The organism is Staphylococcus cohnii species complex 1663 (genome assembly GCF_041008415.1).
Lineage (GTDB): Bacteria > Bacillota > Bacilli > Staphylococcales > Staphylococcaceae > Staphylococcus > Staphylococcus ureilyticus.
In genome coordinates this window covers 57672-288357 of the sequence record NZ_JBFDVL010000004.1, presented here as the reverse complement: position 1 = coordinate 288357, position 230686 = coordinate 57672, and the positions used below count along the sequence as shown (strand labels likewise).

The 230686-nt window shown below is 32.5% G+C and carries 229 protein-coding genes, 3 pseudogenes and 1 riboswitch (2 of these 233 only partly in view); of the genes and pseudogenes, 82 read left to right on the top strand and 150 right to left on the bottom strand.

The window, feature by feature from the left end:
- From rplE to rpsJ, 14 genes are all read right to left on the bottom strand, one after another.
- Positions 1-347, bottom strand: the 5' portion of a protein-coding gene (gene rplE, locus AB1J10_RS06885) for a 50S ribosomal protein L5 (RefSeq protein WP_046208422.1). 193 nt of this gene lie to the left of the window's left edge; the window shows 347 of its 540 coding nt (coding positions 1-347); it begins with the start codon at positions 345-347; its stop codon lies beyond the left edge, outside the window.
- 22 nt (positions 348-369) lie between these two features.
- Entirely contained in the window at positions 370-690 is a 321-nt protein-coding gene (gene rplX, locus AB1J10_RS06880; protein ID WP_040029978.1) for a 50S ribosomal protein L24, read from the bottom strand.
- Between the two features lie 41 nt (positions 691-731).
- On the bottom strand, positions 732-1100 hold the full coding sequence (gene rplN / locus AB1J10_RS06875; RefSeq protein ID WP_019468649.1) for a 50S ribosomal protein L14: 369 nt from the start codon (positions 1098-1100) through the stop codon (positions 732-734).
- A 30-nt stretch (positions 1101-1130) separates the two neighbouring features.
- On the bottom strand, positions 1131-1394 hold the full coding sequence (rpsQ, locus tag AB1J10_RS06870) for a 30S ribosomal protein S17 (RefSeq protein ID WP_019468648.1): 264 nt from the start codon (positions 1392-1394) through the stop codon (positions 1131-1133).
- A 26-nt stretch (positions 1395-1420) separates the two neighbouring features.
- Positions 1421-1630, bottom strand: a complete 210-nt coding sequence (rpmC, locus tag AB1J10_RS06865; RefSeq protein ID WP_002482620.1) for a 50S ribosomal protein L29 — start codon at positions 1628-1630, stop codon at positions 1421-1423.
- The gene (rplP, locus tag AB1J10_RS06860; protein WP_019468647.1) at positions 1620-2054 is read right to left on the bottom strand and encodes a 50S ribosomal protein L16; all 435 of its coding nucleotides are present in this window, start codon (positions 2052-2054) and stop codon (positions 1620-1622) included. The genes rpmC and rplP overlap by 11 nt, the downstream gene beginning before the upstream one ends.
- Before the next feature lie 2 nt (positions 2055-2056).
- Positions 2057-2710, bottom strand: a complete 654-nt coding sequence (gene rpsC / locus AB1J10_RS06855) for a 30S ribosomal protein S3 (protein WP_019468646.1) — start codon at positions 2708-2710, stop codon at positions 2057-2059.
- 23 nt (positions 2711-2733) lie between these two features.
- Positions 2734-3087: a 50S ribosomal protein L22 gene (rplV, locus tag AB1J10_RS06850; RefSeq protein WP_019468645.1), complete on the bottom strand. Its 354-nt coding sequence runs from the start codon at positions 3085-3087 to the stop codon at positions 2734-2736.
- 28 nt (positions 3088-3115) lie between these two features.
- Complete coding sequence (gene rpsS / locus AB1J10_RS06845; protein ID WP_019468644.1) at positions 3116-3394, bottom strand: 30S ribosomal protein S19; 279 nt, start codon at positions 3392-3394, stop codon at positions 3116-3118.
- 64 nt (positions 3395-3458) lie between these two features.
- Positions 3459-4292 (bottom strand): 50S ribosomal protein L2, encoded by an 834-nt coding sequence (rplB, locus tag AB1J10_RS06840; protein ID WP_046208423.1) that lies wholly within the window; start codon positions 4290-4292, stop codon positions 3459-3461.
- 28 nt (positions 4293-4320) lie between these two features.
- A complete protein-coding gene (gene rplW, locus AB1J10_RS06835) occupies positions 4321-4596 on the bottom strand; it encodes a 50S ribosomal protein L23 (RefSeq protein WP_046208424.1) in 276 nt (91 codons plus the stop codon).
- Complete coding sequence (gene rplD / locus AB1J10_RS06830) at positions 4596-5219, bottom strand: 50S ribosomal protein L4 (RefSeq protein WP_046208425.1); 624 nt, start codon at positions 5217-5219, stop codon at positions 4596-4598. The genes rplW and rplD overlap by 1 nt, the downstream gene beginning before the upstream one ends.
- A gap of 27 nt (positions 5220-5246) precedes the next feature.
- Positions 5247-5906 (bottom strand): 50S ribosomal protein L3, encoded by a 660-nt coding sequence (gene rplC, locus AB1J10_RS06825; protein ID WP_369003066.1) that lies wholly within the window; start codon positions 5904-5906, stop codon positions 5247-5249.
- Between the two features lie 27 nt (positions 5907-5933).
- Positions 5934-6242: a 30S ribosomal protein S10 gene (rpsJ, locus tag AB1J10_RS06820; RefSeq protein WP_002482611.1), complete on the bottom strand. Its 309-nt coding sequence runs from the start codon at positions 6240-6242 to the stop codon at positions 5934-5936.
- 352 nt (positions 6243-6594) lie between these two features.
- Here rpsJ and AB1J10_RS06815 point away from each other — a divergent pair, with 352 nt between their 5' ends.
- Positions 6595-6987, top strand: coding sequence for a hypothetical protein (locus tag AB1J10_RS06815; protein ID WP_070037675.1), 393 nt, complete (start codon positions 6595-6597; stop codon positions 6985-6987).
- 132 nt (positions 6988-7119) lie between these two features.
- Here the strand turns inward: AB1J10_RS06815 and AB1J10_RS06810 are convergent, their stop codons facing one another.
- Together AB1J10_RS06810 and AB1J10_RS06805 are read right to left on the bottom strand one after the other, a co-directional pair.
- The gene (locus AB1J10_RS06810) at positions 7120-8454 is read right to left on the bottom strand and encodes an NCS2 family permease (RefSeq protein ID WP_107365256.1); all 1335 of its coding nucleotides are present in this window, start codon (positions 8452-8454) and stop codon (positions 7120-7122) included.
- Between the two features lie 111 nt (positions 8455-8565).
- Positions 8566-10704 carry a DNA topoisomerase III gene (locus AB1J10_RS06805; RefSeq protein ID WP_369003064.1) on the bottom strand — a complete coding sequence of 713 codons (2139 nt, stop codon included), beginning with the start codon at positions 10702-10704 and terminating at the stop codon, positions 8566-8568.
- A 121-nt stretch (positions 10705-10825) separates the two neighbouring features.
- On the opposite strand from AB1J10_RS06805, the gene AB1J10_RS06800 reads away from it, so the two are divergent.
- The 3 genes from AB1J10_RS06800 to AB1J10_RS06790 all read left to right on the top strand — a co-directional run bounded on the left by AB1J10_RS06800 (position 10826) and on the right by AB1J10_RS06790 (position 13613).
- Entirely contained in the window at positions 10826-11695 is an 870-nt protein-coding gene (locus AB1J10_RS06800) for a GNAT family N-acetyltransferase (RefSeq protein WP_073343794.1), read from the top strand.
- A gap of 190 nt (positions 11696-11885) precedes the next feature.
- The gene (locus AB1J10_RS06795; RefSeq protein WP_046208430.1) at positions 11886-12743 is read left to right on the top strand and encodes a RhaT/GlcU family sugar-proton symporter; all 858 of its coding nucleotides are present in this window, start codon (positions 11886-11888) and stop codon (positions 12741-12743) included.
- A gap of 78 nt (positions 12744-12821) precedes the next feature.
- Positions 12822-13613 carry a glucose 1-dehydrogenase gene (locus tag AB1J10_RS06790; protein ID WP_064209382.1) on the top strand — a complete coding sequence of 264 codons (792 nt, stop codon included), beginning with the start codon at positions 12822-12824 and terminating at the stop codon, positions 13611-13613.
- A gap of 137 nt (positions 13614-13750) precedes the next feature.
- Here the strand turns inward: AB1J10_RS06790 and AB1J10_RS06785 are convergent, their stop codons facing one another.
- Positions 13751-14659 (bottom strand): AEC family transporter, encoded by a 909-nt coding sequence (locus tag AB1J10_RS06785; RefSeq protein ID WP_046208432.1) that lies wholly within the window; start codon positions 14657-14659, stop codon positions 13751-13753.
- Positions 14660-14806: 147 nt separating this feature from the next.
- Between AB1J10_RS06785 and AB1J10_RS06780 the strand changes: the two genes are divergently transcribed.
- Positions 14807-14983: an SE1832 family protein gene (locus AB1J10_RS06780; RefSeq protein ID WP_164987263.1), complete on the top strand. Its 177-nt coding sequence runs from the start codon at positions 14807-14809 to the stop codon at positions 14981-14983.
- 63 nt (positions 14984-15046) lie between these two features.
- Entirely contained in the window at positions 15047-15364 is a 318-nt protein-coding gene (gene mspA, locus AB1J10_RS06775; protein ID WP_046208433.1) for a membrane stabilizing protein MspA, read from the top strand.
- A 176-nt stretch (positions 15365-15540) separates the two neighbouring features.
- On the opposite strand, the gene AB1J10_RS06770 is transcribed toward mspA, so the two are convergent.
- The 3 genes and pseudogenes from AB1J10_RS06770 to AB1J10_RS06760 form a co-directional block, all read right to left on the bottom strand.
- A complete protein-coding gene (locus AB1J10_RS06770; RefSeq protein WP_369003062.1) occupies positions 15541-18708 on the bottom strand; it encodes an efflux RND transporter permease subunit in 3168 nt (1055 codons plus the stop codon).
- Positions 18709-18877: 169 nt separating this feature from the next.
- Positions 18878-20125: a lipid II:glycine glycyltransferase FemX gene (locus AB1J10_RS06765; protein WP_046208435.1), complete on the bottom strand. Its 1248-nt coding sequence runs from the start codon at positions 20123-20125 to the stop codon at positions 18878-18880.
- A gap of 366 nt (positions 20126-20491) precedes the next feature.
- A pseudogene (locus AB1J10_RS06760) lies at positions 20492-21253 on the bottom strand (VOC family protein).
- Positions 21254-21483: 230 nt separating this feature from the next.
- Here AB1J10_RS06760 and AB1J10_RS06755 point away from each other — a divergent pair.
- Both AB1J10_RS06755 and AB1J10_RS06750 read left to right on the top strand, forming a co-directional pair.
- The gene (locus AB1J10_RS06755; RefSeq protein ID WP_064209378.1) at positions 21484-21918 is read left to right on the top strand and encodes a MarR family winged helix-turn-helix transcriptional regulator; all 435 of its coding nucleotides are present in this window, start codon (positions 21484-21486) and stop codon (positions 21916-21918) included.
- 1 nt (position 21919) lies between these two features.
- The gene (locus tag AB1J10_RS06750) at positions 21920-23125 is read left to right on the top strand and encodes an MFS transporter (RefSeq protein ID WP_064209377.1); all 1206 of its coding nucleotides are present in this window, start codon (positions 21920-21922) and stop codon (positions 23123-23125) included.
- 284 nt (positions 23126-23409) lie between these two features.
- Here AB1J10_RS06750 and AB1J10_RS06745 read toward each other — a convergent pair whose 3' ends face one another.
- The 7 genes from AB1J10_RS06745 to AB1J10_RS06715 form a co-directional block, all read right to left on the bottom strand.
- The gene (locus tag AB1J10_RS06745) at positions 23410-23757 is read right to left on the bottom strand and encodes a SarA family transcriptional regulator (RefSeq protein ID WP_046208439.1); all 348 of its coding nucleotides are present in this window, start codon (positions 23755-23757) and stop codon (positions 23410-23412) included.
- 479 nt (positions 23758-24236) lie between these two features.
- A complete protein-coding gene (gene moaA, locus AB1J10_RS06740; protein WP_070037653.1) occupies positions 24237-25259 on the bottom strand; it encodes a GTP 3',8-cyclase MoaA in 1023 nt (340 codons plus the stop codon).
- A gap of 12 nt (positions 25260-25271) precedes the next feature.
- Positions 25272-25880 (bottom strand): molybdenum cofactor guanylyltransferase MobA, encoded by a 609-nt coding sequence (gene mobA / locus AB1J10_RS06735; protein ID WP_046208441.1) that lies wholly within the window; start codon positions 25878-25880, stop codon positions 25272-25274.
- 7 nt (positions 25881-25887) lie between these two features.
- Entirely contained in the window at positions 25888-26121 is a 234-nt protein-coding gene (moaD, locus tag AB1J10_RS06730) for a molybdopterin converting factor subunit 1 (RefSeq protein ID WP_070037650.1), read from the bottom strand.
- On the bottom strand, positions 26118-26570 hold the full coding sequence (locus AB1J10_RS06725; protein ID WP_107365253.1) for a molybdenum cofactor biosynthesis protein MoaE: 453 nt from the start codon (positions 26568-26570) through the stop codon (positions 26118-26120). The genes moaD and AB1J10_RS06725 overlap by 4 nt, the downstream gene beginning before the upstream one ends.
- Entirely contained in the window at positions 26571-27056 is a 486-nt protein-coding gene (gene mobB / locus AB1J10_RS06720; protein WP_107365252.1) for a molybdopterin-guanine dinucleotide biosynthesis protein B, read from the bottom strand.
- On the bottom strand, positions 27053-28312 hold the full coding sequence (locus tag AB1J10_RS06715; protein WP_107365251.1) for a molybdopterin molybdotransferase MoeA: 1260 nt from the start codon (positions 28310-28312) through the stop codon (positions 27053-27055). Before AB1J10_RS06715 ends, mobB begins: the two co-directional genes overlap by 4 nt.
- A gap of 64 nt (positions 28313-28376) precedes the next feature.
- On the opposite strand from AB1J10_RS06715, the gene moaC reads away from it, so the two are divergent.
- On the top strand, positions 28377-28856 hold the full coding sequence (gene moaC / locus AB1J10_RS06710) for a cyclic pyranopterin monophosphate synthase MoaC (RefSeq protein WP_070037644.1): 480 nt from the start codon (positions 28377-28379) through the stop codon (positions 28854-28856).
- 62 nt (positions 28857-28918) lie between these two features.
- On the opposite strand, the gene AB1J10_RS06705 is transcribed toward moaC, so the two are convergent.
- The 10 genes from AB1J10_RS06705 to AB1J10_RS06660 all read right to left on the bottom strand — a co-directional run bounded on the left by AB1J10_RS06705 (position 28919) and on the right by AB1J10_RS06660 (position 38581).
- The gene (locus AB1J10_RS06705) at positions 28919-29419 is read right to left on the bottom strand and encodes a MogA/MoaB family molybdenum cofactor biosynthesis protein (RefSeq protein ID WP_064209372.1); all 501 of its coding nucleotides are present in this window, start codon (positions 29417-29419) and stop codon (positions 28919-28921) included.
- Between the two features lie 11 nt (positions 29420-29430).
- Entirely contained in the window at positions 29431-30435 is a 1005-nt protein-coding gene (locus AB1J10_RS06700; protein WP_070657884.1) for a ThiF family adenylyltransferase, read from the bottom strand.
- 269 nt (positions 30436-30704) lie between these two features.
- Complete coding sequence (locus tag AB1J10_RS06695) at positions 30705-31535, bottom strand: MBL fold metallo-hydrolase (RefSeq protein ID WP_107365250.1); 831 nt, start codon at positions 31533-31535, stop codon at positions 30705-30707.
- A gap of 72 nt (positions 31536-31607) precedes the next feature.
- Positions 31608-32213, bottom strand: a complete 606-nt coding sequence (locus tag AB1J10_RS06690; protein ID WP_070037635.1) for an ATP-binding cassette domain-containing protein — start codon at positions 32211-32213, stop codon at positions 31608-31610.
- Positions 32213-32884 (bottom strand): molybdate ABC transporter permease subunit, encoded by a 672-nt coding sequence (modB, locus tag AB1J10_RS06685; protein WP_107365249.1) that lies wholly within the window; start codon positions 32882-32884, stop codon positions 32213-32215. Before modB ends, AB1J10_RS06690 begins: the two co-directional genes overlap by 1 nt.
- A 12-nt stretch (positions 32885-32896) precedes the next feature.
- Positions 32897-33682: a molybdate ABC transporter substrate-binding protein gene (gene modA / locus AB1J10_RS06680; protein WP_107365248.1), complete on the bottom strand. Its 786-nt coding sequence runs from the start codon at positions 33680-33682 to the stop codon at positions 32897-32899.
- 103 nt (positions 33683-33785) lie between these two features.
- A complete protein-coding gene (gene galT / locus AB1J10_RS06675) occupies positions 33786-35279 on the bottom strand; it encodes a UDP-glucose--hexose-1-phosphate uridylyltransferase (protein ID WP_107365247.1) in 1494 nt (497 codons plus the stop codon).
- 3 nt (positions 35280-35282) lie between these two features.
- Positions 35283-36275, bottom strand: a complete 993-nt coding sequence (gene galE / locus AB1J10_RS06670) for a UDP-glucose 4-epimerase GalE (protein WP_046208454.1) — start codon at positions 36273-36275, stop codon at positions 35283-35285.
- A gap of 29 nt (positions 36276-36304) precedes the next feature.
- The gene (locus tag AB1J10_RS06665) at positions 36305-37465 is read right to left on the bottom strand and encodes a galactokinase (RefSeq protein ID WP_107365246.1); all 1161 of its coding nucleotides are present in this window, start codon (positions 37463-37465) and stop codon (positions 36305-36307) included.
- A gap of 99 nt (positions 37466-37564) precedes the next feature.
- Positions 37565-38581 (bottom strand): LacI family DNA-binding transcriptional regulator, encoded by a 1017-nt coding sequence (locus AB1J10_RS06660; protein WP_046208456.1) that lies wholly within the window; start codon positions 38579-38581, stop codon positions 37565-37567.
- A gap of 166 nt (positions 38582-38747) precedes the next feature.
- On the opposite strand from AB1J10_RS06660, the gene fdhD reads away from it, so the two are divergent.
- Entirely contained in the window at positions 38748-39536 is a 789-nt protein-coding gene (gene fdhD / locus AB1J10_RS06655; RefSeq protein ID WP_046208457.1) for a formate dehydrogenase accessory sulfurtransferase FdhD, read from the top strand.
- A 326-nt stretch (positions 39537-39862) separates the two neighbouring features.
- Here the strand turns inward: fdhD and AB1J10_RS06650 are convergent, their stop codons facing one another.
- The 4 genes from AB1J10_RS06650 to AB1J10_RS06635 form a co-directional block, all read right to left on the bottom strand.
- Positions 39863-40615, bottom strand: coding sequence for a GNAT family N-acetyltransferase (locus AB1J10_RS06650; protein ID WP_192573684.1), 753 nt, complete (start codon positions 40613-40615; stop codon positions 39863-39865).
- A gap of 30 nt (positions 40616-40645) precedes the next feature.
- Positions 40646-41194 carry a biotin transporter BioY gene (locus AB1J10_RS06645; protein WP_046208459.1) on the bottom strand — a complete coding sequence of 183 codons (549 nt, stop codon included), beginning with the start codon at positions 41192-41194 and terminating at the stop codon, positions 40646-40648.
- 193 nt (positions 41195-41387) lie between these two features.
- The gene (locus tag AB1J10_RS06640; RefSeq protein ID WP_046208460.1) at positions 41388-42305 is read right to left on the bottom strand and encodes an ABC transporter substrate-binding protein; all 918 of its coding nucleotides are present in this window, start codon (positions 42303-42305) and stop codon (positions 41388-41390) included.
- A 217-nt stretch (positions 42306-42522) separates the two neighbouring features.
- Entirely contained in the window at positions 42523-43674 is a 1152-nt protein-coding gene (locus AB1J10_RS06635; RefSeq protein WP_369003059.1) for an acyl-CoA dehydrogenase family protein, read from the bottom strand.
- Between the two features lie 147 nt (positions 43675-43821).
- Between AB1J10_RS06635 and AB1J10_RS06630 the strand changes: the two genes are divergently transcribed.
- The 4 genes from AB1J10_RS06630 to AB1J10_RS06615 are packed head-to-tail and all read left to right on the top strand — an operon-like array spanning position 43822 to position 46819.
- Positions 43822-44571: an amino acid ABC transporter ATP-binding protein gene (locus tag AB1J10_RS06630; protein WP_046208462.1), complete on the top strand. Its 750-nt coding sequence runs from the start codon at positions 43822-43824 to the stop codon at positions 44569-44571.
- On the top strand, positions 44568-45422 hold the full coding sequence (locus tag AB1J10_RS06625; RefSeq protein WP_073343858.1) for an amino acid ABC transporter substrate-binding protein: 855 nt from the start codon (positions 44568-44570) through the stop codon (positions 45420-45422). Before AB1J10_RS06630 ends, AB1J10_RS06625 begins: the two co-directional genes overlap by 4 nt.
- Positions 45419-46105 (top strand): amino acid ABC transporter permease, encoded by a 687-nt coding sequence (locus AB1J10_RS06620; RefSeq protein ID WP_046208464.1) that lies wholly within the window; start codon positions 45419-45421, stop codon positions 46103-46105. The genes AB1J10_RS06625 and AB1J10_RS06620 overlap by 4 nt, the downstream gene beginning before the upstream one ends.
- Positions 46106-46117: 12 nt before the next feature.
- Positions 46118-46819 (top strand): amino acid ABC transporter permease, encoded by a 702-nt coding sequence (locus AB1J10_RS06615; protein WP_064209365.1) that lies wholly within the window; start codon positions 46118-46120, stop codon positions 46817-46819.
- Positions 46820-47165: 346 nt separating this feature from the next.
- Here AB1J10_RS06615 and AB1J10_RS06610 read toward each other — a convergent pair whose 3' ends face one another.
- The 4 genes from AB1J10_RS06610 to AB1J10_RS06595 all read right to left on the bottom strand — a co-directional run bounded on the left by AB1J10_RS06610 (position 47166) and on the right by AB1J10_RS06595 (position 50828).
- Positions 47166-48248, bottom strand: a complete 1083-nt coding sequence (locus AB1J10_RS06610) for a PTS sugar transporter subunit IIC (RefSeq protein ID WP_046208466.1) — start codon at positions 48246-48248, stop codon at positions 47166-47168.
- 174 nt (positions 48249-48422) lie between these two features.
- The gene (locus tag AB1J10_RS06605; RefSeq protein ID WP_046208467.1) at positions 48423-48776 is read right to left on the bottom strand and encodes a transcriptional regulator, SarA/Rot family; all 354 of its coding nucleotides are present in this window, start codon (positions 48774-48776) and stop codon (positions 48423-48425) included.
- A gap of 626 nt (positions 48777-49402) precedes the next feature.
- Positions 49403-49762 (bottom strand): DoxX family protein, encoded by a 360-nt coding sequence (locus tag AB1J10_RS06600; protein WP_046208468.1) that lies wholly within the window; start codon positions 49760-49762, stop codon positions 49403-49405.
- A 13-nt stretch (positions 49763-49775) separates the two neighbouring features.
- Positions 49776-50828 (bottom strand): LLM class flavin-dependent oxidoreductase, encoded by a 1053-nt coding sequence (locus AB1J10_RS06595; protein WP_046208726.1) that lies wholly within the window; start codon positions 50826-50828, stop codon positions 49776-49778.
- Positions 50829-51327: 499 nt separating this feature from the next.
- Here AB1J10_RS06595 and AB1J10_RS06590 point away from each other — a divergent pair, with 499 nt between their 5' ends.
- On the top strand, positions 51328-52065 hold the full coding sequence (locus AB1J10_RS06590; protein WP_046208469.1) for a CHAP domain-containing protein: 738 nt from the start codon (positions 51328-51330) through the stop codon (positions 52063-52065).
- Positions 52066-52672: 607 nt separating this feature from the next.
- Here the strand turns inward: AB1J10_RS06590 and AB1J10_RS06585 are convergent.
- From AB1J10_RS06585 to AB1J10_RS06575, 3 genes are all read right to left on the bottom strand, one after another.
- Positions 52673-52834 carry a hypothetical protein gene (locus AB1J10_RS06585; RefSeq protein WP_155390677.1) on the bottom strand — a complete coding sequence of 54 codons (162 nt, stop codon included), beginning with the start codon at positions 52832-52834 and terminating at the stop codon, positions 52673-52675.
- 172 nt (positions 52835-53006) lie between these two features.
- A complete protein-coding gene (nhaC, locus tag AB1J10_RS06580) occupies positions 53007-54407 on the bottom strand; it encodes a Na+/H+ antiporter NhaC (RefSeq protein ID WP_369003058.1) in 1401 nt (466 codons plus the stop codon).
- A 37-nt stretch (positions 54408-54444) separates the two neighbouring features.
- Complete coding sequence (locus AB1J10_RS06575; RefSeq protein ID WP_369003057.1) at positions 54445-55515, bottom strand: NAD/NADP-dependent octopine/nopaline dehydrogenase family protein; 1071 nt, start codon at positions 55513-55515, stop codon at positions 54445-54447.
- Between the two features lie 254 nt (positions 55516-55769).
- Between AB1J10_RS06575 and AB1J10_RS06570 the strand changes: the two genes are divergently transcribed.
- From AB1J10_RS06570 to AB1J10_RS06550, 5 genes are all read left to right on the top strand, one after another.
- Positions 55770-56132 (top strand): DUF4870 domain-containing protein, encoded by a 363-nt coding sequence (locus tag AB1J10_RS06570; protein WP_046208472.1) that lies wholly within the window; start codon positions 55770-55772, stop codon positions 56130-56132.
- 314 nt (positions 56133-56446) lie between these two features.
- Entirely contained in the window at positions 56447-56914 is a 468-nt protein-coding gene (locus tag AB1J10_RS06565) for a CHAP domain-containing protein (RefSeq protein WP_046208473.1), read from the top strand.
- 988 nt (positions 56915-57902) lie between these two features.
- Positions 57903-58223 carry a DMT family transporter gene (locus AB1J10_RS06560; protein WP_107365489.1) on the top strand — a complete coding sequence of 107 codons (321 nt, stop codon included), beginning with the start codon at positions 57903-57905 and terminating at the stop codon, positions 58221-58223.
- Entirely contained in the window at positions 58223-58540 is a 318-nt protein-coding gene (locus tag AB1J10_RS06555; RefSeq protein ID WP_046208475.1) for a DMT family transporter, read from the top strand. Before AB1J10_RS06560 ends, AB1J10_RS06555 begins: the two co-directional genes overlap by 1 nt.
- 163 nt (positions 58541-58703) lie before the next feature.
- Entirely contained in the window at positions 58704-59660 is a 957-nt protein-coding gene (locus AB1J10_RS06550; protein ID WP_046208476.1) for a 2-hydroxyacid dehydrogenase family protein, read from the top strand.
- Positions 59661-60051: 391 nt separating this feature from the next.
- Here AB1J10_RS06550 and AB1J10_RS06545 read toward each other — a convergent pair whose 3' ends face one another.
- The 7 genes from AB1J10_RS06545 to AB1J10_RS06515 form a co-directional block, all read right to left on the bottom strand.
- Positions 60052-61176, bottom strand: a complete 1125-nt coding sequence (locus AB1J10_RS06545; RefSeq protein WP_107365488.1) for an FAD-dependent monooxygenase — start codon at positions 61174-61176, stop codon at positions 60052-60054.
- Positions 61177-61292: 116 nt separating this feature from the next.
- Positions 61293-62069 (bottom strand): N-acetylglucosaminidase, encoded by a 777-nt coding sequence (locus AB1J10_RS06540; RefSeq protein ID WP_064209361.1) that lies wholly within the window; start codon positions 62067-62069, stop codon positions 61293-61295.
- A gap of 26 nt (positions 62070-62095) precedes the next feature.
- The gene (locus AB1J10_RS06535; RefSeq protein ID WP_071560236.1) at positions 62096-62380 is read right to left on the bottom strand and encodes a hypothetical protein; all 285 of its coding nucleotides are present in this window, start codon (positions 62378-62380) and stop codon (positions 62096-62098) included.
- A gap of 124 nt (positions 62381-62504) precedes the next feature.
- A complete protein-coding gene (locus AB1J10_RS06530) occupies positions 62505-62972 on the bottom strand; it encodes a DUF1641 domain-containing protein (protein WP_019468329.1) in 468 nt (155 codons plus the stop codon).
- A complete protein-coding gene (fdhF, locus tag AB1J10_RS06525; protein WP_075100115.1) occupies positions 62972-65926 on the bottom strand; it encodes a formate dehydrogenase subunit alpha in 2955 nt (984 codons plus the stop codon). Before fdhF ends, AB1J10_RS06530 begins: the two co-directional genes overlap by 1 nt.
- A gap of 266 nt (positions 65927-66192) precedes the next feature.
- The gene (locus AB1J10_RS06520; RefSeq protein WP_225792135.1) at positions 66193-67161 is read right to left on the bottom strand and encodes an LCP family glycopolymer transferase; all 969 of its coding nucleotides are present in this window, start codon (positions 67159-67161) and stop codon (positions 66193-66195) included.
- 113 nt (positions 67162-67274) lie between these two features.
- On the bottom strand, positions 67275-68066 hold the full coding sequence (locus tag AB1J10_RS06515) for an inositol monophosphatase family protein (RefSeq protein ID WP_107365487.1): 792 nt from the start codon (positions 68064-68066) through the stop codon (positions 67275-67277).
- Positions 68067-68539: 473 nt separating this feature from the next.
- Here AB1J10_RS06515 and AB1J10_RS06510 point away from each other — a divergent pair, with 473 nt between their 5' ends.
- A complete protein-coding gene (locus AB1J10_RS06510) occupies positions 68540-69232 on the top strand; it encodes a helix-turn-helix transcriptional regulator (protein ID WP_046208482.1) in 693 nt (230 codons plus the stop codon).
- A gap of 32 nt (positions 69233-69264) precedes the next feature.
- Here AB1J10_RS06510 and AB1J10_RS06505 read toward each other — a convergent pair whose 3' ends face one another.
- A complete protein-coding gene (locus AB1J10_RS06505) occupies positions 69265-69996 on the bottom strand; it encodes a CPBP family intramembrane glutamic endopeptidase (protein ID WP_070812607.1) in 732 nt (243 codons plus the stop codon).
- Positions 69997-70112: 116 nt separating this feature from the next.
- On the opposite strand from AB1J10_RS06505, the gene AB1J10_RS06500 reads away from it, so the two are divergent.
- From AB1J10_RS06500 to AB1J10_RS06480, 5 genes are all read left to right on the top strand, one after another.
- Positions 70113-70442 carry a hypothetical protein gene (locus AB1J10_RS06500; protein ID WP_073343883.1) on the top strand — a complete coding sequence of 110 codons (330 nt, stop codon included), beginning with the start codon at positions 70113-70115 and terminating at the stop codon, positions 70440-70442.
- 97 nt (positions 70443-70539) lie between these two features.
- A complete protein-coding gene (locus tag AB1J10_RS06495; RefSeq protein ID WP_073343886.1) occupies positions 70540-71589 on the top strand; it encodes a MupG family TIM beta-alpha barrel fold protein in 1050 nt (349 codons plus the stop codon).
- Positions 71590-71595: 6 nt separating this feature from the next.
- Positions 71596-72483, top strand: a complete 888-nt coding sequence (gene murQ, locus AB1J10_RS06490) for an N-acetylmuramic acid 6-phosphate etherase (RefSeq protein WP_046208486.1) — start codon at positions 71596-71598, stop codon at positions 72481-72483.
- Between the two features lie 43 nt (positions 72484-72526).
- A complete protein-coding gene (locus AB1J10_RS06485; RefSeq protein WP_064209356.1) occupies positions 72527-73966 on the top strand; it encodes a PTS transporter subunit EIIC in 1440 nt (479 codons plus the stop codon).
- A 3-nt stretch (positions 73967-73969) separates the two neighbouring features.
- Positions 73970-74845 (top strand): MurR/RpiR family transcriptional regulator, encoded by an 876-nt coding sequence (locus tag AB1J10_RS06480; protein WP_107365325.1) that lies wholly within the window; start codon positions 73970-73972, stop codon positions 74843-74845.
- Positions 74846-74973: 128 nt separating this feature from the next.
- Here AB1J10_RS06480 and AB1J10_RS06475 read toward each other — a convergent pair whose 3' ends face one another.
- Entirely contained in the window at positions 74974-76413 is a 1440-nt protein-coding gene (locus AB1J10_RS06475) for an alkaline phosphatase (RefSeq protein WP_046208489.1), read from the bottom strand.
- Between the two features lie 214 nt (positions 76414-76627).
- The gene (locus AB1J10_RS06470; RefSeq protein ID WP_046208490.1) at positions 76628-78016 is read right to left on the bottom strand and encodes an amino acid permease; all 1389 of its coding nucleotides are present in this window, start codon (positions 78014-78016) and stop codon (positions 76628-76630) included.
- 309 nt (positions 78017-78325) lie between these two features.
- Between AB1J10_RS06470 and AB1J10_RS06465 the strand changes: the two genes are divergently transcribed.
- From AB1J10_RS06465 to AB1J10_RS06455, 3 genes are all read left to right on the top strand, one after another.
- Complete coding sequence (locus AB1J10_RS06465; RefSeq protein WP_107365324.1) at positions 78326-79156, top strand: formate/nitrite transporter family protein; 831 nt, start codon at positions 78326-78328, stop codon at positions 79154-79156.
- A 111-nt stretch (positions 79157-79267) separates the two neighbouring features.
- Positions 79268-79627 (top strand): hypothetical protein, encoded by a 360-nt coding sequence (locus tag AB1J10_RS06460; RefSeq protein WP_046208491.1) that lies wholly within the window; start codon positions 79268-79270, stop codon positions 79625-79627.
- Entirely contained in the window at positions 79624-79809 is a 186-nt protein-coding gene (locus AB1J10_RS06455; RefSeq protein WP_046208492.1) for a hypothetical protein, read from the top strand. Before AB1J10_RS06460 ends, AB1J10_RS06455 begins: the two co-directional genes overlap by 4 nt.
- A 75-nt stretch (positions 79810-79884) precedes the next feature.
- Here AB1J10_RS06455 and AB1J10_RS06450 read toward each other — a convergent pair whose 3' ends face one another.
- The 3 genes from AB1J10_RS06450 to AB1J10_RS06440 all read right to left on the bottom strand — a co-directional run bounded on the left by AB1J10_RS06450 (position 79885) and on the right by AB1J10_RS06440 (position 81819).
- Positions 79885-80076, bottom strand: coding sequence for a hypothetical protein (locus tag AB1J10_RS06450; protein WP_046208493.1), 192 nt, complete (start codon positions 80074-80076; stop codon positions 79885-79887).
- Positions 80077-80079: 3 nt separating this feature from the next.
- Positions 80080-80724: an HAD family hydrolase gene (locus AB1J10_RS06445; RefSeq protein ID WP_107365323.1), complete on the bottom strand. Its 645-nt coding sequence runs from the start codon at positions 80722-80724 to the stop codon at positions 80080-80082.
- 180 nt (positions 80725-80904) lie between these two features.
- Positions 80905-81819, bottom strand: a complete 915-nt coding sequence (locus AB1J10_RS06440; protein ID WP_107365322.1) for a bile acid:sodium symporter family protein — start codon at positions 81817-81819, stop codon at positions 80905-80907.
- Positions 81820-82076: 257 nt separating this feature from the next.
- Here AB1J10_RS06440 and AB1J10_RS06435 point away from each other — a divergent pair, with 257 nt between their 5' ends.
- Positions 82077-82607, top strand: a complete 531-nt coding sequence (locus tag AB1J10_RS06435) for a hypothetical protein (RefSeq protein WP_046208496.1) — start codon at positions 82077-82079, stop codon at positions 82605-82607.
- A gap of 336 nt (positions 82608-82943) precedes the next feature.
- Here the strand turns inward: AB1J10_RS06435 and AB1J10_RS06430 are convergent, their stop codons facing one another.
- Positions 82944-84542 carry an alpha-glucoside-specific PTS transporter subunit IIBC gene (locus AB1J10_RS06430; RefSeq protein WP_064209353.1) on the bottom strand — a complete coding sequence of 533 codons (1599 nt, stop codon included), beginning with the start codon at positions 84540-84542 and terminating at the stop codon, positions 82944-82946.
- Between the two features lie 209 nt (positions 84543-84751).
- Between AB1J10_RS06430 and AB1J10_RS06425 the strand changes: the two genes are divergently transcribed.
- A complete protein-coding gene (locus AB1J10_RS06425; protein ID WP_046208498.1) occupies positions 84752-85522 on the top strand; it encodes a MurR/RpiR family transcriptional regulator in 771 nt (256 codons plus the stop codon).
- Positions 85523-85674: 152 nt separating this feature from the next.
- Here AB1J10_RS06425 and AB1J10_RS06420 read toward each other — a convergent pair whose 3' ends face one another.
- The 9 genes from AB1J10_RS06420 to AB1J10_RS06380 all read right to left on the bottom strand — a co-directional run bounded on the left by AB1J10_RS06420 (position 85675) and on the right by AB1J10_RS06380 (position 96420).
- The gene (locus AB1J10_RS06420; RefSeq protein ID WP_046208499.1) at positions 85675-86181 is read right to left on the bottom strand and encodes an SRPBCC family protein; all 507 of its coding nucleotides are present in this window, start codon (positions 86179-86181) and stop codon (positions 85675-85677) included.
- 247 nt (positions 86182-86428) lie between these two features.
- Positions 86429-87715: a Na+/H+ antiporter NhaC family protein gene (locus AB1J10_RS06415; protein ID WP_064209352.1), complete on the bottom strand. Its 1287-nt coding sequence runs from the start codon at positions 87713-87715 to the stop codon at positions 86429-86431.
- A gap of 113 nt (positions 87716-87828) precedes the next feature.
- Positions 87829-87929: riboswitch (SAM riboswitch) on the bottom strand.
- 86 nt (positions 87930-88015) lie between these two features.
- Complete coding sequence (locus tag AB1J10_RS06410) at positions 88016-88627, bottom strand: flavin reductase family protein (protein WP_064209351.1); 612 nt, start codon at positions 88625-88627, stop codon at positions 88016-88018.
- A 103-nt stretch (positions 88628-88730) separates the two neighbouring features.
- On the bottom strand, positions 88731-89612 hold the full coding sequence (locus AB1J10_RS06405; protein WP_070037559.1) for an SDR family oxidoreductase: 882 nt from the start codon (positions 89610-89612) through the stop codon (positions 88731-88733).
- Positions 89613-89690: 78 nt separating this feature from the next.
- A complete protein-coding gene (locus AB1J10_RS06400) occupies positions 89691-90815 on the bottom strand; it encodes an amidohydrolase (RefSeq protein WP_107360035.1) in 1125 nt (374 codons plus the stop codon).
- 6 nt (positions 90816-90821) lie between these two features.
- Positions 90822-91988, bottom strand: coding sequence for a SulP family inorganic anion transporter (locus AB1J10_RS06395; RefSeq protein WP_107365320.1), 1167 nt, complete (start codon positions 91986-91988; stop codon positions 90822-90824).
- 215 nt (positions 91989-92203) lie between these two features.
- The gene (gene hutI, locus AB1J10_RS06390) at positions 92204-93436 is read right to left on the bottom strand and encodes an imidazolonepropionase (RefSeq protein ID WP_107365319.1); all 1233 of its coding nucleotides are present in this window, start codon (positions 93434-93436) and stop codon (positions 92204-92206) included.
- Positions 93433-95097: a urocanate hydratase gene (gene hutU / locus AB1J10_RS06385; RefSeq protein ID WP_046208506.1), complete on the bottom strand. Its 1665-nt coding sequence runs from the start codon at positions 95095-95097 to the stop codon at positions 93433-93435. The genes hutI and hutU overlap by 4 nt, the downstream gene beginning before the upstream one ends.
- Positions 95098-95145: 48 nt before the next feature.
- Positions 95146-96420 carry a YjiH family protein gene (locus tag AB1J10_RS06380; protein ID WP_046208507.1) on the bottom strand — a complete coding sequence of 425 codons (1275 nt, stop codon included), beginning with the start codon at positions 96418-96420 and terminating at the stop codon, positions 95146-95148.
- 143 nt (positions 96421-96563) lie between these two features.
- On the opposite strand from AB1J10_RS06380, the gene AB1J10_RS06375 reads away from it, so the two are divergent.
- Positions 96564-97439, top strand: coding sequence for a LysR family transcriptional regulator (locus AB1J10_RS06375; protein WP_046208508.1), 876 nt, complete (start codon positions 96564-96566; stop codon positions 97437-97439).
- On the opposite strand, the gene hutG is transcribed toward AB1J10_RS06375, so the two are convergent.
- Entirely contained in the window at positions 97429-98358 is a 930-nt protein-coding gene (hutG, locus tag AB1J10_RS06370) for a formimidoylglutamase (RefSeq protein ID WP_046208509.1), read from the bottom strand. The genes AB1J10_RS06375 and hutG overlap by 11 nt on opposite strands.
- Positions 98359-98613: 255 nt before the next feature.
- Between hutG and AB1J10_RS06365 the strand changes: the two genes are divergently transcribed.
- Positions 98614-99933 carry a CPBP family intramembrane glutamic endopeptidase gene (locus tag AB1J10_RS06365; protein ID WP_107365318.1) on the top strand — a complete coding sequence of 440 codons (1320 nt, stop codon included), beginning with the start codon at positions 98614-98616 and terminating at the stop codon, positions 99931-99933.
- Positions 99934-100039: 106 nt separating this feature from the next.
- Here AB1J10_RS06365 and AB1J10_RS06360 read toward each other — a convergent pair whose 3' ends face one another.
- The gene (locus tag AB1J10_RS06360) at positions 100040-100729 is read right to left on the bottom strand and encodes a ribose 5-phosphate isomerase A (protein WP_046208511.1); all 690 of its coding nucleotides are present in this window, start codon (positions 100727-100729) and stop codon (positions 100040-100042) included.
- 158 nt (positions 100730-100887) lie between these two features.
- On the opposite strand from AB1J10_RS06360, the gene AB1J10_RS06355 reads away from it, so the two are divergent.
- On the top strand, positions 100888-101544 hold the full coding sequence (locus AB1J10_RS06355) for an MOSC domain-containing protein (protein ID WP_046208512.1): 657 nt from the start codon (positions 100888-100890) through the stop codon (positions 101542-101544).
- 263 nt (positions 101545-101807) lie between these two features.
- Here AB1J10_RS06355 and AB1J10_RS06350 read toward each other — a convergent pair whose 3' ends face one another.
- From AB1J10_RS06350 to AB1J10_RS06335, 4 genes are all read right to left on the bottom strand, one after another.
- Positions 101808-102836, bottom strand: coding sequence for an aldose epimerase family protein (locus AB1J10_RS06350; protein WP_192573685.1), 1029 nt, complete (start codon positions 102834-102836; stop codon positions 101808-101810).
- Between the two features lie 590 nt (positions 102837-103426).
- The gene (locus AB1J10_RS06345) at positions 103427-104665 is read right to left on the bottom strand and encodes an ABC transporter permease (protein ID WP_107365316.1); all 1239 of its coding nucleotides are present in this window, start codon (positions 104663-104665) and stop codon (positions 103427-103429) included.
- The gene (locus tag AB1J10_RS06340; RefSeq protein WP_073343950.1) at positions 104658-105557 is read right to left on the bottom strand and encodes an ABC transporter ATP-binding protein; all 900 of its coding nucleotides are present in this window, start codon (positions 105555-105557) and stop codon (positions 104658-104660) included. The genes AB1J10_RS06345 and AB1J10_RS06340 overlap by 8 nt, the downstream gene beginning before the upstream one ends.
- A 306-nt stretch (positions 105558-105863) precedes the next feature.
- A complete protein-coding gene (locus AB1J10_RS06335) occupies positions 105864-106442 on the bottom strand; it encodes a DUF805 domain-containing protein (RefSeq protein WP_064209343.1) in 579 nt (192 codons plus the stop codon).
- A 208-nt stretch (positions 106443-106650) separates the two neighbouring features.
- Between AB1J10_RS06335 and AB1J10_RS06330 the strand changes: the two genes are divergently transcribed.
- On the top strand, positions 106651-107259 hold the full coding sequence (locus AB1J10_RS06330) for a DNA-3-methyladenine glycosylase (RefSeq protein ID WP_046208518.1): 609 nt from the start codon (positions 106651-106653) through the stop codon (positions 107257-107259).
- A 143-nt stretch (positions 107260-107402) separates the two neighbouring features.
- Here the strand turns inward: AB1J10_RS06330 and AB1J10_RS06325 are convergent, their stop codons facing one another.
- The 4 genes from AB1J10_RS06325 to AB1J10_RS06310 form a co-directional block, all read right to left on the bottom strand.
- On the bottom strand, positions 107403-108731 hold the full coding sequence (locus AB1J10_RS06325; RefSeq protein ID WP_107365315.1) for a Na+/H+ antiporter NhaC family protein: 1329 nt from the start codon (positions 108729-108731) through the stop codon (positions 107403-107405).
- A 176-nt stretch (positions 108732-108907) separates the two neighbouring features.
- On the bottom strand, positions 108908-109711 hold the full coding sequence (locus AB1J10_RS06320) for a DUF4097 family beta strand repeat-containing protein (RefSeq protein WP_157948030.1): 804 nt from the start codon (positions 109709-109711) through the stop codon (positions 108908-108910).
- Positions 109708-110268, bottom strand: coding sequence for an HAAS signaling domain-containing protein (locus AB1J10_RS06315; protein WP_107365313.1), 561 nt, complete (start codon positions 110266-110268; stop codon positions 109708-109710). Before AB1J10_RS06315 ends, AB1J10_RS06320 begins: the two co-directional genes overlap by 4 nt.
- Positions 110261-110584: a PadR family transcriptional regulator gene (locus tag AB1J10_RS06310; protein ID WP_046208522.1), complete on the bottom strand. Its 324-nt coding sequence runs from the start codon at positions 110582-110584 to the stop codon at positions 110261-110263. The genes AB1J10_RS06315 and AB1J10_RS06310 overlap by 8 nt, the downstream gene beginning before the upstream one ends.
- Before the next feature lie 352 nt (positions 110585-110936).
- Here AB1J10_RS06310 and gltS point away from each other — a divergent pair, with 352 nt between their 5' ends.
- Together gltS and AB1J10_RS06300 are read left to right on the top strand one after the other, a co-directional pair.
- A complete protein-coding gene (gene gltS, locus AB1J10_RS06305; RefSeq protein ID WP_107365312.1) occupies positions 110937-112142 on the top strand; it encodes a sodium/glutamate symporter in 1206 nt (401 codons plus the stop codon).
- 235 nt (positions 112143-112377) lie between these two features.
- Positions 112378-112578, top strand: a pseudogene (locus AB1J10_RS06300) (IS5/IS1182 family transposase); the annotation flags it as partial.
- 222 nt (positions 112579-112800) lie between these two features.
- Here AB1J10_RS06300 and fni read toward each other — a convergent pair.
- Together fni and corA are read right to left on the bottom strand one after the other, a co-directional pair.
- A complete protein-coding gene (fni, locus tag AB1J10_RS06295) occupies positions 112801-113847 on the bottom strand; it encodes a type 2 isopentenyl-diphosphate Delta-isomerase (protein ID WP_107365902.1) in 1047 nt (348 codons plus the stop codon).
- 71 nt (positions 113848-113918) lie between these two features.
- A complete protein-coding gene (corA, locus tag AB1J10_RS06290; protein ID WP_046208525.1) occupies positions 113919-114866 on the bottom strand; it encodes a magnesium/cobalt transporter CorA in 948 nt (315 codons plus the stop codon).
- 141 nt (positions 114867-115007) lie between these two features.
- On the opposite strand from corA, the gene AB1J10_RS06285 reads away from it, so the two are divergent.
- Positions 115008-115475, top strand: a complete 468-nt coding sequence (locus AB1J10_RS06285) for a thioesterase family protein (RefSeq protein ID WP_046208526.1) — start codon at positions 115008-115010, stop codon at positions 115473-115475.
- A 12-nt stretch (positions 115476-115487) separates the two neighbouring features.
- Positions 115488-115895: a hypothetical protein gene (locus tag AB1J10_RS06280; RefSeq protein WP_070657934.1), complete on the top strand. Its 408-nt coding sequence runs from the start codon at positions 115488-115490 to the stop codon at positions 115893-115895.
- A 137-nt stretch (positions 115896-116032) separates the two neighbouring features.
- Here the strand turns inward: AB1J10_RS06280 and AB1J10_RS06275 are convergent, their stop codons facing one another.
- Positions 116033-116938: an alpha/beta hydrolase fold domain-containing protein gene (locus AB1J10_RS06275; protein ID WP_064209337.1), complete on the bottom strand. Its 906-nt coding sequence runs from the start codon at positions 116936-116938 to the stop codon at positions 116033-116035.
- A 273-nt stretch (positions 116939-117211) separates the two neighbouring features.
- Here AB1J10_RS06275 and AB1J10_RS06270 point away from each other — a divergent pair, with 273 nt between their 5' ends.
- Positions 117212-117847 (top strand): hypothetical protein, encoded by a 636-nt coding sequence (locus AB1J10_RS06270; RefSeq protein WP_070037516.1) that lies wholly within the window; start codon positions 117212-117214, stop codon positions 117845-117847.
- A gap of 366 nt (positions 117848-118213) precedes the next feature.
- Here the strand turns inward: AB1J10_RS06270 and AB1J10_RS06265 are convergent, their stop codons facing one another.
- Both AB1J10_RS06265 and AB1J10_RS06260 read right to left on the bottom strand, forming a co-directional pair.
- On the bottom strand, positions 118214-120088 hold the full coding sequence (locus tag AB1J10_RS06265) for a DHA2 family efflux MFS transporter permease subunit (protein WP_046208530.1): 1875 nt from the start codon (positions 120086-120088) through the stop codon (positions 118214-118216).
- A 12-nt stretch (positions 120089-120100) separates the two neighbouring features.
- Positions 120101-120748, bottom strand: coding sequence for an HlyD family secretion protein (locus tag AB1J10_RS06260; protein WP_046208531.1), 648 nt, complete (start codon positions 120746-120748; stop codon positions 120101-120103).
- Between the two features lie 126 nt (positions 120749-120874).
- Here AB1J10_RS06260 and AB1J10_RS06255 point away from each other — a divergent pair, with 126 nt between their 5' ends.
- The gene (locus AB1J10_RS06255; RefSeq protein ID WP_046208532.1) at positions 120875-121423 is read left to right on the top strand and encodes a TetR/AcrR family transcriptional regulator; all 549 of its coding nucleotides are present in this window, start codon (positions 120875-120877) and stop codon (positions 121421-121423) included.
- 361 nt (positions 121424-121784) lie between these two features.
- On the opposite strand, the gene AB1J10_RS06250 is transcribed toward AB1J10_RS06255, so the two are convergent.
- From AB1J10_RS06250 to AB1J10_RS06240, 3 genes are all read right to left on the bottom strand, one after another.
- The gene (locus tag AB1J10_RS06250) at positions 121785-122987 is read right to left on the bottom strand and encodes a multidrug effflux MFS transporter (protein ID WP_107365423.1); all 1203 of its coding nucleotides are present in this window, start codon (positions 122985-122987) and stop codon (positions 121785-121787) included.
- Between the two features lie 268 nt (positions 122988-123255).
- A complete protein-coding gene (locus tag AB1J10_RS06245) occupies positions 123256-124641 on the bottom strand; it encodes a zinc ribbon domain-containing protein (protein ID WP_046208534.1) in 1386 nt (461 codons plus the stop codon).
- A gap of 365 nt (positions 124642-125006) precedes the next feature.
- Positions 125007-125471, bottom strand: coding sequence for a MarR family winged helix-turn-helix transcriptional regulator (locus AB1J10_RS06240; protein ID WP_019468867.1), 465 nt, complete (start codon positions 125469-125471; stop codon positions 125007-125009).
- Between the two features lie 224 nt (positions 125472-125695).
- On the opposite strand from AB1J10_RS06240, the gene AB1J10_RS06235 reads away from it, so the two are divergent.
- Positions 125696-126667, top strand: a complete 972-nt coding sequence (locus tag AB1J10_RS06235; protein ID WP_019468866.1) for a YdcF family protein — start codon at positions 125696-125698, stop codon at positions 126665-126667.
- Positions 126668-126827: 160 nt separating this feature from the next.
- Here the strand turns inward: AB1J10_RS06235 and AB1J10_RS06230 are convergent, their stop codons facing one another.
- The gene (locus tag AB1J10_RS06230) at positions 126828-127496 is read right to left on the bottom strand and encodes an ABC transporter ATP-binding protein (protein WP_369003052.1); all 669 of its coding nucleotides are present in this window, start codon (positions 127494-127496) and stop codon (positions 126828-126830) included.
- Positions 127496-128548: an ABC transporter permease gene (locus AB1J10_RS06225; protein WP_107365424.1), complete on the bottom strand. Its 1053-nt coding sequence runs from the start codon at positions 128546-128548 to the stop codon at positions 127496-127498. Before AB1J10_RS06225 ends, AB1J10_RS06230 begins: the two co-directional genes overlap by 1 nt.
- 155 nt (positions 128549-128703) lie before the next feature.
- Between AB1J10_RS06225 and AB1J10_RS06220 the strand changes: the two genes are divergently transcribed.
- Positions 128704-129378, top strand: coding sequence for a response regulator transcription factor (locus AB1J10_RS06220; RefSeq protein ID WP_019468863.1), 675 nt, complete (start codon positions 128704-128706; stop codon positions 129376-129378).
- Positions 129371-130735: a sensor histidine kinase gene (locus AB1J10_RS06215; RefSeq protein ID WP_064209407.1), complete on the top strand. Its 1365-nt coding sequence runs from the start codon at positions 129371-129373 to the stop codon at positions 130733-130735. The genes AB1J10_RS06220 and AB1J10_RS06215 overlap by 8 nt, the downstream gene beginning before the upstream one ends.
- 208 nt (positions 130736-130943) lie before the next feature.
- On the opposite strand, the gene mqo is transcribed toward AB1J10_RS06215, so the two are convergent.
- Positions 130944-132422, bottom strand: coding sequence for a malate dehydrogenase (quinone) (gene mqo, locus AB1J10_RS06210; RefSeq protein WP_046208536.1), 1479 nt, complete (start codon positions 132420-132422; stop codon positions 130944-130946).
- A gap of 393 nt (positions 132423-132815) precedes the next feature.
- Here mqo and AB1J10_RS06205 point away from each other — a divergent pair, with 393 nt between their 5' ends.
- Positions 132816-133967 (top strand): glycosyltransferase family 4 protein, encoded by a 1152-nt coding sequence (locus tag AB1J10_RS06205; protein WP_064209334.1) that lies wholly within the window; start codon positions 132816-132818, stop codon positions 133965-133967.
- Positions 133968-134089: 122 nt separating this feature from the next.
- Here the strand turns inward: AB1J10_RS06205 and AB1J10_RS06200 are convergent, their stop codons facing one another.
- A complete protein-coding gene (locus AB1J10_RS06200; protein WP_019468859.1) occupies positions 134090-135694 on the bottom strand; it encodes an L-lactate permease in 1605 nt (534 codons plus the stop codon).
- 274 nt (positions 135695-135968) lie between these two features.
- On the opposite strand from AB1J10_RS06200, the gene AB1J10_RS06195 reads away from it, so the two are divergent.
- Positions 135969-137672: a CDP-glycerol glycerophosphotransferase family protein gene (locus AB1J10_RS06195; protein WP_070037506.1), complete on the top strand. Its 1704-nt coding sequence runs from the start codon at positions 135969-135971 to the stop codon at positions 137670-137672.
- Positions 137673-137909: 237 nt separating this feature from the next.
- Here AB1J10_RS06195 and AB1J10_RS06190 read toward each other — a convergent pair whose 3' ends face one another.
- Together AB1J10_RS06190 and AB1J10_RS06185 are read right to left on the bottom strand one after the other, a co-directional pair.
- Positions 137910-138710, bottom strand: coding sequence for a hypothetical protein (locus tag AB1J10_RS06190; protein ID WP_107365425.1), 801 nt, complete (start codon positions 138708-138710; stop codon positions 137910-137912).
- Positions 138711-138979: 269 nt separating this feature from the next.
- Positions 138980-139498 (bottom strand): GNAT family N-acetyltransferase, encoded by a 519-nt coding sequence (locus AB1J10_RS06185; protein WP_019468856.1) that lies wholly within the window; start codon positions 139496-139498, stop codon positions 138980-138982.
- 255 nt (positions 139499-139753) lie between these two features.
- On the opposite strand from AB1J10_RS06185, the gene AB1J10_RS06180 reads away from it, so the two are divergent.
- Both AB1J10_RS06180 and AB1J10_RS06175 read left to right on the top strand, forming a co-directional pair.
- Entirely contained in the window at positions 139754-140743 is a 990-nt protein-coding gene (locus AB1J10_RS06180) for an acrylyl-CoA reductase family protein (RefSeq protein ID WP_046208541.1), read from the top strand.
- 215 nt (positions 140744-140958) lie between these two features.
- Entirely contained in the window at positions 140959-142323 is a 1365-nt protein-coding gene (locus AB1J10_RS06175) for a sugar porter family MFS transporter (RefSeq protein ID WP_176745319.1), read from the top strand.
- Positions 142324-142638: 315 nt separating this feature from the next.
- On the opposite strand, the gene AB1J10_RS06170 is transcribed toward AB1J10_RS06175, so the two are convergent.
- From AB1J10_RS06170 to AB1J10_RS06130, 9 genes are all read right to left on the bottom strand, one after another.
- On the bottom strand, positions 142639-143040 hold the full coding sequence (locus AB1J10_RS06170; RefSeq protein WP_064209331.1) for a GNAT family N-acetyltransferase: 402 nt from the start codon (positions 143038-143040) through the stop codon (positions 142639-142641).
- Positions 143041-143073: 33 nt separating this feature from the next.
- Positions 143074-144105, bottom strand: a complete 1032-nt coding sequence (locus tag AB1J10_RS06165; protein ID WP_019468852.1) for an NAD(P)/FAD-dependent oxidoreductase — start codon at positions 144103-144105, stop codon at positions 143074-143076.
- A gap of 206 nt (positions 144106-144311) precedes the next feature.
- Complete coding sequence (locus AB1J10_RS06160) at positions 144312-144725, bottom strand: DUF2871 domain-containing protein (RefSeq protein WP_019468851.1); 414 nt, start codon at positions 144723-144725, stop codon at positions 144312-144314.
- 119 nt (positions 144726-144844) lie between these two features.
- A complete protein-coding gene (locus AB1J10_RS06155) occupies positions 144845-145429 on the bottom strand; it encodes a YcnI family copper-binding membrane protein (protein ID WP_019468850.1) in 585 nt (194 codons plus the stop codon).
- An 11-nt stretch (positions 145430-145440) separates the two neighbouring features.
- Positions 145441-146697 carry a copper resistance CopC/CopD family protein gene (locus AB1J10_RS06150; RefSeq protein ID WP_198644484.1) on the bottom strand — a complete coding sequence of 419 codons (1257 nt, stop codon included), beginning with the start codon at positions 146695-146697 and terminating at the stop codon, positions 145441-145443.
- 370 nt (positions 146698-147067) lie between these two features.
- A complete protein-coding gene (gene rpiB, locus AB1J10_RS06145; protein ID WP_107365524.1) occupies positions 147068-147511 on the bottom strand; it encodes a ribose 5-phosphate isomerase B in 444 nt (147 codons plus the stop codon).
- Positions 147512-147543: 32 nt separating this feature from the next.
- Positions 147544-148176 carry a dihydroxyacetone kinase subunit DhaL gene (gene dhaL, locus AB1J10_RS06140; protein ID WP_019468848.1) on the bottom strand — a complete coding sequence of 211 codons (633 nt, stop codon included), beginning with the start codon at positions 148174-148176 and terminating at the stop codon, positions 147544-147546.
- A 12-nt stretch (positions 148177-148188) separates the two neighbouring features.
- On the bottom strand, positions 148189-149187 hold the full coding sequence (locus tag AB1J10_RS06135; RefSeq protein ID WP_107365525.1) for a dihydroxyacetone kinase subunit DhaK: 999 nt from the start codon (positions 149185-149187) through the stop codon (positions 148189-148191).
- A 48-nt stretch (positions 149188-149235) separates the two neighbouring features.
- Complete coding sequence (locus tag AB1J10_RS06130; RefSeq protein WP_064209326.1) at positions 149236-150318, bottom strand: MDR/zinc-dependent alcohol dehydrogenase-like family protein; 1083 nt, start codon at positions 150316-150318, stop codon at positions 149236-149238.
- Between the two features lie 174 nt (positions 150319-150492).
- On the opposite strand from AB1J10_RS06130, the gene AB1J10_RS06125 reads away from it, so the two are divergent.
- Entirely contained in the window at positions 150493-151254 is a 762-nt protein-coding gene (locus AB1J10_RS06125) for a DeoR/GlpR family DNA-binding transcription regulator (protein ID WP_019468844.1), read from the top strand.
- 95 nt (positions 151255-151349) lie between these two features.
- On the opposite strand, the gene AB1J10_RS06120 is transcribed toward AB1J10_RS06125, so the two are convergent.
- The 4 genes from AB1J10_RS06120 to AB1J10_RS06105 all read right to left on the bottom strand — a co-directional run bounded on the left by AB1J10_RS06120 (position 151350) and on the right by AB1J10_RS06105 (position 157203).
- Complete coding sequence (locus AB1J10_RS06120) at positions 151350-152822, bottom strand: Na+/H+ antiporter NhaC family protein (protein ID WP_107365526.1); 1473 nt, start codon at positions 152820-152822, stop codon at positions 151350-151352.
- Between the two features lie 29 nt (positions 152823-152851).
- Complete coding sequence (locus AB1J10_RS06115; RefSeq protein WP_064209325.1) at positions 152852-154183, bottom strand: LLM class flavin-dependent oxidoreductase; 1332 nt, start codon at positions 154181-154183, stop codon at positions 152852-152854.
- Positions 154180-155196 carry an MsnO8 family LLM class oxidoreductase gene (locus tag AB1J10_RS06110; protein WP_070812615.1) on the bottom strand — a complete coding sequence of 339 codons (1017 nt, stop codon included), beginning with the start codon at positions 155194-155196 and terminating at the stop codon, positions 154180-154182. The genes AB1J10_RS06115 and AB1J10_RS06110 overlap by 4 nt, the downstream gene beginning before the upstream one ends.
- Positions 155197-155535: 339 nt before the next feature.
- The gene (locus AB1J10_RS06105; protein WP_046207587.1) at positions 155536-157203 is read right to left on the bottom strand and encodes a Na/Pi cotransporter family protein; all 1668 of its coding nucleotides are present in this window, start codon (positions 157201-157203) and stop codon (positions 155536-155538) included.
- Between the two features lie 298 nt (positions 157204-157501).
- On the opposite strand from AB1J10_RS06105, the gene AB1J10_RS06100 reads away from it, so the two are divergent.
- Entirely contained in the window at positions 157502-158440 is a 939-nt protein-coding gene (locus AB1J10_RS06100; protein ID WP_046207586.1) for a magnesium transporter CorA family protein, read from the top strand.
- Between the two features lie 347 nt (positions 158441-158787).
- On the opposite strand, the gene AB1J10_RS06095 is transcribed toward AB1J10_RS06100, so the two are convergent.
- Positions 158788-159363, bottom strand: coding sequence for a peptidoglycan recognition protein family protein (locus tag AB1J10_RS06095; protein ID WP_019468838.1), 576 nt, complete (start codon positions 159361-159363; stop codon positions 158788-158790).
- Between the two features lie 220 nt (positions 159364-159583).
- Between AB1J10_RS06095 and rsp the strand changes: the two genes are divergently transcribed.
- Positions 159584-161683 carry an AraC family transcriptional regulator Rsp gene (rsp, locus tag AB1J10_RS06090; RefSeq protein ID WP_107391306.1) on the top strand — a complete coding sequence of 700 codons (2100 nt, stop codon included), beginning with the start codon at positions 159584-159586 and terminating at the stop codon, positions 161681-161683.
- A gap of 146 nt (positions 161684-161829) precedes the next feature.
- A complete protein-coding gene (locus AB1J10_RS06085; RefSeq protein ID WP_019468837.1) occupies positions 161830-162171 on the top strand; it encodes a DUF4889 domain-containing protein in 342 nt (113 codons plus the stop codon).
- Positions 162172-162396: 225 nt separating this feature from the next.
- Here the strand turns inward: AB1J10_RS06085 and AB1J10_RS06080 are convergent, their stop codons facing one another.
- Together AB1J10_RS06080 and AB1J10_RS06075 are read right to left on the bottom strand one after the other, a co-directional pair.
- The gene (locus AB1J10_RS06080; RefSeq protein WP_019468836.1) at positions 162397-163671 is read right to left on the bottom strand and encodes a cation:dicarboxylate symporter family transporter; all 1275 of its coding nucleotides are present in this window, start codon (positions 163669-163671) and stop codon (positions 162397-162399) included.
- Positions 163672-164146: 475 nt separating this feature from the next.
- Complete coding sequence (locus AB1J10_RS06075; RefSeq protein ID WP_019468835.1) at positions 164147-164503, bottom strand: DUF3139 domain-containing protein; 357 nt, start codon at positions 164501-164503, stop codon at positions 164147-164149.
- 394 nt (positions 164504-164897) lie between these two features.
- Between AB1J10_RS06075 and AB1J10_RS06070 the strand changes: the two genes are divergently transcribed.
- The 3 genes from AB1J10_RS06070 (at position 164898) to AB1J10_RS06060 (ending at position 166410) form a co-directional block, all read left to right on the top strand.
- Positions 164898-165338, top strand: coding sequence for a MarR family winged helix-turn-helix transcriptional regulator (locus AB1J10_RS06070; RefSeq protein WP_046207582.1), 441 nt, complete (start codon positions 164898-164900; stop codon positions 165336-165338).
- Positions 165339-165565: 227 nt separating this feature from the next.
- Positions 165566-165937, top strand: a complete 372-nt coding sequence (locus tag AB1J10_RS06065; protein WP_070657944.1) for an Hsp20 family protein — start codon at positions 165566-165568, stop codon at positions 165935-165937.
- Between the two features lie 41 nt (positions 165938-165978).
- Positions 165979-166410, top strand: coding sequence for an Hsp20/alpha crystallin family protein (locus tag AB1J10_RS06060; protein ID WP_107365715.1), 432 nt, complete (start codon positions 165979-165981; stop codon positions 166408-166410).
- A 59-nt stretch (positions 166411-166469) separates the two neighbouring features.
- Here AB1J10_RS06060 and AB1J10_RS06055 read toward each other — a convergent pair.
- The 12 genes and pseudogenes from AB1J10_RS06055 to AB1J10_RS06000 form a co-directional block, all read right to left on the bottom strand.
- A pseudogene (locus AB1J10_RS06055) lies at positions 166470-166664 on the bottom strand (MFS transporter); the annotation flags it as partial.
- 59 nt (positions 166665-166723) lie between these two features.
- A complete protein-coding gene (locus AB1J10_RS06050; RefSeq protein WP_019468831.1) occupies positions 166724-167260 on the bottom strand; it encodes a GNAT family N-acetyltransferase in 537 nt (178 codons plus the stop codon).
- Positions 167261-167439: 179 nt separating this feature from the next.
- The gene (locus AB1J10_RS06045) at positions 167440-168258 is read right to left on the bottom strand and encodes a formate/nitrite transporter family protein (RefSeq protein WP_026034775.1); all 819 of its coding nucleotides are present in this window, start codon (positions 168256-168258) and stop codon (positions 167440-167442) included.
- 243 nt (positions 168259-168501) lie between these two features.
- Complete coding sequence (locus AB1J10_RS06040; RefSeq protein WP_046207579.1) at positions 168502-168678, bottom strand: hypothetical protein; 177 nt, start codon at positions 168676-168678, stop codon at positions 168502-168504.
- Positions 168679-168754: 76 nt separating this feature from the next.
- Positions 168755-169228: an SRPBCC family protein gene (locus tag AB1J10_RS06035; RefSeq protein WP_046207578.1), complete on the bottom strand. Its 474-nt coding sequence runs from the start codon at positions 169226-169228 to the stop codon at positions 168755-168757.
- Between the two features lie 15 nt (positions 169229-169243).
- Complete coding sequence (locus AB1J10_RS06030; RefSeq protein ID WP_019468827.1) at positions 169244-169831, bottom strand: hypothetical protein; 588 nt, start codon at positions 169829-169831, stop codon at positions 169244-169246.
- A gap of 115 nt (positions 169832-169946) precedes the next feature.
- On the bottom strand, positions 169947-170462 hold the full coding sequence (locus AB1J10_RS06025) for a YceI family protein (RefSeq protein ID WP_019468826.1): 516 nt from the start codon (positions 170460-170462) through the stop codon (positions 169947-169949).
- A 183-nt stretch (positions 170463-170645) separates the two neighbouring features.
- Entirely contained in the window at positions 170646-172193 is a 1548-nt protein-coding gene (adcA, locus tag AB1J10_RS06020) for a zinc ABC transporter substrate-binding lipoprotein AdcA (protein WP_369003050.1), read from the bottom strand.
- Between the two features lie 214 nt (positions 172194-172407).
- The gene (locus AB1J10_RS06015) at positions 172408-173016 is read right to left on the bottom strand and encodes a DsbA family protein (RefSeq protein ID WP_019468824.1); all 609 of its coding nucleotides are present in this window, start codon (positions 173014-173016) and stop codon (positions 172408-172410) included.
- Between the two features lie 29 nt (positions 173017-173045).
- The gene (locus AB1J10_RS06010; protein ID WP_019468823.1) at positions 173046-173414 is read right to left on the bottom strand and encodes a DUF4467 domain-containing protein; all 369 of its coding nucleotides are present in this window, start codon (positions 173412-173414) and stop codon (positions 173046-173048) included.
- Between the two features lie 238 nt (positions 173415-173652).
- Positions 173653-173982 (bottom strand): ASCH domain-containing protein, encoded by a 330-nt coding sequence (locus tag AB1J10_RS06005; RefSeq protein WP_019468822.1) that lies wholly within the window; start codon positions 173980-173982, stop codon positions 173653-173655.
- Positions 173983-174101: 119 nt separating this feature from the next.
- The gene (locus tag AB1J10_RS06000) at positions 174102-175550 is read right to left on the bottom strand and encodes an MDR family MFS transporter (RefSeq protein WP_019468821.1); all 1449 of its coding nucleotides are present in this window, start codon (positions 175548-175550) and stop codon (positions 174102-174104) included.
- A gap of 221 nt (positions 175551-175771) precedes the next feature.
- On the opposite strand from AB1J10_RS06000, the gene AB1J10_RS05995 reads away from it, so the two are divergent.
- Positions 175772-175876, top strand: coding sequence for a putative metal homeostasis protein (locus tag AB1J10_RS05995; RefSeq protein WP_017722768.1), 105 nt, complete (start codon positions 175772-175774; stop codon positions 175874-175876).
- Positions 175877-176055: 179 nt separating this feature from the next.
- Here AB1J10_RS05995 and AB1J10_RS05990 read toward each other — a convergent pair whose 3' ends face one another.
- A complete protein-coding gene (locus tag AB1J10_RS05990) occupies positions 176056-176742 on the bottom strand; it encodes a 2,3-diphosphoglycerate-dependent phosphoglycerate mutase (protein ID WP_107365939.1) in 687 nt (228 codons plus the stop codon).
- A 358-nt stretch (positions 176743-177100) separates the two neighbouring features.
- Here AB1J10_RS05990 and AB1J10_RS05985 point away from each other — a divergent pair, with 358 nt between their 5' ends.
- Positions 177101-177463 carry a hypothetical protein gene (locus AB1J10_RS05985; protein WP_019468819.1) on the top strand — a complete coding sequence of 121 codons (363 nt, stop codon included), beginning with the start codon at positions 177101-177103 and terminating at the stop codon, positions 177461-177463.
- Positions 177464-177804: 341 nt separating this feature from the next.
- Here the strand turns inward: AB1J10_RS05985 and AB1J10_RS05980 are convergent, their stop codons facing one another.
- The gene (locus AB1J10_RS05980; RefSeq protein ID WP_107365938.1) at positions 177805-178674 is read right to left on the bottom strand and encodes a cation diffusion facilitator family transporter; all 870 of its coding nucleotides are present in this window, start codon (positions 178672-178674) and stop codon (positions 177805-177807) included.
- Between the two features lie 244 nt (positions 178675-178918).
- Positions 178919-179299, bottom strand: coding sequence for a GtrA family protein (locus AB1J10_RS05975; RefSeq protein ID WP_019468817.1), 381 nt, complete (start codon positions 179297-179299; stop codon positions 178919-178921).
- Between the two features lie 257 nt (positions 179300-179556).
- On the opposite strand from AB1J10_RS05975, the gene AB1J10_RS05970 reads away from it, so the two are divergent.
- A complete protein-coding gene (locus AB1J10_RS05970; RefSeq protein ID WP_107365559.1) occupies positions 179557-180762 on the top strand; it encodes a multidrug effflux MFS transporter in 1206 nt (401 codons plus the stop codon).
- A gap of 293 nt (positions 180763-181055) precedes the next feature.
- Here AB1J10_RS05970 and AB1J10_RS05965 read toward each other — a convergent pair whose 3' ends face one another.
- Complete coding sequence (locus AB1J10_RS05965; protein WP_046207573.1) at positions 181056-181526, bottom strand: GyrI-like domain-containing protein; 471 nt, start codon at positions 181524-181526, stop codon at positions 181056-181058.
- 164 nt (positions 181527-181690) lie between these two features.
- Between AB1J10_RS05965 and AB1J10_RS05960 the strand changes: the two genes are divergently transcribed.
- Positions 181691-182305 carry a C39 family peptidase gene (locus tag AB1J10_RS05960; protein ID WP_107365560.1) on the top strand — a complete coding sequence of 205 codons (615 nt, stop codon included), beginning with the start codon at positions 181691-181693 and terminating at the stop codon, positions 182303-182305.
- Here the strand turns inward: AB1J10_RS05960 and AB1J10_RS05955 are convergent, their stop codons facing one another.
- Positions 182306-183118 (bottom strand): metallophosphoesterase, encoded by an 813-nt coding sequence (locus tag AB1J10_RS05955; protein ID WP_046207572.1) that lies wholly within the window; start codon positions 183116-183118, stop codon positions 182306-182308.
- A 236-nt stretch (positions 183119-183354) separates the two neighbouring features.
- Between AB1J10_RS05955 and yidC the strand changes: the two genes are divergently transcribed.
- Together yidC and AB1J10_RS05945 are read left to right on the top strand one after the other, a co-directional pair.
- Positions 183355-184155, top strand: a complete 801-nt coding sequence (yidC, locus tag AB1J10_RS05950; protein WP_019468812.1) for a membrane protein insertase YidC — start codon at positions 183355-183357, stop codon at positions 184153-184155.
- Positions 184156-184298: 143 nt separating this feature from the next.
- On the top strand, positions 184299-184799 hold the full coding sequence (locus tag AB1J10_RS05945; RefSeq protein ID WP_046207571.1) for a GNAT family N-acetyltransferase: 501 nt from the start codon (positions 184299-184301) through the stop codon (positions 184797-184799).
- 119 nt (positions 184800-184918) lie between these two features.
- Here the strand turns inward: AB1J10_RS05945 and pcp are convergent, their stop codons facing one another.
- The 6 genes from pcp to AB1J10_RS05915 form a co-directional block, all read right to left on the bottom strand.
- Positions 184919-185560 (bottom strand): pyroglutamyl-peptidase I, encoded by a 642-nt coding sequence (gene pcp / locus AB1J10_RS05940; RefSeq protein WP_046207570.1) that lies wholly within the window; start codon positions 185558-185560, stop codon positions 184919-184921.
- Between the two features lie 44 nt (positions 185561-185604).
- Positions 185605-186531: a DUF979 domain-containing protein gene (locus AB1J10_RS05935; RefSeq protein WP_107365561.1), complete on the bottom strand. Its 927-nt coding sequence runs from the start codon at positions 186529-186531 to the stop codon at positions 185605-185607.
- On the bottom strand, positions 186524-187228 hold the full coding sequence (locus AB1J10_RS05930; protein WP_019468807.1) for a DUF969 domain-containing protein: 705 nt from the start codon (positions 187226-187228) through the stop codon (positions 186524-186526). The genes AB1J10_RS05935 and AB1J10_RS05930 overlap by 8 nt, the downstream gene beginning before the upstream one ends.
- A 303-nt stretch (positions 187229-187531) precedes the next feature.
- Entirely contained in the window at positions 187532-187972 is a 441-nt protein-coding gene (locus AB1J10_RS05925) for a DUF805 domain-containing protein (RefSeq protein WP_064209313.1), read from the bottom strand.
- A 98-nt stretch (positions 187973-188070) separates the two neighbouring features.
- Positions 188071-189666 (bottom strand): M20/M25/M40 family metallo-hydrolase, encoded by a 1596-nt coding sequence (locus AB1J10_RS05920; RefSeq protein WP_192573697.1) that lies wholly within the window; start codon positions 189664-189666, stop codon positions 188071-188073.
- A gap of 229 nt (positions 189667-189895) precedes the next feature.
- Positions 189896-191287, bottom strand: a complete 1392-nt coding sequence (locus AB1J10_RS05915; protein WP_107365563.1) for an MFS transporter — start codon at positions 191285-191287, stop codon at positions 189896-189898.
- A 345-nt stretch (positions 191288-191632) separates the two neighbouring features.
- On the opposite strand from AB1J10_RS05915, the gene AB1J10_RS05910 reads away from it, so the two are divergent.
- From AB1J10_RS05910 to AB1J10_RS05870, 9 genes are all read left to right on the top strand, one after another.
- On the top strand, positions 191633-193390 hold the full coding sequence (locus AB1J10_RS05910) for a sensor histidine kinase (RefSeq protein WP_107365564.1): 1758 nt from the start codon (positions 191633-191635) through the stop codon (positions 193388-193390).
- The gene (locus AB1J10_RS05905; RefSeq protein WP_046207563.1) at positions 193387-194151 is read left to right on the top strand and encodes a response regulator transcription factor LytR; all 765 of its coding nucleotides are present in this window, start codon (positions 193387-193389) and stop codon (positions 194149-194151) included. Before AB1J10_RS05910 ends, AB1J10_RS05905 begins: the two co-directional genes overlap by 4 nt.
- 120 nt (positions 194152-194271) lie before the next feature.
- Complete coding sequence (gene lrgA, locus AB1J10_RS05900) at positions 194272-194715, top strand: antiholin-like murein hydrolase modulator LrgA (protein ID WP_046207562.1); 444 nt, start codon at positions 194272-194274, stop codon at positions 194713-194715.
- A complete protein-coding gene (gene lrgB, locus AB1J10_RS05895) occupies positions 194712-195413 on the top strand; it encodes an antiholin-like protein LrgB (protein ID WP_019468801.1) in 702 nt (233 codons plus the stop codon). The genes lrgA and lrgB overlap by 4 nt, the downstream gene beginning before the upstream one ends.
- A gap of 363 nt (positions 195414-195776) precedes the next feature.
- Positions 195777-196289, top strand: a complete 513-nt coding sequence (locus tag AB1J10_RS05890) for a DUF4242 domain-containing protein (RefSeq protein WP_019468800.1) — start codon at positions 195777-195779, stop codon at positions 196287-196289.
- A 253-nt stretch (positions 196290-196542) separates the two neighbouring features.
- Positions 196543-197283, top strand: a complete 741-nt coding sequence (locus tag AB1J10_RS05885) for an ABC transporter ATP-binding protein (RefSeq protein WP_019468799.1) — start codon at positions 196543-196545, stop codon at positions 197281-197283.
- Between the two features lie 13 nt (positions 197284-197296).
- Positions 197297-198256, top strand: coding sequence for an ABC transporter substrate-binding protein (locus tag AB1J10_RS05880; protein ID WP_046207560.1), 960 nt, complete (start codon positions 197297-197299; stop codon positions 198254-198256).
- 5 nt (positions 198257-198261) lie between these two features.
- Positions 198262-199023, top strand: coding sequence for an ABC transporter permease (locus AB1J10_RS05875; RefSeq protein WP_046207559.1), 762 nt, complete (start codon positions 198262-198264; stop codon positions 199021-199023).
- Between the two features lie 13 nt (positions 199024-199036).
- Positions 199037-200074, top strand: coding sequence for an acyl-CoA/acyl-ACP dehydrogenase (locus AB1J10_RS05870; protein ID WP_107365675.1), 1038 nt, complete (start codon positions 199037-199039; stop codon positions 200072-200074).
- A gap of 191 nt (positions 200075-200265) precedes the next feature.
- Here the strand turns inward: AB1J10_RS05870 and AB1J10_RS05865 are convergent, their stop codons facing one another.
- From AB1J10_RS05865 to AB1J10_RS05820, 10 genes are all read right to left on the bottom strand, one after another.
- Positions 200266-201027, bottom strand: coding sequence for an alpha/beta hydrolase (locus AB1J10_RS05865; RefSeq protein WP_369003047.1), 762 nt, complete (start codon positions 201025-201027; stop codon positions 200266-200268).
- 15 nt (positions 201028-201042) lie between these two features.
- On the bottom strand, positions 201043-201735 hold the full coding sequence (locus AB1J10_RS05860; RefSeq protein ID WP_064209303.1) for an ABC transporter permease: 693 nt from the start codon (positions 201733-201735) through the stop codon (positions 201043-201045).
- Entirely contained in the window at positions 201735-202676 is a 942-nt protein-coding gene (locus AB1J10_RS05855) for an osmoprotectant ABC transporter substrate-binding protein (protein WP_064209302.1), read from the bottom strand. Before AB1J10_RS05855 ends, AB1J10_RS05860 begins: the two co-directional genes overlap by 1 nt.
- 15 nt (positions 202677-202691) lie before the next feature.
- On the bottom strand, positions 202692-203327 hold the full coding sequence (locus tag AB1J10_RS05850; RefSeq protein ID WP_019470115.1) for an ABC transporter permease: 636 nt from the start codon (positions 203325-203327) through the stop codon (positions 202692-202694).
- Positions 203327-204511: a betaine/proline/choline family ABC transporter ATP-binding protein gene (locus AB1J10_RS05845; RefSeq protein WP_019470114.1), complete on the bottom strand. Its 1185-nt coding sequence runs from the start codon at positions 204509-204511 to the stop codon at positions 203327-203329. The genes AB1J10_RS05850 and AB1J10_RS05845 overlap by 1 nt, the downstream gene beginning before the upstream one ends.
- A 290-nt stretch (positions 204512-204801) precedes the next feature.
- Positions 204802-205269 carry a thioesterase family protein gene (locus AB1J10_RS05840; RefSeq protein ID WP_064209301.1) on the bottom strand — a complete coding sequence of 156 codons (468 nt, stop codon included), beginning with the start codon at positions 205267-205269 and terminating at the stop codon, positions 204802-204804.
- Between the two features lie 12 nt (positions 205270-205281).
- On the bottom strand, positions 205282-206235 hold the full coding sequence (locus tag AB1J10_RS05835; protein WP_019470112.1) for a 3-hydroxyacyl-CoA dehydrogenase NAD-binding domain-containing protein: 954 nt from the start codon (positions 206233-206235) through the stop codon (positions 205282-205284).
- Complete coding sequence (locus AB1J10_RS05830; protein ID WP_019470111.1) at positions 206235-207122, bottom strand: 3-keto-5-aminohexanoate cleavage protein; 888 nt, start codon at positions 207120-207122, stop codon at positions 206235-206237. The genes AB1J10_RS05835 and AB1J10_RS05830 overlap by 1 nt, the downstream gene beginning before the upstream one ends.
- A gap of 179 nt (positions 207123-207301) precedes the next feature.
- Entirely contained in the window at positions 207302-207862 is a 561-nt protein-coding gene (locus tag AB1J10_RS05825) for a TetR/AcrR family transcriptional regulator (protein ID WP_019470110.1), read from the bottom strand.
- 235 nt (positions 207863-208097) lie between these two features.
- On the bottom strand, positions 208098-208694 hold the full coding sequence (locus AB1J10_RS05820; protein ID WP_019470109.1) for a YdeI/OmpD-associated family protein: 597 nt from the start codon (positions 208692-208694) through the stop codon (positions 208098-208100).
- A gap of 409 nt (positions 208695-209103) precedes the next feature.
- On the opposite strand from AB1J10_RS05820, the gene AB1J10_RS05815 reads away from it, so the two are divergent.
- Entirely contained in the window at positions 209104-210474 is a 1371-nt protein-coding gene (locus tag AB1J10_RS05815) for a CitMHS family transporter (RefSeq protein ID WP_107365201.1), read from the top strand.
- Positions 210475-210626: 152 nt separating this feature from the next.
- Here the strand turns inward: AB1J10_RS05815 and AB1J10_RS05810 are convergent, their stop codons facing one another.
- The 4 genes from AB1J10_RS05810 to AB1J10_RS05795 form a co-directional block, all read right to left on the bottom strand.
- Complete coding sequence (locus AB1J10_RS05810; RefSeq protein WP_107365202.1) at positions 210627-211808, bottom strand: MFS transporter; 1182 nt, start codon at positions 211806-211808, stop codon at positions 210627-210629.
- A gap of 257 nt (positions 211809-212065) precedes the next feature.
- Positions 212066-212839: an ABC transporter permease gene (locus AB1J10_RS05805; RefSeq protein ID WP_046206977.1), complete on the bottom strand. Its 774-nt coding sequence runs from the start codon at positions 212837-212839 to the stop codon at positions 212066-212068.
- Positions 212839-213486 carry an ABC transporter ATP-binding protein gene (locus AB1J10_RS05800; RefSeq protein WP_019470105.1) on the bottom strand — a complete coding sequence of 216 codons (648 nt, stop codon included), beginning with the start codon at positions 213484-213486 and terminating at the stop codon, positions 212839-212841. Before AB1J10_RS05800 ends, AB1J10_RS05805 begins: the two co-directional genes overlap by 1 nt.
- Positions 213487-213601: 115 nt before the next feature.
- Positions 213602-214375: a CPBP family intramembrane glutamic endopeptidase gene (locus AB1J10_RS05795; RefSeq protein WP_107365203.1), complete on the bottom strand. Its 774-nt coding sequence runs from the start codon at positions 214373-214375 to the stop codon at positions 213602-213604.
- A gap of 178 nt (positions 214376-214553) precedes the next feature.
- Here AB1J10_RS05795 and AB1J10_RS05790 point away from each other — a divergent pair, with 178 nt between their 5' ends.
- Positions 214554-216137 carry an FMN-binding glutamate synthase family protein gene (locus AB1J10_RS05790; RefSeq protein ID WP_107365204.1) on the top strand — a complete coding sequence of 528 codons (1584 nt, stop codon included), beginning with the start codon at positions 214554-214556 and terminating at the stop codon, positions 216135-216137.
- 144 nt (positions 216138-216281) lie between these two features.
- Here the strand turns inward: AB1J10_RS05790 and AB1J10_RS05785 are convergent, their stop codons facing one another.
- The gene (locus AB1J10_RS05785) at positions 216282-216797 is read right to left on the bottom strand and encodes a thioredoxin domain-containing protein (RefSeq protein WP_019470102.1); all 516 of its coding nucleotides are present in this window, start codon (positions 216795-216797) and stop codon (positions 216282-216284) included.
- Positions 216798-216996: 199 nt separating this feature from the next.
- Here AB1J10_RS05785 and AB1J10_RS05780 point away from each other — a divergent pair, with 199 nt between their 5' ends.
- Positions 216997-218073, top strand: a complete 1077-nt coding sequence (locus AB1J10_RS05780) for a M42 family metallopeptidase (protein WP_107365205.1) — start codon at positions 216997-216999, stop codon at positions 218071-218073.
- A 115-nt stretch (positions 218074-218188) separates the two neighbouring features.
- Here the strand turns inward: AB1J10_RS05780 and AB1J10_RS05775 are convergent, their stop codons facing one another.
- Entirely contained in the window at positions 218189-219007 is an 819-nt protein-coding gene (locus AB1J10_RS05775; protein ID WP_064209297.1) for an SDR family oxidoreductase, read from the bottom strand.
- A 193-nt stretch (positions 219008-219200) separates the two neighbouring features.
- On the opposite strand from AB1J10_RS05775, the gene AB1J10_RS05770 reads away from it, so the two are divergent.
- The 9 genes from AB1J10_RS05770 to hisB all read left to right on the top strand — a co-directional run.
- Positions 219201-220742 (top strand): AbgT family transporter, encoded by a 1542-nt coding sequence (locus AB1J10_RS05770; RefSeq protein ID WP_046206805.1) that lies wholly within the window; start codon positions 219201-219203, stop codon positions 220740-220742.
- 162 nt (positions 220743-220904) lie between these two features.
- Entirely contained in the window at positions 220905-222434 is a 1530-nt protein-coding gene (gene ppx / locus AB1J10_RS05765; RefSeq protein ID WP_192573681.1) for an exopolyphosphatase, read from the top strand.
- 67 nt (positions 222435-222501) lie between these two features.
- Positions 222502-224661 (top strand): RNA degradosome polyphosphate kinase, encoded by a 2160-nt coding sequence (locus tag AB1J10_RS05760; protein WP_369003046.1) that lies wholly within the window; start codon positions 222502-222504, stop codon positions 224659-224661.
- A gap of 238 nt (positions 224662-224899) precedes the next feature.
- A complete protein-coding gene (locus tag AB1J10_RS05755) occupies positions 224900-226198 on the top strand; it encodes a D-serine ammonia-lyase (protein WP_070657964.1) in 1299 nt (432 codons plus the stop codon).
- A gap of 392 nt (positions 226199-226590) precedes the next feature.
- A complete protein-coding gene (locus AB1J10_RS05750) occupies positions 226591-227406 on the top strand; it encodes an ATP phosphoribosyltransferase regulatory subunit (RefSeq protein WP_046206802.1) in 816 nt (271 codons plus the stop codon).
- A gap of 16 nt (positions 227407-227422) precedes the next feature.
- Positions 227423-228040 (top strand): ATP phosphoribosyltransferase, encoded by a 618-nt coding sequence (gene hisG, locus AB1J10_RS05745; RefSeq protein WP_107365208.1) that lies wholly within the window; start codon positions 227423-227425, stop codon positions 228038-228040.
- Positions 228030-229292, top strand: a complete 1263-nt coding sequence (gene hisD, locus AB1J10_RS05740) for a histidinol dehydrogenase (protein ID WP_239991570.1) — start codon at positions 228030-228032, stop codon at positions 229290-229292. The genes hisG and hisD overlap by 11 nt, the downstream gene beginning before the upstream one ends.
- Positions 229285-230280, top strand: a complete 996-nt coding sequence (locus AB1J10_RS05735) for a pyridoxal phosphate-dependent aminotransferase (RefSeq protein WP_107365210.1) — start codon at positions 229285-229287, stop codon at positions 230278-230280. The genes hisD and AB1J10_RS05735 overlap by 8 nt, the downstream gene beginning before the upstream one ends.
- On the top strand, positions 230267-230686 hold the 5' portion of the coding sequence (gene hisB / locus AB1J10_RS05730) for an imidazoleglycerol-phosphate dehydratase HisB (protein ID WP_019470091.1). It continues 159 nt past the right edge of the window; only the first 420 of its 579 coding nucleotides appear in the window; it begins with the start codon at positions 230267-230269; its stop codon lies off the right edge, out of view. Before AB1J10_RS05735 ends, hisB begins: the two co-directional genes overlap by 14 nt.

The window sequence follows — 230686 nt, the reverse complement described above, 5'->3', positions numbered from 1 at the left end:
CCACGGAAGTCACGAACACGTGGAAGTGATACCGCAATTAATTTATCTAAAAAGTCATACATTCTTTCACCGCGTAAAGTTACTTTAGCACCGATTGGCATACCTTCACGCAAACGGAATGTAGCGACAGATTTTTTCGCTTTAGTTACTAATGGTTTTTGACCAGTGATAGCTTGTAATTCTTCTACAGCATCATCTAATACTTTAGAGTTTTGTACAGCATCACCAACACCCATGTTTACTACAATTTTTTCTATTTTTGGTACTTCCATTACAGAACTATAGTTGAATTTTTTTACTAAGTCCGTTGTAACTTCAGTATTAAATTTTTCTTTTAAACGATTCACAGTAGATCCTCCTTTCAATTAATTATTCATTATTAGATTTAATTTCTTCGCCAGATTTTTTTGCAATTCTAACTTTTTTACCGTCTTCGAATTTGTAACCTACACGAGTAGGTTCATTCGTTTTAGGGTCTAATAATTGTACATTAGAAACATGGATTGCTGCCTCTGTTTCTAAGATTCCACCTTCAGGATTAAATTGAGTTGGTTTTTGGTGTTTTTTAATAGTGTTAACACCTTCCACAACGACACGGTCTTTTTTAGGTTCAGTAGCTACTACTTTACCTTCTTTACCTTTGTCTTTACCTGCGATAACTTTTACGTTGTCACCTTTTTTGATATGCATGTGTGGCACCTCCTTAAATTTATATATTTATAAATAGTTTATTAAAGTACTTCTGGAGCTAATGATACAATTTTCATGAAATTACCTTCACGTAATTCACGTGCAACTGGTCCAAAAATACGAGTACCACGTGGGCCTTTGTCGTCACGAATGATGACACATGCATTTTCATCAAATTTGATATATGAACCGTCATTACGACGTACACCTGATTTAGTACGTACAACAACAGCTTTAACTACTTCACCTTTTTTGACAACGCCGCCTGGTGTAGCATGTTTAACAGTAACGACGATTACGTCACCAATGTTCGCTGTTTTACGACCAGATCCACCTAATACTTTGACTGTAAGTACTTCACGTGCACCAGAGTTATCTGCTACTTTTAATCGTGTTTCTTGTTGGATCATGAGTTAAACCTCCTTTATCTTCACTGTTTATTAAATAATTACTGATTCTTCAACAATATCTACTAAACGGAAACGCTTAGTTGCTGATAAAGGACGTGTTTCTTGAATCTTAACGATGTCCCCTAATTTAGCTGAGTTGTTTTCATCATGTGTTTTGTATTTTTTAGAGTATTTTACTCGTTTGCCATATAGTTTGTGTGTTTTGTATGTTTCAACAAGTACAGTTACTGTTTTATCCATTTTATCGGAAACGACTCTACCTACATAAACTTTACGATCATTTCTTTCGCTCACTTTAGTAACCTCCTCTTTCAATTTGATTATTGATTAGCCTTACCTTGTTCAATTTCTCTTTCACGAGCAACAGTTTTTAGACGTGCAATCGTTTTTCTTACTGTACGAATACGTGCAGTTTCCTCTAATTGTCCTGTAGCTAACTGAAAGCGTAGGTTAAAAAGCTCCTCTTTTGAAGATTTGATTTGTTCTTCGATTTCAGAAGTGGTTAAGTCTCTAATTTCCTTAGCTTTCATTTGTTTCACCACCCAATTCTTCACGTTTTACAAACTTAGTTTTAACTGGAAGTTTGTGACTAGCTAAACGTAATGCTTCACGCGCAACTTCTTCGTTTACGCCTGCAACTTCAAATAAAATTCTACCTGGTTTTGCAACAGCAATCCAGCCTTCAACGGCACCTTTACCAGCACCCATACGAACTTCTAAAGGTTTTTTAGTGTAAGGTGTGTGTGGGAAGATTTTGATCCAAACTTTCCCGCCACGTTTCATATAACGAGTCATTGCAATACGAGCTGATTCGATTTGACGAGATGTGATCCAAGACGTTGTAGTTGCTTGTAAACCATACTCACCAAATGTTACATAGTTACCGCCTTTAGAACGACCAGTTGTTTTAGGACGATGTTGACGACGATATTTAACACGTTTTGGTAGTAACATTATTATTTTCCTCCTTCACTAGTGTTCTTAGTAGGAAGAACTTCTCCACGATAAATCCACACTTTGACACCTAACTTACCATAAGTTGTGTCTGCTTCTGCGTGCGCATAGCCTATGTCAGCACGTAGTGTATGAAGTGGAACAGTTCCTTCTGAATATTGTTCTGCACGAGCGATATCAGCACCAGCTAAACGACCAGATACTTGTGTTTTGATACCTTTAGCGCCTTGTTTCATCGCTCTTGTAATAGCTTGTTTTTGTACACGACGGAAAGATGCACGATTTTCTAATTGACGCGCAATGTTTTCCGCTACCAATTTAGCATCTAAATCTACTTTTTTGATTTCAATTACGTTGATGTGTACTTTTTTATTTGTTAATGAATTTAATTTGTTACGAAGTTTTTCTATTTCTGAACCGCCTTTACCGATTACCATACCAGGTTTACCAGTGTGAATAGCGATGTTGATACGATTAGCAGCACGTTCAATTTCTACATGAGAAACTGAAGCTTCACTTAATGCGTTATCAATAAACTTACGGATTTTTAAATCTTCGTGTAATAATGATGCGAAGTCTTTTTCTGCATACCATTTAGCTTCCCAATCACGGATTACACCGACACGAAGTCCAATTGGATTAATTTTTTGACCCACAGTGTTCCCTCCTTAAGATTTTATTAAGCTTCTTTAGCTTCTTCTTTACCGTCACTTACGACGATTGTAATGTGGCTTGTACGTTTGTTAATCGCACTTGCACTACCTTGTGCACGTGGACGGAAACGTTTTAAAGTTGGTCCTTCATTAGCATAAGCTTCTTTAACTATTAACTCATCTGTGTTCATGTCATAGTTATGTTCTGCATTAGCTAAAGCGGACATTAATAATTTCTCAATTACTGGTGATGAAGCCTTGTTTGTTAATTTCAAAATCGCTATCGCTTCACCAGCGCTTTTGCCTCTAATTAGATCTAATACTAATCTAACTTTACGAGGTGCGATTCTTATTGTTTTAGCAACCGCTTTTGCTTCCATTCCAATTTCCTCCTCTACCTGTTAGATATTATCTTCTTGTTTTTTTATCGTCTGCAACGTGACCTTTAAATGTACGTGTTGGTGCAAACTCTCCAAGTTTATGACCAACCATATCTTCTGTTACAAATACAGGCACATGTTTACGTCCATCATATACAGCGAATGTATGTCCGATGAAATCAGGGAAAATAGTTGAACGACGTGACCAAGTTTTGATTACTTGTTTTTTCTCGCTTCCGCTTTGAGCTTCAACCTTTTTCATTAGGTGATCGTCAACGAAAGGTCCTTTTTTAATACTACGAGCCATAGTGGCGCCTCCCTTCTTATTATGTGCGTGCAGCGGTTAAGCCGCACACCCAAATAAGTTATTTTTATTTTTTCTTACGTCCACGAACGATAAGTTTATCTGATGATTTTTTACCGCGACGTGTTTTCTTACCAAGTGTTGGTTTGCCCCAAGGTGACATTGGAGAAGGCATACCGATTGGTGCGCGTCCTTCACCACCACCGTGTGGGTGATCGTTAGGGTTCATTACAGAACCACGAACTGTTGGACGGATACCTTTCCATCTTGAACGTCCAGCTTTACCAACGTTAACAAGTTCGTGTTGGATATTACCAACTTGTCCAATAGTAGCACGGCAAGTTGAAAGAATCATACGTACTTCGCCAGATCTTAATCTGATTAATACATATTTACCTTCTTTACCTAATACTTGTGCACTTGCACCAGCAGAACGAGCGATTTGTCCACCTCTACCAGGTTTCAACTCGATGTTATGAATAACAGTACCTACTGGAATATTTTGTAGTGGTAGTGCATTACCTACTTTAATATCTGCTTCTGCACCACTTTCAAGTGTTTGACCTACTTTTAAGTTTTTAGGTGCAATAATATAACGTTTTTCTCCATCAGCGTAAAATAACAATGCGATATTTGCTGAACGGTTTGGATCATATTGAATTGAATCAACTTTTGCTTGGATACCATCTTTGTTACGTTTGAAATCAATTACACGATATTGACGTTTGTGTCCACCGCCATGATGGCGTACAGTCAATTTACCTTGATGATTTCGTCCCGCTCTTTTCGGTAGCGGTTGTAATAGTGACTTTTCAGGAGTAGTTTTCGTAATTTCAGCGAAATCTAAACTAGTCATATTACGACGACCGTTAGTAATTGGCTTATATTTTTTTAGAGCCATTGTCGTTTACCTCCTTATTGGTAATTTTTTAGTTAAATAGATCGATTGATCCTTCTTTTAATTTAACGATTGCTACGCGTCGTTTGTTTGTATAGCCTTGGTAACGGCCCATACGTTTTTTCTTTGGTTTGTAGTTAATAATATTCACATTATCAACTTTTACATCAAAGATTTCTTCTACAGCGATTTTTACTTGTGTTTTATTCGCACGAGTATCAACATCGAATGTATATTTGTCTTCAGCCATTGCAACTGAAGATTTTTCAGTGATTACGGGGCGCTTAAGAACGTCTCTTGCTTCCATTATCCGAGCACCTCCTCAACTTTTTTAGCAGCTGCTTCTGTGATTACGACACTGTCAGCGCTTGTTAAATCTAGAACGTTTAAACCTTGTGCAGTTGTTACTTGAACACCTGGGATGTTACGTGCTGAAAGTGCAACATTTACATCTTCAGATTCAGTGATTACTAACACTTTTGTCGGTTGCTCTAAGTTAGAAAGTACAGTTTTGAATTCTTTTGTTTTCGGAGTTTCAAAACTTAATGTATCTACAATTGTTAAGCTATTTTCTTGTGCTTTGAAAGATAATGCTGAGCGTAAAGCTAAACGACGCATTTTCTTAGGCATTTTGTAAGCATAGCTTCTTGGTGTTGGTCCGAATACGATACCACCACCACGCCATTGTGGCGCACGAATAGTACCTTGACGCGCACGTCCTGTACCTTTTTGTCTCCATGGTTTACGTCCACCACCACGTACTGCTGAACGGTTCTTAACAGCATGTGTACCTTGGCGTAATGAAGCACGTTGTAAATTAATTGCTTCAAAAAGAACGTTGTTGTTTGGTTCGATTGCAAATACTGCATCGCTTAATTCAACTGAACCTGATTTAGTTCCATCTACTTTTAATACATCATAATTTGCCATTATGCATTTCCTCCTTTCGCTCTATAATTATTTATTACCTTTAATTGATGAAGAAATTTCTAAGAATCCTTTTTTCGGACCTGGTACGTTACCTTTTACTAAGATAACTTTGTTTTCAGCGTCAACTTGAACTACTTCTAAGTTTTGGACTGTTACTGTGTTTCCACCCATACGTCCTGGCATTTTTTGTCCTTTGAAAACTTTTGAAGCATCAGATGCCATACCTACTGAACCAGGTGATCTATGGAAATGAGAACCATGTGACATTGGTCCACGTGCTTGGTTATGGCGCTTGATAGCACCTTGGAATCCTTTACCTTTAGATACGCCAGTTACATCGATGATGTCACCAGCTTCAAATGTTTCAACTGAGACTTCTTGACCTACTTCGTATTCATCAACATTGACGTTTCTGAATTCACGAATGAAGCGCTTAGGTGCTGAGCTCGCTTTTTTAGCGTGACCTTCAGCTGGCTTATTAGCATATTTGCTTGATTTGCTTCCTTTTTTGTAAGCTGCTTTATCAGCATAACCTATTTGGATTGCATTATAGCCATCTACTTCTTCAGTTTTCTTTTGTAATACTACGTTTTCACTAGCTTCTACTACTGTTACAGGGATTAAATCACCGTTTTCTCCGAAAACTTGTGTCATCCCGATTTTTCTTCCTAAGATTCCTTTGGTCATCGAAAGTCCACCTCCTAAATTTTTCTATTATAATTTGATTTCGATGTCTACACCAGATGGTAAGTTTAAGCCCATAAGAGCATCTACTGTTTTAGGTGTAGGGTTAACAATATCGATTAAGCGTTTATGTGTACGTTGTTCGAATTGTTCACGTGAATCTTTATACTTATGCACGGCACGAATTACAGTGTAAACTGATCTTTCAGTCGGTAACGGAATTGGTCCAGAAACATCTGCACCAGAACGTTTTGCTGTTTCAACAATTTTTTCTGCAGATTGATCGATAACTCTGTGATCATAAGCTTTTAATCTGATTCTGATTTTTTGTTTTGCCATAATTTTCCCTCCTTATTCGTCTACATTTAAGTGATAGACTTCTCCACGAAAACTATCTCACACAGCGCCATGGCAAAGCGGCCGGGTGTGTCAGTAACCTTTCGCTTCATCGCGTGTTCTTAAAGTCCAACATTAGATATGTTACATGAAAAGCAGTGATTTATCAAGCTTTTCTGCAAAAGTTTTTACTATTTGCCTAACACATACTTTGTTATTATACTTGAACTACTTATTCAGTTCAACCTCTTTTCGGAAATTTTTGATGTTTGTAATTTTAATTGATTATTTGTTCTTTTTTATTTCTATTTCATTTATTTCGTTTATACTATTATTTAGTTAGGAGTGAATATTAATGAAAAGTGGTATTCGTACAACGCTTATAATTTTGAGTTTAATATTAATTGCTGGTGAGTTTATATATGGTATTCCGTTTTTAGGTGGGAGTATTATTTTTAGTTTTGGTTGGCAACCTTTATTAATCAATGCATTGCTCTACTTTGTAATCGTGATTATATTAGTCGTCGATAAACAAAATTCTATTAAACCAATGTTAGTGATTCCTTTATTAGGTGTTTTCGGTTCCTTTTTAGCATTTGTACCTTTTGTTGGTATGATTGTGCATTGGATTTTATTCTTTTTAATGTTGTTCTTTGTGTTAATTATTTTTTCGACACCACTTTATGTTCCAAATAAACATGCAAAAGTTGTTTATACACAACACAAACAAGAGAATAAGAAGTTTTAAAAATATATAGTTATGATAGCTATATTATAATGAAGAAACACATCCTTTTTTATAAAATTTTTATTAGTAATAAGTGCTTACAAAAAAAATCCTTTTGCTGCGATACGAAACGCTGCAAAAGGATTTTTTTATTTAGCTGTGAACAAATACAAAATATAATATAAACAATATCATTAAAGCATACATGATTGGGTGGACTTCTTTATGTCTTTTAGAAATCAACATTGTGATTGGATAAAAGATGAAACCACAAGCAATACCAGTTGCGATTGAATAGGATAATGGCATCATAATAATCGTGATAAATGCCGGTACAGCAACTTCGAATTTTTTCCAATCTATTTCCGCAAAGTTGGCAGCCATCAACACGCCCACGACTACAAGCGCTGGTGTAGTCACTGCACTTGTTACTACTTCCATTAAAGGACTAAAAAATATAGCTAATAAGAAACAAAAACCTGTAACAACACTAGCAAATCCAGTACGCGCCCCTACAGCGACACCTGAAGTAGATTCAATATAGGAAGTTGTTGTTGTCGTACCAAAAATTGAACCAACTATCGTTGCTAATGAATCAGAAAATAATGCGCGTCCAGCTCTCGGTAATTTATTATTCTTCATCATACCTGCTTGTGTTGCTACTGCAACAAGTGTACCTGCAGTATCGAAGAAATCTATAAATAAAAACGTTAAAATTACAATTAAAAATTGCACAGTGAACAACTGACCGGGATCTTTGAATGCTTCAAAAGCGGCTCCAAAAGTAGGTTCAATACTTGGTACTTTTCCTACAATGCCACTTGGTGTATGTATTAATCCTGTAAGCATACCTAAAATAGATGTTAGTACCATACCAATAAATATAGCACCAGGTACTCTAACAGCATACAGAATCACTGTTATTATAATTCCAAATATTGTTAACAATACTGGACCATCAGTTATATGACCCAAAGTCACTAATGTAGAATCATTATTAGTAATAATTCCTGAGCTTTGTAATCCTACAAAGGTAATAAACAAACCTATACCCGCTGAAACCGCCATTTTCATTTGATAGGGTATTGCATTAATAATGGTCTCTCTTAAACCTGTCATAGTCAGTATTGCAAAAACTACGCCAGAGAATAACACACCAGTCAAACCTACTTGCCATGGAATTCCCATTGTTAACACCACTGTAAATGCGAAAAACGCATTTAAGCCCATGCCGGGTGCTAAGGCAATTGGATACCTAGCTATCAAGCCCATGAATAACGAACCAACAAACGCTGCTAGTGCTGTAGCAACAAAAATAGCACCTTGATCCATTTTCATATTTTCTGAAACACCTTTTACGCCTGCTAAACTTAGTACTTGAGGGTTGACAGCTAAGATATATGCCATTGACAAGAAAGTTGTAAGCCCACCAAGTATCTCTTTCTTATAGTTTGTTTTATGTTTTTCAAACTTGAAATACTTTTTCACGGTTTAGTTCTCCTTTTTTTAAAATACCTACACATTCTAATACCAATTTCACTATTTTACAATAGCAAACACGAACTTCTTGTCAAAATTAATGCTATTCGTTCGATTAATTTAAAATTTCAAACCTTTTAACGCATCTTGAAATGGATTGTTCTCTAAGCCATCATTGTTATTCATATATTTTTTTAAATCTTTTTTGTTTACTTTATCTGATTTTTTATTTTTATGACGTTTATCCATTTGCGCTTGTGTTTCAGTATGTCCGCACACACAACGATATACTGCTTCTTTTCCTTTTCCAAACAACATCATTTTTTTATGGCAATTTGGACAATGCGCATTGGTTTTTCTTTGAATATTCTTTTTAGTTTTACATTTTGGATCCTGACAAACCAGCATTTGTCCATTTTTAGTTTTAACTTTAATCATAAATTTGCCACATGTAGGACATTCCGTTGTGGTTAAATTATCGTGTTTATAATTCTGTTCGCTTTCTTTAATTTCACTGACAACTTCATGTGTGAAATTTTTCATCTCAGATATAAATTGATTGGCATTATATTTACCTTGTTCTATTAAAGATAGTTTTTCTTCCCACTCAGCAGTTAATAGCGGAGATGTTAATTTTTGTGGTGCAAGCTCTAGTATTTGTTTTCCTTTAGAGGTAACTTTGATTTTACCGTCACGTGATTCGATTGCATTCATATTAAATAATTTTTCAATGATATCTGCTCTAGTCGCAACAGTTCCAATTCCACCTGTTTCTTTTAATGTTTCATTATATTTTTTATTGTTTAATTTAAAGAATTTTTGTGGGCTTTCCATCGCTTTTAATAATGTACCTTCATTAAAATATGAAGGTGGCATTGTTTCATGGTGCTCAATTTTAGCCTGTGTGATATGCAATTTGGATGATTTTGTTAATTTTTCTATTTGCTCGTTTACTGATGCTTCAGTTTCATAAATCGCTTTAAACCCTAATTTTTTAGTAATTTTATCTTTAAATTCGAATTTATATTTCTCACTTACAATTTGGATTGATACAGCCTCGTATTCGTGTGGCGGCATAAGATTTTCTAAAAATCTTTGAGCAATCATCAGATAAATTTTTGTTTCACGTTGGGTTAGTTGATTCATATCTGGACGTACTTCTGTTGGAATAATTGCATGGTGGTCTGATACTTTTTGATTATTTATAAATTTTTCATTTATTGAAAAAGATTGTGTTAATTGTTTTTTTGCAATTTCTTTTAACGATGTGCCCATGATAGCTTGTATTCTATCTTTTAGTGTATTTACCATATCATCAGTTAAATAATTAGAATCTGTTCGTGGGTATGTTACTAGTTTATGTCTTTCATACAAAGTCTGTAAAACATTCAATGTTTCTTTTGGACCAAAGTGATATCGTTTGTATGCCTCTTGTTGCAAATCTGTTAAACTGAACAGTTTAGGTGCATAGGACTTTTTATGTTTTTTATTAATACTTTCAATCAAACCGTCTTTCTCACTGATTTCACTTTTTATCTTTTCAAAAACTGATTTATCATTACTTGTCTCTGGCGTCACACATTGGAATGTAAGCCCCCCAGCAACAATATTCATTTTAAAATAAGTTTGTGGAGAAAAGTGATTAATTTCGTTTTGTCTCATTTGAACGAGTTGTATCGTCGGTGTCTGAACTCTACCGAGAGACAATTGTGCATCATATTTCGTAGTTAATGCACGCGTTGCATTGATACCAACAATCCAGTCTGCCTCACTTCGAGCAAGTGCTGCATAATATAAATTGTTAAATTTACGACCATCTTGTAATTTTGAAAAGCCATCTTTAATTGCTTTTTTTGTTACTGAACTAATCCACAACCTTTTAATCGGTTTCTTATTATGAGATTTATCCAAAATTAAACGCGCAACAAGTTCACCTTCTCTACCGGCATCTGTTGCGATAATAATATCTTTTGTGTTTTTGTTATTGATTAATGATTGTACAATAGAAAATTGTTTTTTGGTCTTACTTATGACAACCGTCTTCATACGGTTAGGTATAATAGGGAGATCGTTAAGTTTCCATTCTTTATAATTATTATCATATTGTTCTGGCGTAGCATTTGTAACTAAATGCCCCAATGCCCAAGTCACAATATATTTATTATTTTCAAAGTAACCATTACGTTTATCATTTATATTCAATGCTTGCGCAATATCTCTACCTACAGAAGGTTTTTCTGCAATAATGAGTGATTTCATAATTTCGTCCTTTCAGTTCAATGATATTCTTATTGTAACATGTATATAGCACATCAAAACTTCCATTTACATGAAAAAGTTCTTATAATTAACTTAATAGTTCATCATATGGAGGTATTATATGAAAACAACAAATCCGAACGATGTCGATCAAATCTTGGAATTTTTGAATAATGCTAACTATCAATCTGCTTCTTATTTGTACAAATTACCACAAATGCATAATGATATTAGGTCTGTTATTACCAATGCAATACAGGATCCTGGTGTATTTGCACAAGTGAACAATCAAGATGAAATTACAATGTTACTTTTAGCTTTAAAGTACGAAGATAATAAATATAAAGTATTAGGCCCATTCATACACAAAAATATTACGCCTACTATCGAAGAAATGACACAACTTTTTGATGCTTTAGCTCAAAGTAAACCTGATACTGCAAATTTTAATTTTTCTTTTGAAGAACATGAACAAGAATACTTACCGTTTATGAAATCATTAGGTGCATCCTATAGCTTTACTGACTACTATCTCATTTCTACAAAAGATATTGGAAATGTTGGTAATGAACAAAATATTATTGAATATCAACCTGCGTTCTACCCTTATTTTAGTAAATTACATGATCAAACATTTAAACATGATGTAATGACTGCTGCTGAAATTGTAAAATCATTAGATGAGTACCATCGCCTATTTATATTCATGTCTGAAGGATTATTAAAAGGTTATTTATATCTTGAAATCGCTGAAAACAACCATATAGCTGAAATCAAATACTTTTCTTCGCACTCTGATTACAGATTAATGGGGATTGCTTTTGATTTACTATCATATTCTCTACATTTTGCTTTTTCAACTTTTGATATTGATAAGATATATTTTAAAATACGCAGTAAAAATACTACACTTGTTGAGCGTTTCAACGAATTAGGTTTTAACATTAATTATGAATATAAAAAATTCAAGTACGTAGCTGCATACATTTAAATTATAAGTGTTTTATATTTTTACATTTTTAATATCCATATAGACTATTTTAAAAATTAAAAAGCTGAACTGTAATCTAATATTTTTACTATTCGATACCTTTACTTTAAAATGAGTGTCTAGGGCAATCTTCAGTGATTGTTTTATAAAGGGAAAGTAAAAATAAATAGAGAGTGAGTGAAGCTTAATTATGGATTTATTAATTGCCCTGCTCCCAGCATTATTTTGGGGAAGTGTTGTTTTAATTAATGTACTCGTTGGTGGTGGCCCTTACAATCAAATCAGAGGGACTACTTTCGGTGCACTTATCATAGGTATCTTATTATTACTTACTGGCAATACAAAATTCGATGACCCCATCGTGATTATTGTAGGTTTAATATCTGGTGCTTTTTGGGCATTGGGACAAGGTTATCAATTAAAATCAGTCAGTTTAATTGGCGTATCTAAAACAATGCCAATTTCAACAGGATTACAACTTGTTGGTACTACTTTATTTAGTGCTATATTTTTAGGTGAATGGAGTACTGGCACACAAGTAATTCTTGGCCTAGTTGCAATGATTTTACTTGTTGGCGGTATTGCGCTTACTTCAATTAAAGGTAAAAATGAAGCTTCAGAAAGTACGAAAAACTTTGGAAAAGCAATTCCTATCTTGTTAATTTCCACTGTAGGTTATGTCGTCTATGTTGTGGTTGCACAAATTTTTGGTGTTGATGGTATGAATGCCCTATTCTTCCAATCTATTGGTATGGCAATAGGTGGATTAATATTATCAGCTAAACATGAAACTACGATTAGAAGTACAGTTTGGAATCTAATACCTGGTGTCATATGGGGTATAGGAAACTTGTTTATGTTCTATTCACAACCAAAAGTAGGTGTGGCGACAAGTTTCTCATTTTCACAATTATTAGTAATTGTTTCTACACTTGGTGGCATTTTTCTTTTAGGTGAACGAAAAGATAAACGTCAGATGATAGGCATCTGGACAGGTATCATTTTAATCGTTATCGCTGCATTTGTTTTAGGCAATATTAAAGCTTAATCAAGTATTATAAAACTGTATTCGACTAAACACTTTAATTCATCAAAATTTATGCCGAATAACTAGGAGGAATCTTAAATGTTTAAAGATTTAGCAGGAAAAGTAGTCATTATTACTGGGGCTGGTAGTGGTATTGGAAAAGCCATGGCAGAGCAGTTTGGTGAAGAACAAGCGAATGTCGTATTAAACTACAGATCCGAACGTCATATGGATGCTATAGAAGCCTCAATTAAATTAATTGAAAATGCTGGTGGCAAAGCATTAAAAGTTCAAGCAGATATCTCTAAAGAAAATGATATTGATCACCTCATTCAAACTACTGTAAATCACTTTGGTACATTAGATATCATGATTAACAATGCCGGATTTGAAAAAGCAATCCCAACACATGAAATGCCTTTAGATGAGTGGCAAAAAGTAATTGATATTAACCTAACAGGTGCTTTTTTAGGTTCCAAAGCCGCAGTTAATCAATTTCTCAAAGAGAATAAAAAAGGTGTTATTCTTAATACTTCAAGTGTACATGATAAAATCCCTTGGCCTAACTATGTGAATTACGCTGCTAGTAAAGGTGGTTTAAAATTAATGATGGAAACAATGTCTATGGAATATGCTCAATATGGTATCCGCATTAATAATATTTCACCAGGGGCAATTGTAACGGAACATACAAAAGAAAAATTTTCAGACCCAACAACACGGGCAGAAACATTAGAAATGATTCCGGCAAAAGAGATTGGCGAAGCAAATGAAGTCGCAAATGTAGCAAGATTTCTTGCCTCTGATTTAGCAAGTTATATTCATGGAACTACCATTTACGTTGATGGTGGAATGACTAATTACCCCGCGTTTATGGGAGGTAAAGGATAAAGTCATCGCGCCAATCCAAACACATGCATTTGATCATTAATACTTATGCTCGATATTTAAGGGTCCGGGACACCATTGATATGTCCCAGACCCTTATTTTTTATATTCAAATCGTTTCATAGTCTTCCAAAAATCAATTAAACAAATAACGCTTGATATACATACAATATAATAATGCTAATTAAAATCGTTAAATTACTCACCATTCCAACGAGTGGCAAAGTCTTATACTTAAATTGAATGGAATAAGGTATAATAGCAACACCTACTGGTAATAACCAAGCAACTTGTAGTGTTGTTTTAATCATATCATTATCAACTGGTAAAAAGAAGTAAACGAGCAATCCTGCGATGATTCCCAATCCATAATGTAAACCTAAATACTTTAAAGCAATAGGCAAGAAGCGTTTATCAATACTAAAGTTGAGCATCAAACCTAATAATATCATTGAAAGTGGCATATTAGCGCCAGATAGTACAGAGAAAAATTTAATTACAGGCTCTGGGAAGTGTATATTAAGCATATTTAATATAAACATAATGATATATGTCATTAAAGGAACCGATTTAAGTAAATTCTTTCCTAAATATTTAAAATCAAAATTATCACCTGCACTACTGAAATAACTGCCAACAAAGTATGTAACACCAAACATAATCATTGCGCCACCTATATCTGCCATTCCAAAATATATCATTCCTGTTTTAGGCCATATCGCTTCTACAAGTGGATAAGCAAATAAACCAATATTTAGCGAAGCTGTCATCATGCCAACTGTTCCACGTATGTGATTGTCATACTTTAAGAAAAACCAAATCACGATGACCTTAGCGATAACACCATACAATATCATCATTATCGGTAATATTGATAGTGACAAATCTAAACTTGCACCATTTAAATTAACAATCACTAAAGAAGGTAATGTTATGTTTAATACGAGTGTTGAAAAGACTTGACTATCGTTAGCTTTAAAGTAATTTATCCGTTTGAGTACATAGCCTAATGCAATGAGTAATATAATAATGATAAATTGTTGGGTCACATTATTCCTTCTTTCATCCAATCATCTGTTTTCATTCTATTTTCATACTTTAACATAAGTGGCAACCATTTTAGAAGCTTTCGAATCCATGTTATAATTCAACTTATATACGAAATGCTTACATTAAACAAAAATGGAGGTAATTGAATGGATTTAAATGATAAATTAGCGGAACTGAAATATGATTATGTTAGATTACAAGGAGACCTCGAAAAAAGAGAATCAGTTAATCAATCTGTGGATCCTTTAATAAAACAACTTGAAAAAATAGAGCAAGAAATGTCAGAGGTACGTTCAGAAATTAGACAAAAAGAAAATAAATAACATCCTAGTAAATCAATAACTTACATGCTAAGATTAAGGGCGAACATAGAAAGGATGTAATAAATGCAACTGTATCTTATATTTTTGCCAGTGTTATATTTAATCGTAAGTTACATAAGTATATTTAAAATGAACACCATTATAACGCGTATTTTACGTATTATTATGTCTTTACTTTTATTATTCGTGGTAGCTATTACAACATTATCGTTCCCAGCAATCAATTGGTGGGTCTTTATTGTCCTACTGCTTATCATAGGTAATGTAGAAATTACAGCTTTCAAAAACGGCAAAAAAGACCAAAAAGCCGTTCAAATTTTAAATATAATGAGCGTTATCTTATTTGTAATTTATGTTATTTTGACTTTAGTTTTATATTAAAAACCACTATTTTAAAATACTGTAACGTCACACATATAAATCAGCCCCGACAAGATTTCTGATTAAAAGAAACTTATCGGGGCTGATTTTATATATTCAAACATGTGCTCATATATATAAGTACGGACATACAAAATCTACAAAAAGCATGTCATCTCGTAGGTCCGCATTTTATTTTACTTTCTTTTTCTCAAGATTTTTGACTTTAATGTAAATAATATTTCATATATTACTGGTACAACAATTAAAGTTAATAAGGTTGAAGAAACCAATCCACCTACTACAGTCGCTGCCATACCTTTTGAAATAATAATAGAACTGTCTTGACCAAATAACATTGGCAGCAACGCACCAATCGTTGCTAATGCTGTCATAAGTATTGGTCTGATACGCGTTCCTCCTGCTTCTAACAGTGCCGCTTGCATTGCCATACCTTGATGTTGTTTATTAATCACTCTATCTATTAACACAATTGCATTGGTTACAACAATACCAATTAGCATAAGCATACCAATCATGCTAGGTACAGATATTGTCTCGCCAGTCACCACTAATGCAACCACTACACCTATCACTGTATATGGCAATGAGAATAATATGGTGAAAGGTGCCAAGGCGCCTTTAAATGTTAACACAAGTACTAAATAAACTATAATAATTGCTGCTAACATCGCCATAGATAATTGTGTTACTGCATTTCCTATATCTTCATTTGCCCCTCCCATGTTGACGTCTACGTTATTCGGCTTATCTATTTTATTTAACTGTGACAACACTTTCTGTGAAGTCCCGCCAACATCATCATTTGTCACTTTTCCGGAAACTTTTGACGTATAGTCTCCTGCTTTAGTTTCTATTTTGTTTGGCGTCGTTGTTTTTTCTAATTTTGCGATATCACTTAATTCAATAGATTGACCAGTAGCTGTTTGTATTTTAGTATTTTTAAGTTTTTCTTCTGTCCAATCCGTTTCTTTATCTTCTTTAATTTTCACATCTATCGATTTACCATTTTCCTTTACGGTTGTGACACTTTGCTCAGGTGTATTCTGATTTAATGTCATGGCTAATTGTGATGCAGACAAACCATAATTGGAAGCTTTATTTTGATCGACTTTGATATTATATTGTTCGTATGTTTGAGATAAATCAGACTTAACATTAGCAATGCCATGAATATGTTTCATTTCTTTTTCGACTTTATTGACAGTTCCTTTGATAGCATCAAGAGATGGACCAGTAACAGTGATTGCTAATTCATTATTTGTACCACCTGTACCCATATCCTGATTTGCCCAATCTCCAGGATGATGATATTTGTTGATATGTTTTAATACTTTATCTGGTTCTTCATCAAAGTTAGGTGTATCACTCTCATATTCAACCATGATAGCCATACTATTTGAACTACCTGTAGGATCCGTTGGCGTTGCTCCACCTACAGAGTACTGAACTGTTTTCACCTTATCTTTAGTGTTCAAGTATTTTTGTACTTGTTCGGCATGTTCTAATACACCTTGCTCTGTCTCACCTGGTTCAGGAGTGTAAGTTAATGCCATGAATTTATCTTCTCCAGTTGAGATAAAACTAGTCCCTAGTTTAGCGGCCCCTAAACCGATACTAGCGATTAAAATGATTGTACTTAAAATCATTACAATCCATTTGTGCGCTAATGACCAGCGGAGTATACGTTTATATCCTCTTCCTACCAGACCTAATGTTTCTTCTCTCTGTTGTTTGACACCTTTTTTGAAGAAAGTAGCACTTAAAGAAGGTACGATGGTAATCGAAACAAGTAAAGAAGCTAGTAAACTAAATGCAATCGCTAATGCAAATGGCCTAAACATCTCACCTACTGAACCATTGACAAACGCCAATGGGAGAAAAACTATAATAGTAACGATTGTCGACGACATTATCGGTTTAAATACTTCACTCGTCGCACTAATAATGAGGCTGTTACCAGTTAGTGTTTCTTTTTTATCTGATAAACGTCTATAAATATTTTCAACTACAACAATTGAATCATCGATCACTCGACCTATCGCAACTGTTAACGCACCAAGTGTCAATATATTTAACGACACATCTGTTAATTTCAATGCAACCATTGCAATTAATATAGACATCGGTATCGAAACGACTGAAATTGCTGTTGTTCTAATATTTCTTAAAAATAATAATATAACAATTATGGCAACAATCGTACCGAGTGCTGCTTTTTCAATCATTGTATACAGCGAGTCTTCTATTGGTTTCGCAGTATCCATAACTTTAGTAGCTTTGATATCTTTATTGTCTTTGGTAAATTCATCAATTTCTTTTTTCGTATCTTTTGCTACTTTAACAGTATTGGCATCTTGTGCTTTCGTCACTTGTACATTGACTGCATCTTTGCCATTTGTTTTAGAAATAGATTGTCGTTCATCACCAACTGAAATATTTGCAATGTCTTTGAGTTTAACAGAAGGCATGCTATTTTCACCGTCTTGATCATCTGAGGTAGGCATTGCTGCCATGTTACTTCCTTGTGATGAACTTTGGTCACTCGTACTTTGGCTTGCATTTTCATCGTTGTTACCTTGAGTGCTCATACTTGAAGCTGATAATGGAATCTCAAGGTTTTCCAATGCATTTATTGAAGTAAATTGGCCATCAACCACTACTGACTTTTCAGTTTTACCGAACTGGAATAAACCTAACGGGGTTTCACTTGTGGCACCCTTTAAGAATTGTTCCACACAATCTACAGTCAATCCTCTGTCTTGTAATTTTTCCTGATCAAATTTAATTGAAACTTCTCTAGATGTTTGTCCATTCAATTGTGCATTTTGTACACCATCGATTGTTTGAAGTTTAGGTAGTAACTGATTGTTAACTTTTTTTGTTGTATCTTTTAAATTATTATCCTTTGTGGTAAAAGAATAAGCCACAATTGGAAAAGCATTCATTGAATTCCTTGTTAAGTCGGGGTCTTCCACACCATCATCAAACTTAATTTTATCAAGTTCTTTTTTTAAATCGTTTTCTGCCTTATCCATATCTGTGCCATTTTCATATTCAACAGAAACCATAGAAGCATTTTGAATAGATTGTGCATTAACATTTTTCACACTTGCCATTGACCTTATTTGGTCATCAATTTTATCACTAATTTCTTCCTTCACCGTTTCTGGTGTAGCACCAGGCATGGTTGTTTGTACTGTAATCACTGGTGGCTCAACATCAGGTAATAATTCAAGTTTCATTTTTGCACTTGAATACACACCACCTAAAATGACCAGCAATACCATAAGAAAAATTGCAAACTTATTTCCAAGTGAAAACTGTAATAGTTTTTTAATCATATCTTTTCTCCTCTCAACTAGCATTTTAATGCGATACTTCATTTAATTTCATTACGTTTAATTATATATGTATTTTCTAAATTCATAAAAAATGCACGTTATAAAGTTTAAGTTGCATATTAAAACTTTATAACGTGTCTACTTTTTTACAAAATCACAAACAAAACTACTAACGTTTTAATTTACGTGAAAGTTTTATTTTAGCTTTAGTCAATTTAGGTTTAACATTTTCAATAACTTGATATAATGGTTTATTTAACACATAATCAAATTCACCTATTTTTTCACTTAAATAAGTTCCCCATACTTTCTTAAATGCCCACAATCCATAATGGTCTGATTCCTTATCGGGATCATTATCTGTGCCACCAAAATCATATGTTTTAGCACCATGTGCTCGAGCGTATTGCATCATTGCAAATTGCATGTGATGATTTGGCAAGAAGTCTCGATAATCATTTGATGACGCGCCATACAGATAATAAGATTTATTTCCAGCAAACACAAGCAATGCACCTGATAAATATAATCCTTCTGGGTGCTTAGCTTCTAAAGCTTCCATCTCATTGATAAGTTCTTGCGTTTTTTTCATTTTATTGTCAGCATCGTTTATTTTATTTAATGTCTTTTTATCTTGTTTTTTTTCAGCTAACTTTTCTTTTTCCTTTTCTAACTGCGCTAAATCTTGGCGTAAATCCTTAAGCACGGGTTTAGGCTCTAATTTCACTAAGAATAATTCTGCATCTCCATCGGGATGTAAAGCATCATATATATTTTGGAAATAGCTAATATCTCTCGTTAAAAAGCCATCTCTTTCACCCGTAATTTTCATTAATTCGGCAAATGTTTTCAAACCTTCTCTATCAGAACGTTCTACTTTCGTACCACGTTTTAATGCCAATCTAACTTTTGAACGATTACGTCTTTCAAAACTTTGAATCAAAGCGTCATCGTTTTTATCAATCGGTGTTATCATTGTCATTCTTGGTTGGATATAATCTTTCGAAAGTCCTTCTTTAAACCCTTTATGTCTAAAACCTAATGCTCTTAGATGTGTAAGTGCATCAGCACCATTATCTACTTCAACATCAGGGTCGATTTTTATTGCATAAGCTTTTTCTTCTTTTGCTATCTGAATTGCGTATTCTAGTAATGTTTCTAATGCGAGTTTATTACTATAATCTGTTACAAAACCTCTTGAAATATAGCATAGCGTATAAGGCAATTTAGGAACCTTTTTAAATAATAACTGGGCCACTCCTAAAATCTCACCATCTTCACCTACTGCGATACGCTTTGAGTACCAGCCAGTCAATCGCTTTGTTTCTGCCCATTTTGTTAATTGTAATAGATCACCTTGCGGATGCGCTTTAACAAATGCATCATGAGCTTGATTTGTTATATTCATCTTTTCCATAAAAACTGATATCTCCTTTTACCATTACATACTTTGTTATTATACATTGCTTCACACATTCTTTCACATCATTTCCTATTATTTGCTATAATATGATACGAAATGAGGTGTTCTAGTGCGTATCATTATATTGTCATTACTCTTTTTAATCAATTTAATTTTTGTAATCCAAACATTTAGTACAACGTTTAATGTTTCATATCTAAGTTTAAGAATCATTCTCGCTGTTTTTACATTTGTAGCAACAGTGTATTTACTACTTTTATCTAATAAAAATAAATGGGGAACTTACTTAACTATTTTAACACTAATCACTTCTGTGATACACATCGTCGTTATTGCACATAGTATGTATGTTTACATTTACTAATCCGCTTCAACTTTGTACTTAAGCCCTCTAATGATTAAAGTATACGGTGAAGTTGTATGATCGTCTTTCAAAGTAACCGCTTTATAACCTGAATACTCACCATCGTATATACGATATACAATATCATCGTTTTTCAACTTTAATGTTGTGAACGTTTCGGTATCATTCACGATTTCCATCCCAAACCACTGTTGCCATTTTTCAACCGTATGTGTTCTTTCTGTACTATTAATTTCAATCCCCTTGATACTAAAGGCGTTTTGCCGTAATGATGTTAGCTTTTCTTCTCTTGTTTCAATATTTTCATTCCATTGAATAAAAAATGGCGGTTTAACTCTATAATCTGGATCAGCTATATATAACAAGCGCCATGTAGTCTTTTCTCCTTTAGTATTTTCCCTTTCCATTTCTACAGGACCTATAACATCTATATTTTGTGCTTCAAGTTTTTCTTTTAGTTTGGTAATATCTTACGTTTGAAATGCTATTGTTTTCAGTCCTTGTTTATACTGATCTTGAACGATTTTTGAAGGAAATGAGACTCGACCTTCTTCACTTTTGACAATTTTTTGCAATTTTTCTGGTTTATAAATATCCAGTAATTCAATGTAAGCATTATTTAAGTACGCTAAACGATTATATGTGCCTAATTTATCATGCTTACCACCTTGATATAGTGTAAATAAATGGCCTGGGAATTTGAAATTATCTAATTGTTGTACATAATGAACGATATGATCTAATTTTAAATCTTGCATACCTTGATCCCCCTATTTTTTCTTTATATTTATTCTAACAAATTGTTTAAGCGTTTACTTCCGATAACCTATGATTACGATTCAATTTACTTTTGTGAAATCATATTTATATAGTGATTAAAAATCATATTTTAAAAAATAGCTATTGATTTCCTTGGCATAATAGACTAAAATATAACTTGTTTAAAAATTAAGTTAGCTTTGCTAACTATTTTCGGAGGTGTGCATTCATGCAAAATAAATTTGTCTTTGATAATATCATTGCAATTTATAGACCATATACAAAACTATTCCAACCCATCTTTGAATCATTTGATCTCTATCCTGCACAATGGCTCGTTTTAAAAGATATCTCCTATAATGCCCCAACCACTTTAGTACAAATTTCAAAACGACGCTCTATTGAAAAACCGACCACAAGAAAAATATTAAAAGTGCTTTCTGAAAAATCTTTATTAACTGTAGAAACAGGTACCGATAAACGAGAAAAATGGCTTTCACTTTCTCAAAAAGGAGAAAATCTTTATAAAAGCATTAGTACTCGCGTAGATAAAGTGCAAGATGAAATCATTAAAAATACAGGTTTGTCAGATTCAGAACTGGAGCATATCACACAATCAATACAACTTATTCACGCGAAAATTTTAGAGAAAGAGGAGTTTTAACATGAATCAATCAGCATCGATGAAGACACCAATTTGGACAAAGAATTTTAATATTAATTTCATAACTAATTTTTTAGTCTACTTATGCATGTATTTACTTATCGTTATCATAGCAAGTTATACAAAATCTGAATATCATGCCTCAGACAGTATGGCAGGACTTGTATCCGGATTATTTATTATCGGTTCTTTAATCGGACGATTTATCACTGGAAAGTACGTTAATAAAATAGGTCCTAAACGGATTTTAATCATTGGTTTAATCTTATTAATCATCACCCAATTGTTCTATTTTATAGAAGGTGCCTTAGCTATTTTAATGTTCACGAGATTAGTTAATGGTATTGCTACTGGGGTTACTACAACAGCGACAGGAACAATTGCTGCATATGCAACGCCTCAGGAGAGAAAAAGTGAAGGTATTAGCTTATTCTCTTTAAGCTTAGTTATCGGCGCTGCAATCGGTCCATTTTTTGGCCTTTTACTTATTAATACATTCCCAATTCAATTGTTATTTTTACTTTGTTTAATGTGCGGTATCATTAGTTTTATCATTTCTTTTTTCATTAAGTTAAATATCGATACAACGCGTGATATCATAAAACCTCAAACTACTGAAAGTAAAAAATTTAATATTAATAACTACATCGCCAAAGAAGCATTACCTGTGGCAATCATTATGCTCCTTGCCGGGTTATCTTATTCGTCTATTCTGACATTTTTACAATTTTTTGCACAAGAAATTAATTTAGTTACAATATCTAGTTATTTTTTTATTTTCTATGCTATTGCATCACTCATTACAAGACCAATCGCTGGTAGAATGATGGATCTCAAAAATGAAAACGTCATCGCTTATCCTGCTTTCATCTTTTTAATACTTACCTTTTTAACGTTAAGTATTACAAATAATAGTTGGTTATTAATTCTTGCGGGATTACTCCTTGGTGCTGGTTACGGAAATATTTCTTCTTGTATGCAAGCAATTGCAATCAAAGTATCTCCACCGGCAAAATATGGAATAGCTACCTCAACTTACTTCATTGGTTTAGACTTAGGACTAGGATTTGGTCCATATATATTAGGATTTGTAACCTCTGCAGTTTCATTCGCTCAATTATACGCTATTATGGGTGTACTGGTTTTAATTACTGGAGTTATTTATTACTTTGTTCATGGTAGAAAAGTAAAACACATGAACATCTAATCTTTTCATTAAACAATAAACTAAATATCCTGAAAAACATTGTTTTTAGCTGTCAACAAAAGTATTGTTGGCAGTTTTTTTACATACTTTATGGCTGAAGCATCAATTCGTCTACATTTTACAATATTTAAAATTGAAATTTGTTTATTTATATTATAGTTATTACTGAATTAGGTTTATTCTATTTTTCAAATATATAAAAAAACCAAATGCTATTTTAGCACTTGGCTTATTTCAAATTTATATTGTTGTTAATGATTATCATCTGTTTGTAACCTTAATGATTAAGCGACTTTTATGTTTTCGATTTCTGTTATAATATCATCTATTACTTTTAACTGATCATCTGTGTAATAATAGAACACTTGTCTTTCATCTGTTTCTGATCGAACTTTTGAAATCAATTCTTTTTTATAAATCTTTCTTATAATAACATCTATTTTACTAGTGTCCCATAACATTTCAAAATGTAAGGTATCTCTTAATTCTTTTCCGCTAATTTTATTAGCTTCATAAACCTTAAACAGAACTACAAACTCTTCGATAGATAAACGGTGAGCTGACTTCAACCAATGTTTCAACTGACTTAAAGCCCTCTCAGACGTAATATAAAATGATGCTTTACTTTCCATAAATTTGGCCTCCTCATGATTTACTTTCATTGTTAGTATTGGCTTTATATAATGAATAAGCTTTTAAAATATTATATAACACTTTCTTCATTAAATCTATTATTTTAAAAGAAACAGATAAATAAATTTTACTATTGTAAAGTTTTTATATAGCTACAATTGATTATGGTAATCTTTTTCTATTGTTCATTATCTTTAATCGTTAAAAAATTACTTATGTATAATACATTTTCATATAAAAATATCTTTCCTCATTTTTGAAATCATTTCACATAAGATATGAGTTCAAATTATAAAAAAAATGAGTAGGAGATAATTCAATTGAAATTTGAATTATCTCCTACTCTTAATATATTTTAGAATAACTTCATAAATGAATATAATTTTCGTATTATTAGTTATTTGAACTTCTTAAAAATTTAATAGCTATGAATGTTGTGATAAAAGTGCAATCTCCATAAACGATTATATTTGATAAGTCAGCCACCAATATAGTTCATATTGATTTTTTTACGTTTTCTATTAGCTACTGTTTGTGCAGTACGTTCATCTGAATATCTATCATCTCTAATATTCCATAAAGCTTTAAATTGTTCAAACAGAGCTTCATCTGACACGCCTGATCGCATAAATGACTTTACATTAAATCCATCTACGGTACTAAATAGACAACCATAAAACTTACCATCTGATGATAATCTTGCACGTGTACATGTTGAACAGAATGATTCAGATACACTTGTGATAAGACCAAACTTAGCACCATTATCTTTATGTCGATAATATTTAGCTACTTCACCAAAATATTTAGGTTTTACAGGTTCTATATCAAATGATGACTCAATCATTTTTAACATTTCATCTTTTGTTACTACTTTACTGAAGTCCCAACCATTATCATTGCCTACATCCATAAATTCAATAAAGCGTATTTCAATATCCTTATCTTTGAAATATTGAATCATAGGTAAAATTTGATCATCGTTCACACCTTTTTGAACAACTACATTTACTTTGACATGAAAACCAATTGAGACCGCATAATCTATTTGCTGTAAAATTGTGGAAGCTTTGATATTCCGGTTGTTTATAGCTTGGAACACTTTGTCATCAATCGCATCTAAACTTACATTAATACGTCTTAAACCAGCATCATATAATCTTTGACCATGTTTTTTTAATAATAAACCATTGGTAGTTAAACCAATATCCTCTATACCATCAAGTTGATTCAACTCGTATATTAATTTATATAAATCTCTTCGGAGTAGAGGCTCTCCACCGGTAATACGTATTTTTTTGACTCCTAATCGCGTATAAACTTTAGCAATACGGACCATTTCATCAAAAGTAAGTAATTCATCTTTGGGTAGGAAAACAAAGTCATCACCAAATATTTCTTTTGGCATACAATAGTCACAACGAAAATTGCAACGATCTGTAACTGACAATCTTAAATCTCGAATTGGACGCCCAAGTTTATCAGTTATTTGCTCTACCATCTGATCAGCCCCCTATCTATTCTTAATGTCGTGATGTAAATCTATTAAGTCTTGTTGATAGTTAATATTTTTGTACCAATAATCAGATGAACCAATTTCGTGCACATCTAACCAATCACTTTTGACTTTTGAATAGACATTCTTAAGGCTGTAATCACCTGATTCCAATGCTGCCTCTATAAAAGAAAGCGTATGTGGACTATAAAAAGCCATCGTTGGAATGGGCATGCCATCTTCTTGGAAACCGGCGATATCTAGTTGATCTTCTATTAAATGTTCAACCATAAATTGATACAATTTACTTATTGCTTTTTGTGTAATCATCGGTGTATCTACAGAAATCACAAAGAAAAGCGTTTCGTCAGTATGTTGTTTCATGACAGAGTAAATTCCAGCCAGCGGGCCTTTACCTTTGTTTTTAGCATGATCGATAACAATATTATCATAATCAAATTCATGTGCTAATATTTCATTTGTGCTAATAATTATTTCATTAAACATATTTGTAGCTTCTAAAACTTCAATGATACGTTTATAAAACATTTGTGAATGAATCTTTGCAAATGCTTTTGGTTTTCCAAATCTTTCTGATTGTCCACCAGCAAGTATGATTGCTTTCATATTTCCATTACCCTCCACTAACTGGTGGTATCAACGCTACAGTATCATTAGGTTTTACGATATCATCACCTTTGACAAATTCTTCATTAATCGCAATTTGAAACTTTTTGCTATTAATACTAGGATAACGCTCAAACAAATCTGATACAAATTCATCAACGGTAATATCATAACTTAAGTCAATATCTTCTGAACTTTTATCCAAAACATCTTTTATTTCCGCAAAGTATAAAACTTTCATAACTTTTTCCCTCCAACTGCATCCTCATGGTTACCATGTTGATGACCTTGCCATTCAGCACCATCTTCCCAAATTTCTTTTTTCCAAATGGGCACTACCTCTTTAATACGCTCAATTGCATATTCATTAGCACGATAAGCATCTTTTCTATGTGGCGATGATACACTTATCAATACCGCTATATCAGAAATAGATAACGGTCCAATTCTATGGACAATAGCTGTTTTTGTCCCTGGCCATTTGTTTGAAATCTCATCACCTATTTGTGCCAACTTTTTCTCTGCCATAGGTATATACGCTTCATACTCTAAATACTCTGTTTTAACTCCTTTTGTCCACTCACGTACATGACCAGTGAAAACAACAACAGCACCTTGATGTTCATTGAGTACATATTGGCGATATTGTTCGGTTTCTATTGGCTTATTTGTAATTTCAAATTGTTTCATTTAATCCATTCCCTTTTCGTTAACGAAAGATAATAACCATTGCTCAAATTTTTGAAATGCTAATGGTTGCCCAATATTAATATAATACTGAATATTTGTTAATTTATTTAACTTTTGGTAATCAGCATCATCACGATATATAAGCACTTTATCATAAATTGCCTCTTTAAAACCTTCTACTAAAATGATGTCACTGTCTATTGTAACAGATTTATCAATGATTTCATCCAACCTTTGTTTTTCAGTTCGTGTAACTGTTTGTTGCAGATGATGTCCTTGAACAATACTTTGATCTGCACCTGCATTAAAATGTTTCATGTGATCAACAGTATTTGCCTGCAGTTCAATATCTGCCAAGTTTAAGTCATGTTGACCGTGGTGTTTAACCGTTGCTACACAAAAGCCATGTGATTTTAAAAATTTCACTGCGTGCGTCATCAAAGTGGTTTTTCCAGAATTTTTATAACCTACGATTTGTAATATCATAGCGTCGTATCCATTTCATATGCTTGTGATTCAGTTAAAATGACATCAACTGTGTGGCCTTTTTGATATCCTCTTGTACCACTTGGTAACACAATCATTGCATTGCTATGCGCAATCGCTACTACTGCGCCGGACTTATTAAATCCTGATGGCACAACCGTCATCTCTTTACCATTAAAAGTCACTGTTGCTCGAATAAATCTAGTAAATGGATTTGGCTTTTTAAAATCTTCCATGAGTGTGGCCTGCACAATTTGTGGATATATCGCTTTAGCGCCCATCATATGCTGTATTGCAGGTTTGACATAGAGTTCAAACCCGGTGAAACAAGCAGAGGGGTTACCTGATAATCCAAATAAATATTTGTTATTTGCAACAGCTACCGTAGTGACACTTCCGGGACGCATGGCGATTTTATTAAACAAGACTTTAGCGTTGACCGCTTCATAAATTTGAGGTAAATAATCGAAATCGCCTACTGACACACCTCCAGTTGTAATGACAATATCATGCTCAACCATTGCTTCACGCATCACTTGAATACTACTATTTAAATCATCTTGTTGAATTTTATATGCATTGACATCTAACTGATATTTTTTTGCTAATGCAGTTATCATAGGACCATTTGAATTACGAATTTTTCCCGGTTCTAAATCGTCGCTAACATCCAACAATTCACTTCCTGTTGCAATCACAGCCACGCTAGGTTTTTCAAAAACTGGAACTTCTGTATAGCCATATGTTGCCAAAACAGCGATTGCACCTGGATTAACACATTGTCCCTTTTCTAATACAATGTCGTCAACTTTGGTTTCTTCACCCTTTAACGAAACATTCTCATTTTCGCTAAAAGTTTTTCTTATTGTAAAATCATGTTCACCTTCGACAGTTTGTTCAAGCATAACTACAGCATCGGCGCCTTCAGGTATTTGTGCACCTGTCATAATTCTTACAGCTTCAAATGCTCCAACTTTTTTAGTTGAAACTGATCCAGCTCCAATGTGGTCAATGACTTTAAATTTAATGCGATTGTCACCGCTCGCCTCTTTTGTATCAATACTTCTTAATGCAAAACCATCATATGGTGATTTATCAAACCTTGGTATCTCATGAGTTGCTACAATGTCTTCAGCTAAAATATAGTTTAAACTTTCCGCTAAAGGTAAAGTGATTCTATTTGTAAAAATATTTTGCTTTACCACACGTTGAATTGCTTCATTCACTGGAATCGGATTTCTTTTCTCTACAGGCATCGTAAATCTACTCCTTATAATTAATAATTTCATGATATACTAGAACACGATTAGGAGGGATACTTTGACTGAATTCACCCATATAAACAAACAAGGAAATGCGAAAATGGTAGACGTCTCTGACAAAAACACAACAAAACGCTCAGCTACTGCGCATTCTAGTATTACGGTAAATCCAGCGATTTATAAACAAATCGTTGATCATACTAACCAAAAAGGGAATGTGCTTAATACTGCTCAAATTGCTGGTATTATGGCTGCAAAAAACACATCTGATATTATACCAATGTGTCATCCATTACCTTTAACTGGTATAGATATTACATTTGATTGGCAAGAAAATACACAAGCATACACTTTAAATATACAGGCAACGGTCTCTACAACTGGAAAAACTGGGGTGGAGATGGAAGCGCTCACTGCCGCTTCAGCTGTAGCACTTACGGTTTATGATATGACAAAAGCGTTAGATAAAGGCATGGTCATTGGAGAAACTTATCTACTCTCTAAAACAGGCGGTAAATCTGGTGACTATCAAAGATAGTTGTCTTAAATATTAATATGTAAGAAATAGAGTCCAACAAACTTAAAATGTTGGGCTCTAATCTATTTTGTAATCTCTTGCACTAAATGATTCAATTCTGGTTTAATGAGCTTATTTAATGCTAATTTAACTGCACCAGTAGAGCCTGGTATACTGAAAATCAATTTATTATTTACCGTGCCAGCAATTGCTCGAGATAACAACGCACGAGTCCCAACATCTTCTGTATAACTTAGATATCTAAATAATTCTCCAAATCCTTCAATTTCCTTCGTAATCAAACTGGAAACAGCTTCTATCGTTACATCTCTTTGTGCTATACCAGTACCTCCTGTAGTGATAATGACATCAATATCCTCTGCTAGCCAATGCTTTAATTGCTCAGTAATTACAGTTTGTTCATCTTTAACAATTTTATAATGTGATTCTGTAATCGTAACGTTTAATGTTGAAAGTAACTCTTTAACTAATTTACCACCTTTGTCGGTTTCATAATCTCTTGTATCAGAAACAGTTAATACTGCACATCTAATATTTCTATCAAGCTTTACATTTGTATGCATATTAAACCTCCTTAGCCGAATAATTGGTTGATCAACGTTATCGCCTGTTGTGGGCGAGTCATCCCATGAATTAATAATCTCCCGCCTTTAAAGCTAACAATTCTATGTTTTTTGTATTCAAAATGTAACATGTAAGGATTACGTTGATATGGTATTTCTTGTTGTTGTAAAAATGTTTCTAACATTTCCTGGGAAATTTCTGGGTTTTCATATTGAACAGTATCTCTGCCACATAAACTTGCAAATTGTCTTTGTGTTGTATTGAGATAAGGATATGTCGGTTGTGTACCACAAGTTGTACAAGCACTATCATGCAGTTTACTAAAGCCAAATGTAAAGTGTGTACCTTCCCAAATATCACCGTAAGTAACTTTAGTCGCTATTGTTGCGCCAGTTAATATTTTTAATGCATCTCTTAATTGTAAACTGGTCGTCATAGTGACTGCTGGCTGAATAACACCTACTGTATCACAAGTCATATTAATTGTAGGTAACTGTGGAATTAAACAGTTAAAACACGGTGTTTGTTTAGGTATAAATGTTGCTTCCACATAAGTACTCTGTACGACGCCACCGTAAATCCATGGTATGGTATTTTTATAAGCAAAATCATTAATCAATTGTCTTGTTTCAAAATTATCTGTAGCATCTAGTATAAGTTCAACATCTTGCGCATATGTTTCTAAGAATAATCGATCAACATGTGCAATGTGTATGTGCAAGTTCAGATTTTGACGTATTGCCATTAGATTTCGTTCTGCTGCGACTACTTTAGGTAACTTATCTACTGCATCCATTTCTGTATACATCGTCTGGCGCTGCAAGTTACTAAATTCAATATAATCTCTATCGACAATCGTCAACTCACCTACACCAGCTCTCACAAGTCCTTCCGCAAGGTGTGTTCCTAAAGCACCCATACCAATAATTAGCACATGTGCATTCATAATTTTCTCTTGCCCAGATGTGCCTATATGCTTAAATAGCATTTGCCTTGAATAACGTTCTTCATTCACTTTGAAATCCCTCACTTTGCGTCATTATTTTCATTATAAATCTTGGCGATCTATGTAACAACGGTTTGAATTCATTAATCAAAAATCATGTACACCACTTTTATTCATATTACCCAAAAGGCAAAATAAAAGAGTAGGTACAAAATCAAAACTAGATATTGATTTCATAGTCCTACTCCTTATCGCAAAACAGTTTCAAAAGATATAATGATACATTTATGGCGATTGCTGATACTTTGATTTTTGGTATTAAAATCACTAATCATTATTTAAATTTGAATTTTCAATCCATCAAATGCAATGGTTGATTTTAAGCCATCTTCTTCTAATCGCTCTTCTAATTGTTTAATTTGTGCCTTCGTTAAACTTTCAGTAGCTTCAATATGAGTAAAATATGTATGCTTAGCATTAATAGTTTTAGCAATAGTCACACATTCATCAAATGTAACCTCTCCTAAAGCATTTAACATACCTTCTGGATGAATACGTTCATGAGTTATAGGATTAACTTCATTGCTACCAAAAGGTAAAATAGCAACATCAACATTTTTCAACTTCTCCGTTGGTCGAAAGCCTTTAATTTCATCTGGAATAATAAGTATACGTTTGGTATTTGTAGTTAAATAAAAACCAAACGCGAATTGCTCTGCTAATTGAATCCACTCTACCGTTGTGTCTTCAAAACTAATTTCTGCATCATTGTCAACAATTACTAGGTTAATTACGCCTAATGATTCTAAATATTGAACATATTCCCAACGCGCAAAATATGCTTTAAAATCTTCCACTTCTTGAGTTGTAATATAAACCGTTGTCGTTTTGGACTTAGGTACTTTGTGAATAAAATCAAAATTGAGTGTTTCCCATATCCTCATCCCCATCGTGTGATCTGGATGCCAATGAGAATAAATGCCATATTTTATATCATAAATTTTTGATTGTCTTAGTTGTTGAAATATATCTTCCGAAGTGTCGATTAGTAATTGTAAATCATGAATGAAGATACCAGGCCCTGTTCGTTTTTGTGCATCTTTATGCTGTGAAACTGATTGATAAAGTGTTGGTACACCCCCAGAAGTTCCTAAACATTCGATTATCATAGTATCACTCCCTACTTATTTATAAATGTGATCATAATTCTTACGCAACCTCTCATAAATTATAGTTGCATATCATCCGATATTAATAATTTCATGTGCCAGTACTTCTGCTTCATATTGAGAATGAGTAACAAAAATAATAGGTATATTCCATAATTTAAAGATTCGTTTTACTAACAAAATACTTTCTGCTTTTGTTGTATCATCTAAACTAGAAAACGGCTCATCTAGTAACATCAAGTCTGGTTTAGTACTTAATGTTCTAGCTAATGCAACACGTTGGGATTCACCACCAGATAAACGTATTGGAAATTTATCCTTTAAGTGAACAATGTTTAATTGATTCATCAAATTATCTATATGCTGTGAATACTGTGTCATAAAAGTGATGTTTTGAAACACAGTCATATTTGGAAATAATTGATAATCTTGAAATAAATAACCGATATTGCGTTTTTGAATTTTTACATCAATATTTGAAGTAGTATCTGTCAATATATGGTCGTTAATCTGTATATACGCTTGATCTGGTTGCTGTAGACCAGCAAGCATATTTAAAATTGTTGTTTTACCTATACCTGAAGGTCCTTTTATGGCATAAATTTTAGGTGTAGTATCATCTATTTTTACATGTAATTGTGTACTATTTAAAAGATGATTCAAAGATATATTAAGCATTAACGAACCTCCCGATAACCATCTTTATTCAATAGATTGATTGTACCAATTACAGTGATAGCAAATGCAATTAATACAATCACCCATAACCATGCTTGATTCTCTTTTCCCTGCTCTACTAAAAAATATATTTCTAAAGGTAACGTGTTAGTTTTATTAGGAATATAACCTGCTACCATTAACGTAGCACCAAATTCTCCAATTGCCCGTGCAAAACTCATCATTACACCAGCAAGTATTGAGCGCTTAGATAACGGTAAAACTAATTTCATAAAAATTTTATTTTCACTTGCACCCATCGTTCTTGCAGTATTCAACATTTTAGGATCTATACTCCTAAATCCTTGTACAGTATGCTGATACATCAGCGGAAAGCTGACAATGATGGAGGCTATTATGGCACCAGTTAAAGTAAATACAACTGGCAAATGTAATACATCGCTAAAAAATCTTCCAACCACACTATGTGGTGAAAATACAATCAGTAAAATAAAACCCATCACTGTCGGTGGTAACACAATTGGTAAGACAATGAAACTTTCTAAAAGTCTCGTTATAAAGCCACGACGCTTATACAACCATCTTGATATAAAAATACCTAGTATCGTAACGATAATTGTACTGATAATTGCAACCCTTAATGATATCCAAAACGGCGTGACATCTGGCATTTCTGCTACCCCCTATACTTTAAATTTATATTTTTTTAAAATTTCTTGCGCTTCATCTGTTTTTAAAAATTCAATCCACGCTGTTGCTAATTTTTTATCTGAAACTGTCGCTGACTTATATGTGATTGGCTGTTTTAATTTAGCGGTTTGAATTTCTTTTACGTTACTATCACCATTTTTTTGACTTTGATATAAATCTGTTTTATAAACATAACCTAATTGAGCATTGCCTTTTTCAACATAATTTAATACTTGTCGCACGTCTTTTGCAAAAACTAAATGTGGTTTAACATCATCATATAATTGATGATCTTTTAAGTATTGCTCAGCATATTTCCCTGCAGGCACAGATTTAGTCTCGCCTATAGCCAATTTTTCACCTTGTTTTAAATCAGACACATTCTTATATGTACTATTATCTTCACCTATAAGCACTAAGTCATTTTGTGCGTATTCATATTTATTTTGAGCTTGCTTACCTAAAGCATCTACATCTTTTGTATTTGCAGACATAAATACATCTACAGGTGCGCCTTTTTCTATTTGTTGTCTCAATGCGCCTGAGCCACCATAATTAAAGGTGATTTTAGCATTTTTATGTTTTTTGTTAAATGCTCGTTCTAAATCTTTAGTGACATCTGTTAAACTTGCTGCAGCTGAAATATGTATTTCTTTCTTATGATTATCCTGAGTGCTAGCATCTTTTTCACTCTGCTTCTTATCGCTATTAGAGCATCCAGTTATTAATATACATGCCATAATCGTTGCAATCATTAAAAATTTCCAAGTGTTTTTCATTTGATTGTCTCCTTTTTCATATAATTATATGCCTATTTATTTCAAAAAAAAAGAGCGTATACAAAAGTAAAAGGTACTTCGTATAGCTCAATTTTCAAAATATTTATTGTAACGATGCTATAAATGTTTTAAATGCACTTTGGCCTTGTGATGTGTTTTTAAATACACCTGCGTCTTCAAGTACACGTTTGAATTTGAAACCAAGTTCTTTTTCAATAATTTCATTTACGTTTTTCTCATGAATATCATATCGTTGTGTCATGTCTTCTGCCCATGGTTGATGTATGCTTGGCACTTGTCGTTGTTCACCTAATAAAAATGCTTTAACCTGTTGTAATTCTTGTTTTAATCTACCAGGCAAAATGGCAGTCCCCATTACTTCTATTAATCCAATGTTTTCTTTCTTGATATGTTGAACGTCTTGATGGGGATGAAATATACCATCTGGATATTGTTCCGATGTTTGATTGTCTCTTAAAACAATATCAAGTTCATATTGTTGTTCCCTATAACGGGCAATCGGTGTTACAGTATGATGACGCTCACCATTTTTACTGTATGCTCTTATATCTACAGTTTCATCTGAATAACTATTCCATGCTTTTCTAATAAATTCTGCCGCTGCCACCAAATCATTTTTATCTTCGCTTTTCAAACGAATAACACTCATAGGCCAATACAATGTAGAAGCCGTTACTGTTGAAAATTGTTTTAAGTTAAAATTGTTCATTTCCTTAGCATTATCCATCGGAAATGTGTGTCTACCCGATTGATAATGATTGTGTGTCAATATTGAACCGCCAACAAGCGGAATATCTGCATTTGAACCAATAAAATAATGCGGAAATTTATCTACAAAATCCAACAGTTGTACAAATGTTTGCTTATCTATCTTCATAGGAACATGTGATTGAGATAACACAATACTATGTTCTTTGAAATAGGCATATGGAGAATATTGAAATCCCCATTGTTCTTGTCCTAAGTTCAATCTGATGATACGGTGATTTGTTCTCGCTGCTTGTATTACAGACCCTTTAAAACCTTCATTTTCCATGCATAGTGCACATTTAGGATAATCTGTTGCAGGCGCTTCTTTCGCTTTGGCAATTTGTTTAGCATCTTTTTCTGGTTTGGATAAATTGATTGTTATTTCCATATCACCATACTCACTTGCTGTGTTGAAATTTATATTATGCGCAATTGCATCTTCTTTCACATAATGATTGCGTTTGGTTATGTTATAAAAATAGTCTGTCGCTTTCTTTGGACTCTGTTGATATAATTCATAAAACTTATGGTTCAGTACAGATGGTCGTGGTGTGATTAAATCTAATATTTGTGCTTCAATGATTTCTTTGCTATATAAAGCGTCATCTATACATTTCGCATTGATTGCTTCTTGAATCCAATATTGCGTTATCTCAAGCGCTGTAGTCTCAGAATTAAATTTGGAAGATGTTGTGTCCTCTATGCCTGAAGCATTTAAAATACTCAGCAATCTATTTTGAATATAAATGGCATCTTCCACTTCATAATCTCCATATGCTATAGCGTGAGATACAAATAGTTGGACAGCGTAGTGATTCAATAACATCCATTATACCTCCTGATACCCGTTAGGGTGCTTTTCATGCCATTGCCAAGCAGAACCAATAATATCGTGTATATCATCATGTTTAGGTTTCCATCCTAATACTTCCTGTGCTTTATTACTTGATGCAATTAATTTGCTAGGATCTCCAGCTCTTCTTTCACCAACAACTGCGTTTATTGTTTTACCTGTGACTTTTCTTGCTGCTTCTAAAATTTCAAACACTGAATAACCTTGGCTACTACCTAAGTTAAACGCACCTGATTCTCCACCATTTTTTAAATGTTGAAACGCTAAAATATGCGCATCTATTAAATCAACGACATGTAAATAATCTCGTATGCAAGAGCCATCTTCCGTATCATAATCATCACCAAAAACAGTTAGTTCATCTCTTTGCCCTAACGCTACTTGTAATACAATTGGGATTAAATGTGTTTCAGGTCTATGATCTTCCCCTATTATGCCGTGTTCTTTAGCGCCTGCAACATTAAAGTATCGGAGTGCAGCAAAATTCACACCATATGCTTCATGACACCAATGCATCATTTTTTCCATCATTAATTTACTTTCACCATAAGGACTTGTTGGTGTTTTAGAATCATTTTCTGTAATTGGCACAGAGTCAGGTTCACCATATACAGCTGCTGTTGATGAGAAAACAATATGCATGACATCATGATCATACATCACTTCTAACAATACTTGTAGACCATTAACATTATTATTAAAATATGTTAATGGTTTCTCTACAGATTCACCAACTAATGAGTATGCGCAAAAATGAAATACACCTTCAATATTTTCACTATTAAATACATTTTCTAAAAATGCTTTATCACGAATATCACCTTCGTAAAATTTCGCTTTATTGTGTATTGCTGCTTTATGTCCAGTGCCTAAATTATCTACAACTACAACATCATAGCCTCTATGAATTAATTGGTCTACGGCATGGCTTCCAATATAACCTGCGCCACCTAATACTAATACGCTCATGGAAAAATCCTTTCTTTTTCAAATTTATTTTAAATTGTTTTTACACCATCACTAATGCCCACATGATAAAACGATGGCTCATAGCCGATTTTTTCTATATATTTATTTGAGACTTCATCTTCTAGTGCTTGAATTTGATTTTTGTGCACTAAAGCAATTGCACATCCTGCAAAGCCAGCACCAGTCATTCTTGCACCGAGTACGCCTTCCACTTGTTGCGCAGTTTCCGCCAATGTATCAAGCTCAATACCTGTTACTTCATAATCATCTTTTAATGAGGCGTGCGAATCATTTAATAAATGGCCAAATTTTTCAAAATCATTAACAGATAATGCTTGATAAGCAAGTTTCGTACGTTCATTTTCTGAAACAGCGTGTTTTGCTCTTTTGCGTTTCACATCATCTTTAATAAGCATTTGATGTTTTTCAAATTGTTCCATTGTTAATTCACCTAAAGACTCAATATTTAATTTTTGTTGTAATGATGACAGTGCAGATTCACATTCACTTCTACGTTCATTATATTTACTTTCAGTTAATGAGCGACGTTTATTGGTATTCATGATGGATATGACATAGTCTCCAAACTTAGCAGGTACATATTCATAATCTAACGTTGCAGTATCTAGTAATATGGCATGTTCTGCTTTCCCCATACCTATAATGAATTGATCCATAATCCCTGAGTTGACACCCATAAATTGATTTTCAGTACGTTGCCCTATCTTAATAAGCTCTAATCTCTCTAAATTCAAGTTAAATAACTGCTTTACCAACCAACCAGTTAGTAATTCGATTGATGCAGAAGATGAAAGGCTAGCGCCGTTTGGAATATTACCTTCTACCAAAATATCAAAACCTTGATTAATTTCTGAAAAATCTTCTACTAAATATTTAATAACACCTTTCGGATAATTCGCCCAATCATGCTCTTTATGAAAATCTAAATGTTCTAAGTCGAAGGAAATCATACCAACCGTTTCAAAATTATTAGAATATAGGCGAACCAATTTATCTTCTCGTTTAACTGCTAAACCATACGTACCTAATTCAATTGCTGCTGGAAACACATATCCCCCACTATAATCAGTATGTTCTCCTATTAAGTTAATTCTTCCTGGTGCAAATGCACTCACTTCAGGCTTTACGTCAAATAAACTTTCGAATTTCTCGCGCATAGCTTCTAACATAACGTCCCACTCCTTTAAAAATCGATATACACAAAAATCAAACCCCTTAGTAAACTTAAATAAAGTTTACTTGTTTACTAAATGTTTTGTCAATACACTTCACTTATTAACTTTAAAAGTCATCCTTTCTTTCAGTTGTGCTTCTGCAATTACATGAATAGCAATTTTCCTTGTTTTATTTATTCTCTCTTCTGCCATTCTTACTGCTATTTTTCCGAAGTCGTCTATCGGTATATGTACGCTACTTATAGAAGGAACCGCATACTGAATCACTTCCAAATCGTTAAAACTTATCAATTTGATATCATCAGGTAAAGTGTATTTTTTTAGTTGTAGTTGTTGCAATATGCCTAAAGCGATCATATCGTTACCTGCGATAAAAACTTGAGGTAGATGTTGATTTTGTAATACTTCGTTTACTGCATTTATACCATCTTCTTTATGCCAACCATTCATTAATACTTTACCTTTTCTTTGGTGCTTATTACACCAATCATTGAATGCGATATACCGTTTATCTTCAAAATTTTGATTATTTAGTGTTGGCATGCCTGCAAGGTTTTTTATTGTATGAGTACCACCTACGTAAACAATATCGTTTAATTCTGAATGATCTATATCATCTAATAGTTGAGTCATTGCATCATATAAATCCGAATACACTGCATCAACTGATTTAGGCGTGTTAGGGTTATTAATAACCACAATATTCTGATTGTAACTCTGCAATTCTAGAATAGCTTCTGCAGCAAAATTACCTACAACAATAATTGCGCCAGCTTTGGCTATTTTAGTAAAATCAATCGCATCATGTTCTCCATCAATGCGAAGTGTTCTTTTTAATGATAGATTTAAACGTTTTACTTCTGCTTCAATAGCTAATCTAATCTCACGATAATACGGATCAGACATTTCTTTGGCTCTTGATGCATAAGTAATAATTTGTATACTTTTATTTTTTCTTTCAGCTTTTTTATATTGAAAATTTTCTGCTATGTCGTATATTCTTTTTCTCGTTTCTTCCGCGACAGATAAGGTGGGATCATTATTTAATACGCGGGAAACCGTTCCTGGACTCACCCTTGCTTCTTTCGCAATATCTCTTATACTAGCCATTTGCCGAATCACCTCTCACTATTGTGTTTACTATAAGTTTACTTCTAAGTTAGGTATATATCAAACAAATATTGCAGTTAAGCTTTTGGATATAAATGCAATTTATTTTTTTGCAACAAAAAATACGCTAAAATAGATAGTGAATAGGAACTGGGGGATAAATACTATGAACGAAGATGTTTTAACAAACCAACATATTGTTAGATATGAAGAAGGTAAACTTATTGAAACAACAGATCACTATGTCACAGAATTCCCACTGACGATTATGGTCAATGGTGAAGAATTTGCAACGGTCATTTGCAGTCCAAATCATATGAAAGAATTAGTACTAGGTTTTTTAGCTTCAGAAGGTGCTATTTTAAAAAGTGATGATTTGAAATCAATCCAAATTGATGATAGTAAAGGCTTTGCACATGTCGAATTAACCAAATCACTTAATGACCGGTTTGAATATTCTACTAAACGGATGATTGCATCTTGCTGTGGTAAGAGTCGTGAATTTTATTTCCACAATGATGCTGCAATAGCTAAAACATCAATGTCTAAAATTAAACTCACCCCTCACCAAGTCCTTAACATGATGACACGTTTACAAAGTGCAAGTAAAATTTTCAAACAAACTGGTGGATTGCATAATGCTGCCATCAGTGATGGAGAGGCATTTTTTGAACATAGACAAGATATAGGTAGACATAATGCCTTAGATAAACTTTATGGTTATTGCATACAACATCATATACCTGTGCGAGATAAAGTATTAATATTTAGTGGGCGTATATCTTCCGAAATCCTTATTAAAGCTGCGAAAATTGGCGTTGGTGTGATTTTATCTAAATCCGCACCAACCACATTAGCTGTAACACTTGCCAATGATTTAAATATTACAGCAATTGGTTTTATTCGGGATGGTAATTTTAATGTTTATAGCCATCCAGAGCGCATAATATCATAATGTGTTAAACGCCCTTTACATCATAAAAATACCAAATTAAAGACAAATCTTAAGTGATGATTCACCTGAGGTTTGTTTTTTTTTATCTATTAAATGATGCGCTTTGATAAAAGTATCTACACTCATTCAAAATTAATAATGTATTTAATGTTGGATGTGGGTTAACGCTATTACTTACAAAAAACATCAGCCAAATATTACACCATAAAACAGTACCTTCAGAAAAAATGCATAAAAAAATGTCGACAAAGTTAATGGCTTTGTCGACAGTATAGTACGCTCACGTTGCGAGCATATTTTTTAATTAAAGTAAAAATGAGACTTTTTCAAATATCTTCTTTTACAATGTGATAACAAAAACTGATAAAAACATAACCTTGCTTTACGTACATATCTTTAGCACTATCTTCTCCATCGGCGATCAAAATCAATGGTTTGGGCATGGCTAATTCTGCAGCAAAACTTTGCATCACACTACCGACGCCTTGTCTTTGATGGCATGTTAAAACACCAAATCCATCAATTTCCACAGTTGTCTCATCTATGATCAAATCTAATATACCAGCTGGAACACCCTGCCTATATGCTATAAGACGTGTTTTATCATCATTAATATATTGATTTTTAATCATATTTGTACTTTCTTTAACATACCCCTCACCATATGGTGCTGCAAATTGACTATGAACACTAATATAATCATCTATAGTATGCGCATCCACTACTTTAACTTCTACTTCAGAGTCTATATACTTTTTGAATTTTTGAGGTTCAATCGCATATAACTCCATGAGTCCTAATTCAAATTGCTCTTGGCTAATTAATCCTAACCATTGTTGGTCTAATGCTACGTTTTCCGGAAAAGTAAAAGTTAAATGATTAGAGTTTTGTTGCTTATGAAAATCAGTTTGTGTAGCTATATCCGCTTTCCATTGTTGAATTGAAGGCATTTGTTTATACACCCATTTATTTGCATCAAATATTAAAGGCATTTGAGGAGTTAAATAAATAGTTTTATATGCCTCTTCAACGTAAACATTCCCAGGTTGGAAAATATTACTCAAAGTTATGTTCACCATCATTTCTCCTCCTCTTTGTCTCAATTAATTCTACTTAAGTAATTGCTTGAATCGACTATGGTTTAACATGATATTGCCTATTAAACTAGCAATTAGCGCTTTAATAACATCTCCTGGCATAAAGACAAAAGATAACATGATTGATTTAGAAATTGGCAAATTTGTAATAAGTCCCATTATAATCGTACCCACAACATCTAACAAAACGACACCTATCAATACAGTTGTTATTAATAATACAATAAAGTTGATCTTTTTCAAATATAAGTCTCTTACAAGACCAATAAGATATGTAATAACAGGATACATAAATAAAAAACCTGCTGATGGTCCTGCAAAAACACCAATACCACCACGGCCACCTGATAACAATGGTAATCCAGCAACAACTAAAAGTAATAAAACAACGACACTCAATGTGCCATATTTACGACCTAATAAAATGGCAGCTAGAAATATACCGATATTTTGTAACACAATTGGTACAGGCATTATGGGTAATGGTATTGCAGGTACAAAACCTAAAACTGCAATAATAGCAGTCATTAAAGCAGTATAAACTAAATATTTCGTTGACATCATCAAACCTCCTTCGATGAAAAAATTATACCACAAATGTAAATTGTTAAAAATAAAAAGTTTACAATTTAAATTTATAATCTTTTTCTAAACAAAAAAACATGAGCTTGAGACATCTTTGCTTTGTCACACGCTCATGTTTTATTTTGGTGATATTTATTTAAATCTCTAAAATACTACTGTAAATAATAGATTATGAATTCGTTTTTAAAAATTTCTCTTTCAAATCTTTTCTCATATACTCCAATGTATAAGGGTCGTTGTACCAATAAGTTTCTGCTTGCACTTCTATAACATGATTATTTTTAACTGCAGATAAGTTGTTCCATAGATCAGTTTTTTTATAACCTGGTTTTGATTTACCCTCACTCGTGGAAACGATATAATCGCCAGCATAATCCGCTAGTTTTTCTTGTTTAATTTCAGCCCAGCCTTCTTTTTTAACTAACTCATTGAGTTTGTTAGGCATCTTTAATCCAAATGCTTGGTACATAACTTCTCCTCCACGTCCCCAGTTAGGTCCGTAAGTGTAAAGTTTTTTATCAAATTCATCAAAAATTGACACTGTTGTATCTTCACCAATTTTCGCTTTGATTGCTTCACCATCTTTTTCAGTTTGTGATTTCCATTTTTCTTCCCATTTTTTTACTTTATCTTCTTTTCCAAGTAGTTTACCTAATTGTCTTTGTTGATCTAAATATTTATGTTTACCATAATCGTAAACAACAGTCGGTGCAATCTTCTTATACTTTTTAATGTTTTTATCTGTAGAGTAAGCTACGATCAAATCTGGTTTTGTTTTTGCAACTTTTTCAACATCATTTTCTCCAACTTTTTCAACATCTTTAAATTTATCTTTTAAAATATGACTGTTATCGACTTGCTCATTGACAGCTACAATTTTACCTCCTAAATATTTTATTCCGCCTGCGTATGTAGGTGCAACAACTGCAATACGTTCAGGATTTTTAGGTATATCAATTTTCTTTCCGCTATCTAATGTATAAGCTTTTGTGTCTTCTTTGTTACTATCTGAGCCGCTTTCAGATTTTTTGCCGCAAGCTGCTAATATTAGAACCATTATAATTATTGGAAATATTAATTTTTTCATAAGTCTCCTCCATTGAAAATGATTATCATTACCATTGAATTATATAATGATTATAAAATTTGTACAATAGAAAAACTAAAATTTTATTATTTTAAAAAATAAAAAAAGGAATGAGTTAGAAAATCAACTTTAATCATTGATTTCATATACTCATTCCAATATAAATCGTTTATTCAAAGATTTCATTGACTATAAAGACAAGCCATGTTCTCGGCATTTATTTAAAGTGGCTTAATACACTATGCGCAATATTAGTATAGGCCATGTCTTCCATCGGCGGATTATGCAGACCAGCTCGCATATCTCTATAATAACGTTGCAATGGTCGTTCCATTTCTAAACTCTTAGCGCCCACAATACGCATGGCAATATCTATTACTTCTAAACCTTGATTCATCACCAACACTTTACTTGCTGAAGTTTCATTCCAAATCGGTATCTCTTGTTGTTGGTTGTATAACGCTGCAGTACTCCATAAAAAGTGGCGTGCAGACAATAGTAATGATTCCATTTTACCAACATTTTGCTGTACAGTTGAAATATCGCCAATCACACCATCAATACTTGCAGGACTATAATTTTTTGCAAAATCTACGGCATAATCTCTCGCCGCTTGTGCAATACCTAGATATGTACTAGGGATATGTAGTATCCAGCCATTAGGTTGCTTGCCACCCGCACCTCTTATTTCTACAAAATTTTCTTCTGGAATGAAAACATCATTTAAAATCAAATCGTGACTTTCAGTTGCACGCATGCCTACCATATTCCAATTGTCTGCAATCTCCACACCAGGCGTATCTTCAGATATCAAGAAAAAACCAACAGTATCAATTTCTTCATAATAGGCACTTACAATAAAATGGCTTAATCTTCTACTCATTGAAGTAAAGGTTTTGACCCCATTAATCACAAAACCGTTATCTTTTTTTATTGCATGTGTAGCAGGTCTTGCGCCGCGTGTAGGACTACCTGTTTCGGCTTCACTGACAGCTCTGTTAACTAATGCACCTTTTTTCACTTCTACTGCAAAGCGCTCTAGCATATCTTGTTCCCAAGCATGTTGTTCATATAATTGCCCAACAACACTAAGGTGCCAGCCAACTGAAAGTGCAGTCGCACCATCTATTGCTCCTAAATATGTCTGTAGTACAACCATATCTTCAACAGTCGCACCCTCACCACCATATGCTTTAGGTAACGTTAATAACGTATAACCTTCTTTTACCAACCAATCAATATTTTCATATGGAAATCTTGAATGTTTATCATTATAATCAGCTTTTTCTTTAAACTGCGCTTTGATTGAATCAAATTTATCTATCCACTTTTTTTGTATCTCTGTATGTATTAATGCAGAATAATTCACAGTGTCCACCTCATTTTAGACTTTTCTCTATTAAACTTAGTGTAACACTCGCTTATAACGAATAAAAGCTATTAGATTACAAAATCTTACTTTACCGATAAGGATTAATGTGATACTTTGTACGTATTGATATTCTGGGGGTTTAAAATGATTACAGTTGAACATTTAATACATAAATATAAAAATCATACTGTTCTTAATGGCGTTAGCTTTTCACAAAATAAGGGAACTGTGACTGCTATCATCGGTCCAAGTGGATCAGGTAAAACAACGCTACTTAGAACATTGAACGCGTTAGCGATACCAAAATCAGGTACAATTCAAATTGGTAATCAAAATTTTGTCGCCGATAAACATTCAAAAAAAGATATTTCACAGTTAAGAAAGAAATCTGCGATGGTGTTTCAAAACTATAATTTATTCAAAAACAAAACAATTCTTGAAAACATTACAGTTGGCTTGATACATGGTAAAAAAATGCCTGCTAAACAGGCAAATGAAATGGCCATTTCTTATTTAGAGCGTTTTAATTTATTAAACCAAAAAGATAAATATCCTTCACAACTATCTGGTGGTCAAAGTCAACGCATAGGAATCATACGTGCCTTAGCGCTTAATCCAGAAGTACTGCTATTAGATGAACCTACGTCTGCGTTAGATCCTGAATCAATTCAAGGCGTATTGTCACTTATCAAATCTATTGCACAAGAAGGCATGACCATGGTAATCGTCACTCATGAAATACAATTTGCTAAAGCAATTGCAGATCAAATTCTATTTATAGATGAAGGTAAAATATTGAAACAAGGTACACCACAATCAGTTTTAGAATCTTCTGATTCTAAAAGAATTAATCGTTTTTTAAACACCGTAGAAATGGAGCGTGACTTATTATGAAAAATAATAAGTTACGCATTTTAATCATTTCATTGTTGATTACGGTGTTATTTAGTGGATGTAGTCAAACACAAGAATCCTCAAGTCATAATAATAAAAAAGAAATCAAAGTAGCAATTTCTGCAGAAGTTAATCCGCCTTATTTGTATACAAATAAACAAAATGAGTTTGCCGGTTTGGATATAGACTACCTAAAACTATTAGAAAAAAAGTTACCGCAATATCAGTTTAACTATGAAGTTGGCGAGGAAGAATCTAATCTTGTAGGTATTGGTGCTGGAAAGTTTGATATGGGAATTAACTGGTTTTTCAAAACGCCTGAACGCGAAAAACAATTTCTCTATCAAGACGTTCCTTATAGTTACGCATTGCCTTTAATTGTTGTTCATAAAAATAATTCTGATATACATTCACTCAATGACTTACCTGATAAAAAATTAACACCAATGGCACCGAGTGGCGGGTTATACTCTATATTATCTCAGTATAATAATTCACATTCTCCAAAAATTGATATCGATACTATTCAAGAACCTTCTAACGGGGACAATTTAAAAATGGTTAGCAATAACAGACGTGATGCCATGATTTTAAACTGGAACACTTACAATGCGATTCAAAAACAAATCAATGCTGATGTTAAAATTGGCGGAATTATAAAAAAAGAATCATTGCATATTGTCTATAATAAAAAGCATCAAAAATTGCATGACGATATTGATCAAGCTACTCAAGAACTGATAGATGAAGGTGAATTACAAAAACTTTCTGAAAAATATTTTGATATCAATGTATTTGATGATTTGGATGAAATAAACAAGCAAAAAGATAAATTGGAGGTACAATCATGACAAATTCTGTTAACTGGGGTGATTTATTCGGCCAAGTTTTACAACAATTACCCATAACACTATTCATCTTTATATTGTCACTCTTTTTTGCCTTAATACTTGGGTGCTTATTAGCAACCATCCGTATCAAAAAAGTAAAAGTATTATCACCTATCGTCCGTATTTATCTGTCTTTTATTCGAAGTACACCTTTAATTTTACAACTTTTTTTGGCATATTTTGCTTTGCCGCAATTATTATTATTCATCCAAATCGATATCAATCATTTTAGCAGACTGTTTTTTGTAATTTTAGCGTTCACATTGCATACGGGTGCTTATCTTTCAGAGATTATACGGGCAGGATACCAATCAGTAGACTATAGCCAAATTGAAGCAGGACTATCTGTCGGTTTATCTTACCCACGGATTTTAGTAGATATTATAATTCCACAAGCGTTACGCAACAGTATTCCAAACTTGACGACACAAGTGATTGAACTAATTAAAGACACATCTTTAGCTTTTACAATTGGGATTATTGATATGATGGGACAAGTTAAATTAATTATTGGAAATAACTATGGACTAGGTATGTTAGAAGTTTATGTCGTCATATCTATTATTTACTGGATAATCGCTCTTATCATACAAACTATATTTGCACTCATCAATAAACGAGCCCAAAAACCATATCGTGTCTAAGGAGGTAATACTTTGTCATTTATACTTTATACTGTTTCAGAAGTGCTTAAGGGTGTACCAAATACAATTATTATTTCAATTGTAGCAATGATCGTAGGTTTAATTATCGGCACACTATTTGCTTTTATTCAAACAAAAAAAATTCCAATTATCTCTCAATTTATAGTGATATATAATTCTTTTTTTAGAAGCACACCACTTATTGTCCAATTATTTATTATGTATTATGGCATACCAAAATTAGTGATTTGGAGTAATGCACAATTTACATTGACAATTAATCCTGATATTTTCTCACCATTAGTTATTGCATTTATTGTGTTTTCCTTACATGCTGTTGCATATTTGTCAGAATCTATTAAAGGGGGATTACTTTCAGTCGATACCGATCAAATTGAAGCTGCTCAAACTGTAGGACTTTCAACAATTAGAACTTACAAAGAAATTATATTACCGCAAGCATTCAGCTATGCGCTTCCCAATATTGAAAATCAATTTATAATGCTTATCAAAGGAACTTCTCTAGCATTCGCAGTACAAGTTACTGAGATTATGGCAGTTAGTCATGTTATTGCAAATGAAGGCTATCGTTTTATAACTGTATATAGTGTAGCAGCAATATTTTATTGGTTACTTGCCATAGTACTAGAATTGTTATTTTCTAAAGTTGAAAACCGTTCAGCACAATATATGACTTCAAAAACCACAGCATAAATCACAATAGAACAAAATCATTTTCATATAGACACTTATTTAAATTTTCTGTTTTATCGATTTCCAATACTCCATGTGCTTATCTATAATTTTAACCTTGACACATGTATACAAAACGACTTATTTTTTACAGTTAATATAATAGTTAGTCGTATGTACTGAACATTTATGATGCGTTTTCTTTTCAATCTCACAGTGACAAAAAATCAGCACTCAATATAAAATATGAGTATCAAAAAGGCCCGTAACTACATTATTTCAAAATGTAGTTACGGGCCTTGATATTGATATGGACGTTCCAATCTTTTTAAGTTTTCATTTATTCCTATAACATTGTCTTTAATAGCTACATTGCTAAACTTTCGGCATACTGTCTTTTTCTTTTATAATAATTCTTAACCTTTTTAGGCATTCTACCATTTTGTAATTCATCTTTAGTTATAATAGGATAATTTTTGAACACAATAGATCCTAAGTAACCACAAACAGCACTTCCTATTGCACATAATAATGCAACGATAATCACAGTCAATGCATTATTAAAGCCAAACATCACCATTAAGCCTGCAATTGGCGTTGCAGTGCCTGTTGCTTCATTAACGAGCCCAAACATAGCAATAATAACGCCCGATACAGCGCCACCTACAAAATTTGTAGCATAAACAGGAATTGGATTAGCAGTAACGATATCTGCTTGTGATAACGGCTCAATAGCCACAGAAATCGTTGTTTTACGATCACCGAACTTCATTCGTTTAAACAAAACAAAATTCATAAACGATGATCCAAAAACTGCCAATGCACCAATTGCCATTGGTGTTCCTGTAAGTCCTAATAACGCAGTTAATGCCATTGAGCTTAAAGGTGCAGTTGCTACAACTGTTATAATCCCCCCTAGCACTATCCCCATTAGTACTGGGCTTGAAGTTGTCGAATCTTTAATGATATTACCTATTTGCAATAATGTCGCATCTACAACAGGTGCTACACCAATTGCAATAATTCGTGTGATAGGTGCAATGATAATAATTGAACCTATTAAATCCAAACCATCGGGAAATTTTTGTTCTATCCATTTCATACCAAAACTGGCTATGTAACCTGCGACAAAACCTGGTAGTAAATCCATGTTACCGCATGCAACGGCAATAACAAATGCATATACAGGAGAAACGCCCATTGCTAAAGCAACTAAACCAGCAGCAGCAACCCCGCCTAAGCCACCTGCCGCTTCACCTAACTGGCCTAAAAATGGAATTCCCATTAAATCTCCACCTACATATTTATGAAAGGCTTCGACTAAAAAAGAAGCAATTGCAGCATTTGCTAGCGCTCCCATTGCTTTTCCACCATTTGGTGCCTTACTTGTAAAAAGTGTAAACAAACATAAAACAATACCTAAAAATATAACCCCTAAAAGTAAATTCATAAAAACACCCTTCTAATATTTGTATGCGCTTTCATTTAACAAATATTAGTATATCACATTTAATGTTTTACTCAAATAATATTTTGGTTCAATATATAATTAATAAAATAAAATTACACTTTTCAGAATATTCGTTTTTTTATATATGTAACACGACTCATTTTCAAAAGTGAGTTACTTTAGGTAGTCTTGTAATGTTTTTATCATATGTTCAATTTTCTGACGTTGTGTTTCATTTATATATACAACAACTGTACGTTCGTCAATATCACTTCTCTTTTTACTCAAATAACCCATTTTAATTAATTTTTGCAATGCTTTCGTTAAGTAGTACGGTTTTAACTCTGAATATTGCGCAATTTCTTTTGCGGTAACCTCATAAGATTGACACTCATGTATATAATTCAAAATAAATATTTCTTCATAATTTAATTTGTGATATTTCTTAGTTTCTTTGAAAAACTGTTTCCCTTTTTGATACAAAGTTATTAATTCGTTTAGTTCACTTAATTCTTTTAATTTTTCCATAAAACCACTCCTTATGTTTTTTCATGTTGTTAATATATTTCAATGTGTGCCTGTCTTTATGTAATATAATTTTATCCTATTTATGCTATTGAATTCAATATGGCTTACTATGAAAAATATTAGGTTTTACTACTATTTTTTTAATATCACTTTTTATTATTAAAATTTAGTGCTACATATATCCTTTTTGTTACTAAAAATTCACTAATAGCTTATATAAATTTTTAAAATTATTAGCATTTGCTTTTAATTTAATAAATTGAAGATCACTAAAACCAACTAAAAATACTTCGGCATATCTAATAATAAGCATTGTTATATATGTCAACCAAACAACTATATTAACCAAACAAACTGCCTAATGTCATGGAGCTATGTTGTAGCACTCTCTCATTATAAACACATAAATATCAAATTATCATTTTCAAAGTGTAATGTCGTTTTTAAAACGAAATGTTTCAATTATCACTATTTACAAGTAATTTTCTCATAAAAAATCTGTATAAAAAAACAACTTGAGACATTTATTAAAGTCCCAAGTTGTGTTAATTTTCATTTCTTGTTTTTCTTTATTTAAAAAGAAACACTTTATCATATTGATATCTAGACGATACCTTAATGAATAATTATTTCTTTTTACAATCTAACGTATCTAATAAGCTAAGCGCTGCTAATCCTGTTAAATCAAGTGCATGTTTTGCACCTGCTTTACCATGTCCAGCTTCAAAGTGTTTATACGCTGCTACACCTAGCACAGTAATCGTCATTAACGAAGCAATACGTGATAATCTTTTACTTGCAAAGCTTAGCACGAAAAATACTGCACTTAATGATTCTAAAGCACCAGCTAAAGGTACTGCATTTGCAGGTAAATTAAATACTTCAGTAAAAGTATCTTTCATAGATTTGTCACCTTTTAATTTAGGTTTCGCTGCACCATATAATTCTTTTGCTAATTTTAAATTTGTTAAATAACGTAGTATCATTTTTACTCTCCTTCTATTTGTTTTCAAAATATTTATCTACAATAGGTTTTACCCGCTCACCCAATAATTTAATGGTGTTTATTGTATGCTCATGTGGCATTGAACCTACAGGTGTATGCAACATAAAGCGAGATAAACCTAGTGTTTCAACAGTTTCAATAATTTTATTAGCCACAGTTTCCGGACTTCCAACATATAATGCACCATTCGGGCCTGCTTCACGAATGAAACTATTTTCATCATATAGTGGCCAGCCACGTTCCTTAGCTAATACATCATGGCTTGCTTTTACTGAAGGGAAAAATTCACGAAAAGCTTGTTCATCCGTTTCAGCAATATACCCCCAAGAATGCGTAGCAATCGGTAATTCTTTCACATCATGACCATAGGATTCGGCTATCGATTTATACATATCAATATTTCTGCGGAATCTTTTGGGGTCACCGCCAATTATAGCATAAGTGATGGGTAATCCTAATGCTCCTGCTTTCAATGAAGATTCAGGTGTTCCACCTGTAGCTATAGAAATAGGTAAAATACCATGCTCAACTCTAGGATAGACACCTAAATTTTGTATATTGGGTCTCAGTTGACCGGTCCAATTTACAATTTCATTTTGATTAATTTGCATTAATAATTCAATCTTTTCATTAAATAATTGTTCATAATCATTTAAGTTATACCCAAATAGTGGAAATGATTCTATAAATGAACCTCTTCCTACCATTATTTCGGCACGACCATTTGAAATTGCATTTAATGTTGAGAACCTTTCATAAACTCTTACAGGATCATCTGAGGATAGCACAGTTACAGCACTACTCAATTTAATTTGCTTTGTATTTCTAGACGCTGCAGCTAAGACTGTAACAGGATCAGAAACGGCATAATCAGGTCGATGATGCTCTCCTAACCCATAAACATCAAGACCATAGTCATCTGCAATTTCAATCTCTTCTATGATATTTCTTATTCTCTGAGCATTGCTAATTGCAGATGTTTTACCTTTATCGGTGAAAATTTCACTATTATCAGCAAATGATGTTAAGCCAATCTCAATTTTCATTAATTCACCTCGCTTACCAAGTATATTTTTTATACCTATTATCTTAAAACCTTTCACATAAACTGTCAATAGCATTGCTCATGAACATTACAGCCTATTTGTATAAATTACTCTCAATTCTTTCAAAAAATAAATAATCTCTAACTTTAGAAAATAATATATTATTTAAATAACTAAATTTTAGCATTTATTAGCATTTGTAATTTTCTGTTATTTTACAGATTTGTAATAAATTAGAGTGCAAGATTACACATGAAATCATTAAAATGTGATAACAATGGGCGCTGAGAACTATATAAAACTAATGTTATTTGTTACATCTAACGATTAATTATTAGAGTTAAATTACAAAATGATAACATTGCACACAAACCGACCATTATCTGATAAAGTATTGCTTGTCGTTAAAAAACAACGAAAAAAATATTTTAAACTATTGTCATTTAGAGACTGAGATAATAAATTAAATGCTTTATAATTATTAGGAGGATATTTTACAATGAAAAAAATCGCTACAGCTACAATCGCTACTGCAGGAATCGCTACTTTCGCATTTGCACAAAACGAAGCAGATGCTGCTGAAAATAATAATGGTTATAACCCTAATGACCCAACTTCTTATAGCTATTCATATACAATAGATCAACAAGGTAATTACCACTACACTTGGCAAGGTAATTGGAATCCAAGCCAAGCAGACCAAGCTCATTCAAATAACAATGGCTATGCAAGTAATGGTCAAAGCAGTAATTATGGTTCTACATATGGTAACGCTACTCAATCATATACAGCTAATAATAATACAACTGGTGGCGGTGGAGCTGCTTCAAATTCAACTTCAGACCGTAACATCAAAGTAACTACAACAAGCGCGCCATCAAGTTCATCAAGTTCTATTTCTAGCACTTCAGGTTCTTCTAACAACCTATATACTTCTGGCCAATGTACTTATTATGTATTTGATAAAGTCGGTGGTAAAATCGGTTCAACTTGGGGTAACGCTAACAACTGGGCAAGCGCTGCAGCTGCTTCAGGTTACACAGTAAACAATTCACCTTCACAAGGTTCAATCTTACAATCTTCAACTGGTGCTATGGGACACGTAGCATATGTTGAAAGTGTAAACAGCGACGGTTCAATCCGTGTATCTGAAATGAACTATGGTCAAGGTCCTGGTGTTGTTACTTCACGTACAATTTCAGCTAGCCAAGCTTCAAGCTATAACTACATTCACTAAATGTTAGCACATAAAAATAGCTAGACATAATCAAGCAGCAATTTCTATTGAAACGATATAGAAATTGCTGCTTTTTTATTTCACTTTTAGATTTTAACTGGATAATATCACTTACAATTATTCTAGATATATTTAATTAGTATTGTTTTTTCTAATACATACCAATATTAGCGATTTTGCAAAGTGATACGGACTTAGAAGTTATATGAAATTTATATAGTGTGTATAATTACTAAGTTGGAAACCTGTATTTTATCACAAGCCAGCTACATCAACGATCATCAACACATACGCTTTAAAATATAAAAAAACATACTAAGATTAGTTTTGAAGCGATCTTAGTATGTTTTATATCATCTTAGATGACTGTAACTTAGGTCACCATTTGGTACTTTTATCAATTCTAGTCATCTTTTATGTACACTTTTAAAGTGATAAATCTTCAATGATGCATCAGCTTATATCTAACAATTAGCAATATAATACTCACTTGTATCATTGTAAAAATAACATGACTACCATCATAGATTAATTTAATTTAGAGAATTAAAACCATTTAAATTATGGTTTGTGCAAGTATAACTATACATATATCATTTGTGTATTGTTAACATAAATCGGCTTTATACTGTACCATCGCTACAATATACAATATAAAACCGACTATAAAATAGATAATAGAAGGATATTTAAAATCTTTACCTATATTGAAATATTGATGTATTCCTATAACATAAAGTAATATCGCTACAATAATTACTAAATTCAATACGGAACCACCTCATCCATAGTTTTGTTTAGCCGAATTAGCTATCTCATAAACATATTATTAATAATTCCACTTAAATCTATCTAAAAAAGTAGTAATATAAACAAGTTTGCAACTAGAATACATTACTACTTTTTTCTTAATTTATTATCACAATGATACTATGTTACTTTTATTCTTCGCTAACTTTAGCTTTCTTGATGCCAATACCACTAAATCCATAAAATATTGCAAAAAAGACACATAAATAACAAGGCACTGCCCAAATAAAGAATTGATCGACAGAAACGCCTAATTGTTGGGTATAATAAATACCAGATGTTCCCCAAGGTATCAATGGTATAATCATTGTACCTGAATCTTCCAATGTTCTAGATAGATTTGAACGATCCAAGCCCATTTTATTATACATATCCATCATTAATACACCGACCATGATTATCACTACAGAAGCAACGCCTGCAGCTAACACCATCATTAATCCACCTACAACTGTAGCAAGAATTAAAGTCCCTACAGAATTAATATTACTAGATATTTTCTTCAAGATTACATCTAAACATCCTGCTTTTTCCACAATACCAGCAAAAGCATAGCCACAAAAGATTGTGACTACAATTTCTGTCATACTCATCATACCGCCCTGTTCTATTAAATTAATCGCTTTTTCGGATAATGAGCCATGTAAATTTGGTACCATACTTTTATTAAAACCATCAAATGTTGCTTTAAAGCCATCTGTCACTTTAAAACCATTATTAAATGCACCGATAACAATCGCACTGACACTAGAGATTAACATCGATGGCACTGTTGAAATTTTAAACAACAAGCATACAATAATAATGATTAACGGTAACCATACGAAAAAGTTAATGTTATAAATCGTTGATAGTTCCTTAAGCATCGCATTAACTTGTGAAGTATTCGCATTACCTTTAAATTGTAAACCGGCAAAATACCACACAATTAATCCGATGATAGACGCTGGAACCGTTGTCCATATCATCGCTCTTATATGCGAGAAGATATTCACCTTAGTAACTAGTGCTGCTAAATTAGTCGTGTCTGATAGTGGTGACATCTTATCACCAAAAACTGCACCTGCAATAATCGCACCTGCTGCCATACCAGCTGGAATATTTAATTGTGCACTTATCGCCATCAGCGCTATGCCTGCTGTAGATGCTGATCCCCACGCAGTACCAGTAGCAACTGATGTAATTGCACAAATAATAAATGCGGATACTAAAAACAAATTAGGATTTAAAAATTCTAAGCCATAATAAATCAGTGCGGGCACTGTTCCCGAATACATCCAAGTACCCACAATAATACCTACAGATAATATAATATATATCGCTGGCATAGCAGTCGCTAAACGATTAGTAATCCCTTCTTCTAAATCTTTCCATTTTAAACCTACGCATCTCGCAATAATTGCAGCATAAGCTGAAGAAAGAATAAGTAATGCTTGAATTGGAATATCAAACACAACAAAACCAGTTATTACAATAATAATCATCACTATGATTGTTGAAATAGATTCTAAAAAAGTTGGTTGTCTTTTCATACACATTTCCCCTTATTTATATGAATGAATATTATAATTAGTACAATCCTAACTTATCTTTTCCTAACTCATCTATCGTTAATCCTTCTTCAAAGAAGTCACGTTCTAAAATTGTTGATGCAATAATGATAATCGCATCAATGTTAGGTGTTGGCACATCAATTTCTCTTCCTAAACTTGACCAAAGCACTAAACCATATGCAATATCTTCTGTTAAATAACGATTTTTTACATGATTAGGTCCTTTAATTTGAGAAAATACAGGACTCGTATTAAACAAACGATTGAGTGGTTCATCTTCATCTTGTCTTTCTAGATAACCACGTTCAATTCGAGCTTCTTTTGCAGAAGATAACTCAAATCCTAATTTTCGCCCTAGTGTTAGTCTCTCTAACTCTACTACATGTAATAAACGCACAGTATGTTTTGTGATTCCCTCTTCATACAACGCAAATTCATCAGCATAATCTATTCTTCCTACATTTAATAATGTTGGTCCTGGATGAACTTCAGGATTACCATTTTCTAAATTTGTTTTCCATAAGCTTTCTTCTTTTACAATATGAGGATATAACTGCTCAATTGTATCAAAGCTATCACTTAACTCTTCTTTATCATATGTTGAAAAATGTACTTTTCTAACATTTAAAGATAAATCGACACGTGCTGCTTCAAAATCGACACGCGTACCATAAGTTAATGTATTTACTTCTGCAAACTTAGGCATTACATCAATATGCATATCTTCTAACACATTCATAAAACGTATTGATCCCATTGCAGCAGCAATATTAAAGAAAATTAACTGATTCGCTTTGATAAATGGCGCCATTGTGTGCGCATAATGTTCAATAAATGATGATGGTATCACAACTTGTATAACATCAGCACCTTCAAGCACGTATTCCATATCATCACTTATGTCAGTAAATTTTACGAAGGTTTCTTCACCTTCATTATTAAATGTAAATCCACCTTGTTCAATGGCTTTGTCAAATTTATCTATAGACTGATTTCTACAATATAACTTGACTTCATGTCCTTTATTAACCATATCAAGTGCTGCAGTAACAGCACCATTACCTGATCCTACAATAGCTATCTTCATAAACACCCTTCTTTCTTTAAACATTGAATATTTTTTCGTATTAAACATTACTCTCATGTATAACCTATTAAGAAAAATGATAAACACTGGTATACAACCTATCTAATTTTCTCAATTTAAAGGTACTTAAGTGCATTTCTATATTTTAACAATATCGCCACTTTGTAAACAGGCTTTTTATAAAATTTTTCAAATAATGTACAACTCATTTTGGGTTTTGTTATAGTAATAGTAAATTAAAAGGAGGAATAATAATGACTGAAGATTACGCAAATCGTGAAGTATTAAATCAAGAACCTAATAGTGATGCAAGATTGATGGCTACATTAATTTATGTACTTAGTTTTTTCACTACATTTTTAGCGCCACTAGTCATTTGGCTTATTAAACGTGAAGATTCTGCATTTGTTGATAGAGCTGGTAAAAACTATTTTAATTTTCTAATTTCATATGTTATCTGGCTAACCGTTTCAACTATTTTGATGTTTATTCTCATAGGCTTTATTTTATTTCCTATTTTCGCAATTTTAAATTTTATTTTTACAATAGTAGCAGCCGTAAAAGCATATAATGGCGAAGATTATTTACCTCCGTTATCTATTAGATTTTTCAAATAATTTATATCAAAATTTTGTGATTCTTTACACCTTCTGTAATATACAAATTTAGTATATGTGTTGATAATCGTGTTAAACCTTATACTTGTGCAATTTATACTATATTACAACAATATTTGCTTTTGTAACCTCACGTGTTGTTTATTACAACAATATGTGAGGTCTTTTTAATTGTTTTACAAATACGTAACATTCCACACAAAGTGATAATCTTCTGTTATTGTATAAATTGTCGTTGAAACTAACGCAGCAATTATAAAAATAAATTTTATTAAAATAATAGATGAATTAAATTTTGGGAGGACTTTTTTATTATGAAAAAAATAGTAACAGCAACAACATTAACAGCAGGTATCGGCGCAGCAATTGTAGGTTTAGATCACGGAAATGAAGCAAACGCAGCTGAACAATCTACTCAAGCTAACCAAAACACTACTCAAGCTACATCAGGATCAAGTGCAAACTTGTACACTGCTGGACAATGTACATGGTATGTATTTGATAAAACAGGTGGTCAAATCGGCTCTACATGGGGAAATGCAAATAATTGGGCATCTGCAGCATCTTCAGCAGGATATACAGTTAATAATTCTCCAGAAGCAGGTTCTATCTTACAATCTAGTGAAGGTAGCATGGGCCATGTAGCATATGTTGAAAATGTAAACAGTGATGGTTCGGTTAATGTTTCTGAAATGAACTATAATGGTGGACCATTCTCAGTAAGTGAACGTACAATTTCGGCTGGTGAAGCTAGTTCATATAACTATATTCACTTAAACTAATATTGTCATTAAGTCATCACTATTGGGAGTCATACAAAACATAAGGTCTTATACTTATTTCATGATTTTATGCGTATGATAAATACAGTTATTTATATTAAAAATGTCAATAACAATCTGTTTTTAATAACAAGTAGTAACTTATATAAGCGTCTGGGACATAAATCCCCATTCTTAAAATAAGAGGACCAATCCTTAATATGGATTGGTCCTCTTTATATTTAAAATTTTACGATTTTGACTGTGCGTAGTTGACTAGGGGGATTGTGCGAGCCTGTCGTCTCTCACTCATACGGATTCCCACGGGCGTTAGTACATAACAAAATCGATACAACTTATATTTTGTCATTCAAAAAATAAGATTTATACGTATCATTTAATAGCCACTATTAAATTAACGAGCGATATATGTATAAGATTATAACTTAACTCTACAAACACTACCAATGGAAACTTCAGTTCATTTTCTCACAAATGATATGCCACGACATATTAATGAATGAAACCGATAAAACAATCCCTGAAAATGTATTCGATGCATTTAAACATCTTGTGGTGCAATATCATACTAACAAGAGGTTAAAAATCACTATATATATGTACACATAATATCATTCTCTAGTCGTAAAATAGAAAAATTGCTTAATGATCGTAGCTGAATGATGTGACTCTCACAAAATCAACCGCCTTTTTATAAACCAATAAATCATTTTAGAGTAAATCCTAAAACAATTGTCCTATTATAATCATTATTTCTTTATATTAATGGTATTTAATAAAAGAAAAGTAGCGACTCAATGAGCTAATTATAACTAAAACCATATTTAAAAAGGCAATTTCTATATGATTTCAATAAAAATTGACTTTTCACTTGTCAAAGTACTGTATATACCAGACCCTTTTATATTGAATTAACGCTTACATATTGCAGGCTAATTAAAAGTTTGAGAAAATAGTAGCGTTTCATGTAAAAAGGAGGTTAAAGCAAATGCAGTGGTTTAAAGTTATCTTGGCAGGGATTATAGAAATATTATGGGTTACTGGGTTAAACTCTGCTGATTCATTTTTGAGTTGGACCGGTACGATTATTATCTTAATTTTGAGTTTCTATTTAGTCATTTCAGCTTGTAAGTCATTACCTGTTGGTACTGTTTATGCTGTATTTGTAGGTATTGGTGCTATTGGAACAGTACTGGTTGATATGATATTTTTCGGTGATCATTTTAACATTATGAAAATAGCATTAGTTATCTTACTTGTTATAGGAATTATCGGTCTTAAATTAACTACAGAGGAGGCTGAACAATAATGGCATGGATGATACTATTTATGGCAGGTTTACTAGAAGTTGTTGGTGTCATTATTCTAAATGAAATTGCTCGTACTAAAAAGAAACTGTTCGTAGTGCTTTTAGCAGTTGCCTTTATTTGTAGTTTTAGCACACTTAAACTAGCAATGACAATGGGCATACCTATGGGAACAGCTTATGCAGTATGGAGCGGTATAGGTACAGGTGGAGGCACGCTAGCTGGCATGCTTATCTATAATGAATCTAAAAATATCAAGCGTATTTTCTTTATTGTTGTCATTGTTTTAGCAATTGTTGGTTTAAAAATCGTTGGTTAACGTAACTTTTAAATTTAGTACAGTATCTACTAAAATAAAATGCTTATATAACGCTACAATGATAATCACAAGTGATATTTACTTTGTTTGAATTGAGGGCAATGTAAAAGTTTGTTTACTTATATGAAATTTACTATACTTTAAATAAAGGAAGTGATTATATATGGTAAAAGTATTTATTGCAGGCCCAATACCAGAAGTAGGGTATAACTTGCTAAAAGAACAAGGTTATGAAGTTGATATGTATGAAGGTAAAGGAATTATTGATAAAGAAACATTGATTCAAGGTGTTAAAGATGCCGACGCTTTAATCAGTCTTCTATCTACTAATGTTGATAAAGATGTGATTGATGCAGGCTCAAACTTAAAAATCATCACAAACTATGGTGCTGGTTTCAATAATGTAGATATTAAACATGCACGTCAAAAGCAAATTGATGTAACCAATACACCAAAAGCATCAACAAACTCTACTGCCGAATTAACTTTCGCACTTGTATTGGCAGTTGCAAGACGCATCCCTGAAGGCGATAAACTATGTCGTACAACTGGATTTGACGGATGGGCACCATTATTCTTCCGTGGTAGAGAAGTTTCTGGTAAAACAATAGGTATTATTGGTTTAGGAGAAATTGGAAGTGCAGTGGCAAAACGTGCCAAAGCATTTGATATGAATGTACTATACACAGGTCCTCATCAAAAAGTTGATAAAGAACGTGAAATTGGTGCTAAATATGTTGATTTTGACACACTCATACAGCACTCAGATTTCATTACAATTAATGCTGCATATAATCCAGATTTACACCATCTCTTTGACACAGAACAATTCAAGTCAATGAAACCAACAAGTTATCTTATTAATGCAGCTCGAGGCCCTATCGTAAATGAAGCCTCTCTAGTAGAAGCATTAAAAAATAAAGACATCGAAGGTGCAGCATTAGATGTGTTTGAATTTGAACCTGAAATTAATGATGAACTGAAATCATTAGAGAATGTTGTCATTACGCCACACATTGGTAATGCTACGTTTGAATCACGTGATATGATGTCAAAAATTGTAGCAAATGACACAATAAGTAAACTTAATGGTGATGAACCTAAATTTGTCGTTAATTAATCATTGAAAATTTAACAAAATAACAATGCAGCGACATCACTTATTTTTAACTCATGTTTAAACATCAATTTTTATTAAATCAAATATAAATTGCCCTATATCAATGGGATTAAAATAAAAACACTTTCGTAGAATTCATTTAAAATGAACAGTACGAAAGTGTTTTTTCTATTAGCAAAGTTGATGATTCAATAAAAATTTAAAATATTTTTATGTTAGCGGATCGTTCTAGCTGACATAATTGAATCACTGAAAATAACAAAATAGATTATTACCTTAGAAAAGTTATCTAATAATAGTACATTTTGATATTAAAAAGCGTGTAAATATAATTTTTCCGAATTACATTTACACGTTTTGTGATGTTGAGGCTTTGGCCAATGTATATGTTTTACTTTGCTTTAGACTTATAAATAAATTTTGTCTGATTTGAAAGTAATCGATCAGGTAAAATTTTAGCAATTTTATTTCTCGTTTTCACGACGAATTTATTTGTTCTTTGAGCAGTTTTCCCTATTTTTCTAGAACGTTTCACTATTTTTTTTGTATGTTTTACACGCAATTTATTATAGCGTTCTAAGGCTAAATCAAAATCATATGATTGCATACAATTCGCTAAAACAATAGCATCTTCCATCGCTTGACCAGCACCTTGCCCCATGTTTGGCGTCATTGCATGTGCAGCATCACCTAGAAGTACAACACGTTGATAAACAAACGATTTCAATGGGTTTAAATCATACATATCATGTAACAATATATCCGTTTCACTTTGCTTATCTAATATTTGTCTGACTTCATTAGGAAAATGATTAAATCTTGCCTGTAAATGTGGTTTCGCAAAAGCATGTATCTTAGAATCATGGGCTTTGGCAGAAATTGAAATAAACCAATAAGCTTGGTTATTTAATAATGGTACAATGCCCACTCTACCTTTTGTAGACCAAAACTCTTTAGCAACATTGTTATCTTTTAAATCAATATCATCAACTAAACCTCTGAATACTGCGTATCCTTGATAAATTGGCTTACTATTTGGCACTATTGCTTGCCTTATGTTTGAATGGATACCATCAGCGCTGATACATAAATCAAATGATTGTGAAGTTTGCTCGGAAAATTGTAAGGTTACTTTCAAATCCCCATTTTCAATTCCTGTCACATTATGATTGGTGAAAATTGCGCTATCCGGTACATAAGATTTAATCACTTCTAATAAACTTTGACGTGACATCGTTAAATTAACTGTATTTTTTTTCAACTTAAGTTTTGATAATAGTTTGTCTTTATCATCTCGAACTTCCATCATATCGATGACTTGTCCAATGTTTTTAAGTCCTTTTGCCAAATCATGACCATTCAATTTCTCAATGACATTACCACCAATGCCAATACCAGCACCTAATTCAGATACTATATTCTCTTTTTCAAATACACTTACATCATGACCTTGCTCTATTAATAAAGCTGCTGCAGTTAAACCACCTATACCTGCACCAACGATGGCTATTTTCATCTTTATTCACTCCAACTTTCCCTAATCTTTTAATATTATATTCACATTTGTATCATAACATAACAAAACTTAAATAAAGCTTGTAAAAATTGCGATTGCAATACTCTATAATCCAACTACAAGTAATAATCTTTGTTAATGTCATCTTTTTTAATGCCTAAATTTTTATAAAAATGTTTCATAAACCAAGCGATATTATCATCCCAATCCACATCGCTTGCATATTGATGTTCACCTGGTGTCTTAGGATTCCATCTCATTTGATAAAGTGAGATTTGTTTATTATCAAAGTAATTTTTTCTTACAAATTTGGCCCCACCCATAATTGCTTTTTCAGGTGATGTCCACGATTGTTTCTTTGCAAAACTACTACCAGTATGTACAGCATTTTCATCAAATGCACCTATACCAAAAAAATTATAATACCTTTCACCTTTATCTTTAATGCCTTTAGCTAATTCCGATTTACCATTACCTGTTTCAACTAAGGCATGACTCACTAAATATAAAACATTAACCTCATACTTATCTTGTGCTTCTAGAAAAGTTTTACCTTTCCCTTTTAATACACCTTTATTTTTTAAAATTTTATTTATTTCAGCTTCAGACATAGATACCTTTTCAGAAATATCCATATGGTTTAAATCATCTTGATCACTATTAACCTCCATTGCTTTTTTCACATCTGTAGTAGTAGCTTTAATGAATTTACCTTCCTGTTCTTTCATATTTAATGCGTCTGAACTTACTTGCTTATCTACCGCTTCATTAAAGGTATGTGTTCTTTGTTTTTCAAATAAAGATGTTTCATTTATTATTAATAAAATAGCAAATATAACAATAATTAATATTAATAATATCAACGGTATACGTTGCTTAACACGCTCGTTCATATTTTAAAATCTCCCTGCATTGCATTTTATTGAGTCAATGTGAAATAGGCAAAAATAATCGCAATAAGTACAATTATAAAGGAAACATTAATTGCAATACGCATGCCTTTTCGATTTCTAAACAATGTGTTGAAAATCACTAAGCTAATTGCCAATGAAACAACAAACATTGTAATCGCCATCGCAATATTTAAAGTGATTAAAAATATAATACCAATGACTAAAAATACATTTGAAATAATAGCCATGATTTTAATTAATTTCGGATTGATAAGACTCCACTCCTTGTAATCATATTCTAAGTAAATCATTCTGTTTATTGAAATTGTATCATATTTACTTAATTTTCAATATGTCATTTATCATAGCAAAAAAGCCCTCATGTGAATAAAAATTCACAATAAGGGCTTTTTTCATCAATATATACACTTCATTTTATGATCTAGACATGCCTCTGAGCATATTTAACATATAAGTTAAACTACGATTCATTTCGTCATCTCTCAGTACACTCATTAAGCCAGTGATAGATGTTTTTTGGTTTGGACTAGCTTGATTTGCAACACTTAATCCTTTATTTACTTTATTTAACATAATGCTCAAGTCATTGACATTCAAATCACCTAAAAGGAAAACAAGTGATGCCATATTTGTAATCAATCCTGTGTATTGTTCTTTGTTTAATTCAACTGCGAATTTATTAGCGATAACACCTCGACTATTGACCATACCTGATACTGCATCTAGTATCTTAGCATCGTCCAACGTGCTAATAATGTTAATAGCTTTCATGATACTATCTTTATTTGCTGCAATTGCATCTGTTACTTCTGCTAAACTTTCTTGTTTGATTTGTTCTTCAGACTTTTGCATGCGCTTAATTTTCGTTATTCTCTCAGCCATTATTTATTCACCTGACTTCCTGGGAAAGTGTAATCATCACGTTTCCATTTGTCTTCAACACGTACGCTATATTGTGGTTGTCTTTGTTTATCTACTCGGAAGTTTGTAGGGTTTAATGGTGATTTTCCTCTACGTGTTTTAACTTCCATACGACAACTTGTACGCTTATAAGAAGGTGTGTCTGTATCTTTATCCACATCACTGTTCGTCAATAAGTTAATCGCACCTTGATCACCATTTATCATTGCATTGTTATTAAGTGGAATATAAATTTCTTTGCCTTTTACTCTATCAGTGACATGTGCAATTAGTTCAGCTTCACCACTATCTGAAATCAACTTAACTTCTGCCCCTTCATGAATATCTCTTTCTTGTGCTAGTTCTGGAGATACTTCTACGAATGGTTGAGGGACTTTATATGCAAGACCTGGTACTTTATAAGTCATGTTTCCTTCATGGAAATGCTCTAATAAACGACCGTTATTTACATGTAAATCATATTTTTCATTCACTTTAAAGAAATTATCAAAAGTTAAAGGATAGAAATTCGCTTTACCATCTTCAAAGTTAAATCCATCTAAATACAATGTTGGTTGATCCGTGCCATCTTCAGCCACAGGCCATTGTAAACTATTATAACCATCTAATCTGTCATAGTTCACGCCCGAATAAGATGGTGTCAGTTTAGCAATTTCGTCCATAATTTGACTTGGGTGCGTGTAATTCCAATCATAACCTAGTGTTCTAGCTACATCTTGAATAATGACCCAATCTGGTTTAGATTCGCCTTTAGGTTCAAGGGCTTGATATAAACGTTGGATACGGCGTTCAGTATTCGTAAATGTACCTGTTTTCTCTAGTGAAGGACATGCTGGTAAAACTACATCTGCATATGAAGCAGTGAAAGTGAAAAACTCATCTTGTACGACTAAAAAACCAACTTTTTCTAGTGCAGCTTGTACATAGTTGATATTTGAATCAACAATACCTGTATCTTCACCATATAAATACAATGCGTCAATTTCACCTGCGTGAATACCTTCCATCATTTGGTGATTATCTTTACCAGGAACACTCGGTAATGTTTCACCATATTCTCTTTCAAATTTTGCACGAATTTCATCGTCTGCTACTTTTTGGTAACCAGGGAATTGATCAGGCATGCTACCCATGTCACTACATCCTTGTACGTTGTTGTGACCACGAAGCGGATATGCACCAGTACCTGGTTTTCTATAATTGCCTGTTGCTAATAATAAGTTAGAAATTGCTGTAGACGTGTCACTACCAATATCTTGTTGTGTGACACCCATAGCCCACGCAATTGACACTGTTTCAGCATTAACCATTTGATGTGCAAAATCTATGAGTGCTTCTTTTGAAATACCTGTTGTATCTTCGGCAAATTCCATTGTAAATGGTGCTAAAGACTTATGATATTCATCGAAGCCATTTACCCATTCATCTACAAATGCTTTATCATGCAAGTCATTATCTATAATATATTTTGTCACCGCTGATAACCAAACTAAGTCAGTACCAGGTTTAGGTTGATAGAAGTTGTCAGCTCTTTCTGCCATTTCATGTTTACGAATATCAAAAACATTTAATGTGTTGTTATATAATTTATGTCCACGCTTAATGCGAGAAGCAATGACTGGATGTGCTTCAGCAGTATTTGTGCCTATTAAAACAACCATATCAGCAATTTCAAGATCGTTGATTGAACCAGAATCACCACCATGACCTACAGTTCTAAATAATCCCTTTGTCGCAGGTGCTTGACAGTAACGAGAACAGTTATCGACATTATTCGTACCAATTACTTGTCTCGCAAGCTTTTGCATTAAATATGATTCTTCATTAGTTGCTTTTGAAGAAGAAATAAATGCTAGACCATCAGATCCGTGAGAAGCTTTTACTTTGTTAAAGTTTTCAGAAATTACTTGTAATGCTTCATCCCACTCTACTTCTTCGAATTGATTATTTTTACGTACTAATGGTTTAGTTAATCTTTCCTCTGAATCAATGTAATCCCAACCAAACTTACCTTTCACACAAGTTGCAATTTTGTTGGCTGGAGATTCGTGTTGAGGTTGAACTTTCAATACTTCTCTTCCTTTTGTCCATACGTCAAAGGAACAACCAACACCGCAATATGTACATACAGTCTTAGTTTTTTCGATGCGTTCTTCACGCATCGCCGCTTCAGAATCAGATACTGCAAATAGTGGGCCATAGCCTGGTTCTGCTTTTTTAGTTAAGTCAATCATCGCAGCAAGTGAACCTGGCTCTAAATCTGTCATATAGCCTGCGTTTCCTTCCATGTTTACTTCTAACATAGCGTTACAAGGACATACAGTTGCACATTGACCACAACCAACACATGATGAATCGTTAATTGTTGTATCATTATCCCAAATCACGCGTGGTTGTTGACGTTCCCAATCAATCGTTAAAGTTTCATTGACTTGGACGTCTTGACACACTTCTACACATCTTCCACAAAGAATACATTGGTCTGGGTCGTAACGATAGAAAGGTCCATAGTCTTTTTCATATGGTTTTTCCTTATATTCATATGTTTGATGTTCGAGACCCCACTGATCCATTGTATTATGAATCTCACAATCACCATTGTTATAATCACATACTGTACAATAAAGCATGTGTTTTTCTAAAATACGATCTAATGCTTCTTTTTGACTTGTTTGTACATTATCATTTTGTGTATTTACAATCATTGGTCTATCTATCGTCGTACTACAAGCACGTTGCATCACACCGTCTATTTCTACTGTACACGTATCACAAGTTTCAATTGGACCAAGCGATTCGTTATAACATATAGAAGGTACAAACGTATCTTGTGATTTAATAAATTGTAGTAAATTTGTGCCGGGTTCCACAAGATAATCTTTGCCATCTAATGTAATAATTAAATGTTCTTGCATATTATTCACCCCTATTAATTTTATAAAGCCCGTGTTTATGAATCAAAGATGTCTGACAACATTCCATCATAAAAGCCCCACACTTTTTGGTAATGTTATTTATATTGTATATGTAAATCAATAAAATGTTAAGGCTTTCCACTGATTTTTAACTGTTTAATATAAGTTTTAATTTATAGTGTTAAATATTCTCTCTGAAAATTATTATTTTAGTGACAAAAATAAAATACACGCAACCAATACAGTGGTTGCGTGTATTTATTAAATTAGATACCTAAATTATCTTTTATATCGCTTTCTATTTCAGATAATGAACTTTGACTAGGTACAAAATAATATAGACCATCATCTTGTATGCCACCTTGACCTTCTAATTGATGGCGGTGAACATTATCATTTGCATCTTTATAATTACCTCTAACTTTGTTCAACTCACCTAAAGTCAAATCAGTTTTTACATTATCTTCAACGTGATTCATCAACGAGTTAAAATGCGTAACTGAACTGATACTTGTCAATTTGTTGGCAAGACCTTGTATAACTAATTGTTGACGTTCTTGTCTACCAAAGTCGCCGCCAGCGCCTTCTTCTTTACGACTTCTTATAAACGCCATTGCTTCTTTTCCATCCATTCGAGACTTTTGTCCTTCATTAAATTGGAATCCATCATATGAGAAGGTAGCGTTACTAGTGACATCAATACCCCCAACAGTATCTATCATATCTTTCATTCCATCCATGTCTATCGTTGCATAGTGATCTATCGGCACATTCAATAGTTTTTCTACTGATTTCACTGCCATGTCAGGACCACCATACGCGTATGCATGATTTATTTTTTCAGTTGTACCTTTACCTACGATATCTGCTTGAGTATCTCTAGGTATACTCACAATTTCAGTAGATTTCTTCTCTGGGTTGATAGACAACACCATAATCGTATCACTACGCTGTCCTCCGCCATTAGCAGCTCTTTTGGCATCTGAATCTACACCAAATAAAGCAATCGTAAATGGATCTCCATTATTAAGGTTGGCTTCTTTTTCCCTCAAAGATGACTTATCCCTATCCAATGGATTATGTATTGCACCACCGACAGAAAATATTTTAAAACCTAAATACACAACGGCTAAAATTGCTAAAATTAATAATAAACCCAAAAACCACAAAAATACTTTTGCGGGCAACCCCATTTTCTTTTTATTATATTCGTTAGAACGATTCACCTTTTTCATTCTCCATTCTATATTCGATTTTCTATTTCAATTAATTATAGATTATATAGTAAAATTATTTAATGAACATGGTGCTTAAGACCTATTGTTAAATAATTAATATTTTAAAATAATTATTTTTGATACCCAGATCCTGAATTTAGAATCGTCAACATTTCTTTATGACAAGCTTTGTTACTTATAATAAATGGTCCCGCTTTCGCAAAATCTAAAGTTGAATTATTTAACGTCGTCATTGTCAATCCCAATTCTTTAGCGAATAAAAACTGTGCAGCGATATCCCATGGTTTAGGATTTGTATTTACATGTGCGCCAAATTGTCCTAAAATTACGCGCACAGAATCTAAGCCACATGAACCAATGAAACGATATCCAAATGAAGCATCATTTAAATCATGAATCGTATCATCATTCATTACCAAAGTATTAAATGAAATAATCGCGTCTTCTAATTTTAGATCTTCTGGCTGTTGCAATAATTTACCATTCATATATGCGCCTTGGCCCTTGATAGCTTTATAAAGCTTGCCGTGTGGATAATCATAAATGTATGACAACGTAGGTTCACCATCCACAAAGTAGCCTAATATAATGCAATAATCTTCCTGTTGCTTAACTAAATTTGTAGTACCATCAATCGGATCCATGACCCATACATGACCCTTTTTTGCTTGAATACCTTCATTCGATTTTTCTTCCGCAAAAAGTTGGTGATTTGGAAAATGTTGCTGTAAAAATTGCTCAAAATTTTGTTGAATAGATTTATCTACATTAGTCACTAAATCAAATCGATTTTTTTTCGTTGAAGTAACCATTTGTTTTATTAATTGTGGGATAATATCATCTAATGTTGTTAACCAATCTCTAACTAAATTATCTATATCTAATAATGTTTCTTTATTCATTTGCGACCTCCTCTTTAAGCGAATCACTAAATTTTTTCATTTTAATTATTTCATATGTATAATTTGTTTTATTTTATCATATAAATATAATTACGGTAACAAACTATTCGATTCACTATCGTCCGATAAATGATTTCATTATTCTATACCGATAAGTATGATATTCAATAAAATGATAAGAGGCTGAGACAATTTAATTGCCCCAGCCTCTTATAGAAAGGAAAGTAAGTAATAAATATTGAAGATGTTTGCTTAGTAACTCGTACGAAAAAGATGTTAACAAAACTATATGTAATAGCCTACCCCTTTGTCATCTTTTCGCTACCCCCTTGTTACTAATTATTATACTAACATAAACAACTAAAAAATGTAAGCGTTTTCTATAACTTTTTTTAAAACTTTATAAATGTCGTCATTGTCACTTTTATGCTATAATGAATGTAATATGTAATCATTTGGGAGGTGACTTTCTAATGAATAAACGCGAAAGGCAAAATAAATTGGTACAAGCCATACAACAAAATAAGCAAATTACCGCTTCAGAACTCGCGACAGACTTAAATGTATCGAAACGTACAATTTTAAGAGATATTCAAGATTTAGAAGATCAGGGAGTAAAAATTCTAGCAAAACATGGAAAATTAGGTGGTTATCAACTCCAAGAGACGCCAAATAGTTATGAGCTCGAATTAACTGATAAACAACTCACCGCTTTATTCTTGGTATTGAATGAAAGTCAATCATATACTACACTTCCATATAAAGAAGAGATAAACGCAATTATTAAAAAATGTTTAAATTTACCTTATACGAAAATGAGACGGGCGCTTAAAAAGCTAGACCGATATATTAAATTCAATCAACAAACACATGTTGACTTGCCGCCCATTTTTTCAGAAGTCTTAATCTATTGTACCGAAAGAAATGTGATGGCTATGGAGTATAATAAAAATAATGAGATTATGACTGAAAATGTAATTTTTATAGGCTTATTATGTACAGACGGATTATGGAAAGCAGTTATTTTTGAAATTGGTCTCGGTAAAACTAATGAAATACCTATTGTTGATATCCATGATATTTCATATTCATTTGAGAAAAAAATAAAAACACAAGATATTACTATCAATAACTATCAACAATTTTTAAATCCCACTGAGTCCTAAAAAACTCAGTGGGATTTTTTCAACCTTGTCCATTATGTATATAACGTAATTAGCGTAAAAACAAATGAGATTAAATTATTGAGCATATGAATACTTACACTTGCAATGAGTTTAAAACCTGATTTGATGTATGCATAGACCATAGCAATCGCTAAAATTAAATAACTTCCTATTTCTAATGGAGATTCTGCTCCCATCACATGCATTAGTGAAAATAGAATGGCTGAAATAACCCCCATAACAATAGCATTAAATTTCTTCCCTAATTCACCTATCAGTAAATGTCTAAAAAATATTTCCTCCACTAATGGTGCACCAATTACAATTAACAAAAAAGTAAACGGTAAAAATGACGGCTGATCAAATAAATTCATTAGTTCTAATTCATTTTGAGTTTCATTAAACCCAATACCATTGGGTAACATTTGCATCACCATGTTATAAATTCCACTACAAACCATCATAACAATCGTCACGATGATAAGAAATAAATAATGCTGCTTTATAAATGCTATATTTCTCTTCAAATTTATTTTAAAATCCTTGGTATGTAAAAAATAAAAGCTAAACACAGTAACTACATATGATAGCAGTTGTACAACCACACTTATTTTGATCACTATCTTTTCTGTTAAATGATCTACAAAAATAAAACTAAATAAAATACCAATCACTGTAAAAACAATCATACTTACAATTAAAATCGCAATAAGGAAAAAGTCTTTCCATACAATATCTTTAAAACGATATTTTGTTTTTTCCATTTTTTAATAGCCCCTTTAAGTTCATTTTTAATTTTATAGTGTATATCCTACCATGCTTAACAAAATCAGAAAATCATATTCATCATTTTAAATTTTTTTAAGAAAGGATGCATTTTATGTATAATTTAGAATTTCATCAACTCGCTCAACGCATTAACCAACTATTAAACTTAATTGAAACTTATAAGTTTGCTATCGTTACTCAAAATAAAAAGAAAGCACAGTACAAACAAGATATCCAACAGTTTATTAAAGACGAACTTATCGTGTTTTCAGACATCAGCTTACAACGATTTTCTTTACCCCATTATAATTATTACCAATTCCTTTTAATCCATGACACCAACCCCATTGAAGAACTCACTATTGGAAATACAATTAAGTACCTCGATACCTTACAAAATCAATTATTGGAAACACAAAGGTTATTACAAGCGTTTTTGTAATAATATTTCAAAATGAGATTTTTTTAAAATTAAAATTGTAATACTTTTTCATGTGTTGTAAAATGAAATCGATTACAGCAATATAGGAGTGATAACAATGCATGGCTTTTCTATTTATTTAGGACAACCCATTGATAAATCATATATTAGACGAATGATTGCTTTGGGATATACGACCATTTTCACATCTGTACAAATTCCAGAGGAAGACGAAACATCTAAATATCGCTATTTGGGAGAACTTTTAAATTATTTATCAGACGAACAACTTACGTATATGATTGATATCAATCCTTCATTGCTGGATCAATCTTTTTATGAATTCTTGCAATCATATCATCATGCGCAATTTATGATTCGTATTGATCACAGTACTTCTATAGAAATTATTAATGACATTATCCAACATGGTTTTCACTGTTGCTTAAATGCCAGTATACTTTCTGAATCACTACTTCAACAGCTTTATGAAAAACTAGATGATTTTACACACTTATGCTATTGCCATAACTATTATCCACGGCCAGATACAGGTCTAACAACTGAATTTGTTCATATTCAAAACTCACTAATTTTAAACTATAATCCAAACGCAACGATCTTCGGTTTTATTCCAGGCACTACAAAACGTGGCCCCCTTTTTAAAGGTTTACCAACCATAGAATCAACGAGAGCACAACACCCTATCGAAAGTGCACAGCTATTATTAGATCATCTGACAACACAAATTTTGATTGGTGATACTAAAATTAGCGCACCACTAGACGAACAATTAATGAACGTATTATGTCATAGAACTTTCACACTCACAATTGATTTATTAGATATTCAAGCAACTAAGATATTACAGCAACCTCACACTGTACGACCAGACAACCCACAAGATGTAATTCGCTCACAAGAAGCTAGACACTATTGTACAAGTGAAATTAATACTTATAATACAACAGTTCGAAACACTGGTACAGTTACCATCGATAATAAACTGAACGGACGTTATCAAGGAGAATTACAACTTTTGAAAACTGACTTACCAGCGCATCCTCACATTAATGTTATAGGTGAAATTTGTGAAGCTGAGCGCAGTTTGATTCGTTGTATGAAGCCCAATGATACATTTAAATTTATTATAAAAACAAGGGAGTAGAAATTTATGAGTGATTTAACTACTGAATCTAGAAATAAAGCGACAATGCATTTAGATGAGATGTCTATAACAGAAATTCTTAAAACAATGAATGATGAAGATCAAAAAGTCCCACAACAAATTAGAAAAGTCATACCAGACTTGACTAAAGTCATAGAAATCACTACAAAACAATTTAGAGCTGGTGGTCGAATTATTTATATCGGTGCTGGAACAAGTGGAAGGTTGGGGGTGCTTGATGCTGCTGAATGTGTGCCCACATTCAATACGTCTCCAGATGAAGTCATTGGATTAATTGCAGGTGGACAAAGAGCCATGACTGTTGCTGTTGAAGGTGCTGAAGATAGTACCTCCTTGGCTGAAGAAGATTTACATCATATTCACCTGAATGAAAAAGACGTTTTAATCGGTATTGCTGCTAGTGGTAATACACCTTATGTTATCGGCGGATTAAAGTATGCGAATCACATTGGTGCACATACTGTTTCAATTTCATGCAATTCAAACACTAAAATAAGTAGCATAGCTAAAAATGCAATTGAAGTTAATGTAGGTCCTGAAGTCTTAACAGGTTCTACAAGATTAAAATCTGGAACAGCTCAGAAATTAATGCTTAATATGATTTCAACAATCACAATGGTTGGCGCCGGTAAAGTTTATGATAACCTCATGGTTGATGTAAAAGCTACAAATCAAAAATTAATTGACCGTTCCATACGCATTATACAAGATATCTGCGACATTTCTTATCAACAATCTGAAAAACTATATCATGCTGCAGATCATAACCTTAAAGTTGCTATCGTTATGCATATGTGTGATACATCAAAAGCAGATGCACAACAACGTTTAGAAAAAAATAATCACATCGTTAAGCAAGCAATCAAAAATTAAACCAAATACTTAAAATAATTTATGTATATAGGAGGGTTTTATGATGTCTAAAGAACAAAAACTTGCAGAAAGTATTGTAAATGCAGTTGGCGGTTTAGAGAACATGGAAAATGTTATAAATTGCATGACGCGTGTAAGAATTAAGGTGCACGATGAAAATAAAGTTAACTATGATAAATTAAAATCGACAGAAGGTGTAATGGGCGTGGTCAAAGATGACCGTGTACAAGTAGTCGTTGGACCTGGCACAGTTAATAAGGTAGCTGCTCATATATCTGAAATGAGTGGTGTACGTTTAGGTGAAACCATCCCTCACCAAACTAAAGATTATAAAGCAGAAACTGAAGCAAGAGCCAAAGAAAACAAAGCCGCTTTTCAAAGTAAACAAAAACGTGGCAAATTCAATAAATTATTAAAAACAATCGCTAATATATTCATCCCATTGATTCCAGCATTTATTGGTGCAGGTTTAATCGGTGGTATTGCTGCAGTTTTAAGCAACTTACTAGCTGCAGAGGTCATATCTGGCTCATGGATTACGCAACTTGTTACTGTTTTTAACGTAATTAAAGATGGTATGTTAGCATATTTAGCCATTTTCACTGGTATCAATGCTGCTAAAGAATTTGGTGCAACACCAGGTTTAGGTGGTGTTATTGGAGGAACAACATTACTAACAGGATTAACAGAAGAAAATATGATCACTAATATTTTTACAGGCGAACCTTTACAAGCAGGGCAAGGTGGTATTATCGGTGTTATCTTTGCTGTTTGGTTATTGAGTCTCGTAGAAAAGAGATTACATAAGATTGTACCAAATGCCATTGATATTATCGTAACACCCACGATTACTTTATTTGTTATCGGATTATCAACAATCTTTATCATTATGCCTTTAGCTGGTTTTGTTTCTGACGGTTTAGTATCCGTAGTGAATGGTGTTATTAATATTGGTGGCGTCTTTAGTGGCTTTATTATTGGTGCTTTCTTCCTACCATTAGTTATGTTAGGATTACATCATATATTTACGCCTATTCATATTGAGATGATCAATCAATCTGGTGCTACTTACTTACTACCAATTGCTGCTATGGCAGGTGCAGGACAAGTTGGTGCCGCATTAGCGCTTTGGGTAAGATGTAAGAAAAATACTACTTTGAGAAATGCAATTAAAGGTGCACTGCCTGTCGGTTTCCTTGGTATTGGCGAGCCCTTGATTTATGGGGTCACGTTACCTCTTGGTAGACCATTCTTTACCGCATGTATTGGTGGCGGTATTGGCGGTGCAGTGGTTGGTGGTATTGGACACATCGGTGCTACCGCTATTGGACCGAGTGGTATTTCATTGTTACCTTTGATTTCAGATCATATGTACTTAGGATACATTGCAGGATTAATCGCTGCTTACATCGGTGGTTTCCTCTTCACCTTCTTTTTAGGTACAACAAAATCAATGAGAGAATCTGATAACTTAGGTGGTTAAACTATGACCAACGTACTTTATAAAATTGATAATATATATGAAACTTTTACAAAAAGTGAAAAAAAAATTGCTGATTTTATTTTAAACGAACCTCATCGTATCATTAATATGTCTGTCCAAGACCTTTCAAATGAAATTAATACAAGTACAGCATCCATTGTACGTTTTAGCAAGAAAATAACAGAAAAAGGGTTTCAAGAACTTAAAATTACAATTTCACGTTATTTGCCTGAAGATGCAATCAACAATAATCATATGGAATTAATTGATAATGAATCCGTCGATATTATCAAGTCTAAAATGTTAGCCCGAGCAACAGATACAATGAGTTGTGTTGCTTCACAAATTGAACAAAATCACATCGATGACATCTGTGACACATTAAAACATGCGCGTACCATATTTTTATTTGGTTATGGGGCATCACTCGTTATTGTTACAGATTTATATCAAAAATTATCTCGGATTGGTTTAAATGTGCGCTTAATACAAGAAACGCATTTATTAATGACTACCATGGCTACTCATGATGAACAAGATTGTATTATTTTTGTAACCAACCAAGGTAGTCATAGTGAAATGCAATCTATGGCAAAAGTTGCAACTGACTATAATATACCTATCATCACGATTTCAAGCTCGAACAATAATCCTGTAGCTAAAATTTCTGATTATACTTTAATTTATGGTCAAACTGATGAGAATGAACTACGCATGGCCGCAACAACATCATTGTTTGCACAACTTTTTACGGTAGATATTCTTTATTATCGATTTATTGCTTTAAATTATCAACGTTCGTTAGACTCAATCACACAGTCTAAAATGGCACTTGATAATTATCGTAAACATTTGTCTAAAATCCAGTTTAAACACTAAATCATTGCTGCCATCACTTTTTAAATAACATCATAAACGAGAACGACATAGAAATCGCATTTTGATAAAGGATTTCTATGTCGTTCTCGTTTTTAATCTATCGCTAACACTATTTATTTGTTAGTTGTTTACTTTACATCATTTTGAAAAAAGTCGAAAATATTTTTGGCATTATCAGTATTATCAATATTTCCTTTGAATTTATCACTACCAGGGCCATATGCATAAGTATTTACATCTTCTCCTGTATGACCATTAGTAGTCCAACCAGTATTTGATTTGTCATTAATTGGTTTTTGTACAGCATCTTGAACCTTTTGTAATTGACTTTCATATGCTTTTTCATCTTTTTTAAGATCTTTAAGTTTTTTAGCTTCATCTTTTATTTTATTCATTTGATCTTCTGAAACTTCAAAACCGTAACCATCTTTAATGACTTTCTCCACATTTTTGCCTTTGCTAATTTCTTCAGTCATATATTTACCTGAATGTTTCATTTGGTGAATGGCGTCTGGGTTCCAAACGTAATCTTTACCTTTCGCAATAGACATACCACCTGTAGAATGATCTGCAGTAGCTACCACAAGTGTATCTGGATTTTCTTTTGCATAATTCATAGCATATTCAAATGATTTTTCAAATCCAGACATTTCTGACATTACCCCAGTTACATCATTTGGATGCCCTGATTTATCTATAGAAGCGCCCTCAACCATTAAAAAGAATCCTTTGTCGTTTTGTTTTAATTTATTTACGGCACTATCAGTCATATCCACTAATTTTGGATTTTTGTCTGGTGCGTCTATCTGTAATGGCATATCATTATCTGCAAATAATCCTAATACTTGTTTACTTTTGGAATTTTGTAGTTCATTTTTATTTGTAACCACATCGTAACCATCTTTTTTAAATTTGTTTTTTAAATTGCCATTGTCTTTGCCAAAATACTCAGCACCACCACCTAGTAGTACATCGACTTTATGCTTGCCATTAATTTTATCATTGTAAAATTGTTTAGCAATTTCATCCTTTTTATCACGATCATCAACGTGTGATGCGTATGCAGCAGGCGTAGCATCTGTAATTTCAGCCGTAGATACGAGACCAGTTGATTTACCATTTTCTTTAGCTTGTTCTAATACTGTTTTAACATTATTTTTATTAGCATCGACGCCTATAGCTCCATTATACGTTTTTTGTCCTGAACTAAATGCGGTTGCACCAGCTGCTGAATCAGTAACATTTTCTTTTGGATCATTAGGGTTTGTACGTTGACTCCCTATTAGATATTTATCAAAAGCGGTCTGATCCATTTCTTTAGTATCTGGATTATCTGCAAAATAACGATAAGCAGAATTATACGAAGGTCCCATACCGTCACCGACTAAAAAGATAACGTTTTTAGGATTTTTTGTATTACCCATATAAGCTACATCAGCATTCTGATTTGAATCTTTAGACTCATCTTTTTTCCCTGCAGCATAAGTCCCTTGTACACTCCCTAATGATGAACCGGCAATGATTGTCCCTGCAATCGTAGCAGTAGCTAGTTTATTAAGTATTTTCATATAATAACTCCTTTAGATATGTATTATGACCTCAACTTTATTCTAAAGCACGAGTTTTGAGTGAGTATTTTTCTATTGTTAAATTTTTGTAAAAGCATTTATGTAAGTGTACCAACGTAATGACGGATATACAAAAAAGTCATAAATGATACAAAAAAATGTATCATTTATGACTACTTAATATTGCTGACAAATTGATGTGTTATTATATTTTTTAAAGTTGCTGATCATCACTTAATTTATGATAGCCTTTTAGATAATAGAACAATGTCATAAAACCTAAGAACACGATACCAATAACAACTGAAACAACTGTTTCTTTATTAAATAACATGCCGATTAACACCATGATAAAGAACGCCATTGTAATATAATTTGTTATTGCGCCGCCTGGCATTTTAAAAGGATGATTTTTGAGTTCTTCGCTGTGATTTTTTCTGAATCTTAAATGACTAATTAATATCATAAACCACGGTACCATACCTGGTAAAATCGAGGCACTGTATACGTAAACAAAAATACTATCTGCCCCTTTAATAAATAAAGGCAAAATAACATTTAATAACGCACCAACTAAAATACCAATTGCTATTGCAGTAACCGTCCAAATAGGAACACCATTTTTCATAACTTTACGGAAAAATTTAGGTAACATGCCCTTTTGAGATAAGTTCAACGTCATTCGACTAGCGCTAAATATACCAGAATTACATCCTGACATCGCTGCAGTCAAAACTACAAAGTTAATGAGTCCAGCAGCAAATGTAATACCCACTTTTGCAAATGTTGCAACAAATGGACTGCCAATGTTTCCTAATTCATCCCAAGGATAAACAGTTACAATAACGAAAATGGCTCCGATATAGAAAATTAATATACGCCATATAACACCATTAACCGCACTTTTAATATTTTTTTGTGGATCTTTCGTTTCACCAGCAGTAATACCGATTAATTCAACACCTTGATAAGAACCAATTACAATAGAAAGTGCGAAGAAGAAACCAATCCAACCATTAGGCATAAAGCCACCATGTGACCATAAATTAGAAAGACCTATAGCCTCTCCACCATTACCAAGTCCAAAGAAAATCAAACCGAACCCTGCAATAATCATCAAGATAATAGTTACTACTTTTATCATTGCAAACCAAAATTCAAATTCACCAAAAGCTTTAACTGATACTAAGTTAGCACCAGCCAACAATAATACAACTATAATACCTGGTATCCATTGTGGTAAATCAGGAAACCAATAATTCATATATTCTCCAACGGCGATAACCTCACTCATACCTACAACAACCCATTGGAAAATATTACTCCATGCTGTCAGATAACCAGCAACTGGATTTATGTAATCACTTGCAAAGTTTGCAAAAGAACCTGAAGTCGGGTGTAAATATACCATTTCCCCCATAGCTCTCATCACTAAAAATAAAAACAGCCCAGCTATTAAATAGGCAAATATTACTGAAGGCCCTGTCCATTTAATCGTACTTGTCGCCCCCATAAAGAGTCCGACACCAATCGTTCCACCAAGTGCTATCATCCGCATTTGACGTGCACCTAGTCCCCTTTGTAATTCGTTATTCTCATTCATCATTCAAACCCCATCTCATTCAAATATAAGTGAAAATAATTCACTTATTATGACGCTATTATACTATAAATTCTAAAAATTAAAACAATTATTTTTCATTTATGTAAGCCCTTACATATGTTTTTATTTTAGATTACTTTTAGAGAAAACGCAATGTAAATTTTCACTTCAATATGATAGAGAGCAATTAAATACTATATTTAGTTAATTGAGTATCACTATTTAATTATGATTATTTTGTGAATTATTTCACAAAAACACTGTAACATAGTATACTATTTTTAATTAATAGAAAGTGAGGATAAAGTTTTGAACGAAAAAAATATTAAATGGGATAAAGTTTTTTATGGTAAAGCGTGGGTTCATCATGTCGTAGAGACAATTCGTGCCAAAGATATTTTACAAAGTTTTTATTTAAAACGTTATCTATTACGTGCCATTATGGCTGGTTTTATCTTAGGTGTGATTACAGTTTTTGTATTGCTCATTAAAGCTTCATTTGCCTCTGATCTTCCAATGGGTGTTGCAAATTTAGTCGGGGCAATTGCATTTAGTTTTGCTTTAGTGTTAATACTTTTTACAAATTCCGAATTATTAACGAGTAACTTTATGTATTTTACAGTTGGACTGTATTATCGCGTCATTTCGCCAATCCGCGTTTTTAAAATATTTGTACTCTGTTTTATTGGTAATGCCTTAGGTGGATTGGTGTTCTTCTTATTGATTCGTTCCTCAGACATTATGACACCTGAGATGATGCAACAATTAGAAGCTACAATTGATCATAAAACACTAACGGCAGGTTTTGTTGCCATTCTTATAAAAGGTATTTTTGCTAATTTCTTTATAAATATATCGCTTGTCATAGCTATGCAAATTGATGATGTTTTGGCAAAAATGTTTGTCATGATGTTTGGTGTATCCATTTTCGCATTTATGGGTTACGAACACGTTGTTTATAATACCGTATTATTCGCAGGTGGAGTCGTTTACCAAAGTGATGTACTTTCAGCCATGCCTGCTTTAATCAATTTGCTGGGGGCAGGTATCGGCAATTATATCGGAGGCGGTTTAGTAATAGGCTTGTTCTATGCTTATTTAAACGACCATAAGCAATATCAAAAAAGTAAAGTACAATGACTACAACTTGCGTTATTGTAATGATGAGCTAGAGTCTAACGTTCATGAAGTTATAGTTCCTAATTTTATATGATATAATGCTCAATAGATTTTATTATAAAGGAGTTCAATATGAATAAACATCTATTGAAACGTACAATCACAGTTTCAATTATATTTGGTATATTATTTTTCCTAATCAATTATTTTAGCGATAGTGATGTTTCTGCCGGAAATTTAATGCTAAAAAGTTTACTAACGATTGTTGTATTTGGGATACTATATTACTTAATTTTTACTATTGTAAATTCACCAGAGCGAAAATATAAATTTGGTATTACATTACCTATTTCACTACTAATTGCAATCATAATCAGCGCTATGTTTTCTGCTTTAAAAATCGGTATCATAACCGGATTGATTATTGGTATCATTGCAGGGTATATCTGGGAATATATCGATACTCATAAAAATGGTGGTGATAAATCATGAGTATTTTCATTGGTATTGTTGTTATCATTTTACTAAGTGTAAGTTTAATCCCTAATTTAAAAGCTGTAAAAAAATCTAAAGCTGCTGGAGAAAAAAATCCACGTTTTGCAATTATGGTAGGTATTGATTCTATATTACTTGTATTAGTTATTGTGACACTAATACTTCAATTTTTAAAATAGACTATCATTTTTCATTTCGATATTATAAAACCCCTTATTGAAGCATTTTCCAATGTCAAAATAAGGGGTTTTATATTAAAATTGATTTTGTAAAATAAGATAATATAAGGCCAAAGCTCCCAATAAGTAAATAAGACTTCCAACCATAAATGACCGGAATTGTATTTTTAAGGGGACTTTTTTATTAAAAATAGGTCCTAAAACTAAATTTCCTATTGCTAAAACAATTGGGCCTCCTAAAAAAAATAAAATTAAATAACCATTCATACGTTAGCCTCTACTTTTTTCAAAATATTTTTCAATGATAGCTGTACCTGATATGTCTTTATCTAAATATACTATGTTACTAAAATCTTGTTTTTCCGTCATATCATTCGTATTTACAATAACATCTAAACCAGCATTCACCGCTGCAGTTGCCCCATTGACTGAGTCTTCTATAGCTAAACAATTAACAGGATTATAGTTTAATCTTTGAACTGCTGTTAAATATAGTTCGGGACTTGGCTTTATTTCTTCTACATCCTCTCGTCCAACAACAACATCAATATACGCATCTAATCCTAATTGATCAAACGTTGGTTGAATATCGTTTCTAAAACTACTTGTCGCAATAGCCATGGGTATATGGCGCACTTTACAATAATCCATAAGTTGTTTCATATGTGTAACTATCGGTAAATGTATACTCGTTTCATTATGCTCTTGATATATTTTTTCTTTACGTTCTTGTCCTAGTTGGTCTTCTAGATACTGATGCAAATCTGAAGCCAATCCCCCAATAGATTGACGATAAAAATCTAAACTAACTTCTTCCAAACCATAATGATTTAAATGTTTATTTATTATTTCAAACAAGTGCTTTTCTGTATCTATAATTGTACCATCAAAATCAAATATCACAGCACGATACATACATTTCCCCTCCTATAATTTAACAAAATTGAATCAAATTATTGTCAGTGTATCATATTTTATACTTCTCTAGCCTATCAAAGACAGAGATAATATAAACTAAGAGAAAAACACGAAAAAATTAATGTTTTCCTCTTAGTTTAGAACTTCATATTAATTTTATCTTAAAATCAATGATACTTACCTTTTATTCCAGTATTTTGCAAGTATTGGACCTGTAATATTATGTATTAAGCTGAACACGGCTCCCGGAACTGCAGATAATGGGTTAAAATGTACTGTAGCTAAAGAAACTGCTAGCCCTGAATTTTGCATACCTACCTCTATCGATACTGCCTTTTTGTCCGGTCGGTCTAATTTTAGGATTTTGGCAAATGTATAACCGAGTATATAGCCAATCAAATTATGAAGAATGACAACCGCAAAAATAAGCAATCCTGTGGCTAAAATTTGTGCTTTACTACTACCAACTACAGATGCAAGTATTAATGAAATAGCTACAACGGAAACGATTGGTAATGCAGTGGCAGTCTTGTCAGCAAATGTCTTGAACAGTTTTTGCAGTACAAACCCAATGATTATTGGTATTAAAATCACTTGAACGACTGACCAAAACATACTGATAAATGAAACTTGTAACCATTCATGCGCAAATAAATATATTAAAGCTGGTGTTAACAATGGTGCTAGTAATGTTGAAACACTTGTGATAGCTACTGACAATGCAACATTTGCATTTGCTAAGTAACTCATAACGTTACTAGATGTACCACCTGGACAACATCCAACTAAAATCACACCAATTGCAATTTCTGGAGGCAAATGAAACAGTTTAACAATTAAAAATGCACTTAAAGGCATAATCGTATACTGCAAAACCACACCAATGATTACAGATCTAGGTGCTTGAAATATGATTTTAAAATCTTTGGGGTCTATGGTTAATCCCATACCTAGCATAACAATTCCTAGTAAATAAGGTACCCAATTACTTAAAGTAGAAAGTTGCATTGGAAATATAAAACCAATGACAGCTGCAATAAGCATCCATACTAAGAACGTATTCGTTGCAAACTTACTTACTTTTGATAACATCTAAAACACTTCCCTCTCTGTATTAATAAAGAAGAATGTATCATATTTTGAACATCTAAACAACAGAATTTTCTAAATATTTCGACTTTAAAACCTTAGGAATTTCCAAAAATTTTATACTTCGTTCTAAAGACCTAGTGTCTTCTTTTAAAAAGAGTGGTACAATTTAATAGAATTTAAAACATGTATAATTTTAAGGGCACTAAATATTAATTTTAATATACGTATGTCACTTTATATAGATATGGAGGTATAATATGTTTTTAGATAAAACTGAAACGTTTGTTTTAAACATCAGTGGTTTAAATAAACGTCATATCCGCAAAAATTTGTTAAAACTTTTGAAACAAGTCCACTTTTGTAAATCGTTCAAATTTACTATTTTCAAAAAAAATCATTTATATGCTTTAGAAGTGAATTTACCTAAGCAACAACTACCATATTTGATTAGTTTTCTTAGCTTCCACAATTATTTAATCTATCAAATTTTAGAAAATAATCATGCACAAGACCTACTAGACTTGGATCATTTACTATTATCATCTAAGCGTTTCGAAATCGCTGTTGACGGCCTTCATGATGCATTTATTAAAGACAAAGTTATCGACATTATGAATTTACTCAATCACACTGAAACAATTGTTTATACCTTCAATCGAAATACCATCAACGTTTCTTGTTCGCCTACAGTATTCTCTAAATTAATTCACGCTATCGCAACACACAACATTGATGTTTACAGTGCTACCTACCAACCACGTTTAATGCATAAAACGAGAATTTCTTAAAAACATTAATGTACGACATCACTCACATATACAGTAAAATTGATTTAGCTACCATTTCACGATATTTAATCAACATAAATCATGTATACAAGAATCTAGCATCCAATCATAAACGTCTATGCTTATTGTAATTGTATAGAAATGACGTTTTTTTATGTGGACACTTATAAACAAAATAGAATGTAAGACCCATCTTCGCGCCGTGTATACCATGTCTACTAACAAGCATGCAAAAATTAATTGATGCGTTATTGATAAAAAATTGGACTAATCCATTAATGATTATCATATGGATTAGTCCTTTTTTGTGCATAAGTTTTATATGCAATCTGGTTATTATTTAGTTTTTTCTTCAAATACTAAATTTTCAAATGCTTCTCTGACTTGAGGTACAGACATACCTACTACGACTTGCACATTTTTCCCACTTTTCACTAAGCCATGTGCCATTTGTTTATGCGTAAAGTAATCACTATCCTCAACTTTATTGACATCATTCACTGTCAATCTTAAACGTGTCGTACAATTTGTAACGTCTTTAATATTTTCTTTGCCACCTAGACCTTCTAAATAATAGATTGCTTTAGCTTCAAACTCGTTTGCTGACTCAGTTTTTTTAGCAACTTGTGCTTTACCGTCTTTATTTTTATAGTCATCTTTATTATATAATTTCATATCCTTATCGTCTTTTTTACGTCCAGGAAGTGGAATATTAAATTTTATAATTAAAAACTTGAACAAGAAGAAATAAATCGCTGTAAAACCGAAACCTATTGCAATTTGAATAATATAAGTTAACCAGTGATTTTGGGCTAAAGGTATCCAATTCGTAGCAAAGAAATCTAATAATCCTCCACCAAAGTTACCTACTAATCCGAAACCATACATTAACGTATCCATCGTTGCTGCTAAAATTGCATGTAAAACGAATAAATAAGGTGCAATAAATAAAAATGTAAACTCTAATGGTTCAGTGATGCCTACAACAATCGCTGTCAATGTTGCTGGAATTAGTAATGCTGCAATTTTCTTTCTATTTTCTTTTGGAGTCGTTGCATACATTGCTAAAGCAATACCAATTGAACCAAAGACTTTTCCGTTACCTTGTAACATAAAGCCATATGGGAATAATTCTTTTAATGGTTCTTTACTTTTAGCAAATTCATTTACATGTTCGAACCATTCTGCTTTCAATCCATGATTCACAACAACAGGACCTACTTCTATTGGTGCATATATAAAGTGATGTAATCCAGTTGGTATCAATACTCTTTCTAAAAAATGATACAACCACACACCTATATAACCCGAGCCAATAATAAATCCTTGCAGTGAAGAAATACCATTTTGTACCGTTGGCCATATGATGCAAGTAATTAAAGCAATTGGCAACATGACAAAAAATGAAATCGTTACTACAAATGTCAAACCTTGAAATACACCAAGCATTTCAGGTAATTTTTTACTATAATATCTATTATGTATCCATGTGACAATGCTTGAAATAATAATACCGCCTAGGATATTCGTGTCTAATGTTTCTATACCAGCAATCGCTTTTAATCCCGTTACATTTTCTACACCCTTTTCTAAATTTGCTCCGAATGTATGCGGCCATTGCGTTAATATGGCATTGATAAAGGTATTAAACATTAAGTATCCCATTAATGCTGACAGTGCTGCATGTCCAGGTGCTTTTTTAGCTAAAGATAATGGCAAGCCAACAACAAATACCACTTCCATGTGATTAAATATTGTCCAACCACCAGACTCTATCACTGACCATATTTTGAACCAATTTGTACCTTCTTCAGCAATACTCCCCATTATTGAAGGATTTTTAAATAATGTTGCTAAACCGAGTACAATACCAAAAAATGCAAACATCAATACAGGTACAATCATTGCACTTCCAAATCGCTTTATAGCATTCATATAAAGTTCCCCTTTTCTAAATTTCCAAAATAATTCACTTATGATAATTGAATATCTCTCTATTCAAATGATTATGGATCAATTTACCATCGATTTTATAGTAAACGCTTACATCAGAACAATAGTTTGACGCCATTACGAACAATTTTGTACAATAAGATTATATTTTCAAAACTTGAAAATATTTTCAAAATTCTGAGGTGATAACGTTGCTTTTAGATGAACGCATAAATAACAATTTTAATAAATTAAATGAAAACGACCTACAAATCGCTCATTTTATAAACACACATATATCAGATTGTAAAACAATGAAAATCCAAGATTTAGCGGCTTATACACATGCATCAAATGCAAGTATTCATCGTTTTACTCGTAAGCTCGGCTTTGATGGCTACAGTGATTTTAAATCATACTTAAAATTTGAATCTGAACAAGTCCATCAATTACCTTCTGACTCTATGAACGCTTTTAAACAAGAAATTGAAAATACCTTCACTTATTTGGAGCGTATCGATTACGACTTAGTTACTGACAAAATATATCAAGCCGAAACGGTATATTTATATGGCACAGGTTTAGCTCAAATGAATGTTGCGCAAGAAGCTCAAAGAATTTTATTGACCATACATAAAAATATTATTGTATTACATGATGTACATGAATTTAAAATGGTGTTAAATAAAGCTTCTGATAATGATTTGTTTTTTATTATTTCTTTATCCGGCGAGACCGATCACTTATCCGATATAACGAATTTACTGCAACTGCGTCAAAAGTATTTCATTTCTATTACTACGCTTCAAGACAACACCTTGGCTCAAAAGGCAAATTATAATATCTACGTATCAAGTAACACTTTTTATTTAACAAACGGCATTGATTATTCCAGCTTTATCAGCTACCATATTTTTTTTGAAACGGTACTACGTAAATTTAATGAGCGTATACAATACGGTCAATTCACACAAAATAATTAACATATCAAATAAAAGAAAGCTGGACAAATTAATTGTCTCAGCCTCTTAGTCAACATCTCAATTTATTACACAAGTGGGACTGATACATGAGCTTCTGCCCAAATATGCCTGAGTCCCACTTTTAATTTATTGAGTTAGGTTGTAATGATTTTTTATTGTTCCTCTTCATATTCTTCTAGTGTTGTTTGCAGCTTATCAAATAACATTTCAAAACCATGCGCAGTAGAATCATGATATTCCTTTTTCTTTTGCTTATACTCTAATGATGTCAATCTGCGTTCCCTAGGTACATAAGCTGTATAATTAAAAATCATTTGGGTTATGCCTGGTTCTCTTTCAAACATCTCTACTTCAATTGTATCTTCAGAGTCACTTAATTCAGGCATCCCTATCGTCATTACAATATATTCATTTGGGTTCAAAGTAACGTAAGAACCCTTCACTATATTTTCTTTCCCTTTACGAACATCAATAATTTCATAGCTTCCGTTTTGTACAGCGTCTATCTCTATTGATTTATTCGTTCGTTCAGTTGTCATAAACCATTGTTTAAGAAATCGTTGCTCAGTCCAAGCTTGATATACTAATTCAGGTTCAACTTTAAACAGTCTTTCCAACTGAATTTCTACGTTTTCATTTTCCACATTATATCTAGCCATGATTGTTCACCTACTTTCACTCTTATAACTATTCTAACTCATTATACTAGACTTCTAAACAATAATACTATGAAATTCAACTTTCCTTTATATCCCCTTTAAAAGTGATAACCTATTTATTCTATCGTTATTAATCAGTAAACGTCAAAATTTTCCCTTTTTTAATACTATCTTACTTCTTAAAAAAGAGGACAAACAGTCTATATCAAATAATATAAACTGTTGCCCTTTCTTTTAATCAACTTTTTTATTTTAATCTTGGTAATCTAAAGAAAATTGCAATTAGGCCACAAACACCTAGAATGATCGGATAAATTGAATACGGCATTAATGAAACTGGTGAGATAGACGCAACGCCTGCTGCTGCTATAACTTGCGGACTATAAGGTAATAAACCTTGGAAACAGCTCGCAAATATATCTAAAACACTTGCAGATTTCCTAGGATCAATCTCGTATTCATCTGCAATATCTTTAGCTAAGGGGCCTGCCATTAATATAGAAATTGTATTATTGGCAGTCGAAATATCCGCAGCACTCACAAGTCCCGCTATACCTAATTCTGCACCGCGTTTTGATTTAACCCTATTGCGTACAAAATTTAATAGCCAAGTGATACCACCATTATGTTGTATCAATGCTACAAGTCCGCCAATTAAAAGTGCAATAATCGCAATATCCTCCATACCAACAATTCCTTTGGAGATTGAACTAAGCAAGCCTGACCAGTTGAATGATCCATCAACCAGTCCAATAATCGCAGATAATACGGTACCACCAATCAACACTATAATTACATTTATACCTGCCAGTGCTAAAATCAGTACCAATAAGTATGGAATAACTTTAATAAAGTTATAGTCATATGATTTCGTAGTATCTATCTGAGCACCATGCGTTAAAAACCAAAGTACTATAACAGTAAATAGCGCACCTGGTAATACAATCTTTATGTTCACCTTAAACTTATCGCTCATTTTAGTTTTTTGAGTACGAACAGCGGCAATTGTAGTATCCGAAATCATTGATAAATTATCACCAAACATTGCGCCACCAACGACAGTAGCCATTGTTATCGCTGCAGATACATCCGTCGCCTGACTCAAACCAAAACCAACCGGCGCTATAGCTGCAACTGTACCGACTGAAGTACCCATTGAAAGTGATACAAACATACAAATGATAAATAAACCGACGATAATTAAGTTTTCTGGAATAAAGGATAGTCCTAAATTTACCGTCGACTTGACTCCCCCCATATCTTCTGTAGTTTGAGAAAATGCACCCGCAAGTAGAAATATTAACATCATCAAAATAATATTTGAATGTCCAGCGCCTTTAGTAAATACATCTACTTTTTTAGAAAATGTTTCTTTTTTATTTATCAACAAACCCACAATGGATGCGATAATAATTGCAACATTGAGTGGCATTATTGAAAAGTCACCAGTAATAACGCCCACACCTAAAAATATACCTACAAAAATGATTAATGGCACAAGCGCCCATGCGTTACCTTTTTTATTTTCCGTCATACAAAACCAACTTTCTTTATCATTACTTTTTTAGTCAATCATTCATTTTGCTTACCATAAAAAATAAAAAACTCTTTTCTCATAGAAGAAAAGAGTAAATCGATACATCTTTAATCTTATCTTCTAGCACACTTTATGCTACTGGAATTGGCACACGCATTACCATGTTGCCGAAGTTTCAATGGGCCAGTCCCTCCACTTCTCTAGATAAGCTATTTTATTTATTTTATAACAGTACACTATTCATGCCACTTCGTCAATTATATAATCATAATATGAAATGATATTTTACTTCAAAGGTTATTCCGTTGGCCGAACAATCGTAAATGTATCACCAATCGTGGCATAATCATTTCCAGCTAAACGGCACACGGCTTCTAGTGCCTGTGCATTAATCTTACTGTCTTCAAAATACACGTTTTCATTAATATGAAACATCACGACTTCTCCAATGATTAGATCTGACCCCTCATCAGTATCTCCTAATGATATAATCCGTTCTAATTTACATTCCATACGTATTTTCGCCTGTTCAATACCAGGTACAGTTATCAGTTCTGAGTCGACAAGGGTTAACGCTGTTCGTTCTAATTCATTTTCAGTACGATCCAATGGTGCAGCTGTACGGTTAATTTGCTCCACGTTTGTTTCATCAGTGATATGTACTACAAAATTTTCAGTCTCTTCAATATTAAGTGAAGTGTCTTTACGTTTACCTTCTGAGCGTCCTGTAGAAATCATAATCATCGGTGGTGCACTGTTCACCACGTTAAAAAAACTGAACGGTGCCGCATTTAACTTACCATTTTTATCTTGAGATGTCACAAAGGCTATTGGCCTAGGTATGACACTTCCACTCAATAATTTATAGTTTTGTCTTTTAGACAATTCACTTGCTTTAAAATGTTTCACAAAAATTCACTTTCCTTTCATAAATAAAAAGTGGCTATGTCAAAATGTAAGTGCATAACTGTTCATTTAAGCACGAATCACTTTGAAATAGCCATCTATCAAATTAATCTAATTGTGTACCACCTGTAACCCCGTATACTTGGCCAGTAGTGTAACTTGATTCATCAGCTGCTAAATGAACATAAACGCCTGCTAATTCTACAGGTTGACCTGCTCTGCCAAGCACTTCTTTTTGTCCAAATGTTGGGATTTTGGATTGTGGTTGTCCACCTGATATTTGAAGTGGTGACCAAAATGGTCCTGGTGCAACACAGTTAACACGGATGCCTTTAGCTCCTAGTTCTTCAGACAAACTTTTAGTTAGCGATATGATTGCAGCTTTTGATGCAGCATAATCATGTAAAATTGGACTTGGGTTATAACCTTGTACAGATGACGTTGTCGTAATTGTAGCACCTGGTTCAAGATAATCAATCGCTTTTTGTACAGTCCAAAATATTGGATACACATTCGTTTCAAAGGTTTCAGTAAATGACGCTGTATCGAAGCCCTTTAGTGTATCTCTATATTGTTGATGTCCAGCTACGAGTGTAACATTGTCTAATCCACCTAACGCGTGATATGCACGTTCTACTAACTCATAATTGAATTGTTCATTGCGTAAATCACCCGGTATTAGCACAGCTTGTTGTCCTGCCGATGTAATAACTTCTTCTACTTCTTCAGCATCTTCTTGTTCTGATGGCAAGTAATTGATTGCAACATCAGCACCTTCTTTAGCATACGCAATAGCTGCTGCTCTACCAATAGCTGAATCTCCACCTGTTACTAACATCTTTAAACCTTTCAATCTACCATAACCGGTATAAGAAGTTTCTCCACAATCTGGTTTAGGGTTCAGATCTTTTTGTAAACCTGGAACGGGTTGCTCTTGTTTTGGAAAATCTGCATTTGAATATTTCTTTCTAGGATCTTGAGACGCCATGCTTAATCCTCCTCAAAAAATAATGGTTGTAATTATTTTTTACCCAAATTAAATCGCCCATAACACAAGATTATATTTTTAAGCTTCGTTCAATAATTTCTGTACAAATGTTACAAAGTAATCTGGTACTTTTTCTAAAATGCGTTCATCGGGATCATATTTGGGGTGATGTAAATCATAGTCACTATTAGATCCAATAAAAACAAATACACTTGGATACTTGTTGGCAAACCCAGAAAAATCTTCACCAATAGTTAATGGCTGTTCCATTATATTCACATTGTAACCTACTTGTTTAGCAACGTTAATTGCATCGTCTGTTAATTTTTCGTCATTGATTACTGCGCCTGGTAATCGTATATATTGTGTTTCAATTTCAACATCAAATACTTCTGCCAATCCACTCCCAATTTCTCTCAATCTCTTCTCAATGAATGTGCGAATACCTTCATCAAAACTTCTCACTGTACCTTGTACATAAGCTTGATCTGCAATAACATTCCATGTATTACCACAAGATACTTCTCCAATCGTTACGACTGCATTATCAAAAGCAGATAAATTTCTGCTGACGATGGATTGAACACTATTGATTAATTGACCTAACACGATGACTGGATCATTCCCTTGTTCAGGCTTTGCTGCATGTGCACCTTTACCCTTAATTTTAAATTCAAAGCGATCTACAGAGGATGTCACGGCACCAGATTTCACTGCCAATGTACCTATATCCATAGTAGGATAATTATGATAACCAAGCACAGCTTTTGTACCATCAATGGCACCTGTCTCAGCTAATTTAACAGCACCATAGCCCAGCTCTTCGGCAGGTTGAAAAATAAAACGTACTCTACCTTTTAATTGATCTTCAATTTCTTTTAATTTTGTAGCTGTTGCTAAAATACTTGCCATATGGATATCATGGCCACAAGCATGCATAATACCTTCATTAGTTGATGTAAATTCATGTACAACTTCTTCATTAATTGGCAAAGCATCTATATCCGATCGAACAGCAATAAACGTATCTCCTTGACCTACTTCAGCAATCAAACCAGTTTCCAACGGTATATCTAAAATTTTAATTTCATAACTTTCTAAAATACGTCTTAATCGTTTCGTTGTTTCATATTCATCATCAGACAATTCTGGAAACTGATGAAATGTACGTCTCCATTTTACAAAGTCTTCATATTGTGGCATGACACGTCACGTCCTTTCTAAATTTATAAAACGTTTAAAAATATAATATAGTATTGTTACAATCACAACGCCGAGCGCTAAATTATTAGAGATTAAAATAAGCACCATCGTAAGTATTACCATGAATCCATTTACTAAAGGTGACTTACGTATAAAGGGTATTGTTCGTCTATCAAATGTATTCAATGAAATTGTAATAAGCACGGTAGCTAAAACAGCCATTGGAATATGGCCTATAATTTCACCAAAAACAAATAAACTTACCAGTAAAAAACTACCGGTAACAAAAGTTGAAACTCTAGAGTTCGCACCCATTGTTACATTAAAACGCGATTGACCAACAAGCGCACTTCCACCATAACCGCCAAATAATCCTACTACTAAATTAGCTATGCCTTGACCTATTGATTCACGATTTTTATCACTAGTCGTAGCTGTTACTTCATCCATCATTCTTGCTGTTAAAGTCGTTTGAACGATTGCAACAATAGCCATCATCAAACCATAAAACAATGTAATTAGGAGAAAGTTAACATTTAATATTTCAATAGGGATAGTTGGATAAGGTAGTTTAATATGTATTGAAGACAAATCGTGCACATATTTTATATCAGGTTTTAATACCCACGAAAATATTGTCAGTATAATGATGGATATCAATGGTGCAGGTATAATTTTGATATGTTGAGCGCCCAACCAAATAATAAAAAATGACATGATTGCAACGATATAAGTTGCCATAGAAATACCTAAAATATTCTTTAGCTGAGATGTAAATAATAATATACCCAGTGCATTCATAAATCCAATTACAACACCGACAGGTATCAATTCTAACCATTTATTAATTTGAAAATACCCAAATAAAATTTGGATGATACCCATAAATAACGTTGCTGAAATGACAGCTTGCATCCCATGACTTGCAGCTAAAGGTGCTACGACTAAAGATACACCACTACTTGGTGCTGATACCATCAAGGTTCTATTTCCAGTCAAGCTAAGTACAAGCATCATTAAACCAGTACTTAACATACCGATTGTTGGATTCACGCCTGCTATAAATGAAAAAGCAATTGCACCAGGTAACAATGCAAGTGCAAGTAATACACCTGAAAGTGTATTCTGTACTATGTTACCTTTCCATTGTTCAATATACCCAGCATTACTCACACCATACTCACCCCCAAGCCCCTTTAATTACTATACTATCATAATTGTCAAAATATTTTATTAACTTAATTTTTTGCACTTCTAAATTTCTATTTTTAGAAAACTTGAATAAAAAAAATAAGAATAGAGCGAGGACAAATCAACATTTTTGATTCCATTCCTCACCCTATTCATCTCTAATAATCTTATTTTTAATTTTAATTACAGTTTCTCTATTAAAGTTTTACACGATTATCAAAGAGCACTTTACCATCTTTAATAACTCTTTCTGCATGATTAATACCATAATGATATGGAATATATTCATGATTAGGTGCATCCCAAATTACAATATTTGCTTTATCTCCCTCATTGATGGTACCTGCATCAACGTCAATTGCTTTAGCTGCATTGACTGTCACTGCATTCCAAATTTCATTTGGAGATAACTTTAATTTTAACGCTGCAATAGACATCACCAATTGTAAATTATTAGTCACACAACTACCTGGATTGAAGTCAGTAGCTATCGCAATAGCGCCATCGTTATCTAGCATACCTCTTGCATCTGCATAACCTTCCTTATCAAGATAAAAAGTTGTCCCTGGTAATAATACTGCAACAGTATCACTATCTTTCAATTTTTGTTTACCTTCTTCACTAGATGCAACTAAATGATCCGCAGAGATAGCATTTTCATCAATTGCAAGTTCTAAACCACCTAATGGATCGATTTCATCTGCATGAATTTTAACATCAAAGCCTTGTTTTTTAGCTGCTTCCATGTAAGATTTAGATTCTTCCACAGTAAACACGCCTGTTTCACAGAAAATATCGGCAAAATCAGCATATGGTTTAACTTCCGGCAATAAATCTATCATTTCTTGTAAGAAAGCTTGGTTAGACTCCGCATCTTTAGGCACAGCATGTGGCCCAAGGAAGGTATGTTTCATGTCTAAATTATATTTTTTTGCTAATCGATTTGAAACACGCAATTGTTTAAGTTCATTTTCTTTATCCAATCCATAACCACTCTTACTTTCAACCGCTAAGACACCGTGTTGTAACATGGTTAATAGATTTTTTTCCGCTTTTTCAAAAAGTTCGTCTTCCGTCGCTTGACGTGTGGCTTCTACAGTAGAAAGTATACCGCCACCTTGTTCAAGTATTTCTAAATAAGACACACCTTGACGCTTGAGTGACATCTCATGTTCACGTGAGCCACCATGTACAAGATGCGTATGTGCTTCTACCAAGGCAGGTGAAACGACTTTTCCTGAAGCATCTATTATTTCTTTTGCATCATATGCATCAGAATGTTCACCCGCATAAACAATCTTGCCATTTTTCACAACTACTGTACCTTTTTCAACAATATTTAAATCATTTAATTCTTTTCCTTTTAAAGGACGTTCGGTAGCTTTCGGTAAAATTAATTGTTTAATATTTTGAATGATTAAGTCGTTCATTTTTTATCTCCTTTTCTTGTAATCATTGGAATGTGAATGCCTTTTTCATTTGCTACATTAATTGCTGATTCATAACCTGCATCAGCATGTCTTACTACTCCCATACCCGGATCCGTAGTTAATACACGTCCTAAACGTTTATCTGCTCTTTCTGAACCATCAGCAACTACTACCATGCCTGCATGTAATGAATAACCCATACCAACACCACCGCCATGATGGAATGAAATCCAAGATCCACCTGCAGCAGTATTGATTAATGCATTTAAAATAGCCCAATCTCCTACAGCATCTGAACCATCTTTCATACCTTCAGTCTCACGATTAGGACTGGCTACTGAACCTGAATCTAAATGGTCGCGACCAATTACAATCGGTGCAGAAATTTCACCTTCACGCACAAGTCTATTTAACGCTAGACCCATTTTCGCACGTTCTCCATAACCTAACCACGCAATTCTTGAAGGCAATCCTTGAAACGCAATTTTCTCCTGTGCTAAATCTAACCAACGAATAAGTTTTTCATTTTCAGGGAACAACTTTCTCATTTCTTCATCAGCACGTTCAATATCCTTAGGATCCCCACTTAATGCTGCAAATCTAAATGGTCCCTTTCCTTCGCAAAATAGCGGTCTAATATATGCCGGTACAAACCCAGGGAAATCAAAAGCATTTTTTAAGCCATCATTATATGCGACCTGTCTTATGTTATTTCCATAATCAAAAGCGACCGCACCCTGTTTTTGAAATTCTAACATTAGTGATACATGCTTATGCATTGAGGATTGCGATTCTTTCACGTATTGTTTTGGATCTTTATTACGAAGTGCACTTGCCTCTTCTAAAGAATACCCTTGTGGCACATAACCATTTAAAGGATCGTGGGCACTCGTTTGATCCGTAATAATATCAATTTTAAATCCTTTATCTAAAATTGCTTGATGTACATCGACCGCATTACCGACCAAGCCAATAGATAATGGCTTGCCTTGTTTGCGTGCATCTTCCGCTAACGTTAATGCTTCGTCTAAATCTCGTGTTTTCACATCACAGTAACGTGTATCAATACGCTTATCAATGCGTGTTTCATCTACATCAACTCCGATGACAACTCCACCATTCATCGTAACTGCCAATGGTTGTGCACCACCCATGCCACCAAGACCAGCAGTTAATGTAATCGTACCATTTAATTTGCCATTAAAATGTTGATTAGCTAGTTCACCGAATGTCTCATATGTACCTTGAACGATACCTTGTGAACCTATGTAAATCCAACTACCCGCAGTCATTTGTCCATACATCATTAAACCTTTTTGATCTAATTCATTAAAATGATCCCAGTTTGCCCATTCAGGTACTAATACAGAATTTGAAAGTAATACACGTGGTGCCTCTTCATGTGTTTTAAATACAGCAACTGGTTTGCCTGATTGAACTAACATCGTTTCATCAGCTTCTAATGAACGCAGTGTGGATTCAATTGCTTCGAATGCTTCCCAGTTTCGAGCTGCTTTACCTATGCCACCATAGACAACCAAATCTTCGGGTCTTTCTGCAACTTCAGGATCTAAATTATTATATAGCATTCGTAATACTGCTTCTTGTTCCCAACCTTTACATTCAATCTCTAAACCTTTTTTTGCTTTAATATTTCTCATGAACAATCTCTCCTTCATCGATTTTAAATTCAACCTTTGTTTTGATATTTAAAATATCCATAATGCAAATGGAATTGTAATCAGTAGTGTGAGTACTACTCTTTCAAACCAAATAATCACAAGTTTTCCTATCGATATTTTAATTTCAGTAGATAATATGACCGGAACAACGCTTGAGAAAAAGATAATCGCTGAAACACTCATGACCGCTACTGTAAATCTTGTTGCTAAATCTGCTGATTGTGCAATCGCAGCTGGTAATAACATTTCAACAATTGAAATCGTTGAAGCCTGTGCTAATACCCCTACATTTTCTACTGGAAAAATGCTGATAAATGGATAAAAGATGTAAGATATATATTCGATTACTGGTGTGAATTCTGCGATTACTAATCCTAGAAAACCAATTGACATGATAGAAGGTAAAATTGCTATAGTCATTACGACACCATCTCTCAAATTTTCAAATACATTGTCAATTAATGACTTAGACTGTTTCACAGCTAATTTTGCTTCTAACCAAGACTCTTTTAACAATGGCATGTTTCTGCGAATCTCTTCTTGATATGGTTGGTCTTTATATGTCGTATGCTTTTCAAATCTGATAGGTGGGAGTTGTACGGTAATAGCAGTAACAATAAATGTCACTGCGAGTGTAAACCAAAAATATAAATTCCAATGCTGAATAATACCTAGTGTGTTAGCTACAATAATCATAAACGTAGCGGAAACCGTAGAGAACCCTGTCGCTACAACTACTGCTTCTTTATGTGTGTAACTACCACTCTTGTAGACTTTGTTTGTTATCAGTAAGCCTATTGAATAACTACCAACAAATGATGCTACTGCATCGACCGCTGACTTTCCTGGTGTCTTAAATATCGGTCGCATTATCGGACGACAAATCACACCGATAAACTCTAACAATCCAAAACCTACTAAAAATGATAAAAAAATCGCTCCTATGGGAATTAAAACACTTAATGGTATGGCTAACTTTTCATATAAAAATGGTCCAATACTTTCTTTTAAAACAAAAGCAGGCCCTATATTGAAAACAACCATGAAAGCGATGAATACCCCTACTACTTTGAATAAGCTAAAAATAATATTTGTTTTCGATTCATTCCACCTTTGATTGAGAAATGGATGAATTGCACCAATAATAATTAAAATCAATACATAATATGGTAAAACTGGTTTCACTATTAGCGTAATCCATTGCACAATATGATCAATCATAATGGTTGATTGACCTTGTATAGTCACAGGAACGAAGAAAAATATAATACCAATCAAGCTATAAATGAAAAATCTCCACATGTACTTCACGCCCCTAACATGAAAGTACGACTCCCTCTATATCTAAAAGTATAATATGTTATTATATAGACTACCAATATCAATAAACTAATTATTAATAGTTTCAAACTATAAATACGCAAATATATAGGAGTGACATTCAGATGAAAATTGTTCAATTAGAATATTTTATTGCTGTCGTTAAATATAATAGTTTTACAAAGGCAGCAGATTTTTTGCATATAAGCCAACCCTCTTTAACTAATACAATAAAAAAAATAGAAGCTGATTTAGGTTATGATTTATTTTTAAGAACGACCAAGGATATCAAAATTACTGAAAAAGGTATTCATTTTTATAATTACGCAATTCAGCTCGTACAAAGTTATCATCAAACGCTAGAAAAAATGTATGATTTAAAAATGGGACATGCACCTAAAATCAAATTTTCTATTCTTGAATCATCAAATCAATGGATATCACAAGTAGTTGCTATGCATCAAAAAGAATATGCAGATCAAACGTATCACGCTTCAGAAGTACATGATCAGAGCACGATATTAGAGCGTCTATTAAATTTTGAAAATCATTTAGGCTTAACCAATGAACAAATTATTCACGAGGATATACACTCTGTTCCTCTATATAAGGAATCTTATGTCCTCATAACACCTAAAAATACCTTTTCTAATAGCAAAAAGGTATCCATTAAATCTTTACCGCTCATTTTACCTACAAAAGGTTCCCAAGTACGTAAGCATTTGGATGACTATTTTAACCGATTAAATATTCACCCAAATATTATTATAGAGGCAGATCGCTTTGAAGCTTCAACGAATTTCGTTCATCGAGGATTAGGCTATGCCGTCATACCACGTGTCTATTACCAATCTTTTAATGCACGAGATTTAGATGCAATTGAAATTAAACCTACACTCAGTCGTACCATTTACATCAATTACCTAAAAAAAAGAAAGCACCCTGAACGAGTACTTTCTTTTATAGATTTATGCCTTTATTATTGGAATATTAAAGAATAAAATGATGTAAAAAATTAGCTGATAGCTTTGCAGTACGATTATCGACATCATATTTAGGGTTTGTTTCTGCAATGCTAATCGTAGAGACTTTGTCATTTGGGATAATGCGTTTGGCAAGTTCAAGGACAATATGTGGGAACAAACCTAATACTGCGTTAGCACTTACACCTGGTGCGTATGCGCTATCTATAACATCCATACATATTGTGAACATAATAACGTCATGATTGTGTATAAATCGTTCTACCTTATCTTTTACAGGAGGAGATATTTGATGCAATAATTCCTCAGCATAAACAAAACCGATTTCTTTTTCTTCCGCATAATCAAATAGGCCTTGTGTATTACCGCCTTGTTGTATACCTAATACCAAATAATCTGCTTGATTATCTTGATCTAAAATTTGCCTAAAGCTCGTTCCAGAGGTAGACTGTGACTCTGCTCTGGTATCAAAATGTGCATCGATATTAATGATACCTAAAGAAGCATCAGGATAAACTTCTCTTATACCTAAATACTGGGCATATGCGATATCATGTCCACCACCCAATAAAAACGTCTGTTTATGCCTTTGTATTGATGTCGCAACATATTTTGCGAATTCTTTTTGGGTGTCTTCTAAGTCATCATGATCATGTTCTACATTACCATAGTCATATATCTTGCAGTCACTCAACACAGGTAGATTGGCAAATGCTTTCTTAATTGCGTCGGGACCTTCTTTAGCACCTAATCTCCCTTTGTTCAATTCAACACCCCTGTCAACTGCGTAACCTAATAATCCCACACCTTGGCGTGTCTCATGATAGTCATCTTTGATATTTCTAAAATTCACAGTTTGAAAATGTCTAAATTGAGACTTATCTGATTCGCTATCGACTCTACCTGTCCAGAAATCACGCTGTGCTAATTTATACATAATTCTCCTCCTTTTAAAACAATGTCTCATTTAAAAGTATACGCTTACATTGAATTCAATTCAATTTATGCTTTTATTTACCCAAAATTTATCTACTTAATTTTATCAAATGACAATAAATTATTTCATTTAGATGTTAGTTTTGGCATTACTATTACATTTCAATGATAAATACCTAAATTTAATTTATTTCTGATTAATAAATATGTATAATTAGTGATAAATGATTTTCTGAACCCTATTGGAGGTTACATAATGAATAAACAACGTATATCAGGTTTTCAATGGGCAATAATGATTTTTATTTTCTATATTATTGCTTATGCAGCTCCTATTATACTGAAAGACTTACAAAGTACTATTTCACTTAAGACTTTTGTCTTTGACTTAAGTGCTATAGCGCCATTTATCGCTGCGCTTGTTTGTATTATCGTTTTTAGTAAACGTAAGACGCAGTTATCTGGTTTAAAACTAACAATAGATTTAAAAGTGATTGAACGTATTTTACTAGCATTTATTTTACCTTTAATCATTTTCCTGATTGCTATGATAAGTTTTAATATCTTTGCGGATAGTTTTGTATTATTACAAACAGAAGATTTATCTGTTTCAATTACTGCAATTATACTTGGACAACTAGTGATGGCATTCTTAATAGAATTTGGTTTCCGTTCTTATTTACAAAATATTATAGAAACGAAAATGAACACATTCTTTGCATCGATTATTGTTGGTTTATTATATTCCATTTGGAATATAAATATGGCCTTTAGTCTTGAATATACTTTATATGGTTTATTATATACATTTGCATTTTCCATGATTATCGGTGAGTTAATTCGTGCTACAAAAGGTCGCACGATATTTATCGCAACGATATTCCATGCAGCAATGTCATTTGGTCTTGTTTTCTTATTCAATGAAGAACTTGGCAGTGTTTTTGCAATGAAAGTAATTGCACTATCCACATCAGCTGTAGCAGTCGTTTACATTTTATTAAGTATTATTATTCGAGCAATACTTTATTTCTTTACTAAACGTAGTTTAGATGAAGTTGATAGCAATAATTATTTAGATCATGTAAGTGAAGATTCAGAAACTGCTCAAGCAGATGATAGTAATGAAGATACACTCGAATCTGATAATTCAACAACAAATGTACATACACATAGTGGAGACAGTGAGCACAGTGAAACTGCTACATCTCAAACTGAAAGAGCAACAGACAATCATGTCAATTCACATGATGCTGACTCAAAACCATCGACTGAACATGTGAATGACACAGACACTGAGAAGGATCACCGACAAACACAGCACGATGACAGCCAAAACAATATTATTGATGAAAACACGCCACAAACTATAGAGAACAACGATGTCCAAGATGAACGTCAACATGTTGAGACACAGGTAAATGGCGCCGTTGAAAATTCTACTGAAAAAGCACAGGTGGAGACATCATCACCAAAACATGATGATTCTAGTACTTCTGAGCCAACCATACAACAACAAAATAAAAAACGACAACGATCACCTTTTAAACTTAAAAACAAACATGATCATCGACGCTAATTAACAAAAAGCAGGTTACGCTAATCGTATATTCAGATACAATGAATAAACTTCATGTCTATCTTAATTTATACCGTTAGTTAACCTGCTTTTATTATATTTTGAGTTATGATTTATTTAAAATTTCAACGCCTTTTTGCTTTCCTATAATGACTTGATCTGTAACATCAAGAAAATATCCAGTTTCTAAAACACCTACTAAATGAATTAAAAATTCATGCATAGCATAAGGATCGATAGATGAATTCAATGTAACATCAAGGATGTAATTGCCATTATCAGTTATAAATGGGACATCATCCACCATTCGGCGCATCACTTTTAAATTATCGTAAGCTACTATTTTTTTAGAAACTAATAACCAATTAAATTTATCTACTTCTACAGGTAAATTAAAAGTTTGACCTAAGTATGATACACACTTAGATTCATCTACTAAAACAATAAACTTTTCCGCCATGGCATCAATCACTTTTTCTCTAAATAATGCCCCGCCGCCACCTTTAATTAAATTCAAATTGTTGTCTACTTCGTCTGCACCATCAATGGCAACGTCAATTTTTTCTACATCATTGACATCCACTACTCGAATACCTAATTCTTTTGCGATATAAGCAGTTTTATTAGAGGTGCATACACCTGTAATATCAATCTGTTCATGGTCCAACTTCTCAGCTAGTTTTGGGACAAGCAACTCTATTGTTGAACCAGAACCAATGCCCACAACCATACCGTCACTGATTTGGCTTAACGCTTCATTAAATGTACTAATTTTTAACTGTTTCGTATCCATAATGCGTCCCCTTTACATAACTTACTCTCACCTTTATTGTACATGAGATTGAAAAAAATACATAGTTAAAAAATATGTATAAATTTTAAATTAATATATCTTCTTGCATAATTAAACAGCTAGTTTACAATAATAATACATCACCAACTAGGAGGATTGTCATGATTTATCATTTAAAAGCGATTGCTACAGGAAAAATAGAAGATTTACCTTATAGTACTAAAAGACCAATGCGTTCAGCACTTAACAAAACACTTTTCACCGGTAAGATGTGGCTTTCAAAAACCGGTTTTTCTGAAGATGAACAAGAATACAAAGGACATGGCGGGCCCAATAAGGCTGTATGTTTATATAGCGAAAAAAATTACGATCTATGGAAAGATGATGTCACAGATTTACCAGAATATGCAATGTTTGGCGAGAACTTAACGGTCAAAGACTTAGATGAAAAAGATTTGCATTTTGGAGATCAATTTCAATTAGGTGAAGCGATTATCGAAGTTTCAGAGATAAGAGAGCCTTGTTGGAAAATACAAGAAAAGTATAAAATTCCTAATCTTATTAAACGCATGTCCAGTTCATGTAAAACTGGTTGTTACTTTAGAGTAGTTAAGGAAGGCTTTGTTTACGATTCGTCTCATCTTCAGCTCATAAAATTCGGGGAACATGATTCTCTTTTATCTGTATTCGAACTTAATGATATTTATTACAATGACAATAAAAATGTCGTGCGCTTGGCATATGCTTTGAAAAATCCATATTTAACTGAAGAAAGACGACGTAAATTAGAAAAATATCTAAAACGCGCTCAAAAATAAACATTACAATATGGGTAAATATCCTAAACTAATGGCTCAAAAAAAAAGATTCTTATACAACAAGAATCTTTAAAAATGATATATTGATATAACTCAGGTTAAGTAACTGACCAAAAATGGTATTAATATAACTGCACTTACCTGAGTTTGTCTACTTAATCTATTTTCTGTAATACATTATTATAAATTGCTACTTACTTATCCATAAGTGGTGTTTGCTTACTTTATATTAATTCAAAACACTTGATACACGCGCAATGATATCATTCTACTTCTTCGCAAGTTTTTTCAGCAATTTTATATGATGTCTTAGAATAAAATGGCTGATTCGCTTCTAAAATTGATGGCGCATCTTCTCCATACAAATTAATATCATTAGGTATGCATTGTGTTTCTAACGTAAATCCTGAATGTGCTTTATAAATATTGAAATCACTTTCCCATTCCGTAGTATCATTAAATGTAAATATCACGACATTGGGCATATCAGTTTCAACAGTCAGTTGAAAATGTTTATTTTCAACTGTCATACCTTGCTCTCCAATCTGAAACGGATGATCTAGACCACCATAACGTTTCATTTGTGATTGAATGTCATGATGCTCACTATTAAAAATATCTTTAAATTGAATGTGATTGCGTGCAAAAACATGTTCTAAATTTAGTGGCTTTTGTTTTGTCACAAAATGATCGTTATCTAATAAATGCATTTTTAATGTTGAACTTGAAATACTATGGTTATCGATAACATTATTATCTCTGTTCAAATTAAAGTAAACATGATTCATAGGATTAAAAATTGTTTTTTCGGTAGTAACGGCTTTATACTCAATTGTCCATTTGTGATCAACGTCATAAGTATGTATCACCTCTAAATCGATATTTCCTGGAAAATAATCATCTGATTGTTGAATTGTAGTGGAAAACACAATTTTCACTTGTCCTACTTGTTCAAATATTTCATAATTAAAATAACATTTATCAATACCATTAAAACCACCGTGAATATTATTTTCACCATCATTCGTATCTAATCGATACGTTGTACCATCCAAATGAAATTCTGCATTTGCAATTCGTCCACCATAACGGCCTACAGTAGCACCAAAATAAAAAGGATTTTGTTGATAGAATTCATCCGCTTCTACCACATTACCTAATACAATATTGTTATCATCATATTTCCATGACACGATACGAGCGCCATAGTTTGTGAAAACAATCTTAGTTGCTTCATTGTCTATCTTAATTAAATCAATACCATTACTTTGTCTTTCTACTTTTGCAAACATCATCAATTACTCCCTTTCAAACCAAACATATTATGATTCACTTAGACTTTCAGTTCTATCTTGAATAAAACTTCAAACAAATTGAATGTATCGAACCACAGTCATGAACACCATCTTTGTTTTATAAAACAAGACATAGGAGTCCTGGTAGTTCTAAAATTCATTGCTTTTAAAGTGAATGAGACAACATTTAAAAATGAGCTAAGGTCAATACGCACTCAATATCTCCCCAAATTATTGAGCAAAATACTTCATCCACTAAAATTTAAAATTCCAAAATAGCTTACTACTCCCCTTAGTAAATATCTTACTTATCTATAGTGTAACAACTTAACTAATTCATTATCTATACTAATTATTCATTCTATCAAATATTATTTAAAATTGTGATATTTTTTCTATTTTTTATAAATATGTTTTATTTGGCATATTCAACAAACTCGAGGACTCTATTTTACAATTCATACTTCATAAAAAAAGTAGGAGTGAAACCATTATGTTGTTTGAGTTTCATTCCCCTACTTATTATTATGATACTTTTAAAAGTTATTTGTTCATCTATAACTCATTTCTATAATCGTTAACATATGTTAATTTTTTCCGAAAACACGTTTCATAGATTTAAACAGACCTTTATCAAAACTTAAGATGGTATCTTTATAACTTCTTACTGCAATGTAAAGCAAGATAAATATGGTTACTATTGATAGACTCATACTTATTACAATTTCCCAAGTAGCTACATCAGGTGTTGATGCACGTAAAAACATGATAAAGGGAGATAATAAAGGAATAAAACTTGTAATCCTTATGATAGTCGTGTCAGGGTTTATAACACCAAACATTGCCGTATATAATGCAATGATACTAATCAACGTCATTGGCATAAGTGATTGATTAATGTCTTCGATACGTGAAGTAATCGATCCCAAAATAGCTGCCAATATAATATAGGAAAGTATACCTAAAATCAGCGATAGTATACCAACGATGATTAATTGTACTGTTAGATCATTCGGCTGTACATCAAATCCTTTAAGCATATCTCCAATATCAAATAACAGTACACTTATAATACCTACTACAATGAAAATACTAATTTGTGTTAATGCCACAGCAATGACGCCACACAATTTAGCAAGTATGTGTGTTACTGGTGATATGCTTGTAATAATCATTTCAATGACACGTGACGTCTTCTCAGTTGCAATTTCCATCGCTACTTGATTGGCATAATTTATGATAATGAAAAACATGAGCATAATACCAGCATATACGATAATCGTATTAAATGTTTTTTGTGATTCACTTAAATGTGTGCCATTCGCACTATCTGAAAGCACTTGTGAGCTTACTTCACTTTGAGATTGCAATTGCTTTAGCTCATCTTCAGATAGGTTCAAACTAGATGCCACAAGTTTGGTTTGGATAGTTGATAAAGTAGTTTGTAATTTTTGTTCATCTGTTTTCGAAACGGTATCCTTACTTAATATTTCACCAGTCAATTTATGATTATCATGTAATTGAATGACATACGCTTTATCTAACTTTTCATTTTTCACTTGTTGATGTGCTTGTGATTCTGTCATTTTTTTAAATTTCGCATCACTATCAAGATGGTCACTTTGTGCTTTAACCCCTTTATATATTGAGTCTTGATTGACTACGATACCAATCTTATCAGGCCCATTATCAAATAGATCAACGATTTTATTAATATTAGCTGCCGCCAACATTAATACAACGACAATTGCTGTGAAAATCATAAATGATTTTGTTTTAACTTTACTTTTATACGTAAGTGAAAAAGTAGCCCAAAATTTATCCATTTACCTCACCTACTTTATCTATAAAAATCTCATTTAATGTTGGTTCTATTACTTGAAATCTTTTTACAAAACCATACTGCACAACGATATGATATATTTCCTCTGCAATAGATTCGTCTTCTATTAATGCTCGTATTTCCCTCTTATTGCGTTCCACTTGGATAACCCCATTGATATCATCTATTTCTGGCATCGCTTGATTGGTTTCAATGATTACGCTTTTATTGCCGTGATTTGCTTTCACTTCACCAATCGGCCCTGAAACAACAAGTTCACCTTTATTCAAAATACAAACATCATCACAAAGCTCTTCTACATGCTCCATCCTATGAGAACTATAAATAATCGTCGTTCCTGCATCATTTAAATCTTTTACGGCTGATTTTAATAATTCAACATTAACTGGGTCTAAACCACTAAAAGGTTCATCCAAGATTAATAACTCTGGATTATGTAACATACTTGCTAATAGTTGTATTTTTTGTTGGTTCCCTTTAGATAATGATTCAATTTTCTTGTCCCTATTTTCTTCAATATCAAAACGATTTAACCAATAATCAATCGCTTTAGTTATTTCCTTGGATTTCATCCCTTTTAATGTAGCTAAGTATCTTAACTCATCGACCACTTTCATTTTTGGATGTAATCCTCGTTCTTCAGGCAAATATCCAATTTTATCATATATTGATTGGTCGATTGCTTTATCTTTATACAAAATTTGTCCTTCAGTAATCGGCGTCAACCCAAGTATCATTCTAAATGTTGTTGTCTTTCCTGCACCATTACGTCCTAAAAAACCTAGCATGTTTCCTTGTTCTAAATTTATCGAAATATCATTAACTGCTGTAAAATCCTTATATTTTTTTGTAACATTTGCTATTTTTAAGGACATGACAAGATTCCCTCCCTTAAAGTCTGTTAAGTATATATTGATAATAACATTTCACACCTTAAATATACATTTCAAATTGTCTTATATATAGAAGTTCTCATTTTGGTTCTTTCCAATGTTACAGCATGAGTCACAGCAATGATAGGTACAAATGTAGATGATGCTTTTTCAACGCTACAATATTTTAGATAATGTATTAGGAATACATTATCTAAATTTATCTTATTTAAATGAATAAACTTTATAAAAACCCAAGTATCACGAAGCATATTAACAGCCTAACTCGTATACTTGGGTTTATTTTAATTATTGTTCTCTATACATGTCATCAATCTTAGTATATTGATTTGCATATTTATGGCTCGGACCATATTTATTTGTTTTGCGTTCACTATCCAAACAACTAACGACTAACGCATAAATACCAAAACCTATATAGAATGCGTACATCAATACGATGAAAATTATACTTGCAATATGATTCAAATCTGAATCTAATACAGCTATGATTAAAAATATGATGTAAGAAAATACTGTAATGCCTAAATAAATAAGCGGTAATAACATTGTTCTACCTGTATCATGAAACCTTCTAATAAATATTGCCCAATTAGGTATCAGCGTAGCCAAACCGTACACAACGAAATATATTAAACTGATGATAAGAAAAACTACGCTTATCATAATGACTGTTTCAGATTGAGAAGCAGCAGCGCTTATTAATGCAACCAAAGCAATAAAATATACAACGAACGCTGGTACTAGAAAAATTAAATGCCATAAAACCATATACCAATATTCACTTCTGCGTGCACGGCCCTTGAAGTTAAAATAATTTTTCCAAAATAGTTTTAATGCTTCTCCAAACCCAATTTTTCTTTCCAAATTGCTCCCCCCGTTTCAAGTTCATTTGATATAATGTTTATTTAACTTTAATATAGTCATTGATACTTTAACTACACTTTTTAATTTTTAGTAAACTTATAAGGTTATTCTACCAAAATTTACACATGGTTGTAACACAATTTTACAATTTAATAAAAAAGTTTGAAAAACATTTAATTTCTAAAACTATTATATGGAGGATTAGTAAATGGATTTTTTACAGCGAGATACAGTCACTATCGCCAAAGATTTATTAGGCGTACGTGTCATTTTCGAAGATGAATTACATACGTTTACAGGATACATTGTTGAAACTGAAGCATATGTTGGAAAAAAAGATCAAGCTGCTCACGGATTTAATGGCAAACGCACACCCAAAGTAGAATCTTTATATAAACTGGGTGGCACAATTTATGCGCATGTGATGCATACCCATCTACTTATCAACTTTGTAACGCAATTAGAAGGTGTACCTGAAGGTGTACTGATACGTGCTGTTGAACCAGAAGAGAATATTGAAGCAATGCGCTTAAATAGAAACAAAGACGGCTTTGAATTAACAAATGGCCCTGGAAAATGGACTAAAGCATTTAATATACCAAGACATCTGGATGGTTCACGATTAAATGAAGGCCATCTAAAAATAGATACTAAAAACCGTAAATACCCTAAACATATCGAGGAAACACCGAGAATTGGTATCCCCAATAAAGGTGAATGGACACAAAAACCACTTCGTTTTATCGTTAAAGGCAATCCGTACGTTTCCAGAATATCAAAACGTTCTACGGTACCGCCACAGGATACATGGCGTTAAAAAAGGAAACAGAGCTTTATATTTAATATATGCTCTGTTTCCTAAAATATTATTAAACTATTTGAATTATAATCGCTCATTTTAAATGCTCGTCTATGATATATGTTTTACTTTTCTACGCATTACCACAAACAAACTAAAAATTATTTAGAAAGTTTTTTATCTTTATCAAGTAAACCGAATTGTATCGTAATAACAGTACAAACAACAAATATCACAGGATAAAATGTGTATTTTAAAACTTCTATATAAGAAACATCACCATACTGTTCAACCATTAACATACCACTATCATGTGGCAACACCATTAAGGCACAACAAGCAAATATATCTAATAAGCTTGCCATTCGTTTAGGCGGTACCTTATATTCATCTCCAATTTCTTTAGCGATAGGCGCAGAAATTAAAATAGCTAACGTGTTATGTGATAAAGCAGCAGAAAGCACACCAGACATTAAACTAATCACATATTCCGCACTTTTACGGCCTTTTGCTTTCTCTTTCATTGTCTTAATGATCCAATCAATACCACCATAATATCGGATTAACGCCACCAGTCCTGATACTAAAAACGCCACAAGAAAAATAAGGAACATACTTTCCATACCTTCACCTATAGCTTTCGTAAACTGAAATATTCCCAAATTACCTTGAGCCTGACCAATGATACCTGCCATTATAATGCCAATGATTAGCACTAAAATCACATCTAGACCTGCGATTGCTGCTACAAGTACAAATAGATACGGCAGTATATTGATAAAGTTAAAACTTAAATCACCTTCTACTTTACCCGTTCCACCCACAACTGCATATATCATTGCAGTAATAAGTGCAGCAGGTAGTGCAATCAATACATTCATCTTAAATTTATCTTTCATTTTAGCACCGACACCATTTGTTGCTGCAATTGTCGTATCTGAAATAATGGATAAATTATCACCAAAATACGCACCAGCAATCACAGCGGCACCAGCTGCTGCAACATTTAAATCCGCAGCTTGCGCTACAGCAACACCTACAGGAATAAATGCAGCTTGTGCCCCCGTAGAAGTACCTAAGGTTAGTGCAGCAAAACCGCTCATAATAAATATCCCAGGTATAAGCAGACTTGGTGGGATTACAGTAAGTCCCATATTCACCATTGCTGTTTTACCGCCCATTTCCGATGTCACCGTAGAAAAAGCGCCTGCTAATAATAGAATTAGACCTAGATTAACAATACCGGAGTTACCTGCATGCTCTGTAAATATTTCAACTTTTTTAGTGAACTTTGTTTTTCTATCATAGCATGTCCAAGCAATAATGATGCCAATAAAAATAGCAACATGTCTTGGTAATTGATCAAAAGCATCTTCCTTACCCATTATGGTAAAAGTAATACCTACACCAATGTATAACCCTAAAAATATGACTAATGGCAGAAGTGCTAAAAAACCATATTGCTTATCACTTCTATTAAATTCCTGCATAACACTCCTCCTGATAAACCTAGTAATTTTATATGGCATATAGTATATCAAAAAATGAGTAAACACAGAAATTTAAAATCTCACCACGTCTCATGCTAAAAATAAAATGTGAGCATGAGCCAAAATCCAATTGACTTATGCTCACACACTGTTACTTAATAATTAATCTTACAGATTTAGTTGATTTCAGCATCACCTGTATCTGTTTTAATATGAATGAGATTTGATCCATTTCCTACTTGTTTGTTTTTAAACAAGTGATTGTTAATATCCAGCTCTCCTACGTCACTATCAAATTCTATCCGTGTATTGTTAGGCTGTTTGTCCGTGTAATCCATTGTTATATCGCCCACATCCGTTTTCACTTTAACCGGTTTATCAATTGGCATATCTTTGATATCAATTGAGCCAGTATCACCTTCGAACTCACCCGAATTAAATTGAGTTTTTGTCACATACATATCCGCAACATCAACCTCAGCAATTAAACGGTCAAATTTTGCATGACTAATATTCAATTTCCCTACATCCGCATATAATTTAGCATAATCCGCTTTTATTTGATCAACCATAATCGAACCGGATTCAGTATTAACATTTAAATGACTTAATGATTTTGGTAAAGTAATCGTGACATCATTATGCTTAAAATCCATAAATGTGATATCAACATTACTGTCTAATGGTTTATCTTTCACATATAACGTTCCGTTTTTCACCGTAGTATCCATGTTTATTTTATCGTTGGTGCCTCGTGATTCAACTTTAAGTTGATCTCCTCTTTTTAATTTTATATTACTGTTGCTCAAATCTACATTGAGTTTTTTCACCTCAGCATTATTATCATATACTTTATGATAGTTCTCAGTGACTTCTTTCGATTTTTTACTTTCTACTTGAAACTGATTTACCACACCAATGCCACAAACAATCGTTATAATTAATCCAATTATGAAGAGGATAATTAGTGTTTTCTTCATGAAACCCCACTCCTTTTCACCACGTTTATGTTCCATTTGAGATACTTCACACAAATTAAATAAAATGCTTTAGTAATTAAATACGTAATCACAAATAACATTAATCCCATACCGAACAATGCACCTACCGCATAAACATCAAAAAGTAATATATTTTCAAACCCATTTAAAAACCCTTTCACTAATAACAATATTGGACTTAAAACAAATGAAATTGTAGTGACAATCAATGAAACAACGATACTCAACACGAAAATAAACGGTACTAAAATTACAAAGAAATTTAATATACTTAAACCCATCACTGCAAAAATGGCATTTCCTACGTCACCAAATTTTTTACTGTCAGCAGCTTTTTCTACAGCAGCTGTCGCATTCATTTCTTTAGCTAAAGTTCTAGGATCTCCTAACTCCTCTGAAATTTGTGCTTCTGATTTACCTTCTTTTAGTCCACTATAAAAATGTGTTTCATATTCATTTAAAATATCTTGTCGTTCTGCATCAGAATCATGTTTTAAATGTTTATGCAATTGTTTTAAAAATTCATTTTTAGTCATTCCATTCACTCTCCTTTATAAATATTTCTACAATACTTGAAAATGATCGCCATTCATGTAATAAATCAGCTAACCTGTCATTACCTTGGTCAGTCACTTTATAATACTTCCTTGCTGGTCCTTCTGAAGAAGGTTGGTAGTATGTCGTGAGTTCTCCATTTTTCACTAATCTTCGTAATAATGGATATACTGTTCCTTCTGCAATACTCATATGCCTCGAAATATTTTGAACGAGCGAGTAACCATACTGGTCATCTCTTTTGATTATTAGCAACACAATAAGTTCAAGTGCGCCTTTTTTAAATTGACTATTCATATGTTACCTCCTATGGGAAACCAGTACTATACATTACACAGTAGCTGTCAAACAGAATATAACACACACTACTGTACATTGCAAGGTACTGTGCTATAAATATCCCTGATTAATTCCCCCTTTAATTTTTGCGTATCAGACAATAGTATTATTGTCTGAAGATTACAAATAAAACAATCACTATTTATTCTATTTAGTATTTAATTCCAAACTAGATTTATGCGATTTAAATATGTATAATAGATAGCATGGAGTTTTGTAAGCACTTTCTTCATTGTCATTTTGCACACGACTCCATCCATATAACAAGACACACAGGAGAGTTTCATTTGAAATATAAGGGGGATTGAAAATGCTAGAGCTAGATGCAATTACTACTTTAGCAATCGCAAGTTTGTTATACCTGTTAGGTATATTTATTGTTAATCATGTTTCAATATTAAGAAAGCTTTGTATCCCAGCACCTGTTATCGGAGGCTTAATCTTCTCGATTTTAGTTGCAATTTTACAATCTACGAACATTATAACAATCAAACTAGATTCTGAATTCATACAAAACTTCTTTATGCTTGCGTTCTTTACAACAATTGGATTAGGCGCTTCTTTAAAGTTACTACGTTTGGGCGGAAAAGTACTCATTTTATACTTTATATTCTGCGGTTTTCTTGCAGTCTTCCAAAACCTAATTAGTGTTTCATTAGCAAAAGTATTAAATATTCCACCATTATTAGGCTTAACAGCTGGTTCTATGTCTATGGAAGGTGGCCATGGTAATGCAGCTGCTTATGGGCAAACTATTCGAAACATGGGGTTTGATTCTGCATTGACCGCAGCTTTAGCAGCAGCAACACTAGGCCTTGTAGCTGGTGGTTTAGTCGGTGGCCCTGTAGTAAAATTTTTAATAACTAAGTATAATTTAAAATCAGAACATGCAGAAGAAACAACAACAGACTATGGTAACGTGAAATCTAATGAATACTTACATAATCGCATGAACCCTACTACCATCTTTTTCTTACAATTTACGATTGTAACTATTTGTATGGCAATTGGTTCATATTTAGGAAATACATTCTCTGAATTAACTGGTATCAATATTCCTATATATGTTGGTGCAATGTTTGTAGCAGTTATCATTCGCAATATTTCTGAATATAATAATTTAAATCTTATTGATATGAAATTCGTTGATAAAATTAGTGACATATCACTAAGCCTTTTCTTATCAATCGCTTTGATGAGTATACAACTTACAGAAATATATCAATTAGCTTTACCTTTAATTATTATTGTTTTAATACAAGTAGTATTTATCGTGTTATTCTCAATTTTTATCGTATTCCGCGGTTTAGGAAAAGATTACGATGCAGCTGTAATGATCGGTGGGTTTATTGGTCATGGTCTAGGTGCAACTCCAAACGCTATGGCAAACTTAGATGTTATTACCAAAAAATTCGGTGCTTCACCAAAATCATATCTGGTCGTACCGATTGTAGGTGCATTTTTAATTGATTTACTTGGCGTCCCAATCGTTACTACATTTATCAATCTATTCTAATGCTGAATTTTGATTTTTAACATAGGAAAGATTCTGAGACATAGATCTTAAAAAAAATAGCACTCTGATGATTCAATTCATCGGAGTGCTTCTTATTTTGTTTCTATACTTCATAGGCTCGCTTTCTTAGGCGCAGCTTCAGCTTGTCCTGTTCCCTCAAGCGACTCGCCAAAATACAACGTATTCATATGTCATTTCACATTAAAATACTCAAAAACAAAGTCTTATATCAACCAAAATGATGTTAAAAATTATTCTACATGCATACAGACAATCTGAATGCTTTGGTCTTGTAACTGAAAAACTGCTTAATGATTGTATCTGAAAGTTGTAGCTCTCACAAAATCAAACACCTTCTTATAAAACAATGAATCGTTTTAGAGTAAATCTTAAATTAGATGTCCTATTAGAATCTTTATTTCTTGCTATTAATAGTATTTAATATGAGAAAAGTAGTAACTCAATGAGCTATTTATAATTAAAACAATATAGACAAAGGCAATTTCTATATTGTTCAATAGAAATTGCCTTTGTCACTTGTCCAAGAACTTTATGTCCAAGATTCTTTTAATTTATCTTTAATCATCAATGATTTAATATACAAAAGTTAACACAGTAGTTCATGACCAGATTTACAAAAATAAATTTCAATAAAATCTTAATTATTAATATCGATATTACGCTGCTCTATCCAAGAATGTAATCTAGGGCCAAAAATCAATTTAGCGCGTTTTAAATCATTTATCGTAGGCGCATTTAACATCGTCATAATTTTTCTCATATGTTCAGTAAATTGCTCAGTATAGTTTAATGTTTCTGTAATACCATAATTTTCAACTTGATTTAAAAATGGGCGCGACATACCCACCGCACTTGCCCCAAGCGCTAAACATTTCACAGCATCTAAAGGAGACCGTACGCCACCACTAGCAAGTATATTCATATCTTTTTGATAAGCAGTGCTTTCTAATAATGATTCCACAGTTGTTTGTCCCCACATACTTAAATAGTCCATGTCCTTGTAGGCACGTCTTTCATTTTCAATATCTACAAAGTTCGTACCACCACGTCCGCTCACGTCTACATATCTTATGCCAATTTCATTTAAGTTTTTGATTGTTTCTTTACTCATACCAAAACCTACTTCTTTGACAATCACTGGAACATCTATCCGCTTCACAATTTGTGCAAGATTGTCCATCCATGTAGAAAAAGTTCTATTACCTTCAGGCATGACTAATTCTTGAGGTGCATTGACATGTACTTGTAATGCTTGAGCATCAAGCAATTGAACTGATTGAACAGCTTTATCAACAGGCACATCGGCGCCGACGTTACTAAATATGATACCTTCAGGATTGGCCTCACGCACGATTGTAAATGATGATGCCATATTGCTATTACGTAACGCCGCATGTGTAGAACCTACTGCCATTGCCATACCACTTTCACGTGCCACGATCGCCAATTTTTCATTAATTTGTTTCGTCCATTCGCTGCCACCAGTCATCGCATTAATATAAAGTGGTTGACTGAGCGTGAAATCTTTTAGCGAATGTTCAAGATTAACATCACTCACATCTATACTCGGAATAGAATCATGTACAAATCGAATTTCATCAAAATCTGAGATTGAAGCATCTGTTTGTGCCATTGCAATCTCAACGTGTTCATTTTTTCTTTGTTCTCTTTTTAAATCACTCATTATTTACTCCTACCTCAAAAATTTTAATTTTGTCAGTTTTCAAACTGCGTCATTAATTTCATACCATGAGACTAAAACCATTTTTCTTTTTTAAAATAAATCACACAACCTATACTAATACAAAACATTAGTGCTAAGACAAAATAATAACCATATCGCCATTTTAATTCTGGCATGTTTATAAAATTCATACCATAAATACCTGTAATTAATGTCAATGGTAAAAATACAACTGACACTAAGGTGAGGACTTGCATAATTCGATTCATTTTATATGAAGCATACGATGTCAAATTATCTTTTATTTCGTTTGTCATTTCTTGGCATATTTTCAAAATATTTTGTTGTTTAATCATATGATCGTCAATATGTTGAAGATAAAGCTGGCTCTTATCATCTAAAAATAATTGATGACTTTCTTTTAATTGATTGACTAATTCTGTCATGGGATAAATGATGCGCTTTAATTTAATTAATTCCGATCGTATCTTAAATACATTGTCCATCTCAAATTTCATAGAACTCTTTGTATTTTCACTATCTTCAAATTCATATACCTTATCTTCGATAGCATAAACGAAATCAAAGTAACCATCTACTAAACAATCCAGCACCAAGATAAATATATGAGTTGGGAGAATGTTATTTGTCATTTGTGTTTTAATAGTGGTTTCAATCTTCTTTAAAATATCAAAAGGTTGATGATGGTATGTAATAAGTAAACGATCTTTTATAAAAATATTTAATGCTTTTGCATTGAAATCTTCAGTTTTCACATCATGTACTACAATGTACTGATATGTGTCATAAGCTTTGTATTTAGCTCTCGGTGTCCCGTTTACTGTATCATCAATTTCAAGTTTATTAAAGTTAAAACGTGTTTTTAAAAATGTATTTTCTGCCTCAGTCGGTTGATTAAAATCACACCATATAAACTGCGCTGTTTTCGGAATATCTTCTAAACAATTAGCGCTTGTGAGTTTATTTTCAGACGATAAGTATCTCATTGTGATAGCCATAGGTCACCCCTATAATCATTTTCTTTATTTTATCATGAAATGCTATTTGTGTATGTTATATACAATTTTTAGTAAACTTAGGTTAGTAAAATTAATATATATGCTTAATCTAACAATTAAAGTATTAAAGGAGATGTAACGATGAGCAATCCTTTCACATTTTCCAACAATGTGACACCCGATATGATTGACCATAATGGACATGTACATGATGCAAACTATAATATGGTTTTCAGTGAGGCAATTAATCAATTTAATTATACACATGGCTTATCTTTAGCTGAACGTGACAAGTTAAATTACACATTATTCACTGTTGAAGAACAAACAGCTTATTTATCAGAATTAACAGAAGGTGATACATTTACCATTACAATATACATCTATGATTATAATGAAAAAAGCTTGCATTTCTTTTCCATCATGACAAACCAAGATGGTAGCAATATAGCAACAAATGAAGCAATGATGTTAGGAATTGATCGCACAATTAATAAAACAGCGCCCTTCCCTAAATCATTTGCTGACCAAGTTAGCAATTATTATGATAATCAACAATTAATCGAATGGCCTAAACAATTAGGTCATAAAATCGGTATCTCAAGATAAGGAGTGCTTAAGATGTCACAAAGTATAATCGACGCAATCAAAGTGCAGCTTTATGATTTAAACGATGATATGAAAGCTGGGCTTAGCGAACTTAACCAAAACAAACAGCTAGTTATTAATGGTCCTGATCATCAATTGATTAAGCGCGGATTTGATATCAGTTATTACCAAGGTCAGAAACAAGCGATAGATACGATTCATTCATTAGTCGAACAAATTGATGTAGAAGAAGATTTAGTTCAACGCTACAGAACTTTTGTTCAAGAAGAAAAACAACTGTATAAAAATAATCTCTCAGAATTTAAAAATATGGATGAGCCAAAGCAAGATTTCAATGAATTTATAGCACTCTACTATAAATTAAAAGGGACACAGACTATTTTAACTGTCATTGATACAATAATGAACGAACACTACTAATTCATTGAACTATTAGAAACATATAAAAACAGACGCAAGGCAGTATCAACACATTTATGTTTGATGTCTACCTCGCCTCTGTTTTTAATTTTTTATAGACTTATCATGCTTCTAGAATTCAGTTATATGCTAACGCATTAACGTTTATCATGAATTGTATTGACGATTTCTTTTACAACTTTATGAGATTCTCTAATAGGTAATAATGCGAATGCATTCACCATTTTTTTAAAGGTATACAGTTGTACTGGTTGACGCATATCTTCTAACATATAAGCTAACCTTTTCATATCTGGTAAATAAATCTCTCTTCCACCACCAAATATATATATAGGCGGTAAACCAAATAATTCTCCATAAATTGGTGATAATCTACTATCATTCAATGGAAGATTATTGGACCATACTTTCATAATTTTTTGTAAACCTTCTATATTTATGATGACATCTTTATCGATTAAATCATCTGTAATATTTTCATTATTCAATTGAGCATCTAACATAGGTGAAAACAAGTACAATTTAGCTGGCAAAGGTTGATTGTTAGATTTTAATTGTTGCACAAAACTCATCGCTAATGCACCGCCAGTACCATCACCCATCACAATAATATCTTCATTACTGCATTCTGTTAATAATTGTTGATACACTTTATGAATCGCAGCATATGTATCCTCAACATGATATTTAGGTGCTTTTGGATAAATAGGCAATACAACTTCGTATAAAGTACTTAATGCAAGTTTATCCATAAATCTCCAATGAAAAGCTGAAGGCTGTAAAATATTATACCCACCATGAATATAAAGTATTTTCTTTTGTTGGCTATGTCTAAAACGAAATCTGAACAACTGCATATCATCCATCATTTGTTTTTCTAAATCTGATTTTACATTTAACGTTTCAGGTTGTTTGTGCTTTTTTTCATTCATCGTTAATCTTTTTTGTAAAAATTTTTCAAAGCTTTGTTGGTTATCAAATATAATTGAACGATGTGGTAATAAGTATTTATTAACAAATTTTGTTGTTAGTCTTGATTTCATATATAATCATCCCTATCTTTTTGTAACAAATTTTAGAATTATAGAATTTTTGTTTCAATTCAGTATTTAAAATAAATTATATGATAAAATAAAAATAATGACATAAACGAGAAGTTATAATAGATATTGAAATTTTAAAAATATGACAATTCATACTAAAAATTAAAATATTCAACTACATTGGTTAAAATGTAACAGTTATCACATATTATAACAAAATAAAAGTCATAAAATAACTAGATCCCCCATCTAATGTTATGAAAGGAGTAAGTTATGACCGCAAACAATCACCAATTTAAAGATTTTGAACACACTTTAACGAATGAAACAATGCAACGAGGCACTCGCTATGGAAAAAAGAAAAAATCTTGGGTTAGCCTTATTATACAAGTAATCGTCTTAATTCTAGTTGCAATTTCTGGTTACAGTATGTTTAAAGAGCCCATATTCAATTTAGTTTTCGTAGATAAATCGGTTAATTTTAAAGAATTAACGAATTTTCAAGAAACTATCAATAACTTAACACATTTAAATATAAATATAGAAAGCATTGATAACTTACAAACAAGTATTGATCGCTTAATACTTGTATTTTATATATTTTTTATCGCCTGTATATTAAGTTTAATCTTAACTATTTTTACATTATTTTTTAATAAAACGATTTTGAAAATAGTTAATATGTTTATCATAGCGATCATGCTTGCAATTACTTTTGGTTTTTCTGCATTAATTAAAAATATTGCTACAAGAATTGCCGATTCAATGAATCAATATTATATAACTGTTGATTCAAACCAAATATTAACAGAAGCAAATGCAATCCATAACGCTTTTATTTTATTAAGTTGTAGTATTGCTTTACTTTTAATTAGTTTATTCTTTAGAAATCGGAAACCAAGAATTTAACTTCGTTCAAATTTTATCAAAAAGCTGCTACATATAGTATATTAAGCCCGAAAATGTATGCCAAAGTTCATTTTCGGGTTTCTTTTATACCTATAGATCGATGCACCAATCGATTAATACATTTGATAAAATTAAAGTCAAAACCTAAAAGGTCTCAACTTAATTATCAAATTTATTTAGACCACGTGGCTTTTTACTTTTAATGTATTTAATACTAGTAATTATCTGAGTCACAAAAGTATTCATTATAAGAAAATAGTAACGCAGACTTTATTAAAGATTAAAAAAGCGACAATTTCTATACAACTGTTATAGAAATTGCCGCTTTTTCGTTAGTCAGAAATGTTATATCACTGATTCTTTTTCTTATTCTTCATTTGAAATGTAATGTGACTTGCCTTTTAAGAACAAGCTCAAAATAAATGCCAACGCACTTAACAAAGTAGCGATTAAGAAAGCACTATTTACGCCGTTAATTGAAGCTAGCTTTTGCACAAACTCTAAAACTTGAGAAGTTGCCATTTGTTCTCCACCCATTGCTTGAGCCATTTCTTGTAAACGGTCTTTAATAAATGGATTTGTTTTATCTAAATCCTGTGTATATGATGCAATATGTTGAGTTGTTTGTGTAGACATGACTGTAACTAGTAATGCCGTACCAATTGAACCAGCCAATTGTCTCAATGTATTAGTTAATGCATTGCCGTGTGCGATGAGTCTTTGTGGTAATGCGTTCATACCAGCAGTCATTATTGGCATCATGATAAAACTCATACCAAATGAACGAATGATATAAATAACCATTAAATGACCATACGTTGTATTCATATTTAATTTTGTTAATTCCCACGTAGCATAAGTCATAATGGCTGTACCTACTAAAGCTAGTGGTTTAATACCTATCGTATCTAATAATTTTCCTGCTATTGGGCCCATTATACCCATTATTAGAGCACCTGGTAATAATAATAAACCTGATTGTACTGGTGTAAAACCTCTTAAGTTTTGTAAGTAAAGTGGTAATAAAATCATACCACCAAATAAACTCATGGTTACAATCATGTTAATAACTGTTGTTAATGTAAAACCTGAGTATTTTAAAACTTCCATGCTTAGCATTGGCACACGCATTGTAAGCTCTCTAATTACAAAAGCAATAATAAAGATCACACCAATAATAAGCGACACTACAACTATTGGAGAACTCCACGTGTTATTTCCCGCTTCACTGAAGCCGTATAATAACGCACCAAATCCAATTGTACTAAATATGATGCCGGGGATATCTGCTTTAGGGTTTGTAGTAACTTGATATACTCTAAACCATATATAAGCGATAGCCAATGAAATAAGCCCTATAATGAACATGCCATAGAACATCACGTTCCAATGATAATTTTCTACAATATATCCTGATAATGTTGGTCCTATTGCAGGTGCTAAAATCATTGCTATACCGAGTGTTCCCATTGCTGCGCCACGTTTTTCAGGTGGGAATATAGTCATAAATACATTTGTACCGAGTGGCATTAAGACACCTGCACCAATAGCTTGCAGTACTCGGCCAACCATCATTATTGTAAATGAACCTGATATACCACAGACTAACGAGCCAATCGTGAATAATGTCATCGCTATTAAGAATAATTTACGATACGAATATTTATTAAATAAATAAGCACTGATTGGTATTAGAATACCATTCACAAGCATAAAGCCTGTCATAAGCCATTGACCTGTATTAGCAGAAATATTAAAATCTGTATTTATTTTAGGTAATGCAACATTTAATAACGTTTGGTTTAATATAGCTATAAACATACCGAAAATCATCGCTATTAAAACTTTACCTTGAGAAGTGCCTTTTCCAAACATAAATGAACTATGTTTAGCTTTTAGCTTTTCATTTACCTGTGCTTCTTCAGAATTCGGATTGATTTGTTCATGATCCGAATCATGTTGTGTCGATGATTCAGTAGCGTCACTATCAGAGTGCGTTGCCTTTTCTGGCTTTTCGTCTATTGATTCATCTTTGTTTTGTTCTTGATTTTCTGTTGTTGTTTTGTCGTCTTTAACTTTAAATTTAGATTGATAACTTTCGTTAGAAGCAATGCTTTCATGCTTAGATTGTTCCATTTTTCTGGCAGATTTTTGCTTATTTCTTTTCATGATAAAGAAATTTAGTCCGCCGACAAGAATGAGCGCTATGACTACGTAAACAATAATGAAGGTCATTGTCATTTTAAGACCCCCTTAATTTTTATGAATTTTTACTTCAGCGTTCATTCCTGGAACAACATTTTTAGATGGTTTTGAATCTAGTGAAATTTTCACTGGTACCACTTGTGATACTTTTGTATAGTTGCCATCACTGTTTGATGAAGGCATCATTGAAAAGCTTGAAGCAGTTGCTTTGCCTACTTCTTCTACTTTACCTTTTAATTCAGCGTCTTCACCATCTAATTTAACATTTACATCTTTACCTTCCTCAACGTCTGCAATATCTTTTTCATCCACGTTAGCAGTTATATAAGAATCATCTAAATTATAAGCATAAGCGATTGGTGTGCCAGCTTGAGCCATTGAACCTTCCATGCCATCAACTTTTACAATTGTGCCATCTTTAGGCATTTTAATACTCATATCTTGAGATTGACCGCCTTCACCTTTAGCAGCAATCTCTGCAACTTTGTCACCTTTGCTTAATTTTTCATTATTTTTGACATCAAGCGATTTGATTTCGCCAGAAGCTGGAGCTGATATTTTAATTTGTTCTCCATCCACTTTAGCATTATCCGTACTTACAAAAGATGTTGCTTGATTATAAAAATGGAATCCTACGACACCAATAATTACAAGTACAACAATGGTAATGACATTGATTAATACCATTTTCTTCATGATACTTTCCTCCTATTTGCATTTAAAATTCACCTTGTATATTATAAAGAGATGAAATTTAAAAGTATACCGACACTTAAATAAAATGTGTTGGGTACGTTATTTATGTTCTATGAAGGAGTTATTATGAAACAAAATGCTAAACGTAAAATCATCCATAATATGATTGCATTACTAGAGCTACATCCGTTTGAAAATATAACTATCAAAATGTTATGTGCATATAGTGATATAAATAGGACAACTTTTTATGATTACTTCGTAGATAAATATGATCTTTTAGCTACAATACAGTCACACCATATTCAGAAATATAAAAAACTATTAGAAAATCTATATAAAAGTTCAGAAGAGATTGCAGATAATTATTCGAAACTATATCAGTTTTTCAAAATCATTTTACGCTATATTAAACGCCATTATGGCTATTTCCATGCTATTTTAGTCACATATCCTAATCGAGACTTGTTTTTTGAATATATGCATGCCACGCGTGATACCTATATTAAAATTTTGGATGACTATACCAGTGTTATAAATAAAAAACAATTTGTAATTTACGCACTAGGTGGCCAAATGGGTCTTGTTTATACTTGGATTAAAGAAGGATGCAATCAACCGGTAAATGATTTAGCTCAAATTTTATTAGCTAATACAATTAAGTTGAATCGTTAAGTCATTTCCTAATAAATGATCTAATTAAAAAGACTACTAAATTTCTACAAAATAATAGAAGTTTAATAGTCTTAGATTATTTCTAATTCAAATATATAGAACAGCTTGATACCTACCATGCAACATCATGTCAATGCTATACTTCACCTTGGCTTAGCAAAATTCTAGCCTTCGCCACTTCGAATCATTCCTGCAAAATAAATTAGCTTGGGATAAAAATCTAATTTGTTTAAAATGACATTATTGCTACATCCATGAATGTAAGCGCATGTTTAAATCAACTTAAAGTACTTGACTTGAAACACATGCACCAGCTACTTACCAAAATACTAAAAAGATTTTATTTCATCCTCTCTTAGGCTCACTTGCTTGTTCTAAATACAAAATAACTCATCACTTGCAACACTATGAGTAATATACCTGCAATTAGGATAATTGTGACATAAGGTACATAATTTTCTTCTCCCATTAAACCTACGAGAGGTGAAATCACCCCACCTAATAAGTATTGGATAAGTCCAAGTAAACTTGATGCGCTTCCATTACCCCCAGTACGTTCATCCATTGCTATAGAAAATCCCAGTGTTGCTACACCAGTAACCGGTGCAACAAGAATAATAAAACCAAAGCATAAAATCCATATTGACAAGTGATTTACTAAAGTAAACGTTACACTCAGAATTCCTACTAATTGAATCAATGTCAAAATTCGTAATAACATTTGCCTATTTATAAAATCAACCAACTTACCAGTCAATTGACTTGAAACAATCAGACTTATACCAACAACTGCAAACATAATACTAAATTGCTGTGGAGACATACCATAAATATGTTGAGTAATAAATGGAGAGGCTGAAATATAACTAAACAATATGATAAACGTAACCCCTTGAATCAACATTGGTAATACAAAACGTGGTGCTTCTAATAATTGTAAGAAATTCTTAAAAATACTTCCCATATGAGGGCTATCCCTATGTTCAATTGATAATGATTCTTCCACTTTAAACATTGTTCCAAAAAACATGAGCATGCCAAATATGGTAAGTACGACAAACACCATATGCCAAGTTGAAAATGATAAGATCACACCACCTAAAGCGGGTGCTAATACAGGTGCGACGCCATTGACTAACATGAGTAAAGCTAAAAATTTCGTTAATTGTTTACCACTGTATAAATCGCTTGATATTGCTCTAGAAATAACTGCGCCTGCGCCTCCACAAAAACCTTGCACAAATCTTAAAATGATCATCCACCAAATATTGTTTACAAAAATAATTCCTAAACTTGCTAATGTAAATAACAACATCGCAATCATAAGTGGTTGTTTACGTCCGATGGAATCAGAAATAGGACCAGTAAATAAATTCCCAATAGCTAAGCCAATCATAAATAAAGATAAAGTTAATTGTGCATTTGAAGTTGTCGTATTAAAATCAGTCTGAATTTGAGGTAAACCAGGTAAAAACATATCTATAGATAAAGCACCAATTGCAGTTAATACACCTAGAATTAAAATAAAAATAAGTGATTGCTTTTGTTGTTGATTGTCTGACATCTTATAACTCCTTCAAATATTACTTAAAATACTCAATTCGACGATAACTACATTTAATTATGTATTTCTTACTGACTTATTACAATATTATGAATAAGCATTATTACCATTATAGCTTTAGCTCAAAAACAAAGAAAGCGTCAATTTCTACTAACTGTTATAGAAATTGACGCTTATACATGAGTCAGAATGAGTTTATTCTCAAATTGCTCTATTTTTCTACTACTACATTTATCAAAGTGATATTGACAAGCATTTCACTACATTACTATTCCGAATATTTCACTACCTTGAGATTACTGGCATCATCATCGCCTTCAAGTTGATAGTTCACTTCGCCATACTGTCCGTCTTCTTTGACGGTTTGAGCAGTAATATAAAATGTTTCACCTTGTCTCACAATTTCAGTGATTTGTGGCTGTGGTAAATAAAAAATAGCATTTTCTTTCACTTGATTTTTTGTAGACTTGTAGTTATTGCTATTCTTTTTCAGATAAGATGAAACTAAATTAAAGTTACTTTGGCTATGCGCGTTATTCATTGCAGCAGTATAATTACCGAAAAAACGAACCACCTTATTTCTGAAACTATTTTCTTCTTTTTCTTTTTTATCAACATAATCTTGAATTTCATCACCATCAAAATTCAATGTTACATATGTTTTATCTTTCAAGTTATCCGTTTTAACAGTCGTTTCAGCTGATTTAAATGTCTTTTTCTTCGCTTCACCTTCGGCAGAAACTGTTAATTCTTGTGTTTTTGGATATGGTCCTATTTCTTTATTATTATTATAGTCATATGTTTTATCATTTACTTTCACTTTAACTGTATCTTTATCAATTTCTGATGCGCCTTTTAAATCTAAGACAATATAAGCTTCATTAAAATCTTCTGAAACGTCAACTGTTTCATGATTACTATTATTAAAATTAAATTTGAGTTCACCACTAAACTGTCCGTTAGCCATTTCCTTTTTAGACTCGATAACGTAATCACCTGGTATGAATTCACCAAGTACCGTCGTCTTATTCTTCTGTGCGTGAACAGTTCTTTGCTTATCATTTGCTTTAAATTTATATGTTGCATCGTACTTAGGCTTTACAATCGCTTCTTTCGTAGGTGCTGTAAAACTCATGTTATCAAATATCAAATAACGTCGCCCATTTTTACTGATACGCAAAACTTTTTCACCATTTTTGGCTGTTACAAAGTCTTCCTCACTCGTCTCATTATTATTTAAAGAAGCTATTTTTTGTTTAATATCTTTTGTATATTGTTTCATGCCAACTTCTTTTTTTATATATTTAATATAAGCTTTAGCCTCATTTTCATCCACACTATTATTTTGTGTGCTTAATAAGGTTGATAATTTTTGAGTATCATTATTATCTACAGCATTAATTAATATTTCCGATTGTGCTTCCGGAGAATTAAAATTTTTCAATAAGATAAATATAATCACCAGTAGAATAATGATAAAAGCTGCAATACCCCAGGGAATAATTTTCCTTGCTTTGTTATTAACAGTTTTTTTGTTTTCTTTTGAAGTTCGAGTCATTTTTTCGTTACTTGTCGACTCTATACGATAGCCACAATGACTACATCTTCGTTGTCCTATCCTTATATTTCCCCCACATTTAGGGCACTTTTGCATTTTATCACCACGCTCAGTCCTTATTTTTTACATTATCCCGTTATTTTAACATAATATATTTATAAACTATATGGCTTTATCAAGCCATTTCCACCAATTTTTTGTAGTTTTTTAATTAAGTGAAATTTATTTTTACGCTACCTTATTTCTATTATATGTATATAAATCAGTAAAAGATATACATCATTAGTCCAATGTCTTCTTATATCTTCTATGATTTTTTCTTTCATCTTATATAGCTTAAGCTTTTAATTATGCACTTCAAATGAATCATTTTAATTTGGGTACGTCATTCCGGTTGTTGAAGCATGATTTTAATTAAATGTATTTAGCTTTGCTTTTAAATACTTTCATTGCTTATACTATTAAATACTGTGCTTCAAATTGAAATTTTTTAATCTTTGGTCAATAATTTCTAAAACATAACGTGCTTGTTCGATTTGTTCATCAGACAAGTCGTGTAAAATATCACTAACAATCGTATTGATAATTTCCTTACTTTGTTTATTAAATTGTTTGCCTCTTTCTGTTAATTTAATATATTTTAATCTTTGATCTGTATTTTCTTCTGCTTTCTCCCATTGAACTACTTCTGCTTGTATTAATTTTTTGATTCTCCGGCTAACGGCAGCTTTATTTACGCCTTGTCTTTCAGTTATTTCAGTTAACGTCATGGTTTTTTCGTTTTCTAACATTAATATAACATTGGCCTGCTCTTTTGATACGTTATAGTCTTCTCTTAATTCTTTTAACAATTTAGCTAACAAAGTATTCACATCATTTATAAATTCACCCATAAAATCAATATGACTACTTAAATTTTTAACCATAACTTCTCGCACCTCTACTATTCTAGCTCACATAAGTAAACGTTATTTTTTTTATATTATGTTTATAATATCAATATTCGAGATGGTATAAAAGCAGAAATTTGTATTCACTGCGTTTTTTAATTGTTAAATCTAGCAAAATTACAAAATACAATACCATTAAAATTTGATTAATTTTAATAATTGCTCTACATTTAAAATATTATAAACTTTCGGGGTGAACCATGTATACGTTGTCTTTAATTATAAGTTTAATTATTTTATGTGGTTTTATTGCTATGATTAAAAATTTCAAATTCACTACTAATTTAACTTTTTTTGTAATTCAAATTATTTTAGGTTACTTTGTAATCATCTTACATGTAGGTAAGTTATCTTTGCCTATGCCACTCATATTCACTATGTTTGTTGGCGTGTTGTTAATACACATCAAACATCATCATTTATTTAAACATAGATTAAGCGCACTTTTTTTGCGCCGTTTGTATGCTATTGCATATAGAGTATTACTGTTTATGATTGCTTGTGCTTATATTAGTCTAATACCTGTAGGTATCAATGTGATTTTTTATTGGTTAGCTGCTATTGCATTTAGTGCATGTTTCACCTTCATTTGTTATGCGCTTTGCACATCTGCATTTTCAAATGTTACATACAAAGAAGACTTTGATGTCATATTGGTATTAGGCGCAGGTATTTTTACTGATCAAGTAACACCTATGCTAGCTAAAAGATTAAACAAAGCTATAGCATTACACCATTTAAATCCAAATGCTCGACTCATTGTAAGTGGTGGACAAGGTCCTGACGAACCAATTTCAGAGGCCTTGGCTATGTATCGATACTTAGTCCAAAGAAATATTAATCCTTCAATGATAGTACTTGAAGACCAGTCTACGAGCACTTTAGAAAACCTTAAATATACAAAAGTGCTCATTCAACAATTATATAGATATGAACCAAGTATCCTATGTGTCACAAGTCAATTTCATATTATGCGCGCTTTAAGGTTTGGACAAAAATTAAACCTCAACTTAAAAGGTGTCGGCAGTCATACACCTTATCATTTCTTTGAAATTGCATTAATTAGGGATTTTTTAGCAATCATGTACCAATATAAGCTTTTACTAACTTGTTACTTTGTAGTGTTATTTTGGGCAAGTATGATGGCGTTGTGGCATATTCCATCCATTTAAAGCCACTATACACAAAATAATTTGTGCATCCTTTTTACAATAGAATATAGTGTTTTCTTCATAGAAAAAGAGTGGGACAGAAGTCTAATTTTATTAAAAGATTTCTGTCCCACTCCATTGATTTAGGAATCATAATTATATTACGGTTCATTTAATTATACTATTGATCAACGATGACACCATCATCTAATTCGATGACTCTATCAGCATAATCAAATAGTCTTTTATCGTGCGTTATCATAATACCAATCATATTTTTACTTTGAATTTGATTTTTAATCATATCTATCACTTCTGTGGCACGTTCAGCGTCTAAACTTGCAGTTGGTTCGTCAGCTAAGATTATTTTCGGATGATTCATCAATGATCTCATGATGGCAACACGTTGCTTTTGTCCGCCTGAAAGTGTGTGTGGAAATACGTTGAGCTGTTCTGCTAAACAGATTTGTGTTAATAGTTTTTCTGATCTATCAGTGGCTTCTTTTTTAGACATACCTGCTTCTTTACCTATTGTTGTTAACTGATCTTTAACTTTTAAATAAGGTACTAAGTGTGAAGATTGAAATATAAAACCAATTTCATTAAGTCTTAGCTCAGAAGCTTTTTTATCACTATCATATAAATGCTCACCATTATATAATATTTCACCACCACTTTGTGACAATAGCCCACCTAAAATAGTTAAAAGCGTTGTTTTACCTGAGCCTGAAGCACCGTTTAAAATTACAAATTCTCCTTCATTCACTTCAAAATTAATCCCTTTTAAAACTTTAGTTTCGGAAGAACCTTTCCCAAAGGATTTTTTTATATCTTTAACTTGTAAACTCATTATTCTCCACCTCCGATAGCTTCAATAGGATCTACTTTAAATAATTTAATAAATGATAGTGCTGCGCCAACAATTGCAACAACGATGAAAATGCCTACGACTAATAATATATTCGCAACAGTTACGTGGAAAGGCATAGAAATTGGCATTATTAATGATAAACCACTAATTAATGCAACAGCAATTATCACTGCAACCATTGTAGTTATTAATATTTGTAATACTAAAGCACTTAGTAAATGTCTTGTCTTGATACCAATTGCTTTTAAAATACCGATTTCTGGAATTTTTTGTATCGTCATAACATAGAAAAACGCACTCAGAACTATAGCAGAAATGACAAACAAGCTAACTATCATCATATTAAGTGGTGCTTGTTCTGCTTGATAACTCGGTATTTCACTTGTGATATCGTCTTCCGTAAATACATCGATACCATTAATATCTTCTAATTTATTTATCTGTTTTTGTGACATATCTTGAATTGGATAAACGGTACTTACATTTTTATTCAATTTATCAAATCCACTATTATTCATCATAACCACTGAACTATGAGAATACATTGTGTCATCCAAAATACCTGATACTTTTAACGTTTCACCGTCTTTAATTTTAATGTTGTCTCCAACATCTACCCCACTTGCAGTTAATTTACTATTAATTGCAACTTCATTGTCTTTTTTAGGATAATGTCCTTCTGACAATTCTGGCTTTTCATTTTTCACTGTATTCATCATAACAACATCTTCTTCATCTTTATCAATTTTCAAAGTTTGAGATGCTATTTTTAAAGGTGACTGTCCACTAATATCTTCAATTTTCTCTTGCTGTTCTGGTTTAATAATTGATTTTTCGATTTGTGGTGTTTTGTTATTTTGCATCACATATTTTTCTGACTTCATATTATCTAACATAGAAATATTTTCTCTTGCTAAACCTTGTGCCAACCCACTAATAAATAAAACCATAACACCTAATAACAATATAATTAACATGATTAATATATAACGAAATTTATAATATTTTATCTCTTGCCATGCCAATTTCATAGTGTTTCACTCCCTTTCAAGAACTTATATTTAAAGTTTAAGGTCTTTATATGAACTCAATATGAACTATGATTAACTTTTTAAATTATTTCCTATTTGTTAAGTTAAATTTTTCCATATATAATGTCTGTAAAATGATTAAGGAGATTTTGAGCATGACAACTTGTTTAATTGTCGATGATGACAGTAAAATTTTAGAATATGTTTCAAATTATATTTCACGAGAAGGACTAGATGTTGTGACACAATCAAGTGCTGAAAACGCACTGTCGTATTTAGATACACATCAGGTTGATATTGCTATCGTCGATGTAATGATGCCTGGCATGAGTGGTTTTGAACTATGTAAAGTTTTAAAAGAAGATTTTGAAATGCCTGTCATTATGTTAACAGCAAGAGACGCACTTAGTGATAAGGAACAAGCCTATTTAACTGGTACAGACGATTATGTTACTAAGCCATTTGAAGTAAAAGAGCTTATCTTTAGAATAAAAGCAGTATTAAAACGGTATAATATAAATGCTAATAATGAATTGAAAGTTGGAAATCTCACGCTCAATCAAGCTTATTTAGAACTTCAATCTTCTACTAAATCAATGAACTTACCAAATAAAGAGTTTCAACTCTTATTCTTACTTGCTTCACATCCAAAACAAGTATTTAACCGTGACGATTTGATTGAAAAAATTTGGGGCTTTGACTATGAAGGTGATGAACGGACTGTTGACGTACACATTAAGCGTTTGAGAAAGCGATTGTCAAAGTTAGGAGCTACGATTACGATTCATACAGTACGTGGCTTAGGATACAAGGTTGATGACAATGTTTAAATCACTATATTCACGTATTGCTATTTATACTGTCGTCATTTTACTATCGAGTGCATTGCTTAGTTTTCTATTAACTAACATTATTTATCACAATCATTTAAAAGAGAATAATGATGCAAAAATAATGAGAACATTAAAAGATGCTATTTCCTATGAAAAAGAATCTAAGATACAAATGCCAAAACCCTTTTTCAAACATCTTGGACAAATGAATTATCAAGTGATGACCGTCTCAGAAAATGGCAAAAAGGCTTATTATGGCACTGCATTTAGAAAAGATAATGTTGACTCTAAAAACATTAAATCTGTGTTAAATGGCCATGATTATCATGGGATAAGAAATTTGCCCTACAACCCTTTTATCACTGGATTTTTTGAAAATACTACTCAAAATACTGTGGGTGTGCAATTTCAATCCAATGGTCAAAATTATGCTGTTTTTATGAGACCAGACATCGGAAAAACTTTTAGTGAATTTAGAATTTTCTTAGTCATATTAATTACACTCTTATTAGTCATCTCAATCATTTGGGTTATTTCTTCAACTTATATGATTATTAAACCGATACAACAGTTAAAACAAGCGACTGAAAGGTTAATGGAAGGCAATTTTGATGTACCGATAGACATTAAACGTAATGATGAATTTGGCACATTACAATATCGATTTGATAAAATGAGACTCTCTTTAAAACAAGTCGATGACATGAGACAGCACTTTGTTCAAAATGTTTCACATGAGATCAAAACACCATTAACACATATTCATCATTTACTTGATCAATTAAAATTCGCTAAAGACGCAACAGCTCGTGAACAATATATCGATGAAATATACCAAATTACAACACAGCTCAGTGAATTAACCAAAGAACTTTTATTATTATCAGAAATTGATAATGGCGAACATCTAGAATTAACTGACAACATCGAACTTAATAAACTGATTAAACAGATTATACGCCATGAACAATTTGCGACGAATGAAAAAGATTTGATCATTATGTCTGATTTAGCTAATGTATCTATAATTGGGAATGAGCGCTTACTAAACCAAGCTTTTCAAAACTTAATAACGAACGCGATCAAATATTCTGAACAAGGGGGTACAATTGACATTACACTCACACATGATACCGATCAAATTCGTTTTAATATCACTGATGATGGTCAAGGCATGTCACCAGAAACCCAATCTCGTCTATTTGAACGTTTCTATAAAGCAAGCAATCATGATAATAGCAATGGCTTAGGCTTAGCTATTGCGAAAGCAATTTTTGAATTACACAATGGTACAATTGAAGTAACAAGTACGAAATATGAAGGTACAACATTCACTGTTACCATCCATAAATAACAATATAACAAGTGAGCTGATACCTGTGAATTTTATGAATTAAAGCTCGTAATAGGTTACAATATTTTCTAGCAAACATAGACAATTAAAACCTTGAGATTTTAATTACAAAAAGAGCGCTAATCCTTTGCGGATTGGCGCTCTTATTTTGACTATGGTTATTTATCTCCTAAGCTTCTCATTTGTTAAAATGAGTGCACTATATCTATTAATTAATCTTTAAGTTTTTAGTTATTTCTTTATTAATTTGAGTGTATAGAGCTTCATTTTCCGATAATTTCATACCGAATGAAGGCACTATTTCTTTAACTTTTTCTTCCCAATTGTTAAATTCTTGTTTATAACAACGTTGAAGTACATCTAACATGATGTCAACAGCAGTTGAAGCACCTGGAGAGGCACCTAACAATGCTGCTAAAGAACCATCTTCAGAAGTAATGACTTCTGTACCAAATTGTAACGTGCCTTTTCCTTTATCTGTATCTTTAATGACTTGTACACGTTGTCCAGCAACCACAATTTCCCAGTTTTCGCTTTTTGCATTTGGCACAAATTGACGTAAATCTTCCATTCTCTCTTCATTTGATAATGTGAGTTGAGAAATTAAATATTTAGTTAAGTTCATTTCTTTAATTCCTGCCGATAGCATTGTAATAAGGTTGTTTGGTTTCACTGATTTTATTAAATCCATATTTGAACCAGTCTTTAAAAATTTAGGTGAAAAACCAGCAAATGGCCCAAACAATAATGTACGTTTGCCATCAATATAGCGTGTATCTAAATGTGGTACTGACATTGGTGGCGCACCAACAGCTGCTTTTCCATAAACTTTAGCAAGATGTTTTGATGTGATAGCCTCATCTCTACATACTAAGAACAGACCACTTACTGGGAATCCACCAATATGTTTAGATTCCTTGATACCTGTTTTTTGTAATAAAGGTAAACTAGCACCACCGGCACCAATAAACACAAAATCACTTTCCACTATTGTCACTTCATCCGTTTTCAAATCTTTCACTTTAACTTCCCAAGTGCCATCCTTACGTTGACTTAGGTTTTCTACTTCATGTTCGTAATTAAGTTCTACATGTTTATCTTCTAAATTTGAAAATAATTTTTTTGTTAACGCACTAAAATTCACATCTGTCCCCGTTTTATCATATGTAATAGCCATTGGTATATTGGATGTACGCCCTTCCATAATCAACGGTGCCCATTCAGAAATTTGCGCTTTGTCATCTGTAATTTCCATATTACTAAATAAAATATTTTTATTTAATCTTTCTACACGTCTTCTTAAAAAATCTACATTGCGTACACCCTGTACAAAACTCATATGCGGCACAGGCTTAATAAAGGCTTCAGGTTTTGATAATTGACCTTGCTTAACAAGATAATTCCAAAATTGCTTTGTAATTTGAAACTGTTCATTAATTTTAACAGCTTTAGAAATATCGATTGATCCATCTTTGTTTTCGTTTGTATAATTTAATTCGCATAATGCAGAATGCCCTGTTCCTGCATTATTCCACGCATTTGAACTTTCTTCTGCTGGTGTAGATAATCTTTCAAACATTTTAATATCTTTCTCAGGTGCAAGTTCTTTTAATAACGTTCCTAGTGTTGCGCTCATGATACCGCCGCCAATTAATATGACATCTGTTTTGCTATGTTGTTTACTCATAACAAACACAGTCCCCCTTTTATATATGTTTATAGACACGTTATCTTTATCTAGGAAAATCACAGCCATGATAAAGCGTTTTCTATAGTGAATAATTTAAATCTTAATCTACTATAATTATACTAAATGTTAAAAAAATAGCAGAATCTTTTGTCACACTTCTAATTATATACGTTATTGTCCTATGAAAAAAGGGCTTTCAGTAATTCTACTCAAATTATGTTAATACCTGTTAACTATAATAGCTATGAGACGACTTAAATTGCAATTAATATTAGACACTTAAAATCAAATTACATTGTGTCACGCATAACATTCATTACTTTATCACTCTCTTAAATTTCATGCTATAATAAATTTTAATTTAATTCTTATACTTTTGGAGGTATTCCAATGAAATCTATCACTTTTTTTACGCATAATGTTTATGCTATGGGTGGTACTGTTAAATCTATTTCTCAATTAGCTAATGTTTTAGCCGAAAAAGGTCATAAGGTTGAAATCATTTCCGTTTTCAAGGGGGCTTCTAAACCTTATTTCAAACTACATAAATCTATTAAAGTTCGTGCTTTAACAGACTATCAGTTACATTTTTTAAATATTAAAGCTATATTTTTTAATAGAATCCGCAAATACACTCCGTTTTCTAGACCAAAATTAATTTCACAATATGAACCAGGTCTTTATCAGTTTTCACATTATATAGAAAAGAAAATGATTCAAGCAATACGCAATGTTTCCACTGATATGCTCATTGGTACACGTGCGAGTTTTAATATATTAATTGCTCACTATGGTCCACAAAATGTAGAGAAAATAGGTATGGAACATATGAATTTTGAAGCACATAACGATGCCCTACAACAAGAAATCTTAGATGCTTATCAATATTTAGACAAAATAACCACACTAACAGAAAGTGATAAAAGTAAATATGAATCTTTTGTTCAAACTCCTGTTTATGTCATACCCAACATTTTAAATGAGCCCCGTCTCTCAATATCAAAAGAAAAAATCATTACTGCCGCAGGACGACTAGAATACGAAAAAGGGTTCGACCTATTAATTCAAAGTATCATACCTATTCAACAAGAAGTCAGACGTTTTAAATATCAAATACACATCTATGGTGACGGAAAAGAGCATGAGCTTTTACAACAATTAGTCATAGAGCACCAACTAGCAGATATCGTAAAACTTTATGGTTCAACTCAGCAATTAAACGAAAAATTAGCTAAAAGTGATATTACAGTCGTCCCTTCTCGTAATGAAGGGTTCGGAATGGTAATTTTAGAAGCTATGAATCAAGGTAATGTCGTGGTTAGTTTTGATGGTAATGCAGGACCAGACGCTCTGATACAAAATAACGTCAATGGATACCTCGTATCGCATGGAAATGTAAAAGATCTTTCTAATAAACTACTCAGACTTATCAATCAGGAATTTAATAAACAATCCATCATAGAAAATGGGTATCAAACCGTCCAATTATTTTCATCAGATTCAGTCTACCATTACTTTCAAATGATGATTGCATCGAAATAAAAAAAGAAGCCAAACGGCTTCTTTTTTATTTCGATCTTTATATTTTATTACAATAAACCTAATCATCTGTAATATGCCATAATCACAGGCATCTTACTAACAACCATAACCACGATGATGCTTTAATGAATGATAAAGTTCAACATGAAAGTCCATAAACATATAAAGATAATAAATGCAAAACTATAGCGTAACGTCATTTTTAATAACTCTGATTCTTTACCTACTTGTTGTACAGATGCAGTTGCAATCGCAATGGATTGTGGTGAAATTAATTTCGCTGCTACACCACCTACTGTATTTGCAGATACAAGCAATGCACCGCTTGTACCAATATTATTAGCTACCGCTGACTGTATCGGAGCAAATAGTGTATTATTATTTGTCACAGAACCAGTTAAAAATACGCCAATCCAACCTAAGATAGGTGACAATAGCGGGAAGATTGATCCTGCTTTAGCAATACCTTCACCTAAAGCATTACTTAAACCTGCATAAGTCATCAATTTAGAAATAATTAAAATAATACAAATTGTAATAATAGGTAACCATAATTCTTTAAAAGTTAATTTTAATAAGCGTGTTGCATCAAGCATGTTCACTTGTTTTGACATTAATATAGTTATTAAAATTACTAATAAAATCGCTGTACCAGTTTGTCCAATGATATTGAGTGGTAATGTAATTGCTTTGTCAGCAATGTCACTATACGTACCTGGTAGTTGAATATTAAATACTAATGCGCTCAACGCACCATTAGGTGAGAACAACGCTTTAAATTGTGGTGCACTCCAAATCATAACTAATGCTGTTAAAATCACAAATGGACTCCATGCATATATTAAAGTTTTAAAATTATGTTTTACAATAGACTTAGGTTCTCCACTATCTTTCAACCTAAATATATTTTTAGGCTGATGTTTTTTAGAATATAAGGCTAACGCTAACATTGATACTAACGGTGGGATAATATCAGCTAGTTCTGGTCCAATAAACACCGTAATCAAAGCTTGTAATATCGTAAAAGTTCCACCAACAATAAGGATTGCTGGTAACGTTTCTTTAATACCTTTAAAACCGTCAATAATCCATACTAATAAAAATGGGATAAACATATTCATAATCGATAAAGTTAAAGCAGACATTTGAGAAACCGCAAATCCTGTAACATCACTTGGTAAACCAAGTGTATCAATCACTGTTACAGGCAAGCCAATTGCTCCAAATGCACCAGCTGAAGCATTAGCAATTAAACATAACATTGCAGCTTCTAAAGGTTTAAAGCCTAATTGAGTTAATAACAAGGCACATATGGCAATCGGCACACCAAAACCTGCTGCACCTTCTAAAAATCCATTAAACGCAAAACCTATGAGCAATAATTGAATACGATGATCTTGCGATACACTCGCAATACTATCTTGAATCTTATCAAATTGCCCAGTTTCATTTGTAACCTTATATAACAGCACTGCCATAATCACAATATAACCAATTGGAATGATGCCTTGGAAAAATCCTTCAATTGATGCACCTGTTGCGATATTCATAGGCAATTTGAATATCGTTATTGCAAGTATCAATGTAACTACTAATGTCGTAATTGACGCATATATCCCTTTCATTTTGAAAATGGTTAAGCATAATAAAAATAAAATGATAGGGATAGCGGCTACAATACTGGATAATAATACATTGTTAAAGGGGTTAATACTTTCTACAAACATTTATACTCACTTCCTATACTTAAATTAATTAATCATCTTCCGTTTGTGAATTATTTCACATAAATTATAACATCTACTTTAAGTAAAATACAATAATTTTCAAAAAATTAATAGCCTAAAATTAAAGTTTTTTATTTTTCTAATAAACTCCAATTGAATATACATCATCTCAAACGCAATTCTTCAATCCTAATATGAATATTGAAGTTTCTTTTATCTATGACGTATTAAATGATAAAATAAGGATAATAATATTTAAATCGAGGGATTATAAATGATAAAGCAAATAGAAGTTTCAACGTGGGACCTTTTCGTAAAGGACCTTGAGAAAGCTACAGCACAAGGATATACTCACTTTGTATATATAGATCAAAATAGTGAAATTTATCAATCGATGTTAGACGCAGTTACACTAAAACCGGTCACTATCGTTGCAGATTATACAATCAATCAACAATATTTAAATGATTGCCGATATTTTGGTAAACCCGAAATCACTTTTAATGATTGGATGGATAATCTAAATCATTTTCCAAATATTATTTTCCATATAGAAACCACTCAAAAAATAATAAACAATTATACCATTAATAATATATTTGACTTAGCATTATTATCACTATTGCAAGATGATGTAGCAACAGATAGCCATGTCGTTTTCAATTTCAAACATGCTTTTACAACCAGTAGTGCTATATGGGATTATATTCAAGCATTCACGCCATTAAACACTACTAAATTCAATTTAAACAAATTAGCCTTTGAACATAAACACTCGATACCATTTAAAAATAGTGAAACACTAGCGCCTAATCACGACGACATTCGATTTACAGATAAAGTGCTTAAAAATACTAAATTCAAACTTCCACATTGGATTTATACTTTAGTTCATCGTCATTACGAAAAAAAACATTATGAAAGCAGTTATATTTATAAGAAAGATAAATCGAAAGTTAAAAATCATATCGTCTTTTTAGGTTTTGATTATGGATTTCGAGGTAATTCTCGCTATTTATTTAATCATTTTGCAAAGTACTTTTCTAAATTACCTATATTTTTTATAACGAATGATGTAAATGGCCCTAATTTTATCGATCCAAATGACGCGAAATCAAAAAATCTAATAGAAACAGCAAGTGTGGTTATTTTAGAAAACGATATCCCTGATGATATCAAACCAAATGGTACAATTATACAACTATGGCATGGCACACCTATTAAAAAACTATTTTTAGATAGTCATGAACCTAATGAGAATCTCAATATCTATAATTATCGTGCACGCAAATATAATAAATGGTTGCAACAAGATTACTTCATCAGTGATTCCGGAGCCATTATGGAACATTTCAAGTCTGCGTTTCCACAACAACACACACACTTATTAAATTGTGGGTATCCGAGAATTAGATATCTGTTAGATAAACAATCTGATCAACCATATATCTCATTTATAAAGAAAGAATTAAAACTAGATCCTCAAAAACAAACATTACTTTATGTTCCTACATGGAAAGCAGCAAATGAAGCAACCGATTTGTTACCAATGAGTGATGGCTTATTGAATAAATATAATGTTATCTTTAAAGGACATATCAACGACCAATCTAACTATATACCTGAAAATGCTATCATTGCGCCATCACATATTGAAGTTCAAGATTTATTGTTAGTATCAGATACAGTATTAACAGATTATTCTTCACTTATTTTTGATGCACTTACGATTGATAAAACTGTCTGTCAATATACGCCTGACCATGAAAAATATGTGAGTGAACGCGGTGTTTATGAAGATGTTATGCATTCTCTTTCTACAGTTAGATATAGTGATTCAAAAGCGCTCTTAAATGATTTAATCAGTCACCAAATGAAAGATATACATGCTAATCCGTTTATAAATAAAGACAACCATGCCTTTGAAACGATTTCACATATTATTCAAAAGTCGATTAATTCCAATAAATTAAACTAATCATCACATATACAACCAACAATTTGTTATTCTAATTTAAAATTCAAAGTTTTAAATTATGAATATTGGCTTTGGTGCTTTTATTTAAATATAAAATGCATTTAAAGGAATCATACTCGAACGATTCGCACATAAAGAAAATTTTACCAAAATAAAAAGTGGCAAGTTAGAAGTTAATGCTTTCTACTTGCCACTTTTTTATAATACGTATAAAAATCACGTTATTTTATGATGCTTTTATTGTTGGTAAGCTGGATCAACTACTCTAACAGTTCCTTGTTGGTCAACAGTTACAATTGAATAACTACCAGGTTGTGCTTGGTTTTGGAAGCTAAAGATATAGCTATAATTCCCTTCGCTTCCTTCAATAGCATAATCATTATAAGGATTTGATTGGCCATTTAACGCATTGACTTCAGCAGTTGCATTGTCTAAAGCGTTTTGGAAATTAGGCAATGACTGTAAAGCTGTTTGTGCGTCAGTGCTACCTGAAGTAATGTTTTGTGCGACTGGCACTGCATTTTGACCTTGATAAGGTGCCACATATTGAGAAGCACCACTGTTACCTGTGTTGCCCGCATTTGAATTACCTGCACTATTAGATGCTTGATCAGCATTACTATTTGCATTACTTGCTGTGCTCTCATTGCTATCCGCATTGCTTGAATTGTTATCATTATTTGAATTATCGCTATTGCTATCACTGCCGTTGGAACCGTTAGTCGAACTATCATTGGCATTGTCACTGTTTCCAGAATTGCTGCTATCATCAGAGTTAGAACTAGAGTCTGAGTCAGAACTATTTTTATCAGCATCACTGTCTGATTTGTTGTCCGAATTACTATCTGAATCTTTATCGGAACTATCATTGTCCTTTTTGTCATCGCTCTTAGAATTTTTTGAGTCTTTTGATTTGTCATCAGAAGACTGTTTGTCTTTCGAACTATCGTCTTTACTACCGCCATTGTCATCACTACCATTAGAACAAGCAGCAAGTGCTAATGTAAGTGTAAGAAAACCTGCTAATAACTTCTTCATATAATAAGCCTCCTTAGTTGTGTCCTTCCCATTGCCTAATTTAAAATTATGTAATGTGTTTAACAATTAGGATAAATGAGAATTATTATGTTATTCACTATTATTATTAAAATAAACACCTTTTATCAAAACTTTTTTTGAAATAAATATAATTTTTACAAAAACTTAAAAAATAGAAACTTTAATTTAATATCTAGCTTTTGCAATAGGAATACAATGCGCCAAGATAATTGAACAGATTACAGGATAAATGACTTTTTCAAAAGCTGCTATATGTTTTTTTCCATTATTAAATCTGTATCTACCACGTTACCAGTATGAAATTCATGGGAACCTGTTATACGTAGGCCTTGTTTTTTATAAAAGTTTAATGCTTTTTCATTATATTCCCATACACCTAACCAAATTTTTGTTTTATACAACTCGCGTGCTTTTTTAATTGCAAAATCAAAAACATTTTTCCCTTTTCCTCCACCTTGTGATTGAGGTAAAAAGTATATTCTTTGAATTTCTAAGTAGGATTCACCCATTGCCTCAGTTTGTGCATCGTCTATATTTAATTTAAAATAACCTACAATTTCATTATTGCTGAGATAAAAATATGTGAATGAATGTTTATTATTCAATTCGTCTTGTAACGTTTCCACATTATATGCCTGTTTAAAATAGGTTTCAAAATCTTCCTGTGTATATCCACCTTCTTTGAATGTATGTTTAAATGTTGTAATACAAATTTCTCTTAACCGATGTACTTCCGATTGTTTTACCAATTCAATATTATCTGTCATACTGCATGCCCCCTTTTTAGCATCTTGTCAATTAGTATACTAAAATGTTAAATATGTTACTATACGACTTAATATATTTTTTTGACAACTTAAAGTATAGTCAAATGACATAAAGTTTACGATTGTTAAAATTAAAACGCTTACTTTTAAATCAGCGCTTTTACACTTATTGTGAAATTCACAATATCATGATAAAGTAGTTCTAGTTTTTTAATTGTTCATAAATATATATACATAAGGGAGTGCCATAAGGCAATGACGAAAACATTTAAAGCTTTTGTGGTCAATGAACAAGACGGCAAAGTAACAAGCGAATTTAAAGATATGACAATAGATGATCTTCCAGAAGGTGAAGTGTTGATTAAAACGAAATACTCTGGAATTAATTATAAAGATGCATTAGCTACATTAGACAATTCAAAAATTGTTAACAGTTATCCAATGGTGCCAGGCATCGATTTAGCAGGTGTGGTAGCTCACTCTGACACACATGCTTTTGAACCAGGAGATGAAGTCATCGTTACAGGGTACGGTTTAGGAACAGACCATTTCGGAGGTTTTAGTGAATATGTTCGCGTAAAAGAAGAATGGATTGTACCTTTACCTAAAGACCTCACACTTGAAGAAGCTATGATATATGGGACAGCAGGTTACACAGCTGGTTTAGCAATTGAAAAATTAGAGCATAATGGACTATCTGTAGAAAAAGATCAAGTGCTTGTAAGAGGTGCAACAGGTGGTGTAGGAACATTAGCGATTATGATGTTAAATGGCATTGGATATGATGTGATCGCTAGTACAGGTAAGACTGAAGCTACTGAAACACTTAAAACCATAGGTGCAAAAGATGTTATTTCTAGAATTGACAAAGAAGATAATAAACCTTTAGGTAAACGCACATGGCAAGCAGTCATCGATCCAGTTGGTGGTGACAGTTTTTCACAAATCATTAAGCAACTTAATTATAATGGTAGCGTTGCGCTCATTGGCATGACAGGAGGCGCTACATTCGATAGTTCAGTCTTTCCTTTCATATTAAGAGGTGTAAACGTTATAGGTATTGACTCTGTATATACAGAAATGAGACAACGGAAACATATTTGGCGTCGTCTATCAAAAGATTTAAAACCAGATCAATTACATGATATAAAACATAATATAAACTTTAAAGATATTAAAAACAGCATAGATGAAGTGCTTCAACATAATAATTCTGGTAGAATTGTTATCGAATTCGACGCATAAGATGATTTTATAAAACTCCGCACATCAAACAAAAATTGATGTGCGGAGTTTTATTTGATATCAACTTATATAACTATACATTTTTATTTAAACTACAAAAATATTACAATTCATATAAATATATATCAATAGATAAATTTATTATACTTTAACATTTACAATTAAAATATGAAAGCGTATACTTATTATTATTGAATATTATCAGGAGGGTTAATATGGGAATCAAAGTGAATAAAAAGCTCATCTTTTTCCTTGGTGCATTGGGAGGATTACTCTATGGTTATGACATGGGGGTTATATCAGGTGCACTGTTATTTATAAAAGATGACATACCGTTAAATAGTTTTACTGAAGGACTTGTCGTTGCATCGATGTTAGTCGGCGCTATCTTCGGCTCCGGTGCGAGTGGACCTATGTCTGATAGATTAGGTCGTAGACGTGTTGTATTTATTATCGCTATTATTTATATTGTCGGTGCATTAATTTTAGCCTTAGCACCATCAATGCCAGTATTAGTAATTGGTAGACTTGTTATCGGATTAGCTGTCGGTGGCTCAACAGCAATCGTACCAGTATATTTATCTGAAATGGCACCTACCGAACAACGTGGTTCGTTAAGTTCCTTAAACCAATTAATGATTACAATTGGTATTTTATCTTCATATTTAATTAACTATGCTTTCACTCCAATCGAAGGATGGAGATGGATGCTCGGTTTAGCAGTATTACCTTCACTCATTCTATTAATCGGTGTAGCATTTATGCCTGAAAGCCCTAGATGGCTACTTGAACACAGAAGTGAAAAAGCTGCTCGTGACGTTATGAAATTAACATTTAAAGAAAGCGAAATTGATAAAGAAATTGCTGATATGAAAGAAATAAATGCTATTTCTGAAAGCACTTGGAATGTATTAAAATCACCTTGGTTAAGACCAACATTGATCATTGGTAGTGTATTTGCTTTATTACAACAAATTATAGGTATTAACGCTATTATTTATTACGCACCAACGATATTTAGTAAAGCTGGTCTTGGAAATGCAACTTCTATATTAGGCACAGTTGGTATTGGTACCGTAAACGTCCTTATTACGATTGTAGCAATTATGATTATTGATAAAATAGATCGTAAGCGATTATTAGTCATCGGTAATATTGGTATGGTAGCTTCACTATTAATCATGGCAATATTAGTTTGGACAGTTGGTATCCAATCTTCTGCATGGATTATGGTTGCTTGTCTAACGCTTTTCATCATCTTCTTTGGTTTTACTTGGGGACCAGTACTTTGGGTTATGTTACCAGAATTATTCCCAATGCGTGCACGTGGTGCTGCAACAGGAATCGCTGCTTTAGTACTATCTATTGGTAGTTTACTAGTTGCGCAATTATTCCCTATTTTGACTGATGTTTTATCAGTAGAACAAGTTTTCTTAATCTTTGCAGCTATCGGTGTCTGTGCTTTAATCTTTGTTATTAAATACTTACCAGAAACACGCGGACGTAGTTTAGAAGAAATAGAAGCTGATTTAAGATCTAGAACAAATGCAACTGATGTCAATGTTAAAGAATCCAAATAAACATTACATTGCTAAAACAAAATTAATGTGAGTTTTTAGGGTATAAAACCTATGCTCAAAATAAGAGAGCTAATCCGTTCTGGATTAGCTCTCTTTGCATCTCGCAAATTAATCCGTATAGTTTTCTAAAAGATGGTTTGGTATCATTCACTCTGAATGTGAACGCGTTGTATTATCATTAAAAAATGATATCAATTAGCACAACATCACACACGTCAGATTCTATCTTTATGATAGAGCAATGGACGTGTGTTTCATAGATAACTATCTTTAAACTACTGCTTCGCATTTAAACATTCTTCAACATATTTAAATTTAGTATTTGATATACATCCCACAAGAATGAGGTTCCGTAGTCGTAAATCCGAATTGTTCATACAATTGATCTGCAGGATAATCTGCCATTAAACTCACATAAGTACCATCTTCTGCAACAGATGATATATATTTCATAATATTAGTCATAACCTGTTTACCATAACCCTGACCTTGATAACGTGGTTCTACTGCTATGTCAATAATTTGAAAAGCAGTACCGCCATCTCCAATTACTCTGCCCATCGCTATTAATAAGTCATCATCATATATTGTAATGTCAAAGCATGCATTTGATATCCCTTTTTCTGTCGCCTTTTGTGATTTTTCACTTAACCCAGCTTTTTTTCTCATATTTCTATAATCTTGTACTGTTGGCGCTTCGTACTTTATTTTAACCATGTATTTTCATCCCCCAGACTGCTAAACCATGATTTATAAATATTTTTTCATCACTACTTTATTAGATTCTTTGAATGCATCATTATGACTCGATACATAACCTTCAGGAGCTGCTTCTGGTTCAACATAAAGCTTTGCTAGATTAGCTGCGTTTGCTGCGTCGCTAAAAGCACTCGCGATTAAGTGTGCTTTTGCTTCATGATAAATAATATCACCACAAGCGTATAGACCTTCAATACTCGTTGCAGTGTTACCAAAACCTTTAATATTATATTCACTATGCATATCAACTTGAGTTGTAGATTGTTCTAATAATGTATTTTCTCTATCGAATCCATGACTGACGATGACTTCGTCAAAAGCACGTACCTCTTGTTCCCCTGTTTCAATATTTTCCAATATCACTTGTTCTATACGCGACTGGGTAACGTCTCCTATTAATTGATAGATATGTGTGTTGGGTAACTTTTCTACTGACAATCCATCTAATATATTTTTCATTGCTTCATAACCCTTGATATCCGCTTTTCGATAAATTAATGTCACACTTTTAGCATAGCCACTTAAATCATTTGCCCAATCTAGAGCAGAGTTACCTGCCCCTGAAATCAATACATTTTTGTTTTTAAAATGTTTTAAAGATTGCACAACATAATGTAAGTTTGTTAATTGATATCTTTCTGCTCCCTTGATATCAAGTTGTTTTGGATTAATGATGCCACCACCAATGGCGATAATAACAGATTTGGATTTATATATATTTCCTTTATTCGTCTCTACTTCAAAATGGCGTTCAGCCAATTTCCTTATATCTATCACACGTTCCTCTAAATTTACTTTAGGATTAAAATGTAGTCCTTGATTAACAGTATCTTGTATAATTTCATAGCAAGGTTTCGGTGCCAATCCCCCGATATCCCAAATAATCTTTTCAGGATACACGTGCATTTTACCTCCTAGCTTATCTTGAATATCAATAATTCTTACATTCATCCCTCTTAATCCAGAATAAAAGCTCGCGAACAGACCGGCTGGTCCACCACCGATAATGATTACATCATCCATAATAATCCTCCTACATGTACTACTTATTAATACCTATTATCCTATTATTGATAATGCTTATCAATTAAAAAGGATGACTTTTTAATAATTAATTACTTTATATGTATAATGGCTGTAAAATAAAATAAAAAGACGATCAAATTCGTATCGATCGTCTACTATATCTATGATTACTATATTTGTTTTAAAAATTCTATTTAGAGAAATTATTTTTCTGATTTTTTGACAATGGCGTTTTTAAGCAAGAAGAATAATAAAATAAAACCAGCTGTAATCACTGTATGCCCCATTCCTGCATAGCCAGCAAATGATTCCGGAACTTTAAGTCCCATCACTTGGTAAGTGCCTTTCGTAAACATCATACCAATCGTTACCAATACACCTATATTATACACGATAAAGAACCAATTAAATAAATAATAACTACTCAAATTAAATACTTTTGTTACTGGTAATAAAATGAGATGCATAAACATTCCTAATATTAACGTATGCGTATGTACTACTACTAATTGTGTATCACCTGTAAAGTCATAAGCAAGTGTTAATTCACGATAATAAAAACCACTAAGCAATCCTAAGATTGTATAAATTAAAAAAGCGTATAATATTCTGCGCATTCAAAATCCTCCTTAAAAATTATTATAAAATAAATTTAATTAAAATACAGTGACAATTCACCAAACTTCACAAAAAAGCCAGTAATCAAAATCTGATTACTAGCTTAATCACTTATGCTTTATCTTTCTTTACGAGACTTTTTAAAAATTGCTATGAGCGCTAAAATAATAGCTATGATAGATACAATCCATAAAGCGATAGAATCATTGCCCGATTGATTATTTTCAGAATCAACATCAGCTTTTTTGGATACTTTAGTCATAGGTGATGGTTTTTCTGCGTCTTCATCACCATTCCATTTTACAGTTTCTCCATCGTCATAAGTTTGATAAGCATCCCATTTAAATTCGCCTTCTTTATCAGGATTTGCTACTTGAATAGGTAAATCGACAAATTCATTGGGTCCAATACCTTTATCTTTAGCTGTCCAAGTAATTTTGGTAATATTACCATCGTCATCTTTAGTTAATTTATGATCAAATGTTTCCTGTGGTGCAACACCTACAACATTTACACCTTTGGGTACTTTCAACTCTATTTTTGTCGTGTTCGCTTCTTTTTCTACTGGAACTCTAACATCATATTTTTCATAAGAACCTGGTTCACTTGTGTCAGGATTCATAGTCACATGTGCATGAGCACTTTTGGAAAATACTAAAACAGTAAAACAAACTGCGATGGCTAAAATAAATTGTCTTTTCATCTTTTAAACTCCTATCCTGGGATATTTAATTGACTCATAATTACACCTGCTAATATGAGTAAAATACCTATACTTAGTTCTATGATTAATGCAAATCTATTTGTCTGACGATGCTTACCAAGCGCTCTAGTTGTTTGATAAAATCCTAACGTCATCATCACAAATGTTAGCAGAATCTTAATAAGTAATAAAACGCTCCACGTTTGAATATTTTTCCACAATGTTAAGACATTCGTTTGGTCAATTGACATAAGGACACCTGATATGACAATTAACATGACAGCGCTAATATTTACTTTTAATAAAAAAGGCCTCATTTGATTTACTGCAAATTGTTTTTTACCCAATACCATCACCACTAAGTATATCAAAGCGCCTAACCAAAATGAGATTCCAGTAATATGGATCACTCTGATAAAAATCGACCATATTGGTACAGATTGAGACCAAGCATGTCCAGACATACTAAGCGCAATTAATATTAGACTTGGAATGAATATATACCAACTTGTAGCCATATTTTTCAAAGTGAAAAGCAATAATAATATGATAACTGCAATCATTGTTAATATGAATGGTGTTTGCAATAAAGTTGCTTTTTGTAGACTTAACACATCTGACACAACATCAGAAGATAAAGTCATCATATAAATTAAAACTGTGATAACGGAAATCATGACCAACGTCAAAATGGTTGGCATCGTGTATGTTTTAAAATTTAAATGAGGTAAACTTTGTCTTTTAGCTAAGCGGTTGACAAAATAAAGGCCGGTAAGTGTAATCAATAATCCTTCTATTATAAAGCGCGTAACCCCAAACCAAAAATCTGCCTTTTCATAAAACGGTGGTGCTGTATCAATTCCATCTGCTGTCTGTTTTCCAACTGAAAATTCAAAACTATCATTGATTTCATGGCCATCTGCAGACATTGTATGCCATTTTATACTGTGCGTACCTTTATTTAAATTTCCAATGGGAAATGTCAATGTTTGAGAGGAACCTGTTGTACTTGGTTTTACTTCAGTCAATTCAGAACCATTGTCATCATAAATCTTTATGCTTGAATACTTTGAATGGACTGGTTCATTAAATTGTAATGTTATTTCATTTGGCGCGTTTTCAACCACACTATTTTGTGCTGGAGTAACTTTTTCTAAAGTTGCATGCGCTGAAACTTGCTGAGAAAAAGTAACTATCCCAATGATCAACGAAATTATAAATATAACATAAGAAAACTTATGAATTTTAAATGTTAATTGCACTTTCATCCCCCTTTTTCAAAAAGTTTATATTATCAATGATATTAAATGAAATATATATTCACAATATAAATTTCATTTTGTCATTTTTTGGACAAATAATTATAAATTAAATATTATTGTTCCAATTAATTAGAAATAAAAGATTAGTTTTGTTTCCATTAAAAATATTTATAATGTGTTGTTATAAAAATAAGTATTAAACTAATGCTAAATTTGTTTTTATTAGAAATGCTAAGTTACAAATTATGTATAAATTTAAATAGCAAAGGACTAATCCGTCGACTCTCACACGGACTAGTCCTTTGCTTTAATTATGCGCTTTAGGCCTCAACTTCTTATTCTTCAAGAATGATATGGTTTACATAAATATAACGCATTAAAATTCATCTTGTTCAACTTGCACAATTTTATCTACTTTACGTTGAGAACCGCCTTCCCAACTTACATTTAAGTATGCTTCAACATTTTTTTTAGCAACTTCTATACCAATAATTTGTGCACCCATAGTCAGTATTTGAGCATTGTTACTTAACTGTGCACGCTCTGCAGAATAGTAATCATGCGCCAAAGCAGCGCGTATGCCTTTTAATTTGTTGGCTGTTATCGCAACGCCAATCCCAGTTCCACAAATAAGAATACCACGTTCATTATCTCCTTGTTGGATGCTTTTACCAACTTTAGCAGCAACATCTGGATAATCCGTCTCCGCACAATGATGACAACCAAAATCTTCGACTTCATGGCCGAGTGTTTCTATATGCGTTTTCACTGCCTCTTTTAAGTCGTAACCATTGTGGTCTGCACCGATTGCTATTTTCATTCTAACTCCTCCTTATATACTTATCACTTCACTTATACATATGATTTAAATGTATTTAACATCAGATACGCTGACATCGCGCCAGGATCTACATGACCTTGCGCACGATAGCCTAATCGCTTAGAACGGCCTTTATTTGAAACAATATCCTTTGTACTTTCCATACCTTTTTTAGCCTCTAAAAGTGCAATCTCAAATGCTTCCTTGAAATTAATACTTTGATATTTAGATGTTTCTAATGAAAGATAGAATGGTTCAAGTGTATCAATCATCGTTTTATCACCTATTTCAGCTTTACCTCTTGCCTTAATTCCTTTACTGAATGCAATCCAAAATTGATATAAGTCTGTATCATCTAATTCAGTTTTATTTTTCACTGCAACTGCTGACTTTAAAAAACCTGAAGCATATAAAGGACCTACAGATGACCCGACTGCATCCAAAAAGCTTTTACCAACAGCAACACTGATTTTTGCAATATCATCTTGTACTTGTAACTCGTTATGAATCGTACTTTTTACAGCTTGATAACCAATATTCATCGTCACACCATGATCACCATCACCTATTTTTCTATCTAATTCACATAAGTTATCTTTTTGTTCTTCAAACAACTCAGCTAATGCTAGGATGAATGATTTATATGTTTCACTTGTTAATGTCATTACAATTTCCTCCTAGACTTCTTTAAAATTTGGACAATCGACAGGATGATCTATACATGACTTTAACGTCTCGTCCACCTTCATCAATGTTACTGAGAAGCCACCCATTTCCATTGATGTAATAAAATTACCAATATACGATTTGTACGTCTTTATATTATTTTCATTTAATATTGCATCAACTTCTTTATTGATAATATATAATTCCATTTGTGAGGTTGCACCCAACCCATTTACTAACACAACCACTTCATCACCTGATTGATAAAGACCTTCTTTCAAAATGTTTTTCATAATAACTTGGACGGTTTCTTTTGCTGTGCGAATCGTTGTTTTTTCAATACCTGGTTCACCATGATGTCCTAATCCAATTTCCATCTTATTATCTTCAAGATCAAAACTTGGTTTTCCTGTTTGCGGTAAATAACAAGGACTTAACCCAATGCCCATCGAACGTGTATAATCATTTGCCAGTTGTGCAATACGACGTACTTCCTTCAAATCATAGCCAAAATCAGCAGCAGCACCTGCAGCTTTATAAACCAGTAATTCACCTGCTATGCCACGTCTCTCTTCAATTTCCTTCGCTGAAGCAACATCATCATTTCCTATTACTACTGCTGTTTCAATATCATCTTCGACTTCTGTCATTTCGCTGGCCATTTCAAAATTCATTAAATCTCCTGCATAATTTCCATAAATATATAACACACCATTGCCGTCATGAATTTCTCTAGTTACAGCTTGTATAGGAATTGGTGAAGGTGAAGCGAAAATATTACCTACTGCCACACCATCAGCCATACCTTGACCAACATATCCGATAAAAGCTGGCTCATGTCCTGATCCTCCACCAATTAAAACACTCACTTTACGATTAGGGTGTCGTTTTTTTCCAATTAATGCTCTTTGATGCAAGTTTGAACGTCTAATATATTCAGGATAAGCAATTAAATATCCGGCCATTAATTCTTCTATAACGTCATCAGGATGATTAATCATCTTTTTCATTTAAAGTCTCTCCTTTTAACTATCTATGTTATCTATCACTTTGCTGTTTTAAGGTACAAGCACAATTTTCAATGACTTATCTCCTTTTTTCATCAATTCAAAGCCTTCTTCAAAATCTTGCAGTGGCAATTGATGTGTTACTACGCCTTCAGTTGGATAATCACCATTTTGTATACCATTTATCACAAGCGGATAACAGTAAGGTCCTAAATGACTACCCATTAAATCTAGTTCTTTACGATCAGAAATGATGCTCCAATCAACAGTTACTGGATCCCCAAATACAGAAAATTCGACAAATCTTCCTAGTTTTCTAATTGCACTCAAACCCTGTTCAACAGATTTAGGATGTCCTGTCGCTTCAATGTAAGTATCACAACCATAGCCCTCAGTCATATCCTTAATTTCTTTTACTATGTCAACTTTTGCTGGATTCATTACAATGTCTGCACCAAATTGTTTCGCTAATTCTAAACGATCATCTTTCATATCTAGTACAACCAAAGTTTCAGCGCCAGATTTTTTAGCAGCTCCTATCATGCCAAGCCCCAGTGTTCCAGCACCAGATAATACAACGAAATCTCCTAATTTGATGTTTGCACGTTGCACTGCATGTAAACTACAAGCATATGGTTCAATTAGAATTGCTTTTTCTATAGGTAGATCTTCAGGAACTTTATAATTTATTGCTTCTTTAGTGAATTTCATGTATTCAGCCATACCGCCATTGACATTATTTTGGAAACCGTATAAATCGTGTTTTTCACACATCCAATACTCTCCACGTTTACAAAATCTACATTCCCAACAAGGTACAATCTGTTCAGAAATGACACGATCACCTATTTCAAAATCAGTCACATCTTCGCCTTTCTCAACAATACGTGCAATAAATTCGTGGCCCGGTATCATCGGTGCTTTAATATAAGAAGGTTGCGTTTCATCACCCCAAAAACTTGGTGCTCCGCCATACGCTTTAATATCTCCTGCACAAATACCACATGCTTCAACTTTCACTATAATTTCTTTTGAATTCTCAATTGTTGGCGTCTCTACTGTTTCATATTTATAATCCCCTGGCGCATATGCTACAACTGCATTCATTTTGTCTGGATAATTTTTATTTGTCATTTTCAACAACCCCTTCTCTTATTAGAAAACGCTTTCATTTATAACTATAATTCTAATATATATTTTCATTTCTTTCAAATATTTTTTCATTTATTTTCGTTTTGCTTTTGTTTTGTTATTTTTATAAAAAATTGTGTTAAACTAAATTATGAACATAAGGAGGTTGCGAATCATATGAAAATGTATGCAGATGAACGACGAGAGCACATATATACTTATATAAAGTCACATAAAAGAGCTACTGTAAAACAACTTTCAGATTACTTAAGCGTGACAGAAGCAACAGTTCGGAGCGATTTAAGGCTTTTAGAAAGTGAAAATAAGATTACACGTACACATGGCGGAGCAAAAGTAAATGATACGATGACTTCTAAATTAAACTTTTCTTACCGCTTAACACAAAAGCATCGTGAAAAACATAAAATAAGTGAGCATGCATTAAATAAAATCGAACCGCAACAATGCATACTCATCGACGCAAGTTCAACTACATATGAGCTTGCAAAATTAATATCTGAGACAACAATGGAACTTACGATTATTACAAATGGATTGGAAAATGCAGTACTCTTAAAAGAAAATCCTAACTTAACAGTGCTCGTAGTTGGAGGGTTTGTATCACAAGATTCAAATGCAATTACTGGAAACATTGATTCACAAATTTTAGAAATGTATCATATTGATTATTTCTTTTTATCTGCAAACGGTTTCACCTTAGAAAATGGTTTGACTGATTTTTCATTACCTGAAGTTCAACTCAAAAAGCAGATGGTTCAAGAAAGTGAAAAAGTAATTGCTCTGATAGACCACAGTAAATTTGATATTTCATCTACTTTATCATTTGCTAAAATCACTGATATTACTGAAGTTATTACTGATGAACCCCCCCAAAAAAAATGGCTACAAAACATGCCATTTAAGTTAACTGTTGTTTAATTTTAAAATTAACAATTTAAAAAGCTGTATCAATTAGAATAATTTAATACCTAATTGATACAGCTTTTTTTACTTAAAATAATTATCCAATCTTTTTATATACCACCTGACCATCCAACAGTAGTGAAGATATACAACACAATTGAACCTACGATGACCCAAATTAAAAACAATGGTGCCATAAATTTAAACCATGAACTAAAATTAGCTTTCGCAATAGCAATCGCACCTACTGTCGCACCCAATGTTGGCGTAATTAAATTACCTAATCCACCGCCAAAAGATAGTGAAGTTAACAGTATTTGGTCATTCACACCAAGTGTATGCGTAACTGGTTGTAATATTGGAACCATGACACTCATTAAACCTGAACCAGATGGTACTAAAAAATTAAATACTGTTGCTACTAAAAATATTAATATTGATACGACACCGGCTGAAGAACCATCAAGTTGTGTCGTTAATCCGTTGACAATCGTACTTAAAATCTTACCTTTTTCTAGAATGACGCTGATTGTGTTTGCCATGATAATAGCAAAAGCAACCACTAGCATTGGTTTAGCTCCTGCTAGAAATCCATCCACCATTTCACTAGGCCGTTTACTTTTTATTAAGTAAGCAAGCACAAAACTAATACCAAAAACAGTAATGAATACACCATTTCCATATTTCTCAGTCCAACTTAACATGCCGTTACCTATTGCTAATACTATAGGTGTAAAAATCACTAATCCTACTACAACCAAATCTCTCCAATTAATTGTTCTATCTTTCAAATCAATTTCTGTATTTGTTGTTTGCACATTATTTTGTTGCCAAGATGTAGTATTCATCAAACTTTTATTTGGTGATTTAATAACCCTTCTCGCATACCAGATAACATATAATAAAGTGACCAATAAAAACACCGTATACATAATTGCTCTTCCACCATATCCTGAATATAAAGTGACTTCCGGATAAACGATTTGACCAATTTTAGCCATACCTGAAGGAGAAACTGAAAATGCCATATACAAAGGTAGGAAGGTCATGCCAAGGGCAATAATTGGATCTAATTTTAACCTATTCGCTAAAATGACACCGAGCGTAACAAAAACAATCATCTGATCGCCACCTACAAAAAACCCTATAAACGCCATTAAAGAAAATAATCCTATAATGAGTGGTAAAGCACCTGCGTGTTCAAATCTATATATCATATAATTAGTTAACTTTGTCACTGAGTCCAATTGCAACATACCTCCAATTGCCCCACCAACAAATAGCAATAAAGTTACAGTTTGAGCTGATTGTATACCCCCATTTAATATTAAGGTAATTGCATAAAACGGATTAACTGGATTTTGTGAAATAGCATGATAAGTTCCTTGTACAATTTCACCACTTTTTGTCGTGTCAAATTCACCAGCTGGAATGACATATGTCAGTAAACATGCAAACATCATCATCATCAACATCATTAATAACACGTGTGGCAATTGAAATTTTCTTTTTTCTTTTATTTTTAATTGGTCTTGTTCAACATCTTTTTGCGAATGATGTGAAGTTGCACTATATTCAGACATTCTATTTCACTCCTTAAAAATCATTTAGATTAGATATGCTCTACTTTTGTGTTTCGATATCGATTTTCTTTAAACGGAATACCAAGATGATCACGTAATGTACTACCTTCATAAGATTTCGAATAATAACCTTTTGTTTCTAATATAGGTAACACTTCTCTTAAAAATTCATCATATATTTCACCATAGACATGTGGTCCAAAGATAAAGCCATCTGCTGCACCTTGTTCAAACCATTCAATTATTAATGCTGCTACTTCTTCATAAGTGCCTGTAAATGGTGAACGTCTTACAGTTTCTTCTAGAGCAACTTCTCTTAACGTTAAATTTTGTGATTTCGCACGTTCAGCAATTGCATCAGTAGTTGCACGAAAACTATTTTTCCCTACGTCACCTAACTCTGGAAATGGTGCATCTAATTCGTATTGAGTAAAGTCATGGTGATCATAATATCTTCCCAAGTAGTCTAAAGCCTCTTCAATTGTTGCTAATGATTTAAGTTCATTTAATCGTCGCTCTACTTCGGCTTTATCTTTTCCAATGACTGGTGCTAGCATTGGATAGACTTTAACATGGTCGGGATTACGCTCAAATGCTTGGGCTTGTTTTTTAATACTGTCATAATTACTTTTAGCAATTTCAAGTGACTCACCAAGTGTAAAAACGGCATCAGCATATTTAGCTGCATATGCCTGTCCTTTAGGAGAAGCTCCTGCTTGGAATATAACAGGTTGTCCTTGTTCTGACCGACTTGCATTCAAAGGACCTTTAACTTGGAAATATTGACCTTTGTAATCTAAAGTATGCATTTTACTTTTATCAACATATTCACCATTTTCAACATCGAACGTAAACGCGTCATCTTCGTACGAATCCCATAATCCTTGTACAACTTGGATATGTTCTTCAGCAATATCATATCGAACATCATGTTCTGGATGATCTCCTTTACTATAATTGTCAGCACTCCCAGCTAAAGGCGAAGTTACCACATTCCAGCCTGCACGACCTTTACTAATGTTATCAATGGTTGAAAGTTGTCTGGCCACTGTGAACGGTTCACTATACGAAGTTGAAATCGTACCAACTAATCCAATTTGCTGCGTTATAGGAGCAAGAGCTGCTAAAAATGTTAAAGGTTCATGTCTATCTAAAAAATGTGGTATCGATTTTTCATTGATATATAATCCATCTGCTACAAAAACGAAACTGAAGCCAGCTTTTTCTGCTTTGCGAGCAATTTCAAGTTGAAATTCAAAATTTGTACTTGCATCACTTGGAACCTCACTTGATTTCCAAGCATGCATATGACTACCAGGACCGTTCAACATAATTCCAAAATCTATTTTTTTATTTGTCATTTTACCCCTGCTTTCAAAGTCGATTTTTTATATACACGCGCTAATTGCTCTACTGTTTTTAATCGTAATGAATGATTTTGAACGGGCATATGAAACATAAATTCATCAACTTCATCATCTATATTTAATTCATGAATCTGTTGTTTTATGGACTCAGCTGTACCATTAAATACCTCTATTTGTTGTGCTTCAATTTCAAATGTCCTTGAACTTTGCTTTTTAAAATCATCAATTTGGTGTTCACTTGATACCGTTAATTTTTGACCGTCATCAAAGTGTAAAACATAGTTTGTACGCCCTTCTTCAATTAATGCGTACTCCGCTTCGCTATTCGATACAACAGCAGCCAAGGCAACAATGATTCTCCCCTCAGGGTAAAATGCTTTGTATGTACGAATGGCTTTTTGTAAAAGTTCATTATCCGAATTCAAAAAATATGCATAAATAAATCCTACTTTTTCTTCTGCTGCAAAACGCGCTGATCGTTCACTGCCACCTAAAAGAAAAACATGTGGTTTTTCAACCTCTTTATTACGAATCGTTGTTTTTAAATTTGAATATGGATTTTCTTTAGGAAAGTTTCCATTATTAAATTGATTTAATAGATGAAATTTATCATTGAAAGATGTAGGTGAACTTTTGATATCTTCTTGCAATGCTTGTGTCGCTAGAGGAAAACCACCAGGTGCTTTACCTATACCTAAATCTACTCTTCCCGGAGCGATTTGGCTCATAAAATGAAACTGCTCAATCACTTTAAAAGGACTATAATGCTGTAGCATAACCCCACCAGAACCAATGTTTATTCTACTTGTTTGGTTTAATAGATGTGTAACTAATATTTCAGGACTCGTACCAACGACTTCTTGTATATTATGATGCTCTGCAACAAAATATCTTGTATAATTCAGGTTTTCTGCTAATTGAGCGAGTTCAACTGTTCTCTTTATCCCGTCGCTAACTGCTTCATTATGATCTATCGGACTTTGATCAAGTATACTAATAGATGTCATAAACAATCCCCCAATCGATTTCTGAAAATTATATTAGTTTCAATCTTATGCTCACGGTAACATTTTGTCAAGTATCCTTATCGTTTTACTAAGGATTAAGAGAGGGATTGCTTTTGCCATCTCGAGTACTCCATTTTTTACATACCATTTATCATTTAAATTGAAAATTGTTAACCAAGTACACTTTTCTCATAAAAAAAGAGCAGAGTAACATCACCCTTTAATAAAGTGATGTTATTCCGCTCTAATTTAAAAGACTAAGCATAAAATTTATTTCTGTTATGGCTTGCCTCATTATATGATATTAAATTTTGCATACATTGTGGTTAAAATAACTTTTTAATATGACCAACCCAAAGTATGTTCCACTTCATCATCCTCATGTTCAATATTATCTATATCAATCATAGATTCTGAAATGTTTCTAGAATGGTAACCAATACGCTCTAAGATAGCTATCATATCTAGATATAGCAAACCACCTTCTAAAGAACATTCTCCAGAACTTAAGCGCTTGATATGTTTCTTCCTAAGATCATGTTCTAATGTATACGAATCGTTACTCAAACGAACGATTTCATCTTTTTTAACTCTGTCATATACGTTAAACATATCAATTGTTTTTTCAAGTGACGCATCGACATGGTCATATAGTCTTTCAATACTTTGTTCTGCTTTTGCAGATATTTGAATTGATTCTGTTTCTTTTTTCTTTAAATCCAATAAATAAGCTTCTGTTAAACTTGCTACTTTAATAAACGTTCGATTAACATCGAATAACACAGACATTCTTTCTGCATCTTGTTTGGATATCTTCTTCTCAGAGATTTTTGTTAAATATTGTCTTACATTGTCATACATACTTTCCACAGCTGCATGCTTCTGAATTATATCTTTTTCTGTTTTATCATCATAGTTCTTAGCATATCTAAACATATCGAAAGTCATATGACCTATATTTTGAATTTCATCTTGAGCTTCTTGTAACGCGATGTTAGGAGCTCTGTTGATTAAATTTTTATCTAACATTCTTGGTTTATATTTTTCATTCAAGTCTTCGCCTGGTACTAACTTCGTCACTATCCATGCTAGGATGAAAATAAATGGCAATTGAATAATTGTGTTTGTTACATTGAACGTACCGTGTGCAAATGCAATAACCATTTCAGGCTTTAAATTCATAATCCCTTGCATCCATTCAATAACTAATTGATAGAGAGGCATGATTATTAAGAAAATGATAGCGCCAATTACATTGAAGAGTACATGTACAGCTGCCACACGTTTTGCCGCCAACGAGCCTGCTAAACTGGCAAGTACTGCCGTGATTGTCGTACCAATATTATCGCCTAAAAGTACAGGAAGTGCACCGTGTAAACTAATTAAATCATTGGCAAAGAATCCTTGTAAAATACCAATTGTGGCACTTGAACTTTGGATAATTACTGTTAATAATGTACCTGCTACCACACCATATAATGGATTCGAAGACATATCTAACATAATTTGTTTAAAAGAGTCTAAATTTGCTAAGGGTTTAACTGCACCACTCATAAGTTCTAAACCATAGAACAATGCACCAAAACCAAATAAAATCATACCCACATTTTTCACTTTACGTTTTTGAATAAAGAAAATTAGAAATGCACCAATTGCTAAAATTGGCAGCGAATACTCACCGATATCAATACCTATAATAAATGCAGTAACTGTAGTACCAATATTCGCTCCCATAACTACTCCAATTGCCTGACGCATTGTCATAAAGCCTGCACTAACAAGACCTATAGTAATTACTGTTGTGCCCGAACTACTTTGAATTAATATCGTTACAATCATACCAGCCAAGACACCCATTAAAGGGTTACTTGTAAAAGTATTTAAAATGCTTCTTAATCTATCACCAGCTGCGGCTTGTAAACCGTCTCCCATTTGTTTAATACCATATAGAAAAATACCTAATCCACCAATAAAGGTAAAAATAATCTCCATTACAGAAGAATCCATCGTTACACCTCTTTAAAATATTTGTAAACTATGTGAAGTATAACTAATTTTTGTTAAGCTAATGTTAATTTATCATTAAAATTACATCGTATTTTCTCAACATTTCTGTAATCTTATTTCACCAATACATGCAAACCTTTCCAAATTCGTTAACCATGCAGATTTTACAATATGATACTTATAATATCCTTAAATTAATTCTTTTTATAAGTATTACAATTAAAATTGAAAGATACTTGTCAACCGCTCTAATCTTCGCTAATATAATTAAGAATTTAATGAAGGGAAGATTTGTATTGTGATTACTGCTTATAAACATACTCAAACACAAGAAATAATAACATCAACTTTAGACCATGATGCTTCATGGATCAATGTCGTTGACCCAAATTGGGAAGAAATAGAACATTTAATAGATTTATACCATTTACCAGAAGATTTTATTAGAGACCCTCTAGATACTGAGGAAAGTTCTCGTGTTGAATACGATGAAGAAACAGGCTATTCCCTCATAATCCTTGATTTGCCAGTTGTTAATGATACAAATCTTAATGTGCTCTCGTTTATAACAATTCCTCTAGGTATTATTATTGGTAATAAAAAAATATTTACTGTATGTAATGTGGAGAACGAATTTCTAGAAAAATTTAGCCATCAAAATTTAAATTTACATTTTCATAGCCGATTCGCGCTCAATATATTATTAACGATCGCGAATCATTATAATAGAAACCTTAGATTATTAAATAAAACGAGATTACGTATAGAACGTGATTTAAAAAATAATGTTACAAACAAACAACTATATAATTTAATGGAAGTTGAAAAGAGTTTAGTTTATTTCTTAGCAGCATTAAAAGGTAATGAAACGATAGTAAAGAAACTTTTCAGATTACCTGCAATTAAACGATTTGAAGAAGATGAAGATTTGTTGGAAGATTTAGTCATCGAAAATAATCAAGCTTTAGAGACCACAAGATTATACACGGATATATTAGAAAGTATTACAACTTCATATGCATCACTACTTTCAAATGAAATGAATAATACGATGAAAACATTGACATTATTTACTGTCTTTTTAACATTACCAACTTTAGTATTTAGCTTTTTCGGCATGAATGTTCCATTACCTATTGATGAACATAGCTATGTCTCTTGGGTTATCGTGATCGCTATTTCACTAATTATCGTTTCATGTGTAGGTGCATTTCTATGGCGAAAGCAAAAGTTTTGATATAGAGCAAACACACATTTAAAAATAACTAGATATAAAGCTTATGCTCAATATGAAAGATTCTATCATGTGTTATTGTACTGAATCTTGAAATTTGTACTTTGGTTTTCTGTAATATTCTAAAAGCTTGTTTCCTCAAAAATTTAGGAGACATGCCTTTTAAATTTATTTCACTTTTTTTATTAAAATTTATATATTGAGAATAGCTTGTCACATCAGGTTAATTTTCAAAAATAAAAACGTCAATTTCTATATGATTAGAATTGACGTTTTTAAATATTATAATCCAAACTATTTTTTGCTGATGGTAAAAATGAATATTAGCTGACTTTAATTTGATACTGGCCTTAACCTAAAGGCATAATATCTTCTTTAGTAATATCATCGTAATAATATTTTATTTTATAGATAAAATAATCTTTCAATCTATTCATGTTTTCCAATGTGCTTGAAGCTTGTTCCAAATGAATTAACCACGATCTTGCTGGACACTCAGTATCATAAAATTCTTTATGGATTCTTACTGTTTCTCTATTAACAGGTAATTGATATTTCTTTAAAATTGCAGCTGCTAGCCAAAAGCTAACCTCTTCTACCTTCATAAATGCACTATCTGTTAATATACCATTGATTTTAGACTGACATCTCTCGATACCAATATAATGCGTATTGGCAAATATATTTCCGCAGTGCCATTCAGTATATTGTGTTGGATGAAACCAGTAACATGTGTCTTGGTCGATGTAGACGCTCGCCCATCCTTTTTCTAATTCGTTTTTTTCAATGCGCTTATTTAACCATGTAATGTAATTTTTGGCAGAATAATTTTCGGCATCATCGTGTAGAACGACACCTAAAATATCTTTTTTTCGTTCAGTGATTTTCTCTTCTATTTCATAATAATTTGAGTATATATGCTCCATTATTTTCCCTCTTTAATATTTAAATATTTAAATTTTTCATCATTAGTTCGTTTAATTTCTTTTTTCCAAATTTAATGGTGTACACAATTTAATTTTATCGATTGAATTAGCGCTTGAAATAAGAAAATAGTTATATTTAATATATTAATATTCACAACTATTTATTATATAATGTAATTTAGTCAATATAACAATATGTTATCAGGAGTTGCTAGATAGAATGGAACATGCCACATTATGTATCCACGATTTTTTAACTACAGACACGCAACGTTGTATCAACCAAGTCATACTGTTATTTTCATTAAATAGTAAATTGAATATCAATATTAATGGTAAACAAACTTCGGTTGAAAACAATATCGCTATCATCAATCATAGTGATTTATTTTGTATAACTCACGCAGAACAACTTGTTGAACTAAAAATACCAATACAACAAATCATCCCGCTTAATCAATTATTTTTTAATTGTTATTATGATGCAAAAGCATTGCATGCTCAAGAATACTTGAAGTATTTAATACTAAACATGATTGAAAAATTAAATACTATGAATTCAATGGAATTACCTCAATTAACTGAGCTTATTTCTACCTTAGAGCAAGAAACTAAAAAATCAACTGATTATGCTTATATACCGACAATACATTCTGAAAATGAACTTTTAAATAAAATATCAGATTATATTCAAAAGCACATTACACAACATATCATGTCCAAAGAAATTTCTTCAATTTTTTATATTTCTAGTTCATACATATCGATTTTATTTAAAAAATATTTAGGTATTAGCTTTAAACATTATGTAGTAAGTTTAAAAATTGCGCTTTCTCTTAATGAACTTATTAATAGTAACAAAACCATTTATCTTATTTCTGAAAATATGGGTTTCAATCATTATGCTAACTATACTCATCAATTCAAATATCATCTCAAGTTAACACCGCTTGCTTACAGAAAAAAGCTTAATATATTGCACAATAATCCTATTACGTTATTAACTACTGATATTAGCGGATATTCACACTATTTCAAAGCCTACTTAGATGACCATAATCAATCACTTGATAACGAAATTATCAATTTAGACCACTTAAAGTATAATGATTTGGCAAAACAACCTACCATCTTTATTCATATTGATAATCTAATGGATATAATTCAAACAAATTTAAATCAAAAACTTAATTTTAGTGACCTTACAAACTGCTATTTACTTATAAATAATGTGAGCAATCTAGCATCAGCTTCACTCAATTTAAATGGGATTGTCAATTTAATCGATGCTATTTTTTCTAACTGTATAGGCGTAGTTATTAGAATTAAATCCATGGAAGAATATAAAAAAATAGAACAAGTGATTTCCCAATTTTTAATATTCAAACCTAAATATCATGCTAATGGTAATATGTATAACTTTATGATTCTATTTGATTCAGAATACTTAAAGTTAAATGATATAAACAGATTGTACATTAAAGTCAGAAGTTTAAATATTAATATCAAATTAGCAATCAATGTAGAAGGCGTGTTAACCCAAACTCAAAGCCTTAAACACACTTTTACACTCTTACATAGATTTAATTTTGACTTTAATTTTATTGATGTAGAACGTAGCGAATTACGTACAATGTTATTAAAGCATAGCCATCAATTCGATAATGTATCAAGTTATAGTGATTATTATAATAAATTCGTCACACTTTCTAAGCTACAACCTAATAAATGTGTGTACTCAAAACTTACTAAAAATCACTTCACTCAATATAATCAAAAAGCGCCTTTAGGAATATCAGAAATTATGCAACATACAATACAATTGATTAAAAATGGTTCTGCTGTTGGCTATGAACTAATGAATAAATGTATATATGACGTTGCATTAATGAATCATCACGGCATATATGAACCCATTGTATATATAATGCAATTCTTAAAGCCATTTTATGGAAAAGCGATATTAATACAACCTAATTATTTAGTTGCAAAAGATAAACAATGTACACATTTACTATTATTTAATGCCAATACGCACACAACTTTAAACAAGCGAAAGTTTATATTAAAACAACAAACAATTATTTCAAAATTAATTTTATTTATACGTACGTTAAATAGAGAACATGGTTTTATAGATTATGCTTTACCTCCTATATTTAATGATATTTTCATTGAACAATCACTGTTAAAAAATATAGAACGTTCAAATATGCCGAAATCAGAATTACGACACACTACCTATCCACACACACCTATTGAGTTTGATATTAGTCGAGATGAGGTGAAATACATTCGCTTATCACCTACAAATAAATAATAGTGCAGCATAGACATGAAACTTTAAAAATAAGTACATATTAGCACAATTTAATTTAAAAGTTTTGTCATCGCTTATACTTCAATTGCATTATGCTAAAATATCAGATATAACTGAAGTAAAGATATATAAAGGAGAATCTAATTTTGAAAAATAAAATGTTTGCAATTATTATCAGTGCAGTAATGGTGATTGTAGCTATTGTCTTAGTTATTATGATGGTTTCTGGTGGTCAAAAAGAGACATACTTCGGCTACATGAAAAATAGTACAACTGCTGATAAAGTAGTGAGTGAAAAAGACCATGAAGTAGAGGAAAATGTAAAAATACCTTCTAAATCAGGATTTAATCCTAAAAAAGGTGATTTTGTAAAACTTATTAAATCTGAGGACGAAGACACTTATAGTAAAATGGAAGTCGTTGATCACGATGACATTCCGCATGGTCTAATGATGAAAATTCACGATATGGACATGAAAGGCATGTAAATAAGTAAAACCGCGTCACAAATCAGCCCCATAAGCATTTCTTAGAAGTGCTTATGGGGCTGTTTGTGCCTTAAATAACATTAATTTTGTTTAACCCATCACTTGTTTTCAAAAACATCCTACTGTTGTTGTTTTATAATTAACATAATATAACCGTAATTAACAAAAAAGCACTGAATAGATTTATTTTCTATTCAGTGCAAAATGTCAGAATTTTAATTTAGTTTATATCGATTTTAGATAGGCTTGACCTTTCTCTTTGTCATAAGCATTTTCCCATTTTGCAATAACAATGGTAGATAATGCGTTACCTAATACATTTACACAAGTTCGTACCATATCTAATAGTCTATCGACACCGATAATCAATGCCAGTCCTTCAGCTGGTAATCCCATTGTTGTCAATGTTGTAATAAGTACTACAATTGATACTCCTGGTACGCCCGCCATACCTTTTGAAGCAACCATCAAAGTAACCATTAACATGATTTGTTGGCCGATGGACATATCGATGCCATACATCTGAGCAACAAATAAGGCTGCTATTGATTGATATAATGCAGATCCATCAAGGTTAAATGTATATCCAATTGGTACTACAAATGAAGTAATATCTTTTGGAGAACCAAAGTTTTCCATTTTTTTCATTATTATTGGTAACACAGATTCAGAACTTGATGTTGAAAATGCTAATACTAGTTCATTTTTTAGTATTTTAATAATAGAGAAAATACTAATACCGCATAATCTAGCTACGATACCAAGTACAACAATAATAAAGAATATCATTGCACCGATAACCACTAATAGTAATTTTAATAATGGTATTAATGCTGAAGCACCAAAAGTCATAATTGTCGTACAAATAAATGCGAATACGCCAATAGGTGCTAATTTCAATATTTTATTAATCATCCAAAACACAGCTTCTAATGAACCACTTAAAACCGCTTTTACAGGTTCTGCTTTTTTACCAATTGCTGATAATGCAACACCAAAAAACACTGCAAAGAAAATGATTGGTAGTAATTCACCTGAAGTCAATGCCTCGAAAAGATTTTGAGGCACAATGTTTACAATTGTATCGATAAAGTGATTTCCATATGTAGATGATTCGGCAGCTTTTGCCGAGGATTCATATGTTGAAATATCACCTTTGGGTAATTTATCTGGATCTAAACCTTTCCCTGGTTTAAATATATTCGCAAAAAGTATACCTAGTCCTATAGCTATTGTTGTTATAATTTCAAAATATAAAATTGTTTTAAAACCGTAACGTCCCACTGTTTTAGATTCACCTACATTGGATATAGATAATGCTAGTGAACAAAAAACAACTGGAATTACAATCATTTTTATTAAATTCAAGAAGACATCGCCAAAAGGCTTAATGTAATTTGCAATTTCATCGTGCCCATAAAGTAATAGGCCTACGATAACACCTAATACCAAAGCGATAATAACTTGCATTGGTAAACTGATTCTTCTTATAATTGCCATGATGTTTCTCCCCTTTTTCTGACATTGCTTAATTATATCAAAATAATTTTTATATAGATATAAATTTTTTCGGCAAAAAGAGTTGATATTACACTTAATTTTTATTTTTACTCATTTTATATATATATAAGTAACATAATTATTTTGACAAATATACAAAATTGGCGTTAAAGACTATGATATCACGCTATGATCGCTTACTAAAAGTTAGATATAATGATATAATCACAAATAAAACCACTACTCTTTTAGTCTATTTTTTATTTGAGTAACATAAGAAATCGGTATGATTTTTATATACATTTCACTTGAAATAGTGCTCAAAATGCTTAAGTTTTTTAATTTTTACTAAAGTAATCTATACGATAAAAGCATTTAATAAAAAATGGCTGATGCCATAAATAAATATGGTACCAGCCAACTTTATCCTGTTTTGCTTTAATCTATAAAATAATAACATCATTAAAAATAACTTTTAATCTTTAGGTTGATATTTTTCTTTAAAAGCATTATGTTTTGCGCCTTTGACATTTTTCTTAGTTTCTGGATCAAAACCTTGCACCAATATACCTTTATATGTACTAATCGGTTGAACGACATAAGTATGATCTGAATCATCTTTAAATTTAATTTCTTTATAATACAAACCTTTTTTAGCACTATATAATGTTTTCTCTGTTTGGATTTTATCAGTTAGATGAGTTTCATCTAAATAGTTATCAACTAACTCTAAATTTTTATGACCTTGATAAGTTCTTAAACCAAAGAAAAAAATTACAGCCAAAATTAACGAAATAATTAATAGTCCTAGTATTTTCAAAAACGTCTTCATTATTTATCTCCTTTTAAGTAAAAACAATTATTATACATACTCCATTGTTAATCCTCATACTCTTAAATTCCTAGACTACTTATTAAAATTCATAATATTAATATTATGAACGATAACAAATAAATTATAAAGTATTATTACCTTTTGTAACAAAATGTTCTTAATTTTTCGCTTATGTATAACTGTATATATTATAAAATATACATATATTCTTTATTACTTTTTGAATAATCCGTTCAAGACAATTTCACCTAACTTTAATATGAATGAAATTAATAAAATAACTCAAATAACACTTTCACAACAGTATAAAAATATTATGAATAAAGACACAACTGTTCCTTGACAATGTACGTAGTTCATAATAAGGTTAAATTTCAAAAGGGGTGATTAAATGGAGGACAAATTAAGTTACTTAGAAGAACAACTGTGCTTTCTATTTTATGTTTCATCAAAAGAAATAATAAAAAAATATACTTCATATTTAAAAGAGTATGATTTAACATATACTGGTTATATTGTTATGCTCGCAATTAAAAAAAATGAAAAAATCAACATCAAAACACTTGGACAACGCGTTTATCTTGATTCAGGTACGCTAACACCATTACTAAAAAAATTAGAAAAAAAAGGGTTTGTTAGTAGAACACGTGAGATTGATGATGAACGTAATTTACAAATTGCACTTACCGAACATGGTGCAAAAGTTCAAGATTCATTATCCGGTGTCTCTAGAAAAGTTTTTGGTGAATTTGATATGGATATCGATGAAGCCGTTCACTTAAAAGAGACACTACAAAATTTTGTGAATAAACATTTCACTAAAGAAATTTAATATATTAAGAGGCAAAGAAACGTTTAAAGTGTGTAGTTTATTTATGCTATTTTAAACTTAAACTTGCCTCTTTTTTATTTTTTCTAATTATACTTATGTTAACAATCATTGATACGCCATTTTTGATATGATCGTACATTTAGAATAATCAACGCTCATAGTTTGACTTTGACTTTCTTTGACTAATGTATTATAATATTAATATAAGGTTAAAGGAGAGGTGAAAAATGATGCAAAACACTCAAAATCTTTCTACAGATATTCTAGAAAATTTATTAACCGAGCATCATGATTTTAACGTAGATGTATATGAATCAAGTGATGCATATCAAGTCATGGCTGAACTGCCAGGTTACAGTAAAGAAGATATAGATATTCAATTTGATGAAAAGACATTAACAATCAGTGTTACAAATACTTCTACAACAACTCAAAACCAAGATAATTACTTGATTAAAGAGCGCAATTTTAATAATCAAAGTAGACAATTTATATTTAAAAATGTAGATGAACCTAATATTAAAGCAATGCTAAACGATGGTATATTAAATGTTACGTTACCTATTAACCATACAAAAAAACAAATTAATATTGATTAAATCGTAACAAAATAAATTTATTATATAAGGAGAGATGCTTTATGGCATTCAATATGAAACCATTCGATAATTCATTTTTCGATGCAAATCCTAGTGATTTATTCAGAGACTTTGGACGTCAATTTTTCGATCAATTTCCAGGAAGTAATAGCATTAAAACAGATGTCAAAGAACTTGAAGATGCTTACGTAGTAGAAGCAGAATTACCAGGTATGAAAAAAGAAAATATTAATCTTCAATTTGAAAATAATGTTTTAACAATAGAAGGTAAACAAGCATTTGAAAATAATAAAGAAGATGAAAATGGACGCATGATTCATCAAGAACGCAGCTTTAGTGATGTAAAACGTCAATATCAATTTGATAATGTTGATGAAAATGGCATTAAAGCTGCTTACGAAAATGGCATGCTAAATGTGACGCTACCTAAAAAAGAGAAAAAAGAGTCTTCTTATAATATTCAAATTGATTAAACATTAAAAGCAACACTTCCTAAAAGTGAAGTGTTGCTTTTTTTATTAAATTTATAGTTTTAGTTTACATTTTTAACCATTCTCGACATTGTTGTTAATGCTATAATTCCAAATATCGCTAATAATAAAAACGCTAAATGACTGGAACCTGTAACTATTGTGACATAAGAAATAACAATCGGTGGGAAGAATCCCCCCAAACCGTCCATCATAGAAACAATACCATTTGCAGTACCTGCCTCTTTACTAAAATATAAAAATAGGGAATTCCCTTAACTAAAACCTAAAGGAATCCCCTACTACATATCATCACTTAAAATGGCGGTTGTCCTAATACTTCTTCATCAAAACGATCTGGAATTAATACTTTTCTCATAATAACGCCTAAATCACCATCGTCATTTTCATGTTCCGCATAAACTTCATAACCTCTTCTTTTGTATATATCTAATAGCCATGGATGTTTGCGTGCAGATGTACCCAATGTCACTGCTGGTACCTTAAGCGTATCTCTAAGGAAGGTTTCTTCAACGTATTTTAATAACTTGCCGCCCAATCCTTGACCATCATACGAAGGTTTTGTAGCAAACCACCATACAAACGGATAAATAGAAATACGTCGTTTTGTCTCCCAAGGATAACGTACAGTTATCGTTGAAATAATTTCCGTGTTATTTTCCAAGACAAAAGTCGTACCCGTTTGTAAATTTTTTTCGACCATTTCAACACTAGCGTTGACAGATGGCCAATCAATACCTAATTCTCTTAATGGTGTAAATGCTTCATGCATTAATTTTTGCAATGCTTCAGCATCATCTATTTCAGCAATTCTAATATTATAGTCAGACATTTTGTCACTCCTTAGCGTTTCTCTTAAAGCTTCATTTTATTAAATCTCAAACATTAATTTACAGTAATACAATATGGTTTCTTGATAAATGAGTCAATTTTTTTGTTTTATAGATAAAAAATAAAAGACAATACGATTTCATTAAAGAAACCGCATTGTCTTTCTACTTTATCTTAAAATCAACTGCGCAAACTATCGCGTTTACCGTTTAAATAAGCATAAACCAGCCCAACAAATATACCTCCACCAATATAATTACCTATAAAAGCAAAGACTATATTTTTTAAAACGTGTAGCCATGCGACAGCGTCAAAATTATAAAAAACCATACCAGCATATAAACCTGCATTAAATACTACGTGTTCATAACCCATAAATACAAAGACAATAACACCACAGGCTATGAAGAAAGCTTTAGATAAACCATCTTTAAATTGAATTGATACGTAAATTCCAATATTTATGAAGAAATTACAGAAAATGGCTTTTACTAAAATGGCATACCATGTCGTATCTATGGTCTTTCCATCTACAAGCGTTGTTAAACTTGTCACCATTTCCGTTGTCATTATAGGCGTAAACTTCATTAACCCAAATAATACAAAACCTCCAATAATATTAAAAAAGAAGCATACTAACATGATGAGTAAAGCCTTGTTCATACCGATAAGTTTATAATACCATCCAACTGTTAAATACATAAAATTACTCGTTAATAATTCTGAATGTGTTAGTACGATTAATACTAAGGCTAAACTGAATGAAATAGCGCCTATTAAGTTAATGAGTCCTTCATTTGCACCATCAAATTGTGTTTTTATTGCAAGCATGAAAACTGTTACAATGGCTAACAAAAATCCAGACATAATCGATTTTAATGCATAACGTCCAGGTGTTTGGTCAAACATTACATCCTTCATTTGAACTTGATTATTAATGTTCTTAATTGTTTCGCCTGACATATATGTATCTTTGATGGCTTTATTATTATCTATCAACATCGACACCCTTCCCCTTTAAAATATTTAGATTTCAAACTTACAGATTCATTGTATTATTTTTTATTCAAATTTAATAGACGTACTTCTATTTTACATAAAAAAACACCTCCGTATAAATTCTTTTTAATGTGAATTCAACGAAAGTGTCTTTATTTCACTCCAAATATTAGAGACAGTTCATAACGAATTAGCGCTCATATTGGAGCGTGGATAGCTCTAACTTAATCGCGCTGCTTGCTGTTATTTTTTAAATTTTGTTAATATATGTAGGCCATAAGCAAAAATACCATAGCCTGTTAAAGTACGTAATAACCATTTGAATGTACTGCTACTTAAACATTTTTCATTTAACATCATAGCTGGTACAAGCGTACTTATCGTATATAACCCTAATACTTTTAAATAACGTTTATTCAATACACTCACCTCTTTTCACTTTTATTATAACTAAAAGCTAAAGTGTACAAGTGTTTCAATTCTTACATATCTATGACTATTTATTTTTTAAAAGTGTTTCTAAATTATCAAATGTGCTATTCATACCCGCTTCTACACCCATATCAAGTAATTGTTGTGCTGATTTAGGATCTGGTAGTTCTGCAGTGGATATAATACGTGTTGAATTCTCACCTTTCTGTTCTAATTGAATGACATTACGCATACTAGCCATATTTTTATCAATATTACCTTCTTTATCAGTAAAGTAATCGTTATAATCAATTAAATAAGGTGCTTTGACTTCATTATACTTTGTTAATGTATAACTTGTACCTTGATCAGTATATATTGCAAAAAACGCTTGACCTCCAGTCACAATATTAAATTCGAACACTTTTGTTGTTGCACCTTGAGGGTGGAACCATTGTTCAAATAAAGACTGCTCAGTATATGCGTCAAATATTTCTTCTGCAGTTGCTTCAAAATCTCTTTTAAATATAATTTTATTTTCATTTACTTCTATACTCACTTAAAACGCTCCTTTTTATTCATCATTCATAATTACATAAGATGTCACTGTTTTAATTTTGGCATTTTTACGATTGCTTTCAAACTCAATAAAATCCGCAAAGTAGACTGCTGTGCCATCACTATTTAACTGAGTACCATGCATTGCACCAAACTTTCCGTGTGTTAAATTATGCGTCACTTCTATTCTTTTAATATCTACTTTATGCGCTTCAATTTCATTGTGAAATTCATCTAAACTGTTCAATTCAAAAGCACCAGGCACTTGCCACTTGAAATTTGACACAACTGTTTGTGATAACTTATTCTTATCAGCTAATGCAGATCCAATTAGAAAATCTAACATGATTCGCCGTTTAGGTGCATTATCACACCCTAAATCTCCAACCATTTCAAATGGAAATTCTGAAGCCGCTTCATTTTTAAATGATAGTCCTGCTTCTGTTAACGCATTTTCTAATATGCTGATTGCTTTAGGTCCTACGCCATGAGTATCTAATATAGTAGTTCGTTCATATTTTGCTAATTCTTCTAAAGTATTTATACCGATCGAAGCTAACGCATTCGTTGCTGGACGACCAATTTTAGGTAACATTGTTGCCATTGAAATCCCCCTTTTTAATACTTTATACCCGCATAAAAAGATTTTAAATTTTATATAACAAAAAAAGATCCAAGACAAACATCAGTCTTGGACCTTTTTACTATAATTTTTGTTATTAATCTTCTAATGCAAATTCAAGGCTTACTTGGAAGTTTATATCCTTACCAATCATTACGCCACCAGTTTCAAGTGGTTGGTTAAATGTCACACCATATTTTTCACGGTTAATTGTGCCATTAGCGATGAATCCTGCTGTTGTAGCTCCATTTAATGGGTTTTTACTTTGACCTTCATATGATAATTCAAAAGTTTCTTCTTCAGTTACATCTTTAATTGTTAAATTACCAGTAACTGAATTTCCATCTACTTTTGTTACATCAAATTTAATTTCAGGGTAGTTTTCAACATCTAAGAAATCACCACTTTTTAAGTGATTATCACGATCACCAACGCGAGTGTCAATTGAATCTGCTTTGATTGTTAAACCACCTTTAATTGTACTTAAATCATTTAAATCTCCTTCAAGTGAAGCTTCGAATTCATTAAATCTACCTTTTATATTTGAAATCACCAGGTGTTTAACTGAAAATTCTACTACTGAATGTGCTGGATCAAAATTAAATTTTGTCATAAAAATTCATACCTCCAAATTATTAACTTTCTATTGATACATTTATTATATCAGGTATATTTTATATATCAATAGAAAAGCTCATATTTGTGTTTCTATGAAAAATATTCCCGTAAAACAAAATTTTACTCATTATCTATATAAATAATTAATTTCACTTAAATCCACACATTGATTTAGACTTTAATGTGCTAACATTTCTTTTTTAATTTGTGCTTTTGTTAATTCACTTGAGTAATATGTTGGCCAATTGTCTAATTCTTTTAATACTTTTTGTTTATTATCTCCCATAAATATATGGAAATGTTCTGCTTTTTTAGGTGCAATATTATGATCGCTAAATTGTACATATTTTGGTAAATCTTTATTATCGCCTACTCGTTTAAATGAATATCTGACACCTCTATTACCTTTTTCATATTTCAAAATATCTTTCCCATCGTATTTGTATTGGCCAGTTAAGGTCTTACCGTCTTTTTTAAAAGTAATCGTATCCTCCGTAATATTTATATTACTAATATTTGTCTTATATCCTTTTTGGTAATATGCTTTATATTCTTTTGCAGTCATTTGATTATCTTCTTTTGCTTTGTGTTTCATGACATCATCTAACGTGCCATCTTTTAAAAACGGATAAACTGATTGCCATTCTCCTTCATAATCAGTTAATTTTCTATCTTTTACTTGACTATCCTTAAAGTAGCCATCAGCAATTGCTTTTTCATGTTTATTATGTGCGTGTTCATCATCTGTTTTAACATTGTCATTTAATGCCATATCAAGATGTTTTATATTTTTTTCCATTAGGGATTGATATGTCAGTTTATTATCTTCTGCTTGTTCTTTTGATAATGACTCCATGTTATTAAACTTCAATGGTTTTGCTTTTGTTTCTTTGCGAATCGTATCTGTGACTTTATTAAAAACATTGGCTTCATACAAAATGTATTTTGCGCCTGAATCATTAATCTCTTTCACAATTTTTGCTAATGCTTTTTGAGATGGATCTTCAGCATTCATGTTTTGTATACCTTTTTGGACAAATCCATATCTTTCTGAAAGATAACCAATAGATTCATGTGATATATATACGGTATTACCTTGCTTATCTTCAGTGATGTTTTGCATTTTTTGATCTATGCCCATCAAATCTTCTTTCAACTTATTATAGTTCTTTTCATAATAAGATTTGTGTTTAGGGTCTTGCTTTATTAATTTATCTTTGATCTCTTTTGCAAAGACTTGATTAAATTTTGGGTCTAACCATACATGAGGGTCATAGCCGCCATGATGATGTCCATGTTCATGATGGTGACCATGTTCTTCATGTTCTTCATGTTCTTCGTCGTGTTGATCAGTTAATAATTCGCTTTTATCAATTTTATCTCCTAACGATACCTTTTTATCATCCTTTTTAATTGTTGCTGCCACTTTTTTAGCAATAGGATCCAAATCGTCACCTGTATACAGGAACATATCTGCTTTACTCGCATTCATAATATCTTTTTGTGTTGGCTCATATGTATGTAAATCTGCACCAGTAGGATAAATAGATTTAACTGAAACATACTTTCCACCTATTTGATTGGCAAATGATTTTAATGGAAATACAGTAGTATTAATTTTTATTTTGTCATTATCTTTTGATTCGTTAGACTTTGTGGCACTACAAGCAGTAACGATGATCGCTAATATAATGACAAATGACAGTATGTATATTGACTTTTTCATTCTTATTCCTCCTCAGATAGTAATCATTACGATTTAAAATTATAACTGTACTTTTCGAGATATGCAATACATATTTTGATTTTTTCGTAATTGTTTCGATTTAATAAGTTAGTCCTTCTTTTTCATATAAACTAAAAAAGCCCGTTCCTAAATGTTTTATAAAACGTTCAGGAACGGGCTTTTGATATTAAAGTTTAAATCTAAATTTTAATATTTAACTTTCTTCAAGTATTTTTTTATAGTTCTTATATTTATACGGGTCCTCTACTTTTTTACCTGCTACAAAAACTGTAGGTGCTGTTTCAATATGGTTTTCTTTATATTGTTTTTGATCTTGTTCGGCTGCTTTCCATGATTCACTATCTTTTGTTTTATAACTCGCTTTTATCTTTTCTTTTTTACCATTTGAAATTTCCAATAGATTTATTTGTTGATCAACGAGTTGTTCGGTAATCCATTTTTTTTCTGAGTTCGGTTGTTGCTTAAACATTAACTTTTGAAATTTTAAATATTGTTTAGGTGCATATTGCCTTACTGCATGACCTGCCCTTGAACCTATAATTGAATCTTTTCCTAAAAATGCCATATTAACAAATTGATAATCTACTTTTTTCGTATCAATATATTCTTTTTTTAATTTAGGCATAATATGTTCTTCTACTTTTTTACAATATGGGCACTTAAAATCACCATACTCAATAATTTTAATCTTTCCACCTTTTCCATATTTGTCATCTTGATGTACATTTTGATTGTCATTCGAACATGCGGAAACAAAAATGACTACTGCCATTAATAACAAACTTAACCAACATTTCTTCATTTGTTAAAAACACACCTTCTTATCTTGTTTTATTCTTCTAAGTTCATATTTTCTTCTTTATAATCCGCATCATGTGCATGTGAATATGATTTTGAATTAAAGTTTTTTAAGTAATGTGCTTTACCATCTGTTATTTTATATGTATAAAAATGAACTTCATCATCATCTTTTAATGGTTTATAAGCAATAGTCACATATTTACCTTTGTCATACACATAGATATTCGCATTCTTTTTTTCAAACTTAGATTCCACATCGCCATTTTGCTTATCAGCTAAAATCTTTTGTTGTTTTTTCTGTTGATGCACTGCTTTGTCAATCTCATCAGCATATTTCCCACTACTGCACCCAGCTATAATGATTATTGAAATGAACACCATCGTCATTAATTTTTTCATATTTACACTCCTAATATTACTTCTCATATCTAATATTATTTAACCATAAGTTTTATCTTACAACGAAAATCTTTGATGTGCTAGAACTATAACATTATTTTTATATTTATATAAAAACACTTCCGAAAAATTCATTCATAAATGAATTTAACGAAAGTGTCATATTTACCGTAAAAAATTAAATTTTCACCTATGGTACAACTTTATCCTAGCTATAACTCAATTAATTTCATTTTCATCATATTAGTGCCACTTTGATTGCTAATGCACCGTAATTAAGTTCATCTGTTTGTGAATAAATTTGATATATAGCCGCTAATTTTTGAGAAAGTTGATCATCTGCTTTCGCTCCAACTTCTTCATTTGTATATTGATTCAACAGTGACTGAAACGAAGAAAACACTACAATTTCCTTAACTTGGACTGTTAATGTTTCTTCATTCATTAAATTTTGGAATACAATATAATCGCCGCTTTTAATTTCTTGTCTTTTTTCATCATTCAATCTAATTTCAATCGTTTTGACTTCGTTTTTCATTAATTGAAAAGGTTCATTATTTAAATGCATCGAGTGTTCTATAATCCATACGCTCCATTCATAATATTTATATTGATATCAAAGTATCATAATATTAATATCATTTACAAGACAATTTCGCTTAATGCAGTACGATGTCGCAATTTTAATTATTCAGCATTCTTTTCTTCTAATTTAAGTTGTCTTTTGCTTTTCAACATAAACACACTTATTAAACTGATAATTGATATAATGACTGCAAACCAAAAGGCACCGTGATACCCACTTAGCAATGCTTGATGTTGAATTTCTGCCGTCATTTGTTTTTGGCTCATATCTTTAAACTCAGACATATTTGGTGTGTAGTTTTTAGCAACCTGACTCATAATTGTAATCAAACCTGCTGTACCAATTGATGCAGATATTTGTTGTATAGTATTTGTCATCGAAGAACCATGGGCATTCATTTCTGGCGCTAATTGATTCATTGTATGTGTCATTAATGGCATTAAACCAAGTGCGATACCAATCATACGAATAGCATATACAGTAGCTAATATCGCTGATGAAGTATGTTCATCCATGATTACAAAATAAGAAGTTGTTACAACTACAATAAACATACCAATGAATGCTAATATTTTAGCACCATATTTTTCATAGAGTAAACCTGAAATCACTGACATAATCCCCATTACGATAGCTCCAGGTAATAAAATCAATCCTGATTGAAGTGCTGAGTCATTCATAATATTCTGCACAAACATCGGTAACACAGTTTCAGAACCAATCATTGAAATCATGGTAAAAGCCATTATGATAATACCTACGGCAAATTGACTGTCTTTGAATACTGAAAAATCAAGCAGTGGATTTTCCAAACGTGTTTGACGAAATATAAAAGCAGCAACTAAAATAATGCCACCAATTACAGTAGTCAATACAATTGGATCGTTCCAGCCATCACGAGAAATTGAACTTGTACCGTATAGCAAACCACCAAAACCGAACACAGATAAGATTATTGATAAAATATCAATACGTGTCTTTCGATTAGTACCAACATTTTTGACGAATTTAAGTGCACCAATGAAAGTAAGTGCAGCTATTGGAGCAACGACATGGAATAATGAACGCCAATTTAAATACTCTACTAAATAACCAGACAGTGTCGGACCAATTGCTGGAGCTAAACCAATCACCAAACCAAAAGTCCCCATATATTTACCTCTTTCATGAGGTTCAAATACATCTAAGATCGTCGTCATCATCAGTGGCATCATGATACCAGAACCAAGTGCTTGAACAATTCTTGCACTTAATAAAACAGAAAAGTTTGGACTAAATCCTGCAATTAAAGTCCCGATAAAAAAGATAAATATTGCAGTTAAAAATACTTTTCTTGTTGAGTATCTTTGAATAATCATTGCTGACAATGGGATTATTACACCATTGGTCAATAAAAAGGCCGTAGTAAGCCACTGTACTTGTGTGTAATCTATTTTAAAATCTTTCATTATGCTTGGTAATGCTGTAGTTAATAAGGTTTCATTTAATAATCCAAAAAATCCACCACACAACATCATCAAAATCATTATAATTTTCGTCTTTTGATCCATTTTTGTACTCCTATTTTCTATTAATTTATCAACTCTTTTTAGTCGCATTTCTGCATTATACATATTTTAGTTTAATTTATCATTAAAAATACTTAAAATATTAGTTTTATTTTAATCTTTTATTTTGAGAGATTTAAAAAATAGTCATAAATCGTAATAATTACTATTTACATTTCAGGTTTTTTCTTACATAATATCTATAGATAAAGGAGGTCCTCACCATGAAATTAGATTTACAAACAGCACGTCGTAATTTAAATAGTCCTAATATTAAAACACGGAAACGTGCACGCAAAATTATCCAACAACATAAGCGAAATAAATAAAAATAGAAGTAACACTTCAAAACCAATGGTAATTTGTTTCTGGTTTTGTCGCATTACTTCTAAAATGTGGCTTGATTCCTGAAAATATACATTTATATACTTCAGGATCAGCCATTATTTTATTTAAACGATTCATTATCTATTTATGAGGTCTTTTTTTACTTACATTTATTGAAAAACTATAAGTAATATTTATTTATTACTTTTAAATCATCTGTTAAATCATAAATCAAAGGCGCTCCAGTTTTAATTTCATATCCTACAATATCTTCATCTGATACATCTTCTAAATACTTAATTAATGCACGTAATGAATTTCCATGTGCAGAAACAAGCACAGTTTTTCCATCTAATAACTGTTGTGAAATTTGGTCGTTCCAATAAGGAATCACCCTAATTAAAGTGTCTTTCAAACTTTCTGATTCAGGCATAACTCTTCTATCTAAATGTTCATATTTTCTATCATTTAAATAGTCTTTTCTTTGTTCTTCACTTTGTTCAGGTGGTGCTATGTCATATGAACGTCTCCATATATGTACTTGTTTTTCTCCAAATTTTTCTCTTGCTTTATCTTTGTTTAAACCTTGCAATCCACCATAATGACGCTCATTTAAGCGCCAAGATTTAATAACAGGAATAAATAACTGTTGAGATTCATCTAATAAGTGAAATGTAGTTTTAATGGCGCGTTGTAATAAAGACGTAAAGGCGATATCAATCTCTATACCCTGTTCTTTTAATTTTTTTCCCGACGTTACTGCCTCAGTTCTTCCCTGTTCTGATAAATCTACATCAGCCCAACCTGTAAATAGATTCTCAGCATTCCAAACACTTTGTCCATGTCTACATAAAATTAGTTTTGGCATAATATTCCTTCTTTCCATTGAATAAAATTATATTATCACCCGTTTTACAAAAATATTACAGTGATATACAGATATAAATCTTGTTACGACAATACTTTATCTATAATTTCTCATGCCATACATTAAAATTATAACAATTTACACTTAATTTTGAAATGATTGTATTCATTTATTCATAAATGACTTTTTATTTTTATTTTACTGTAACCTGTCTATAAAAAAATGATGTTATAGTTGTAAACGTTGATAAACCGAGCAATACGACAGACAAAAATAAGCACTTTTAAAACAACTATGCAGATTAACAAATACAATTTGAAATTATTTAAAACAAACAATTATTAGGAGGATTTTTCAAATGAAAAAATTATTATTAGCTTCATTCGCATCAGTAACAATCGCTACTGCTGGTGTTGGTTTAACTTCAAATACATCTACAGCTGATGCTGCAGAAACTACTCAAGCAAACAATGATGTATATAGTGAATTTATTGCTGCTGGTGGTACAAAAGCACTTTGGGATAACATTGTAATGCCAGAATCAAGCGGTAACCCAGATGCGGTGAATGAATTAGGATATAGAGGTTTAGGACAAACGAAGGAAGCTTGGGGTACTGGATCTGTAACTGAACAAACAAAAGGTATGATTCAATACGCTGAAGAACGTTATGGCTCAATTGATGCAGCAATTGAATTCCGTGCTGCAAATGGTTGGTGGTAAAACGAATTTTATGCATTTCTTCAATATGTAAAAAAATAAAGCCCCACTTCTCAATTTATTGAGTTAGTGGGGCTCATGCATAGGCTGAATCTCAGGTGTTCCTCTATATTTTTTTAAAATTCTAGTCATTCTTGCCAGGGTGGAGCAGTGAAATCTTTTTGATAAAAATAGATTTCTGTTCCACTCGTTTTTTTTACTATAAAATAAGCTAATAAAATTTCAGTTTATACATCAATATTCATTAAATACCTTAATTCAGGTTATCCTTTAGTAGTTTATTAACTTAATATGAATATAAGTCATGATAATAATCAAAATTATTTACTTTCTCGACATCTTAGTTACTGTATTGACTGTGGCTCAGGATGCACATAAACTGAAGAAATGCCTTTGCTATGCATATGTTGTTCTACTTTGTCGCAAATGTGATGTGCTTCCTCTAAAGACAAATCTGATTTTACTACAATCGTTACATCTACAAAAACACTACTACCGTGGTAACGACCTTTAATATTTTGTACTTCTATTACATCTTCAATTTCTAACACATAATTTTTATAAGCTTCTAATTCTTGCTCGTTAAAACCGTCACTTAATGTAAAAATTGATTCTTTAAAGATACCAAAACCAGTATATATTATAAGTAAGCCTAAAATAATGGCTAATATCGTATCAATGATTGGAAATCCAAATTGTGTAAATACTAAACCAATTGCAGTTCCTAAACTCACTAACGCATCCGACAAATTGTCCTTAGCTGCAGAATTCAGAGAACTACTTTGGGTATGATTAGCAATTCTTTGATTAATATAAAACACAGCTAGCATAATCAAACCACTAATGACACTGACATAAATATTTATAATATTAGGAGTATGATGTTCGCTTGTGAATAATTCAGGAACATTCTCTATAATGACTTGAATACCTACAAACATTATAATAAATGACACGAGTAATGATGATATATTTTCAGATTTCAAATGTCCATATGGATGGTTTTGGTCTGCAGGTTTAATAGAAATTTTCAACCCAATAATTACGGCCAAAGAAACAATAATATCTGTCATGTTATTTAAACTATCTGCTTTTACAGCTGCAGAATCATATAAATAACCTACAATAAATTTAGTCACTGATAATATGATATAGACGATTAAACTTAAAAAGGCACCTTTTTGTGCTGTTTCCAATTTTTCTTTTTGACTCATCTTACGTTCCACCTTCAGTATGATTGAATACTTATTATGACTCAATACAAACATATTTACAACGATTTTTATTCAAAAATTATTTAATATAAATAAACTAATTATTTTTTTAGCCAATCCTAATATTAATTATAAAATTGAGCAAAAATAAGAGACCAAGTTTGAAATAAATCATATTTTTGATTCCGAAACTTGATCTCATAAAAATAACTATATTTAAAATGTTGGTCTATTAATCATTTAACTAATCTCTCAAAATATATTTAGAGAGCACAAATGTTATAGGTATCGTAATGATAAGCCCTGCAAAAGGTGCTATCACAGATGATATACCAAACCATTGTACAAAAATGTACAATAATAAAGTTTGCATGCCCATATTGACAACTTGAGTTAATGGAAACTTTAGGAATTTACTCCAAGTTGGTGTCACTTTATAAACAAAGTAACAATTTAAATAATAAGAAATAACAAAACTAATGATAAATCCACTGATATGACTAACTAAATAATTCATTTCTAATAACTTCAATAAACAAAGATAGACAATGTAATAATTTAAAGTATTCATACCGCCTACAATCACAAATTTAATCACTTCATAGTGTGTTTTAGTCAAATTCATTTTTTACTCCTTAGTAAATTTCCATGTCTTTTTGAATAATTGCTATTAAAAACATATTATTAACGCGCTATATCTAGTATAATACTTTATCATATAAATGTATGTTTTGTATTATATTAATAATTACAACGAGCTCAATTAATATGCTCGTTTTTAAGTATACATGGTATTTAATATATTACTTTTATAAGTAGTTACAAAACGAGATAACATGTTTATAATTAAGCATTAGAGAGTATTTTAAAGGAGTTTCAAACATGGACAAGATTTCAAATCGTCAACTGCCAATTATGGTCATTATTGTGTTAGGTATCATGACTACATTTGGTCCTTTAACCATAGATATGTATGTGCCATCATTACCGAATGTGCAACATGACTTTAGTGCATCCGTATCTCAAGCACAGCTTACTTTATCATTTGCAATGATTGGTCTTGCTATTGGACAATTTATATTTGGACCTTTGTCTGATACATATGGACGAAAAAAAGTTGCTTTATTTATCATTTCAATCTATGCGCTCGCTTCTTTACTGGCGGTTTTCACTGCTTCCATGGGTGTCTTACTCACTTTGCGACTAGTTCAAGGTTTAACTGGCGGAGGTGCAATAGTAATCGCCAAAGCTACTATGGGGGATCAGCATGAAGGAAAAGCGTTAGCTAAAGGACTAGCATCATTACTCGTAATTAATGGAATCATTACGATTATTGCGCCAATCATAGGTGGATACGCACTAACGATATCCAATTGGAAAGCAGTATTTGTAATTCTGACCATCGTAAGTGTTATTATTTTATTTTTGTCGATCCGCCATTTAGAAGAAACACATCAACCAAACAGAGCAAAACTTAATTTCAAAGTTATTTTTAAAGATTTTGCTCATTTGTTAAAAACACCTGCATTTATTATTCCAATGATTTTACAAGGTTTAACGTACGTAATGTTATTTAGTTTTTCATCAGCGGCACCGTTTATTACACAAAAAATTTATGATATGACGCCTCAACAATTTAGTTATTTGTTTGCTTTTAACGGCATTGGCCTTATTATTATGAGTCAACTTACAGCCAAACTTGTGGCATATATGAATCGCTACTTTTTGCTAATTATGTTAACAATCGTTCAAATAATTGGCGTTGTACTTATTATTGTGGCATTAACACTGCATTTGCCGTTATGGGTATTAATTATCGCATTCTTTTTAAATGTATGTCCTGTAACAGGTATCGGACCTTTAAGCTTTGCATTAGCAATGGAAGCTCGTACTGGTGGTAGTGGTAATGCTTCCAGTTTACTAGGTCTATTTCAATTTATACTTGGTGGTATTATGTCACCATTAGTAGGATTACAAGGTGAATACAGTATCTTACCATATACGATTATTTTACTAATCACTGCAGTGCTAATCATTGGGTTAGAAATTGGGTTAAAGTCGTTTCTTATTAATAAGCATATAACATGAATTAAAGCTTAAAAAATACATTCAAAGCATTATCAACATTCACAATTAATTTAATAACATATGTATTGATTTGAAAAAACTTGGGGTAAAGACTTAATATAGACGCCACTAAATTTGTGTATCAACATGCATTTAGTGGCGTCTTTTCTTTTGTTTGCTTCAATATACCAATCTATAAAATACTATAAACACAATAAATGTCCAATTCTACTTGACTTGAAATAGAAATGGACGATTACACGACACAATTGTGTTTATATTTCTAACATCGTTGATTTCAAACTTCTATTCTACTATTTGATTGGAAACCAAATTTCAGTAATATAGTCGTTTGAATGTAATTCACCTGGTTTATACAACTCAAAAAAAGGAGCGCTTCGCAATTCATAATCTAGAGTATGTAAGATTTTTCTATGAATGGTTTGCATTGCTTGTTTAATCGATTCTGGAACTGGACCTTTGGCATCAAATACTAAGTATCTGCCTTCTACTAATTCTACTTGTTCCCAATCACTTTGCGTTTCCTCATTTGTCACACCTATTAAATAATGCATTTCGCCATTTTCTTTAGGAAGACAAACACCTAATAACCCTTCGAGGTATTGATTACTTTGTGATATCAAGTGATTTTTGTAACCCATTGCTTCAAATTCCATCCAAAACTTAAAAATATTTTCTTGTGCTTTTTGTCCAGTTGCATATGCTCTTTTTACCCCTACAACTGGCACTGGAATGTCGGATAATGTTTCTATTCTATAATCCATTGTTTTCAACCCCTTTCGGACATTATAACCATTTTTATTAAAATATATCTAATATTAACTATGATTTAAGCATCTTTGTAGTCACTTAAATCGATATAGATATATAATAAAAGCAATCATCAATGTTAATAAATCTTTAATATTCGATACAGGAGTCTCTATCTATGAATAAAAAATTATTAGCCGTTAAACCAATTAGCCAATTGTTCCCGATACCTATGATTATGGGGTGCGAAGGCATAGCAAGTGCAATGATATTACAATTCAATAATCACAAAATACCAGCAACACATATCATGAAACACTGGCCGAAACACGCAAATAATCCATATAAAGGCTATGTAGGTCATCACTTATGGGTAAAATGGGGTGGTTATCATCAAACGATTTTCCCTACAGCCTTAGCACCCTATTTACAAACGTATGATAAACGTATTGTTAATAGTACTGGGAAATCACTGGCTTCATTATGTGACGTCATTGATAAAGGGCAACCTGTCATCATTTATCACACTGTTTTAGGTCAAAAGCCTTTTAGCAAAACATTTAAAATTGATAATACACATCATCAATTGGTATCAAACATTCATGTTACCGTGCTGATTGGTTATGACGATAACCATTATTATTATATTGATCCATTATGGTCTAATTTATGGAAATCAATTATTATACCTGCTATTTTTCCGAATAAATATCAAATTATAAAAATTAACAAACAGAAATTAGAAAGCAGTTATAATGCTCCTGGACGTATGAGCATTCATTTACAAAAATGATTAATTAATTTCTATTTTGTGTAACGCATGGTTGATTTCCTGTTCTATATCTGGTGTACGCCATTCCCGTTGATAGCCTAAACACGGACAAATATATGTCACGTTGTTTTCTTCAAAAACATTTCGAAAATGAACATGGCCCATAATACTATATCTAATATCATATTGGGTATAAATTTCATCAAAATCCGAAGTACCTATAAATGCATTAAAATAATCAAATATTCTATGTGGCATTGGTACTGCGAATTTACGATGAGTCACGATGTGTGTCATTAATATAATTTTTTTATCTTTTACTTTTTCAATATCCTTCATCGCTTGTTTGGCCGCTATCATTGATAATTTTTGGTCTTCAATTTGCCAATCTATTTTCACTTTATCTTGCCAAGTAGCGCCATAATATTTCCTACGTGCAATGCGTTCCAAAGAGAATTTAGAGTGTGCATATGTATAGTCATACCAACCTGTATTACCTACAATCGCCCACGCTTCATTTATGACAAAAGGATCATCTATTAAGCAATTATCCATTTTGATATAAGTATCCAAGATTTCAGAAGAAGTCGCCCCAGTATCCGTTGACCAAAAATCATGATTTCCCGGTACAAACAGTACTTTTATCATTGTTTGTATCTCGATTTCCTTCACAAATGATTGCGTTAACTTATAATGATTTGAAACATCTCCAGCGATAAGTAATAATTCAATTTTTTGTTGCTTAATTACTGTAACTAATGCCTGTTCATAATCTTTGGGCGTTAGTTTATTATGTCTATCGATATGTAAATCTGAAATCATGCCTATTAACATATTTATCATATTCCTCTACTCGTTTAACAATTTCATTATGACACAACTTCACTTTATTCTTTAAATGTTCCGCTTGTATTCATATAAGTTTCGTTCAGCAAATCATTCTGTATGTCAAACATACCTGTAAGTCATTCATTAAAATGTTTTTCGAAATTATTTAAATAACATTTAAAAATTGTATGCAATTGTGTTAAAGTTACATTGTTCAAAACCCGAGCAGGAGGAAATAACATATGAAGAAAAATTGGATTGTCTTAATGATGACGATGCTACCTTTACTTTTAACTGCTTGTGATTATTCAAAACAAGAGGATAGAAGTGGCTGGTTTTACTTTATTTTTGTAAAACCCATTGATATGTTTTTGCATGGATTGGGAAAGTTGTTTAACGACAATTATGGGTTAGCCATCATCATGATTGTACTGACCATACGCCTTATCTTAATGCCGTTTATGTTAATACAAGTTAAAAACATGCATCTGATCAGAGAAAAAACAAAGATAGTACAACCGCAAATTGATAACATCAAACAACGCGTAAGAGATGCGCAAACACAGGAGGAAAAACGTGAAGCTAATAGAGATTTGATGACCACTTATAAGCGTTATGACATTAATCCAATAAAAAGCGTTATCGGTTGTTTACCAATTTTAATACAGTTGCCCATATTATTTGGTTTAATCGTGACACTTAAATTTCCTAGCAGTGGTGGAATAGATCAATTCCCTCATTTTTTATGGTTCAATTTAACAAAACCTGATTTATGGATGTCATTAATTGCAGCTGCTATTTATTTCATACAACCTCTTGTAAATGCAATGCATTACCCTAAAAATCAACGCAAAACATATTATGTGATGATGATATTATCACCTATTTTTATAACTTACATATCTTTACATTCTGCAGCAGCACTTGGTTTGTATTGGACATTTAGTGGTTTGTTTTTAATTTTACAAATGCACTTTGCTCATTCATATTACAGTAAACAAGCAAAACAAGAAGCTTTAAAACTTGCGGATTCCCTCAATTAAACAAATATTAACTAAACAATGAGTCATGTTACTTTATTGAATTGTAAAATCATTTCATTTACATGTAATGAATTCAAAAATTTCTTTTACACATCATTAGATGCTATAATATTTACAATTTGATAAACAAAGGGGGAAGATGTATGGAGTTTACAATAAGAGCATTAACTGAAGCAGATAAGTATGGTAAAGCACTTGTCCACTATGAAAGTTGGTTGGAAACTTATGACCATTTATCTAAAAATAATTACTTAGAAAACCTAGACAAAGCTCAATTTATCAGAAAGTCTTATTTGCACAATGTTCCGACATTAGTTGCCCTCGTCGAAAACGAAGTAGTAGGTTTCATATCTTATGGCAAAACGGAATCCTCATCTTCTTCTGACGACTGGAGTGAAATCTTCGCACTTTATTTATTGGAAGATTATCAGCGTCATATGATTGGTTATGCACTTACACAACGTGCCTTGGAATTATCTTATCCTGACAATGTAACCCTATGGGTAGTTGAAGAAAATAAAAATGCAATTCATTTTTATGAGCAAGTTGGATTTAAGTTGAGCAATGATAAACAAGCTACTTATTTTGGAAAAACTTATTATGAAGTTCGTATGAATTATTCAAGAAATGAACACGATTATTAAAATAACAAGTTACGACTTTATTACTACATTGTTTTACGCACTTAAAAAAGCAATGACACCCGCTATCATCATAGTATGTGTCACTGCTTTTTTATTTTAATATATATTCTAAAAATAATTTAATGCGTTTCACCTAAAGCAATTTTAATATCCTCATCTGATTCTATAATCGCTTTGAGAGCAGCTTCCAAACCTTCTGCAATCGTTTGAATAGACATGGATGGTTTTTCAGGTTTGTCTGTGACTTGTTGAGGAATAAAAGGCACATGTATAAATCCAAATTTAATATTTGGAAATTGTGTTGCTTGTAAAAATCCAAGTTGATACAAAATATGATTACATACAAAAGTACCTGCTGTATTAGACAATCTCGCTGGTACCCCTGCAGACTTAATCGCCTCTGTCATACGTTTAACTGGTAAATTGGAAAAATATGCGGCATCACCTGATGATTGAATAACTTCATCTATCGGCTGGTTACCTTCATTATCAGGTATACGCGCATCATCAATGTTTATTCCTACACGTTCTGGCGTCAATTCAAATCTTCCACCTGCTTGTCCTATTGCCAATACAACATCGTATTGTTCTTGTTTTAATTTATTAACTATAGTTTCTTTGCTTTTATTAAAAACTGTAGGTATTTCTATCTTATCAATCTGATGTGTTTCAATTTCATTTGGCAATAATTTAACAGCTTCCAATGCTGGATTAATCTCTTCTCCACCAAAAGGATCAAACCCTGTTACTAATATTTTCATCATTAACATCCCCTTTTCATTTTTTAATTTATACTTTTTACATTTTAAAACGCCCAAACATACATTAATCCTATATGCACCAAAATTAATATAAGTGCAATAGGAGCTTGCGCTTTAATCACGCCGAATTCTTGTTTCATTTCTAATAAAGCAACTGGTAAAGTATTAAAATTAGCTGCCATAGGTGTCAATAATGTACCACAAAATCCACCAGTCATAGCCAGTGCACCGGCTATAACAGGATCTCCACCTTGGGCGATAACAAATGGAATACCGATACTCGCTGTGATAACGGTAAATGCAGCAAATGCATTACCCATTAACATTGTAAAAAGCACCATGCCAATGACATATGCTGCCGCACCTGTAAGATGATTGCCCTCTGGTAAAAAAGAGGATATGCCTTTGGAAATAACATCCCCCACACCACTCACTGTAAAAAGTACGCCTAATGCAGCCAAGAACTGTGGTAGTATACCAACTGTTCCAATTTGTTGGGTTAGACGGTCACTGTCGTAAAGTATATATTTACCATTTGGCTTAATAACAATATATGCAGCAAGTAACCCTAATATCGAAGAAACACCTAAACCTATTGCTCCTCCTAATGGTGTCCAATTAGAAACGATAATCGCAGCTATAGCTAAAACAATAGCGGGGATAAATAATTTATTTCCATATTTTTGTGAACCTAAATTTCCCTGTGCTTCGTTGACATCTATAATATTTTTAATAACCACTTGTTTACATAGCGTTAATATTCCCATAACTATGATAAATATGCCATTGATTACGTTAGGTATATAAGGACCGGCAATAAATAAAATAGCTAATAAAATCCAAAATAAAGCTGTACCATATTTTTTGCTATTTGTTGATGCTTTTAACACGCGATATGCCGTATAAAGTAATTGTAAACCAATTAATATGTAAAATAGTTCTAAAATTTGATTTAATGTATGCTCACTCATGTCTTTCCACCTGCTTTTTACCATATTTCCGATCTAAATATTTATCAAATCTAATATTATTTATCCACACAATAAAAAAGACAATAACAGCTATAGGTAATGACGCTAATACAAGATCAATGGCATTCACTTTAATATCTAAAGACTGAAACGTACCAACCATTAACAATACACCCGCTGCCCCTACAAACAAATTTTGACCGAAGAAATTACCATAATTTTCCATCGCAGAAGTCTGCGCTTTAATCTTTTCGATATCCTTTTCGTCTACTTCATGTTCTTGCAAATGATAGCGTGTTCTTAACGCACCCTGTACCATTGGATTAATCAATGGACGTACAAACTGTGGATGTCCTCCGATACGTATTGATGCAACACCTGCTAATTCTCTAATGAATAAATAGATAGTCATCAATCGCCCACTCGTAACTTTATTCACCTTACCGATCATATTCGAGGCCTGCTTTTTTAAACCAAAACGCTCAATTAACCCCACCATAGGTAATGTTAAAATAAAAAGTGTAACTAAACGATTATCAACAAAAGCTTTTCCTAATGTTTCAAGAATAACGTACAAATTTAAACCTGATACAAGTCCCGTCGCTACAGCGGCGATTAAAATCACAGCAATCGTATCAATCTTGAATAAAAAACCAAGTACTATAATTAAAATTCCAATCAATTTTAACCATTCCATGTTATCTCCACCTTTCTTCTTATATATTAAAGGTTTACTTTTTTTAATACAATGAATTTTCAGATAATTTTTATGCCCTAACAACATAAACAAAAAAGTCCAAAACATCTTTTACATGTTTCAGACTTTTAATGACAACGGCTTATAAGCGATAAATTTTAATTTTTCATTTTTGGAAAATTACTTGAACATCTTTGTTAAAACGCGTGTATTATACTTATTCCTCTACTACGACATTAAAGTTCGCCATAATTCATACATCTAAACACTTGCTATCTCATATCTTCATTCGCATTTAAAATGCTATAACCATTTTAAAGTGGCATCCGATTCATTACGAGAAGGTAGCAATGTTTCAATGATTAATAAAATCGTACATATCCATGCAATCACATTAAGTAAGATGGCTATGCTATTGATTTGAATCAAATCAAATGAAATGTTCATAATAATAGACACAGCTATAAGAATGATGGCAGAAGTTCTTCTTCTTCCTGCATCATAAAATCGTCGCAATGTAATAGCAAACATTGGTATAATCATTGCCAAAACAAAAATCCCAACCAATATTGACAGGATTGTAGCAACAATAAAAGCACCTGAAATAAAAGCAATAACACCAATAATAGCTACAATAAATATACTAACAATATGAATCAGCACTGGTGTCCAGAACTCTAATCTATTGGATTTACTTTGAAAATCTATATATTTTTTCCAAAAATCTTTATACGCCTCTATCATATTTGACACTCCATTTTTCAATTAAAGTTATTTAAACATTTATTATTCATAATAGCGTAATCGCACACCTTCTAACAAGTACTAGCTACATATCTAGTTTAAATATATGACTTAACTACTTTTTCTAGCACGACAGGTAATTCTATTAATGCGCTCTGCTTATGCAGACGCTCACTTAATTTATGAGCATCTTTGCCGATGGGTCCTATCAACAATGTAGGTGCACTGATGGCTTTTATTGATTCAAAAGGAATAGTGTATGTACGATTGAAATTTGGCGTATTTTGCTCATATATAACCATCTGTTCCATATCTCCATCAAACTTTAAATAACTCGTATCACTGATGCCATTAAAATAATATACTTGTTCACTACTACGCTGAAATTGTTCATTTAGTGTATGTTTCACTAATTCTATAGTTGAGGATACGTGCTTGTCGGATGAAGCATTAACAGCTGGATAATAAGGTGAAGCAAAAAAGGTCACTACAGCTGGCGCTATATTCTTACATATTTGCATCAGCTTATCTGCAACATGAATATTCTGTAAATGTAACTCTGACGTTTCTTGAAGTGTTTGATCTATAAGATTAGTGATTGCTTCTTCACCGTACTGTTTAACAGCATATTGCCTAAGTTGCTCATATGTCAGAACATTAATTTTTTTATCGAATTGGTAATCTTCTGTTTCTAATACAGATAGCCAATCCGATTCACAACGCTCAACAGCAGTGATAACCGTATTTATGAATTCTCTAAAAACATCTTTAGGTGTTTTGTTAAATAGAAAGAAGTTAAATAATCCTATGGTTTTGTATGGCGTTTGCACATCATATGTATCTTTAATATCTTTCATCATTAATGTTACAGGTACAGGTGTGGATTCATTTTCAAAATGTTCTTTTAGCTGTGTGTTATATTCTACCGCTTGTGTAATGTAACTCATCATAAAGTTAGCACTCAAACCTTCAAGAGGCTGACCGACATGTGTTTCCTTTCCATAGCACAGTACTGCTGGCATGATTTTACCAATTGATCCTGAATATATATAATGTTTTTCATCTGAAGTAGCTTGCTGAAAAGTAGGTTCACTATTCAAATGTAATTGTATATCTAAATCGTAGTTAGCTTTTAATTCTGCTAATTTTTCTACCGCTTTTCTCATACCAGAAGAATTTACTTCCTCGTCTGGAACCGTAACTAAAATCAAATTAATATCCCATTGTTCAATGGATGCTAATTCAATTAAAGACATATGCAACATGAGACCTGCTTTCATATCCATAATCCCACGACCAAATAAGTAATCTTCACTAAGTAAGTCTTCTACAGCCCCTTTATCTAAATAATTTTGGTTTTCTAAAAAATACTGCTTTAATTTATCAGGATTACAAGCTAAATCATGAGCTAAACCAAATTCCGACACATCGACCGTATCATAATGACTAACAAGTACAATAGTTTTACCGGATTGGGAACCCTGATAAAAAGCAATTAATACTTCTTTATCATCATCCGTTAGTATTTTTTGAATTTGATTGGGATTGGTCTTAAAATATTTAAGTTGAAATAACAATTGGTTTACCAGATTAGGGAATGTTTTCTCTCCTTGTGTATTCGTAATTGATTGGTGATTTACAAGTTGTTTTAGTAAAGTTAAACGATCTTGTTCATTTTGCCATAAAGTTTGCATCAATCCAGACCTCCTTGTAAGCGTTTACTAAATTATAATATGATTTCCCAATGATAACCAATATTTTTACTGTACATTTCAAACTAATTTACGCATATGAGGTTTGTCTATATCCTAATTTTTTCATATATACTACTCTAAAAAATGCACCCTTCTATGCTTGATGCTTAATCTAGCATAGAGGATGCATTTCATTTTGTTATTTACTTCAAAAATCTTATTACCATAACTAATTATTAAATTGCTTTTTCGGAACTAATAACCATACAAATACAAATGCAATGATTGCTAATGCAGCATTAAACCACAGTCCATACATGGCACCAACATGAATATTGTCACGAGCTGACATAATCGTAAATATTGTCCCTGAAATAGCTACACCAAATGAGTTACCAAGTGAAGATGCCATTTTATATACACCAGACGCGACACCTACCTTATCTTCTGGCGCAGTAGTAACAGCTGTATCTGTTGAAGGTGTGGCATACATACCTAAGCCCACACCATAAATTAAGTAACCTAACACACAACTGATGACATAAACAGGCGTAGGTAAAAAGGTTAACGAGATTAATAGAATCCCTAACGCATTAAGCCCTGCACCTATAAGCATTGGTTTTTTAGGACCGATTTCCTGTAGGATTTTTTCTCCGACTCTAATCATGATTAAAACAGCTACTAAGTAAGTAATAGTCATCATACCAGATTGGAATGAGGTGAAATGTAATCCCGATTGAAAATAAGTATTCGCAACAATAAGCGTCCCTGCTACAGCATTTAGTAAAAAGTTTGACACTGTAGCACCACTGTATGCTTTATGTTTAAAAAGTTTAAAATCTATCAATGGGTTTTTAACTTTGTTTTCAAATAATATAAATACAATAATTGAAATGATGAATATCACAATTAACATCAAAATAAGCGGTGAAAAGAAACCATAATTTGAAGATTGTGTAATGATTAAATTGACACTCAGCATTGCAACTATTAATATAATTAGCCCTACAAAATCAAATTTGGCACGCTTTGATGCCTCAGTTTGAATGGCTTTCGTTTCTGGCGTGTGTTTGATTAAATACATAGACACTAAAGCTACTATTATCGAAATAATAAATATAGATCGCCATCCTACAAAGGTAGCCATGATGCCACCAAAAAACGAACAAATTCCAGTACCACCCCATGAACCGATAGACCAGTAACTTAACGCACGTTGTCGCCTTCTTCCAATATAGTATTCATTTATAATTGCTAATGTCGAAGGCATGATACATGCTGCAGACAGCCCTTGTATTGCTCTCCCAAGTACTAACAAAGGGACAAATCCTGGAATGATAATAAGTAATGATCCAAGAACGCTTAAAGTCAAACCGATATAAGTCATTTTGACCCTACCATATCGATCTGCAAGTCCTCCTGTACCTACAACAAACAAACCACATAATAATGCGGTTAAACTTACGGCTACGTTTATCGTTCCATAACTAGTTGTGAAAGATGCTTCTAATGCTGGAACGATATTAACGAGCGATTGAGCAAACAACCAAAATGTTATTACGCTTAAAAAAATACCTAAAAGAAGTCTGTTATCTCCTTCAAATGGTTGTTCTGATTCCATATTATTTTGCCTCCTAAATCCCCGTAAAACAACCATAATCATTATTAATGATTTAACTTGTCCAGCTCCAAAACATTTTCTCTTGTCTTATAATAATGATTACATGGTAAACATGACTTTTTAAAATTCAAAACATTTTTAAAAAAGTCAATAAGATAAAAATAACATTTACTTCAATTTATTGCTAAAAAAAGAGCACGCAAAGTGTATTAAGTAACTTTTTAATTATTCCACAAAATATATTGATAGCGTTTAGAAATTTTATTTTTTCTATAAGAATAATTAATACATAATCAAAATTATGTATTATACTAGATAGACAAATTATCTATAAAGGTGTATGAGATGTTAAATTTATTTATTTTATTACTAGAACGTGTAGGTCTTATTATTATTATCGCTTATATATTAATGAATATTAATCACTTTAAAACAATGATGAATCAAAGAGATAAACGAAGTTCACAATGGCAGCTCATCATCATTTTCGGGTGTTTCTCTATGATTTCAAACTTCACAGGTATACAAATCAATGGCAATGAAGTCGTTAATGGCAGTGTCTATAATCACTTAGATCCTGAGGCTTCTCTCGCAAATACGCGCGTACTTACCATAGGCGTTTCAGGGTTAATTGGAGGACCATTCGTCGCTATTTTTGTCGCAATAATTTCAGGCATTTATCGTGTTTATATTGGTGGTGCTGATGCTTATATTTATCTGATTTCATCTATATTTATTGCGCTAGTATCCGGTTATTTTGGTTATAGAGCAATGCGTGCACGTCAGTATCCTACCATAGTTAAAGGTACTATCATTGGAGGTACTACAGAAGTTATTCAAATGATTTGTATCTTAATCTTTTCTGATAATACGGAGCATGCTTGGTCACTAGTTAAATTAATTGCTTTACCTATGATTTCAATCAACTCAATCGGTACAGCAATTTTTTTATCAATTATATTATCGACAATCAAACAAGAAGAAGAAACACGTGCTATTCAAACACACGATGTTTTACAACTAGCAAATGAAACATTACCATTTTTCCGCTCAGGATTAAATGAGCATTCTGCCAAACAAGCAGCTACCATTATTTTAGATCTTATGCGTGTTTCGGCAGTCGCTATCACTAATCGTAAAGATATATTAACGCATGTAGGTGCAGCAAGTGATCATCATGTTGCCCAAAAACAAATCATTACCAATCTTTCAAAACAGGCAATACAAGCAGGTACTTTAAAAGAAGCATATTCAAGGGAAGATATTGGTTGCAATCATCCTGAATGCCCGCTTGAAGCAGCCATTGTCGTTCCATTAAGAGTCAAGAATGATGTTATTGGTACTTTAAAACTATATTTTACTAATAGGCACGATGTTTCTCATTCCGACAAACAGTTAGCATCTGGTCTTGCAGAGATATTTTCTAGTCAACTTGAATTAGGACAAGCTGAAACACAAAGCGCTTTAGTTAGAGATGCCGAAATCAAATCACTACAAGCACAAGTAAATCCGCACTTCTTTTTCAATGCCATTAACACAATTTCTGCCTTAGTCAGAATTGATAGTGAAAAAGCAAGAAAGTTACTGTTACAGCTCAGCCAATTTTTCCGCTCAAATTTACAAGGTGCACGTAACAATACGATTTCACTTGAAAAGGAATTGCAACAAGTTGAGGCTTATTTATCACTGGAACAAGCACGTTATCCAGATCGTTTTGATGTTTCATTCAATATTGAAGATTCATGTTATGGTGCACTTGTACCACCATTTGCAATACAAATACTTATAGAAAATGCCATCAAACATGCCTTTAAAAACCGTAAATATAACAATCGTATTATCGTAACCGCTTATAAAACAGCAGATGGATTATATATATCAGTTGAAGATAATGGTTCAGGAATCCCTGATGATAAAATTAATAATATAGGTAAAACACGTGTTTATTCTGATTTAGGCACAGGTAGCGCCTTAGAGAATTTAAATCACAGATTGGAAGGCTTATTTGGTATTAAAGCTAAAATGCATATTCATTCCAGCAAAGAAGGTACCAACGTAAGTTATACTATTCCATTTTTCATAAGAGAGGACGAAAAACATTGAAAGCAATTATTGTAGATGATGAACCTTTAGCGCGTAACGAACTTCATTACTTATTAAATGAAATTCGTACGTTTGATGTAATTAATGAAGCAGAAAATGTTTCAGAAACATTAGAACTCTTACTTTATGATCGTTATGATGTAATTTTTTTAGATATTAATTTAATGGAAGAGAGTGGACTCGATTTAGCAAATAAAATTAACAAAATGCAAAACCCACCACATATTATTTTTGCTACGGCACATGATACTTTCGCCGTTAAAGCTTTTGAGCTAGATGCGACGGATTATATTTTAAAACCATTCGAACAAAAACGTATTGCACAGGCCATCCATAAAGTTGAAACAGCGCTCGATCACGATACTTATAAACAAGCAAATGATGTCAGCCAGCATCAAAATGATGCACACAAAGAAAATACGCCAACTTCACAAATGGTTTTACCTATTGAAGTAGATGAGCGTATTCATATCATTAATTTAGAAGATATTATTGCTATTTCTGTTAATAACGGTATTACTACGATCAACACCTTACAAGAAAATTATCATACAACTGAACCACTTAACCATTACGAAAAAAAAATTGCGGATCCTTTGTTTATGAGAATTCACCGTGCCACGCTTGTTAATAAAGTACACATACAAACAATAGAACATTGGTTTAACTATACCTATCAACTTACGATGACAAATGCATTAAAATTCCAAGTCAGTCGCTCATATATGAAAACGTTCAAGCAGAATATGGGCTTACTTTGAATGTCACATCGTAATTAATGCAACTCAGTATATACGTTTCGTAATTCACCTTTAAAACGACTAGTAGCAACCGTTTTCATATTATAATTAACTCAAGATTAATTCGGGAGGAAATACATTATGGAAACAAACAAAAAACAAGCTGAGAAGCAGCCTAGTCATTCAAAAACGTATAACTTTTTTCATCAAGTACTAGTGCTGGCAATCATCATGCTTTTATCAAATATTATCGAAAGTTTCATGCCTATTCCAATGCCAGCATCAGTGATAGGTCTAGTCTTATTATTTATCGCTTTATGTACAGGTATTGTTAAACTTGGGGAAGTTGAAAAAGTGGGTACGACGCTAACAAATAATATAGGTTTCTTATTTGTACCTGCAGGTATTTCAGTTATTAATTCTTTAGGCGTATTAAGCCAAAGTCCGATCTTGATTATATTGCTAATTATCATTTCTACAATCTTATTATTACTATGCACAGGATTTTTCTCACAAATGTTAATTACAAAATCATTTATACCTAAGAAAAGAAAACCTAAACAGTTAGCGGAGGAAAAATTATGATTGAACATTTAGGCATTAACACACCATATTTTGGAATTTTATTATCTATTATACCTTTTATCGTAGCAACGATATTATTCAAGAAGACGAATGGCTTCTTTTTATTTACACCATTATTTGTCAGCATGGTCTTCGGTATAGCATTTCTAAAGTTAACAGGTATAGATTATGCAAATTATAAAATCGGTGGCGACATCATCAATTTCTTTTTAGAACCTGCAACTATCTGTTTTGCGATTCCGTTATATAAAAGACGTGACGTGCTTAAGAAATATTGGAAACAAATCCTTGGTGGTATTGCTTTCGGAACGACAGCTGCTTTGGTATTTATCTATTTCATTGCAAGTGCTTTCCAATTTTCAAATGAAATCATTGCATCTATGTTACCACAAGGTGCTACCACTGCCATTGCTTTACCAGTATCAGCCGATATTGGTGGTATTAAAGAACTAACATCATTGGCAGTAATCTTAAATGGTGTCATTATTTATGCTTTAGGTTCCAAACTCATTAAATTATTTAACATTACAAACCCTATTGCTCGTGGGCTCGCACTTGGTACAAGTGGCCATTCATTAGGAGTGTCATCTGCACAAGAATTTGGTGAGACAGAAGCTTCAATGGCCTCTATTTCACTAGTAATCGTAGGTGTAATCGTAGTCGTTGTTGCACCAATTTTAGCAACAGTCTTACTATAATATCTAAAATCACAACGATAAAAAGTTAGAACATAAACAATGCTTGCTCAAGCTTAAGCGTCAATTTCTATGATAAATATAGAAGTTGACGTTTTCTTTAGTTTTATGAAACCTAAAATTTTCTCCCCCCGTTTTTCTTATATTTAATACAGTTTACTTAAATATAAATGTTTATATCATTTTATATACGTTTTGAAATTTTTTAAAAATTAACGTTACATGTTTCCCGAAAGATTTTACTTTACATAGAATATAATTTTTAACAATTATCAGAAAATTAAAATAACATCCTTTTATATCCTTGTATTTTGATAAGAATTATAGTACTATGCATTTATTATAAACATTGGAGGTTCTATATAAATGACATTATATTTACTCGAAGCAAATAATCTTGATTTCGCAAAGTCTAAAAAAGACTTAGAAGATAAAGCAGCAAAACTCACTACTGGTGAAGTACCAACATTAATTGAAGTACAAGCAACAGAAGATTTAACACATGGCTATTTTATTGTAGAAGCGAACAGTGATACAGAAGCTAAACAATTTCTTGAAGATGCATCTATCAACATTAATTTAGTTAAAGAAGTACGTTTAGTAGGTAAAGACTTAGAAGAAGTTAAAAAAGGTGATGCACACGTTGATTATCTTGTTACGTGGAACATCCCAGAAGGTATCACAATGGATCAATATTTAGCGCGTAAAAAGAAAAATTCTGTCCACTATGAAGAAGTCCCTGAAGTTCAATTCCAACGTACTTATGTATGTGAAGATATGTCAAAATGTATCTGCTTATATGATGCACCTGATGAAGACGCCGTTCGTCGTGCAAGAAAAGCTGTAGATACACCTATTGATGACATTGAAAAATTATAACTAAACTTTCTCTTTATATTTATAATTCCATAGGTTTAGTTAGCAAAAGTTATTTATAAGTATGTATCATACTCGTCACGCCATTGCTAGCTAACAATCTTATTTAAGCTAAAAATTGGGGTAAACTTATAAATAACCTAAACACTATTCAAGGAGCGGCAATATGAAATCAAATGATACATTTTAGATTTCTGCCGCTTTTTTTTCATCAAAAAAAACATATTAATTAGATAGGAATAATAGAGGTGTTGCCATGATTCGCATTAATCACATCCAACATCAATTTGGAGACCATCGTGTTATCGATGATTTTAATTTAAATATTGAAAAAGGTAAAATAGTTACTTTTCTAGGTAAAAGTGGTTGTGGAAAGTCTACCATGTTAAACATTATAGGCGGATTTTTAACACCTTCCTCAGGTACTGTTAAAATTGAAGATCAATTAAAACAAAATCCATCACCTGATTGTTTAATGATTTTTCAGCATCATAATTTACTGCCGTGGAAAAACATTAATGACAACATTCGTTTAGGATTAAATCGCGAAATGAGTGATGGTGAAATCAATAATTATTTAAAATATGTTGATTTAGATCATAAAGGAAAGACGTTTCCAGAGCAATTATCTGGAGGAATGAAACAACGCGTAGCACTTTGCCGTGCACAAGTCCATCAACCCAAAGTCATATTGATGGATGAACCATTAGGCGCACTGGATGCTTTTACACGTTATAAATTACAAGATCAACTTGTACAACTCCAAAAACAATCTACAGCTACGATTATATTAGTTACGCATGACATTGATGAAGCCATTTACCTTTCTGATCACATTATCTTACTCGGCGATGGCTGTAATATTATAAGCCAATATTCAATTGAACAATCACATCCAAGAAATAGAAATGATAGTTATTTATTAACTTTAAGAAATAATATTATGGAAAAATTCGCATTAAACCACCATCAAGCAGAACCTGAATATTACATATAAGGAGTTGTAACTATTGAAAAAAATAATCATCTTTCCAATAATTATGATCCTTATACTAAGTGCATGTAATAATCAATCTATACAGAAGAATAATCAACATAATCAACCGCAAAAGACTTTAAAAATTGGTTATTTGCCCATTACACATTCTGCTAACTTAATGATGACTCAAAAAGTAAAAGCACAAGCTAAACATAATGGTTATAAATTAAAATTAATTAAGTTTAATAATTGGCCAGATCTTATGGATGCATTAAATAGTGGGAGAATTGATGGCGCATCAACCTTAATAGAATTAGCTATGAAATCTAAACAAAAGGGTGCTGATATTAAAGCAGTTGCGCTAGGACACCACGAAGGTAACGTCATTATGGGACAAAAAGGTGAAACGGTAAACAATTTTAATAATGAGCATCAATATCGATTTGCCATCCCTCATCGTTATTCAACACACTACTTATTATTGGAAGAAATGAGAAAACAATTAAATTTGAATGCTCAAACATTCAGTTATCATGAAATGGCTCCAGCAGAAATGCCAGCTGCCCTAAATGAACATAGAATTTCTGGATATTCTGTGGCCGAACCTTTTGGCGCATTAGGAGAAAAGTTAGGCAAAGGAAAAACTTTAAAACATGGTAATGAAGTGATTCCCGATGCATACTGTTGTGCTTTAGTACTTAGAACTGACTTAATAAAAGATCAAAAACATGTTGCTCAAAGTTTTATATCTGATTATAAAAAAGCTGGATATCGAATGAATGATAAATCACAAAGTGTTGATATTATGTCTAAGCACTTTAAACAAGATAGAAAAGTATTGGAACAATCCGCAGAATGGACATCATATGGCAATTTATCAATTAATGAAGATGGTTATCAAAAAATTACACAGTTGATTAACCAACATCAACTTTTCGAAACACCATCTTATAAATCATTCGTTGATCCAACATTGTATAAGGAGGCATAAGCAGCATGTCAGGTAATTTAATTAAAAAGCAAACTTTACCTATACTAACATTTATACTTTTCTTATTTATTTGGCAATGTGTCATTTGGATTGGAGATTATAAACCGATATTACTCCCAGGTCCTATCCTAGTAGCACAGAGCATTTGGCATTTTATTATTACCGGGGAAATATTTACCCATCTGGGCATCAGTTTATTTCGATTTTTTATTGGATTTAGTATCGCAATTTTAATTGGTGTCCCAACAGGTTTTATTTTAGGTCGAAGCACCTTATTGCACACTGCAATAGAGCCGTTATTTCAACTTATACGACCTATTTCACCTATAGCTTGGTCGCCATTTGTTGTTTTATGGTTTGGTATTGGTAGTTTACCAGCAATGGCTATCATCTTTATCGCTGCTTTTTTCCCGATTGTATTTAGTACGATTAAAGGCGTTAGGAATGTTGAGCCACAATACTTAAAAATTGCGTCAAATATGAATTTAAGTGGTTGGACGTTATATCGTAACATCTTATTCCCCGCTTCATTTAAACATATTATGGCTGGTATTCACATGGCAGTGGGAACAAGTTGGATTTTCTTAGTTTCAGGTGAAATGATTGGAGCCCAATCTGGACTAGGATTTTTAATCGTAGATGCGCGTAATATGTTAAATTTGGAAGATGTATTATCAGCGATCTTCTTTATTGGACTCTTTGGATTTTTGATAGATAGAATAATTAGTTATTTAGAAAAATTAATTTTAATCAGATTTGGAGAATAAAGGAGTAATTTATATGACTTTACAAAAACGTATTGAAACAGAATTAGATCCCTATGTTATTGAAATTGATGAAGGGAGTTATTACCCACGACCATTCATTCAAGGCTTATTTAGAGATGGCTATTTTTCTGAAAATGACTTAAAAAATAATCTAGAAGTCATTGAAGAAGTCTCAAAATCCTGCTTAACTACAGGTTTTTGTCTATGGTGTCAATTAGCATTTTCAACTTATTTACAACACGCAAATCAACCACATTTAAATAAAACTTTACAGCAACAGTTGTTAAATGGAGAAATTTTAGGAGCAACAGGTTTATCTAACCCTATGAAATCTTTTAACGATTTAGAATCATTCAATTTAACACATCATTATAATGACAACACATTAATTATTAATGGCAAATTACCTGCAATAAGTAATATTGCGTCTGATCATTATTTTGGAGCAATTTCTAAAGCAAATGATACAGATGAGTTAGTGATGTTTATTGTAAAAGCGAATCAAAAAGGTATAACTTTAGATGAAAAATCAAATTTCTTAGGTGTCAATGGGTCGGCTACATTTGCTATTGAAATGAAAAACGTAGAGATCCCTGAATCACAAATTATAACAAAAGAAGCAAAAAGTTTTGCTTCTGCCATTCGACCACAATTTGTAGCTTTACAAATTCCTATAGCGCTCGGTTCAATCAGAGCTTCGTTAGATTTAATTCATAAATTTTCTGACGCACAAAATGGCATCAATAAATATTTAGAATTCGATATCAATGCGTATGAAAACCAATATAAACAGCTTAAAAACGCGTTTTATCATATTATTGAAAGCGATGATTTAGACGATAATTTTGCTGAACTGATCAAAATTAAAAAAGAAGCTGGTTACCTATTATTAGAAGTAAATCAAGCTTCGATGGTAAACGGTGGTTCTAGAGCATATTCTCCACGTGCGCCACAAGCTCGTAAATTGAAAGAAGGTTTCTTTTTCGCTGCGCTTACACCTACGTTGAGACATTTAGGAAAATTAGAAGAAGAATACCGCACTACAGTTTAGTATACGAGTATAGATGAAAAATCATAGACACACGATGACAACATGAAAAATTCGACAATGATATAAAATGATCGTCTAATATAAAAATAAATGGCCAATCCCTATCATCAAGTGGATTGGCCATTTTTGTATTTAAATTGATTTCGTCGTCTCGACTTTAAACGTTACTTAGTGATATGAGTCACCATATATTACCCTTTTACTAACCAGTCTATAGCACGTTTGATAGCATAGTCCCAATAAGCATAATCATGCTCACCTGGCCCATCCTCAAAACAATATGAAATTTGCTTTTCATCTAGATATTTAATAAATTTTTTATTATCTTCATGTAGTGCATCTTCTGTACCACACATAATTAATAAATCTGGTATCTCTTTACCTTGTTGAATTGCCTGGTCAACTAAATAATATGGGTCCAAGTCATTACCTGTAGCATTTTTTGAAACACCTGCAATTGCTTCTCCAGAATAATCGTACCAATCAAAATCCATGAACGTCTGAGCATCATATACTGCCGATAAGGGACAAGCCTTTGCAAATCGATGTCCCTCAGCTAATGCAAACTTGATTGTTCCGTAACCTCCCATGGAATGACCAGCGATAAAATTATCTTCTCTCTTTTGTGACAAAGGTAAAATTTGATGTGCATAATCAAGTACTTCTAGCACATAATCATAATACTTATGACCAAAAACCATATTACTATAACCACTGTGATCTGCATTAGGCATAATAACTGCAAGTTGATGCTCATTCGCATAGCGCTCTATACTTGTGTAACGCATATACGAAGTTTCATCACTAGACAAACCATGCAGTAATAATAGTGTTTTTAGTGGTTTAGGCTGTGTACCTTTTTTGAAATAACTTTCATCCTCTGGAAGAATTACCATAAAATGATGATGCATACCTATTGTCTTTGAATTGTAATTAATCGATAATAGTGCCAATGATTTCACGACCTTCTATTCATTAATACTTTGCGGCTTAGTTTTACCTCTTTTTTCTGCTTTATGTGCAGGATCTAAACGTTTCTCCAATAATCTTAAACCGACATCTATAATAATAGCGATTAATGCGATTGGTATCGCACCAGCTAAGATAAACGTTGTACCATCTGTAGCGTTTGTTCCTCGGATAACGATGTCACCTAATGTAGGTGCACCAATAAATGAACCAACTGCTACAACACCAATTGCAACAACCAGTGCAATTCTTAATCCACCTAATATGACTGAGAGTGATAAAGGTAACTCAATCATTCTTAATACTTGATTTCGCGTCATACCCATTCCTTTACCAGCATCTTTAATATTCACATCAACACCCATTATACCTGTATAAGTATTTTTTATAATCGGTAATAGCGCATATAAAAATACCGTTACCACGACTGTAGTAGTACCTAATCCCATGACAAGCATGAGTATCGCTAACATTGCAATAACCGGAACGGTTTGAATAATATTCGCGATAGTAATAATAACACCAGAAAACTTACTATATCTTGCAATTATGATACCAATTGGAATACCAACAATAGATGCAAAGAGTACACCGTAAACAGACATTAATAAATGTTTTAAAAATAAATCCCAAAGGTAGCCATAGTTGACTGAATAATATTCTACTAATTGTTGTAATAAATTACCTTCCATTAGTTTTGACCACCTTTCTTATCATTTTCAAAATAATTATGTTTTTTTAAGAAGTTCTCAGCAACGACTGCTGGTTCTTGTCCTTCACCATCTGCTTGATAATTAAGTTTTTGCATTTCAGATGTGGAAACTTTTTTGTCTAGTTTATTGATGATTGGTTTTAACTCTGGATGTTTATCTAACAATTCATTCGTAGCAACCGCACTTGCATCATATGGTGGGAAAAATTGTTTATCATCCTTTAAAACTTTTAAGTCATATGCTGCAATACGTCCATCCGTTGAATAACCTACAGCTACATCTAAATTATTAGAGTTTAATGCATCATATACTAAACCAATTTGCATTGGTCTGATAGTATCAAATTTAAAACCATATTCTTTTGTAAATCCAGGATAACCGTCACCTTCACGGTTTAACCAAGAACTATCTACACCGAGTTTAAGTTCAGGATGTTTTTTCAAATCAGATACAGTTTCTAAATTATATTTTTCTGCTGTTTCCTTAGTGACCATAAATGCGTATGTGTTAGCAAAACCGTAAGAGTTAAAGAAGGTTTGGTCGAATTTTTTTTGGAAACCATCTTGAGTTGCTTTCATAGCTTTTTTAGGATCTTTAATTGGATCTTCATTTAAGGCACCAGTTAAATCAGTACCATTATATCTAGCACCTGACATATTCGCGTCACCATTTACTAACGCATTGTGTTGAATGGTACTTGATCCTAAATTATTAATTAAAGTGGGTTTAATTTCACCATTTGTATCGTGTTCTATTAACAGTCTCAACATATGAGACATAATTTGTGATTCACTTGTTGCAAGTGCTGTGATTTTAATATCTTGTTCTGAACTGTTGCTACCTAATCCTGGTAAACTACATCCAGATAAGACCGTCAGACACAACACAAGCACAATACAATATTGTTTCAATTTCTTCATAATGTCCTCCTTAAATTATCTGGATACTTTTAATCCCTTAGGTACAGCCCATCTTTCTACTAGTGACAGTAGGAAATCTACAATCAATGCTAAAGCAGTCACTAATACTGCTGCACTTACAATCATTAATGGGTCATACAAGTTTAATCCATTAAATACAAAATCACCTAAACCACCTGCGCCTACATAACTGGCTAAAGTTGCCCAACTAATTACGTAAACAGAAGATAAACGAATACCTCCTAGTATAAGCGGTAAGGCTAACGGTAATTCCACATCTTTCATTAATTGAAAACGTGTCATACCCATACTTGTGCCTGCTTCTTTAATGTTATCATCTATGTTTTGCACACCTAATACAGTATTGTTTAAGATTGGCAATAATACATAAATAAATAAAGCTACAATTGCAGGTAATTTACCCACACCAAAGATTGGAATCATGACTGCTAACACTGCTAATGTTGGTATCGTTTGTAACACACCAGCAATAGTTAGCACAATATTAGATGTTCTTTTCATTTTTGATAATAAAATACCCAATGGTACAGCGATGACGATAGCAATTAACAAAGCGATGATTGAGATATAGAAATGTTCAACGGTTTTTGATATCAGTTGACCACCATACTGCTCTACAAAATCTTTCATTACTTATCAGCTCCTACATTATCGGGCTCAACAATAGCATTTTTTTGTGCACTAACATCTTCGTCTAACTCGCCCCAAATACTATCGTAAACGATGTCAACTAAGTTTGCTCTTGTAACTAGTCCAATCAATGTCTCTTCATCACTATCTACAACTGGTACATTTCTTACATTTCGTTTTAATATCGTACGCACCGTATCTTGTAATTTACTATCTACTCTTACTCTGTATATATCACGTTGCATTGTGTCAATAAGTTCTTTATGAGCTCGTAAACCTTGGTTAATATCTTCTATATCTAAATATCCAAGTAATCTATCATTATTACCTACGACAAATAATGTATCGACACGTCGATCTCTCATAACCTTAACCGCTTCATTTAATGAACTATCTGCATGTACAGTTACTGGTCGGATCATTGCATCTTTGACGGTTCTCATATTAGGTCTATCTTGAATCAATCTATTTTGACCAATAAAGTCACGTACGAAATCGTTTGCAGGATGTCGTAAAATATTATCTGGTGTATCATATTGAACGACTTTTCCTTCAGACATAATACAAATTTTATCTGCCAATTTAATCGCTTCATCCATATCATGTGTGACAAAAATAAATGTTTTACCTAATTTTTGTTGCAGTTCTTTAACCAAATCCTGTAATGTATCTCTCGTAATTGGATCTAACGCACCGAATGGCTCATCCATTAAAATAACATCTTGTTCAGCTGCTAAAGCACGCACAACACCAATACGTTGTTGCTGTCCTCCAGACAATTGTGAAGGATATCTATCTAAGTATTCTTCTGGTAAATCTACTAATTTTATCAATTCTTTAGCTTTTTTTTCTTTCTTTTCATCAGACCATTTTAATAATTTAGGTACTAAGACTATATTCTCTTTAATGGTCATATGAGGCATTAGGCCAATTTGCTGAATCACATAACCAATTTTTCTACGTAATTCAACGGCGTTCATTTTGCGCACATTTTTACCATTGATTGCAATTTCGCCTTCTGTAGCTTCTATCATTCTATTTATCATTCTTAAAGCAGTGGTCTTCCCACTCCCACTTGTACCGATAAACGCTATAAATTCACCAGATTCGATTTCCAATGATATATTATCTACAGCTTTTTTTGTGCCACCATAGACTTTAGATAAGTTTTTTATACTTAACATGTGTTAATTCCTTTCTATTTTTGTATTTTCATTTAACATTTCATTTATAAATATAGGGCTAACTGTGGATGTTATACAAATCCGAAAATAAGTAAAAACATGTAGCACAACTAGCCCTACTTTATTCATGTGTTGGTCAAAAATATCAATTTTGACTAATTTTTTTTCATCCTATATCTATTAAGATAACTCAACAAATGAAAATAAACAATTTATAACCTTAAGTTTTGTTAATTAAACTATTGAAATTAATTATCAATTCAATAGCTCAAAACAATGTTTCAAAAATATTATTTTCGTTTTATGCCAATCAGTCGACCTAATTCTTTTGGCGCTTCATGAATTGTTCCAACTTTAGCATAATCATCTATAGCATTTTTTATTTGTTCAGGGAAAGCTGCAGGTCTGCCTATTGTAGTGTCCATGCCCATAAGCATTACTTCATATGTTGCACAACGGTTATTTTGAGCATCTACTAAAGTCATAAAAACGTGTAAACGCTTGGCATCATAATCATATAGACTTACGTTCACAGTAATAAGCTCAGCTACGCTTATTTCTTTTAAATACACTACATGATTTTCTAAAGTGAACACTGTATAATTCAATTTTTTAATTGTACTCACATCTAAGCCTAGTGATGCCAACCATGCATCTGTGGCATCACTAAATACTCGATTATATTCAGCATCATTCATGTGCTGATTATGATCGACCCAAATATCTTTAACAGTGGTTTGATATTGAAATTGAGTCATATGAACCTCCAATTATTTAATACCCTTTTTCATTGATGCAGTGTCTTCTGGCCAATATGCTTCAGCTAATTCTTTCACTTTAACTAGGAATTCATTACGCTTTTGATCTAATTCTGACATCGTTTGCCCTTGTGAAGCCGTTTCACAACCATTTACCACATTATCATATAAATCCTGAGTTAGTTCAGGCGCAATTAATTTTGTCCATGGTTTCTTCAGTGCTGGACCAAATTGTTTCAACATATGACGCATGCCGCCTTCTCCTCCAGCAAGATGGAATGTCATAAATGGTCCATACTGTGCATAACGTAAACCTGCTGCATGGGTAAATGCTTTATCTACTTCTTCAGTAGTTGCTATTCCTTCATTAACAATGTGTAATGATTCTCGCCATAGTGCCTCCATCAATCTATCTGCGATGTGTCCTTCAATTTCATGTCTGACATGTAGCACATCCATACCAATGCTTTCGTACACTTTTTCTGCTTCTACTGTGACAGCTTCAGTTGTTTCTTTACCAGGTACAATTTCAACTAATGGCAAAATGTATACTGGGTGAAACGGATGTGCAACAACCAAACGTTCAGGATGTTTTAAATTTTGTTGTAATTCTGAAGGCATAATGCCAGAAGTACTAGAACCAATAATGGCATCCTGACGTGCATAGGTATCGATTTCAGATAATACCTGTGCTTTTAGTTCTTCAATTTCTGGAACATTTTCTTGAATATGATCTGCATCTTTAACAGCCTCTTCTAAGCTTACCGTAAACGATAAATTCTCTAAAGACGCCCCCTCTGCTAAACCTTGTTGCTCAGCATATGGCCAGTTTTGTTTCACTTGTTTTAACATGCTTTCATAAGCACCTTCACTGGGATCTGTCGCAATTACTTCGTGACCATGCGCTAAAATACGCGTAATCCAACCACTACCTATAACGCCCGTACCTACAACTGCAAATTTCATTATTTGCCTCCTTTAGGATCTCTAAGTTGGTATTGCTCACGCGCTTCAGCCGGTGTCATTGGCTCTATATCTAATGTTTTTAGTATTTCAACTGCACGTTCAACTAGTTGTTCATTTGAAGCTTTAACACCTTTTGATAAATACAAGTTATCTTCTAAACCTACGCGGACATTTCCACCACGTTTCGCCGCTTCTTCTACAGTAGGTAGTTGCATTCTCCCAATACCAAAAGCTGACCAATGTGCATTTTCAGGAATACGTGTTTTAAAATATTCAATTGTCTCTGCATCGTTTTCAGCACCCCATGGAATACCTAGACAGAATTGGAACATGGGTTCGCCTTCAATGAGACCTTCATTAATTAATTGTTTTGCAAATGAAATATGCCCACTATCAAAGCATTCTAATTCAGGTTTTACACCTGCATCTTTTACTAATTGTGCTTGTTTTCTTAACCAATCAGCTGGGCTTAAGTAAACAGCGTCACCCATATTCACACTACCACAATCAAGTGTGCACATTTCTGGTAATAATGCGCCAATCGCTTCATGTCTTTCTTCAGGTGTTTGCATATCTGAACCTTCACCTGCTGTATATGGATCTTCTAGGTTAGGGATAAAATCTCCGCCACCACCTGAAGTAATATTAATAATAATATCTTCATCAGCTTCTCTTATTAATCTTACTGCTTCTTTAAAAAATTCAACATCATGGCTTATGCCGCCTGTTTCTGGGTCACGTGCATGAATGTGTGCAACAGTAGCCCCTGCTTTCGCACATTTAATTGCTGAATCTGCAATTTCCTGAGGTGTTACAGGAACACTTTTATTTTTTTCTACAGTATCTCCAGCACCTGTTAAAGCTGCTGTTAGCATAACTTTTTTCATATATAAACCTCCAACAGAGTTTTGATCACAGTTGATAGTGTACCAACCGGACGGTTTAGTTTCAACCCTTTCTACAGCTAAAAAAAGGGATAAGTGATGGTTTGTCATCACTTACCCCTATAGCATCAATACTTTCAACGAATCGAAAATTTTATTATTTTTTTATAATTTCAACTTTTTCATGCATCTTTTAATTCGATTTGTTTGTTTTCTGTATAAGATGTTAGTCGTTCTAAAACTTTTGCTCTCATTGTTTCATCAAGTGCGTCTAGTCCAAATATTTCCGATAACCATAAGCCGTCCACTGCTAAACGTATGATTGTTGCATCGACTTTATCAATGCCATCTTTTTCAATTTTTTCTTGCCAATCTTTATAGGTATCTTGTAGTGGTAATAATAAATTACTATTAATACCCTGTGCAGCCAGCATACCAGAGGTAATTGATGCATTTTCTGAACGGTGTTCTCTAGTAGCTTCAATAAACGCACGCAATAATTTGCCAACTTCTTGTGACTCATTTTTAACATGTTCATTCACATTATTTCGATACAACTCATCTGCATGATCCACAAGTCCTTGTATCAATGCGAATTTATTTTTAAAATGATACAGTAAACCACCTTTACTAACACCTGCTTTTTTAGCAACTGCATCAAGTGTTAAATACTCACTACCTTGCTCATTTACGATAGCCGCTGCTGCTTCTAATAGTTGAATACGTTTAGACACTCTTGCCATATCTACACCTTCTCTTACAAAATATTACTTGATTCATCTACTATATTTATATTTGAGCAAACTATAAACGATAAATGACAAAGTTGCAAGATTAATCTGGATTTTATAAACAACGCGATATCTATTTTTAAATAAATACGATGGTTTGGTTCAACCAAAATACGATTAAAAAATTTTGACAACCACGAACACTTTTTTGTCATTGAAGACTTAAGTCATGCTATAGCTTAATTGGTTACTTATCATTCATGCCTTTACCTTCTAGGATATGATTGATATACTTTTCAACTCTATTTTCCCTTGTTGAAGCACGTTTAGCTTGACCTATATAATACATATATTGACGTTGTCTTCCAGGCGTTAAATTATTAAATGCTTCTTTTAATTCTGACGAAGCTTCTAATTTATTTTTCAATTCCTCAGGCATATCGAATTCTTCTGTCGTTTTCATCGGTACTTTTTCACCCGACTTTTCTACTCTAATGGCTTCTTCTACATACCAAGCAATTTCATCTTTACGTTGTTCTATTTCGTCTAAACTTTCAAATCTCAACTGGCGAGCAGCTTGAACATTTTTCGTTTGTTGAATTAAAGTATGATATGGATCTTTCATAATGGCACCTTTTTCAAATAACAATGCACAATAATGTTTAAAATCTTGAATGATGACAACATTTTTATTGTCCAAAGTATAACAAGGATGCATCCATTTATAATCTTCTGTTAATTCTGTTTGATTGATTATATTTCTTAATACTTTAAAAGCATCTTGCCATTGATCTAAGCGTTCAATAAACGCATCTACTTTATCGTTTTTAATTGATTCATTCATAAAAAACCGCCTTTTATTTTAATTTTACTATAAATATATACATTTAATCCATACTATCTTTTATATCATGTTAACGTCTTATTTTCTAAGAATATAATACTTATTTATATCTTTAATAATTCAAAATATTTCTTCAAACCATTTTTAAACGCGCTCAATTTAGATAATCCTTTATTGATCTTCTTCGCACTACTCTGGTACAAAACCTATATATTGTCATACTAATACAATTCAAAAATACATTTGTTTTACTTATAATTTAATATAAGTAAAATTATATAAGTATTTATATATATTACTGATACACTTCGCTTTTCTCTGTTACACTTATAAATAATCACTTTTTAGAAGTGTGAACAATCATTGTTCAGTTTTTTGTAAGCGCTTTAATATTTGGAGGGGATATTTTATGCAACAAGAGAGTGTTTGGCTAACAATTATGGGGCTAATTATTATTATTTCCATTGTTGGTTTACTAATTGCTAAACGTATTAGTCCAGTTGTAGGCATGATTTTAATACCGAGTGTAGGGGCACTCATATTAGGTTACAATATAGGCGATTTAGTAAAATTCTTTAATAGTGGTTTAGATCAAGTTATTAACGTCGTCATCATGTTTATTTTTGCAATTATTTTCTTCGGCATCATGAGTGACGCTGGCTTATTTAAACCATTGGTAAAGCGTTTGATTTTGCTTACTAGAGGTAATGTTGTAGTTGTTTGTATTGTAACTGCACTTATCGGAATATTCGCGCAACTCGATGGTGCTGGAGCCACAACATTTTTATTATCAATACCAGCATTATTACCGTTGTATAAAGCACTAAATATGAATCGGTATCTACTACTTTTGTTACTCGGACTGAGTGCATCGATTATGAACATGGTGCCTTGGGGTGGTCCTATGGCTCGTACAGCTTCAGTAATTCATTTTAAGAATGTCAATGAATTATGGTATGGTGTTATACCTGTTCAGATTATCGGTTTTATTTTAGTTTTACTATTCGCTGTATTTTTAGGTTTTCGAGAAAAAGCAATTATACAACGTAAAATCAATTCGGGAGAAGTAACTAATACACAAGATGTGGATATACATAAATTGGTTGAAATATACGAACGAGATCAAGATATTAAATTTCCAATTCGTGGTGTTGCCGTTACGAAACCTTGGATTAATTGGATTAACGTGATACTTACGCTCGCTATCATCGTAGTAATGCTAGCTAATATCGCTCCGCCTGAATTTGCATTTATGATTGGTGTTGCGATTGCTTTGATTATTAACTTCCCAAATGTAGACGAACAAATGAGTAGGCTTAAGGCTCATGCGCCAAATGCACTTATGATGGCTGCCGTGATTATTGCAGCGGGTATGTTTTTAGGTGTACTTAATGAAACTGGTATGCTTGAGGCAATAGCAGTAAGCTTCATCCACATTATACCGAATGCCGTAGGGCCATACTTACACATTATTGTCGGTATTTTCGGTGTACCACTAGATTTATTAACGAGTACGGATGCTTATTATTTCGCAATCTTACCTATTGTTGAACAGACAGCGGGTCAGTTTGGTGTGTCATCTGTGTCAACAGCATATGCAATGTTAATTGGAAATATTATCGGTACGTTTGTCAGTCCATTTTCACCTGCATTATGGTTAGCAATAGGGCTTGCAGAAGCAAATATGGGAACATATATAAAGTATGCGTTCTTTTGGATATGGGGTTTTGCCATCGTCATGTTAATTATCGCTATGTTAATCGGAGTCGTTACATTTTAAGTTCTAAACTGTGTGACTTTAGTAAAAACATTTGCACAAAAATTTAAAAAACAGGGTGTCGAACTGAAATTACATTTCAATGTTCCACGCCCTGTTTTATTTATATATAATTAAATTTTGCAGTCTTATATTACCATTAGTCCATGCTCAAATCATGATGCTTTATTGTATTTAGCGACATTTTTAAGGCTAATCACTAAAATAAATGCTACTAACGCAATTGCAGCTGAAAAATAAGTCGTTGCGTAGACATTTAAGTTCGATACTACTAATCCACCTACAATACCGCCGATACCGATACCTGCGTTTAAACTAGACATATTCCAGCTCATCACTTGGCTCGTATCACCCTCAACATGTTCTATAATGCCACTTTGCACAGCTGGATTCGTACTCCATTGCATGATATTCCAAATGAAAATAATCATGAGTAATAAACCTGTACCTGGTAAAAACATATTAAGAATAAGCATCATAACAATAAATACGGCTGTCGCAATAACCAACCAACGTTTGCTCGTAAGTCTATCTGATAAAAAGCCACCCATTGATGTTCCGATTACACCTGCAATACCATTGATTAATAATGCAATAGAAACAAAGGATAGTTGATGCCCACCGGAAAGGATTAACGGATTAATATAAATAAACGTCACCGAGTTGGCTACTAATAATAAAAACGTGATACCTAAATATTTTGTAACTTCAACGGGTCTTAACACTTTAGAATAAGCGTTTGAACGATTTGAACCTGTCTCCATGTCAGTGTTTGACGATAGATGATCACTTAGCTTCGGTACATATATATACATTAGAATACCAACGAATAAACTAATAACCACAATAAATAAAAACGTATATCTCCAACCGACTAAATCACCAATGACTGTCCCGATTGGCACACCAAAAACATTTGCCCCACTAAAACCGGAATACACAATACCAATCATTTTCCCTCGGTGTTGTGGCGCAGTTAATAACGCAGTTAAAGCTAATATTTTAACCACAATTAATGCTGCAGCTGCAGATGATAAGATACGTCCAATCACTAAAATAGAAAAATTAGGCGCAATCGCAATAATGATATTGCCTACAACAAATGTTAACAGTGCCCACAATAAAACCATTCGTGGTGAAAAACGATTTGTTAGCTTTACTAAAATAGGTCCTGCTACTGCAAAAGTAATGGCATATAAGGTAACTAATTGTCCAATGATTGCTTCAGAAACATGTAAATCACTACTCATCAAGTTCATAATACCTGCAACCATCATTTCAACCATTCCTACAATAAATATACTTAATATAAAGGTAAATATGCGCATAACTGACATAAATATCCTCCTCTCTTTAATCTGATTTCAAAAATTCTATAACTGCTACATTATAAACCATTCGTCAATATATATGAATACTTAGCAATACATGCTATTAAATTCATTTCAAAAAACAGGAAACGCAAGAAATATCAATAACCATTTTGATACTTCTTGACGTTTCCTGCTCATCTAAATTTAAAATTTCTCATCAAATAGATTTGATTTTAGTAATTGTCATCATGTTTATTATAACAAATATACATCAAAAACTTTTAGCGATTGTCTTTGGGGATATGTCGCGCAATTAATTGGTCTCGTTCATTAAAGAATTGACGATAACTCAAGTATGTTGCAATCAACGCTGACATAATTGTCGCTGTCGTATGAATAAATACTACTAAAAGTTGAAATTTAACAGCTTCCAATGGATCTACACCACCGATAATCAACCCTGTCATCATACCAGGAATCGAAACAATACCATACGTTTTCACTGAATCTATCGTTGGCACAATTGCCGTTTTGATACTTTCACGGATCGTTCCTTTGGAAGATAGTTTTGGATTAGCACCTAATGCCAATTTGGCTTCGATTTGACTCATTTCTTTAACGAATTCACGATCTAAATTTTGATACGCAAGATTAATAGCAATCAAACCATTACTTCCAAGCATGCCTGCAATGGGAATTACTTCATTAGGTTTGAATTCAATTGCGCCAGTGATCACAATACCGACTAATGGTAGCGCTACACCTATAAATATGGCAATAAAAGAAATCCAAAATACATGATGCATCACAGGTGAAGCTCTACTGATCGTGTTCCACGATGCATTAATAATGATGATCAATACAAACAAGAGCAACAACCATGTTTGGTTTACATCAAATATAAAATGAAGTAAATAACCTAAAATCACCAATTGAACAACTGCTCTTAAAGTTGCAACGAGTAAATCTTTAATTATGTGTAATTTTTCTTTATATGACACGATGATTGGAAAAAGTAGGAGTGTCGCAGTAAGTACTAAAGCAGTGGTACTCATCATAATTCCTCCTCCTTCTCAATTTGTCCATCCACAATTCTAATGCGCTTTTGGAAATGTCTCATACTTTGATCGTTACTATGTGTAATCCATAAAATTGTTGTACCTTCCTCTGCAAGCTTAAAGATTAAAGATTCAATTTTTTCACTGTTATGTACGTCTAAAGCACTTGTTGCTTCGTCTAATAATAATACTTTGGGTTTATACATTAGCTGTCTCGCAATCGTAACACGTTGCCGCTCCCCACCAGAAAGATGGTTTACGCTTGTATCAAAGTTATAATGACCTAACCCTACCGACTTCAAAAGTGCTTTAGCTCTTTTACGATTAAACTTATCATTTCTAATTTGAGCGGGGAAAGCTAAGTTATCACCAATAGTACTTTCAAACAAATCGCTTTCTTGTAATAAATAACTAATTTCCATTCTTAACTTTTCTGGACTAATATCTTCATATACTTGATTATTAAAATATAATTCCCCTTCTGTAGGACTTATCAAATTATTCATTAAGCGTAACAAAGTACTTTTACCACTTCCTGAAGGCCCAACAATCGCAATCGTTTCTCCTGCTTCGATTTTCAAATTAATGTTATTGATAATTTGTCGGTTATCCACCTGGTATGAAACATTTCTAAGCTCTAACATTTTGAACCTCCTAGGTCATATATAGTTTATACCATATTACGACTGTTTGATTTCCTGTCATTTTAGCATTCAATCGTTTTATTCAAAACACAACATTAAATATCACACGTAAACATTATTTTAAAAATACAATCGCAATAAAAGATATTAAATTATTAAAAGCATGCAGTGATATGGATACTGCTAGGTTTTTCCCACTTTTCAAATATACAAATACTAGACCAATCGCAATAAAAATATAGCTTCCGATTTCAAATGGGGATGTAGCCCCTAATACATGAATACCAGCAAATAATATAACTGATAATACACTTGCAGCAGCATATGTAATTTTTTTACCTAATTCATGAATGATGAGATGCCTAAATAATAACTCTTCAATAATCGGCGTCAAAATAACAATATCTAAAAATAAAAATGGGAGCATCCAATTGTCTTGAAATAGTGCTTCTAAAATCAATTGATTCTGTGTTTCATGATATTGTAATGACTTCGGTAAAAAAGTCATAAGCCAATCATATAAATTATTCAACAAGAGCGTAGATATGTATGCTATAAAAATAAGCAAAATATATTTACGACCTGATTTTAACCTGTTGATCGCAATTGCTGTAATATTATCTTTAGTATGCATGCCATAAAAACTTAAGATGATACATATTTCAGCAATAACACCACCAAAAATCAGTATATTCATATCACTTAAACGATACTTACTACCAATATTAAAAATGTCATATGATACGATTAATATCAGCGTTAATATAAGTGGTATAAGGTAATTAGCAATGATGTATATAGGGATTAACCAAAAGTCTTTTTTAACAATTTTCTGATGCTGCCATATATGCTTTTTGGTTAATGGCGTTGCTGATGATTTGTCAGTCATATGTCACCTTCCTTGTAGCTGTTTAACAATAATATAACACAATATTTTATCATTATTATAAGTTGATTTACTTTTCTATTTGAAAATTACAATTAACCATTCTACCCCTTTACAGTGGAACACATTGTAAATTGCATAATTTATTGTATTATATAACTATATTAAGGGGGAATGTTACATGACTATTTTGACTATTTTACAGTTTATCGTCAACGTAATCATTGTCGTTTGTTTAATAAGCGTACTTATTTTAGGGGCTGTATTGCTTTTTAAGGATAAACGACAAAAGCAACATAGCGTTTTACGCAATTATCCATTACTTGCACGTATTCGATATTTTGGTGAAAAAATAGGTCCAGAATTACGCCAATATTTATTTTTAGCAGATACCAAAGGCAAACCTTTTTCTCGTAATGATTACACCAATATTGTATTAGCTGGTAAATATAATTCAAGAATGACTAGTTTTGGTACACAAAAGGATTATGAAGATGGGTTTTACATTCAAAATACGATGTTTCCGTTGCAATCTAAAGAATTACATATTAATCAATCACCGTTAATTTCATCATTTATTTATACAATTGATAATGAACGACTCTTTAATCGTGACGAACATCGCACAAAAGCAGAGATAGATCCATTTTATTTAACAGATGAAGATGCCATTATTTTAGGTCCTGAACTGAAACATCCGTTCAAACTTAAAAGGCTTGTTGGTCAATCAGGAATGAGTTATGGCGCATTAGGAAGTCATGCAATCACGGCGCTATCCAAAGGATTAGGACAAGCTGGAACTTGGATGAATACAGGTGAAGGCGGTTTATCAAAACACCATTTATCGGGTGATGCAGATATCATCTTTCAAATAGGTCCAGGTTTATTTGGCGTACGAGATAAATCGGGAGAATTTGATATGAATGCTTTCCAAAGTTTAGCAAATGAAGATACGGTCAAAGCTTTTGAAATCAAGTTAGCACAAGGTGCAAAAACAAGAGGCGGCCATATGCAAGGTAATAAAGTCACACAAGAAATTGCTGATATTCGTAATGTTGAACCTTGGAGGACGATTAATTCCCCTAACCGTTTTGAATCTATAGATAATCCAACCGATTTATTAGACTGGGTTACACAATTACAAAAAGTAGGTCAAAAACCTGTTGGTTTTAAAATTGTAATCAGCAAAGTATCAGAAGTAGAAGCGCTCGCACAAACAATGATTGAAACAAATCAGTTTCCGAATTTTATTACTATTGACGGCGGCGAAGGAGGCACTGGTGCAACATTTCAAGAATTGCAAGATGGCATAGGTTTACCTTTATTCACTGCTTTACCAATCTTAACCGGTGTACTCGAAAAGTATGGTATACGCAATCGAATTAAAGTATTTGCTTCAGGGAAACTTGTAACACCTGATAAAATTGCGATTGCATTAGGTCTAGGTGCTGATTTAGTCAACGTTGCAAGAGGTATGATGATTAGTGTCGGATGTATTATGAGTAGGCAGTGTCATATGAACACATGTCCTGTAGGTGTTGCAACAACAGATCCAAAACGTGAAAAGGGATTAATTATAGATGAAAAAAAATACCGCGTCACTAATTTTGTAACCAGTTTACATGAAGGCTTATTTAACATTGCTGCCGCTGTAGGTGTAACTTCCCCAACTCAGATATCGAAAGAACACATCATTATCAAAAAGAAAGACGGTAACATTCAATCCATACATGATTATAAATTAAACTTACTAAATCATAATTAACTTCAAAGATTAAAACAAACACCTTTGTTAAAAATAAGCTTCAACAACATTTCGAAGGATAAGATAAGCATACGTCTGGGACGAATCACTGATGTCCAGACGTATTTATTTTGCAAATAGATATTTAAGTCCGATGGTTCATTATCATATAAAGTGATTCAATTGCTTTGTTAGCTTAGATTCTATCGTTTCTTGTTGATCTTCCAATGGATTGAATTCAAATAAATTACCATTAATAAAAACGGTCGGAATGCCTTTAATTCCTCTTTCAAATGCTTCTTCATGAATCGCTAACGAACGATCGTCAGCTTCTTTATGAGGTGTAAGATTATATTCTTCTTCCATTTTGGCTTCAATTGTCGAAAAACTTACTTTCCATTGAGCTTGTGTTTGGTATAACTCACGAATAATATCTAAGGTTTCTTCAGGTCGTTGATAGTTTAAATATATATTTGCTATTGTTCCTTTTAATAAGCCTTGCTTCGTTTTATCAAAATGTTTAATTGTATGTTGAACCTTCCCTTGATCAATGAATGGCTTTAATACAGTGTCTGCAGCGAAAAAGAAGTTTTTACAGTATGGACAAGCTAAATTGATAAAAGACTCCACTTTAATCGGTGCTGATTCTGAGCCTATTGTTAAATAATTAATTTCTGTCATCGTCTATCCCTCCACTTTGTTTATAATTATATTGAATCATGGACAGGTATTGAATGCACACGTTTAGCCTTACAATAGCGTGCAACGTAAACTTCATCTAATGTTATGTAAATTAAATTAATAACACAAAGCTCAAACAATTAGCTTATATCAAAGTTCATGATAAAATGAATATAAATATTTGATTAGGGGGTATAACATGAACAATTCAATAAAATTACTAGAATCATTAACAAATGTTGACGGTATTGCAGGTCATGAAAAAGCAGTAAAAACACTTATGCGTGATTATTTGACGCCAGTAAGTGATGAAATTATTGAAGATAATCTGGGAGGTATTTTCGGTAAAAAAACGACCTCTACTGGTAATAAGACATTAATGGTGGCAGGTCATTTAGATGAAATTGGTTTTGTAGTTACTAAAATTGATAAAGATGGATTTTTAAAATTCACACCTATTGGTGGTTGGTGGAACCAAGTGATGTTATCTCAAAAAGTAACTGTCACAACTGATGAAGGCAAGAAAATCAGAGGTATTATTGGCTCCAAACCACCACATGCTTTATCACCCGAAGAACGTAAAAAAAATGTAGAAATAAAAGATATGTTCATTGATATTGGAGTTAAAAGTAAAAAAGAAGCTGAACAATTCGGCATTGAAATTGGCAATATGATCACACCATACAGTGAGTTTGAAACACTAGCTAATAGCAAGTATTTAACTGCCAAAGCTTTTGATAATCGTTATGGTTGCGCCCTTGCTGTAGACGTTTTAAACAACCTTAAACAAGAATCCATTGATATTAATTTAGTTTCAGGCGCTAACGTACAAGAAGAAGTAGGTCTTCGTGGCGCTAAAGTTGCAGCTAATAAGATTAAACCTGACTTAGCTCTTGCTGTCGATGTAGCTGTTGCCTATGATACACCAGGCATGTCTGGCCAAACTAGCGAGACAGCTATTGGACAAGGACCTGTAGTCATTATTATGGACGCTTCAAACATAGGTCATGTTGGTTTTACAACCCATATTAAAAAAATAGCTAAAGCACATAATATAGATATCCAGTTAGATTCTACACCTGGTGGCGGTACTGATGCTGGAAGTATTCATGTTGCCAATGAAGGTGTGCCTACGGTCTCTATTGGTGTCGCTCTACGTTATATGCATTCAAACGTCTCTGTATTGCATACAGATGACTATAAAAATTCGGTTGCCTTAGTCACTGAAATCGTTAAATCTTTAAACGACGATGCCGTAGATAACATCATTTGGTAAACCACTCAAACCTATAAAAAATAAAGCCGTAAACAAAGTGCTACCACTAATGTTTACGGCTTTTTGGTGCTTCTTAATAACTATTAAACTCAAATAATATCACTTTCACTCTAAATTATTCTGTAGAATCTTTCCAACGCGCATCACTCAACATTTCTCCTGGCCAAGTATATGCCGTCACACCACCATCAATTGTAATGGTTTCACCAGTTATAAAAGAACTGTCATCAGAAGCCAAGAAAGCAATGAGTTTACCTACTTCATCAGGTGTGCCCAAACGACCTAAAGGCGTAACCCACTTCTGATTTTCTCTAAATATTTTTCCTTGTTCATCTTCTTTAGTACCTGTTAATTTATCTACAAGTGGTGTTTCTATCGTACCTGGTGCGACTGCATTCGCTCTGATATGCTCACGTCCATATTCTATCGCTGTTGATCGAGTGAAATTGATGATACCTGCTTTTGCAGCATTATATGCTGAACGATTTAAATCTGCAGCATTTCCAGAAAATGACGCCATATTGATGATAGAGCCACCATTTGACATCATTAGTGGTAAAAAGAATTTAGTCATCAAAAATGTACCTCTTAAATCAACATTCATAATTCTATCAAACACATCGATTGGAAATTCATGAATACGTCCAGCGGCATTATCAATACCAGCATTATTACATAAAATATCAATATGATTATAATCTTCTTTAATAGATTGCGCAAGCCGTTCTACTGCATGTGCATCTGATACATCTACATTATATCCTGAAGCTTTATTACCGCCCTGGTTAATTACTTTTACTGTATCATGTACAGATGCAGAAATATCAATCGCTAAAACATGTGCCCCTTCTTTTGCCAATATTTGTGCAGAAGCAGATCCTATGCCAGTACTAGCGCCTGTTACCACAGCAATCTTATTTTCTAATCGTCTCATCTATGAACTTCCCCTTTCATTTCCCTACTGTTCAATATTAATTTATCTGTAATACATTTCCTTTTTAAATCAATTTTAAAACCTTTGTATAAAGCATTCATAGATGCCTTTTGCTTGGAAACATAAAATTTATCATACTCATTTCAAAATGAGTTTGTTATAATTTCGATAACTTATTGGGGAGGTAATAATAATGGGGTCAAATACGAGAGAAAAATCGACAATTATAAATAAATTTCTGAATATTGTAGAAAAAATTGGTAATAGATTACCTGATCCAAGTATATTGTTTTTTCTAATGTGTCTTGGGCTCGCAATCATTACATGGGTTGTTTCACTTTTTCATGTCACAGTAAAACATCCTGGAACAGGTAATACCATTGGTATCAAAAATATTTTAAGCAAAGATGGTATTGCTATGATTTTGAATGATGCGATCAAAAACTTTTCTGAGTTCCCTGCACTCGGTTTAGTATTATCAGTGATGCTTGGGGTAGGTATTGCTGAGAAAACAGGTTATTTTGATAAATTAATGGTACAAATTGTTCATAAAGCACCCAAGCAAATCATTGTGCCTGTAATAATACTTATAGGTATTATTGGCAATTCTGCAGGAGATGCTGCAACGATTGTTTTACCACCGTTAACAGCGATGGTCTTCATAAAATTAGGCTATCACCCTATTGCCGGGTTAGCGATGGCTTACGCATCAGCACTTGGTGGTTTTTCTGCGAATGTCATGATAGGAATGTCAGATGCATTGCTTTATGCCTTTACAGAACCAGCAACAAAGATTGTTTCTGATAAAATTGCAGTTAATGTAGCGATGAATTGGTACTTTATTGCAGCTAGTGTCGTTGTATTATTGCCAACAATTTATTGGGTGACAATGCGTTTTGTCATCCCCCGTTTAGGCTCATATGACGATACACAGTCTAATATTAAAGTGGATGATACTAATCAAGGATTAACACTTAAAGAAAGTAAGGCTGTGTTTTGGGCAAATATAAGCTTTTTCACTACACTTATTTTACTTATCATTATGGCAATACCACAAAATAGTTTCTTACGTAATGCCAAAACTGGCAGTTTATTGAATGATTCTCCTATTATTAATGGGGTTGGTTTAATTATTTTACTTATTTTTTTGGTGCCTGGTTTGGTGTACGGCATGTTAATGAAGGAATTTAAAAATTCTAAAGATTTAGGTAAAATGCTTGCTGATTCTATGGCTTCTATGGGGTCTTTTATTGTTATTGTCTTTTTTGCAGCACAATTACTGGCATTTTTAGAATGGAGTAATTTAGGTGTGATTGTAGCAGTACAAGGTGCTGAAGTACTTCAAGATCAAAACGGTATCGTCCTTATTTTAGGAGTGATTTTTTTAGGTGCGCTCATTAACTTATTAATCGGTAGTGCATCTGCTAAATGGGGAATTCTTGCTCCAATATTTATTCCAATGCTGATAATTGTAGGATTTCATCCTGCATTCACACAAATGTTGTATAGAATTGGAGATTCAATTAGTAACCCAATTACGCCAATGATGCCTTATTTGCCATTACTTTTATCTTATGCTCAAAAATATGATAAACACATGAAATTAGGCTCACTGTTATCTAGTTTAATGCCTTATACCATTATTCTAAGTATTGTATGGCCCATATTCATGATTATATGGTACTTACTTGGCTGGCCATTAGGCCCTGGAGGCCCTTTACACATCAATGAATAAGTCAAAAACAATATTAAATTTCAAACTATATAAAAATCATTACCATGAATTGAACAATATTCAATTGATGTATCACAAATCATGCTATTTATTGTAATATTAAAGAGAAAAGTGGGTAAATAAATTTATAAACAACTATTTACCTCATATATACAGGAGGAGATTATGGAACGCATAGGATTAGTAGACATCGGATCAAATACAATAAGGTTAGTTATTTTTGAATTCGATACTAAAACAGGATTAAATGAAATTTTAAATATTAAAACGCCCGCACGCTTAAGTCAATATTTAAGCGATGATTTAAAGATGAACCAAGATGGTATCGATGTGTTGACAACAACATTACACAGCTTTAAAAGCGTCGCTAATAAATTTGAAGTAAACGAATTACATCCTGTTGCGACAGCTGCTATTAGACAATCTACCAATCAAAATGAAATTATCAAACACATTAAAAGCGAACTTGACATCAGCATCAAAATCATTCCTGATCAAGAAGAAGCTTTTTATGGTTTTTATGCCATCACTCATACTACAGATGTAGAAGATGGTATTTCTATCGATATTGGTGGTGGTTCTACAGAAGTCACTTTATTCAAAGATAAAACAATCATTGAAGCGCATAGTTTCCCATTTGGCGTTGTAACATTAAAACGAAAATTCTTCGAAGATAAAGATCATAATGATAAATCTGCAATTAAAGCAATGGAAAAATTTATAGCTAAGCAATTCGAACAGCTACCATGGTTACAAGACCAAAACATCGCTCTAGTCGGTATTGGTGGATCAGCTCGTAACGTAGCACGCATTCATCAGTCAGAACATTCTTATCCCATTGGTGGTGTTCATAACTACTCAATGACTGAAGAAGATATGGATGAGGTATATAAAATAATTAAAAAGAGTTCACGTGATGACTTAAAAGATATTGATGGATTAAGCAGAGACCGTATAGACATCATATTACCAGCAGTATCCGTATTCAAAACTTTATTCGAACAAATCAATGCAACCCACTTCACTTTCTCACGCAAAGGGCTACGTGAGGGCTATATAATGAAGTTGATATCCGAACGTCACCCACAAGAATTTAAAAAAGAAAACATTAGAAAAGATGCATTATATCATTTAGCTAATGAATATAGCATCGAAGAATCTAGTGCAAAACAACGCGTTAAATTGGCTCAATCATTGTTATCACAACTGATTGACTTAGATAAAATTCAAGTTACTAAAAAAGAGCAAGAACTTTTTGCGGAAGGTGCATATTTATATTATTTAGGAAGATTTATTGACGCAGATTCTAGTTCACCGCATACGTATTATATTATAGCGAATTCAATGATTGATGGTTTTCCACATGAAGATCGCGTCAAACTTGCAATGTTAGCAAGTTTTAAAAATAAATCTCTTTTAAAATTTTATAGCCAAGAGACCGCATGGCTACGTGGCAAAGAGTTGGATCATATTCAATTTTTAGGCGGTATTATTAAATTTGTAAATGCCCTAAATATATCACACACTAGCCCAGTGGAGCGTGTGGCATTACAAGAAGAAGATGGTGCTTATACTTTGTATGTCCGTTATATTGGTGAACCGATTGCTGAAGAGTATCAATCACTTAGACAAAAAAAGCATATCGAGAAAATTTTAAAAGAAAATCTTTCTATCATCTTTACAAAATCTTAAAATTCATATGATAAATTGTACGTAGCAAAATATGTTAACAAGACTACAATAAGGTGGAATTAGAATTATGCAAAAGAAATTGGGAGAGAGAGATTTAAATTTACCACAATATTATAATAATAGAGAGCTCAGTTGGTTAGATTTTAATTATCGCGTATTACAAGAAGCTGAAGATAAAAACAATCCTTTATTGGAACAATTAAAATTTATTTCTATATTTAGCTCTAACTTGGATGAATTCTTTATGGTGCGTGTGGCCGGATTACAAGATCAAGTTAAAATGGGCTATGATAAACCTGAGAACAAAGCACAACTCACACCTAAAGAACAACTTGAGCAAATAAAAATAAAAAATAAAAAATATGTAGATTTACAGTATGCACGTTATAACGAATTAGTAGAACTGTTAAAACAACATCGTGTGGAAGTAACAAAACCTGAATCTTTACCAGAGTCTTTATTACCACAGTTAGAACGTGAATTTAAAACAGGTATCTTACCTACATTAACACCATTAGGTATCGATGCTTATCATCCTTTCCCAAAATTAAACAATAAAAGCTTGAATATATTTGTAGATATTGATACCGATGATGCAATTAATTCGGCTATTGTACAAATACCATCATTAATTCCAAGATTTTATACATTAAATCAAGGTCAAACTCAATACGTTGTAATGTTAGAAGATATTATCACTTATTATATTAATGAATTATTCACTGGCTATGAAGTGTTAAATACCTTCACCTTTAGAATTACACGTAATGCCGATCTAACCATCCATGAAGATGGTGCCGAAGATTTGTTAATTGAAATAGAACGCTTCTTAAAAGAGCGTAAACGCGGAACAGCAGTACGTTTAGAGATAGACGGAAGACAAGCAACTTATGAAGACGTTGTTTGGATTATCAATCAGTTGGAAGTTCATGATAATGATGTCTATTTTGTAGACGGTCCATTAGATTTAACACTGCTTTTCGATCTTGTAGACCATTTATCTAATAGTTTAAAACATTTAACATATAATAAATATCTACCACAACCACCTCAATCTTTGGGTAATGAAGACATTTTTGATTTATCATTAAAACGTGATATTTTCTTTCATCATCCCTATGAATCCTTTGAACCAATTGTAGATTTCATTCGTGATGCTGCAAATGATCCGAACACGATTGCTATTAAACAAACATTATATCGTGTAAGTAAAGATTCACCAATCATTAATAGTTTGAAAATAGCTGCAGAAAATGGTAAACAAGTAACTGTGCTCGTTGAATTAAAAGCACGTTTTGATGAAGAAAATAATGTTCACTGGGCAAGAATGTTAGAAGATGCAGGCTGTCATGTTATTTATGGTATGACATATTTGAAAACGCATAGTAAAATTTCGCTTGTGGTCAAACGCAACAATAACAAACTCACATCTTTCGTACATTTAGGTACTGGAAACTACAACGATAAAACAGCTAAGCTCTATACAGATATGGGCATTATCACAACAAATCAAGAAATAGCAGAAGATGCTATTAACTTCTTTAACTACCTCAGTGGATATACATTGAAACCAGAATATAATAAACTCATTGTAGCTCCATACGACATACGTGATGTATTCTTAGCTCGAATAGACAAAGAAATCAAATCACATCGTGAAAACGGTAATGGAAAAATTATGATGAAGATGAATTCATTAACAGATAAAGATATTATTCTTAAATTATTTGAAGCTTCTCGTGCTGGTGTCAAAGTTAAATTAATTATTCGCGGTATTTGTTGTTTAAAACCAGGCATCCCAGATGTCAGCGATAATATTGAAGTAGTAAGTATCGTTGGTCGTTTCCTTGAACACTCTCGTATCTATTACTTCCATAATAACGGTGATGAAAAAATTTACCTCTCTTCAGCAGATGCAATGACACGTAATATGATTAAGCGTGTAGAAATATTGTTCCCTGTCGAAGATAAAAAAATTGCTAAACGCTTATTAGATTATATGAATTTACAATTATCAGATAACCAAAAAGGTCGATATCAGGACGAACAAGGTTATTATCATTATATTCATAATAATTTATCACCATTAAATTCACAGGCTTATTTAATGAAAGAAGCGATGACATTTGGCCAAAAATTAAAAGAAGCTTCTACCCTGCCACAAGAAGTTCCTATACAACATAAAAATCGATGGTTTTCTAAACTAAAAGATACGTTTAAACGATGATAAAGAACCACTTCCCAACTTGTTGGGTTAGTGGTTCTTATGCATGAGCTAAAGCTCAGGTAATCCTTATAGTGAAATCATCTTTATCGGTTTCGCATGATATCCTCTTATTAAATAATAAAAAATTCATCTCATTCTCAACTTATAGCATTTTGAAATATCAGTTATATAACATCTTATGTATCTAATTTTGCTATAATAAACACTAAATACTATTAACTTTTATGAGGTGTCACTTATGATAAATGTTGAAAAATTAAAAAGTAACTTTCCTTTAGTCAATGACATGCAACAATATAAACCGATATTTTGGAAAAATCCAAATTTTCGTAATGATGAAACATTCCCTTTTTCATTAGATGATATAGAAGATGCTGCAGCAAGGTTAGAACGTTTTAGCAGTTATATACGTAATGTTTTTCCTAAAACTGAAAAAGACCATGGTCTGATTGAATCCCCACTAAAAGCAATCCCTTTTATGCAACAAGCATTAGTTGACTCTGAACACCTTGAGCAAAGTGGTAAATTATGGCTTAAATGCGATAGTCATCTTGCTATTTCAGGCTCTATAAAGGCAAGAGGTGGTATATATGAAGTTCTAAAACTAGCTGAATCTATCGCTATAAAGGAATGTGGTTTAAAATATACAGATGATTACAAAATTTTATCCGAATCAAAATATAAAGCGTGCTTTCGTAAATATACCGTTGCTGTCGGTTCAACTGGTAACCTAGGTTTAAGTATTGGCATCATAAGTGCACAATTAGGCTTTCAAGTTATTGTACATATGTCTAGTGACGCGCGCCAATGGAAAAAGGACTTACTTCGGTCACGCGGTGTGAAAGTTGTTGAGCACCAATCTGATTATCAATATGCAGTTGCTGAAGGACGGAAGGCTGCAGAAAACGACCCTACTTGTCATTTCATAGACGATGAAGGTTCTGCTGATCTTTTCTTAGGTTATACAGTTGCTGCTTTACGGTTAAAAACACAACTTAGCAATGAAGGTATACAAGTAGATGCACAACATCCCCTTTTTGTTTATCTGCCTTGTGGTGTTGGTGGAGGTCCAGGTGGTGTTGCCTTTGGATTAAATCAAGTATTTGGCGATCATGTGTATTGTCTTTTTGCTGAACCTACACATGCACCATGCATGACATTAGGAATGATGACACAACTGCACAACCAAATAGCTGTAACAGATATTGGATTAGACGGCCGTACTGATGCAGATGGTCTTGCTGTTGCCAGACCTTCAAAACTCGTTGGTCATATAATGAATTCATTATTATATGGTGCTTTTACTGTAGAAGATCAACAAATGTACCGATATTTATATTTGCTTAGTCAAAAGGAACGTATATTTGTTGAACCCTCTGCAGCATCAGGGTTTGCAGGTTTAAAAGCAGTGTTGAAACATACCGACAAAACTCATTTTAATTTATCTAATGCCAATCATATTGTATGGGCAACTGGCGGTAATATGGTACCTAAGGAAGAAATGTTAAAATATGTGGCTCAAGGCAAACAATCATAAACGTCAACGATTTAGAAACATACCTGACAACAAACATTTAACTTTAAGTATACACCCCACTTTATGTTTTGCTCGATACCTTATCTAAAAAACGCATATATAATAACCTTGCTTCTTTTTCAATGATGGCATTAGGCTTGGTTAAAATTTATAATAAATATAATATGTTCGAAGTGGTATCGTCACACTTACTTTCACTCTAAAACCTAAAACAATATTTTAGGTTTTATTTTTTTATATAAATATAGATAAAAGCGTCTAAAGTCACGTTGCTAAGAATATTTTCTGAATATTTATTGAATTCTAAAATCAACTGTGTTAAAGTATGTTTTATCAATTCACTTTAGTTCGGTAGAGAAACAAAGTATTTAATAAAGGATGGTCATTATACTATGGATACGAAAGCACTTATTAATAACAAAGAATATGAATTATCATTTTTAAAACATTTTCAACAAGCGGATTTTAAACTTGTTGATTTTAGTTTTATAGAATCATTATCCTGGCAATCACTTACGCCTGATGATTTACAACAAATGACAGAGCGTAGCTTTTGGCAACATGACCATCATATTTTTGCTTTGCGCAATGATTTCACTGACCAATTATTGCGTTACTACAGTAATTATCAACCTGAACAACAACGTTTAGCTTATAGTGGTCCAATAGTCAGAAATAATGAAGTTTACACTCAATTAGGTATAGAACATTACAACCCAACTGTTACAGATATGCAAAACGATTTTAAAACGTTTTATAACTTTATTAAATATACGTTGAATGATGATATCGACTTTGTCATTTTAGGACATTATCAATTAATCGATTTATTATTAGCAGCTAGCGAACAAAGCCAATCGATATTAAATCTTATACAAGAGCGAAATATTTCAGAGTTAACTGCACAGTTAGGTCTTGCGCATCCTGTGGTACAGTTGCTCACTACAAAAACAACTGAACAACTTGATTTATTAACACAACTATTTCCACATGACCATCGCACCATCCAGTCTTTACATCGGTGGGAACAATGGTTTAAATCACAAAATATTACTGAAATTCATCTTGATATAACCCCTAGACCACCACGTTCTTATTACAAAGGATCATTCATGAAATGTCATTTAAAAAATAATAAAACTCAGCGTCTCACTGGTGGGTTTTATAAAGGGAAATTAGAAGGCTTTGGACTAGGTTTTATACTATAAACAAGGAGTGAAAATCATGCTTACTGTCGCATTGGCAAAAGGTAGATTACTTAAAAGTTTTATAAAGTATTTAAATGAAATAAGAGAAACTGAAATAGCATATGCACTTGAACAAAGAGAGCGTCAATTACTTATAACAGTTAATGATATACAATTTATTTTAGTCAAGGGTAGTGATGTACCGATATATGTTGAACAAGGCGTTGCAGATATTGGCATCGTCGGCAGCGATATTTTAGAAGAAGGTAATTATTTTATTAACAACTTACTGGATTTACCTTTTGGCGAATGTCACTTTTCACTTGCTGCTAAACCAGAAGCTTCTCAATTTAAAAAAGTAGCTACTTCATATACCCAAACAGCACGTCAATATTTTGAAGCACAAGGTTTAGATGTTGAGCTTGTAAAACTATCAGGTTCAATTGAATTGGCATGTTTGGTAGATATGGTAGATGGCATTGTTGATATTGTTCAAACTGGTACTACTTTAAAGTCAAATGGCTTAGTTGAAAAAGAAAAGATTAAAAACATCAATGCTAAACTCATTACAAATAAGGCATCATATTTTAAAAAATCAACTGAAATTGATGATTTAATTAAAACTTTGGAGGTGACGCTCATTGATTACAAATAAAGAAACATTTATGAATAACTACCTGAACCAATCTGAACTAAACGAAGATTTATATCCAATCGTAAAAGAAATTTGTGATCAAGTGAAATTTCGAGGGGACGACGCCTTAAAGGAATACAATCTAAAACTAGACAAAGTAGAAACATCACAATTATCAGTTTCTAAGGAAGACTTATTTACTGCTTATCAACGCATTGACTCATCTATACGGGAAGCTCTTGAACAAAGTCATGACAGAATTAAGGCATATCAAATGTCTATTAAACAAGAGCATCAGCAGGATAATTCAGAATGTTACGAATTATATCACCCGTTAGAGCGTGTCGGTGTCTATGTCCCAGGTGGTAAAGCTAGCTATCCCTCCACCGTGTTAATGACTGTAACACTTGCTAAAGTTGCTGGTGTTAAAAATATCGTCGTCGTTACTCCACCACAAATTGAAGGCATACCTGATATTGTACTTGCTGCCTGTTATATTGCTGGTGTTGATCAAGTTTACCAAGTTGGTGGCGCACAAAGTATTGCTGCACTTGCGTATGGTACTGAGACAATTCCTAAAGTGGATAAAATAGTTGGACCTGGAAATCAATATGTTGCCTATGCCAAAAAATATTTATATGGGCAAGTTGGCATTGATCAGATTGCTGGTCCAAGTGAAATTGCACTAATCATTGATCGATCGGCTGACATAAATGCCATTACTTATGATGTATTTGCTCAAGCAGAACATGATGAACTCGCTAGAACATTTGTCATCAGTGAAGATAAAGACTTATTACAACAATTAGAAAATAATATTCAAAAAACTCTAAGACAAATCAAACGGCAACCTATTGTTGAAGCCAGTTTAAAACACAATCACTTCTTAATTTCAGTAGAAAACTTTACTGAAGCTTGCGATTTGATAAATCAAATTGCACCGGAACATGCATCTATACAAACACAATGTCCACATGACTATATCAACCATGTGAAATATGTAGGTGCACTCTTCTTAGGATATTATTCTCCAGAAGTTATCGGAGATTATGTTGCTGGCCCAAGCCATGTACTACCTACAAATCAGACTGCTCGTTTTACCAATGGTCTATCTGTGAATGATTTCTTAACGAGACATTCTGTCATAGATTTATCACAACAAACATTTAAAAACATTGAACAATCCGCACGTAAATTAGCACATATTGAACACTTGTATAATCACGAACAATCCATAGAAATTCGAACAACAAAGGAGCCACACAATGATTAGAATTAATAAAAATGAAAGTCCACTTAAACCATTATCTAATGAACAACTTGCAACAATTATTCAACAGGCAGCATTTAACTTTTATCCTGATGATGAGTATGAGCGCTTCAAACGAGCTTATGCAGCTTTTCATAATATTTCTCCTGATCAAGTCATAGCAGGTAATGGTTCTGATGAGCTCATTCAAAAATTAATGTTAATCATGCCAGAAGGACCGGCATTGACATTAGATCCTGACTTTTTCATGTATCAAGCTTATGCTAATCAGGTAGCTCGACCTATTGAATTTGTACCAGCAAATTCAGATTTAACATTTGATTTAGAAATGATTTTAAAACGAATTGATGAAGTACAGCCTGCATTCTTTATTATGAGTAATCCACATAATCCATCTGGCTTACAATATAGTACGACATTTTTAATGGCTATTGCAGATAAGATGCAAACATTGGGTGGTTACTTTATCATTGATGAAGCTTACTTAGATTTTGGTGAATCTTATGATATTAAGATGCAACCTCATGTTATTCAAATGCGTACGCTCTCGAAAGCGTTTGGTATCGCTGGCTTAAGACTAGGTGTGCTCATCGGTACTAATGATACCATCAAACTCATCCAAAGCATTGAGCATCCGTATCCTTTGAATACAATTACGCTTCATATCGCGATTTATATGTTTGAAAATCAAACAATGACTCGCGCGTTTATAAAGCAACAACGACAGCTTGCCCGAAAATTAAAAGATATGTTTCATGAACTTGTTGCCGATGTCATGGTAGTCTTCCCTTCTGCTACAAATTTCGTATTAACCAAAGGAGAAGCTGCGCAAAGTTTAGGTGCTTATATTAAAGACAATGGATTCCTTCCAAGATTATACGATGAACCAGAAATGTCTGACTATGTACGATACTCTATTGCTACAGATGAACAATTAGATCAATTATTTATACTTATTAAAAATTGGAGGTCGCAATATGATACTAAATAAAACACGTAATACAGCAGAAACACAATTAAGCATTTCTCTGGCTGATGACCACCGTGAAAGTAATATTCATACAGGCGTTGGGTTTTTGGATCATATGTTGACACTCTTTACTTTTCACAGCCAATTATCCTTATCTATAGAAGCAAATGGAGATGTTCAAGTCGATGATCATCATGTGACAGAAGATATTGGTATTGTTCTTGGACAGTTACTGTTATCGATGGTAAAGGAACGTAAATATTTTCAACGTTACGGGGTTAGTTACATACCCATGGATGAAACACTTGCGCGCACAGTCGTAGATATTAGTGGACGACCTTATTTATCTTTTAATGCTCAATTCAGTAAAGAAAAAGTAGGTACATTTGATACTGAACTCGTTGAGGAATTTTTCAGAGCACTTGTT

Coding starts and splice junctions, on each gene's coding strand:
- AB1J10_RS06345 (WP_107365316.1), bottom strand. CDS start 104,665: ATGGATAAATTTTGGGCTACTTTTTCACTTACGTATAAAAGTAAAGTT.
- AB1J10_RS06770 (WP_369003062.1), bottom strand. CDS start 18,708: ATGATTAAAAAACTATTACAGTTTTCACTTGGAAATAAGTTTGCAATT.
- rplN (WP_019468649.1), bottom strand. CDS start 1,100: ATGATCCAACAAGAAACACGATTAAAAGTAGCAGATAACTCTGGTGCA.
- AB1J10_RS06230 (WP_369003052.1), bottom strand. CDS start 127,496: ATGAGTTTACAAGTTAAAGATATAAAAAAATCCTTTGGGAAAGGTTCT.
- AB1J10_RS06600 (WP_046208468.1), bottom strand. CDS start 49,762: ATGATACTACGTTATTTAACAAATTTAAAATTAGCAAAAGAATTATAT.
- mqo (WP_046208536.1), bottom strand. CDS start 132,422: ATGAGTAAACAACATAGCAAAACAGATGTCATATTAATTGGCGGCGGT.
- AB1J10_RS06605 (WP_046208467.1), bottom strand. CDS start 48,776: ATGGAAAAATTAAAAGAATTAAGTGAACTAAACGAATTAATAACTTTG.
- AB1J10_RS06510 (WP_046208482.1), top strand. CDS start 68,540: ATGAATAAACGCGAAAGGCAAAATAAATTGGTACAAGCCATACAACAA.
- gltS (WP_107365312.1), top strand. CDS start 110,937: ATGCTAGAGCTAGATGCAATTACTACTTTAGCAATCGCAAGTTTGTTA.
- AB1J10_RS05770 (WP_046206805.1), top strand. CDS start 219,201: ATGGGGTCAAATACGAGAGAAAAATCGACAATTATAAATAAATTTCTG.
- AB1J10_RS05885 (WP_019468799.1), top strand. CDS start 196,543: ATGATTCGCATTAATCACATCCAACATCAATTTGGAGACCATCGTGTT.
- AB1J10_RS06460 (WP_046208491.1), top strand. CDS start 79,268: ATGAATAAACATCTATTGAAACGTACAATCACAGTTTCAATTATATTT.
- AB1J10_RS06260 (WP_046208531.1), bottom strand. CDS start 120,748: ATGAAGAAAATGGTATTAATCAATGTCATTACCATTGTTGTACTTGTA.
- AB1J10_RS05890 (WP_019468800.1), top strand. CDS start 195,777: ATGACATTATATTTACTCGAAGCAAATAATCTTGATTTCGCAAAGTCT.
- AB1J10_RS05775 (WP_064209297.1), bottom strand. CDS start 219,007: ATGAGACGATTAGAAAATAAGATTGCTGTGGTAACAGGCGCTAGTACT.
- AB1J10_RS06400 (WP_107360035.1), bottom strand. CDS start 90,815: ATGCCACAATATGAAGACTTTGTAAAATGGAGACGTACATTTCATCAG.
- rplX (WP_040029978.1), bottom strand. CDS start 690: ATGCATATCAAAAAAGGTGACAACGTAAAAGTTATCGCAGGTAAAGAC.
- AB1J10_RS05925 (WP_064209313.1), bottom strand. CDS start 187,972: ATGATAGAGGCGTATAAAGATTTTTGGAAAAAATATATAGATTTTCAA.
- AB1J10_RS06575 (WP_369003057.1), bottom strand. CDS start 55,515: ATGAAGATAGCTATTGTAGGATCAGGTAATGGTGCTGTTACTGCAGCA.
- AB1J10_RS06565 (WP_046208473.1), top strand. CDS start 56,447: ATGAAAAAAATAGTAACAGCAACAACATTAACAGCAGGTATCGGCGCA.
- AB1J10_RS05855 (WP_064209302.1), bottom strand. CDS start 202,676: ATGAAGAAATTGAAACAATATTGTATTGTGCTTGTGTTGTGTCTGACG.
- rpiB (WP_107365524.1), bottom strand. CDS start 147,511: ATGAAAATAGCAATCGGTGCAGACCACAATGGTTACGACTTAAAAGAG.
- AB1J10_RS06170 (WP_064209331.1), bottom strand. CDS start 143,040: ATGGTTAAAATAAAGTACGAAGCGCCAACAGTACAAGATTATAGAAAT.
- moaD (WP_070037650.1), bottom strand. CDS start 26,121: ATGAAAGTTTTATACTTTGCGGAAATAAAAGATGTTTTGGATAAAAGT.
- dhaL (WP_019468848.1), bottom strand. CDS start 148,176: ATGACATTAACAAGTGAAACATATAAATCATTCATCCTAGCATTAGCT.
- AB1J10_RS06795 (WP_046208430.1), top strand. CDS start 11,886: ATGGATTTATTAATTGCCCTGCTCCCAGCATTATTTTGGGGAAGTGTT.
- AB1J10_RS05755 (WP_070657964.1), top strand. CDS start 224,900: ATGATAAATGTTGAAAAATTAAAAAGTAACTTTCCTTTAGTCAATGAC.
- AB1J10_RS05930 (WP_019468807.1), bottom strand. CDS start 187,228: ATGGAATGGTTAAAATTGATTGGAATTTTAATTATAGTACTTGGTTTT.
- AB1J10_RS05990 (WP_107365939.1), bottom strand. CDS start 176,742: ATGCCAAAACTAATTTTATGTAGACATGGACAAAGTGTTTGGAATGCT.
- AB1J10_RS06515 (WP_107365487.1), bottom strand. CDS start 68,066: ATGAATAAAGAAACATTATTAGATATAGATAATTTAGTTAGAGATTGG.
- AB1J10_RS06275 (WP_064209337.1), bottom strand. CDS start 116,938: ATGAAATCAAGACTAACAACAAAATTTGTTAATAAATACTTATTACCA.
- AB1J10_RS06540 (WP_064209361.1), bottom strand. CDS start 62,069: ATGAACGAGCGTGTTAAGCAACGTATACCGTTGATATTATTAATATTA.
- AB1J10_RS05955 (WP_046207572.1), bottom strand. CDS start 183,118: ATGTTAATAGGCATGATTTCAGATTTACATATCGATAGACATAATAAA.
- AB1J10_RS06470 (WP_046208490.1), bottom strand. CDS start 78,016: ATGAATGAGAATAACGAATTACAAAGGGGACTAGGTGCACGTCAAATG.
- AB1J10_RS05945 (WP_046207571.1), top strand. CDS start 184,299: ATGGAGTTTACAATAAGAGCATTAACTGAAGCAGATAAGTATGGTAAA.
- hutU (WP_046208506.1), bottom strand. CDS start 95,097: ATGAGAAATATTAAAGCAAAAAAAGGTTTAGAGATTGAATGTAAAGGT.
- AB1J10_RS06315 (WP_107365313.1), bottom strand. CDS start 110,268: ATGACTAAAAATGAATTTTTAAAACAATTGCATAAACATTTAAAACAT.
- AB1J10_RS06665 (WP_107365246.1), bottom strand. CDS start 37,465: ATGTTAGAAGCTATGCGCGAGAAATTCGAAAGTTTATTTGACGTAAAG.
- AB1J10_RS06270 (WP_070037516.1), top strand. CDS start 117,212: ATGACCGCAAACAATCACCAATTTAAAGATTTTGAACACACTTTAACG.
- AB1J10_RS05825 (WP_019470110.1), bottom strand. CDS start 207,862: ATGGCAAGAGTGTCTAAACGTATTCAACTATTAGAAGCAGCAGCGGCT.
- AB1J10_RS06415 (WP_064209352.1), bottom strand. CDS start 87,715: ATGACGGAAAATAAAAAAGGTAACGCATGGGCGCTTGTGCCATTAATC.
- AB1J10_RS06780 (WP_164987263.1), top strand. CDS start 14,807: ATGGATTTAAATGATAAATTAGCGGAACTGAAATATGATTATGTTAGA.
- AB1J10_RS06245 (WP_046208534.1), bottom strand. CDS start 124,641: ATGCAAAAGTGCCCTAAATGTGGGGGAAATATAAGGATAGGACAACGA.
- mobA (WP_046208441.1), bottom strand. CDS start 25,880: ATGAAAGCAATCATACTTGCTGGTGGACAATCAGAAAGATTTGGAAAA.
- AB1J10_RS06065 (WP_070657944.1), top strand. CDS start 165,566: ATGATGCAAAACACTCAAAATCTTTCTACAGATATTCTAGAAAATTTA.
- AB1J10_RS06320 (WP_157948030.1), bottom strand. CDS start 109,711: ATGAAGAAAACACTAATTATCCTCTTCATAATTGGATTAATTATAACG.
- AB1J10_RS06570 (WP_046208472.1), top strand. CDS start 55,770: ATGACTGAAGATTACGCAAATCGTGAAGTATTAAATCAAGAACCTAAT.
- AB1J10_RS06640 (WP_046208460.1), bottom strand. CDS start 42,305: ATGAAAAAATTAATATTTCCAATAATTATAATGGTTCTAATATTAGCA.
- AB1J10_RS06110 (WP_070812615.1), bottom strand. CDS start 155,196: ATGACATCTATTAGTATACTTGATCAAAGTCCGATAGATCATAATGAA.
- AB1J10_RS06545 (WP_107365488.1), bottom strand. CDS start 61,176: ATGAAAATAGCCATCGTTGGTGCAGGTATAGGTGGTTTAACTGCAGCA.
- AB1J10_RS06595 (WP_046208726.1), bottom strand. CDS start 50,828: ATGAAAATTGAGATTGGCTTAACATCATTTGCTGATAATAGTGAAATT.
- AB1J10_RS05860 (WP_064209303.1), bottom strand. CDS start 201,735: ATGGAAGGTAATTTATTACAACAATTAGTAGAATATTATTCAGTCAAC.
- AB1J10_RS06405 (WP_070037559.1), bottom strand. CDS start 89,612: ATGGCGTCTCAAGATCCTAGAAAGAAATATTCAAATGCAGATTTTCCA.
- galE (WP_046208454.1), bottom strand. CDS start 36,275: ATGAGCGTATTAGTATTAGGTGGCGCAGGTTATATTGGAAGCCATGCC.
- AB1J10_RS05830 (WP_019470111.1), bottom strand. CDS start 207,122: ATGAAAAAAGTTATGCTAACAGCAGCTTTAACAGGTGCTGGAGATACT.
- AB1J10_RS06660 (WP_046208456.1), bottom strand. CDS start 38,581: ATGGCTAGTATAAGAGATATTGCGAAAGAAGCAAGGGTGAGTCCAGGA.
- AB1J10_RS06480 (WP_107365325.1), top strand. CDS start 73,970: ATGACCAACGTACTTTATAAAATTGATAATATATATGAAACTTTTACA.
- AB1J10_RS05820 (WP_019470109.1), bottom strand. CDS start 208,694: ATGAATGAATCAATTAAAAACGATAAAGTAGATGCGTTTATTGAACGC.
- AB1J10_RS06610 (WP_046208466.1), bottom strand. CDS start 48,248: ATGAATTTACTTTTAGGGGTTATATTTTTAGGTATTGTTTTATGTTTG.
- AB1J10_RS06695 (WP_107365250.1), bottom strand. CDS start 31,535: ATGATAATCGAATGTTTAGGAACTTCTGGGGGTGTACCAACACTTTAT.
- mobB (WP_107365252.1), bottom strand. CDS start 27,056: ATGATATTACAAATCGTAGGTTATAAAAATTCTGGAAAAACCACTTTG.
- AB1J10_RS05815 (WP_107365201.1), top strand. CDS start 209,104: ATGCAACAAGAGAGTGTTTGGCTAACAATTATGGGGCTAATTATTATT.
- galT (WP_107365247.1), bottom strand. CDS start 35,279: ATGTTATTGAATCACTACGCTGTCCAACTATTTGTATCTCACGCTATA.
- AB1J10_RS06125 (WP_019468844.1), top strand. CDS start 150,493: ATGAAAATGTATGCAGATGAACGACGAGAGCACATATATACTTATATA.
- AB1J10_RS06550 (WP_046208476.1), top strand. CDS start 58,704: ATGGTAAAAGTATTTATTGCAGGCCCAATACCAGAAGTAGGGTATAAC.
- AB1J10_RS06590 (WP_046208469.1), top strand. CDS start 51,328: ATGAAAAAAATCGCTACAGCTACAATCGCTACTGCAGGAATCGCTACT.
- AB1J10_RS05870 (WP_107365675.1), top strand. CDS start 199,037: ATGACTTTACAAAAACGTATTGAAACAGAATTAGATCCCTATGTTATT.
- AB1J10_RS06005 (WP_019468822.1), bottom strand. CDS start 173,982: ATGCATTTAAATAATGAACCTTTTCAATTAATGAAAAACGAAGTCAAA.
- AB1J10_RS06560 (WP_107365489.1), top strand. CDS start 57,903: ATGCAGTGGTTTAAAGTTATCTTGGCAGGGATTATAGAAATATTATGG.
- AB1J10_RS06190 (WP_107365425.1), bottom strand. CDS start 138,710: ATGAAGAAGTTATTAGCAGGTTTTCTTACACTTACATTAGCACTTGCT.
- AB1J10_RS06265 (WP_046208530.1), bottom strand. CDS start 120,088: ATGACAATGACCTTCATTATTGTTTACGTAGTCATAGCGCTCATTCTT.
- AB1J10_RS06705 (WP_064209372.1), bottom strand. CDS start 29,419: ATGCATACAAATGTAAAGCTTGATAGAAATATTAGATGTGCAGTATTA.
- AB1J10_RS06805 (WP_369003064.1), bottom strand. CDS start 10,704: ATGAAATCACTCATTATTGCAGAAAAACCTTCTGTAGGTAGAGATATT.
- AB1J10_RS05985 (WP_019468819.1), top strand. CDS start 177,101: ATGAAAAAATTATTATTAGCTTCATTCGCATCAGTAACAATCGCTACT.
- mspA (WP_046208433.1), top strand. CDS start 15,047: ATGCAACTGTATCTTATATTTTTGCCAGTGTTATATTTAATCGTAAGT.
- AB1J10_RS06375 (WP_046208508.1), top strand. CDS start 96,564: ATGAAAATTGTTCAATTAGAATATTTTATTGCTGTCGTTAAATATAAT.
- AB1J10_RS06650 (WP_192573684.1), bottom strand. CDS start 40,615: ATGGTGAACATAACTTTGAGTAATATTTTCCAACCTGGGAATGTTTAC.
- AB1J10_RS06105 (WP_046207587.1), bottom strand. CDS start 157,203: ATGGATTCTTCTGTAATGGAGATTATTTTTACCTTTATTGGTGGATTA.
- AB1J10_RS05780 (WP_107365205.1), top strand. CDS start 216,997: ATGAACAATTCAATAAAATTACTAGAATCATTAACAAATGTTGACGGT.
- AB1J10_RS06625 (WP_073343858.1), top strand. CDS start 44,568: ATGAAAAATAATAAGTTACGCATTTTAATCATTTCATTGTTGATTACG.
- fdhF (WP_075100115.1), bottom strand. CDS start 65,926: ATGCAAGAACATTTAATTATTACATTAGATGGCAAAGATTATCTTGTG.
- AB1J10_RS05975 (WP_019468817.1), bottom strand. CDS start 179,299: ATGAATTTGACTAAAACACACTATGAAGTGATTAAATTTGTGATTGTA.
- AB1J10_RS05980 (WP_107365938.1), bottom strand. CDS start 178,674: ATGAGTCAAAAAGAAAAATTGGAAACAGCACAAAAAGGTGCCTTTTTA.
- AB1J10_RS06050 (WP_019468831.1), bottom strand. CDS start 167,260: ATGTCTGACTATAATATTAGAATTGCTGAAATAGATGATGCTGAAGCA.
- AB1J10_RS06200 (WP_019468859.1), bottom strand. CDS start 135,694: ATGTTTGTAGAAAGTATTAACCCCTTTAACAATGTATTATTATCCAGT.
- AB1J10_RS06220 (WP_019468863.1), top strand. CDS start 128,704: ATGACAACTTGTTTAATTGTCGATGATGACAGTAAAATTTTAGAATAT.
- AB1J10_RS06485 (WP_064209356.1), top strand. CDS start 72,527: ATGTCTAAAGAACAAAAACTTGCAGAAAGTATTGTAAATGCAGTTGGC.
- AB1J10_RS05790 (WP_107365204.1), top strand. CDS start 214,554: ATGACTATTTTGACTATTTTACAGTTTATCGTCAACGTAATCATTGTC.
- AB1J10_RS06420 (WP_046208499.1), bottom strand. CDS start 86,181: ATGGCTAGATATAATGTGGAAAATGAAAACGTAGAAATTCAGTTGGAA.
- AB1J10_RS06815 (WP_070037675.1), top strand. CDS start 6,595: ATGAAAAGTGGTATTCGTACAACGCTTATAATTTTGAGTTTAATATTA.
- AB1J10_RS06380 (WP_046208507.1), bottom strand. CDS start 96,420: ATGTGGAGATTTTTCATTTATAGCTTGATTGGTATTATATTTTTCTTC.
- rplC (WP_369003066.1), bottom strand. CDS start 5,906: ATGACCAAAGGAATCTTAGGAAGAAAAATCGGGATGACACAAGTTTTC.
- rpsS (WP_019468644.1), bottom strand. CDS start 3,394: ATGGCTCGTAGTATTAAAAAAGGACCTTTCGTTGACGATCACCTAATG.
- rpmC (WP_002482620.1), bottom strand. CDS start 1,630: ATGAAAGCTAAGGAAATTAGAGACTTAACCACTTCTGAAATCGAAGAA.
- AB1J10_RS05785 (WP_019470102.1), bottom strand. CDS start 216,797: ATGACAGAAATTAATTATTTAACAATAGGCTCAGAATCAGCACCGATT.
- murQ (WP_046208486.1), top strand. CDS start 71,596: ATGAGTGATTTAACTACTGAATCTAGAAATAAAGCGACAATGCATTTA.
- AB1J10_RS06015 (WP_019468824.1), bottom strand. CDS start 173,016: ATGAAGAAATGTTGGTTAAGTTTGTTATTAATGGCAGTAGTCATTTTT.
- lrgB (WP_019468801.1), top strand. CDS start 194,712: ATGATTGAACATTTAGGCATTAACACACCATATTTTGGAATTTTATTA.
- AB1J10_RS06225 (WP_107365424.1), bottom strand. CDS start 128,548: ATGAAATTGGCATGGCAAGAGATAAAATATTATAAATTTCGTTATATA.
- AB1J10_RS06000 (WP_019468821.1), bottom strand. CDS start 175,550: ATGGATCAAAAGACGAAAATTATAATGATTTTGATGATGTTGTGTGGT.
- moaA (WP_070037653.1), bottom strand. CDS start 25,259: ATGGTAGAGCAAATAACTGATAAACTTGGGCGTCCAATTCGAGATTTA.
- AB1J10_RS06285 (WP_046208526.1), top strand. CDS start 115,008: ATGAGCAATCCTTTCACATTTTCCAACAATGTGACACCCGATATGATT.
- AB1J10_RS06080 (WP_019468836.1), bottom strand. CDS start 163,671: ATGGCAATTATAAGAAGAATCAGTTTACCAATGCAAGTTATTATCGCT.
- AB1J10_RS06235 (WP_019468866.1), top strand. CDS start 125,696: ATGTATACGTTGTCTTTAATTATAAGTTTAATTATTTTATGTGGTTTT.
- AB1J10_RS06030 (WP_019468827.1), bottom strand. CDS start 169,831: ATGGCAACAATGTTACCTAAAATTGGTCGTCCAGCAACGAATGCGTTA.
- AB1J10_RS06475 (WP_046208489.1), bottom strand. CDS start 76,413: ATGAAAATACTTAATAAACTAGCTACTGCTACGATTGCAGGGACAATC.
- AB1J10_RS06520 (WP_225792135.1), bottom strand. CDS start 67,161: ATGAAAAAGGTGAATCGTTCTAACGAATATAATAAAAAGAAAATGGGG.
- adcA (WP_369003050.1), bottom strand. CDS start 172,193: ATGAAAAAGTCAATATACATACTGTCATTTGTCATTATATTAGCGATC.
- AB1J10_RS05735 (WP_107365210.1), top strand. CDS start 229,285: ATGATTAGAATTAATAAAAATGAAAGTCCACTTAAACCATTATCTAAT.
- rplB (WP_046208423.1), bottom strand. CDS start 4,292: ATGGCTCTAAAAAAATATAAGCCAATTACTAACGGTCGTCGTAATATG.
- AB1J10_RS06155 (WP_019468850.1), bottom strand. CDS start 145,429: ATGAAAAGACAATTTATTTTAGCCATCGCAGTTTGTTTTACTGTTTTA.
- AB1J10_RS05910 (WP_107365564.1), top strand. CDS start 191,633: ATGTTAAATTTATTTATTTTATTACTAGAACGTGTAGGTCTTATTATT.
- AB1J10_RS06500 (WP_073343883.1), top strand. CDS start 70,113: ATGTATAATTTAGAATTTCATCAACTCGCTCAACGCATTAACCAACTA.
- AB1J10_RS06745 (WP_046208439.1), bottom strand. CDS start 23,757: ATGGAAAGTAAAGCATCATTTTATATTACGTCTGAGAGGGCTTTAAGT.
- AB1J10_RS06165 (WP_019468852.1), bottom strand. CDS start 144,105: ATGGATGATGTAATCATTATCGGTGGTGGACCAGCCGGTCTGTTCGCG.
- AB1J10_RS06365 (WP_107365318.1), top strand. CDS start 98,614: ATGAATAAACAACGTATATCAGGTTTTCAATGGGCAATAATGATTTTT.
- AB1J10_RS05750 (WP_046206802.1), top strand. CDS start 226,591: ATGGATACGAAAGCACTTATTAATAACAAAGAATATGAATTATCATTT.
- AB1J10_RS06535 (WP_071560236.1), bottom strand. CDS start 62,380: ATGATTTACTTAGAATATGATTACAAGGAGTGGAGTCTTATCAATCCG.
- AB1J10_RS06215 (WP_064209407.1), top strand. CDS start 129,371: ATGTTTAAATCACTATATTCACGTATTGCTATTTATACTGTCGTCATT.
- AB1J10_RS06150 (WP_198644484.1), bottom strand. CDS start 146,697: ATGAAAGTGCAATTAACATTTAAAATTCATAAGTTTTCTTATGTTATA.
- AB1J10_RS06205 (WP_064209334.1), top strand. CDS start 132,816: ATGAAATCTATCACTTTTTTTACGCATAATGTTTATGCTATGGGTGGT.
- AB1J10_RS05970 (WP_107365559.1), top strand. CDS start 179,557: ATGGACAAGATTTCAAATCGTCAACTGCCAATTATGGTCATTATTGTG.
- AB1J10_RS06175 (WP_176745319.1), top strand. CDS start 140,959: ATGGGAATCAAAGTGAATAAAAAGCTCATCTTTTTCCTTGGTGCATTG.
- pcp (WP_046207570.1), bottom strand. CDS start 185,560: ATGAAAATATTAGTAACAGGGTTTGATCCTTTTGGTGGAGAAGAGATT.
- AB1J10_RS05795 (WP_107365203.1), bottom strand. CDS start 214,375: ATGACTGACAAATCATCAGCAACGCCATTAACCAAAAAGCATATATGG.
- AB1J10_RS06800 (WP_073343794.1), top strand. CDS start 10,826: ATGAAAACAACAAATCCGAACGATGTCGATCAAATCTTGGAATTTTTG.
- AB1J10_RS06690 (WP_070037635.1), bottom strand. CDS start 32,213: ATGCTTAATATATCTTTGAATCATCTTTTAAATAGTACACAATTACAT.
- AB1J10_RS06750 (WP_064209377.1), top strand. CDS start 21,920: ATGAATCAATCAGCATCGATGAAGACACCAATTTGGACAAAGAATTTT.
- AB1J10_RS06350 (WP_192573685.1), bottom strand. CDS start 102,836: ATGTTTGCAAAAGTAGAAAGACAAAGTAATGGTATTGATTTAATTAAG.
- yidC (WP_019468812.1), top strand. CDS start 183,355: ATGAAGAAAAATTGGATTGTCTTAATGATGACGATGCTACCTTTACTT.
- fni (WP_107365902.1), bottom strand. CDS start 113,847: ATGAGTGATTTAAAAAGAGAACAAAGAAAAAATGAACACGTTGAGATT.
- AB1J10_RS06630 (WP_046208462.1), top strand. CDS start 43,822: ATGATTACAGTTGAACATTTAATACATAAATATAAAAATCATACTGTT.
- AB1J10_RS06715 (WP_107365251.1), bottom strand. CDS start 28,312: ATGCCTGTAGAGAAAAGAAATCCGATTCCAGTGAATGAAGCAATTCAA.
- AB1J10_RS06505 (WP_070812607.1), bottom strand. CDS start 69,996: ATGGAAAAAACAAAATATCGTTTTAAAGATATTGTATGGAAAGACTTT.
- AB1J10_RS06755 (WP_064209378.1), top strand. CDS start 21,484: ATGCAAAATAAATTTGTCTTTGATAATATCATTGCAATTTATAGACCA.
- rplP (WP_019468647.1), bottom strand. CDS start 2,054: ATGTTACTACCAAAACGTGTTAAATATCGTCGTCAACATCGTCCTAAA.
- AB1J10_RS05915 (WP_107365563.1), bottom strand. CDS start 191,287: ATGGAATCAGAACAACCATTTGAAGGAGATAACAGACTTCTTTTAGGT.
- AB1J10_RS06495 (WP_073343886.1), top strand. CDS start 70,540: ATGCATGGCTTTTCTATTTATTTAGGACAACCCATTGATAAATCATAT.
- AB1J10_RS05935 (WP_107365561.1), bottom strand. CDS start 186,531: ATGAGTGAGCATACATTAAATCAAATTTTAGAACTATTTTACATATTA.
- AB1J10_RS06645 (WP_046208459.1), bottom strand. CDS start 41,194: ATGTCAACGAAATATTTAGTTTATACTGCTTTAATGACTGCTATTATT.
- lrgA (WP_046207562.1), top strand. CDS start 194,272: ATGGAAACAAACAAAAAACAAGCTGAGAAGCAGCCTAGTCATTCAAAA.
- AB1J10_RS06240 (WP_019468867.1), bottom strand. CDS start 125,471: ATGGTTAAAAATTTAAGTAGTCATATTGATTTTATGGGTGAATTTATA.
- nhaC (WP_369003058.1), bottom strand. CDS start 54,407: ATGAAAAGACAACCAACTTTTTTAGAATCTATTTCAACAATCATAGTG.
- AB1J10_RS06115 (WP_064209325.1), bottom strand. CDS start 154,183: ATGACAAATAAAAAAATAGATTTTGGAATTATGTTGAACGGTCCTGGT.
- hisG (WP_107365208.1), top strand. CDS start 227,423: ATGCTTACTGTCGCATTGGCAAAAGGTAGATTACTTAAAAGTTTTATA.
- hutG (WP_046208509.1), bottom strand. CDS start 98,358: ATGTATAAATTAGCACAGCGTGATTTCTGGACAGGTAGAGTCGATAGC.
- modB (WP_107365249.1), bottom strand. CDS start 32,884: ATGCCAGATGTCACGCCGTTTTGGATATCATTAAGGGTTGCAATTATC.
- AB1J10_RS05845 (WP_019470114.1), bottom strand. CDS start 204,511: ATGTTAAGTATAAAAAACTTATCTAAAGTCTATGGTGGCACAAAAAAA.
- AB1J10_RS05805 (WP_046206977.1), bottom strand. CDS start 212,839: ATGAGTACCACTGCTTTAGTACTTACTGCGACACTCCTACTTTTTCCA.
- AB1J10_RS06340 (WP_073343950.1), bottom strand. CDS start 105,557: ATGTCCTTAAAAATAGCAAATGTTACAAAAAAATATAAGGATTTTACA.
- AB1J10_RS06555 (WP_046208475.1), top strand. CDS start 58,223: ATGGCATGGATGATACTATTTATGGCAGGTTTACTAGAAGTTGTTGGT.
- AB1J10_RS06355 (WP_046208512.1), top strand. CDS start 100,888: ATGATTTATCATTTAAAAGCGATTGCTACAGGAAAAATAGAAGATTTA.
- AB1J10_RS06060 (WP_107365715.1), top strand. CDS start 165,979: ATGGCATTCAATATGAAACCATTCGATAATTCATTTTTCGATGCAAAT.
- AB1J10_RS06185 (WP_019468856.1), bottom strand. CDS start 139,498: ATGACAGATAATATTGAATTGGTAAAACAATCGGAAGTACATCGGTTA.
- AB1J10_RS06430 (WP_064209353.1), bottom strand. CDS start 84,542: ATGAATGCTATAAAGCGATTTGGAAGTGCAATGATTGTACCTGTATTG.
- rpsJ (WP_002482611.1), bottom strand. CDS start 6,242: ATGGCAAAACAAAAAATCAGAATCAGATTAAAAGCTTATGATCACAGA.
- AB1J10_RS05800 (WP_019470105.1), bottom strand. CDS start 213,486: ATGTTAGAGCTTAGAAATGTTTCATACCAGGTGGATAACCGACAAATT.
- AB1J10_RS06255 (WP_046208532.1), top strand. CDS start 120,875: ATGAAACAAAATGCTAAACGTAAAATCATCCATAATATGATTGCATTA.
- AB1J10_RS06095 (WP_019468838.1), bottom strand. CDS start 159,363: ATGGAGCATATATACTCAAATTATTATGAAATAGAAGAGAAAATCACT.
- corA (WP_046208525.1), bottom strand. CDS start 114,866: ATGGCTATCACAATGAGATACTTATCGTCTGAAAATAAACTCACAAGC.
- AB1J10_RS06160 (WP_019468851.1), bottom strand. CDS start 144,725: ATGCGCAGAATATTATACGCTTTTTTAATTTATACAATCTTAGGATTG.
- AB1J10_RS06180 (WP_046208541.1), top strand. CDS start 139,754: ATGACGAAAACATTTAAAGCTTTTGTGGTCAATGAACAAGACGGCAAA.
- AB1J10_RS06330 (WP_046208518.1), top strand. CDS start 106,651: ATGGATTTTTTACAGCGAGATACAGTCACTATCGCCAAAGATTTATTA.
- AB1J10_RS06310 (WP_046208522.1), bottom strand. CDS start 110,584: ATGAATAGTCAATTTAAAAAAGGCGCACTTGAACTTATTGTGTTGCTA.
- AB1J10_RS06075 (WP_019468835.1), bottom strand. CDS start 164,503: ATGAAGACGTTTTTGAAAATACTAGGACTATTAATTATTTCGTTAATT.
- AB1J10_RS06070 (WP_046207582.1), top strand. CDS start 164,898: ATGGAGGACAAATTAAGTTACTTAGAAGAACAACTGTGCTTTCTATTT.
- AB1J10_RS05835 (WP_019470112.1), bottom strand. CDS start 206,235: ATGAAATTTGCAGTTGTAGGTACGGGCGTTATAGGTAGTGGTTGGATT.
- AB1J10_RS06450 (WP_046208493.1), bottom strand. CDS start 80,076: ATGAATGGTTATTTAATTTTATTTTTTTTAGGAGGCCCAATTGTTTTA.
- rplD (WP_046208425.1), bottom strand. CDS start 5,219: ATGGCAAATTATGATGTATTAAAAGTAGATGGAACTAAATCAGGTTCA.
- AB1J10_RS05840 (WP_064209301.1), bottom strand. CDS start 205,269: ATGACTCAATTTCAATATCAAACCACTGTTAAAGATATTTGGGTCGAT.
- hutI (WP_107365319.1), bottom strand. CDS start 93,436: ATGAACGACTTAATCATTCAAAATATTAAACAATTAATTTTACCGAAA.
- AB1J10_RS06435 (WP_046208496.1), top strand. CDS start 82,077: ATGTTTTTAGATAAAACTGAAACGTTTGTTTTAAACATCAGTGGTTTA.
- AB1J10_RS06455 (WP_046208492.1), top strand. CDS start 79,624: ATGAGTATTTTCATTGGTATTGTTGTTATCATTTTACTAAGTGTAAGT.
- AB1J10_RS06025 (WP_019468826.1), bottom strand. CDS start 170,462: ATGACAAAATTTAATTTTGATCCAGCACATTCAGTAGTAGAATTTTCA.
- AB1J10_RS05920 (WP_192573697.1), bottom strand. CDS start 189,666: ATGCAAACTTTATGGCAAAATGAACAAGATCGTTTAACTTTACTAAAA.
- AB1J10_RS05760 (WP_369003046.1), top strand. CDS start 222,502: ATGCAAAAGAAATTGGGAGAGAGAGATTTAAATTTACCACAATATTAT.
- AB1J10_RS05995 (WP_017722768.1), top strand. CDS start 175,772: ATGAAATTAGATTTACAAACAGCACGTCGTAATTTAAATAGTCCTAAT.
- AB1J10_RS06445 (WP_107365323.1), bottom strand. CDS start 80,724: ATGTATCGTGCTGTGATATTTGATTTTGATGGTACAATTATAGATACA.
- AB1J10_RS05960 (WP_107365560.1), top strand. CDS start 181,691: ATGAATAAAAAATTATTAGCCGTTAAACCAATTAGCCAATTGTTCCCG.
- AB1J10_RS06440 (WP_107365322.1), bottom strand. CDS start 81,819: ATGTTATCAAAAGTAAGTAAGTTTGCAACGAATACGTTCTTAGTATGG.
- AB1J10_RS05875 (WP_046207559.1), top strand. CDS start 198,262: ATGTCAGGTAATTTAATTAAAAAGCAAACTTTACCTATACTAACATTT.
- AB1J10_RS05965 (WP_046207573.1), bottom strand. CDS start 181,526: ATGGATTATAGAATAGAAACATTATCCGACATTCCAGTGCCAGTTGTA.
- AB1J10_RS06325 (WP_107365315.1), bottom strand. CDS start 108,731: ATGCAGGAATTTAATAGAAGTGATAAGCAATATGGTTTTTTAGCACTT.
- rplW (WP_046208424.1), bottom strand. CDS start 4,596: ATGGAAGCAAGAGACGTTCTTAAGCGCCCCGTAATCACTGAAAAATCT.
- modA (WP_107365248.1), bottom strand. CDS start 33,682: ATGAAAAACACTTGGAAATTTTTAATGATTGCAACGATTATGGCATGT.
- AB1J10_RS06620 (WP_046208464.1), top strand. CDS start 45,419: ATGACAAATTCTGTTAACTGGGGTGATTTATTCGGCCAAGTTTTACAA.
- AB1J10_RS05810 (WP_107365202.1), bottom strand. CDS start 211,808: ATGTCAGTTATGCGCATATTTACCTTTATATTAAGTATATTTATTGTA.
- fdhD (WP_046208457.1), top strand. CDS start 38,748: ATGAACGAAGATGTTTTAACAAACCAACATATTGTTAGATATGAAGAA.
- AB1J10_RS06790 (WP_064209382.1), top strand. CDS start 12,822: ATGTTTAAAGATTTAGCAGGAAAAGTAGTCATTATTACTGGGGCTGGT.
- AB1J10_RS06010 (WP_019468823.1), bottom strand. CDS start 173,414: ATGAAAAAATTAATGACGATGGTGTTCATTTCAATAATCATTATAGCT.
- AB1J10_RS06280 (WP_070657934.1), top strand. CDS start 115,488: ATGTCACAAAGTATAATCGACGCAATCAAAGTGCAGCTTTATGATTTA.
- AB1J10_RS06195 (WP_070037506.1), top strand. CDS start 135,969: ATGATAAAGCAAATAGAAGTTTCAACGTGGGACCTTTTCGTAAAGGAC.
- AB1J10_RS06765 (WP_046208435.1), bottom strand. CDS start 20,125: ATGGAAAAGATGAATATAACAAATCAAGCTCATGATGCATTTGTTAAA.
- AB1J10_RS06250 (WP_107365423.1), bottom strand. CDS start 122,987: ATGTCAGACAATCAACAACAAAAGCAATCACTTATTTTTATTTTAATT.
- AB1J10_RS06725 (WP_107365253.1), bottom strand. CDS start 26,570: ATGAAACAATTTGAAATTACAAATAAGCCAATAGAAACCGAACAATAT.
- rsp (WP_107391306.1), top strand. CDS start 159,584: ATGGAACATGCCACATTATGTATCCACGATTTTTTAACTACAGACACG.
- AB1J10_RS05850 (WP_019470115.1), bottom strand. CDS start 203,327: ATGAAAGATTTTGTAGAGCAGTATGGTGGTCAACTGATATCAAAAACC.
- rplV (WP_019468645.1), bottom strand. CDS start 3,087: ATGGAAGCAAAAGCGGTTGCTAAAACAATAAGAATCGCACCTCGTAAA.
- AB1J10_RS06530 (WP_019468329.1), bottom strand. CDS start 62,972: ATGGCTGAGAGAATAACGAAAATTAAGCGCATGCAAAAGTCTGAAGAA.
- AB1J10_RS06120 (WP_107365526.1), bottom strand. CDS start 152,822: ATGTCTGAATATAGTGCAACTTCACATCATTCGCAAAAAGATGTTGAA.
- AB1J10_RS06135 (WP_107365525.1), bottom strand. CDS start 149,187: ATGAAAAAGATGATTAATCATCCTGATGACGTTATAGAAGAATTAATG.
- AB1J10_RS06130 (WP_064209326.1), bottom strand. CDS start 150,318: ATGACAAATAAAAATTATCCAGACAAAATGAATGCAGTTGTAGCATAT.